The organism is Wukongibacter baidiensis (assembly GCF_050888315.1).
GTDB classification, from domain to species: domain Bacteria; phylum Bacillota; class Clostridia; order Peptostreptococcales; family Caminicellaceae; genus Wukongibacter; species Wukongibacter baidiensis.
Window position 1 is genome coordinate 1 of sequence record NZ_CP138202.1, and the last position, 230686, is coordinate 230686.

216 protein-coding genes and 1 other RNA gene (1 of these 217 cut by a window edge) are annotated in these 230686 nt (G+C 33.1%); 184 read left to right on the forward strand and 33 right to left on the reverse strand.

Translation table 11 applies throughout. The features are described 5' to 3' along the window. From ppdK to rpoD, 4 genes are all read left to right on the forward strand, one after another. The coding region (ppdK, locus tag R9X47_RS00005) for a pyruvate, phosphate dikinase (RefSeq protein WP_432664605.1) at window positions 1-2256 on the forward strand (2256 nt) is incomplete at its 5' end. Window positions 2257-2677: 421 nt separating this feature from the next. After that, window positions 2678-3688, forward strand: coding sequence for a deoxyguanosinetriphosphate triphosphohydrolase (locus R9X47_RS00010; protein WP_432664606.1), 1011 nt, complete (start codon window positions 2678-2680; stop codon window positions 3686-3688). 394 nt (window positions 3689-4082) lie between these two features. Beyond that, window positions 4083-5939 carry a DNA primase gene (dnaG, locus tag R9X47_RS00015; RefSeq protein WP_432664607.1) on the forward strand — a complete coding sequence of 619 codons (1857 nt, stop codon included), beginning with the start codon at window positions 4083-4085 and terminating at the stop codon, window positions 5937-5939. A 16-nt stretch (window positions 5940-5955) separates the two neighbouring features. After that, window positions 5956-7053 carry an RNA polymerase sigma factor RpoD gene (rpoD, locus tag R9X47_RS00020; protein ID WP_432664608.1) on the forward strand — a complete coding sequence of 366 codons (1098 nt, stop codon included), beginning with the start codon at window positions 5956-5958 and terminating at the stop codon, window positions 7051-7053. Between the two features lie 124 nt (window positions 7054-7177). Here the strand turns inward: rpoD and R9X47_RS00025 are convergent, their stop codons facing one another. Further along, complete coding sequence (locus R9X47_RS00025) at window positions 7178-7396, reverse strand: hypothetical protein (RefSeq protein ID WP_432664609.1); 219 nt, start codon at window positions 7394-7396, stop codon at window positions 7178-7180. Window positions 7397-7533: 137 nt separating this feature from the next. Here R9X47_RS00025 and R9X47_RS00030 point away from each other — a divergent pair, with 137 nt between their 5' ends. From R9X47_RS00030 to R9X47_RS00070, 9 genes are all read left to right on the forward strand, one after another. Then, window positions 7534-8223 carry a tRNA (adenine(22)-N(1))-methyltransferase gene (locus tag R9X47_RS00030; RefSeq protein WP_432664610.1) on the forward strand — a complete coding sequence of 230 codons (690 nt, stop codon included), beginning with the start codon at window positions 7534-7536 and terminating at the stop codon, window positions 8221-8223. Continuing rightward, window positions 8214-9332, forward strand: a complete 1119-nt coding sequence (locus tag R9X47_RS00035) for a Nif3-like dinuclear metal center hexameric protein (RefSeq protein ID WP_432664611.1) — start codon at window positions 8214-8216, stop codon at window positions 9330-9332. The genes R9X47_RS00030 and R9X47_RS00035 overlap by 10 nt, the downstream gene beginning before the upstream one ends. 114 nt (window positions 9333-9446) lie before the next feature. Continuing rightward, window positions 9447-9792, forward strand: an RNA gene (rnpB, locus tag R9X47_RS00040) — RNase P RNA component class A. 228 nt (window positions 9793-10020) lie between these two features. After that, entirely contained in the window at window positions 10021-12306 is a 2286-nt protein-coding gene (locus R9X47_RS00045; RefSeq protein WP_432664612.1) for a hypothetical protein, read from the forward strand. Between the two features lie 4 nt (window positions 12307-12310). Beyond that, the gene (locus R9X47_RS00050) at window positions 12311-13009 is read left to right on the forward strand and encodes a hypothetical protein (RefSeq protein WP_432664613.1); all 699 of its coding nucleotides are present in this window, start codon (window positions 12311-12313) and stop codon (window positions 13007-13009) included. 247 nt (window positions 13010-13256) lie between these two features. Next, window positions 13257-13760, forward strand: coding sequence for a leucine-rich repeat domain-containing protein (locus R9X47_RS00055; RefSeq protein WP_432664614.1), 504 nt, complete (start codon window positions 13257-13259; stop codon window positions 13758-13760). Window positions 13761-13957: 197 nt separating this feature from the next. Then, window positions 13958-14533, forward strand: a complete 576-nt coding sequence (locus R9X47_RS00060) for a hypothetical protein (RefSeq protein ID WP_432664615.1) — start codon at window positions 13958-13960, stop codon at window positions 14531-14533. A 369-nt stretch (window positions 14534-14902) separates the two neighbouring features. After that, window positions 14903-15364 carry a C-GCAxxG-C-C family (seleno)protein gene (locus R9X47_RS00065; protein WP_432664616.1) on the forward strand — a complete coding sequence of 154 codons (462 nt, stop codon included), beginning with the start codon at window positions 14903-14905 and terminating at the stop codon, window positions 15362-15364. Between the two features lie 303 nt (window positions 15365-15667). Further along, complete coding sequence (locus tag R9X47_RS00070; RefSeq protein WP_432664618.1) at window positions 15668-16273, forward strand: SIR2 family NAD-dependent protein deacylase; 606 nt, start codon at window positions 15668-15670, stop codon at window positions 16271-16273. Between the two features lie 84 nt (window positions 16274-16357). Here R9X47_RS00070 and R9X47_RS00075 read toward each other — a convergent pair whose 3' ends face one another. Next, complete coding sequence (locus R9X47_RS00075; protein WP_432664619.1) at window positions 16358-16903, reverse strand: peroxiredoxin; 546 nt, start codon at window positions 16901-16903, stop codon at window positions 16358-16360. 639 nt (window positions 16904-17542) lie between these two features. On the opposite strand from R9X47_RS00075, the gene R9X47_RS00080 reads away from it, so the two are divergent. The 3 genes from R9X47_RS00080 (at window position 17543) to R9X47_RS00090 (ending at window position 18799) form a co-directional block, all read left to right on the forward strand. Continuing rightward, window positions 17543-17848 carry a YkvA family protein gene (locus R9X47_RS00080; protein WP_432664620.1) on the forward strand — a complete coding sequence of 102 codons (306 nt, stop codon included), beginning with the start codon at window positions 17543-17545 and terminating at the stop codon, window positions 17846-17848. A gap of 96 nt (window positions 17849-17944) precedes the next feature. Continuing rightward, entirely contained in the window at window positions 17945-18481 is a 537-nt protein-coding gene (hpt, locus tag R9X47_RS00085; RefSeq protein ID WP_432664621.1) for a hypoxanthine phosphoribosyltransferase, read from the forward strand. Window positions 18482-18622: 141 nt separating this feature from the next. Continuing rightward, window positions 18623-18799: a hypothetical protein gene (locus tag R9X47_RS00090; protein ID WP_432664622.1), complete on the forward strand. Its 177-nt coding sequence runs from the start codon at window positions 18623-18625 to the stop codon at window positions 18797-18799. A 105-nt stretch (window positions 18800-18904) separates the two neighbouring features. Here the strand turns inward: R9X47_RS00090 and R9X47_RS00095 are convergent, their stop codons facing one another. Beyond that, window positions 18905-19279, reverse strand: a complete 375-nt coding sequence (locus R9X47_RS00095; RefSeq protein ID WP_432664623.1) for a class II SORL domain-containing protein — start codon at window positions 19277-19279, stop codon at window positions 18905-18907. A gap of 337 nt (window positions 19280-19616) precedes the next feature. Between R9X47_RS00095 and R9X47_RS00100 the strand changes: the two genes are divergently transcribed. The 8 genes from R9X47_RS00100 (at window position 19617) to R9X47_RS00135 (ending at window position 27626) form a co-directional block, all read left to right on the forward strand. Then, window positions 19617-20186 carry a flavodoxin family protein gene (locus tag R9X47_RS00100; RefSeq protein ID WP_432664624.1) on the forward strand — a complete coding sequence of 190 codons (570 nt, stop codon included), beginning with the start codon at window positions 19617-19619 and terminating at the stop codon, window positions 20184-20186. 21 nt (window positions 20187-20207) lie between these two features. Further along, window positions 20208-20507: an MTH1187 family thiamine-binding protein gene (locus R9X47_RS00105; protein ID WP_432664625.1), complete on the forward strand. Its 300-nt coding sequence runs from the start codon at window positions 20208-20210 to the stop codon at window positions 20505-20507. Between the two features lie 114 nt (window positions 20508-20621). After that, window positions 20622-21197 (forward strand): phosphate propanoyltransferase, encoded by a 576-nt coding sequence (pduL, locus tag R9X47_RS00110; protein ID WP_432664626.1) that lies wholly within the window; start codon window positions 20622-20624, stop codon window positions 21195-21197. A gap of 298 nt (window positions 21198-21495) precedes the next feature. Beyond that, a complete protein-coding gene (locus R9X47_RS00115) occupies window positions 21496-22923 on the forward strand; it encodes a S41 family peptidase (protein ID WP_432664627.1) in 1428 nt (475 codons plus the stop codon). Window positions 22924-23030: 107 nt separating this feature from the next. Then, window positions 23031-24158 (forward strand): glucose-1-phosphate adenylyltransferase, encoded by a 1128-nt coding sequence (locus R9X47_RS00120; protein WP_432664628.1) that lies wholly within the window; start codon window positions 23031-23033, stop codon window positions 24156-24158. Between the two features lie 26 nt (window positions 24159-24184). Beyond that, window positions 24185-25666, forward strand: a complete 1482-nt coding sequence (gene glgA, locus R9X47_RS00125) for a glycogen synthase GlgA (RefSeq protein WP_432664629.1) — start codon at window positions 24185-24187, stop codon at window positions 25664-25666. A 260-nt stretch (window positions 25667-25926) separates the two neighbouring features. Then, window positions 25927-26886: a DegV family protein gene (locus R9X47_RS00130; protein WP_432664630.1), complete on the forward strand. Its 960-nt coding sequence runs from the start codon at window positions 25927-25929 to the stop codon at window positions 26884-26886. Between the two features lie 260 nt (window positions 26887-27146). Beyond that, window positions 27147-27626, forward strand: a complete 480-nt coding sequence (locus R9X47_RS00135) for a four-helix bundle copper-binding protein (protein WP_432664631.1) — start codon at window positions 27147-27149, stop codon at window positions 27624-27626. A 39-nt stretch (window positions 27627-27665) separates the two neighbouring features. Here R9X47_RS00135 and R9X47_RS00140 read toward each other — a convergent pair whose 3' ends face one another. Continuing rightward, window positions 27666-28304 carry a hypothetical protein gene (locus R9X47_RS00140; protein ID WP_432664632.1) on the reverse strand — a complete coding sequence of 213 codons (639 nt, stop codon included), beginning with the start codon at window positions 28302-28304 and terminating at the stop codon, window positions 27666-27668. A gap of 454 nt (window positions 28305-28758) precedes the next feature. Here R9X47_RS00140 and R9X47_RS00145 point away from each other — a divergent pair, with 454 nt between their 5' ends. The 30 genes from R9X47_RS00145 (at window position 28759) to R9X47_RS00290 (ending at window position 56832) form a co-directional block, all read left to right on the forward strand. Further along, window positions 28759-29031 carry a hypothetical protein gene (locus tag R9X47_RS00145; RefSeq protein WP_432664633.1) on the forward strand — a complete coding sequence of 91 codons (273 nt, stop codon included), beginning with the start codon at window positions 28759-28761 and terminating at the stop codon, window positions 29029-29031. A gap of 350 nt (window positions 29032-29381) precedes the next feature. Further along, window positions 29382-29696: a hypothetical protein gene (locus R9X47_RS00150; RefSeq protein ID WP_432664634.1), complete on the forward strand. Its 315-nt coding sequence runs from the start codon at window positions 29382-29384 to the stop codon at window positions 29694-29696. Between the two features lie 361 nt (window positions 29697-30057). Beyond that, the gene (locus tag R9X47_RS00155) at window positions 30058-30390 is read left to right on the forward strand and encodes a hypothetical protein (RefSeq protein ID WP_432664635.1); all 333 of its coding nucleotides are present in this window, start codon (window positions 30058-30060) and stop codon (window positions 30388-30390) included. A gap of 350 nt (window positions 30391-30740) precedes the next feature. Next, window positions 30741-31637, forward strand: coding sequence for an AraC family transcriptional regulator (locus tag R9X47_RS00160; protein WP_432664636.1), 897 nt, complete (start codon window positions 30741-30743; stop codon window positions 31635-31637). A gap of 266 nt (window positions 31638-31903) precedes the next feature. Next, complete coding sequence (locus R9X47_RS00165) at window positions 31904-34003, forward strand: methyl-accepting chemotaxis protein (protein ID WP_432664637.1); 2100 nt, start codon at window positions 31904-31906, stop codon at window positions 34001-34003. Between the two features lie 114 nt (window positions 34004-34117). Beyond that, window positions 34118-34492 (forward strand): hypothetical protein, encoded by a 375-nt coding sequence (locus R9X47_RS00170; RefSeq protein WP_432664638.1) that lies wholly within the window; start codon window positions 34118-34120, stop codon window positions 34490-34492. A 62-nt stretch (window positions 34493-34554) separates the two neighbouring features. Beyond that, the gene (locus R9X47_RS00175; RefSeq protein WP_432664639.1) at window positions 34555-35460 is read left to right on the forward strand and encodes an NAD(P)-dependent oxidoreductase; all 906 of its coding nucleotides are present in this window, start codon (window positions 34555-34557) and stop codon (window positions 35458-35460) included. 192 nt (window positions 35461-35652) lie between these two features. Next, entirely contained in the window at window positions 35653-36945 is a 1293-nt protein-coding gene (locus R9X47_RS00180; protein ID WP_432664640.1) for a hypothetical protein, read from the forward strand. A gap of 5 nt (window positions 36946-36950) precedes the next feature. Then, window positions 36951-37634: a response regulator transcription factor gene (locus R9X47_RS00185; protein WP_432664641.1), complete on the forward strand. Its 684-nt coding sequence runs from the start codon at window positions 36951-36953 to the stop codon at window positions 37632-37634. Next, window positions 37634-39031, forward strand: a complete 1398-nt coding sequence (locus R9X47_RS00190; RefSeq protein WP_432664642.1) for an ATP-binding protein — start codon at window positions 37634-37636, stop codon at window positions 39029-39031. The genes R9X47_RS00185 and R9X47_RS00190 overlap by 1 nt, the downstream gene beginning before the upstream one ends. A gap of 241 nt (window positions 39032-39272) precedes the next feature. After that, entirely contained in the window at window positions 39273-39764 is a 492-nt protein-coding gene (locus R9X47_RS00195; protein ID WP_432664643.1) for a hypothetical protein, read from the forward strand. A gap of 76 nt (window positions 39765-39840) precedes the next feature. Then, window positions 39841-40473 (forward strand): hypothetical protein, encoded by a 633-nt coding sequence (locus tag R9X47_RS00200; RefSeq protein WP_432664644.1) that lies wholly within the window; start codon window positions 39841-39843, stop codon window positions 40471-40473. 297 nt (window positions 40474-40770) lie between these two features. Then, window positions 40771-40992, forward strand: a complete 222-nt coding sequence (locus R9X47_RS00205) for a YdbC family protein (RefSeq protein ID WP_432664645.1) — start codon at window positions 40771-40773, stop codon at window positions 40990-40992. A gap of 33 nt (window positions 40993-41025) precedes the next feature. Continuing rightward, on the forward strand, window positions 41026-41397 hold the full coding sequence (locus R9X47_RS00210; RefSeq protein WP_432664646.1) for a hypothetical protein: 372 nt from the start codon (window positions 41026-41028) through the stop codon (window positions 41395-41397). 188 nt (window positions 41398-41585) lie between these two features. Continuing rightward, window positions 41586-42152 carry a TetR/AcrR family transcriptional regulator gene (locus R9X47_RS00215; protein WP_432664647.1) on the forward strand — a complete coding sequence of 189 codons (567 nt, stop codon included), beginning with the start codon at window positions 41586-41588 and terminating at the stop codon, window positions 42150-42152. Between the two features lie 314 nt (window positions 42153-42466). After that, window positions 42467-43054 (forward strand): TetR/AcrR family transcriptional regulator, encoded by a 588-nt coding sequence (locus R9X47_RS00220; RefSeq protein ID WP_432664648.1) that lies wholly within the window; start codon window positions 42467-42469, stop codon window positions 43052-43054. Between the two features lie 186 nt (window positions 43055-43240). After that, on the forward strand, window positions 43241-44326 hold the full coding sequence (locus tag R9X47_RS00225) for an efflux RND transporter periplasmic adaptor subunit (RefSeq protein ID WP_432664649.1): 1086 nt from the start codon (window positions 43241-43243) through the stop codon (window positions 44324-44326). A 13-nt stretch (window positions 44327-44339) separates the two neighbouring features. Continuing rightward, on the forward strand, window positions 44340-47426 hold the full coding sequence (locus tag R9X47_RS00230) for an efflux RND transporter permease subunit (protein WP_432664650.1): 3087 nt from the start codon (window positions 44340-44342) through the stop codon (window positions 47424-47426). A gap of 375 nt (window positions 47427-47801) precedes the next feature. Then, complete coding sequence (gene tpx, locus R9X47_RS00235; RefSeq protein WP_432664651.1) at window positions 47802-48314, forward strand: thiol peroxidase; 513 nt, start codon at window positions 47802-47804, stop codon at window positions 48312-48314. Window positions 48315-48534: 220 nt separating this feature from the next. Continuing rightward, a complete protein-coding gene (locus tag R9X47_RS00240; protein WP_432664652.1) occupies window positions 48535-48867 on the forward strand; it encodes a cupin domain-containing protein in 333 nt (110 codons plus the stop codon). 46 nt (window positions 48868-48913) lie between these two features. Beyond that, the gene (locus tag R9X47_RS00245; RefSeq protein ID WP_432664653.1) at window positions 48914-49294 is read left to right on the forward strand and encodes a hypothetical protein; all 381 of its coding nucleotides are present in this window, start codon (window positions 48914-48916) and stop codon (window positions 49292-49294) included. 86 nt (window positions 49295-49380) lie between these two features. After that, window positions 49381-50334, forward strand: coding sequence for a 1,4-dihydroxy-2-naphthoate polyprenyltransferase (locus R9X47_RS00250; RefSeq protein ID WP_432664654.1), 954 nt, complete (start codon window positions 49381-49383; stop codon window positions 50332-50334). Window positions 50335-50646: 312 nt separating this feature from the next. Then, window positions 50647-50856, forward strand: a complete 210-nt coding sequence (locus R9X47_RS00255; RefSeq protein ID WP_432664655.1) for a hypothetical protein — start codon at window positions 50647-50649, stop codon at window positions 50854-50856. A gap of 109 nt (window positions 50857-50965) precedes the next feature. After that, window positions 50966-51289 carry a PadR family transcriptional regulator gene (locus tag R9X47_RS00260; protein ID WP_432664656.1) on the forward strand — a complete coding sequence of 108 codons (324 nt, stop codon included), beginning with the start codon at window positions 50966-50968 and terminating at the stop codon, window positions 51287-51289. Continuing rightward, window positions 51282-52601: a DUF2812 domain-containing protein gene (locus R9X47_RS00265; RefSeq protein ID WP_432664657.1), complete on the forward strand. Its 1320-nt coding sequence runs from the start codon at window positions 51282-51284 to the stop codon at window positions 52599-52601. The genes R9X47_RS00260 and R9X47_RS00265 overlap by 8 nt, the downstream gene beginning before the upstream one ends. Window positions 52602-52673: 72 nt before the next feature. Beyond that, the gene (locus tag R9X47_RS00270; RefSeq protein ID WP_432664658.1) at window positions 52674-53654 is read left to right on the forward strand and encodes a hypothetical protein; all 981 of its coding nucleotides are present in this window, start codon (window positions 52674-52676) and stop codon (window positions 53652-53654) included. Window positions 53655-53758: 104 nt separating this feature from the next. Further along, window positions 53759-54136, forward strand: coding sequence for a hypothetical protein (locus tag R9X47_RS00275; RefSeq protein ID WP_432664659.1), 378 nt, complete (start codon window positions 53759-53761; stop codon window positions 54134-54136). Between the two features lie 299 nt (window positions 54137-54435). After that, complete coding sequence (locus R9X47_RS00280) at window positions 54436-54819, forward strand: hypothetical protein (protein WP_432664660.1); 384 nt, start codon at window positions 54436-54438, stop codon at window positions 54817-54819. A 47-nt stretch (window positions 54820-54866) separates the two neighbouring features. Then, a complete protein-coding gene (locus R9X47_RS00285; RefSeq protein ID WP_432664661.1) occupies window positions 54867-55364 on the forward strand; it encodes a GNAT family N-acetyltransferase in 498 nt (165 codons plus the stop codon). A 427-nt stretch (window positions 55365-55791) separates the two neighbouring features. Further along, window positions 55792-56832 (forward strand): MBL fold metallo-hydrolase, encoded by a 1041-nt coding sequence (locus tag R9X47_RS00290; protein ID WP_432664662.1) that lies wholly within the window; start codon window positions 55792-55794, stop codon window positions 56830-56832. Window positions 56833-56935: 103 nt separating this feature from the next. On the opposite strand, the gene R9X47_RS00295 is transcribed toward R9X47_RS00290, so the two are convergent. Continuing rightward, complete coding sequence (locus R9X47_RS00295; RefSeq protein ID WP_432664663.1) at window positions 56936-57133, reverse strand: hypothetical protein; 198 nt, start codon at window positions 57131-57133, stop codon at window positions 56936-56938. A gap of 246 nt (window positions 57134-57379) precedes the next feature. After that, window positions 57380-57958 carry a TRADD-N-associated membrane domain-containing protein gene (locus R9X47_RS00300; protein WP_432664664.1) on the reverse strand — a complete coding sequence of 193 codons (579 nt, stop codon included), beginning with the start codon at window positions 57956-57958 and terminating at the stop codon, window positions 57380-57382. A gap of 271 nt (window positions 57959-58229) precedes the next feature. On the opposite strand from R9X47_RS00300, the gene R9X47_RS00305 reads away from it, so the two are divergent. Together R9X47_RS00305 and R9X47_RS00310 are read left to right on the forward strand one after the other, a co-directional pair. Further along, window positions 58230-59699, forward strand: a complete 1470-nt coding sequence (locus tag R9X47_RS00305) for a C69 family dipeptidase (protein WP_432664665.1) — start codon at window positions 58230-58232, stop codon at window positions 59697-59699. A gap of 238 nt (window positions 59700-59937) precedes the next feature. Further along, window positions 59938-60387, forward strand: a complete 450-nt coding sequence (locus R9X47_RS00310) for a hypothetical protein (protein ID WP_432664666.1) — start codon at window positions 59938-59940, stop codon at window positions 60385-60387. An 81-nt stretch (window positions 60388-60468) separates the two neighbouring features. Here R9X47_RS00310 and R9X47_RS00315 read toward each other — a convergent pair whose 3' ends face one another. Continuing rightward, the gene (locus tag R9X47_RS00315) at window positions 60469-60612 is read right to left on the reverse strand and encodes a hypothetical protein (protein ID WP_432664667.1); all 144 of its coding nucleotides are present in this window, start codon (window positions 60610-60612) and stop codon (window positions 60469-60471) included. Between the two features lie 433 nt (window positions 60613-61045). Here R9X47_RS00315 and R9X47_RS00320 point away from each other — a divergent pair, with 433 nt between their 5' ends. The 20 genes from R9X47_RS00320 (at window position 61046) to R9X47_RS00415 (ending at window position 85323) form a co-directional block, all read left to right on the forward strand. Next, on the forward strand, window positions 61046-61270 hold the full coding sequence (locus R9X47_RS00320) for a hypothetical protein (RefSeq protein ID WP_432664668.1): 225 nt from the start codon (window positions 61046-61048) through the stop codon (window positions 61268-61270). Window positions 61271-61450: 180 nt separating this feature from the next. Next, window positions 61451-63271 carry a diguanylate cyclase gene (locus R9X47_RS00325; RefSeq protein ID WP_432664669.1) on the forward strand — a complete coding sequence of 607 codons (1821 nt, stop codon included), beginning with the start codon at window positions 61451-61453 and terminating at the stop codon, window positions 63269-63271. 219 nt (window positions 63272-63490) lie between these two features. Next, window positions 63491-64066, forward strand: a complete 576-nt coding sequence (locus tag R9X47_RS00330; protein WP_432664671.1) for a TetR/AcrR family transcriptional regulator — start codon at window positions 63491-63493, stop codon at window positions 64064-64066. 86 nt (window positions 64067-64152) lie between these two features. After that, window positions 64153-65283, forward strand: coding sequence for an efflux RND transporter periplasmic adaptor subunit (locus R9X47_RS00335; RefSeq protein WP_432664672.1), 1131 nt, complete (start codon window positions 64153-64155; stop codon window positions 65281-65283). A gap of 14 nt (window positions 65284-65297) precedes the next feature. Further along, complete coding sequence (locus tag R9X47_RS00340; RefSeq protein ID WP_432664673.1) at window positions 65298-68345, forward strand: efflux RND transporter permease subunit; 3048 nt, start codon at window positions 65298-65300, stop codon at window positions 68343-68345. A gap of 344 nt (window positions 68346-68689) precedes the next feature. Continuing rightward, the gene (locus R9X47_RS00345) at window positions 68690-69328 is read left to right on the forward strand and encodes a hypothetical protein (RefSeq protein WP_432664674.1); all 639 of its coding nucleotides are present in this window, start codon (window positions 68690-68692) and stop codon (window positions 69326-69328) included. Between the two features lie 221 nt (window positions 69329-69549). Then, window positions 69550-71091 carry a DUF4489 domain-containing protein gene (locus R9X47_RS00350; protein WP_432664675.1) on the forward strand — a complete coding sequence of 514 codons (1542 nt, stop codon included), beginning with the start codon at window positions 69550-69552 and terminating at the stop codon, window positions 71089-71091. A 230-nt stretch (window positions 71092-71321) separates the two neighbouring features. Then, entirely contained in the window at window positions 71322-71993 is a 672-nt protein-coding gene (locus R9X47_RS00355) for an ABC transporter ATP-binding protein (RefSeq protein ID WP_432664676.1), read from the forward strand. Then, window positions 71968-73179, forward strand: a complete 1212-nt coding sequence (locus R9X47_RS00360; protein WP_432664677.1) for an ABC transporter permease — start codon at window positions 71968-71970, stop codon at window positions 73177-73179. Before R9X47_RS00355 ends, R9X47_RS00360 begins: the two co-directional genes overlap by 26 nt. Before the next feature lies 1 nt (window position 73180). After that, window positions 73181-74239 carry an ABC transporter permease gene (locus R9X47_RS00365; protein ID WP_432664678.1) on the forward strand — a complete coding sequence of 353 codons (1059 nt, stop codon included), beginning with the start codon at window positions 73181-73183 and terminating at the stop codon, window positions 74237-74239. A gap of 158 nt (window positions 74240-74397) precedes the next feature. Further along, complete coding sequence (locus R9X47_RS00370) at window positions 74398-74529, forward strand: hypothetical protein (RefSeq protein WP_432664679.1); 132 nt, start codon at window positions 74398-74400, stop codon at window positions 74527-74529. A 224-nt stretch (window positions 74530-74753) separates the two neighbouring features. Further along, the gene (locus tag R9X47_RS00375) at window positions 74754-75305 is read left to right on the forward strand and encodes an NfeD family protein (protein ID WP_432664680.1); all 552 of its coding nucleotides are present in this window, start codon (window positions 74754-74756) and stop codon (window positions 75303-75305) included. 47 nt (window positions 75306-75352) lie between these two features. Next, window positions 75353-76900 carry a flotillin family protein gene (locus R9X47_RS00380; protein WP_432664681.1) on the forward strand — a complete coding sequence of 516 codons (1548 nt, stop codon included), beginning with the start codon at window positions 75353-75355 and terminating at the stop codon, window positions 76898-76900. Between the two features lie 363 nt (window positions 76901-77263). Then, on the forward strand, window positions 77264-77497 hold the full coding sequence (locus R9X47_RS00385) for a hypothetical protein (protein WP_432664682.1): 234 nt from the start codon (window positions 77264-77266) through the stop codon (window positions 77495-77497). Between the two features lie 225 nt (window positions 77498-77722). Next, a complete protein-coding gene (locus R9X47_RS00390; RefSeq protein ID WP_432664683.1) occupies window positions 77723-78412 on the forward strand; it encodes a Crp/Fnr family transcriptional regulator in 690 nt (229 codons plus the stop codon). 205 nt (window positions 78413-78617) lie between these two features. Continuing rightward, window positions 78618-80069, forward strand: coding sequence for a hypothetical protein (locus tag R9X47_RS00395; protein WP_432664684.1), 1452 nt, complete (start codon window positions 78618-78620; stop codon window positions 80067-80069). Between the two features lie 296 nt (window positions 80070-80365). Next, the gene (hcp, locus tag R9X47_RS00400; RefSeq protein ID WP_432664685.1) at window positions 80366-82012 is read left to right on the forward strand and encodes a hydroxylamine reductase; all 1647 of its coding nucleotides are present in this window, start codon (window positions 80366-80368) and stop codon (window positions 82010-82012) included. 186 nt (window positions 82013-82198) lie between these two features. Continuing rightward, window positions 82199-82678 carry a pyridoxamine 5'-phosphate oxidase family protein gene (locus tag R9X47_RS00405; RefSeq protein ID WP_432664686.1) on the forward strand — a complete coding sequence of 160 codons (480 nt, stop codon included), beginning with the start codon at window positions 82199-82201 and terminating at the stop codon, window positions 82676-82678. 268 nt (window positions 82679-82946) lie between these two features. Continuing rightward, on the forward strand, window positions 82947-84761 hold the full coding sequence (locus R9X47_RS00410) for a thiamine pyrophosphate-dependent enzyme (protein ID WP_432664687.1): 1815 nt from the start codon (window positions 82947-82949) through the stop codon (window positions 84759-84761). Next, entirely contained in the window at window positions 84751-85323 is a 573-nt protein-coding gene (locus R9X47_RS00415; RefSeq protein WP_432664688.1) for an indolepyruvate oxidoreductase subunit beta, read from the forward strand. Before R9X47_RS00410 ends, R9X47_RS00415 begins: the two co-directional genes overlap by 11 nt. Window positions 85324-85592: 269 nt before the next feature. Here R9X47_RS00415 and R9X47_RS00420 read toward each other — a convergent pair whose 3' ends face one another. The 6 genes from R9X47_RS00420 to sufC all read right to left on the reverse strand — a co-directional run bounded on the left by R9X47_RS00420 (window position 85593) and on the right by sufC (window position 91015). Continuing rightward, window positions 85593-85760: a (2Fe-2S)-binding protein gene (locus R9X47_RS00420; protein WP_432664689.1), complete on the reverse strand. Its 168-nt coding sequence runs from the start codon at window positions 85758-85760 to the stop codon at window positions 85593-85595. Between the two features lie 244 nt (window positions 85761-86004). After that, window positions 86005-86439, reverse strand: coding sequence for a Fe-S cluster assembly sulfur transfer protein SufU (gene sufU / locus R9X47_RS00425; RefSeq protein ID WP_432664690.1), 435 nt, complete (start codon window positions 86437-86439; stop codon window positions 86005-86007). Next, the gene (locus R9X47_RS00430) at window positions 86429-87667 is read right to left on the reverse strand and encodes a cysteine desulfurase (protein ID WP_432664691.1); all 1239 of its coding nucleotides are present in this window, start codon (window positions 87665-87667) and stop codon (window positions 86429-86431) included. Before R9X47_RS00430 ends, sufU begins: the two co-directional genes overlap by 11 nt. Continuing rightward, window positions 87660-88832 carry a Fe-S cluster assembly protein SufD gene (gene sufD, locus R9X47_RS00435; protein WP_432664692.1) on the reverse strand — a complete coding sequence of 391 codons (1173 nt, stop codon included), beginning with the start codon at window positions 88830-88832 and terminating at the stop codon, window positions 87660-87662. Before sufD ends, R9X47_RS00430 begins: the two co-directional genes overlap by 8 nt. A 12-nt stretch (window positions 88833-88844) precedes the next feature. After that, a complete protein-coding gene (gene sufB / locus R9X47_RS00440; RefSeq protein ID WP_432667563.1) occupies window positions 88845-90251 on the reverse strand; it encodes a Fe-S cluster assembly protein SufB in 1407 nt (468 codons plus the stop codon). A gap of 17 nt (window positions 90252-90268) precedes the next feature. Then, a complete protein-coding gene (gene sufC / locus R9X47_RS00445) occupies window positions 90269-91015 on the reverse strand; it encodes a Fe-S cluster assembly ATPase SufC (protein ID WP_432664693.1) in 747 nt (248 codons plus the stop codon). A 211-nt stretch (window positions 91016-91226) separates the two neighbouring features. Between sufC and R9X47_RS00450 the strand changes: the two genes are divergently transcribed. Next, a complete protein-coding gene (locus R9X47_RS00450) occupies window positions 91227-91673 on the forward strand; it encodes a MarR family winged helix-turn-helix transcriptional regulator (RefSeq protein ID WP_432664694.1) in 447 nt (148 codons plus the stop codon). Window positions 91674-91833: 160 nt separating this feature from the next. Further along, window positions 91834-92520 (forward strand): FMN-dependent NADH-azoreductase, encoded by a 687-nt coding sequence (locus tag R9X47_RS00455; protein WP_432664695.1) that lies wholly within the window; start codon window positions 91834-91836, stop codon window positions 92518-92520. A gap of 128 nt (window positions 92521-92648) precedes the next feature. On the opposite strand, the gene R9X47_RS00460 is transcribed toward R9X47_RS00455, so the two are convergent. Both R9X47_RS00460 and R9X47_RS00465 read right to left on the reverse strand, forming a co-directional pair. Then, a complete protein-coding gene (locus R9X47_RS00460; RefSeq protein WP_432664696.1) occupies window positions 92649-93161 on the reverse strand; it encodes a hypothetical protein in 513 nt (170 codons plus the stop codon). Between the two features lie 69 nt (window positions 93162-93230). Next, the gene (locus R9X47_RS00465; RefSeq protein ID WP_432664697.1) at window positions 93231-93731 is read right to left on the reverse strand and encodes a hypothetical protein; all 501 of its coding nucleotides are present in this window, start codon (window positions 93729-93731) and stop codon (window positions 93231-93233) included. Between the two features lie 388 nt (window positions 93732-94119). Between R9X47_RS00465 and R9X47_RS00470 the strand changes: the two genes are divergently transcribed. Then, the gene (locus R9X47_RS00470; RefSeq protein WP_432664699.1) at window positions 94120-94905 is read left to right on the forward strand and encodes a TatD family hydrolase; all 786 of its coding nucleotides are present in this window, start codon (window positions 94120-94122) and stop codon (window positions 94903-94905) included. A gap of 142 nt (window positions 94906-95047) precedes the next feature. Here R9X47_RS00470 and R9X47_RS00475 read toward each other — a convergent pair whose 3' ends face one another. After that, window positions 95048-95356: a hypothetical protein gene (locus R9X47_RS00475; protein WP_432664700.1), complete on the reverse strand. Its 309-nt coding sequence runs from the start codon at window positions 95354-95356 to the stop codon at window positions 95048-95050. 233 nt (window positions 95357-95589) lie between these two features. On the opposite strand from R9X47_RS00475, the gene R9X47_RS00480 reads away from it, so the two are divergent. From R9X47_RS00480 to R9X47_RS00520, 9 genes are all read left to right on the forward strand, one after another. Next, entirely contained in the window at window positions 95590-96267 is a 678-nt protein-coding gene (locus R9X47_RS00480) for a response regulator transcription factor (RefSeq protein ID WP_432664701.1), read from the forward strand. Further along, window positions 96264-97292, forward strand: coding sequence for an ATP-binding protein (locus R9X47_RS00485; protein ID WP_432664703.1), 1029 nt, complete (start codon window positions 96264-96266; stop codon window positions 97290-97292). Before R9X47_RS00480 ends, R9X47_RS00485 begins: the two co-directional genes overlap by 4 nt. A gap of 101 nt (window positions 97293-97393) precedes the next feature. Continuing rightward, window positions 97394-98146 carry an ABC transporter ATP-binding protein gene (locus R9X47_RS00490; RefSeq protein WP_432664704.1) on the forward strand — a complete coding sequence of 251 codons (753 nt, stop codon included), beginning with the start codon at window positions 97394-97396 and terminating at the stop codon, window positions 98144-98146. A 2-nt stretch (window positions 98147-98148) separates the two neighbouring features. Continuing rightward, a complete protein-coding gene (locus tag R9X47_RS00495; RefSeq protein ID WP_432664705.1) occupies window positions 98149-100116 on the forward strand; it encodes an ABC transporter permease in 1968 nt (655 codons plus the stop codon). A gap of 268 nt (window positions 100117-100384) precedes the next feature. Next, the gene (locus R9X47_RS00500) at window positions 100385-100864 is read left to right on the forward strand and encodes a helix-turn-helix domain-containing protein (RefSeq protein WP_432664706.1); all 480 of its coding nucleotides are present in this window, start codon (window positions 100385-100387) and stop codon (window positions 100862-100864) included. 18 nt (window positions 100865-100882) lie between these two features. After that, window positions 100883-101749: an alpha/beta fold hydrolase gene (locus tag R9X47_RS00505; RefSeq protein WP_432664707.1), complete on the forward strand. Its 867-nt coding sequence runs from the start codon at window positions 100883-100885 to the stop codon at window positions 101747-101749. Between the two features lie 361 nt (window positions 101750-102110). After that, on the forward strand, window positions 102111-104177 hold the full coding sequence (locus R9X47_RS00510) for a methyl-accepting chemotaxis protein (RefSeq protein ID WP_432667565.1): 2067 nt from the start codon (window positions 102111-102113) through the stop codon (window positions 104175-104177). 246 nt (window positions 104178-104423) lie between these two features. Next, entirely contained in the window at window positions 104424-105230 is an 807-nt protein-coding gene (locus R9X47_RS00515) for a DUF4037 domain-containing protein (RefSeq protein ID WP_432664708.1), read from the forward strand. A 77-nt stretch (window positions 105231-105307) separates the two neighbouring features. Then, entirely contained in the window at window positions 105308-105850 is a 543-nt protein-coding gene (locus tag R9X47_RS00520) for a hypothetical protein (RefSeq protein ID WP_432664709.1), read from the forward strand. A 45-nt stretch (window positions 105851-105895) separates the two neighbouring features. Here R9X47_RS00520 and R9X47_RS00525 read toward each other — a convergent pair whose 3' ends face one another. After that, entirely contained in the window at window positions 105896-107254 is a 1359-nt protein-coding gene (locus R9X47_RS00525; RefSeq protein WP_432664710.1) for a YjiH family protein, read from the reverse strand. A 186-nt stretch (window positions 107255-107440) separates the two neighbouring features. Here R9X47_RS00525 and R9X47_RS00530 point away from each other — a divergent pair, with 186 nt between their 5' ends. The 9 genes from R9X47_RS00530 to tatC all read left to right on the forward strand — a co-directional run bounded on the left by R9X47_RS00530 (window position 107441) and on the right by tatC (window position 114095). After that, the gene (locus R9X47_RS00530) at window positions 107441-107926 is read left to right on the forward strand and encodes a C-GCAxxG-C-C family protein (RefSeq protein ID WP_432664711.1); all 486 of its coding nucleotides are present in this window, start codon (window positions 107441-107443) and stop codon (window positions 107924-107926) included. A gap of 268 nt (window positions 107927-108194) precedes the next feature. Beyond that, window positions 108195-108995 (forward strand): polyprenyl synthetase family protein, encoded by an 801-nt coding sequence (locus R9X47_RS00535; protein ID WP_432664712.1) that lies wholly within the window; start codon window positions 108195-108197, stop codon window positions 108993-108995. Window positions 108996-109016: 21 nt separating this feature from the next. Then, entirely contained in the window at window positions 109017-109934 is a 918-nt protein-coding gene (locus tag R9X47_RS00540; RefSeq protein WP_432664713.1) for an ABC transporter substrate-binding protein, read from the forward strand. Window positions 109935-110036: 102 nt separating this feature from the next. Beyond that, window positions 110037-110762: an ABC transporter ATP-binding protein gene (locus tag R9X47_RS00545; RefSeq protein ID WP_432664714.1), complete on the forward strand. Its 726-nt coding sequence runs from the start codon at window positions 110037-110039 to the stop codon at window positions 110760-110762. Continuing rightward, the gene (locus R9X47_RS00550) at window positions 110762-111502 is read left to right on the forward strand and encodes an ABC transporter permease (protein ID WP_432664715.1); all 741 of its coding nucleotides are present in this window, start codon (window positions 110762-110764) and stop codon (window positions 111500-111502) included. Before R9X47_RS00545 ends, R9X47_RS00550 begins: the two co-directional genes overlap by 1 nt. 10 nt (window positions 111503-111512) lie before the next feature. After that, complete coding sequence (locus tag R9X47_RS00555; protein WP_432664716.1) at window positions 111513-112415, forward strand: prenyltransferase; 903 nt, start codon at window positions 111513-111515, stop codon at window positions 112413-112415. Between the two features lies 1 nt (window position 112416). Continuing rightward, window positions 112417-113133: a demethylmenaquinone methyltransferase gene (locus tag R9X47_RS00560; RefSeq protein WP_432664717.1), complete on the forward strand. Its 717-nt coding sequence runs from the start codon at window positions 112417-112419 to the stop codon at window positions 113131-113133. Between the two features lie 14 nt (window positions 113134-113147). Further along, window positions 113148-113354 (forward strand): Sec-independent protein translocase subunit TatA/TatB, encoded by a 207-nt coding sequence (locus R9X47_RS00565; protein WP_432664718.1) that lies wholly within the window; start codon window positions 113148-113150, stop codon window positions 113352-113354. Window positions 113355-113363: 9 nt separating this feature from the next. Then, the gene (gene tatC, locus R9X47_RS00570; protein WP_432664719.1) at window positions 113364-114095 is read left to right on the forward strand and encodes a twin-arginine translocase subunit TatC; all 732 of its coding nucleotides are present in this window, start codon (window positions 113364-113366) and stop codon (window positions 114093-114095) included. A 77-nt stretch (window positions 114096-114172) separates the two neighbouring features. On the opposite strand, the gene R9X47_RS00575 is transcribed toward tatC, so the two are convergent. Continuing rightward, window positions 114173-115090, reverse strand: coding sequence for a helix-turn-helix domain-containing protein (locus R9X47_RS00575; protein ID WP_432664720.1), 918 nt, complete (start codon window positions 115088-115090; stop codon window positions 114173-114175). A 343-nt stretch (window positions 115091-115433) separates the two neighbouring features. On the opposite strand from R9X47_RS00575, the gene tatA reads away from it, so the two are divergent. The 8 genes from tatA (at window position 115434) to R9X47_RS00615 (ending at window position 124071) form a co-directional block, all read left to right on the forward strand. Beyond that, on the forward strand, window positions 115434-115613 hold the full coding sequence (gene tatA, locus R9X47_RS00580) for a twin-arginine translocase TatA/TatE family subunit (RefSeq protein ID WP_432664721.1): 180 nt from the start codon (window positions 115434-115436) through the stop codon (window positions 115611-115613). 22 nt (window positions 115614-115635) lie between these two features. Next, window positions 115636-117033 (forward strand): reductive dehalogenase, encoded by a 1398-nt coding sequence (locus tag R9X47_RS00585; protein ID WP_432664722.1) that lies wholly within the window; start codon window positions 115636-115638, stop codon window positions 117031-117033. 6 nt (window positions 117034-117039) lie between these two features. After that, window positions 117040-117981, forward strand: coding sequence for an FKBP-type peptidyl-prolyl cis-trans isomerase (locus tag R9X47_RS00590; RefSeq protein WP_432664723.1), 942 nt, complete (start codon window positions 117040-117042; stop codon window positions 117979-117981). Window positions 117982-117992: 11 nt separating this feature from the next. Then, on the forward strand, window positions 117993-118295 hold the full coding sequence (locus tag R9X47_RS00595) for a tetrachloroethene dehalogenase (RefSeq protein WP_432664724.1): 303 nt from the start codon (window positions 117993-117995) through the stop codon (window positions 118293-118295). Between the two features lie 156 nt (window positions 118296-118451). Next, window positions 118452-119645 (forward strand): FMN-binding protein, encoded by a 1194-nt coding sequence (locus tag R9X47_RS00600; protein WP_432664725.1) that lies wholly within the window; start codon window positions 118452-118454, stop codon window positions 119643-119645. 145 nt (window positions 119646-119790) lie between these two features. Further along, window positions 119791-121395 carry an FAD-dependent oxidoreductase gene (locus R9X47_RS00605; protein WP_432664726.1) on the forward strand — a complete coding sequence of 535 codons (1605 nt, stop codon included), beginning with the start codon at window positions 119791-119793 and terminating at the stop codon, window positions 121393-121395. 412 nt (window positions 121396-121807) lie between these two features. Next, window positions 121808-122380: a hypothetical protein gene (locus R9X47_RS00610; RefSeq protein ID WP_432664727.1), complete on the forward strand. Its 573-nt coding sequence runs from the start codon at window positions 121808-121810 to the stop codon at window positions 122378-122380. A gap of 125 nt (window positions 122381-122505) precedes the next feature. Continuing rightward, the gene (locus tag R9X47_RS00615) at window positions 122506-124071 is read left to right on the forward strand and encodes a DUF4489 domain-containing protein (RefSeq protein WP_432664728.1); all 1566 of its coding nucleotides are present in this window, start codon (window positions 122506-122508) and stop codon (window positions 124069-124071) included. Between the two features lie 187 nt (window positions 124072-124258). Here R9X47_RS00615 and R9X47_RS00620 read toward each other — a convergent pair whose 3' ends face one another. From R9X47_RS00620 to R9X47_RS00635, 4 genes are read right to left on the reverse strand one after another with little or no spacing between them, the layout of a single operon-like run. Then, window positions 124259-125008, reverse strand: a complete 750-nt coding sequence (locus R9X47_RS00620) for an ABC transporter permease (protein WP_432664730.1) — start codon at window positions 125006-125008, stop codon at window positions 124259-124261. A 14-nt stretch (window positions 125009-125022) separates the two neighbouring features. Further along, window positions 125023-125964 (reverse strand): ABC transporter ATP-binding protein, encoded by a 942-nt coding sequence (locus R9X47_RS00625; RefSeq protein ID WP_432664731.1) that lies wholly within the window; start codon window positions 125962-125964, stop codon window positions 125023-125025. 4 nt (window positions 125965-125968) lie between these two features. Next, on the reverse strand, window positions 125969-126424 hold the full coding sequence (locus tag R9X47_RS00630; protein WP_432664732.1) for a GyrI-like domain-containing protein: 456 nt from the start codon (window positions 126422-126424) through the stop codon (window positions 125969-125971). Between the two features lie 28 nt (window positions 126425-126452). After that, complete coding sequence (locus R9X47_RS00635; RefSeq protein WP_432664733.1) at window positions 126453-127313, reverse strand: AraC family transcriptional regulator; 861 nt, start codon at window positions 127311-127313, stop codon at window positions 126453-126455. 219 nt (window positions 127314-127532) lie between these two features. On the opposite strand from R9X47_RS00635, the gene R9X47_RS00640 reads away from it, so the two are divergent. The 5 genes from R9X47_RS00640 (at window position 127533) to R9X47_RS00660 (ending at window position 135134) form a co-directional block, all read left to right on the forward strand. Then, window positions 127533-129014: a hypothetical protein gene (locus tag R9X47_RS00640; RefSeq protein ID WP_432664734.1), complete on the forward strand. Its 1482-nt coding sequence runs from the start codon at window positions 127533-127535 to the stop codon at window positions 129012-129014. A 68-nt stretch (window positions 129015-129082) separates the two neighbouring features. Next, the gene (locus tag R9X47_RS00645; RefSeq protein ID WP_432664735.1) at window positions 129083-129796 is read left to right on the forward strand and encodes an RNA polymerase subunit sigma; all 714 of its coding nucleotides are present in this window, start codon (window positions 129083-129085) and stop codon (window positions 129794-129796) included. Continuing rightward, a complete protein-coding gene (locus R9X47_RS00650; RefSeq protein WP_432664736.1) occupies window positions 129793-131508 on the forward strand; it encodes an anti-sigma factor domain-containing protein in 1716 nt (571 codons plus the stop codon). The genes R9X47_RS00645 and R9X47_RS00650 overlap by 4 nt, the downstream gene beginning before the upstream one ends. Before the next feature lie 186 nt (window positions 131509-131694). Further along, window positions 131695-133311: a putative glycoside hydrolase gene (locus R9X47_RS00655; RefSeq protein ID WP_432664737.1), complete on the forward strand. Its 1617-nt coding sequence runs from the start codon at window positions 131695-131697 to the stop codon at window positions 133309-133311. 347 nt (window positions 133312-133658) lie between these two features. Continuing rightward, window positions 133659-135134, forward strand: a complete 1476-nt coding sequence (locus R9X47_RS00660) for a protein adenylyltransferase SelO (RefSeq protein ID WP_432664738.1) — start codon at window positions 133659-133661, stop codon at window positions 135132-135134. A 352-nt stretch (window positions 135135-135486) separates the two neighbouring features. On the opposite strand, the gene R9X47_RS00665 is transcribed toward R9X47_RS00660, so the two are convergent. Then, window positions 135487-135651 (reverse strand): hypothetical protein, encoded by a 165-nt coding sequence (locus R9X47_RS00665; protein ID WP_432664739.1) that lies wholly within the window; start codon window positions 135649-135651, stop codon window positions 135487-135489. Between the two features lie 327 nt (window positions 135652-135978). Here R9X47_RS00665 and R9X47_RS00670 point away from each other — a divergent pair, with 327 nt between their 5' ends. The 6 genes from R9X47_RS00670 to R9X47_RS00695 all read left to right on the forward strand — a co-directional run bounded on the left by R9X47_RS00670 (window position 135979) and on the right by R9X47_RS00695 (window position 146311). Continuing rightward, window positions 135979-139017 (forward strand): DUF4489 domain-containing protein, encoded by a 3039-nt coding sequence (locus tag R9X47_RS00670; RefSeq protein ID WP_432664740.1) that lies wholly within the window; start codon window positions 135979-135981, stop codon window positions 139015-139017. 218 nt (window positions 139018-139235) lie between these two features. Next, window positions 139236-139850, forward strand: a complete 615-nt coding sequence (locus tag R9X47_RS00675; protein WP_432664741.1) for a Crp/Fnr family transcriptional regulator — start codon at window positions 139236-139238, stop codon at window positions 139848-139850. Window positions 139851-140044: 194 nt separating this feature from the next. Next, a complete protein-coding gene (locus tag R9X47_RS00680) occupies window positions 140045-140809 on the forward strand; it encodes an SDR family oxidoreductase (protein WP_432664742.1) in 765 nt (254 codons plus the stop codon). A gap of 278 nt (window positions 140810-141087) precedes the next feature. Next, complete coding sequence (locus R9X47_RS00685) at window positions 141088-142653, forward strand: DUF4489 domain-containing protein (RefSeq protein WP_432664744.1); 1566 nt, start codon at window positions 141088-141090, stop codon at window positions 142651-142653. A 550-nt stretch (window positions 142654-143203) separates the two neighbouring features. Then, window positions 143204-144757: a DUF4489 domain-containing protein gene (locus R9X47_RS00690; RefSeq protein WP_432664745.1), complete on the forward strand. Its 1554-nt coding sequence runs from the start codon at window positions 143204-143206 to the stop codon at window positions 144755-144757. Further along, window positions 144758-146311 (forward strand): DUF4489 domain-containing protein, encoded by a 1554-nt coding sequence (locus R9X47_RS00695; RefSeq protein ID WP_432664747.1) that lies wholly within the window; start codon window positions 144758-144760, stop codon window positions 146309-146311. A 269-nt stretch (window positions 146312-146580) separates the two neighbouring features. On the opposite strand, the gene R9X47_RS00700 is transcribed toward R9X47_RS00695, so the two are convergent. Both R9X47_RS00700 and R9X47_RS00705 read right to left on the reverse strand, forming a co-directional pair. Continuing rightward, window positions 146581-147117 (reverse strand): biotin/lipoyl-containing protein, encoded by a 537-nt coding sequence (locus R9X47_RS00700; protein ID WP_432664748.1) that lies wholly within the window; start codon window positions 147115-147117, stop codon window positions 146581-146583. Between the two features lie 26 nt (window positions 147118-147143). Next, window positions 147144-148694, reverse strand: coding sequence for an acyl-CoA carboxylase subunit beta (locus tag R9X47_RS00705; RefSeq protein WP_432664749.1), 1551 nt, complete (start codon window positions 148692-148694; stop codon window positions 147144-147146). Window positions 148695-149283: 589 nt separating this feature from the next. Here R9X47_RS00705 and R9X47_RS00710 point away from each other — a divergent pair. From R9X47_RS00710 to R9X47_RS00720, 3 genes are all read left to right on the forward strand, one after another. Further along, window positions 149284-152334 (forward strand): DUF4489 domain-containing protein, encoded by a 3051-nt coding sequence (locus R9X47_RS00710; RefSeq protein ID WP_432664750.1) that lies wholly within the window; start codon window positions 149284-149286, stop codon window positions 152332-152334. A gap of 410 nt (window positions 152335-152744) precedes the next feature. Beyond that, on the forward strand, window positions 152745-153998 hold the full coding sequence (locus tag R9X47_RS00715) for a MerR family transcriptional regulator (RefSeq protein ID WP_432664751.1): 1254 nt from the start codon (window positions 152745-152747) through the stop codon (window positions 153996-153998). A 135-nt stretch (window positions 153999-154133) separates the two neighbouring features. Next, complete coding sequence (locus tag R9X47_RS00720; RefSeq protein ID WP_432664752.1) at window positions 154134-154529, forward strand: nuclear transport factor 2 family protein; 396 nt, start codon at window positions 154134-154136, stop codon at window positions 154527-154529. A gap of 168 nt (window positions 154530-154697) precedes the next feature. On the opposite strand, the gene ychF is transcribed toward R9X47_RS00720, so the two are convergent. After that, window positions 154698-155792 carry a redox-regulated ATPase YchF gene (ychF, locus tag R9X47_RS00725; RefSeq protein WP_432664753.1) on the reverse strand — a complete coding sequence of 365 codons (1095 nt, stop codon included), beginning with the start codon at window positions 155790-155792 and terminating at the stop codon, window positions 154698-154700. 173 nt (window positions 155793-155965) lie between these two features. Here ychF and R9X47_RS00730 point away from each other — a divergent pair, with 173 nt between their 5' ends. The 31 genes from R9X47_RS00730 to R9X47_RS00880 all read left to right on the forward strand — a co-directional run bounded on the left by R9X47_RS00730 (window position 155966) and on the right by R9X47_RS00880 (window position 187943). Further along, window positions 155966-157123, forward strand: coding sequence for a hypothetical protein (locus R9X47_RS00730; RefSeq protein ID WP_432664754.1), 1158 nt, complete (start codon window positions 155966-155968; stop codon window positions 157121-157123). 127 nt (window positions 157124-157250) lie between these two features. Next, window positions 157251-158531, forward strand: coding sequence for an EF-P 5-aminopentanol modification-associated protein YfmF (yfmF, locus tag R9X47_RS00735; protein WP_432664755.1), 1281 nt, complete (start codon window positions 157251-157253; stop codon window positions 158529-158531). Between the two features lie 3 nt (window positions 158532-158534). After that, window positions 158535-159824: an EF-P 5-aminopentanol modification-associated protein YfmH gene (gene yfmH, locus R9X47_RS00740; RefSeq protein WP_432664756.1), complete on the forward strand. Its 1290-nt coding sequence runs from the start codon at window positions 158535-158537 to the stop codon at window positions 159822-159824. A gap of 201 nt (window positions 159825-160025) precedes the next feature. Next, complete coding sequence (gene lgt / locus R9X47_RS00745; RefSeq protein WP_432664757.1) at window positions 160026-160757, forward strand: prolipoprotein diacylglyceryl transferase; 732 nt, start codon at window positions 160026-160028, stop codon at window positions 160755-160757. Between the two features lie 137 nt (window positions 160758-160894). Continuing rightward, a complete protein-coding gene (locus R9X47_RS00750) occupies window positions 160895-161029 on the forward strand; it encodes a hypothetical protein (protein WP_432664758.1) in 135 nt (44 codons plus the stop codon). 482 nt (window positions 161030-161511) lie between these two features. Continuing rightward, window positions 161512-161943 (forward strand): division/cell wall cluster transcriptional repressor MraZ, encoded by a 432-nt coding sequence (mraZ, locus tag R9X47_RS00755; protein ID WP_432664760.1) that lies wholly within the window; start codon window positions 161512-161514, stop codon window positions 161941-161943. Window positions 161944-161957: 14 nt separating this feature from the next. Further along, window positions 161958-162893, forward strand: coding sequence for a 16S rRNA (cytosine(1402)-N(4))-methyltransferase RsmH (gene rsmH, locus R9X47_RS00760; RefSeq protein ID WP_432664762.1), 936 nt, complete (start codon window positions 161958-161960; stop codon window positions 162891-162893). A gap of 29 nt (window positions 162894-162922) precedes the next feature. Next, window positions 162923-163438 carry a cell division protein FtsL gene (locus tag R9X47_RS00765; protein ID WP_432664764.1) on the forward strand — a complete coding sequence of 172 codons (516 nt, stop codon included), beginning with the start codon at window positions 162923-162925 and terminating at the stop codon, window positions 163436-163438. Window positions 163439-163521: 83 nt separating this feature from the next. Next, window positions 163522-165504 carry a penicillin-binding transpeptidase domain-containing protein gene (locus tag R9X47_RS00770; protein WP_432664766.1) on the forward strand — a complete coding sequence of 661 codons (1983 nt, stop codon included), beginning with the start codon at window positions 163522-163524 and terminating at the stop codon, window positions 165502-165504. Window positions 165505-165695: 191 nt separating this feature from the next. Continuing rightward, on the forward strand, window positions 165696-167171 hold the full coding sequence (locus R9X47_RS00775; protein ID WP_432664768.1) for a UDP-N-acetylmuramoyl-L-alanyl-D-glutamate--2,6-diaminopimelate ligase: 1476 nt from the start codon (window positions 165696-165698) through the stop codon (window positions 167169-167171). An 89-nt stretch (window positions 167172-167260) separates the two neighbouring features. Next, window positions 167261-168643 carry a UDP-N-acetylmuramoyl-tripeptide--D-alanyl-D-alanine ligase gene (locus tag R9X47_RS00780; RefSeq protein WP_432664770.1) on the forward strand — a complete coding sequence of 461 codons (1383 nt, stop codon included), beginning with the start codon at window positions 167261-167263 and terminating at the stop codon, window positions 168641-168643. A 4-nt stretch (window positions 168644-168647) separates the two neighbouring features. Next, complete coding sequence (mraY, locus tag R9X47_RS00785) at window positions 168648-169610, forward strand: phospho-N-acetylmuramoyl-pentapeptide-transferase (RefSeq protein WP_432664772.1); 963 nt, start codon at window positions 168648-168650, stop codon at window positions 169608-169610. Between the two features lie 39 nt (window positions 169611-169649). Next, window positions 169650-171008: a UDP-N-acetylmuramoyl-L-alanine--D-glutamate ligase gene (murD, locus tag R9X47_RS00790; protein ID WP_432664774.1), complete on the forward strand. Its 1359-nt coding sequence runs from the start codon at window positions 169650-169652 to the stop codon at window positions 171006-171008. A gap of 1 nt (window position 171009) precedes the next feature. Beyond that, complete coding sequence (gene spoVE, locus R9X47_RS00795; RefSeq protein WP_432664775.1) at window positions 171010-172116, forward strand: stage V sporulation protein E; 1107 nt, start codon at window positions 171010-171012, stop codon at window positions 172114-172116. 161 nt (window positions 172117-172277) lie between these two features. Then, window positions 172278-173531 (forward strand): UDP-N-acetylglucosamine 1-carboxyvinyltransferase, encoded by a 1254-nt coding sequence (murA, locus tag R9X47_RS00800; RefSeq protein ID WP_432664777.1) that lies wholly within the window; start codon window positions 172278-172280, stop codon window positions 173529-173531. Between the two features lie 191 nt (window positions 173532-173722). Further along, window positions 173723-174475, forward strand: a complete 753-nt coding sequence (locus R9X47_RS00805; protein ID WP_432664778.1) for a cell division protein FtsQ/DivIB — start codon at window positions 173723-173725, stop codon at window positions 174473-174475. A gap of 11 nt (window positions 174476-174486) precedes the next feature. Continuing rightward, the gene (locus R9X47_RS00810; RefSeq protein ID WP_432664779.1) at window positions 174487-175215 is read left to right on the forward strand and encodes a DUF881 domain-containing protein; all 729 of its coding nucleotides are present in this window, start codon (window positions 174487-174489) and stop codon (window positions 175213-175215) included. Window positions 175216-175231: 16 nt separating this feature from the next. Beyond that, window positions 175232-175945 carry a DUF881 domain-containing protein gene (locus R9X47_RS00815; RefSeq protein ID WP_432664780.1) on the forward strand — a complete coding sequence of 238 codons (714 nt, stop codon included), beginning with the start codon at window positions 175232-175234 and terminating at the stop codon, window positions 175943-175945. A 12-nt stretch (window positions 175946-175957) separates the two neighbouring features. Continuing rightward, the gene (locus R9X47_RS00820) at window positions 175958-176299 is read left to right on the forward strand and encodes a small basic family protein (protein WP_432667566.1); all 342 of its coding nucleotides are present in this window, start codon (window positions 175958-175960) and stop codon (window positions 176297-176299) included. 255 nt (window positions 176300-176554) lie between these two features. Further along, window positions 176555-177631: a cell division protein FtsZ gene (gene ftsZ, locus R9X47_RS00825; RefSeq protein WP_432664781.1), complete on the forward strand. Its 1077-nt coding sequence runs from the start codon at window positions 176555-176557 to the stop codon at window positions 177629-177631. Window positions 177632-177935: 304 nt separating this feature from the next. Continuing rightward, window positions 177936-178175, forward strand: a complete 240-nt coding sequence (locus R9X47_RS00830; RefSeq protein ID WP_432664782.1) for a hypothetical protein — start codon at window positions 177936-177938, stop codon at window positions 178173-178175. A gap of 620 nt (window positions 178176-178795) precedes the next feature. Continuing rightward, window positions 178796-180148, forward strand: coding sequence for a hypothetical protein (locus tag R9X47_RS00835; RefSeq protein ID WP_432664783.1), 1353 nt, complete (start codon window positions 178796-178798; stop codon window positions 180146-180148). Between the two features lie 3 nt (window positions 180149-180151). Continuing rightward, window positions 180152-181063 (forward strand): hypothetical protein, encoded by a 912-nt coding sequence (locus R9X47_RS00840; RefSeq protein WP_432664784.1) that lies wholly within the window; start codon window positions 180152-180154, stop codon window positions 181061-181063. A 16-nt stretch (window positions 181064-181079) separates the two neighbouring features. Continuing rightward, window positions 181080-181913 carry a hypothetical protein gene (locus R9X47_RS00845; RefSeq protein WP_432664785.1) on the forward strand — a complete coding sequence of 278 codons (834 nt, stop codon included), beginning with the start codon at window positions 181080-181082 and terminating at the stop codon, window positions 181911-181913. Then, complete coding sequence (locus R9X47_RS00850) at window positions 181874-183511, forward strand: ATPase, T2SS/T4P/T4SS family (protein WP_432664786.1); 1638 nt, start codon at window positions 181874-181876, stop codon at window positions 183509-183511. The genes R9X47_RS00845 and R9X47_RS00850 overlap by 40 nt, the downstream gene beginning before the upstream one ends. Further along, window positions 183508-184530 carry a hypothetical protein gene (locus R9X47_RS00855; RefSeq protein ID WP_432664787.1) on the forward strand — a complete coding sequence of 341 codons (1023 nt, stop codon included), beginning with the start codon at window positions 183508-183510 and terminating at the stop codon, window positions 184528-184530. Before R9X47_RS00850 ends, R9X47_RS00855 begins: the two co-directional genes overlap by 4 nt. 13 nt (window positions 184531-184543) lie before the next feature. Further along, the gene (locus R9X47_RS00860) at window positions 184544-185686 is read left to right on the forward strand and encodes a hypothetical protein (RefSeq protein WP_432664788.1); all 1143 of its coding nucleotides are present in this window, start codon (window positions 184544-184546) and stop codon (window positions 185684-185686) included. 13 nt (window positions 185687-185699) lie between these two features. Further along, entirely contained in the window at window positions 185700-186080 is a 381-nt protein-coding gene (locus tag R9X47_RS00865; RefSeq protein WP_432664789.1) for a hypothetical protein, read from the forward strand. A 118-nt stretch (window positions 186081-186198) separates the two neighbouring features. Continuing rightward, window positions 186199-186561, forward strand: a complete 363-nt coding sequence (locus R9X47_RS00870; RefSeq protein ID WP_432664791.1) for a hypothetical protein — start codon at window positions 186199-186201, stop codon at window positions 186559-186561. Window positions 186562-186656: 95 nt separating this feature from the next. Further along, window positions 186657-187151, forward strand: a complete 495-nt coding sequence (locus R9X47_RS00875; RefSeq protein ID WP_432664792.1) for a hypothetical protein — start codon at window positions 186657-186659, stop codon at window positions 187149-187151. 18 nt (window positions 187152-187169) lie between these two features. Beyond that, on the forward strand, window positions 187170-187943 hold the full coding sequence (locus R9X47_RS00880) for a hypothetical protein (RefSeq protein WP_432664793.1): 774 nt from the start codon (window positions 187170-187172) through the stop codon (window positions 187941-187943). A gap of 178 nt (window positions 187944-188121) precedes the next feature. On the opposite strand, the gene R9X47_RS00885 is transcribed toward R9X47_RS00880, so the two are convergent. Continuing rightward, window positions 188122-188673, reverse strand: a complete 552-nt coding sequence (locus R9X47_RS00885) for a DsbA family oxidoreductase (protein WP_432664794.1) — start codon at window positions 188671-188673, stop codon at window positions 188122-188124. Between the two features lie 311 nt (window positions 188674-188984). Between R9X47_RS00885 and R9X47_RS00890 the strand changes: the two genes are divergently transcribed. Beyond that, complete coding sequence (locus R9X47_RS00890) at window positions 188985-189869, forward strand: vanadium-dependent haloperoxidase (protein ID WP_432664795.1); 885 nt, start codon at window positions 188985-188987, stop codon at window positions 189867-189869. Between the two features lie 97 nt (window positions 189870-189966). Here the strand turns inward: R9X47_RS00890 and R9X47_RS00895 are convergent, their stop codons facing one another. Further along, the gene (locus tag R9X47_RS00895; RefSeq protein ID WP_432664796.1) at window positions 189967-190425 is read right to left on the reverse strand and encodes a YbaK/EbsC family protein; all 459 of its coding nucleotides are present in this window, start codon (window positions 190423-190425) and stop codon (window positions 189967-189969) included. 217 nt (window positions 190426-190642) lie between these two features. On the opposite strand from R9X47_RS00895, the gene R9X47_RS00900 reads away from it, so the two are divergent. Further along, the gene (locus tag R9X47_RS00900) at window positions 190643-191743 is read left to right on the forward strand and encodes a GerAB/ArcD/ProY family transporter (protein ID WP_432664797.1); all 1101 of its coding nucleotides are present in this window, start codon (window positions 190643-190645) and stop codon (window positions 191741-191743) included. Window positions 191744-191780: 37 nt separating this feature from the next. After that, window positions 191781-191951 carry a hypothetical protein gene (locus R9X47_RS00905; RefSeq protein ID WP_432664798.1) on the forward strand — a complete coding sequence of 57 codons (171 nt, stop codon included), beginning with the start codon at window positions 191781-191783 and terminating at the stop codon, window positions 191949-191951. 121 nt (window positions 191952-192072) lie between these two features. On the opposite strand, the gene R9X47_RS00910 is transcribed toward R9X47_RS00905, so the two are convergent. Continuing rightward, window positions 192073-192228, reverse strand: a complete 156-nt coding sequence (locus tag R9X47_RS00910; protein WP_432664799.1) for a hypothetical protein — start codon at window positions 192226-192228, stop codon at window positions 192073-192075. An 838-nt stretch (window positions 192229-193066) separates the two neighbouring features. On the opposite strand from R9X47_RS00910, the gene steA reads away from it, so the two are divergent. The 23 genes from steA to R9X47_RS01025 all read left to right on the forward strand — a co-directional run bounded on the left by steA (window position 193067) and on the right by R9X47_RS01025 (window position 216340). After that, window positions 193067-194185, forward strand: coding sequence for a putative cytokinetic ring protein SteA (gene steA / locus R9X47_RS00915; protein WP_432664800.1), 1119 nt, complete (start codon window positions 193067-193069; stop codon window positions 194183-194185). A gap of 10 nt (window positions 194186-194195) precedes the next feature. Then, window positions 194196-195083, forward strand: coding sequence for a copper transporter (locus tag R9X47_RS00920; protein WP_432664801.1), 888 nt, complete (start codon window positions 194196-194198; stop codon window positions 195081-195083). 20 nt (window positions 195084-195103) lie between these two features. Beyond that, complete coding sequence (locus R9X47_RS00925) at window positions 195104-195781, forward strand: glycosyltransferase family 2 protein (RefSeq protein ID WP_432664802.1); 678 nt, start codon at window positions 195104-195106, stop codon at window positions 195779-195781. Continuing rightward, a complete protein-coding gene (locus R9X47_RS00930) occupies window positions 195781-196593 on the forward strand; it encodes a hypothetical protein (RefSeq protein ID WP_432664803.1) in 813 nt (270 codons plus the stop codon). The genes R9X47_RS00925 and R9X47_RS00930 overlap by 1 nt, the downstream gene beginning before the upstream one ends. Before the next feature lie 9 nt (window positions 196594-196602). Further along, entirely contained in the window at window positions 196603-197676 is a 1074-nt protein-coding gene (locus R9X47_RS00935; RefSeq protein ID WP_432664804.1) for a DUF3866 family protein, read from the forward strand. A gap of 112 nt (window positions 197677-197788) precedes the next feature. Then, window positions 197789-198331 carry an NUDIX hydrolase gene (locus tag R9X47_RS00940; RefSeq protein ID WP_432664805.1) on the forward strand — a complete coding sequence of 181 codons (543 nt, stop codon included), beginning with the start codon at window positions 197789-197791 and terminating at the stop codon, window positions 198329-198331. Between the two features lie 119 nt (window positions 198332-198450). Then, window positions 198451-199083 (forward strand): stage II sporulation protein M, encoded by a 633-nt coding sequence (spoIIM, locus tag R9X47_RS00945; RefSeq protein WP_432664806.1) that lies wholly within the window; start codon window positions 198451-198453, stop codon window positions 199081-199083. Window positions 199084-199241: 158 nt separating this feature from the next. Continuing rightward, window positions 199242-200126: a site-specific tyrosine recombinase XerD gene (xerD, locus tag R9X47_RS00950; protein ID WP_432664807.1), complete on the forward strand. Its 885-nt coding sequence runs from the start codon at window positions 199242-199244 to the stop codon at window positions 200124-200126. A 343-nt stretch (window positions 200127-200469) separates the two neighbouring features. Further along, window positions 200470-201642 (forward strand): phosphopentomutase, encoded by a 1173-nt coding sequence (locus R9X47_RS00955; protein ID WP_432664808.1) that lies wholly within the window; start codon window positions 200470-200472, stop codon window positions 201640-201642. Between the two features lie 11 nt (window positions 201643-201653). After that, a complete protein-coding gene (locus R9X47_RS00960) occupies window positions 201654-202475 on the forward strand; it encodes a purine-nucleoside phosphorylase (RefSeq protein ID WP_432664809.1) in 822 nt (273 codons plus the stop codon). A gap of 15 nt (window positions 202476-202490) precedes the next feature. Continuing rightward, entirely contained in the window at window positions 202491-203318 is an 828-nt protein-coding gene (locus R9X47_RS00965) for a purine-nucleoside phosphorylase (protein WP_432664810.1), read from the forward strand. A 152-nt stretch (window positions 203319-203470) separates the two neighbouring features. Continuing rightward, window positions 203471-204637, forward strand: a complete 1167-nt coding sequence (locus R9X47_RS00970; protein WP_432664811.1) for a D-alanyl-D-alanine carboxypeptidase family protein — start codon at window positions 203471-203473, stop codon at window positions 204635-204637. Window positions 204638-204857: 220 nt separating this feature from the next. Further along, window positions 204858-205604 carry a segregation and condensation protein A gene (locus R9X47_RS00975; RefSeq protein ID WP_432664812.1) on the forward strand — a complete coding sequence of 249 codons (747 nt, stop codon included), beginning with the start codon at window positions 204858-204860 and terminating at the stop codon, window positions 205602-205604. A gap of 19 nt (window positions 205605-205623) precedes the next feature. Further along, complete coding sequence (scpB, locus tag R9X47_RS00980; protein WP_432664813.1) at window positions 205624-206175, forward strand: SMC-Scp complex subunit ScpB; 552 nt, start codon at window positions 205624-205626, stop codon at window positions 206173-206175. A 105-nt stretch (window positions 206176-206280) separates the two neighbouring features. Beyond that, complete coding sequence (locus R9X47_RS00985; RefSeq protein ID WP_432664814.1) at window positions 206281-207654, forward strand: sigma-54 interaction domain-containing protein; 1374 nt, start codon at window positions 206281-206283, stop codon at window positions 207652-207654. Window positions 207655-207982: 328 nt separating this feature from the next. Then, window positions 207983-209104, forward strand: coding sequence for a mandelate racemase/muconate lactonizing enzyme family protein (locus R9X47_RS00990; protein ID WP_432664815.1), 1122 nt, complete (start codon window positions 207983-207985; stop codon window positions 209102-209104). 55 nt (window positions 209105-209159) lie between these two features. Beyond that, window positions 209160-210731: a BCCT family transporter gene (locus R9X47_RS00995; protein ID WP_432664816.1), complete on the forward strand. Its 1572-nt coding sequence runs from the start codon at window positions 209160-209162 to the stop codon at window positions 210729-210731. A gap of 135 nt (window positions 210732-210866) precedes the next feature. Next, complete coding sequence (locus R9X47_RS01000; RefSeq protein ID WP_432664817.1) at window positions 210867-211208, forward strand: UxaA family hydrolase; 342 nt, start codon at window positions 210867-210869, stop codon at window positions 211206-211208. A gap of 2 nt (window positions 211209-211210) precedes the next feature. Beyond that, window positions 211211-212386, forward strand: coding sequence for a UxaA family hydrolase (locus R9X47_RS01005; protein ID WP_432664818.1), 1176 nt, complete (start codon window positions 211211-211213; stop codon window positions 212384-212386). A 237-nt stretch (window positions 212387-212623) separates the two neighbouring features. Then, on the forward strand, window positions 212624-213604 hold the full coding sequence (locus R9X47_RS01010; RefSeq protein WP_432664819.1) for an ArsR/SmtB family transcription factor: 981 nt from the start codon (window positions 212624-212626) through the stop codon (window positions 213602-213604). A 204-nt stretch (window positions 213605-213808) separates the two neighbouring features. After that, complete coding sequence (locus R9X47_RS01015) at window positions 213809-214783, forward strand: ABC transporter ATP-binding protein (protein WP_432664820.1); 975 nt, start codon at window positions 213809-213811, stop codon at window positions 214781-214783. Window positions 214784-214844: 61 nt separating this feature from the next. Next, window positions 214845-215561 (forward strand): ABC transporter permease, encoded by a 717-nt coding sequence (locus tag R9X47_RS01020; RefSeq protein ID WP_432667567.1) that lies wholly within the window; start codon window positions 214845-214847, stop codon window positions 215559-215561. Continuing rightward, a complete protein-coding gene (locus R9X47_RS01025; protein WP_432664821.1) occupies window positions 215561-216340 on the forward strand; it encodes an ABC transporter permease in 780 nt (259 codons plus the stop codon). Before R9X47_RS01020 ends, R9X47_RS01025 begins: the two co-directional genes overlap by 1 nt. Window positions 216341-216478: 138 nt before the next feature. Here R9X47_RS01025 and R9X47_RS01030 read toward each other — a convergent pair whose 3' ends face one another. Next, entirely contained in the window at window positions 216479-218176 is a 1698-nt protein-coding gene (locus R9X47_RS01030) for a helix-turn-helix domain-containing protein (RefSeq protein ID WP_432664822.1), read from the reverse strand. 337 nt (window positions 218177-218513) lie between these two features. Here R9X47_RS01030 and allB point away from each other — a divergent pair, with 337 nt between their 5' ends. The 7 genes from allB to R9X47_RS01065 all read left to right on the forward strand — a co-directional run bounded on the left by allB (window position 218514) and on the right by R9X47_RS01065 (window position 227373). After that, window positions 218514-219866, forward strand: a complete 1353-nt coding sequence (gene allB / locus R9X47_RS01035; protein WP_432664823.1) for an allantoinase AllB — start codon at window positions 218514-218516, stop codon at window positions 219864-219866. A 36-nt stretch (window positions 219867-219902) separates the two neighbouring features. Continuing rightward, complete coding sequence (locus tag R9X47_RS01040) at window positions 219903-220637, forward strand: aspartate/glutamate racemase family protein (protein ID WP_432664824.1); 735 nt, start codon at window positions 219903-219905, stop codon at window positions 220635-220637. Between the two features lie 22 nt (window positions 220638-220659). Further along, window positions 220660-221898, forward strand: a complete 1239-nt coding sequence (locus R9X47_RS01045) for a M20 family metallo-hydrolase (protein ID WP_432664825.1) — start codon at window positions 220660-220662, stop codon at window positions 221896-221898. A gap of 65 nt (window positions 221899-221963) precedes the next feature. Then, window positions 221964-223379, forward strand: a complete 1416-nt coding sequence (locus tag R9X47_RS01050) for an amidohydrolase family protein (protein ID WP_432664826.1) — start codon at window positions 221964-221966, stop codon at window positions 223377-223379. Window positions 223380-223445: 66 nt separating this feature from the next. Then, entirely contained in the window at window positions 223446-224774 is a 1329-nt protein-coding gene (locus tag R9X47_RS01055; RefSeq protein WP_432664827.1) for a serine hydrolase, read from the forward strand. A 58-nt stretch (window positions 224775-224832) separates the two neighbouring features. Next, window positions 224833-225804 (forward strand): agmatinase, encoded by a 972-nt coding sequence (gene speB, locus R9X47_RS01060; protein WP_432664828.1) that lies wholly within the window; start codon window positions 224833-224835, stop codon window positions 225802-225804. Window positions 225805-226011: 207 nt separating this feature from the next. Continuing rightward, window positions 226012-227373 carry a YjiH family protein gene (locus R9X47_RS01065; protein WP_432664829.1) on the forward strand — a complete coding sequence of 454 codons (1362 nt, stop codon included), beginning with the start codon at window positions 226012-226014 and terminating at the stop codon, window positions 227371-227373. A gap of 80 nt (window positions 227374-227453) precedes the next feature. Here R9X47_RS01065 and speB (R9X47_RS01070) read toward each other — a convergent pair whose 3' ends face one another. The 3 genes from speB (R9X47_RS01070) to R9X47_RS01080 all read right to left on the reverse strand — a co-directional run bounded on the left by speB (R9X47_RS01070) (window position 227454) and on the right by R9X47_RS01080 (window position 229853). Next, window positions 227454-228311 (reverse strand): agmatinase, encoded by an 858-nt coding sequence (gene speB, locus R9X47_RS01070; RefSeq protein ID WP_432664830.1) that lies wholly within the window; start codon window positions 228309-228311, stop codon window positions 227454-227456. After that, the gene (gene speE / locus R9X47_RS01075; RefSeq protein ID WP_432664831.1) at window positions 228298-229152 is read right to left on the reverse strand and encodes a polyamine aminopropyltransferase; all 855 of its coding nucleotides are present in this window, start codon (window positions 229150-229152) and stop codon (window positions 228298-228300) included. Before speE ends, speB (R9X47_RS01070) begins: the two co-directional genes overlap by 14 nt. Window positions 229153-229313: 161 nt before the next feature. Beyond that, window positions 229314-229853 (reverse strand): helix-turn-helix domain-containing protein, encoded by a 540-nt coding sequence (locus R9X47_RS01080; protein ID WP_432664832.1) that lies wholly within the window; start codon window positions 229851-229853, stop codon window positions 229314-229316. 298 nt (window positions 229854-230151) lie between these two features. On the opposite strand from R9X47_RS01080, the gene R9X47_RS01085 reads away from it, so the two are divergent. Then, a protein-coding gene (locus R9X47_RS01085) for a DUF2953 domain-containing protein (protein ID WP_432664834.1) crosses the window boundary here: on the forward strand, window positions 230152-230686 show its 5' portion. 74 nt of this gene lie beyond the right edge of the window; only the first 535 of its 609 coding nucleotides appear in the window; its start codon is at window positions 230152-230154; the stop codon falls past the right edge of the window.

The window sequence follows — 230686 nt, forward strand, 5'->3', positions numbered from 1 at the left end:
AGCGGGAATCCAAGGTTTGCATATGATAGTTACCGTAGATTTATTCAGATGTTCGGTGATGTAGTTCTTGGTATAAGTAAGTATAAGTTTGATAATATATTAGAGAAGGTTAAGGAAGCTAATGGAATAAAAGATGATACAGAGCTTTCTGTTGAAAACTTAAAGGAAGTAGTAAGTAAGTACAAAGAGATTGTTAAGAAAGAAACAAGAAAAGAATTTCCACAGGATCCAAAAGAGCAATTGATGATGTCAGTTCTAGCTGTTTTCGATTCATGGAATAATGCTAGAGCCATTGTTTATAGAAATATAAATGAGATACCTCACTATCTGGGAACAGCAGTAAATATCCAGTCAATGGTATTTGGAAACATGGGAGAATCCTCTGGTACTGGGGTAGCCTTCACAAGAAATCCATCTACTGGTGAGAAGGAAATATTTGGCGAATTCCTTATTAATGCCCAAGGTGAAGATGTCGTAGCTGGTATTAGAACTCCAAAAGCTATATCGGAGCTAAAGGATGTAAAGCCAGATATTTATGACGAGTTCGTTGAAGTTACTAAGATATTAGAAAAACACTATAAAGATATGCAAGATATTGAATTTACTATAGAAAACGACAAATTATACTTATTACAAACGAGAACAGGGAAAAGAACTGCAAAGGCTGCTGTAAATATAGCAGTTGAAATGACAGATGAGGGGTTAATTGATAAAGAAACTGCTTTAATGAGATTAAATCCCCAGCAGATAGATCAGCTTTTACATCCAACCTTTAAGCCTGATGAATTAGAGAAGGCTAGAAAGATTTCAAAGGGGTTACCGGCTTCTCCAGGTGCAGCAACGGGGAAGGTATACTTTACTTCAGAAGAGGTAGTAGAGGCAGCTCGTAGAGGAGAAAAGGCTATACTAGTAAGAGTTGAAACTTCTCCAGAGGACATTGAAGGTATGGTTAATGCTGAAGGGATACTGACAACAAGGGGAGGAATGACTTCACATGCTGCAGTAGTAGCAAGAGGAATGGGCAAGTGCTGTGTAGCAGGATGTGGTGAGATAAGAGTAGATGAATACAATAAGGTGTTTAAGATTGATGATATAGAAGTTAAGGAAGGCGACTATATTTCCTTAGACGGTAACTCTGGTACCGTATATGAAGGTGTTATTGAAACAAAGAGCGCTGAGCTAATTGGAAGCTTTGGAAAGATAATGGAATGGTCCGATGAGATAAGGAGATTAAAGGTAAGAACAAATGCCGATACTCCTAGAGATGCAGAAACAGCTGTAGAGTTTGGTGCAGAGGGAATAGGTCTTTGTAGAACTGAGCACATGTTTTTTAAAGACAATAGAATATTAGCCGTTAGAGAAATGATATTAGCTAAAAATAAGGAAGATAGAGTAAAGGCCCTAAATAAACTGTTACCATTCCAAAGGGAGGATTTTATTGGAATATTTGAAACTATGGCATCAAGACCTGTTACAATAAGACTTCTTGATCCACCGCTACATGAGTTTTTACCTCATAAGGATGAGGATATCAAGGCCCTAGCTGATGACTTAAATCTTAACTATGATGGATTAAAGGAAACTATTGAGGAGTTGAAGGAATTTAATCCTATGTTAGGACATAGAGGCTGTAGGCTTGCTATCACGTACCCAGAAATTTATGAAATGCAAGTAAAAGCAATCATATATGCAGCAATTCATGTTATAGAGGAAAAGGGAATAGATGTGGAGCCTGAGATAATGATTCCACTAATCGCCCATGAAAAAGAGTTAGAAATTATAAAGAAGTTAGTTAATGAAACTGCTGACGAAATTATGCAGGAAAGAAACGTTAAGTTCAATTATAAGGTTGGAACAATGATAGAAATACCGAGAGCTGCCCTTACAGCAGATGACATAGCTAATCATGCAGAGTTTTTCTCCTTTGGGACAAATGATTTGACTCAAATGACCTTTGGATTTTCCAGGGATGATAGTGGGAAATTTATTAACGAGTATAGAGAAAAAGAAGTATTCGAAAAGGATCCATTTGCAAGATTGGATCAATCAGGCGTAGGTAAACTAGTAGAAATGGCAATAAAGCTTGGAAGATCTACTAGGGAAGATATAAAACTAGGTATATGTGGAGAACACGGTGGAGATCCAGACTCAATAGAGTTCTGCCATAGAATAGGCTTAGATTACGTTTCCTGCTCTCCATTTAGAGTGCCTATAGCAAGACTAGCAGCAGCTCAAGCTGTTATAAAAAACAGATAAGCTTTGGCTTGTAGTAAGTTCATAGTGTGTAGGGGAGCTATTTCACAAAGATATTTTGTGAGTTCAGCTCACCTCTAGTTATTTATGTCACACCCTAAAACATTGTTAACTTTGTTAGCAATCTTAAAAAACGACAATAGTCGTTTTTTTTAGTTAAAAAAATATTTATGAAGGATTTAGGAAAAAATTGTTGTATATATATCTAACAGGAAATTTTCATAATCTGAAATTTTTGCAATAAATATTGTATAGAGATTCAAGTAAAACTATTAATTTATGCAAATCCAAAACTCTTAGAGATATCGAGTATTTGGATATGTATAAATTAAGTTTTGCTATATGAACTCTATATAAGAGAAAAATTTGGAATGAAGAATTATAAGATTTTGAATATTAGAATTATTAAAAGAGGGGTATTTTAATGGATATCAGGGAAATTAGTGAAAGGATAGAACTGGATACTTTGTCTGAATATTCGTCCAAATCATGTAATTCTAGAGGTAGGAAATTTCCAGAAAAAAAATGTGATGTTCGAACAGATTTTCAAAGAGATCGGGATAGGATAATTCATTCAAAGGCTTTTAGAAGATTGAAGCATAAAACTCAGGTTTTTTTGTCTCCGGAAGGAGATCACTACAGAACAAGATTGACACATACCTTAGAAGTTGCTCAAATTTCAAGGACCATTGCAAGGGCGCTAAGACTGAACGAAGATTTAACTGAAGCAATAGCTCTTGGACACGATCTTGGTCATACCCCCTTTGGGCATTGCGGTGAAAATGTTTTAAATCTAATCCATAAAGGAGGATTTAAACATAACGAGCAAAGCTTAAGAGTAGTAGAAAAACTAGAAAAAAGAGGGTATAAAGAAGGTGGATTAAATTTAACCTATGAAGTAAAGGATGGTATTTTAAATCATACAGGAGAAAAAGTACCGTCAACTCTTGAAGGTCAAATCGTTAAGCTTAGTGACAGAATAGCATATATAAATCATGATATTGATGATGCAATTAGAGCTAAAGTTTTAGATATAAGTTCATTACCTAGGGATTGCACAAAGGTGTTAGGTCATACCCATGGAGATAGAATAAATACGATGATAAGAGATGTAATCGGAGAAAGCTTTAGTAAGGATACCATCATGATGAGCGATCAAGTTCATTATAGCACAAAGAAACTGAGAGATTTCATGTTTGAAAATGTTTACTTAAATAAGGAAGCAAAGAAGGAAGAAGAGAAGGCACAAAATATTATTTTACAGTTATATAGTTATTTCTGTAAAAATCCCAACAAACTCCCACAGGAAATATACAATACGATAGTAGACTCCGATGAAGTAGAAGAAAATGTAAAGGATTATATTGCTGGTATGTCCGATAGGTATGCTATAAATAAATATTTAGAATTATTTGTGCCGAAATTTTGGGTATAGTATTGAAAATAGAGTGCTTGAATTAGCAAAGATATTATTCAGAAAATTGAATTAATTATGATTTTCATAAATAAGAAGGATATTAAAGAATAATGTCGAATATTGGAATCATAAGAAAAAATTCATTTAAAATAATGTTTGACTTTGTAATTTTGTGTAAAAAATTTCGATGCAAATTTATTTGCTAAAGTCAGTTTTGGGGGTTGATTAGGGATTATAAATATATATTGCTTAAAAAGCAGAGAATATATATTACGACTTAATTAAAAAATCATAAAAATTTAAAAAGGAAATGTTTAAGCAATAGAGAACATATGTATATAGTATTCAATTTTAAAGTATTAAGTTTTACTATGATACTCTATACTAATGATTTTTGTTAGGTGTGATTTTAATGTCAATAAGATATTCAGATGATTTAATTGAAGAGGTCTCACAAAGAAATAATATTGTAGATATTATATCTGAATATATTAATCTAAAAAAAGCTGGAAGAAACCATAAGGGTTTGTGTCCATTTCATAATGAAAAAACACCATCATTTGTTGTTTCTGATGATAAACAACTATTTCATTGTTTTGGATGTGGAGAAGCAGGTAATATAATTAATTTCGTAATGAAGATTGAAAATCTTGATTTCATTGATGCAATAGAACTTTTAGCTGAGAAAAGCAACATTGATCTATCCAGATATCAAGATAGCAGTCAAAATAGTGAAAAAGTAAGTAAGAAAAATAAATTATATGAAATTAATAGAGAAGCCGCTATATTCTTCTACAAAAATTTAGTGAAGAATAAAAATGATGGAATAAAATATTTATTAAATAGAGGATTGACTATAGACATTATTAAGAAGTTTGGACTAGGCTATGCTGTTAATGAGTGGGAAAGATTAAATAGATATTTATTAACTAAAGGATACGCCCAAGAGCTAATTTATGAAGCTGGTTTAGTCATTAAGCGCAAAGAAAAAAAGGGATATTATGATAGATTTAGAAACAGAGTAATTTTTCCAATAATTAACACAACGAAAAAAATTGTTGGTTTTGGTGGACGTGTTTTAGATGACTCTGTTCCAAAATATCTTAACTCTCCTGAAAGCCCTATATTTAATAAAAGTAACACTTTATATGGCCTTAACCTAGCTCGAAATGAACTAGGAAAGGAAAAAAAGCTTGTAGTTGTAGAAGGATATACAGATGTGATTTCACTGTATCAATTTGGAATAAAAAATGCAGTGGCAACACTTGGAACATCTTTAACAAAAAATCACGCCCAGTTATTCAAGAGGTATTGTGAAGAAGTAATTATTGCTTATGATGCTGATACTGCAGGAGAAGCTGCCACAATAAGAGGAATGGATATATTAAACGAAGCTGGCTGTAAGGTCAAGGTTATAAGCCTGGGTGATAAAATGGATCCTGATGACTATATTAGAAATTTTGGAACCGATGAATTCAAAGCCAAGATAAGGCGTGCTTTACCTTTAACCGATTACAAAATTGAGCAGATTAAGTCTAAATATGATCTAAACTCAAATGAAGGAAGAATATCTTTTATTAACGAATCTATAAAAGTTATAAAGGATTTAAAAAGTCCTGTGCAAATAGATATTTATTCCAAACGACTTGCAGAGGAGGCTAAAGTAGCTCCAAATGTTATAAAGTCGGAAATTTATGGTAATAATAGTGATAAAAAAAATCAAACTAAGTATAATAGAAAGAATAGAAATTTTAGCCCTAAATCAAGGCAATATGAAAAGCAATTTAAGCCAATGAAAATGATGGAAAAAAATGGTTCTGAAGAAATAGAGAAAAGCATCATATCTTTATGTTTATCAAGTAAAACTAATTATGATAAGATAACGTCACAAATAGATGAGCATGACTTTTTAAATGAAAATTTAATGAAGGTTTTTAGCATTATAAGGGAAATATATAAGAGTAGTCACAAAATTGATTTTAATACACTTATAGATAGATTGGATATTGAAGAAGCGAAGCGCCTTAAGGAAATGGAAAAGCGCGTTGTTCAATACGATGATGTAGATAAAACTATAGAGGAATTATTAATATCATTAAAGCGTTTTAAAATTGATAGTGAAATTAAATTTATAAAAGAGGAATTAAAGAGATTAGAAACTACAAAAAATAAAGATGAAGGGGATAAAATGAAGATTATTGAATTATTAAGAAAGCAGCAATTATTAGGAAAAAACCTAAAGAACTTAAGAATAGGTCAAATAGATTAGAAGGGAGGGAAGTCAAATGAGTGAAAAGAAGAAAAAAGATAAAGTTCAATCGGTAACTAAGCTTATTGAAAAGGGTAAAAAGAAAGGTCTCCTTACTTACACTGAAATCATGGATGCACTTGAAGATATTGATTTAGATAAAGAACAGGTTGAAGAAGTTTATGACTCATTGACTTCTATGGGGATTGAAGTAGTCGGTGATAAGGATGATGTAATAGAGATAAATGATGACGACACTGAATCTAAAGAAGAAGTTAGCTTTGATTTAACCTTGCCAAAGGGCATTAACATAGATGATCCAGTTAGAATGTACTTGAAGGAAATTGGTAAAGTTCCTTTACTTACTGCACAAGAAGAAATCGAGTTGGCTAAGAGAATGGAAAATGGTGAAGAAATAGCTAAAAGAAGATTGTGTGAAGCAAACTTGAGATTGGTTGTTAGTATCGCCAAAAGGTATGTTGGTAGAGGAATGTTGTTCCTTGACCTTATTCAAGAAGGTAACCTAGGACTAATTAAAGCTGTTGAGAAGTTTGATTGGAGAAAGGGTTACAAATTTAGTACCTATGCAACGTGGTGGATAAGACAAGCAATAACTAGAGCTATTGCTGACCAGGCAAGGACTATAAGAATACCTGTTCACATGGTTGAGACAATAAATAAACTTATAAGAGTTTCTAGGCAGTTATTACAAGAGCTTGGAAGAGAGCCTTCCCCGGAAGAAATAGCTAAGGAAATGGACATGACAGTTGAAAAGGTTAGAGATATTCTTAAAATCGCTCAAGAACCAGTTTCACTTGAAACTCCTATTGGAGAAGAGGAAGATAGTCACTTAGGAGACTTTATTCCAGATGATGATGCTCCAGCACCTGCAGAAGCCGCTGCTTTTTCAATGCTTAAGGAGCAGCTGATAGAAGTTTTAGATACTTTAACGCCTAGAGAGCAAAAAGTTCTTAAACTAAGATTCGGATTAGAAGATGGAAGAGCTAGGACTCTAGAAGAAGTTGGTAAGAAGTTTGATGTTACAAGAGAAAGAATTAGACAGATAGAAGCAAAGGCTTTAAGAAAACTAAAGCATCCTAGTAGAAGTAAAAAATTAAAAGACTATTTAGAATAAAAATTAGAGGGCATATAGCCCTTTCGTTTTTTGTATGATTTTAGATGGGGCTGTCTCATAAAGGTATCCTATGAGCTTTGCCCCGGAGTGATTTAGAATGAGCTTCAAATGAAGAAGAAATTAGTTATTCTGAATCACTCTTATCTAACCAGTATTGTTGATTCATGCCATACTCTATTTTCTTTTCCTTCTCTTTCTTAGGTTCCTTATCATCCAATTGATCTTGTTTGAAATTCATAACTTGATCCGCTTCCTCTTCCCATTCATGGGTTTTTCCACCCCAACTGAAATGAACAAGCTTAGATTTTGGCTGATTATCTTCGTTATATATTCTCCTTTTCATTACATCACCTCATTAATAATTTTTGTCGAATTTAAGCTTTTTATTTATTATTTATTATTTTTTTATGGCACATAGGAAATTATAAACCTATTAGAAAAATAAAGTATTTATACATATAAATGAAATGAGGTATAAAGATGAAACTTACTCAAAGGTTAAAGACGATTGCAGACTTAGTTCCAAATGGGGGAACTATAGCTGATATTGGAACAGATCATGCATACTTACCGGTATATTTAATTGAAAATAAGATTGTAGAAAGAGCAATTGCGGCGGATATAAACGTGGGTCCACTGAAAAATGCTGAGAGGACCATAAAAAGCTATTCATATGATAAGCACATTGAGACTAGGCTAGGAAGTGGTTTGACTCCTCTTAAGGCCAATGAAGTTGACACAGTAATAATTGCAGGAATGGGCGGACTATTAATACGAGATATATTAAAGGAAAGTATAGACGTTGTTCGAACAGTAAAAACTCTTATTTTACAGCCTATGGTTGCACAGGATGAGCTAAGGAAATGGCTTTGTGAAAATGGTTTTAAGATTGATAATGAAAGATTGGCTAAGGAAGGTAATAAACTATATGAAATATTAGTTGTTACTAAGGGGAAAATGGAAATAGAAAATGATATTTATTATGAAATAGGAGATAAGCTAATTGAAAATGAAGATCCTTATCTTAGTGATTTCATTGAGGCTAAACTAAGAAAATATACGGGAATTTTAAAGACTGTGGAGAACGAAAATACTGAAAAAGCAAAAGAGAAGTTCTTAGAATGTAAAGAAAGAATAGAAAAGCTTAAGGAAGTGAAGTCATGTCTGTAAAATGCAACGAGATTATGAGGGTCCTGGAGGGGATTGCCCCAATCTCCTTAGCTGAAAGTTGGGATAACGTAGGATTACAGGTAGGAGATAAAAATAAAGTGATAAAAAAAATCATGGTATGCCTTGAGCTAAACAATAAAATTATAGATGAAGCTATTAAAAAAGAAATTGATATGATAATCACACATCATCCATTAATATTTAAACCGCTCAAAACATTATTGTCATCGGACCCAATAGTAAGAATCATTAATAAGCTAATTAAAAATGATATTAACTTATATTGTGCTCACACAAATTTAGATATTGCCATTGGTGGAACAAGTGACTATTTGGCATCATTGCTAAACTTAAGTGACCTTAAGCCACTAAGCATAACTGAAAATAAGAAATACTATAAGCTTGCGGTATTTGTTCCAGAAAATAGCATTGAAGATGTAAGGGAAGCTATTAGTCTTGCAGGTGCAGGAAACATAGGCAATTATAGTCATTGTACATTTCAAAGCAAGGGCGTAGGGACCTTTAAACCATTACAAGGGGCAGACCCATATATTGGTGAGATTAATAGGTTGGAAAAGGTTGATGAATACAGATTAGAAACAATAGTGCCTGGAAATAAGCTTAGTAGTGTCTTAGATGACATGTTAAAGGCCCATCCCTATGAAGAAGCAGCATACGATGTCATACCATTAGAAAACAATATAGAGTCCTTAGGAATTGGTAGAATAGGGGAGTTAGCTACTCAAAAAACTTTAAAGGATTTTGCTTTAGAAGTCAAAAACGTTTTAAGTGCTGATAGTGTAAAGGTAATAGGTAATGAACAGCAAGCTGTTAAGAAAATAGGGATTTGTACAGGTAGCGGCAGTGAATATATAAAGACTGCTTCTAGAAGTGGATGTGACTGCTATATTACAGGAGATATAAAATATCATGACGCTCAACTAGCCTCAGACTTAGGTTTATGTATAATTGACGCTGGACACTATGAAACAGAGAACATAATTTGTATACCTTTAAAGGACAGACTGCTAAAAGAATTTGAGAAAAACAATTTTGCTATTGAGGTTACTACTTCGGAAATAAATATAAATCCATTTAAGGTGATTTAAAAGAAACACTTCTTTATATAATCAGGTGTTATCTGTTGTAAATGGATAATTTTACATTTTGACATAAGTATATATATGTGTTAATATATATCTTGTCGTTAAAATTAAATATTGCGAGTAAGTCAGATGGTCGCGTCGCTAAGCTTTAGCGATGAGGAAAGTCCGAGCTCCATAGAGCAGGGTGCTGGGTAATACCCAGTGGAGGTGACTCCAAGGATAGTGCAACAGAAATAAACCGCCAGTTTAGGCTGGTAAGGGTGGAAAGGTGAGGTAAGAGCTCACCAGCAACTAGGCGACTAGTTGGCTCTGTAAACCCCATCTGGAGCAAGACCAAGTAGGGACTAAAAAAGGGGGCTGCTCGTTCCCGTCCCGTTGGTAGGTCGCACGAGCCTGCTGGCGACAGTAGGCCTAGATAGATGACTATCAGATACAGAACTCGGCTTATAGACTTACTCGTTATAATTTATACATAAACACTTGCTTTTTAGCAAGTGTTTTTTTGTGTGTATATGGGTTTGAAGAGGACAGATTTATATACAGAAATAAAAAGTTGAACTATTTATCACAAGAGAACATTAAGAGAAAATTGGACTGTAATTCATTACATTACATAAAATTACAAAAAAAGTCAAAGGAAAATGAACTTTTTTATATAATATCATTATTAAAATAATTTCAGGGGGATATTATGAAAAGGAATTTATTTAGTAGTTTGTATGATGGCACTATGAATTGGAATAATTTTAAGGAAAACGAATTAATTATAGGGAAAGACATATTAGAATGCAGAGAAGAGTTTATTAAAAAAATTAATTCATCTGAACCCTTTATAATTCTGTACGGACAGTCGGGACACGGCAAATCAACTTTTTTAAGATGGATAAAAGAAGATATAGAATTTAATAATGAGAATAGAATGGAGAATTTTATTGTAGATATTGGGAATGGAGCTAATAATTTTGAAAAGAGTGCTATTGAACCATTAAATATAGTAATTAAAAATTGGTTGAGTGATATGAATAGGACAATATGTGATTGGTCTGCTAAGAAAAATTGTAAAAGATGCGAACATAAAAATTCATGTGAAGTTAATCAATGTATAGGCTTAGATTTATTAGCAGATTTTTTTATAAATCAGGGTGACTTCATGAAAAATAAATGTACTGATGATGTTAATAATAGAAATGAAAATGTAATAGATCGGATAGATGAACTTATTGACTTATCATTTGAACTGAATAATATTAAAAGTTTTGACTCTGCTAAGTATAAGAAATATAAAGGATATAGTAATAAATATCTAAAGTTAATCAAGTACTACTTGAATGATGAAGAACGTCTGAAGCTATTTATATTATATTTTATCAATTATTGTGAGAAGCATGAGGAGAAAAAAATAATAATACACTTTGATAATTTAGACGTAATTAGATATGAACTTTTTAAAAGTGCATTCCTAGAGTATTTTAATAGAATATATTTAGAAGTATCAAATCCAGCCAAAGAATTAAACTGTCCTATTGACTCAATAAAATTTGTACTTGTAGTCAGAAATACCCTACACGATGCACTAGAAAACCTAGAGCTAAATCCACATCGACTACAAAGAGAAAAGTTCGCTACTATGCAATTTAGAAACTATAATCACTTTGAAATATTTGAAAATAGGTTATCTAATAATCTAAAAAAGTATAATGATGATGATAAAGAGTATGTACGAGATTTTTTTCAAATGATTAAGGGGAAACTGTCAGTTCACCACAAGTTTATCAATATTTTTAATAGAGATATTAGATGGATTGAGGACTTCTGGTCATCTTTTACAAATTGTTATAACAAGGATGATATTGAAAAAATTTGCAAGTACAATAAAAAGTATGAACATTTTAGACGCTCAGTAAATTCAATATTATATCATCATATTCTTGAGTATTTATATAATCAAAACAGAGACAATAGTAATCATGATTCAAGTTACTCACCCTTACTTAATGATTTGATAGATAGTTATTTTGCAGTAAAACCAAATTGTAATATATACCGTATGCTATTGATTTATTTATTTAATAGAAGTAGCGATTTAATAAATTATGATCATGCTGAATTTGAATCAAAAGTCAATATTAGAGAGGTGCATAATGATTTCATAGATTTATATGGAAAAGATGAGTTAATATCAGCAATTAAGAACCTCGTATTAGGAAATAGATATGAAATTAATACATATTACTGGAACAACATAGTTGGAATATCAAATTGCTTAATTCATGATAAAGATGATTTAAAATATGAAAAAAATGATTTGATAAGAGAAGGGGTAACGCTATCTTTACAACCTGCTGGATTTATATTAATTCGACACATATTTTTGAACTTTGAGTTTTTTACATTTATCATTAATAAGCAAGATAAATCTAAAAAATATAAGCCCTTATACATGTATCTTAATGATTTCTGGCAAGGACTTGAGTTAATAGAAAAAGTTTTGGAAAAAGTAGAAATAGTATTTAAAAATATAGACAAATTTTATAATGAAAAATTTTCAAAAAACATTTCTTCAAATCAAAGCTATAATGATAAACAAGAATTCCACAGAGAATTTTTAAATGGTAATTTTTCATATAAGAGAAAAAAGAAAACTGAAGAAGATCAAGATTTGTTAGATTCTCAAGGTGTTTTTTATGCAGTAAGAATAGTGGACAATCATCTTTATCATATAGATAGGTATAGGATAATGGTAACTGAGGAAGCAAGAAGAAAATATAAACTAAATGACGCTAATCAACAACTAATTTATAAATTTAATGAAGGAGTAATTAACGTCATAAAGAAATACTTGGTTTACTATGAGAAATTTCAAACAGATAAAAATAAATTTGCAAAATCTGCTAATAATCTAATAAAAGTTATAGAAAATCAACCTAAAATTAATTTTGATTTCAATGTATTGGAAAAAGAGATTTGGAGGGAATAAGAAAATGCATAAGAATAATAAAATGATACTGATGTTGTTTATTAGCATATTTATAGTAAACTTATTTATTATACTTATATACGCAAATAATTTCGGCTTTCAGTTTTCTTCAAATCATGCAAGATGGTCAGAATTTGGAGGTTTTTATGGTGGGATAATTACACCGCTTATTTCTACAATAACACTAATTTTTATAGTATATTATAATACAATGAGTTATCAAAAAATGGTATCTAATGAAGCTTTACCTATTTACTATAAAATAATAAATAAGCAAGAGGAAGATTTTAATGCCATTTATACTAAAAGAAAATTAGATATAGAAGAGAATGAGCTAGATATTATTAAACTATTTAAGAATAACAAGAAGTTTGAGACATCAATAATTGATTGTAGTGCTACAAAATTAACAATAACAAAAGATAATAAAAGAATTATTGATAAAAAGATATGTTGCTTGAAAGATTTAGCTGAAATTCTTGCTCATAACAATATTTTCTTTGATGATATAAAAGACAAGTTATTTCAAATGAGTTGGTTTAAAGATATAGTTAAAGATGTAAATCGTATAGCTGAGGAGAATGAAATTATAAAGAAATCAATAAATAATCTAGAAATTGATGATGAGTTAAAACTACTACTAATGAACAGTTTAAGCAAAACAACATCAAATATATACGAATACTTTAAATTTATTGAATAAGAGATTTTATTAAAAAAAGTGAGGCTATAATATTAGATAAAGTATCACTAGCAAATACAAGCAAAATCATGGAGAAAGGTAAATTGATTGTATTATTTAAATCGATGTACCTGTCCCTATGATTTTATTGCTTTTTGGCAGGTGTTTTTTATGTGAATATGAAGCTATCAGAGGAGAAAGATATATATAAGAAATTGAAATACCTATATACATAATCGAAATATTTACTATAAAGAAGGGAATATAAATGCATAAGATAGAGAGTTATCTTAAAGGGTATTTTGGAGATAAGTTTCAATATTATATGTTAAATCCGCATTTAGTAAAGAGACTTGAATTTGAAGATATGCTAATGGATGATATTGAACGGATTACTATGTTTAGCAACTTAATCTATCTCAACATTTCGGGAACAGAAATACAAGATATTGAACCGATAAAAAGTTTAAAAAACTTACAGGTCCTATATGCTGACTTTTGCAAAATTACTGATTTGTTACCTTTATCAGAGTTATATCAATTAAGAGAGTTAGATTTTTCAGCACCGCTAGATTGTTTCGATAATATAGAGCCATTAAGCAACCTAAAGAACTTAAAGAAACTTTACATACCAGACCATCTAATAAAGACGATAAAGCCGATTTATGGGCTGGATAAATTAAAGGTTCTTAGTATTCAAAGAACTAAAGTTCCTTTGGTAGAAGTAATAGAATTTAAGTTACTGAATGATAGGTGTGAAGTATTGTATTGATTATAAAATAATATATAAATTCAGGAAATATCACAAGTTAAATCCAATTTTATATTTCTTTACACATACTTTATTGCATCCTAGTATATAAAATCTCTAAAATCATACAATATTTATACGAAAGAATATGATGATTTAGAATAAAAGTAATGCTGATATTTATAGAGTCCTATATTAATGAAAGGGGAAATTTAACTTTGGATGATAAAGATAACAAAGAAATTGAATTTTCAGTGGAAGAGAAGGAAAATAAAATAGTAACTGACATTGATAAAAGAACAATCTTAAAAAGAATTAAAAAACTAGAAGTACTGAATTATATTATTATACTTCTATTAGGTATCATGATTATTTCTAATTTTTTTAATTTTAGAACACCAGTTGCAGATGAAAAAAATGAAAAGGAGCTACCTAGCATAATTAATAAAGAAGCTAGAAATAACCTAATTAATGAAGTTAAAAAATATTACAATAATGATGAAAGAGAAAAATTCTACAATGTATTAGGAGATTATGCTAAAACGTTTATTTCTTATGAAGAGTTCAAAGTGAATATTAAGCGGATAAATGATTTTGCTGGTAAGATACATAATGCTACATATACTCATTACGAATATTTGGGAAATCAAGACAGTGCAGACTTATTTAATTTGAAATATGCTGCTAAATTTGATAATGGGAATGGGACGATTAGATTAACGATTATGGTGAAGAATAATGAATGGGAATTAAATGGATTTAGATTTGATATAGATAATATAATAAAAAACTAAAATTGGACATAGTAGATTGATTTACTAAAAATTTGTAACCTCTTTTTAATACTTTACAATATATGAGAGCTAGTATGGGATAGGGCTTAGGCTCTATTTTCTATTTTTTAAGAAGTATTTGATCATGGATATGGATTAGTGAGACATATGAGAATAAGAGCTTGAGGAATATTATATTCCCTATATTAAATTCACAAATATTGCAAAAGTACATGGAATAAAAGACAGCTTAACGATAAATTGCTAAAAAACACCATTTAGAAACAAGGAAGTAAAGATAAATATATAGAACTAAATAAATGATAGATAATATTAAAAATATATTAAAGACATAAAACAATGAGCACTAAACCTTGGGGAGGGAGATTAATGAATAAAGATATTACATTGGAAGCGCGGAATAAAGCTGGAAACTACTTTAAGGAAGGATATAATTGTGCAGAGGCAATTTTTTTAACATTTAGAGAGTATCTAGCTCCAGAAATTAGTCCTGAAACAGTGAAATTGGTAACAGGATTTGGACATGGAATGGGTCGAACTGGATGTATGTGTGGCGCATTAACGAGTTCGATTATGGCCCTGAATATGATTGAAGGAAGAACATCTCTTGAAGATAATCGTTATTCTGCCTATGATTGCGCTGGTGAGTTCCATGAACGATTTGTAAACGAATTTGGTACTTCTTGTTGTCGTGCTTTAAATCCATATCCATTTGAAAGTCCAGAACATCTGAAAAATTGTTTGAAAATTACAGGAAATACAGGTAAGCTTTTAATGGATTTTTTACAAGAAAAAGGACTATATTTAGAAGAAAGTAAGATTTCAACCTAAGTTAAATCGAGAAAGGTGAATTATATAGTAAACTAGAATATGAAGAGGCAGATTATTTACATAGAAATTAGTTTTCTAGAAAAAGCTAAAGGCAAACAAAGTAAAAATTTTCTATTAAAAAGTGCTGTTCAATTATTACCGTGGAAATAGTAAAAATACTGCAAATTCATACAAAATTATGCATAGAAATATAAATATTAGCCTCAGAATTGGATAAAAATAAAGGATATTGTAAGATTTTGTTGAACATAATTTCTATTGTATTTAATAAACTATAAATATCTATGAGAGGGAGTGAAAGAAATGAAAAGATTAGTAGCTTTCACAGGAGCAGGGATTTCAAGGGATAGTGGAATTCCAACCTTTGTAGAACTTGGTGATTTGAGAGAAAAGTTAAGTAGAAGTTATTTTAACAGTTATCCTAAGGATTTCTATAATATATTGAAAGAATTTAGAGGAAAAATTAAAGTTGCTGAGCCCAATGAGGCCCATAAGGCACTAGCAAAATATGATATTCCGATTATAACAATGAATATTGATTCTTTACATAACAGGGCAGGGAGTGAAAGGGTTTTAGAAATCCATGGGAATCTTACTTATGTCTTTTGTCCCGATTGCAATAAAGAATATGATTTTGATGAGGTGTATAATTCAATTTATTGCCCGGATTGCGACAAGATACTTCAGCCAAATGTAGTGCTGTATGAAGATATGATTCCAGGCTATGGAGAAGCTATGGAAATAATTGATTCTGCTGATGTACTATTAGTAGTAGGAACATCATTCTATACTTCAACTGCAGGCTTCATGGTAGAAAGAGCCAAAAGTAGAGGAGTAGAGGTCAATATAATAAATGAAAATGCTAAAGAATCTGTACCAGAATATATAGAAGATTTCTTTAAGCTGTAAAAGAATATATTGAGATAATAAAATAGGCCCTCATAGACTTGTCCGTGCTATGGGGCCATTTTTTAATCAATTATGGTGTATTTCTTAAACCTCTAAAAGATCATCTCCTATATCCCAATCCATAGGGCATAATCCGCCAGTTTGAAGGGCATGTAGAACTCTTAGAACCTCAGCTGCACTTCTACCAACACTTAGATCATGCACTACTTGATATTTAATAACTCCATCGGGATCAATAATAAATAAACCTCTAGTAGCAATACCCTCTTCTTCTACATATACACCATAGTCTTTGGAAACTTGATGAGTTATATCTGAAGCTAGTGGGAAGTTTAATTTTTCAAGGCCAAATTGATCTCTTGGGGTATTCATCCATGCTTTGTGAGAGAATATGCTGTCAGTACTTACTCCTAGTACCTCAGCATTTAGCTTTTTAAATTCTTCAAACCTATCACTGAACCCAGTGATTTCAGTAGGTCAAACAAAGGTAAAGTCTAAAGGGTAGAAGAATAGCACAAGCCATTTTCCCTTATAGTCTTTCAAACTAACCTTGCTAAAATTCTCAGCATCTCCGAGTGCTGTTTTCATGTCAAAATCTGGAGCAGTAGCTCCAACTAATCTTTCAACCATACTTAAAAAAACCTCCTAATTAAAATTTTTAAATCATTTTAGAGATAAGCAACTTCAAGGTTTAATAAAGTTCAAAGGAAAAATGTAGAATCGTTCATTATTTTCTCAGAAATTTATTTTGGATCTTAATGTTGTTTATCTATAGAAAATCTCATAAATTGATTTAGTAAATTTGACATTTATATAGAATGCATTCATAAATCTACATTTGATTTCTTGTATAGGTGAAGCTTAAATAATATTCAAGTAATCAAAATATAAGAGTTTTATGCCATTTCTATTTACTAGTTTTATCATTTTGCAGTCAATATATGTATTGTACAATTTGCTATTATTCAATTATCAAATTTACCTATTTAATATGTTCCCAGGTTAATAAGTTTTTAAACATAAATTATGAAATTGATTATCATTTTTCTTTAATGTGCCCAAGAATTTTGCATAAAAAATATATAATAATGAAGGAAATTAAGCGAAGATAGTGAATAATAATTAATATAATAAATTTTTAAATGACATAATGATCAATTTATTTTGCTAATTAAAGGAGTGATTATTATTAAGAAAAAAAGTAAAACTAAGTATGGTAGTTCCAATTACTTTAAGGCCATTTTTGACTTTTTTAAGAGAATATCAGTTTTGTATAAGTACTTATTAGATAAAGAGGTCAGAATAATTAAGAAAATACTAGTTATAGCTATGATAATATATGTAATTTCTCCCTTAGACCTAATACCTGAGGCTGTGCTAGGATTTGGATTTGTTGATGATGCAATGGTGGCGATATATGTCATTACATCAATTTCAAAGGAATTAGACAAGTATACTTCTACAAAGGAAGAGGGGAAAGAACAAGAAAAAGCAAAAGATGAGAGGGGAAAAGTAATCAATTTGGCTGAATATGAGGCAAGAGACAAAGTAGATAATGAAGAAGATGAAAATTAAAATCCGAATATTAAAATAAAAATTCGAAAAAATGTTTAGTTTATGTTATTATATTAGTATTAGTATTTATAGTAACTACTAAGGATGGTGTTGTAGATGAGAAATGACGTAAAAGAAGTTTTATATTCGGAAGAAAGAATCCAGAAAAAAGTAAATGAGTTAGGAAGTAAAATTACTGAAGACTTAGCAGGTAAAGATGCAATTGTAATAGGAGTTTTAAAGGGCGCCAATGTTTTTTTGAGTGACCTTATTAGAAAGATTGACACACCAATTATTGTAGATTTTATTGCAGTTTCCAGCTATGGACTTTCAACTGAAAGCTCAGGCGTTGTAAAAATAAACAAGGATCTAGACTTTAGTATAGAAGATAAGGATATTTTGATAGTGGAAGATATTATCGATACTGGTTTAACTCTTAAGTACTTACTAGAAAACTTGAAATCTCGTAATCCAAAAAGTATAAGAGTATGTACTCTTCTTGATAAGCCTGAGAGAAGACAAGTAGACATTAAAGTTGATTATATAGGATTTGAAATTCCTGATGAATTTATTGTAGGATATGGCATTGACTATGCTGAAAAGTATAGAAATCTGCCTTTTATAGCTTCACTAAAAAGAGAAGTATACGAATAATTTAGATTTTATTTAAAATGATAAAAATAGTAAGGTTATATATAATTGTGGAAATTTAGTATATGTAGTATAAAATCCTCGAAACCACTAATACTAATAATGGATAAAGTGTTGAGAACAACAATTTTGAGGAGTGATTTTATGGCTACACAAGCTGAATTTCAAACTATTAAACAAAACTTCATTAGTGCAGGCGTAGATGAAAAGATAAGAATATACACTACTACTGAAGGACTATCAGTTGATCAATTTAAGGAACTACTTAGAGAGTTTCCTTTACAACATTTAGAGAAGCTAGAAAAAGCTATGGCTTCGTAATATAATAATTAAAAAAGCCCCATTTACTGGGGCTTTTACTTTATAAGGTCATTTTTCGAAGAAAAATCTGACCAAAACGAGGGGGATTCGATATCCCTCTCGTTTTTATTCAACTACTATTTCTTTACTGTTTTCCCAAAGTCCATGAATATTACAATAGCTAAGTGCATATAGTGTACCTGATTTACTTATCTTAACATTTGTAATAGCTACTGGCTCATCATATACTTCACCTTCGCCATGGGCAGTAAACTTATAATTACCTATTTCTACAGGGAACTTTGCTCCTTCAGGATGGAAGAATACCTTTACCCATGAAATATGGTGCTCTAAAGTATTAGGGTGCTTGATTTCATCACCTATAGAGACTCTTAAATCAAAAGCTTCACCTGATTTCACTTTATCTGGTGCCTGTATAACAGGAACGTGTTTTTCACCTTTCCAATCTCCAGTTTGTAAAAATTGACCTAATGTTTTCATTATATGACCTCCTCAAAATTTAAATTTATTTTTTAGTTAACACATAGGAAAATTCATATCTTTAAGACTAAACTATTGCTTTTAACAATATGTATTAGTTTTTATAAATATTCTTAATATTATTCGCGCTATATTATTAATTTCCGTTATGTGCTTAAATAATGTTCATCTTGAAAATCTATTATATTTATATCCAATAAATAAGAATAAAAACATAAAATTGAAAAAATAATAAATAAATTTACAGGAAAATAATGACTGTTTAAATAGAATTCCGTATTGTTAATTTATTGAGAGTATTATACTATATAAGAAAAAACACTTTATGGAGGTAAAATTGAAAGTATTAGCTTTATTAGGAAGTCCTCGGATTAATAGAAATACCGATGTTTTATTAGAAGAAGTTCTAAAGGGAATTAGAGAATATACCAGTGAAATAAATAAATATGAACTGATAAAACTAAAAATAAACCATTGCATAGGATGTTATAAATGCGGTGAAATAGGTCATTGTATATATAATGATGACATGAACAAGCTATTTAAAGAATTTGATGAAGCCGATGTAGTTATTCTTGCAACGCCACTATACTTCAATTCTGTAAGCAGTATAAGCAAAACAATGATTGATCGCTGCCACGCACTTTGGGCAAGTAAGTACATATATAAGAAGCCCTTAATTGATAGGTATAAAAAAAGAAAGGGTATATTTATTTGTACTGGTGGAGCAAAACAGAATGAAGATGGCTTTATTGGAGCCTTAGCTGTAGCCGACCTATTTTTTAGATCCGTAAATACTGAGTTATCAAAACAACTTCTTGTTGATGATACAGACAGTTTTTCAATGTCAGAAAGAAAGGATATACTAAAAAAAGCATATGATATTGGCAAGGAAATATGCAAATAATATAAAGGAGGAAATAGAAAAATGGCAATAGTTGAATTCACAATAGTACCTTTAGGAACAAAGGACACGAGCCTCAGTAAATATGTTGCTGATTGTCACAAAGTTTTAGAGGAAGTAGAGGACATAAAGTATCAACTTACCCCAATGGGAACCATAGTTGAAGGAGATTTAGACCAGATTCTTGAAACCATAAGAAAAATGCACGAGGTACCATTCAAAAATGGAGCTTTAAGAGTGTCAACAAGCATAAAAATTGATGATAGAAGAGACAAAGTCTCAAGTATGGACGGTAAGGTAAAATCCGTGCAGGAAAAGTTATAATTTAGTTTAAAAAATTTTCGTTGAATTTTTATTAAATATTTGACAAAGATCGATAATTATATGGTATTATAATAATGTATTATGTATACAACATTGTTTGAAGGAGGAAGAAACATGAGCAAAAAATTAGTACCAGTAGGCTTATCAAACCGTCACATACACTTAAGCAAGGAACATATCGAAGCATTATTTGGAGAAGGTTATGAACTAACAAAGTTTAAGGACCTTGCTCAACCAGGACAATATGCATGTCAAGAGAAGGTTGACATCGTAGGACCTAAGGGAACTATAAAAGGGGTAAGAGTATTAGGACCTGCTAGAGGTAACACTCAGGTTGAGATTTCATTTGCTGATGGATTTACTTTAGGAGTTAAGCCTCCAGTTAGAGATTCTGGAGATTTAGCTGGAAGCCCTGGAGCAAAGATTGTTGGACCAAAGGGTGAAGCTGAGATGACTGAAGGAATTATTGCAGCGGCTAGACATATTCATATGCACACTAGTGACGGGGAGAAGTTTGGTATTGAAGATAAAGAGATAGTAAAGGTACGTGTTGAAGGTAAAAGAGGGTTAGTATTTGAAAACGTACTTGCTAGAGTTAACCCAAGCTATGCTTTAGAATTCCATGTTGATTTAGAGGAAGGAAACGCAGCTGGACTTAAAAATGGAGACATGGTTGAGATAATAAAGTAGTTAATAATATCATTTAGAATATATTATTATAAATTATTTTTGCTAAATAGTTAGACATAAAAATGAAAATTCTATATCTAGGTTGTTATAGATATTAATAAGACCACAGCAAACAAATCGTTGGATAATTGCTGTGGTTTTTTATATTTATGATTATGTATATATGCAAAGCCTTCCCTTTAAATTCTTACAAAAGTCTTTATTTTATCATGGGAGCGTTGATTTGCAATAGGGATAGCAGTATAATAGGAAATGTCCAAATTATGGTATGGATTTTAAAGGGGAAAGGGGTCTGGACATGAAAAAAGTATTGATGTTGATCACAATAATGATTTCAAGCTTGTTTCTACTTTCGTGTAGAAGCCAAGTGGATGAGATACAAAGTGATAGCGTGAAAGAAAAGAGCAATGAAACAGCTATTGAAACACCGATTGAAGATGTAAATATTTATAAAGAAGACTATATTGAAGCCTGTAAGCTTTTAGCAAATAAGTACATATATCTTGAACGAAAACTGAATAAATCTAGGGAGAGTTTTTTTAATGAATCTATAGAATATTCAGATTCAATAGATTGGAGCGGAGGTAAAGAACAATTTATTTCTGAAATTAGAAAACTCCTATCAAAGTTCCCCGATGGGCATGTTACATGGAGTCTGGACAGTGAGCTTTATCTAAGAAATAAAGGAAAGTTCCTTGGCTTAATAATGACAGTAGGCAAAGATAATAAGGTTTATGTAGGGAAAGTCTATAACGAATATTTATATAACATTTGGGAAGGAGACGAAATAGTAAAGATTAATGGAGAGGAAGCAATAAAAGCAATTAAATCCTTTTCAGAGAAAATTCCTAGGTCGACATCCTATGGGTCAATGGAACTTGCTGCAAGAAAGTTTCCCATGGAGTACCCAACTCAACCTATAAGAGATGAACTTAGTGATGTAGAAATAACGTTTAAAGATAAAGATGGAAACGTAAAAGATATTGTACTTCAATGGAAGGATTGCAGTGCGACAGTTGATTTTGAGAAGTATGAAAAAAACGATTTAGTATTGTTGACGAAAGGTATGAAACCTTCATTAGAAGAGATACCAAAGGATGTAAGCTATAGCAATCCATCACTTTTATATTATTTTAGAACTATTAAATCTAAAAAGATTGCAATTCTACATCCAAGGGATTTTTATAACTGGAACCAAGAGGACTTGGATTTAACCTTAAGTAAAATACTGAAGGATAAGCCTGACATCTTAGTCTTAGATCTTAAAGATACAGCTGGGGGAGCATTCGATCAAGTATTGTACCTAGCATATGCTATTGGAATAAATAAGGATTTTAAATTTTTCTATGATTCTATTGATTCTGAGACTAGCATGAGAACATCAGGTATAGGAGATTTCAAACTTATCAGTGACAAGATAGACTTGAAAAATATCTGGCATGGAGAGGTTATTGTTAGGACGAATTCGATATGTTCCAGTGGGTCAGACTTTTTCCCAAGATGGTTTCAGTTAAATAATAGAGGAAAAACAGTAGGGATGCCTACAGCAGGTGCTGGGGGAGGAACCGATGATTTTATTTTAAAGAATACGAAAACTGAAATCAGTTTTCCACTTAGGGAAAGGATAATATGCGGAGATGATAAGCCTATAGAAGGTAACTCTGTAATGCCAGATAAAATTGATGATGGTGATCTAATAGAAATATTAGAAAAAATAATCGAATAAATTAACTTTTATTTTACTGAGAGTCCAATTGGACTCTCTATTTTTTTCAACAATATAGCTAGTTGCACATAAGATAAAGCGGGGAGGAAAAAAGAGGTGACGGAAACATGAGAAAAATTAGTAAAGAAATGGTCGTTTTGATTCTTGCAGGTGGGCGTGGTTCTAGATTAAAGGAACTTACAAATAAGATTGCTAAGCCTGCTGTATATTTTGGTGGGAAATATAGGCTGATTGATTTTTCCCTAAGCAACTGTTCTAATTCTGGATTTGATACCGTTGGTGTACTTACCCAATATCAGCCCTTAGAGCTAAACGAACATATAGGCTGTGGAAGTCCATGGAATCTCAACGTAAAAAATGGAGGGGTTACTATATTACAATCCTACGAAGGGCCAAAGGGCGGAAGGTGGTATAGGGGAACTGCCAGTGCGATCTTTGAGAACATAAGTTTTGTGGAGAGATATAATGCCAAGTACGTGCTGATATTATCTGGAGATCATGTTTACAAAATGGATTATTCTCTATTGCTTGAATATCATAAAAAAAAGCAATCACGGGCTACCGTCGCTTGCATAAGGGTACCTTTAAAGGAAAGAAGTAGATTTGGAATAATGAACATTGATAGTGAAAGCAGGATTTCAGAATTTGAAGAAAAGCCTAAATTTCCGAAAAGTAATTTAGCATCAATGGGGGTTTATATTTTTAACTGGGAAACACTTAAAGAGTACTTGACTAGGGATGAAAAGGATGAGGAGTCAAATAATGATTTTGGAAAAGATATAATTCCAAAGATGCTTATGGACAAGGTAAAAATGTATGCCTATGAGTTTAAAGGATATTGGAAGGATGTAGGGACTGTAGAAAGCCTATGGGAAGCGAATTTGGATTTGATAAAAGAAAATAATAAGTTAGATCTTTACAACCCCGATTGGGGAATCTATACAAGAGATTTAGGATATCCACCCCCATATATTAGTAGTATAGGACAGGTAAAATCTTCGCTTTTAGGTGGAGGCTGTGTCATTCATGGAAAGGTGCGCAATTCAGTTATATTTTCTGGTGTCTACGTTGGAAAAGGATCTAAGATAATAGATTCTGTAATTATGCCAGATACAGTAATTAGAGAGAATGTAACAATTAGGAAGGCAATTGTAATGAGTGACATTCTAATAAAGTCTGGATATAGGATATATGACAAAGATAATAATATAGTAATTATAGATAAGAGTCCATAATATATTCATAGTTAGGAGGTGTTTTAATGTTAAAGGTTTTATTTGTAACTTCTGAGGCATTCCCCTTTGCAAAGACAGGAGGACTAGGGGATGTGGCCTTTGCACTACCAAAGGAGTTAAAAAAGCAAGGGATAGATGTAAGGGTTTTAATGCCCAAATATAAAGATATTGATGATAATTTCAAGAGAAAAATGACAATCTGTTCTAGCTGCACAGTTAAACTAGGATGGAGAAATCAGAGCTGTGGCATTGAAGGAATGGAATACCATGGAATTCCATTCTATTTTATAGACAATGAATATTACTACAATAGAGATGGATTATATGGATTTCATGATGATCATGAGAGGTTTCTATTTTTATGTACAGCAGTAATGACTGTAGTAGAAAACATAGATTTCATCCCTGATATTATTCATTGCAATGATTGGCACTCCGGAATGATCTGTCCCCTCATAAAGGAGTATAGTAAAAATAAAACTCTCCTATCGGATGTACAAACCATATTCACTATTCACAATTTAAGATATCAAGGAAATTTTCCTAAAAATATATTAGAGGATATGTTAAATTTAGATTTAAAGCGCTATTATAAGGACGATGCTCTAAAATCCTATGGTAATATAAGTTTTATGAAGGCCGGGATAAACTACGCCGATCTAGTTACTACTGTGAGCAAAACCTACGCTAAAGAAATCCAGACCAAGCATTACGGAGAAGGACTAAACGAGGTTTTGAAGGCGAAAAGAAAAAGGTTATATGGAATCACAAATGGTATAGATTATAAAATATTTGATCCAAAAATTGATAATAATATTTTTGATAAATACGATATAGATACACTAGAGAAAAAGAAGGAAAACAAAGCAAAACTTCAAGGAGAATTAAGACTTCCTAAAAAAATATCTGTCCCTTTGATTGGAATGGTTACTAGGTTAGTAGGTGCGAAGGGAATAGATTTAATAATAGATATAATTGATGAGCTAATGTCTAAAAATATTCAATTAGTAATTTTAGGTAAGGGTGATCCAATAATAGAATCTAAGCTAAAGAGCTTTGCTAAAAAATATTCCTCTAAACTATCGGTTAACATTCTATATGACGAATCCTTAGCACATAAGATATATGCGGCCTCAGATATGTTTTTAATGCCGTCTATGTTTGAACCCTGTGGATTGGCTCAGCTAATTGCCCTTAGATATGGTACAATTCCAATTGTAAGGGAGACTGGAGGACTAAAAGATACAGTAAAAAACTATGATGAAGTAACAAGGGAAGGCAATGGATTTAGCTTTAGCAAATGCAATAGTCAAGAAATGTTCTATGCAATTAATAGAGCACTAAAATTATATGAAGAAAAAGGTATATGGAATAGAATAATTAAAAATGGTATGAAGGAAGATAATAGTTGGGAGAAATCTGCTAAAATATATAAAAAACTATATGAGAAATTAATTGCAGATAAAAGTATGTATAGGGTTTTAAGTAAAGGCTTTAATTTATGCTAGTCAAAACTTCTAAAGATGCTGGGTATTTGCACAGGTATGAATTAAGTGTTGCTATGTAAACACTATAATAAAGAAAATTTTACTTCAATATTGGCTGAAGATATGGTAATATTTATCTAACAAAATATAACAAAGTTCGACAGAAATATTATTTTTGATATTTGAGATGTCACCCCAAATTATTTATAGAAAGTTTGAAAATGTGCAGATAGTCTTGAATCTTCTATGAATAAGTTGGGATTAATATTGGAGGGCAAGGTATGATAAAAATTATGGCTGATTCAACATGTGACCTGTCTAATTGGGTTCTTGATAAGTATGATATAAGTTTGGCGCCATTAACTATAAATATAGATGGGAAGGTATATAAGGATAGAATAGATATTATAGCTGATGAGTTTTATAATATCATAGAAGGTCTAGATAAAAACCCAACTACAGCAATGCCTAGCCCTACGGAATACTTAGACTTAATAAAAAAGGCAATCGGGGATGGCTATACAGAGATATTATGTATTTGTATGTCTAGTGGTACAAGTGGAGCCTATCAGTCAGCTGTATTAGCTAGGGATTATTACTTCGAGGAAAGCCCTGATTCAAGCATTAAGATTCATGTGGTTGATTCAAAATCCATGAGCCATGGTAGCGGTTGGCTAATATTAAAAAGCGCAATGATGAGGGAAAAGGGAGCTACCTTTGAAGAAATAATTGAGTTTGTAGAGATATATAAGGCAAATGTAAAGCATTATCTTTCAGTAGACGATTTATCCCACCTGATAAAAAGTGGTAGGCTTACTAACGCCAGTGCTTTTATAGGCAAAATATTAAAGCTAAAGCCAATAATGTCAATGAAAAAAGGTAAGGGAGCAATCGTTGCTAAGGAAAGAGGTAGAAAAAGAGTTCTTAAGCATTATGTCGATGAATTTAAAAGAAGAAATGACTGGGAGCTTACAGACTTTATAATAATCGGTTATACCTCTGATATGAAATTTGCAGAAAATCTAAAGAATAAGATTATTAATGAGAGTGAGTTTAATGGGGACATTCATATTATGCAAATGGGTGTAGCAGTTGGAACCCATGTAGGCCTAGGAGCTGTATCGATGTTCTTTATAGAGAAAGGCCACAGGTTAGATAATCTGTTGGTAAATGAAGTCCATAGTCTTATTGAAAGAAAAAATGAAATATTAGAGAAATTAAAAGCAATGAATGAAAATTAGAAGCTTAGGGGAAGTAGACTTCCCTTGAGCTTTTTTAGTGGAGTAATTTAGCGATGTGAGACCTGATCTTTACAGAGGAGAATGCAGAAAAAATGATGAATACAAAAATAGTCCTTAGAACCAATATATTAGTCCCTGCATATATTGTTTATGTAGGGATAATTACACTAAACACGGACCATTTATGGAAAGTTTGAAAGAGCACAGCAGCGTTTAAAATTTCTATGAATAACCTGGGTTAAAGAAAGGACTGATGAAAAATGCATGAAAACTTCCTAAGGGATTCCCATAAACAAAAAAAGGATAATGATTCTAACAAACCTTCATTTGTACCTTATAATGATGAATTATTAAAGACAATTCAAGGGTGTGAAGATACCTGTGAAATGATGACTACCTATGTAAAAAATAGGTCCGATATTAAGTCTAGAATTAGACAGCTTAGCTTATTAGGTGACTGTGCTGATATCTGCGGATTAACAGCAAAGTACATTGCGAGAAAGAGTGAGTTTTCAAGGGAGATAGCTGATCTATGTGCAAACATCTGTGAAGCATGTGGAAGGGAATGCTCAAAGTTCTCCGATCCTGAATCACAAAATTGTGCTAAGATTTGCTTACATTGCGCTAAGGAATGTCGTGAATATGCCAGGGGCAAAAAGAAACCTGTAAATGCAATGAAACCCATGAACACAAAGAAGCCAATGAAAACAATGATGCCTAGATATCCTATGATGTTTTAAAAATGACTAAGACCTAGAAAGGAATAAAGCAAATTCCTTCTAGGTCTTATTATCTAATAGCATACCTCTATAAACAACATCCTCATACTTACTTTCAAGAGCAGTTTTTTTAGGTACTTTTATATTTCTAAATACAGAGTATATTTTTAATATGAGACCTTTAGTTGGCTCAAATAGAAATCCTAATGCATTTTCATTTCCTTTTATCTTCTCACTAAACATCTTTTCGTCTAGACCTAGTTCTTTACCTCCGATAATATTTATACCTAAGTTCTTTAAAGGAGTTTCAAACTCAGCAAGTAGATTTTCGATTTTATTTACATGATTAGTTCCAAAGGTCCTATCAAATGAATCTAAAGAAGTTATCGCATTATTATACTTTGAGATCAATTCATTCATATTATTAAGTAATTCTTCATCATCCTTGCTAAGATTATCAATTGCTTCTTCTAAAAGCTGCTCATCATGATAGAACTTTTTATATTCTTCCTTTAACTCCTTAAGATTATCATAGAAATTCTCGAAAAACATTAGACTATTCTCAGAGGAATGATAGGCAGAGTTTTGGATTCTTTTTACAGAAGAAATAGATTCAACTGCGTCGGTTTTACCTACATTAGTTTTTCGGTCTACAAAACTTGTACGGATTCTAGCTTTTTTTACTGATGAAACCTTCATATGCCTCACTCCTTTGTCACAATATATATAATACATATATCGGCAAAGGAAGAGATAAGTTTTATTAGATTTAATTATTTTCGAAAAAGAGTATTTAAATTTTATTTGCTATAGATTTTTCGTTATTGCTCGAAAATGAGAGAAAAGAAATTTTGACTAAATACAACTTTATGAGTAAATATTCTACGTAAGATTGGGTTATTATTAAAGCATAAAATGACAGTAATGACTTTTTACTTGTCAAAGTTAGAAATAAAGTTATAACTTTCCCCCTTGTGTAATTACTATTTATAATTAATCTAGTTGTAATGATTGAGCTGGGGGAAGGTTTAAGTTTTGATGATAAATATTAGCCATTGATAATGATTAAAATAAATAGAAACATGTTTCTAGATTTGGTTTCAAGCATTGAGCGTTAAATAGAAATAAGAGGTTATTAAAAGGTGGTAAGAGAATGAACAAGAGAATATCATATTTGATATTTATAATCTTTTCAATTGCTTATGTTTTGATTGTAGAAAAATATTTTTATGCTGATGAAAACAATTTAGTTATAGCCCTTGGATTATTTATTCTAATAGCAGGAGTATGGGGAAAGATATTAAATATAGTATTAATTAAATTGCCACTTTTCTCGTTACAAAGATATTCGAAGTATATTAATTACTCACTCATTGTTATTGGAAGTATATCTTTAATTCTAGGAATATTAAAAAGCATATTATAGTGGATTCTTATATCTTTAATTCTAAAATGAGTCAATAGAGATAGTTTTGATTATCCAATAGAAAAGCAACTGAAGTTATTATGTACAGAGTAAATAAAATATTCTGAACTAGAATACAAGGAATGTAAAGTAGGGTTTAGGATCAAACTAGCTAGCCCATGACCCTGTTATTGCTCATTCTTCCGTTGACAACGCTGATAAAAAATAATAAATAGTAAAGCTATCCATAGGAAAATTAACATTACTAAAAAGCGACTAGTGTTCGATGATTGGAGAAGTTTGTATTTAATCATTTTATAATTATAAATTATTGAAGCCATTAACAATCCAGTAAAGGAGAATGATTTTAAATGATAAAGAAAGAGGTTATAATTAGTGGACATTTTGAATTATTAGCGCTCCATAAGGCATTGATGGAGGCAAAATTTCATACCTATCCTGAAAATTTATTGATTTCAGGTAGTCCATTTATTGCTGACATATGTAATAGAGTTGTTGATGCACTAACTGAAGTTGAATCACAGAAAAATCCATCAAAACGTGAAGGATGGACGCAATGGAGGGATGTAAAAAACGAAAATTATTTAGGCGGCGTGCGATTGAGTATGCATGCAAATTTAAAAGTTGGGATAAATATACTGATGAAGAGAAAAAGGAGTATGTAGGATGTTTATTGAGTCCTTTTACATTTGATGAAGGTGATGTTTCAGAATTTATTGATGAAGTAGTTGCAAAACGTCAATCTATCTAATTTTAATAATGCCTTTTGTAATAATTGACTTTTACTGTCTGGTGTGTCCCTCGAATCTCCTTGCATTTTCTTCTTAAATCTTCAATAGCCGTTGATATTACAATATCAAAATTGACAGATTAGGTTCAAAAAATATATAAGCTACTAAATATAAAATAGGTGATTTAATGAAAAAATATAAATATAATAGATTCCACTTTCTAATAAGTTTTTCTATAGTTGTATTAAATATCATACTGTTAGGTCTAGCAATATTTTTTTCGTGGGAAGTTTTTATGAAAACAGTGTTAACAATAATTTCAATATTTTCTATCTATGTGTTAATTGATACTATGTATACAACTTTTATTGTAGATGAGAAAGGAATAATGAAAAAAACTCTTTTAAAAGAAAAAAAAGTTTTCTGGAGAGATGTAAAGCGTATTGTTAAATCTCCAACAAGCCAAGAGAAAAAAGTCTCGATATATATTTTTACCAACAATGAAACATGCCAAATACCTTATTGGATTGAAGGTTATAAGGAATTAATCTCAACAATACTGAAAGAATGTAGTAAAAGCAGTGATATTTTTATTGATGATAGTGCTTTGAAAATTCCTAAAGAATAATATTATTATACTTGATGTAAGATTTAAACCAACTAGACCAACATAGGAACAAAATCCCGTGCCGGTCTTTTTTTAATCCATAGCATTTCTGAATGGTAAAAAGTCCAAAATCAGACCCTGAACAGATATTCATTATTTACAAAATCAACTAAAAGACTAATATGGCAGTCGAAACCCTTTGGTATTAATTTTATCTACATCTAGAGTTGAATTCTTACTGTTAAACCTAATAGCAAGCCAATTGACAATGAATGATCTATAAGCTACTATGAGAATTATTATTATAGTTGTTAAAGAATTACTAAATATATATGATTCAAGTGTAGCTATATAGTGGAGTTGAGAAGACGATGGCATGCGACAAAATAGATTTTACGAAAGAGCCTGTAAAGGTTCTTTTAAGGTCAGTTGATAGACATTACTATCACTGGCATAATGCTGTTACTATAATACAAGTATTGAGTGGAGCAATAAATTTAAAGCTTTGGACGGGAGAGCACATATTAACCGAGAAGCATGTAGCTGTTATAAATACAAATGAGGTTCATCACATTTATGGTATTACCGAAAATAAGGTACTAATCATCTATATCGATTGTGAATATTGCCAGAGGGTTATTGAGGATTTTAGAAGTATAGAGTTTTATTGCTGTACTAACTACAATGAGAATAGAATGCCTGAAAAATATGATAAAGTGAGGGAGTATGTCTTTCAATTACTTTCAGAAATGATGGGGAAAGAGTCTGCAAATAGGAGCAATAGAGTAAAAACGATATGCAATAAAATGCTCACATATCTAGTTAACAATTTTGACTATTTGAGTTACGGATGTGGAGTAAATAAACTAGATGATAAATTCATTAAAAGATATAAAAGGATATATGAGTATTCATTTGGAGAAAAGATAAAAAAAGTAGGATTAAAGGAAGTTGCAGCCCATATTAATATAAGTCCATATCATCTATCCCGTGAAATTAGTAAAAAATTTGGATATACATATCAACAGTTACAATATGCCTTTATGGTAGCATGTGCAACTAGGGAGTTACTTGGAACAGACAAAAGTATTATTAGTATCTGTAATGAAATTGGTTTTTCAGATGCAAAATATATTATTAAATACTTTAAACATTATTACGGCTGTACTCCATCGGAGTTTCGTAACATCTATAAGAATAATTATAGTAATAATGTAAAATATGAAGAACATGATATTAGTGAAGTATTTAAGTATTTTAAACTATAAATATACTAAGATTATATGGCTTACCATATTTCTATAAAGTAAAATTAAAGTAATTTATCAGAAAACACCTAAAAGAAATTAAGTAGGTGTTTTTTATAGTTTTGTGTAAAACCGCAACATTGTCAAAGAAATTTTATTTTAGAAAATATATAATTAGGTAATGCGTCGACAAAATGTGATAAAAAAAGTCTTTTAAATTAAAGTATTAACCTAAACTATTCTATCAAAAATTATAAAAATATTTATCTATAAGGGGGAGGCAAAGGATGAAATTAAGAACGAGATTGATATTCTTAAGCTTAGGAATTATAATGATTGTTTCAGGAATAATCATGAGTTACATGTTTATTAATACCTACAACAATACAAAAAAGCATGTTGTTGAAAACATTGAAAAAACTACTTATGAAATCGCAAAAGAGATGGAATCAATACTTGATGATGCAATACATGATGCAGAAGGCATAGTGGACACTTTAGAAATCATGAAAAAAAGTGGTATAACTGATCGAGCATTAGTGAACCAAATGCTCAAAGAAAAGCTAGAAGAAAACCCAAACTACATTTACTCATGGATTGTTTGGGAGGAGAATGCATTTGATGGAATGGACTTTCAATATGGAAATACACCTGGTAGTGACAGTTCAGGAAGATATCTTCCTTGCTGGGGAAGAAGTGGAGACAAGTTAGTACTTGAAATTTGCTCAGAATACGAAAAAAATGACTATTACAATGTACCTAAAGTAACAAAGAAAAACTTTATAGCTGAACCTGCGACCTATAAACTAGATGGTAAAGAGGTAACAACAGTATCTTTTTGCGTACCTATTGTTATAGAGAATAAGTTTTTAGGAGTTGCCGGATTAGACATATCCCTAGAGCAGTTAACAAAAATAAATTCAACCGTAAAATTATATGAGAATGGATTTGGAAGATTACTATCGAAGAATGGAATCATACTTGCTCACTTAGATCATGAAAAAGTAAATAAAGTTGGTGGTGAGTTTAGTAATGATGAAGGAAAGGAATATTTAGCTAAAATTCAAAATGGCGATAAATTCAATAACACATCCTTTTCACCATATCTAAATCAAGATGTTTATAGGTTTTACTCCCCAATCAATTTCGAAGGAGTAGATAATATTTGGTCCTTTAGTACAGTTGTGCCGATTAGTGAGATGATGGCAGAAACTAATAGCATGATTAGATGGATGATTATTATGGGGATAATAGGTATTTCTATCATGGGAATAACCTTGTACTATAATAGTAACTATGCAGTTCGTTCTGTTGTTGTTCTTACAGAAATTGTGGAGAGATTTTCTACATATGATTTATCCTTTGATGAAAATCATGAGGCCGTTAAATATCTTGAAAGAAAAGATGAAACTGGAAGAATGACCAAGGCTCTAGCTACTATGCAGATGAACTTTACTGATTTAATTAAGAAGGTTCTAGATGCTTCTGGGCAGGTGGCAGCTTCCTCTGAAGAGTTGACAGCAACATCTCAACAGTCAGCAACAGCCTCTGAGGAGGTGGCAAGAACTATTGAAGAACTTGCAAGAGGAGCAACGGACCAAGCCAGGGATACAGAGACAGGTTCTGAAAAGGTATATCAATTAGGTGAAATAATAGAATCAAATCAAGGATTAATGGTAGATGTAAGTAATGCATCGGATAAAGTAGGAAAACTAATTGATGAAGGATTACTAGTTATTAATGATTTAATAGAAAAGACAAAGGAAAGCGGTAATTCTGCTAGAGAAATATATGATGTTATTATAAAGACAAATGAAAGCTCTGATAAAATTGGGCAAGCTAGCAACGTTATTGCATCAATTGCTGAGCAAACAAATCTTTTGGCATTAAATGCTGCAATAGAGGCTGCAAGAGCAGGAGAAGCCGGTAAAGGTTTTGCAGTAGTAGCGGAAGAAATTAGAAAGCTTGCTGAACAGTCAACCATGTCTACAAAGGAAATAGACTCTATAGTAAATGAGTTAACAAATAATGCAAATAGCGCTGTTGAAAAAATGGAGAAAGCTTCGGAAACTGTAGAGAAGCAGATGCAAAGCGTTAATGAGACAGAAAGTAAATATAAAGAAATCGCAGATGCCATAGAAGATGCTGAAAGTGCAATAGAAAAGATGAGTGGATCAGTAGAGGATATGGAGAGCAAAAAGACAGACATCTTAGATATCATTCAATCTTTATCAGCAATAGCACAGGAAAACGCTGCTGGGACCGAAGAAGCATCGGCTTCAACTGAGGAACAATCTGCTTCAATGCAGGAGATTGCCAATGCCAGTGAAGGTTTGTCGGAAGTAGCGCAGGAGCTTCAAAAATCTATTTCACAATTTAAATTATAGGTGTGGGAAACCAATAGTTTGATTTGGATATCAGGTAAAATATAGATATTAAGGGGTAGGGGGATTTAATATACAGCTATCTAGTAGCTCAGCTATTAGATGGCTGTCTTCGCGATGATTGAAAAGAGGTGGAGTTATATAAGTAGAGAAGAAATAAATAATATAATGGAATACCTAGAAGATACAATAATTGAACTAGATGATGAGTATAGAATACAGTATATAAAAACAAATAATAGATCAAATAAGGGTATCTTAAGAGAGATTATAGGAAAGAAACTTGATGAAGTTTTCGAAAAGAAATATGCTAACTACTTTAGTTATATGTTGTTTAAGTCCTCAGCCGATGAAGAGAGTCTGGAGGGTGAGATTGAATATGATAAAAATGGTGTTATAAGTTATTATAGATTTAAAATAATCCATATTAGAAGAATAATCTTAATAAAATTTAGAAAGATCAGTGAAGGAATTTTAGAAGTAAAAAATTAAAATTTGTACATTAATTTTACTACTCCACATTGTTTTTGTTATAATTCAATTGTTGGGAGGCGATGACAATAAAATTCAATAAAATAGTATCAATAGATAATACAGGATTGGAAAAGGTGGTTAGAGAGAAATTACATGATTTAGCCGGTGAAGTTATACTGTATGATGATTATCCAAGCAATAATTCTGAAATTATATCAAGAATAGATGATGCAGAGTGTGTTTTAGTGTCATGGAATACACGAATCGATAAAGAGGTAATTGAAAACTGTCCTAATATAAAATATATTGGAATGTGTTGCAGCCTGTATGATGAAAAAAGCGCTAATGTAGACATCAGTATAGCAAGAAAGCATGGGATTACGGTTCTAGGCGTAAGAGACTACGGTGATGAGGGCTTAGTAGAATTTGTGATTAGTGAACTTATAAGACTACTACATGGCTTTGGTAAGCATCAATGGAAAGAAGAAATTCTAGAGCTTACTAATCAAAAACTTGGGATTATCGGTTTGGGTGCCACTGGTATAATGCTTGCTGAAAAGGCAAAGGCATTTGGAATGGATATATACTATTATAGTAGATCAAGGAAGTTAGATTTGGAGAAAAAGGGGATAAAATATCTAGAGCTCAATGAGCTATTAGAAGAAGTAGACATATTGTCAACCCATCTACCTAGAAACACTATAGTTCTGAATGAAGATGAATTTAAATTATTTGGAAATAACAAAATCCTAATAAATACTTCTCTAGAGCCAACTTTTAATGTAACAGATTTTGAGGAGTGGATATTAGATAAGGATAACTATGCCATTTTTGATAGGGTTGCTATGGGTGCATTTTATGAGAAGCTTAGAAGTTATGATAATGTAATATTTTCTGAGAAAGTTTCAGGCTGGACTAAACAGGCTAAAGAAAGGTTGTCTGTTAAGGCACTTGAAAACATATATGAATATTTGAAGGCAAATTAAATAATATTTAGGATCTAAAAAATAACTCTAATATAGGGATTTTAGTTTTGCTATCTAAACCCCATAGGGGTTATTTTTTTGATTTGTAATACTTTTGTCAATCTTTATCTGATATTTGCCTATATAATTATAAATGTAGAAAATACAAAAAAGAATAATAGAATTTATACATATAAATATGGAGGCGATAAGATGAAGATAAAAAAAGGACTAATAATTGCAACTTGCATTTCAAGTTTAGTTTTAGGCGGTTGCGCTATAAATACGAAGGCAGAGGAGATAATGTCTGCACCTAAAATAACAGTAACGCAGGAAAATATTCAAAGTATAATAAAGGAGAATCTTGGGGAGAGTATAAAGCTTCTTAAACCTAAGAACATTAACAGTCCAATTAAATTTATAGATATTGACAATGATGACCAAGATGAGATAGTGATATTCTATGCATCTGAAAATGAAAGTAATTTGCTTAGAATAGCTATGTTTGACTATGTAGAAGATGAGCTTAAGGTGTATAATACAATAAAAGCAAATGGATTAGACTTCGACAAAGTATTTTTTAAAGACATAGATGAAGATAAAAGCTTGGAGATAATACTTGGATATGAAACAGAAAACTATATGCCAAAAGGATTAAATATTTATAAGTATAAAGAGGATAACTTAGAAGAGATATTTAGTGAAACCTATGATCAAATGATAACCTATGATATTGATTCCGATAATACAGATGAAATTTTATTAACTAAAAGAGACGGAGAAAATGTTATATCAAACTTAAATCTATATAAATACAAAGAAGATAAAATGGTAAAAGTCGATGAAAAAGAGATTGATTATGGCGGTGTAATAAGCTTGAAGGCAGGCTTAGTCTCAAAGGATACCATGGGTGTATTTGTAGACAGTGTTGTTGGAGCTCATTCAGGATCAACAAATATGTTTATATACAAAGATGGAGGACTAGTAGATCCATTTGAGAATAACCCAGATAGGTGGGACCTGTTTTTTAGTCCATATGCTGTAATATCAAAGGATATAGATGGAGATGAAATTATTGAAGTGGCTAGCTTATTTCCTTTAAAGGGCTATGAAGATGAAGCTATGGCTGGTATGATTTTTAAGACTATGTGGTCAAAATGGGATGAAAAAGATGGAGTTAAATTTGTCATGGATTCCATATATAATGCTTATGGAGAATATGAAATCATATTTCCGGAAGGTTTAGATGAAAATATAACCCTAACTAGAGAAATTAAAGATAATAAATATAGTGATGTGATTGAATATATAGATGGAGATAAAAAGGAAGAGGTACTTGAGATATTAACTATAGCCGGCAAAGAGAATACGGAAGAACTTGGAATAGAATATAAACATCTAAAAAACTATAAAGATATGATATACTTTGTTAGAATAATAAACGAAGAGCTATATGAGGAATTCGACTTTGAGAATATATTAAATAATAATTTCATAACAGGGTGAGAAAATTGCTAAATATTCTATTGCTTGAAGATGAAGAGGGAATCAGAAGCTTTGTTAAAGTTAACCTGCTTAGGGAAGGATACAATGTCTACGAGGCAGAGTATGGTGAAAAGGCTCTAGAAATCCTAAGAAACTATGAGATAGATATAGCCGTTTTAGATGTACTACTTCCCGACCTAAGTGGCTTTAAGGTTCTTGAAAATATTAGAGAAAATGATAATAACATAGGTGTCATAATGCTTACAGCTAAGTCAATGCTAGAGGATAGAATTGAAGGACTATCTTTAGGGGCAGATGACTATATTACTAAACCCTTTAGTCCAAAGGAGCTGGTTTTGCGAATACAGACTCTGGGAAGGAGAGTAAAGGGTTCTTCTAAAGAGAGAACGACTCTAAATACGAAGAACTTCACCTTAAGTCTAAAGGATAGAGCTTTATATAAAAATAATATTAGTATAGATATCACACAGACTGAGTTTGAGATAATGAAATACTTTATTGAAAACAAAGGAAATGCTCTATCTAAGGATGAGATGCTAGACAAAATCTGGGGAATAAACTATTTTGGGTCAGTAAACACCCTTGATGTAAATATTAGTAGACTTAGAAGAAAAATCGAAGATGATCCATCGAAACCCAAGCATATAAAAACCGTTTGGGGTTATGGATATAAATGGGAAGATGGCTAATGATGAATGGGATAAAGGGAAGATGGATAAAGAACTATATACTTATTCCTATTGTGGTTCTTTTATCGGTTGAAATATTTTTTATGTACTTTATAAAGGATTACTATTATGATCTTATAAAAGTCAACCTTACTAAAAGAGTAGAGATCTCTGCAACCTTTTATAACAAGTATCTTTCTGACAGAGATGCTTATTTTGAAGATAGTATCAGAAGTTTATATAATGAATTTAGTATGGAAGATTTGGTTGAAACTCAAATTATTGATAGTACAGGTAAAGTGCTATATACTTCCAGTGGTTTAGAAATCCTAGATAAGGTTAATACAAATGATTATCAGCAAGCAATGGATAGAAAGGTTGGATACTATGTAGGTGAGTATCTTAATGGAGAAAAGGTTATGATAGTATCTATGCCATTGTATTTTCAGGATAGAGTTTCCGGGGTAATACGTTCGATAACGTCCTTAGAAAAGGCTGATGATATAGTTTCAAAATATATAAGGATTTCTATTTTGATTAGCCTCATAATCATTGGAATAATGATAGCTTTGAGTAATATATTCTCAAGGTCAATAATCAAACCGATTAGTGAGATATCTAGGGTATCAAAGCTGTATGCAAATGGGGATTTTACCGAAAGAATAGACAAAAGGTATAATGATGAAATAGGCGAACTGACGGATTCAATTAACTATATGGCAAGTGAAATATCTAAGGTTCAGGAGTTAAAGAATGATTTTATATCTTCAGTATCCCATGAGCTGAGGACTCCTCTCACGGCAATTAAGGGATGGAGCGAAACATTGCTTACTGGTGAGTTATCAGATAAGGAAGAGTTAGAAATCGGTCTTAAAATAATCGATAGAGAAACAAAAAGGCTATATGGATTGGTTGAGGAACTATTAGACTTTTCAAGAATTGAAAGACATGATTTAAAGTTAGAGGTTGAAGATGTTAACCTTACCGAATTAATTGATGAAGTAGTGAAAATATTTTATAAGAGAAGTAAGATAGAAGGAGTAAATATTATCCTTGATAATGAGCTTGATAGTCCACAGATCAAAGCCGATTATAATAGATTGAAGCAGGTTTTGATAAATATAATTGACAATGGATTCAAGTTTAATAAGAACAGTGGATATATACGGATAGAAACATATGGTGATAGAGAGTATGTTACGATTTCCATAGAAGATAGCGGAGTAGGTATAAGGACTGAAGATATAAGGAAGGTAAAGGAAAAATTCTATAAAGGAAATCAAAACATAAATGGTAGTGGCTTAGGCTTGTCAATAAGCAATGAGATTGTGACTCTGCATGAAGGAACACTTGATATAGAGAGTAGTATAAACAAGGGAACAAGGGTTAGAATTAAGCTGAAGCGACAATTGAATTAAAGAGAAAAGAAATAATTCCATTTTAATATACGGTGGAGTTATTTTTTTGAGGTGAGGAAACTGCATAATTAGAATTGTAATTATGCAATTTGCTCAGGTGATTTAGTACAGGACTAAAGATACAAATATGTTTTTTCATGACTATAAACCTTCTTGTATTATCTATTATAAAAATCTGTTATAATTATACTAGATTTTGAGAAGTTGCTATATAAACTTACTATTGAGGTGCTAGCAAGATATGAAAAAAATAATTTTTATAACTATTGCGATAATAATTACTACACTATTTATACTATATCCTATTTCAAAAACAACCCCTAACGATATAGATGTGAAAGTTATTTCAGAAATGTCGGAGACGGAGAATCAAGAATACTTGACAATGAATTTGAAATGGCAGTGGGATAGAGAACCCATGTTTAAGGGAAACGAAGATATGATTGTTATAGTTAATCCAAATATGATGATCCATGAACACTGGAATGAAGTAAATGCAAAATATGGTTTACGTTATGGAGATGTTTCGCTATTTTTTACAAAACACTCAGAACAACAGTATATAAGAAAATTTTTATCAACTCCAGATAAGAATGGTGAGATAACTTTGAAATTTTTTCAAAATAAAGAGGATGACAGTATTAATGATATAAACGAATATAGGATTTATTATGTTCATAGTGGGAAGGTGTCCCTTGGAACGGAGAATTACTGGATAAAACGGATAAGATAATAATCACTTTTTCGACTTTCTTATAATATTGTAAAACGTAAGGATATATATCTATAGTACCAAGGGGGATAATTAAATGACATTAGATATTTTAAGTAAGATAAAGGGAATAAAGTTAACTGGTAAAAACATTGTTAGAGCCATCGTAATATTTCTAATAGCTATAAATCTAATTATTTGGATTAGAATGCCTGAATTTGGAAGATCAGTCAGTGGTCATTTATTGAGTGATTATAGATTTGTAAATAGAAGTGTAGAGGTTGTAGGAGAAGATGAGATAGTAAAATTGAAATATGGCAATATAGATAAGTATTTCAATATTGAATATATTAAAGGTCAAAGACAACATTACAAAGTAATCTTAAAAAACGGAAGAGAATTTGAAAGTGTTTATGGCGACATGACGGAAATAGTAGATGGTGAAAGTGTACCTATTGACATTGGAGAATTCTTTGAAAATGAAATGGGGTTACTCTTGCTACTAAGAGCAATCGACGACAGCGCTGGTATCAAATCTCAAATTTTAGGAGTGCTTATTTTAACTAATATAATGGGTGCATTTTTCGCGCTTTGCCCTAAAGGTATAATAGCCTTTCGTAATCTAGGAATGTTTAAAAGCTATGAACCTAGTGAACTAAATATATATATGACTGCGGCCGTAGGTTTCTTTCTAATACTCTATTCAATATTTATGACAATGAAATTCTAACTTTTAAGATATAAGAAAATTAAAAATTGAGAACAGCGAACAAGTATTTTCTTTCAAATCACAACAGACTTCTACCTATGGCAGAAGCCCTATATATAAAAAGGAATAATCCTTGTTCACCTTCCAATCTTTAAAATTTTTTAGGGATAAACTTAACTTAAATATATAATAACAAATGAATATGTATAAAATGTGAATTGATTGTAAACAAAAAGATTAAATGATTTTGATTTCAGTAGATATTTAAGAAACTAACTGCATAACTTATAAAGTGATTTATATAAAGGAGGAAGAAGAATGGCAGAACTAAAATACGAAATTCTTGAAACATTGGGAGTACTTTCAGAGTCATCGAAAGGGTGGTCAAAAGAGCTTAATATTATAAGCTGGAATAATAGACAACCTAAATTTGACCTTAGAGACTGGGCTCCGGACCACGCTAAAATGGGAAAAGGTGTGACATTGACTAAGGAAGATTTGAAAAAATTAAGGGAAATTTTGAATGGGATGGACCTATAGGACATAATTATTATTTATAAGGGGGAATTAATAATGGATATTAAAAGATATAGAGAATTCTTATTTGGAAAACCTGAGAATAAAGAAGAGACATTTGAAAATAAAGTACTAAAAGTTGCTAAGCAAATGATTCTCCATTTTGATAAAGCACAAAAGGAAGGAAATGAAAAGAGAAAAGGAGAAATTATTTTTACTAACTCATGTAAAGAAAATGAAGACGGTAAAGGGTTTGTAATGAAAATCCGAGCAAATACATATGAGTTTACCTATGAAGAAGTAAGAAATAGTTTATCAAAAAGTCTACTCAAGAAAACTAAATCAGTTGAAGACAGAATTGAAAATACAATATTTAATCTTTTAGAAACGAAGAGGGAAAATCAGGGCACGGCTAAAGAGATGGAATAGGAGAGACATTCTGAAACACCCTAGGGCTGGACTCATAAGATTGTTTTATGAGTCAGCCCTTTTTTTAAGGCCATTTATTGAAGAAGACAAGACGATATTCTTGATATTCTCTTGACATAATATGGATAATATAGTATTCTTAAATTAGGACGGATGTACGAATTATATATGAATAGGATGAAGCTTAAATGGAGAATGGAAAAAAAGTAAGTCAATTCGACAAAATCATAGATGCATCATATAAATGTTTATCTGAAAGAGGATATGCCAATGTCTCTTTAAGAGAAATTGCAAATGAAGCTGGGGTTGCGCTGAGTCAACTACATTATTACTTCGGAAGTAAAAAAGAGCTATTTAAAGCTATAATGGAGAAAAACTCGAATGAATATCTACAGAAGGTTGAATATCACCTGAAGAATACAGAAAAGCCTATTGATAGAATAAAGTTCTTTCAAGAATCCGTGATAAATGATCCCGCAGCTACCCGTCTATTATGGGACTTTACAAGTTTGGCTCTATGGTCAGATTCTTTTAGAGATGTATTAAATAAACTTTATGATGATTTAGCAAAAATAATAGAAGAATATATTTTAGATGATAATTCTGTAGCTGATAGAATCAAAGAATATGATCCCAAGCTTTTCTCTAGGATGATTTTAGGATCAATGCTTGGAGTTGGAGTACAGGTATTAATAGATCCTGATGGAGAGAGGCTATTAGGTTGTCTAGACCCATTGAATACAATTTTTAAATAAAAAGGATGATTGTTTTAAACTAAATAGTTATATTTATTAATTGCTATATATATGCATAATAGCAAATTAATAATGCAAAACTTAGAACGGTTGTCCGAATTATTAGTGAGAAAATTTAATATTTTAAAACAAATAAAACGAACGTACGAATTGTTAATTAGGAAATGATTTTATTAACATAGCAAACTAGATTTATTTGCCGTATGGTCTATTGGATTACAGTATGACAATTTGAATTTCTTTATTCTTGATCACTCTCAAAATATTATAACAACTTGGTACATATTGAAGCTATTATTAGAGGTGATATAAGTATGGCAAGAAATACAGACCCAACAAAACTGGAAAAAATTAAAAAGGCTGCCATGGATTTAGTGGTGAAATATGGGTATAGGGGTACTTCTATTGGAGCTATCGCTAAAAAAGCTGGAGTTTCTATTGGTTATTTATATAGGCATTATAGTGGAAAAAGTGATTTGATACAGGATTTAATTGATTATAATTTTAAAGTATTCGAAGAGTTATTTCTTCAAATCGAGAACGAGAGAGATACTATTAAAGAAAATATCTACGATATTATAAAAATGTTATTCGATATGGCAATAAAATATCCAATAAAGGCTAAGTTTCTATGTGCCCTTATTTTTGATCAGAATTTTGAACTTAAAAAGAGAAGAGAAAATGAGGAGAAAATTAGAAAATTTGGGAATGATGTCTTAAGGAAAGGGCTTGAGAATGGGGAAGTAAATCCTAAGACTTCACTACAAGAAATAATGCTTGTTATATTTGCTATTACATTTAACTATATATCAATAAATCTAAGTGAAGATTATACGAAAGAGAAGTTTGGAGAAAAACAGGCTAGAAGAGTAACGGAAATTTGCTTAAACGCATTACAATAGCAGTTAAAAGACATCGAAAAACCAGGGGGGAACTAGATTTCATTTTAGGAAATGAAATCAAATAATTTTTTAACCATAAATGAACAAAAGTTCATTTATTTTAATCAGAATATGTGAATGAAAGTTCATTCATTAAATTTAGAAAATTCTGAAAAATAATCAAAGAATATGAAAGGGGTAGTTGTTATGAAAAGGTTTTTACTAGTGTTACTAATGATGACTATGATATGTACACTAGTGGCTTGCTCAAGGGCAGAAGAGGTTAAGGTAGAGGAAAAAGTAATGGCAATTAAAGTTATGGAAATAAGTGAAAGAGAAAACCCTGTGCTCTTAGACTATATAGGGACAGTCAACTCAAAGGATATGGTCAAGTACAGCTTCAAGTCAACTGGGAAATTAGGAAGGATTTTTGTTGAAAAAGGAGATAAGGTTAAGAGAGGAGACAAATTGGCTCAGTTAGATATGCAGGATCTAAACTTTCAATTATCTGCTGCTAAGTCAAGTCTAGATACGGCACAGCTAAATATAAAAAAGGCCAAGGATGCCCTTACTTATGATAAAGATATGCTCAATAAGATGAATGAACTTTTTAAAGAAGGAAGTATATCTCAGGATCAATATGATCAAGTAAAGCTTAAAGCCGATATATCGTCTACAAGCTATAATCAGGCTAAAACTCAATATGATATGGCAAAGACAGATTATGAGTTTAAACTAAGCTTAGTCGATGATGCTACTATATATGCAACTCAAGATGGAAGTATAGTAGAAACCCTCTATGAAGTAGGAGAACTAGTTCCACAGGGACATCCTAGCGTAGTCGTAAGAAGCGATGTACAGATTGTTAATGTAGGAATAGCTCAAAAAGATCTACAAGAAATAGAGATTGGAACTGAAGCCATTGTAGATGTTGAGGGGGAAAGGGCAATTGGTAAAGTAACTAATATATCAGAAGCACCAGACGAAGCAACAAGGACTTACAACGCTGAAGTAACTGTTGAGGATAGAAATTTTAGATTGGGTTCTATATCTAAGGTAAGTTTCAATATTGGGGTGGAAAAGGGGGTTTGGATTCCTATCTCAGCCATCATGGCCAATGGAGAAGACTATGTATATATTGCTAAGGACGACAGAGTTTTTAAGAGAATAATTGAACTTGGGAAAATCTATGAGGATGCAGTTATGACCAAGGGAATAAATGAAGGTGAACTACTTGTTATAAGTGGGATGAAGAATTTAAATGACGGTTCTAAGATAAATATTGAAAAATAGAGGGGGAGTTTGAATGAATAGCTTAATTAAGATATTAATTCAAAAAAGAAGGGTTACTATTTTTCTAGCAATAATAATTGCCTTTTTAGGTGCCTATGCCTATTATGTATTACCAAGGCAAGAAAATCCCGATGTATCGGCTCCAGTAGCCATGATTGTCACCCCCTATCCCGGAGCTTCTGCAAAGGATATGAATGATTTAGTGTCTAAGAAAATTGAGGATGAACTATATGAGTTAGATGGTTACGATTATTCATTTGCAATTTCAAAAGAAGGTCTATCTATTGTATTTATTCTTTTTGAAAATGGAACTGATTCTGACAAAGCTATGCAAGACGTAAGAAATGCTGTGGCAGATGCAAAAAATGAACTACCTAGTGGCGCAATGGATAGTCAAATAGATACAGACTTAATTGAAACAGCTGGAATCGTCATAAGTTTGTCGGGAGAAAAGTACAGCTATGAGCAATTGGCCTCCTTTGGAGATCAGTTTAAGGATAAACTATCTGATATAGAGGGAATATCTAGATTTGATATAGAAGGAGAGCTTGATAAAGAGGTGAAGGTCGATGTGGATATACCTAGGATAAACCAACTGGGAATATCTCTTCAGGACCTTTACGATATACTTAGAGCACAAAATGTTGAAATACCTTCAGGTGATATTGAAACAAAAAATGGAAAGATTAAGGTTAAAACTCCAGGTATATATTCATCTATCGATGATATAAGGAATACTATAATAGGTGTTTCTCCTGAAACTGGAGTAGTTACGAGGCTTTCAGATATCGCAGATGTCTATATGGGACTAGAAGAAGGAGTAGAAAAATATAAGCAAAACGGTCAAAATGCGGTTCTCTTGACGGGATATTTTCAAAAAAGCAAGAACGTAGTTATCGTAGGGAAGGATGTCAGAAAGGCACTTGATAAAGTAAAATCAACACTTCCAAAAGATTTGGTAGTTGAGGAAGTTATTTATCAACCCGATGATGTAAGTAAATCGGTAAATGACTTTATGAAGAACCTTATTGAAGGTGTGATTTTTGTAATAATAGTAGTTTTTTTAGGTATGGGAATAAGGAATGCGATTGTAGTCTCGACAGCTATACCTCTTTCCATACTGATGACCTTTGGTGTAATGTACCTTATGGATATATATATACATCAAATATCTTTAACGGCCTTAATAGTAGCATTAGGAGTTCTAGTGGATAATGCCATAGTTATAAGTGATACTATACAGGTAAGGATAGATAATGGAGAAGGTAAGCTTCAAGCTGCCTTTAAGGGAACAAGTATGTCGGCTGTTCCAATATTTACGGCCACGCTTACAACGGTTGCTGCCTTTTCACCATTATTAGGAATTCCAGGGGCTGGTGGAGAATTTCTAAAGGCTGTACCACAGGTTCTTATTATATCAATAGTTGCTGCATATATAGTATCTATGTTTATAACACCGGCTATGGCAGCAGTATCATTTAAAAAAAGTAAGAAAAAGAAGGATAAGGAGGGCTTTTTAAGACGCTTCTTCAAAAGAACTCTTAAATTAGGTTTGAAAAGGAAGTTGGCTACTACTATATGTATATTTATAGTACTTGTACTGGTAATGCAGATTGTCATGCCCCTTCTATCGGCAGAATTCTTTCCCTTTGCTGATAAGGACTTGTTCTATATAGATATAGAGACAGAGGTTGCAGGGGATATGGATGCTACAGAAAGGCTTTCAGACGAAATATTAGAGCTTCTTTCTAAGGAACCTGAGATAACAAGTTACACAGTAGCTGTAGGAAATGGTGTGCCTAAGTTTTATGTTACAATGATGCCTTCTACTCCATCACAAGATTATGCTCAAATGGTAATAAAATTTGATTTAGGAGATGAGAAGGACAGAAGATTTGCAAGCCGTGATGAATTGGCAGAACATATACAGAGACTATTGGATGAAAATATTTCTGGTGGCAAATGTACCGTAAATCAGCTGCAATTAGCAAAGCCAGGTTCGAAGGTAGTAATAAGAGTCTCTGGTGAAAGAATAGATCGTTTAACTGAGGTGTCTGAAGAACTTAAGAATGCTCTAAAGGAGATTCCAGGAACAACAAATGTAAGGGATGATATGAAGGATAGAACATATCAATATGAAGTAAATGTAGATGAAGATAAGGCAATGAATCTAGGAATAACTAAGTATGATATACAAAGGCAGATTAATATAGCACTATACGGAGCTAAGCCTTCGGTATATAGAAGGAATGGTAATGAATATAGCATACTTGTACAGAGTAATATAAGTAGCATAAGGGAGCTTGAGAACCTTGATATAAAGTCCTCAATGACTAATAATAAGATACCACTTAAGCAGTTTGCAACTATAGGGTTTGGCTCAAAGCTTGATACAATAAGTAGATATGACAGAAAACAGACTATAACAGTGGAAGCAGATACGCTTCCAACAGGGGACCCTGTGTTTGTTGAGAATCAATTAGAAAATAAATATCTACCTAATATAGAGACATCAGGGGTAAAAATTGATTTTGATGGAGAAAGAGAATTGATAATAGAGAATTTCGGAATAGTAGCAGTTTTAGCTATGTTAGCGATATTTATCATCTATGTAATTCTTGTGGTACAGTTTAACTCTTTTATTCAGCCCGTTGTTATATCGCTCACGATACCATTATCTTTAATAGGTTCGATTCTAGGATTATATCTATTTAAGCAGCCATTATCATTCACAGCTTTTCTAGGGATTATAGCCCTTATAGGATTAGTAGTGAAAAATGGTATACTCCTTATAGAATATATAAATGATGCAAGAAAACAAGGCCATGGAATAGATGATGCCTGTGTCGATGCAGTAGGTAAGAGATTTAATGCTATAATTCTTAGCGCAGGAACTACCATCATGGGACTTTTCCCATTAGCCATATCGGGAAGCAGCCTATTTGCACCAATGGCGGTGTCATTAATGTCAGGGCTTTTTGTATCTACATTCTTGACCATGGTTGTAATACCTGTTATATACAGCTTGATTGAGACATTCATTGAGAAGTTTAAGAGCAAAAGAAAAAGCAAAGGGTCAAAATCAATATTAGAGATATAATTAATAATAGAATGAATTTGAGGCATAGGGCTAATATAGCTTCTATGCCTGAGACTGCCCGGAAACCCGAATTTCTTCGTTGGTGCTTCAACCAAGAACCCTTACGTATGTCTGTATACGCTGCGGTATCTTGATTTCAGCACGCTTTGAACTTCGACTTTCCGGGCAGTCTGTCATCTTGTAGACTTTGTCTACAATCTGAGGCATAGAGCTAATATAGCTTCTATGCCTCATTAATTCAACGAATCAATAAAATTTCATGGATTAAAAAAATTTTATGTTAGAAAAAATTTTTACTGGGTATCATATTTATGAATTAATAATTTGGAATATAAAATTCAATACATAGAATTATAAAAATGAGGAGGAAGTAATATGAGAAAGGACGCAGTAAAATTTGGAGGTAACCCTATAACTTTAAGAGGGAATGAAATAAAGGTTGGAGCGAAGGCTGAAAATTTCACGGCAGTAAAGCAGGATTTATCAGAATTCGACTTTTATAAAGACACAGAGGGTAAGATAAAGGTTATAAGTATTGCACCATCTATAGACACTCCGGTTTGCTCGATTCAAACTTCATATTTCAATGAGGAAGCTACTAAATTAAGTGATGATGTAGAAATTGTCACTATAACAGTTGATCTACCATTTGCTCAGAAAAGATTCTGCGGAGCTAAGGGGATAGAAAACATACAAGTAGTTTCAGATCATAAAGATTTAGACTTTGGAGAAAAATATGGATTTATCATTGATGAATTCAGACTGTTGGCAAGGGGAATCGTGGTAGTAGATAAGAACAATACAGTAAAATATGTTGAATATGTAGAAGAGGTTACTAATGAGCCTGACTATGAAAAGGCATTAGCTGAAGTTAAGAAATTAGTATAGTATATAATTGGGGTATCTCATAAAAGAATCTTATGAGGTACCTCCTTTTTTATTGGATTTTGAAGAACAGATATTTTATTGATACTTGAGTGTAAGAAAATACATCTGCCAAGAGTATTTAGAAAATATTTAGATGTTCTAACTACTAAATGATGATATACTATGTAATATATTGCCGAACTTACTATGATTACAGGGAAAATACGAAGGGGGAAGTAGGATGTTTGTAAAAAATAATGAGGGAAAAAAATTTAGCTTAGCTAAGGGGATAACTAGCAAGATTTTAGGACATGGTGGAAAACTGATGTTAGTAGAGAATCACTTTAAAGAGGGAGTAGTAGCCCCTATGCATAGTCATGAGAATGAACAAACAGCATACATAGCAAAGGGGAAATTTGAATTTACCATTGGTGATGAAAAACAGATTCTTGAGACAGGCGATAGCTTTTATGTAGAGGCTAATGTTCCACATGGCTGTGTTGCTATTGAGGAAGGAATTGTTGTTGATATATTTACTCCGCAAAGAGAAGATTTTCTTAAGAAGGTTGATTAAAAGAAAAAGCCTAATCATAAATTAATATCTTTGTTGGGAGGTTGAAATGAAAAAGAAAATTATATTAACAATTGTAGTACTGCTAATTGGTATTTTGTTAGGTTACGGATATTCTTCATATGAAAGATTTATTTATTCACATAAAGTATCTATAAAAGAAATTACTGAAGGGCAAATGATTTTAAATAACATTGAGACATTAAATAGTGTAGATGTAACTGGTATTATGCCAAAAGCAATATATAATCCGACATGGGTTCTTTGGAAAGGTCATGAACCTGGGATTATAATGTTGAAAGATGGTAAAAAAATGAAGGCGAAAATTAGTGTATATGGTGGCTTCTTTGCGATAGAGGGGATTAAAGGCTTTTTCTATTTCGAAGATGATGAAAGAGAAGTATGGGAAAATATTGTTGAGAAAGATTAGAGTGTCTAAGGTGGGGCAAGAAAGAAAATGTATAAGATTATAGATTATGCAATAACTGAAATTAAACCAACTAGGAGAAAGGAAATATGTCAATCAGTAGTTTTTTAAAATTAGTTGAAATCAGAACAAAGGTAGCGAGTGTCATTCCATTTGTACTGGGTACACTGTATGCTTTGAATAGATTCAATAGCTTCAATGTAAGGAATTTCATCCTTATGTTTATATCACTGATAACAATCGATATGGCAACAACGACCATTAACAATTACTATGACCATAAAAGGGCAAATAAAACCCAGGGATATAATTATGAAATTCATAATCCCATAGTGAAGGACAATCTAAGGCAGGCAAGGGTAATTGGATTAATATTATTGCTTATAGCCTTGGCAGTAACGTCTGGATTAGCGCTATTTTTAAATACAAATATCGTCGTTTTACTATTAGGTGCCATATCCTTTTCTGTAGGCATACTATACTCAGCGGGATCAATCCCTATATCTCGTACACCTTTAGGGGAATGCTTTTCAGGGATATTTATGGGATTTGTGATAGTCTTTATTTCAGTATATATACATATATACGATCAAGATATAGTAAACCTTATATATGGGAATGGAATCTTGAGTGTCAGTGTAGATATTCTAGAGATTTTCTATATTTTCTTATTCTCTATCCCGACAATAAACAGTATTGCGAATATCATGTTAGCAAATAACATTTGTGATATGGAGGATGATATAGAAAACAAACGTTATACATTGCCAATTTATGTAGGCAAAGAGAAGGCGTTGAAGATATTTAAAATACTATATTATTTTATCTATTTTGATATAATTATTTTAGTGATACTGAGGATTGTTCCAATTATTTCTTTGGTTGTATTCATTACTATATTACCAGTGGAGAGGAATGTTAGGACGTTCTATTATAAACAATCCAAAAAGGATACATTTGTTTTAGCAGTTAAAAATTTTATGATTATCAACGTAGTTAATATAATATCACTGGGAGTTGCAACCATAATAGCTAGAAACTAAGGGGATGTCTCAGAATGGCGAATTTCTGCGTTATTTGAAATGTTCACCGACTTGACACGTACGTTAGTACTAGCCAAACCGTTGAAATAAACTTCACTCATTCTGTGAACTCATAAGAAATCTTTATGAGACAGCCCCTTAATTCAATCTTTAGGCTTCGAGGACTTGAACAAACTTGATTGTAATAGTTTTATGTAAACTCTAAAGACGTGGATATACTGATAGTCGGACTTTTATTATATCTCACTGTTTGTAAACTTCAACCTGCTATCAATTTATGTTATACTTGAATCAATGGAAAGGGGCTTACATATGATAATTGCATTAACAGTGTTTTTAATAGTATTAGGATCATTTTTTGTATGTTTAGGGATGTTGTTTATAAACTACAACCTTTCTCCGATGAAAAAGATTGTAGACAAGCAGTATGTTTATAAAAACAACAAACTTGGTTTTCAAGTAATGATACCGGGATTAGTACTAATGGTATTGTCTTGTATTATATTTATTAACAATAGATAGCGAGTCAGGGAATTAAAGTCCTTGTCTCGTTATTTTTTTCTTGTTATATATCGATACTTGATATATACTGAGTATTGATATAACGAATATCGATATAAAAGGAGGTAGCATGGCAAGACAGCAGTTACAAAACTTAACTGAACCGATGTATTATATCTTATTGACTTTAACTACTCCAAATCATGGATATGCCATCATGAAAAGAGTGGCGGAAATGACAAAGGAGAGGGTAAGGGTAGGAGCTGGAACATTATACTCACTATTATCTAGATTTGAAAAGGAAGGTATAGTGCATTGCGTAGATAATGAGGGGAAACGGAAGATATACAAGATTACGGATAAAGGTATGGAATTACTTTTAACTGAACACAGAAGATTAATTAATCTAGTTGAAGACGGAAATAAAGTTTTAAAGGGAGATAAGAATGGATAAATTGACAAAGAAAGTTATTCGTGTGATAACTATCGTAGATTATAAAACCCTAGAGAAGTATTTTGAAGATATGGCCCTTAGGGGTTGGCTTATAGAAAAGTATAATACCTTTACGATGGAATTTAGAAAAATAGAACCTACAAAATATAAGTTTAATGTTAGTCTTTTTTATAATACTTTGCCTTTTGATTATCCAGATGAAGAAGGGACTAAGAGTTATCAAGAACTATGTGAAGAGTCAGGTTGGATCCTTGCAACAAGCACTAAAGTATTTCAGATTTTCTATGTGCCAGCTGAAGAGAACCCTATACCAATACATACTGATCCTATGGAGGAATACAGAATTATTAAATCTACTTACTTTAAAACGGAATTCATAAGCCTACTTAGTCTATTGTTGGTATCTCTGTCGGGATTGCTGAATATAGCTAGGTTTGACTATACTAGCCTTTACAGTAATATGTACCTATGGAGTATGCTTACTCCACTGATTATGCTTATATTTGCTTCACCAGCTATATATTCAATAGTTTATCTAATAAAGGCAAAAAAGAGTGTGAAAAGTGGTGGAGATTTACCTGAGACATCCTATAGGTTTGCGAAAGTTAGAGGAAATGGTATGCTACTTTTAGCTTTAATATATCTTATTTTAACTATCTTAATAGTCATACTAGAGCCGGCATTAAATCACAGCAGATACATTTCCCTTCTAGCTTTTTTACCTGCAATATTTGGGGGTATCCTAGGACTATGGTATGTAAAATTTGTAAAAAGAAAAAAGCGTTCTAGAAGAAAAAATATAGTTGTATTTATGGCATTACTAGTTATGACTATTGTAGTGTCAACAAGCTTGATTTTTACATTGATAGGCAGAGTTGTTGCAAAAACAGATGATAGCTATGGGCTTGATCCAAGAAATTACAAAGCTATCACCTTATCAGATTTAGGTATATACAAGAATATTGAGAGAGACCACCTATGGGAAAGAGGGAGTATATTTGTGCCTGTATATTTCCACTATTATGAGAGGTCAGGTAAAACAAGTATTAGCACCGAATATATAAGGGCAAGAAATGAAAAAATATCTAGTTACATCTATGAGGAAATACTAAAAGAATATCAGGATAAGTCATATAAACATGTATTTAAGGGAGATAATAAAATATGGAGAGCCGATAGGATTCACTATTTAGATGATGATTACGATAATGTTATTATAAGAAAAGGAAATATTATAGTGGTTTTAGAAGGAGACTTTGATTTTTCAGATTCCAAGGTGATAGAAGTGTGTAGGGATTTGCTAAAGGAGTAGTACTAACTTTATGATAAAGTAGACTAATGGAGAACCTCCTAATTGACATTTGATAGATTGTGAGGTACGTAAATGATGAAATTCCTTAATAATAAGCAACTTATACTTATAGTAAAATGGTTTGCGGCTGCTTGTGCTGTGATTTTGCTTATAGCTTCATCTTTGGGCTTATGGTTAATCGAAGATACAGTTACTGGCGATTACTTAATACCAGGATTTGTAGCATATATCTTCATATTTTTATTTTTTTTATTGCCGCTAATTAAATATACTTTGATAAATAAAGATGAAAGTGCAGAGCTCGAATATAAATCTACATTCGTAGTACAGGGCGTTATAAGCATACTATTAGTCTACTCATCATACATGACATTTGTTTTTGAAAGCAGAAATACAGGTCTGTGGCTTTGGAGTTTACTAATCTCGGTGCTGATACTTGTTGTGATAGATATTGTTAGAATTGCATTAAAAGAGAAGAGTAAATGCCCAGCAAAATTAGACAGAAATAAGGTGTCCAGTTTTATTAATAGAATCATAATGCATGGCAGTTTAATAGTTTTAATGTTATTATTTATTAGCAAGATATATGATACTTCTAAAGTAGTGGATTTAGATAATATAAAATCACCAATAGAAATTTTTGTAGTAAAGATGGATGCAAATAAAAAGGGCTTTAAGAGTATAGTAGATAGAGTTAATGTAAGTGATTTAAATACAATTGAAGATATGATTGACGAGATTAAAGAGAATAAAAAAGTAGAAAATCTTAGAGGTGCTAGGAATATAGACTTTGAGAAATCCTATAGAAAAAGCGATTTCTATTATTGGGTAATACCGTCTTATGGCGAATATATAAAGGAAAAGACTCTAGATAAAGGTTATTTTAATAATATAACTATTCAACCCAATGGATATGTAGTAATTGAAGAAGAAAGACATCCAGCTAGGATTTATAAGAATCATTATTTGAGATATAAGATTGTGCTTTCACAAAGTAATATAGATAAAATAATACAGCAAGCATTTAAATCTAATAAAGAAGATTTAAATTGATATATATTCCCACAATATCTGGTGTATGTGTAATCCCAAGGAAAAATATGGTATAATTATTACTACAGATGGGATTACGATGGTAAAAGATCTGGGGGTATTCAATGTATACTATATGGTTAGTAATTAATTATGCAATAGCATTAGTCGGTGCATTTTTGCTGATTAGAAATCTATTTACTACTTTAAAAGGTAAAAGGATATTTTTGAATATTATAATTATGGTAGTTCTATACGTACTAGCAATGATCATTGCATTCGATGCCTCTAAATTTGCTCATATGGCGGACTTATATCCTAATGAATATGCAGAAGCTGGCTTATCACAGATGCCTATCATTCTAAGGGATATAGTAGCTATAAGCTTTATTATTGTAGCGCAATATGTAAAAAAGACAATTGATAAAAGAATAGATGAAGAAGTTAAAGAGAATCAAAAAAAGGAAAGCACTAAAATGTGGAAGAACTTTTTTAATGACTAAAAAGTCTGCCAATGGAAAGTATGAGAAATTGAGATAGAATTAATGTATGTTAAAAAAGCAAAAGGAAAGAAGTTCTGCCTATTGCTTTTATTTTTTTACTTAAATGCAGAAAAGATGACTAGGCTTGACTTAAGATGGTTAACATAATATTTTTAATGTCAACCAATCCTTTACTGATGGCATTGTAGACAGAAGAAAATCTGATAAAAAAGGAATATAATAATATTCATAGAAGTATTAGATATGAATAAAAATGGAGGTAGAAAATATAATGCTAATAGAAAGGAGGGTTATGAACTATGATAATGGTCATAACAAAAGTCGCTTTAGTTCTAATTAGTATATATTTTTTTATTTCTTTGATAAGTTTTGTATATGTTGATTTAAAGATTAAAAGAAATAAAATTCAGGCAAAAAAAATATTTAATGACAAGGAATATGACATATATGTAAAGGTAAAAAAAGATTCATCTATAAAAAATATATTGAGAATGATGTTAGTTTGTCCTAGATTACTATTAAAGAGAAAGTCAAATACAGGAAAAGATAAATACGTTAATGGAGATAGCCATGGACATACAGTGACAGAATCTCATTCATGTAGTGGTATGGCAACACATTATATTAATCCTAATTTGAAGGAGCAAAGTAAGAATAGCAAGAATAAGGAGTTTTACAGATAAAAAGTAGGGATAAGGATTATACAAATCACATGGGAGGAAATAATGAAATGAATATATCTTTAAATAAAGCAGAATTGAAGGATGCAAAAACTATTCATGCTATGCAAATCAAGTCATTCATGCCTCTATTAGAAAAATATCAAGATTTTGAAACCAATCCGGCAAATGAGCCAATAGAAAAAGTAGTTAAAAGAATCATACAGCCATCTGCAGATTACTATATTATCAAAGGTGATGATATAGCTGTTGGCGGAATTAGAATAGTGAAAAGAGATAATAAATGTTATCGTGTCAGTCCTATTTTTATATTGCCAGAACACCAAGGCATAGGTATTGCACAAAAAGTTTTCCATATGATTGAACAGATATACTATGATGCAAGAAGCTGGGAGTTAGAAACTATATTACAGGAACAAGGAAATTGCTACCTATATGAAAAATTAGGTTATAAAACAACTGGGGAAACCCAAATTATAAACGATAAAATGACATTAGTATTTTATGAAAAGTACTTTGACGAGACTGTTGAAAAACTCTATGAATAACAAAGTATAAAAAGTTCTAAGAAAGTTATGGATATTCCAATTAATTTTGAGATATTATAGTAGCTTAAATCCAAGTAATGCGCTAAGCAATATACTAATTTGTCTTAAAGGTGCTATTAGACTTATGGGGGATAGTGTCATGGTGTAAAGAATAAGTAAATATTTATCAGTAACGGTGTAGAGTGAAACAATGAAGCCACAGAGTAGAGCATAAGCTATTGATGCTCTATTATTTTTGCCCTTAGAGAAGATAGTAAGAACAAATCACCCAAATAACTCAGAGAAAGAAGTTATACAAAAATTTATAGAGACTTCTATTTCAACACAAAAATATCACATTCTTTTGTTATCGTAATATTAAGCACCGTCAAAAAGGTAAGAGTATAAAGGAATTAGTGTGAAAATATTTTATAAAGAAAGGTGATATATGATGAAAAGACTAATTTTTCTATTTATAGCTACGGTACTTTTATTTACTGGTTGCACTAGTAATGCTATTGGTCAAGATAGCTCAAAGAGCTCAACAGATATGAGTAACTTCGGAAATAATCTGAATAGAGATATAAATCCTTCTATCAAAAGACCAAACTTTCTTAGAAATAACTTTGTGTCAGCAGATGATTTTAGTACAGTATTAATTGGGAGTGGGAGCCCTAACTCTCCCGAAGGTAGAGCATGTGCCAGTACATTGATTCAGTATAAGGGAAACTATTTTCTTGTAGATATGGGAAATGGGGCTCAGGATAGACTGGAGGAAGCTGGAATAAATCTAGGTAGTATAGAAACTTTGATGTTTACCCATCATCATCTGGATCATAATGAAGAATATTTTGCAGTTGCAATAAAAGGGTGGTTGAAAGGGAGAAGCCATCTAAATCTTATAGGAACTCCTGGAACAAAGGATTTGCATGAATTTTTAGTATCATTTTACAAAGAGGATATGGAATATAGAGCAAGCAAAAAGCCTTCATGGTCTTGGGATGGAATGGCATCAAATGTAGATATAATGGAAGTAAGTGGAGACAAGTCCTTTGAGTTAAATGGTGTAACCATAACTACTACAAAAGTGCCTCACTCAATACATACGCAGGCCTATCGATTTGATGCAGAAGACGAGTCCATCGTTATCTCTGGAGATTTAACCTATAGTGAAAACTTAATAAAACTTGCGAAGGATGCAGATGTGCTAGTTATGGATTCAGGAGCAGTTATTAAAAAGAGTGCTGTAGGTTTCAACAGTCAAAGCCAGAAATCTGAAAATGCTAAAAAGAAAAGGAAAAACAATAGTGATAATGCCCATGCATCATTGGAAGAGGTTGCGACTATGGCTCAAAAGGCAGGGGTGAAAAAGTTAGTACTGACCCATATTGGCGGAAATATTGACAAAGAAGCTGAAATAAATGAGATTAGTAAAATTTATACTGGAGAAGTAATTGTCGGTGAGGATCTTATGGAGGTTACTCCATAAATATCTATATTGGACAATAGACAACGAGTCAGGGAATAATATTCGCTGGCTCGTTATTTTTATGTAATGATTCTTTTAAGTTTGATTCTTACTCGACTTACACTTATATTTTAAGAAAAATTGCAATTAGTAAAGAAACTATTACGTGATCAATGTCTCCCTGAAAAAGAGAGATGATTGCACCAATAAAAAAGCCATAAGAAGTGTATTGTAGACAAAATTTAATGGGAACGCTATCTGTTTCTTCAAGTAAAGTATCTTGAAAAAAGTCTTCTGTAAATCTTTCAATAAATAATTTCATAGAACTTCCCCCTTGTAAATAGCAAATGCAAAACAATCATTTATAAGCTTATATAGATTTCGAAAACCCTAGCCAATTTTGGGGACTAATTTTGAAAAAATATTATAGTTTATATGATTATTTGATATCAACTGGAGGAAAGTTGAGAATTTGCTACAAAAAAAGCAAAGATGAAACAGGAACAGACACGTCAAAACAATCTGTTTCAAGTGAGTCTGTTCCTATTTCATATTGTGTGTGTACCTATTATGCAACCTTCGTAATATTTTTTACGATTTCATCAATAAGTTTAGAAAGAGCAGCATCCTTAGTAGATTGATCCTCAATATTATTAATTAGCTCTAATCCTATTTTTGCATTTTCAAATTTGCTTAAGTCCCTTTGGACCTTTTCCAGTTTATCGTTAGCTTTATTAGAAAATTTAAATAGTACTGCACTTATAAATTCTGAGAGGATACCGGCTATACTAGATATAATTGTAATCTGGATCTTGTTTAGATAAATAAAGAATATGCCGACAAAAATTAAAATGATACCTATAAAAACCGCTAACAATGCACAATTATATGCTAACTTAGCTTGTCTTAGGATTTCCTCACGAATAGCTTCAATGCTGTCAATCGTATTTTCTAAAGCTCCAATAGATTCATTCTCATCGAGGTCATTAATATCTTTCTCTGTTAAATATAAGTTGGAGTCCTCATGAAGTAGGTCATCATTGGACTCGTACTCTCTATCCTTAATTATTCTACGAACACTAGAATCTAGAATATCCGATGCAACAGTAGTTAATAATGTTGAAGCAACGGCATTTACAATCCCCATAATATCACCTTTCTTACTTTATTTCGTTAAAAAAGATATAACTTTTTGTTGCCTGATTCAAATTACTATTCTACATATCATATTAAATTCCTTTTAAGTCAACAAAAATAGTGCGAAATCGACAGGGATAAATAAAGAGCTTTTAGTATAATGACGAACCTAATACTCTTTCACAAAATAACAAAAATAATATCTAGAAGGAGTTTTCTAGGCAGTATAGAATTTTTTTAATTAGGGGATAGATTTCCTAAATAATTAAAGGGGGAGAGATATGATGATTAGTAAAAGAAAAAGAGCAAAGAGGTTAACTGCTATTGTAGTAACAATTATTTTAATGCTTAGTTTATGTACCAATGCGCTTGCTTGCACCACTGTTATCGTCGGTAAAGAGGCATCAGATGATGGATCAGTAATAATATCGCGTAACGAAGATTATGCTGGTGCGTGGGCTAAAAGATTTATAGTAGTACCAAGAAGAGAGTACAAGGATGGCGAGAAGTTAAAGTCACTTTATAATGGATTTGAAATTGAAAGAGCAAAGGTTGAATATAAGTACACTGCAATGCCTGACTGGGATCTCTCTGAGGGAAGATTTTATGCAGCGGGAATTAATGAATATAATGTTAGTGTAACTGCCACAAACACCCATAGAGCGAATGAAAAGGCTGAGGCCACAGACCCCTTCAATAAAGATGGAATAGGAGAGCCTATTATAGTTCCACTACTACTTCCAAGAATTCAAACTGCGAAGGATGGAGTAGATTTATTTGGTAAAATGATAGAAGAATATGGAGCTGATGGGGCCTATGGAATAGTTATAGCAGATAAGAACGAGGCGTGGTATTTAGAAGTTGGGTCAGGCCATCGTTGGGTAGCCGTAAGGGTACCAGATGATAAAACATTAGTTGTTGCTAATGAGCTCAGAATTGATAAAGTAGATTTAAGTGATACTAGTAACTATAAAGGTTCTAAAGACCTAATCACTTTTGCCGAGGAAAATGGTTTATATGATAAAGAGAAGGAAGAATTTGATTTTGCTAAGGCATATGGTGTAGTTGGACATAAGGCAAATACCCGTAGAGTTTGGTGGGGACAACATCTATTAACTCCATCAGTTAAACAGAATCCTGAGGATGAAAGATATCCTTTATTTACAACTCCTGATCAAAAGGTGAGTGTAAAGGATGTTATGAATATCTTGAGATCCCATATGTCTGGCACTAAGTATGACCCTGATACAGAGTCCGGTAAAGGAGAAAGAGCAATAGGTGTTCCAGCAACAGTAGAGTCCCATGTCATTCAATTAAGAGATGATCTTCCTGAGGAAATAGCTGGTCTTCAATGGATATGTTTTGGAGGACAAAGGTTCAATACCTATCTTCCATTTTATGGTGGGATAACAGATACACCAGAGCCATACAAGAAGGGAACAGATGTTTTTGATGAAGAATCTGCTTATTGGACATTTAGATCAGTTGCAGCTTTAGGAGAAATGGACATCGAAAAATATGGTAAATATATCGCTGGTTACTGGGATGACTACGAAAACCAATTAATTACTCAACAAACAGCAATAGATGATGCTATAGTTAAGCTTTATAAAGAGGACAAGGAAGCAGCCCTCAAATTGATAAATGACTATTGTCATGGTATAGCTATTAAGGCTATAGAAGATGCAAAACAGCTTAAAAGAGATGTAATTACTCGTATGGCTGAGCATAGAGCATTAGAGAATAAATAGAGATTAAAAAAGTTATAGCATTAAAAGAAATCCGAGGTGAAAAGCTTCGGATTTTTTTTGTATTAAAGAAAAATCGTATTTAGTGAAATTCAACAAATAAAGTTAAAGGATTTTTACAAAAATCGCCTAATTAATAAAAGGTCAGTAAAAATTTGATTTTATAATATATACGAAAAATCTAGACTTACTAGTGATTTAAATTTTCTTAAAGATAATAGCTTGAAACTGAGGTGGGATAATGATAATAGCATTTTTGATTTTCTTTACATTTGTCGGGTGCTTTGAATATTGGAAGTATAGAAAGAGACAAGCCAGGGAGGAAGCAGCTGTTTTTTTAAATATAGAGGGTAAAATTACTGAGAGTAAGATAATTAATAAACCATACTATTCTGGCATAGGGCGTGGTCATACAACTGTAAACAGCTATTTTATGCTTATATTTATAATCGAAAATGAGAATAGAGGGAAATATCAGGTAAAGGTAACCGACTCATGTAAATATGAAAACATCGATTCTGATGAATACTGGAGTAATGAAAGATGGATCGGAACAGAGATAAGATGGAAGGTTAAGAAATATCCTGAAGCAGATATATACGTTTTTGAAGAAAGTATACATCAAGTTTCTAGAGAAGAAAAAATTTTCTGGCAAGATGTAATGGATAAAAGAAGGAGCAATGCTGATTAAATTGTGCATCGATAGACAGATATAATGATATAAGTTAACAATAAAAAAGCAAAAGAGGAATTAGTTCCTCCTTTGCTTTTTTTATTCATCATCATCTAGCAAATCTTTTACCTGCTCAGTTACAGGTTCATCAACTATCTCAGAATTAATTTTAATGTGTCCCAAGGGTGTACCAATGGATTTTGTACGAGTCTTAGTTTTTCTCTTCTTTTTCTTCATATTCATCAATAAACCTCCTTAGAATTTAAATATACGAATATATTATTAGTTAAACTTTTAGATTTTATTTATAGATGTTCAACATTAAAAGTTAAGATAAATTTGCATGAAAACAATGAATGCTTCTAAATTTCTTCACAGGAATTTATTAAACCCTGAAGTTACATACCTATAGAGACATATAGATACATGCAAATGTATTTATTCACAACTTTATATTGTTAATAAATAAAGTTGTGGATTAATACATTGCTCCTATTTTCATATAGTATTTGCTTGAGGAATTTAATCACCTGTGGTAGGTCTTTGGCATAGTGTGTAGTGCCAAAAGGAAAGAACTGCTCAGATAACTCGAAATGAATTATGTACAAGTTGCGCATCTTGAGGACAATTGAATATAAATTTTAGAGAAAATTTTTATAAGAAAGTTGGAGAAATTATGAAGGGGACATGCGATAAAAAAGATGAGGTGATTGAAAGGCTATATGAGCACGAGATTAGAATCAGGGAACTTGAAATTAAAGAAGCACGAACTAGTGAGAGAATAGATGGACTTATAGGTAAGCTCGATAGCATGACTAATTGGATAAAAGCCTTAATAATGATGGGACTTACATCGCTAATCGGATTTCTCATTTGGTATATACAAAACCTAAAGAATTAATATGATTCATACTTCATAATAGTACATTCATTTCTAATTAGACTTTGAAACTTAGGTTTTAGGCTTTATTCCTATGCTATAATGGGTATAAGAAAAATAAGAATTGCTAACTATTTACAAATAAAATTCTAGTTTCTTTTAAATGAATTAAAATATGCAACGAGGAAGGAATAATAGAATATGAGAAAATCCCCCTTATACCTTAAATTAATAAATAGGATTTCACTTAGGCAGATAATAATAATACCTATTATTATAATATTGCTGTTTGGCGCTATAATAAGCTATACACAAATCTATAGCTTTGTTTCAAAGTATTCTGAGCGTGTGATTATAAAGAGTCAAAGTAGGATAAAGGATCAAATCTATAGTCATTTAGATAATTATTTTAAAGCGCCTGAATATATAAATTCATTGAATGCCAGCCTTGCTAAGAATGGACAACTTGATATAAAAGATGAAGGCAAGCTAGGTAAGATACTTTTGGATGAAGTAAAAAGTCATGCTAACGTTGACTACGCATATTTTGCAAACAATGAGGGGGGACTAGTTTCCTCAGGTTTATATAAAGGTGTAAATAGAATCTCCTATACTGAGGAGATGAAACAAGGTGCTTTTAAGGTATATGAGGCGGATGATGAAGGAAATATTATAGCTTTTATAAAGTCCATCGATGATTTCGACCCAAGAACTAGATCTTGGTATCAAGAAGCGAAAATTGAAGGTGAAGCATTCTGGACAGAGGTATACTCTGGTGCCCAGGAACCAGTATTAGGAATTAGTGCATCCTATCCACTTATCACTGAGTCTGGGGAAAAGATAGGTGTTTTCGGAACTGATGTTTTATTATCGCAAATGTCAAATTTTTTGCAAAACATGGAGATAAGTGACAATGGAGTGGTATGCTTAGTAGATTCTGAAGGCTTGATGATTGCATCATCTACAGATGAGGAACCATTTAAATATAAGGATGGATCTCAAAGTAGATTGTCGGCAGAGGAAAGCAGTAATGCGATAATTAGAGAGGGTTACAGATTACTTGTTGATCATAAAACTGAAAAAGGACCTAAGAACTTAAGAGGAAATGCTAGTATAATAGGTGACAACTATTATTTTGACATCAGTACATATTCTTATAATGATAAAATCAATTGGTACCTTTTGATAGCTGCACCTAGAAAGGACTTTCTTGGTGATATTGAAGTATTATTTTCAAATTTTAGTATGACATTTTTAGTTGTCATATTGTTTACATTGATATTAGGTATATACATATCGAGGTGGATATTAAAACCCATAAAGTCCCTGAATGATAGAGTAAATCAAGTGAAAAATGAAAATTGGGGAGTACAAATAGAGACGGACAGAAATGACGAACTAGGTCAGCTTACAAGGTCGTTTAATGAGATGTCAGCTAAAATAAAGGTATATTTAACAATGCTAAATAAGAAACAGGAAGAGCTTGAGTTTTTAAATACGAATTTAGAAGAGATTGTGGAGGAAAGAACTAAAGAACTAGAAGTATTAAGTACGACCGATGGTCTTACAAACATTTATAACAGAAGATTTCTAATAAAGACCCTAGAAAGAAATATCGAAGAATGTAAGAGGTATGGAAAAGCTCTATCGATAATAATCTTTGACATAGATCATTTTAAAAAAGTAAATGATACCTATGGGCATGCAGAAGGTGATACAACTCTGATTGAAGTATCCAGGTATTTAGATGATGCCATAAGAAGTGTAGATGTACTTGGAAGGTACGGTGGAGAAGAATTTATGATTATTTTACCAAACACTGGACTTGAAGATACCTATAGTGCAGCAGAAAGATTTAGACGTGAAATTAGCGAATTAACTATAGGCGACATGGGTATAAAGATTACAATTAGTGGAGGGGTTGCTGAATACGATGGAGGCTCTTTGATAGAACTTATTAAAAGAGCTGATAAAAATCTGTATAGGGCAAAAGAAAATGGAAGAAATAGAATTGAGAAGTAGATATTACTTTAGAAACTTGAACCTCGTTCTAAGAAAACTAAGGCTGATCTCATAAGATACTTTTATGAGTTCAGTCTATTTTTTTATGAAAATGGTAGCATTTAATTTCTAATTATATTTTCAAGGAGGTATTGACAAAAAACAGTAAAAGGTATAATCTGTTAATGTTGAAAGTAAGTACTTGCATTTTAATAGGAGGTGATGTAACTGAACAGTAAAATGTCCACAAAAGATAGGATACTTAATGCTTCAATAGATTTATTTTCTCAATACGGATATAAAGCAGTTACAACAAAACAGATAGCTCAGACTGCTTCCGTAAATGAAGTTACATTATTTAGACATTTTGGAACTAAGCAAAATATTTTAGAGGAAACGATTGATAAGTTTGTTTTTGAAGTTGCTGTAAAAGAAATGTTTGAGGAAGGAATTGTTTGGGATTTAGAAAAGGACTTACTATTTATTGCAAAAGCTCATAATGAAATCATGACTAGAAATAGAAAGATATTTCTGATAATGATTAAAGAGTTTAAAATTTTAGAGGATGAAGAAAAAAATCCTTTTATAAAATTCCCCAAAAAATTAATAGAACTTTTAATTAAATATTTTATAGAAATGCAAAATAGAGGTTTAGTAAAAAAAGATAATCCAGAAGCACAGGCCACGTCACTATTATTTATGAGTTTCGGTATAGCTATGGGTAGGTTGATCACCCGTGATGAGCTAGTAGAAGGTTCCTTTGATGAGTATCTATCATATGGAGTTAAAACACTTGTTAGAGGTTTAGCGCCCTAATATATTTTTTTTGATCACTGTGCAAGCAACTACTTGCATACATTGCAAACTCAGCAATAATCTTTTAAAAAATAGGAGGTAATGATATGGAGAATAAGTCGATGAAAAATACCAAAATAGTTGCAATACTTATTTTGGTTCTTGCAGTTGCAACTATAGGAACACTTTATTATTCAAGGGTAAATAAGACAGAGGCAGAAAATATAGTAAAGGCTAGACCTGTTAAGGCAATGAAAATAAAAGAAGAAATATATCCTATAACACTTGATTATATAGGCACTATTGATATCGAAGAGATAAAAAATATATCTTTTAAAGTTCCTGGAAAGATAAAAAAAATAGATGTTAGTGAAGGTGATTTTGTATCAAAGGGAATGGCTATAGCCAGTTTAGATGTAACTGACCTAAGCTTTAATTTAGATTCTGCTAAGGCTCAGATGAATGTGGCTAAGGCGAATCTTAATAGGGCTAAGGAGGATAGCCAATTTACACTAGACAATTACAATAAGATAAGTAAGTTACATAAGGATGGAGCTGTGTCGCAGCAGCAATTTGATGAAGCTGAGCTTAAGTTAAAGGTTAGTAGAGCATCCCTTGAGGCTGTAACTGCTCAGTATGAACAGGCTAAAGCAAACTATGAATCTATGAAGAATACCATAAGTGATGCAACAATTGTTGCCCATGAAGCTGGATATGTTGTTGATGTAATAAGCAAAGAAGGAGAAAATATTAATTCTGGAATGCCGGTTATTCTATTAAGGCCTGAAAAACAGATTATTAATGTTGGACTTTCACAAGAAGATGTAAAAAAAGTATCTATAGGCCAATCAGCTAAAGTAAAACTGGATGACTTTAATGGTGAAGGGAAAATATCAAACATAGATTATATACCTGATAAGCAGAGTAGAACCTATGAAACAGAAATTGAAATGATAAAAGAGTTTTCTCCGGAAGAATTTCTAATAGGATCAATTGCTAAGGTATCTATAAACATTAATGATAAAAAAGGTATTTGGATACCAATAAGAGTCCTAATGAGCGATGGTGAAGATTATGTCTATATAGTTGAAGGGGATAGAATTATTCGAAGGAATATTTTACTGCATCAGATTCACGAAAATAAGGTTTTAATTGATGGACTTGTAGAGGGTGAACTGCTTGTGACTGAGGGAATGAAATACGTTAAGGATGGATATCTAGTATATATAGAAGAGTAGGGAGAGTGAAAAACATGAAATCAATTATTAGTGCAGCTATCCGTGGTCGAAGGGTAACTCTATTTTTTGCTCTTATACTGGCAATAACGGGGTTAGTTTCTTATCAAATTGTTCCTAAGCAGGAGAATCCCGACGTGTCCGCACCAGGTGCAATTATTACTACTATATATCCAGGGGCACTACCTGAGGAGGTTGCTAAGTTAGTATCAAAGAAGATTGAAGACAACATCACTGATATTGAAGGCTTCGATAATATGGAAACAACCTCAAAGAAGGGTATTTCAAATATATTAGTATTTTTGGATATAGATGCTGATACTGACAAGGCTTGGGATGAGTTAAAGGATAGGGTAGATGAAATCAAACAAGACCTTCCCGATGGAAGCTTTGAACCTTTAATTAATACAAATATATCAGAAACTGCAGGTATTATAATTAGCTTGTCAGGAGATAAATACTCATATGAGCAGCTTGAAGCCTATGCCGATGAGTTTAAAAGAGAACTTAGGAGAGTTGATGGCGTTTCACGATTTGAAATTGTCGGAGAAGTAGAAAAGGAAGTAAAGGTTGAGGTTAATGCCCAAAAACTAAACCAATACGCTCTTTCATTAGAAGATATTGTTAATATATTGAAAGCACAAAACGTCGAGATTCCATCTGGATCTATAGAATTTGAAGATGGGAAAATAGATGTTATAACCCAAGGGAATTTCACTTCAATAAAAGAAATTGGGAATACTATCTTAGGTGGTTCAGCCGAAAATGGTTCAGTAATCAGGCTTGGGGATATATCAGATATTTATATGGATTTAGAGGATGGTACTGAAAAGTTCAAACAGGATGGTAAAAATGCAGTCTTATTAACAGGTTACTTTAAGGATAATGAAAATGTTGTTCCTATAGGAAAGGAAGTAAGGGAAAGGTTAGAGGTAATTAAAAAAGGTTATTCTGAAGACCTCATTATTCATGAAGTATCATTTCAACCTGAAGACGTTGATAGATCGGTTACTGATTTTGTTATGAACTTATTACAGGGAATAATATTTGTTATCATTGTTGTATTCATAGTGGTTGGTTTTAGAAATGCAATTGTAGTTTCAACTGCCATCCCATTATCCATGTTACTTACTTTTAATATGATGAACCTTCTAGATATAAAAATACACTTTATGTCTACTGCAGGATTAATTATTGCCCTTGGAATGCTGGTCGATAACGCCATAGTAGTTAGTGATGCTATCCAAGTAAACCTTGATGAAGGCATGGATAAGTTTAAGGCTGTAGTTGAAGGAACTAGCAGGTCTTCAATACCGATTTTAACATCTACACTAACAACCATTGCTGCCTTTATGCCTTTGTTGCTTTTGCCAGGGGCCCCAGGTAAATTTGTCGGGGATATACCAAAGATAGTTATACTTACATTATCAAACTCATATTTAGTAGCAATGCTTGTTACTCCAGTAATGGCATACTTAGTATTCAAGCCGAGAATAGGGAAAAAAGTTGCAACAAAGGGCATTGTTAAAAGATTCTTTGTGAATCTGTTAGATATTTCTTTAAAACATAAAAAGAAGACGCTTGTTTTGGTTCTCATTTTATTTATCTTAACAACAAGATTAGTAGGAGTAATCGGTCTTCGTTTTATGCCCTTTGCCGATAAAAATATTCTATATCTAGAGATTACTTCTGAGGTCGCTGGAGATATGGATGCAACTGAGAATTTAGTAATGAAGGTAGAGGGGATTCTAAAGGAAAATCCAGAAGTGACATCCCTAACCACTTCTATAGGTGATGGTCTTCCTAAGTTCTATATTTCCATGTTGCCAGCGGTACCCTCTAAGGACTATGGGCAAATTATGCTTAGGTTTGATCTTGAAAAAGGCGAAAGGTTCATTCAAAAGGAAGAGCTAACTACCTTTTTACAGGAAGAAATGGATAGTCGTATAAAAGGTGGAAAGGCTATTGTCAAGATGCTCGAATATGGAAAGCCTATTGGACACCCGGTGAGGATAAGGATACTAGGCGATGATTACAGTAGTATATATAAAGATGTTCAGTTGATTCAAAGAGAACTTGAGAAGATTCCTGGAACTATGAATGTTGAGAATGATGCCTCTGATAAAACATTTATATACTCAGTAGAAACCGACAATGATTTCTTAAGAAGGTACGGTTTATCTAGATATGATATTCAGAAACAAGTTAATATTGCCTTAAAGGGTACAAAGGCGTCTACCTATAGAAAAGCAGGCAATGAATATGATATTGTAGTTGAGAGCAATGTAGATACATTGAAGCAATTAGAGAATTTAAAGATTAAATCCTCAATGCTAGGAAATAGAGTATTATTGAAACAGTTTGCAGATATTAAGCTAGAGGCTCAAATTGATACTTTAAGAAACTACAACGGTGATCTTAACATTATGGTTACAAGTGATGTGAAGCATGGTTATAGTGGAGTAGAAATCGAAAATATACTAGAAGAAAAAATTTCAAAGATGAATCTAGTAAATGAAGTCGTATTTGACGGTGAACGGGAAGAAATTGAGAGGAATTTTGGAAGCATGAAGATACTATTCATGCTGACAATCATTTTAGTGTATTCAATTTTATTGATTCAATTCAACTCATTTGTCAATCCACTTATTATACTGATAACAATTCCAATGTCTATTATAGGAATATTTAATGGACTGTTTCTTGCAGGGAAACCACTTAGCTTTATGGTTATGTTAGGAATTATAAGTCTTGCAGGGGTTGTTGTTAATAACGGAATACTATTAATTGAGTATATTAATGATGCCAGAAGAGCTGGTTATTCGGTGGAAGAAGCCTGCAAGGATGCGGTAGGTAAAAGATTTAGACCGATTATTTCAACTACAATGACTACTGTGATAGGTCTTGTACCACTTTATTTATCTGGTAATCCATTATTTGAAGGGATGTCAATAGCACTAATGAGTGGTCTGTTAATCTCAATGGTATTAACGATGATCATAATTCCTACTATTTATGCAATTGTTACTAAGGATAAGAAGATTAGTGAGGAAATTGCAAATTAGAGTGAATTGCAATTTAATATAGTGATCTCAATTTACTTTTGAAATTAAGAATTTAGAAATAGCAAAGGAATTTAGCACCTTTGCTATTTTTGTGGATAGAAGTTGTTTTTTTAGTTTTGTGGCATTAGTTCTTAACTGTTTCTTAATTGATTCTATATGGGATACAACAGATATTAGAAAATAAGATATAATATAGAATGTATACGGTACGGTAAATTTAGAATATATTAAAACCGTTATAGATGAGGATGAAATTCAAATAACTGATGTATCTTTGAATTAAAGGTTAGTCAAAACAAAATGAACAAGCTGAAAGTATAGATAGGTAGATTAGGAGGGGTGACTTGAAAAAGATTTTTATAATTATAATAGCATTAATGGTTGTGTTGTTCTCAAATACTGGATGTAGCAATTACAAAACAATTAAAGAAAAAGCAAATAGTGCAAGAGAGTCCAAAGAATTAATTGAAGAAGATAAAACAGAAGCTACTAAATTTAAAGAAAAATTAGATAAGGGCACGGAGGTTTTAGATACTCCTAAAGGGCAAGAGGACGAAGCCATATTTGAAGCAATGAGAAATGCTGAACTGGGAAATCTGAAGATTGGAATGAAAGCTGATGAAGTAATGAAGGAATTAGGTGAATGCCAAGATAAGGGAGAAGCAACAGTTTGGGAGGCTGATGGGCTTGAACATCAAGATTGGGACTATAAAGATCAAGGTATAAATCTAGATATGATAAGGGTAGAGGATAGTCAAATAGTTTCTTCTATTTATGTTGTGAACCCATATAAAGAAAGAACTGATAAGGGGATTGGAATAGGCAGTACTAGAGAGGATGTATTAAAGGCTTATGAAAAAGAAATTAATTCGGAGGAAACTAACGATAGCAGTATAGTTGTAGGTTCAATATATGGAGGTCTGATTTTTGGGATAAAGGATGGAGTAGTATCTTCAGTTTTTATAGGAGCGGCAGCTGAATAGATAATGTTTTGAATTCAAGAACTTGAATTTTATTCTGAAAGACTTTGGGACTGAACTCATAAGAGATTTTTATGAATCAGTTCCATTTACTTTTTTGCTAAGGGCAAGCTAAACGGACAAAAACTATCACAGATTAATAAGTAGAACATATAGTGTAGTGAAAATGAGGATATTTGTGAAATTATAATTACACATCTATTATAATAATAGGAGGTAAATAAATGACAAATGTGAATTGTCATAAAGATAATAAAGCTTGTAAATCAGGTGTAAGATCTGCCAAATGCATACCAAAACATCCTAAACCAAATGAAATACTTCTTGAATGTGGAGAGGGAACAGGAAGTAGAACATTTACATCATCCAATGAGGCTTCTTTTCAACTAGCTCATGTTACCATTGATACGACAGGGCTAAAGAAACCCGAGATACTAATAAAGTTTTCTAGTCTTGTAAATATGATGGCATTAGATAGTGGAGCAACAGTGAGGTTACAGTACGAATTGTTTAGAGCATGTGGTAAAGATGAACTTAAATCCTTAGGGACTTGGCTTTTTGAAGAGGTTGGCTCCTCACCGGATGTATTTGAGAGACAAACTGAATCCTTTAGCTTTATTTATTGTGAATGTATGGGCTGCCCTGAGTGCTGTGAGTATTTTGTAACAGTTACTCCCCTTGAAATTGCCCTTGCCACAGCAACTGTTAGTGATGGAAGAATAGCTTCAATAATTCAGCCTACATGTGATGCTTCAAAGGATGAATCTAACCTAAAAGATGGGTACAAAGAGTCCAGACGAAAGCATCTTAAAGCAGAAGAGATATTTCTTGAGTGTGGTCAAGGAAACGGAAGTGTAGCCTTTAGAGAACCAACTATATCACAACCACCAGTTAAAATAGCACATGTTTCCATAGATACTACTTGCTTATGCAAGCCTGAAGTTTTGATTGAGTTTTCAAGTATTATTAGTCTCGACTTCAGTGTTTTAGATGTTCGTTTGGAGTTTGAATTGTTTAGAGTTTGTGATGGGGGAGTCGCTTTATCACGTGGAGTTTGGGCATTTGAAAGAACAAATACTGAATTTAATACAGCTGTAGATAAAGCTTTTAGCTTTGTATTTTGTGAAAATGTAACTTGTTCAGGTTGTTGTGAATACTTTGTAACTGTAACAGGGATTGAGCTAGATGTAGACGTTCCAGGATTTTTCTTAGGAGCGACAGTTGATAATGCTAGGATAACTGCAATCGCTCAGTCATCAAAGGACGAATCTATTTGCTTTGATAGTAGAAAGCTTGATTGTACTCACTATATGCAAAAGAGTCCTAAACCTAAAAAAGCCTTTTGGGAATGTGGTATGGGAACTGGAAGTAGAACTTTTACTTCACCAAGCGATTCAGCCTTTCAATTAGCACAGGTTACTATAGATACAACGAAACTTAGCAAACCTAAAGTGAATATTGAGTTTTCAAGTACCGTTAGTTTTGAACGCCTTGTGAATACAGGAAGAGTTCAATTAAGATATGAGCTGTTTAGAGTATGTGACGGCGGAGAACCAATATCACTAGGTGTCTGGTTCTTAAGTAGAATAACTCTATTAGTCATAGATAGATCAACGAATACATTTGATTTTACTTTCTGTGATTGTGTGACATGTCCTGGCTGTTGCGATTACTTTGTTTCAGTTACACCTATTGAAATAACTGAAGGTCTTGCAACAGCAACGGTTAGTAACGGGAGAATAGTCGCATTAGCACAGGAGGTATAGTAAAAAGGCTAGAAGCAATAATATGAATAAGATGTTTAATAAATGTTTATTGAGAACAAATTCAAAGAAAAATATTGTCAATTATGTTCAAAAATTGTATCATATATAGATGACGAATACTAAATCCGGATTAAACTTAAGATAAATTTCAAAGAAAATTAAGAACGTTTCTACTATATGGAGATTCCATGAACTTTAAGAATTGACACATAGATAAGGGGATTAAGAAAATGATCAAAGTAAGCCATATAAGTAAAAACATACAGAAAAAAAATATACTTGAAGATATAAACTTTGAATTGAAAGACGGAGATGTCTTAGGAATTGTCGGCCCAAATGGAGCCGGCAAATCCACTTTAATTTCAATTTTATCTACGATAACGAAACCTGATAGTGGAAGTGCTTCATACTACATTGAAGACAAGCCATATAATGACGATATGAAAAAAGTAATTGGATATGTGCCTCAGGAAATAGCACTTTATGATGAACTCACTATTAAAGATAATCTCTTGCTATTTGGTGCTGCAATTAGCACTGATAAGGCTGTTGTATTAAAAAAAGCTAAGAGCATAGCTGATGGCTTAGGTTTGATAGCGGAATTTAAAACTAGAGTATCGAAATTATCAGGGGGTACAAAGCGTAGAGTTAATATTGCCATAGGTCTCATTAGAGATCCTAAGTTCATATTTATGGATGAACCTGTGGTGGGAGTTGACTATATGGCTAGGAGAGATATTGAAAGCATAATCTTAAATATGAGCAAACAAGGTAAGATTATAGTTATTACAAGCCATTTACTAGAATTCATAGAGAACACGTGTAATAAACTTCTAATAATAAAAAATGGAAAGCAGAAATATTTTGGTGATTTTAATGATGAAATTAAATCTAAGATCTGAATATAGCAAATTTAGCATGTTAACAAAAATGGAAATGAAGCGTATTTTAAACCAGCTTTCGAATGTTGTGCTACTGGTTTTATTACTAATTCTATTTGTTAACATGTTTGTTTTTGTTTCAAGAAATAGTGGAGTGAAAATAGACTCAAAGGTAGCTATGGCCATTGAAGACAAATCCTTTGAAGTAACAACTCTTCTTAATAATGTTATGGAAAATAAGTTAGAGGGTGTAATAGATTTTGAAGAAACAAATATTGATAGTGGACTTGAGAAGTTAAATAGTGATGAAGTAATAGCAGTAATACATATCGAAGAAGGAACCACTGATCGTTTAAACTATGGTAAAGCTGCGGCGCTTAAAATATACATAAAAGACAACCCAAATATCACTACACAGTTTCTCATCCAATATCTAGAGAACCTTGTAGAGGTACTGAATGAGGGACAAAGTGGCGCAATGATATATTGGGATATTATGAAGGCTGAGGGATTTAATGTAGATGAGAGACTTGGGGCACTAAATAAGATAGCACTAAAGTATATGAGTTCATTTCTAACAAGGGGAAGAGTTTTTGAAGAAACCGAGGATTTGGATAATTTTTATGGAGCTTCACTCATCAACTATTACTTTGCCACATCGTTACTCATCATTTCCATAATAAGTGCTATTTTGTTTCATTTAGATATGGATGATGATTTGAAAAAGGGGAAAATTCAGAGGGTTTTAAATAGTGGTTTTAGCCTTTGGCATGTATATTTAGCAAAGATCGTAGCGGGAGTAATTTTCTCATCCTTACTTGTAGTAGCCTTTAAAACGGTCTTCATGGTTATATTCGGTGCTTTTTCTCTAGGTGAACTTCTGAAGTTTATATCTGGCTTTGCCTTAATCAATGCAATTATTCATATGTTGGTAATTATCTTTTATGTTGCTATAACTAATGATACATTAAGGGACTGGGCTTTTGTAGTAGTATTTATAATGACTTCCTTCGTTAGCGGAATTATTTTACCACTTACTTCTATGGGGAGAGTGTTTAAAGAGCTTAGTAGATTAAATATATTAACTCTAGGACACAATCTATTATTAGGATACTCTTTAACCTTTGAAAGGATGCTAGTAATTATATTGTATTTTGCTATACTCACAGGATCAATCGGCTATATCCATAAAAGGAGGTGGGTGTAGTTTGAGGACTCTATTAGGTATTAAGATTAAGGAGCAGTTTCGCAAAAAAAGAAACTTAGTAATGCTTTTACTAATTCCCATCGTAATAACCTATATCTGCACTTATATAGATAAGGAAGCGAGGGATACTTCTAAGGTTTATAATGTTGCCATTATAGATCATGATGTGACAGAACTATCCTCTTCCCTTATAAAGAAAATGGGAGAATATAGTGAGATAGAACTGTCCATAGAGGAAGAACTAGAATCAACCTTGAGGAAGCTTGCTAGGGGAAAATACGACGTTGTTTATGAAATCAAGGAAGGCTTTCAAAGAAAAATTCAGAGCGGAAAATTTGATGATACATTAATTGCACATAAAGAGGTAAACTCTACAACGGTTAAATGGTTAAATGATCAAATTGGTCTAATAGTAGTAAAGGAATGGCTATATGTAGATGTGTTTGATACTATCCGTGGCCTAGATATTGACCTTAGTAAAGAAGATTTTAAACAAAAATTTGAAGAATCAATGGCTAACAATAGAATACTAAGCCTAAACATTGAAAGAATTGATGGTGGGGGAGGTAAATTGGAAGTAGATGAGACTTCCAAGGCATGGATTTCCTTCAAAATACTTTGGGCTAGTATAATAATATTTATAGTTATAAGCTTTGGAAAAAGGGTAGTAGATGATAGAGAAAGGGGAATAATAACACGTCTTGAATTATCAGGTTTAAGCAAAATGAAATATTATACTGTAGACCTAATAAAGCAAGTACTTAACATTATTGTACCTTTTATAGTTTCATTCATAATGTTGTCTAATTTTACTTCTGAAAGGACTACTGGATTTATTTTCAATCTAGTAATTACCACTTTTTATATAGTATGCATTTGGGCGCTGGTTATCTTAATAGGATATATTTTTAACTCAAAAAGAAGTTATAACTTTGCAAGTCAAGCATTTCTATTAGTTTCAATAATTTTTGGTACTGGATTTTTGAGTGGGACCATTAAGTTAATTGATTATATGTCTTGGATTCTTCCAATAAAGTGGTATATGCATTTTAAAATATAACCTGAATAAAGTAAGTTTTACTGCGTAACCCTATATTAATGATCTACTATATGATTGAAAAGCACCTCTGGCTAGAATAATAGCTTGAGGTGTTCTTTGGTTACAGGGATGAGCTGTGATTTTGTTTTGAATTATTCTAAGAAGGGAGAGGACAAATCATGGGTAGCTCTGCAAATAGAAAGAATAGACTTAGAATTTGGCCTGCCATTTTATGTGCCGTCATTTATATAATACTTAATGAGATATTTGACATACCGAATCTATATGATTTATTTAGAAGATTACTTTAAACTAGTATCTTGTTTTTAAGGATAATTTTAGGAAAAATTACAAATTAAGAAAATATTAAGAAGGTAATAGATATTGTTAGTAGAATTGTGTAATACAATTATATATGCCTCTAAAATAAATCCTTATAAAAGTAGACCAGAAGGTGCTTTTTTGAGTATGCTCAGAGATCTGTTTTGTTATTTAATAAGTTCAAGTTTGGAAAGGAGGTTTCGATTAATTATCCATGTATTTAATATATAAGATCACTTTTATTACAGGAGTACTGTATGCAGTTGCTACATTGGTTTTGGGACATTTATTTGATTCATTAGAGTTGGATGGAGATATTGATATCGGAGTAATGACTGTCTTACCAATAAAACCAATAACCATAGTCACTTTTATAACAGTATTTGGAGGAGTAGGTATAATTACCACATTGAAGAACTTTTCAGTTATATCAAGTTTCATTGTTTCCTTTGTAATAGCCTATACAATTTCATTATTAATTTATAGGCTAATAGTTCTTCCGCTATATAAAGCCCAGAACACAAGTGCAGCTTCGCAGAAGGACTTGATAGGGGTAACGGCTAAGGTTACGTCAACAATAATGGAGAACGCATTTGGGCAAATTGCCTATAGCAACAAAGGGAATACATATTCTTCGCCGGCTAAAAGCATTAAGGAAAAGGCTATATTAACAGGAACTGAAGTAGTCATTATATCTATTGAAGACAATGTTTTTTATGTAACGCCTAGCGAAGAACTTTTTTCAGATGCTCCATCTGATGAGTAATAACTCAGAGTAAACAAAATAAAATTATTGAAGGAGGAAGAAATTATATGCCTTTAGCAAACTTTATTATTCCAGGGATTATAGTAGCAGTTATAGTAATTTTGGTTGTAGGTATCCTAAGCATGTGGAGAAAAGCACCACAGGATAAGGCTCTTGTTATAACTGGTTTAAAGAAAAGAGTTATATCGGGAGGCGGTGGACTCGTTATTCCACTGTTTGAACGTGTGGATACAATATCACTTGAAAATATGAAGATCGTCGTACGTACTGAGGGAGCATTGACAGAGCAAGGTGTAGATATAATTGTAGATGGTGTTACTGTAATAAAGGTAAAATCCGATGAAGAATCTATATATTCATCAGTAGAACAGTTTAATACTGGTAAAGAATCAGATACCATAAACTTCATCAAGGGTACAGCAAAGGATGTACTTGAAGGTAAGCTACGTGAAATTATCTCAAAGATGACCGTAGAAGAAATCTATAAGGATAGAGAAAAATTTGCTTCTCAGGTTCAAGAGGTAGCTGCACTAGATTTAGCTAGCATGGGATTAGAAATTAAAGCATTTACTATAAGAGACATATCTGATCAAAATGGTTACCTTAAAGCCCTTGGTAAGAAAAGAATAGCAGAGGTTAAAAGGGACGCTGAGATAGCTGAGGCAAATGCAAAGGCTGAAAAGGATATTAAAACTGCTGAAGCTGAAAGACATGCTAAAGTTAATACGGCTATAGCCAATAAAGAAGGAGAAAAGGCTAGGATTGCGGCGGAAACAGAGATAGCAGAATTTAACAAAAATAAAGAACTTAAAGTACAGGCGTATAAAAAGGAACAGGAAACTGAAAAAGCTAAGGCTGACCTTGCTTATATTATCGAGGAAAATAAAGTTAAGCAGGAAGTTACTGAGACTGAAATGGCCGTTGAGCTTTTAAAGAAGGATAAAGAGACTGAAGTAGCAGAGAAGGAAGCTCTTAGAAAAGAAAGAGAACTTGAAGCAAGTGTTAAGAAGCAAGCAGAGGCTCAGAAGTATAAGCAAATACAAGAAGCCGAGGCTAGATCAAGAGCTACAATGCTAGGAGCAGAAGCGGAGAAGTTTAAAGGCATACAAGAAGCTGAAGCTAGATCTCAAATGATAAAATTAGAAGGTCAAGCAAAAGCAGAAGCTATAAGGCTTGAAGGTGAGGCGGAAGCTGAAGTTATTAAGCAAAAAGGTAAGGCAGAAGCAGAGGCAATGTTTGAAAAAGCTGAAGCATTTAAGCAGTACAATGAAGCAGCAGTTATTCAAATGCTTGTTGAAAAATTACCTGAGATTGCAAAACATATGGCTGAGCCACTTTCTAAAACTGAAAAGATCGTTATTGTTGATAATGGTGGAGAAGGTAAATCAAGCGGTGCTTCAAAGGTATCGGGTTATGTGACAAACATGATGTCTCAGTTACCAGAAACAGTTGAAGCGATTACAGGACTTAATCTGCTAGATTTATTAAAGAAGAACTCTAAAGAAGATGTTGCTAAGATTGTAGAAAACAATATAGCAAAAAGCGGTATGAAAGATGAAGTTGAAGCTAGCGATTTTGAGGAAGTAGATTTATAGGAAAAGGAACGCTATTATCTTGTTACTAGGTAATAGCGTTTTTTGAAGTCGCTTTTGTGTAGGTGAATTTTATGAGTAAATAAGGATATATTGAAAATGGAAAAGAGTTTCTTAAATGGATAGAAGAAAACAATATATATACTAATGAAAGAAGTACTTAATTTAGATTAACTGATAATCCTAATAGTAGTAGCATTTTAATAGGACCTATGTACTGGAAGAGGCATTCGATTTTGTAGTAACATTGCATTAAAACCATTAGAATTTCAATATCCATTGACTTTGATATGAGTATTTGATACTTTTATAATATAAGTTGCTGTAAATAAAAGTATATCAAGTAAATTACTGTAGGTGATGGAGATGGAGAGAGCGATTTGTAAAATTTGTGAAACTTTTTTTGTAAAGGAAACAAAGAACCAGGAGTTTTGCGGACCCTGTAGCAAAAAGGATTATAATGAGTTTAAAATAGTAGAAGAATACTTATCACAAAATAGATTTCCAACTGTTATGGATGTGTATATGGATACTAAAATACCTATTAAGACAATTAATCGATTTATTCAGGAAGGTAAAATAGAAATTATTCAAGATTGAAAAGCATTATATAAGTGATGAAAAATCTATTATATTATGAAGATTTACCATCCTTAGAAGTGTTAGCTGTTAAATCTCCGAAATGCAGATTTGTAAATGCGTTCTATATAGATGATTTAATCCTTCATATATTATGCAATTTGCTCTATTGTTTTACATAAAGCAATATACTATAATTTATTATAGAAGTTTAATGTTATCAAATAATATATTTAGGAGAATCTTATGTATGAAAAATGGATTGATTCATTAAGAAAGGTTGAGTTATTCAGAAACTTTGAAATAGATGAACTGGATAAGATGTTGATGTGTATACAACCTAATATTTCTTATTTCAAAAAGAAAGAATATGTAACCATAGCTGAAAATGAGTTTAATGGAATAGGTATAGTTGTTGAAGGTGAAGTAATTGTAACAAAGGAAAATGCTGCAGGTAATAGAGTGATTATGGCAAAGTTGAATGAGGGAGATATATTTGGTGAGATGATGGCATTTTCTGATTGTAATAAATGGACTGCCACAGTCATTGCCTCTACAGACTGTACCGTAATCTTTTTGCCACCGGAAAGAATCATTGGAACCTGCTCAAATATGTGTACTGGGCATACACAATTAATACGAAACATGTTGTCACTGGTTTCAAAAAAGGCCCTCGGACTCAATAGGAAAGTGGAATATTTAGTTATAAAAAGTATAAGAAGAAAGATAAGCTTATACTTATTGGAGCAATATTATAAGACTGGAAAACCAACATTTATGATACCTTTAAAAAGGAATGAACTAGCAGAATTTTTAAATGTATCTAGACCCTCATTATCAAGGGAGCTTATTAAAATGAAGGATGAGGGAATTATAGATTTTTACAGGTCCTCATTTAAAATTATTGATGTTGAAGCATTGAAAACAAGTGAATAATATTTAATAATGAAGAGTAAAGGCGGTTATAAAAGCATAGTAAATGTTTTTATAGCCGTTTTTCTTACATATTTGTGAATTAGTAAGAAGATAGAATTTGAATTGTAAGATGATTTTAATAATATAAATGATTAAAACATGCTATAATGGAATAAAATCCCAAATGAAGTGAGTTTAAAATAAAACGCTATAGGAGGATGTATATATGAATAAGAAATGTATAGCTGTATTACTAATATTTTTAACTAGCACCATTCCATCTTTTGCAATGAATAACAGTATAGGTAATGTCGAACAAGTGGAAGTAGCAGAGAATACACTTGATTTGGAGAACTATTTAAACACATATTATAAGGAAAAAACTTTCGAAGGTAAAACTTTAGAATTTAAGTATGAACTTAGGGAATTTGAAGATTATCTCAGGGTAAAAATGAAAGGTCAAGATTTTCATAAGGACTCTTCTAAACTGAATAATGAGGATATCTATTTTCAAAAGTTAATTGAAACTTTAGTACAAGAAATAAACAAAAGTTCAGAAAAGAAAATTTCATTTTATATTTATGACAAAAATAATAATGTAGTTGCAAAATACAGATATTCTACGAGAAAGTCAATAGTTGAAAAAATACATAATGATTTAAAGGATTACAATGTAAATGACCTAGAAAATGATCTGGACAGTACCTATGCAAAATATATAAAAGATGGTAGAGAATTAGAATTTGAATATGAATCAAAAAACAGTTCAAATTATATAATGGTTATAATGGTAGGGCAAAACTTCAGCCATTATGACTCTTCTTGGAAGAATAGAGACATTCATGATTTTAGAAATTTTTTAAAGGGTATGTCAGAAGAAATAAGTGAGGAATTTGGTAAGGATGTTTATATAAAGATATATTCTGAAAGTGGAAAAAATCGCATGCTCGCAAGATATGAATATAATGAAAATATAGGTGATTTTACAGCGATAATTGAGGATGAAAAAGACATAAAAGTAGAAGAAATGGAGAGTATAGATGATAGCCAAGATCAGAAAGTTTTAGATGATGGAACCTATATATATTCAAAAGGAAGATATGACTTGAGATTTGGGATTAGTACTAAAAAAAGTAAGGACGCTATTACTATAGAATTTAAAGGTAAGAATTTTGATAAAGACTCTTGCCAATGGGCAGATAGAGATAAAGATGATTTTGAATCCTTTTTAAAAGGGGCTGTAAATGGATTGCTTGAGGAGCCCTTTAAGTATGTAAATATAATAATATATGATGAGGAAAAAGAAATTGCCGGTAAATACTATGTAGAAAAAAATGAACTGAATACAGAATTTGAAGAAGGTTTTGATCAAGGTGATCTAAACTATTATTATGGAAAATATACAGATGAAAATACAAGTTTAGAGTTCCAGTATAGGTTTAATAAAGACTCTATAGATGATTCTGTAGATACATCTCAATATTTGAAAATTGGGATGTACTGTCAAAACTTTCATTCAGATAAGTGGAAAGAAAAAAATGATAAAAAGTTTGAGGAATTCTTAGAATCAATTGCAGAAGAGGTCTCTAGAGAATATAACTCGAATGTTGTGATTACTACCTATAATGGAAGTAGAAAAATTAAAAGATATAGCTATATTGAAGAAACTTCAAATTAGATTTTGGTTAGATATTAAGGATATGAATGTGTGATTGATAAGTATAACTAACTCAAGTTTATTAGACGCATATTTAAAAATATATAATAAAGGGTGTAAACCTACCACTATAGTTGGAAGGCTTACACCCTTTATATTTCAACGAAGAAAAGTATAAAAAATAAAGAGGAATTGAAATAAGATTCTTATTAAGTTATTTTTCGTAACATAGGATACCGAAATAAATATCAAATTATTATATGATATACACATAAGAAAGGTAAATATTACATTTATATAAAAAGGAGGACAAAAAAATGAGTATGTTTTGTTATCAATGTCAAGAGGCTGCAAAAGGAACTGGATGTACAGCTAGAGGGGTTTGCGGTAAAACAGATAAGGTTGCCAATATACAGGACTTAATGGTATACACTTTAAAGGGTATTGCTTTATTAGAACAAAAAGGTGTTAAGGCGGGTGTGAAATTCCCTAAAGCAGATCACTTTATAATGAATGGCTTATTCATGACTATCACAAATGCTAACTTTAATGATGAAATGTTTGTAGATGAAATTAAAAAAGGTTTAGCTTTAAGAGAAGAAATGAAAGCAGAGCTTAAAAATAAAGGTGTATCTCTTGATGACTTACATGATGCTGCAACATGGACTGCTGACACAGATGAAGCTATAAAGGCAAAGGCTGAAGCTTCAGAAGTTGGTATCTTAGCTACAGAAAACGAAGATGTACGTTCTCTTAGAGAACTAATCACATATGGTGTTAAGGGTATGGCTGCATACGCAGAGCATGCGTACAATCTAGGAAAAGAAAACGAAGAAATATTTGCATTTACTTCTAAGGCTCTTGCAGCTACTTTAGATGATACATTAAGTGCAGATGACTTAGTAGCTCTTACACTTGAAACTGGTAAGTTTGGTGTAGACACAATGGCTATGTTAGATGCTGCTAATACAGGAGCTTATGGAAACCCAGAGATTACGGAAGTAAATATTGGAGTTAGAAATAACCCATCTATATTAATTTCAGGTCATGATCTTAAGGATCTTGAGCAATTATTAAAGCAAACAGAAGGTACTGGCGTAGATGTTTATACACACAGTGAAATGTTACCAGCACATTACTATCCAGCATTCAAGAAATATGATCACTTTGTAGGAAACTACGGTAATGCTTGGTGGAAGCAAAAAGAAGAATTTGAAACATTCAATGGACCAATACTATTTACTACTAACTGTATTGTACCACCTAAGGCAGAGCATGTTGAAAGAATTTACACTACAGGTGCAACAGGTTTCCCAGGATGTAAGCATATCGTAGCAGACGAGAACGGTGTTAAAGACTTCTCAGCAGTAATTGAGCATGCTAAGAGATTAGACCCACCAACAGAAATAGAAACAGGTAAAATAGTAGGTGGATTTGCACATAACCAAGTACTTGCATTAGCTGATAAGGTAGTAGACGCAGTTAAGACTGGAGCTATCAAGAAGTTCTTTGTAATGGCTGGTTGTGACGGTAGAATGAAGTCTAGAGATTACTATACTGAGTTCGCTGAGAAATTACCAAAGGATACAGTAATATTAACAGCAGGTTGTGCTAAATATCGTTACAATAAATTAGATTTAGGCGATATCGGTGGAATTCCTAGAGTATTAGATGCTGGACAATGTAATGACTCATATTCACTAGCAGTTATCGCACTTAAGCTTAAAGAAGTATTCCAATTAAATGATGTTAATGATCTACCAATAGCTTATAACATAGCTTGGTATGAGCAAAAAGCTGTAATCGTATTATTAGCATTACTATACCTAGGTGTTAAGAACATCCACTTAGGACCAACATTACCGGCGTTCTTATCTCCAAACGTAGCTAAAGTATTAGTTGAAACATTTGGAATAGGTGGAGTAGGAAGCGTTGATGCAGATATCGAAATGTTCATGAAGTAAGAATAAAATTCTAAATTTTAGTTAGCTGAAGCTTTAGATTCTGACACTATACTTAAAAAGTAGTGTCAGGTCTAAAGCTTTTTTTATGGAAAAAATAGGCCTATTAAAAGAAATGAATAATCTAGGTTTACTTATTCAAATAATAATTTTGTATATATAGAAATAAAATGATAAGGAGAGGATATTATGCATAAAGAAATGACATCTTCGGAGTTAAAAGGTGAAATCCTAGATTTTCTAAAAGAACATAAATCAGCATCATTAGCAACATCATTAAATGGTGTTCCAAGAAGTAGTCCTGTACAATATTTTCTGGGAGATAACATGGACATATACATACTTTCGGCCGGAGGAGACAAGTTTAAGGCTATAGAAGAAAACCATAATGTTTGCCTCTTGGTTAATACTGAATACTTGAACTATAGAAGAATTAAAGGTGTTCAAGTATTTGGAAATGCAACAACTAGCGTTGAAGACAATGCATTAAAGAATGAGGCACACAAATATTGCTTTGATCATTACCAGCATGAGAAGGATAATCTTAAGGTAATAAAAATAACCCCGAGTGAAGTAGTTTACTTAGATTCCTTAGAAGAAGGAAATAGAACTAAGCAGATATTAAAAAATAATCAAGTGCTAATTAAAGATGAGCCTATGTTAATGTAATTAAAGGATTAAGAAGTTGGAGATATCTGACTTCTGAGGCTGTTAACAAACCCGAATTTCTTCGTTGTTACTTCAACCAAGAACCCTTACGTATATCTGTATACGCTGCGGTCTCTTGCTTTCAGCACGCCTTGACCTTCGAGCTTTTTAACAGCCTACCATCTTGTTAACAATCTGAGAAGTTAGAGATATCTAACTTCTTTTTCACTATAGAGATTATTATCGCTGAATAATTTATTAAGAATTTGAAAGGAGTGGTAAACTGAATATGAAGGAAAAAGTAGTATTTACAGGTAATGAGGCCATTGCAAGGGGCTTCTATGAGGGAGGAGGGAAGGTGGCTACAAGTTATCCAGGTTCTCCAACCGTTGATGTAATCGAGAATACAGGCCATTATGAGAACGTTTATTCTGAGTTCTCTACTAATGAAAAAGTGGCATTAGAGGTAGCTATAGGAGGTTCATTTAATGGAGTCAGATCTATGGTTGTAATGAAACACGTAGGTCTTAATATTGCAGCAGATCCCCTTATGACATTTACTCAAACACCAATCAATGGTGGATTTGTTTTAGTATCCGGTGATGATCCTGGTCTTGCCAGTTCTCAGAATGAACAGGACAATAGAGTCATGGGGAAGTTCACGAACATGGCAATATTAGACCCTTCTGACAGTCAAGAAGCTAAAGATTTTACTAAAAAAGCACTAGCGTTGAGTGAAGAATTTTCTATTCCTATGATGTTAAGGATAACTAGTAGACTATGTCATAGTAGAAGTGTTGTAGATTTAGCAGAGAGAAAAGAAGTAGAACCAAAGGGGATAATTTCTGACAAAGATAGGTATTGTATGATACCTCCAGGTTCAAGAAAGGCTCAATTCTTCATGAAAGAAAGATTGGAAAGGCTAGAGGAGTATGCATATGATACGAAATTAAATACTTTGGAAACAAAGGATGGGGCTGAGACTTTAATAGTTACATCGGGGTTAGTATATTATAACTTGAAAGAGCTAGATGTGAATGCAAGCATCTTGAAGTTGGGTCTTATATATCCTATTTCTGAAAAAAGAGTAAAGGAAATAGCCAGTAAATACAAAAAAGTAATCGTGATAGAAGAGATGACACCCTTTATTGAAAATGAGCTTAAATTAAAAGGAATAGTCTGCGAGGGTAAAGAGTACTTCACGTTCACTGGTGAATTAGACATACAGGATATAGAAGAGGGACTATATAAGGCTGGTATACTAAAAGACAAGAGACCATACGCAAAGAGATTTGTGGAGACAGTACCTAGGGCACCCCTATTTTGTACTGGATGCCCCCACAGACCAACTTTTGATATTTTGAAAAAATCTAAGGCTAAGATAGTGATTGGAGATATTGGATGTTATTCTATGGCTGCGCTTCCTCCATTTGAGCAATCGAATACCATAATAAGCATGGGAGCTAGTATAGGAATAACTAAGGGAATTAGAAAAGCTATGTCGATAAATGAGTCAGAAGAGCCAGTAGTAGCAGTTATAGGCGATGGAACATTCTTTCATTCCGGATTACCTACTTCAGTTAATTTGCTGCATCAGCTAAAGAATGATGAAAATATGACTATTATAGTCCTAGATAATAGAACTACGGCTATGACCGGTGGCCAACACAATGGTAGTTCAGGCCTTTATAACAAAAAGAATGATATGAAGGTAGGAATAAAAACCCTACTAGAAAATATGGGATTTGATAGAGTAAAGGAAATAAATCAATATGACTACAAGGCTGCAAAAAAGCTGTTTGATGAGGAAATAGCATATGAGGGCTTATCTTTTATTGTAGCAAATGGACCATGCGCGCTAAAGTATAACATAGAGGAACCATATTATTATGTTGATCCTAATATATGTATTAGTTGTAGAGCCTGTATTAGAACAAATTGTCCTCCCCTTAGAATGATCAAATATGAAGGCATTGAAAAACTAAAATCATCTATAGACAAAGATATGTGCGTTGGATGTAGTGTATGCGCTCAGGTCTGCCCCGTTAACGCTATTAAGTCTTCAGCAAATATAGATAGGGAGGATGAGCAGGTTGACAACTAATATTATGTTAGGTGGAGTTGGGGGACAAGGACTTGTCCTTATGACTAAGATAATTTCTCAGGCGGCTTTAATGGATGACTATGATGTAAAAAGTAATGACGTAGTAGGATTATCTCAAAGAGGAGGAATGGTTTGGGGAAATGTCAAAATAGGTAAGAAAATCTATTCGCCAAACATAAGACCTGGAGATGCAGATTTGCTAGTAGCAATGGAACCTCTTGAGGCATTAAGATGGAGTAATATGCTTAAGGAAAGTGGTAGGATTATTTTAAATAACAAAAAATTCTATCCAACACCAGTACAACAGGAAAAGTGTGAGTACCCAGATGAGGATATAGAAAACCTTAAGAATAAATATGATGTAATAGATATTAATGCTATCGAAGAAGGGGAAAAGATAGGAAAGAAGCAAGTTGCTAATGTTATATTAATTGGGATATTAGCTAGGTATTTAGATATTAAAGTAGAGACTTGGAAGGAATCTATTAGAGAAAATGTTCCCGTTAAAGCTATTGATATGAATATGGATGCCTTCGATTTGGGTTATAACTTTAAAAGTTAATACAGATGATCTGGGGTGTCCCAGAATGGCGAATTTCTGAAACACCCAGGGGCTGTACTCATAAGAAATCTTTATGAGACAGCCCCATTAAAATGTAGACAAAAACTAAAGAAAGGTGATTTGCCTAACTATTTTGTTAAAGGTTTCTGATAAACTAGATAAGCTATTTTTGAGAATAGTATTTTAAAGTAAAAAGAAATTTTCATTTATATGTAAAACGTTTATACCCGACCAATTACAAAGTGAAGGTAATTGGTATTAATTTGATATTACTTAGTTTCTTCATCAATAATATCTTGAATCTGTGATTGACATCCGCCACATCCAGTTCCAGCACTTGTTGCCTCTCCAACTGCTTCAACAGTAGTTGCACCGTTTCTTACAGCTGCGCGAATTTCTTCTTCAGATACATCAAAACATCCACATACAACTGACATACTAATTCACCTCCATGTATTTGTAAATATTGATTACATATTTATTTTAATCCGTTTTTTAGATTATATACTTGGCTTATTAAATAAAGTAATAAAGTTTATTTAATTCCCATAGCTAAAATTGGAAAGTAGACGATTTTACTTTTTAAATGCGGATAAGACAAAAGAGAAATGTAAAAGTTAGGTTAGAGGAAAACCCATAGAAATCCTTTGAAAAGGAAAGCTATGGGTTATGTTTATATCACTAAACACTGAATTGATTTAAAGCTTCTTTAAGAGAGTGCCACGCAAGAACAGCGCATTTAACTCTTGCAGGCATGTTTGAAATATTTTTTAGTACTATGGCATCTTCCAATATTTCTAGGTCTTCTTCATTTGTAACTTCCTTCTTTATCATTCCAATGAAGGTCTCTACAAGTTCTAAAGCTTCAGTTATGGGCTTGCCCTTAATCAAATCTATCATGATTGATGTTGAAGCCTGGGAGATTGCGCAGCCAATGCCTGTAAAGGATGCATCTTCTATAATATCACCATCAAATTTTAGCTCTAAAGTAATATCATCTCCACAACTTGGATTATGTCCCCGTTCTTTAATATCAGGATTATCTAGGGATCGTTTATTGTGAGAACTATTGTTATGTTCCATTATTAATTCCGTATAAATTAAGCTAAGATCCATAACCTAACCACTTCCTTACATATTTTAGACTGTCAATAAAGAAATCTATTTCATCCTTTGTATTATATAAATAGAAACTGATTCTACATGTTGCTGGAAGGTTTAAGTATTTCATCAATGGTTGAGCACAGTGATGCCCAGACCTTATAGAGATACCATAACTATCTAATATACTAGCAACGTCATGGGGATGAATATCCTTTATATTAAAGGATATAACACCGCCCCTATGAGCAATGTCTTTAGTACCATAGACATCCACATATGGAACTTGGAGCATTTTATCTAGAGTATAGGATAACAGTTCAGCTTCATGTCTAAATATATTTTCGATGCCTATTGAATTTAAATAATCAATAGCAGAACCTAGACCAACGGCACCGGCCACATTTTGAGTCCCAGCTTCAAATTTATAGGGTAGGGGTGCAAAGGTCGCGCTATACTTATCTACATATTCAATCATATTTCCACCTAATAGAAAGGGGGGAGTAGACTCAAGAAGTTCCTTTTTTCCATATAAACCGCCGATGCCCATAGGGCCCAACATTTTATGACCTGAAAAGCAGAAGAAGTCAGCATCTAAATCCTTTACATCTATCTTCATATGGGGAGTACTTTGGGCTCCATCTACTATGACTACTGCGCCTTTTCCATGGGCGTAATCAATAATTTCTTTTACTGGATTTATCACTCCTAAAACATTAGACATATGGGCGATACTAACTATCTTTGTTCTGTCTGTGATTTTACTCCTTATTTCATCATGGGGTAGAAGACCCTCATTATCAATATACATATACTTAAGCTTGGCACCTTTGGCCATAGCAACTTGCTGCCAGGGCAGTATATTACTGTGATGCTCACTAATGCAGATTACTATTTCATCCTCAGGCTCTAAGAATTTCATTCCGTAGGTAAAGGCCAATAGATTTAAGGATTCAGTAGTATTTCTTGTAAATATTATTTCCTCACTATGACCAGCATTAATAAACTTTCTAACCTTTTCCCTTGCATTTTCATAGGCTTCAGTTGCCCTCACGCTAAGGGTATGGGCACCTCTATGGGGATTGGCATTACTTGTATCATAGTATTCTTTTAAAGAATCAATGACGATCTTGGGTTTATGGGTTGTAGCCGCGTTATCTAGATATATCAATGGTTTGTCGCCAATAGTCTCACTAAGTATCGGAAAATCATTTCTAGTGTCTAATAAAGTGAACTTACTCATAGGATAACCTCCTAAGTACATGACTACTTATCTTAGACTTTATAGCTTCAAAGGGAATCTTATCTATTATAAGCTTGAAAGATGCTTCTACAATCAGTTTCTTAGCATCCTTTTCACTTAGACCTCTACTCATTAAATATACTAATTGGTTTTCACTGATTTGACCGGCACTTGCTGCATGTTCTCCCTCAACGTCATCCTCACTACAGAATAGAATCGGAATAGAATCTGACTTTACAGTAGGATCTAGTAGGGTAACATATTCCTTCTCGCTACCTTTAGACCTTTTAGAACCTTGTTTGAAGTCAAGATTTCCTCTAAACACTTTTTTAGCATTATCCTTTAAGGCACCTCTAGAGTCAATACTGCTGTTACTCCTCATGCCAAAATGATTCATTGTATAACCTAAGTCTAACTTTGTATCACCATCTCCAAAGTAGATAGAGTGTAGAGTGCCTTCGCTATGATCTCCCTTTAGGTTTGTAATAAAGCTAGAGGCTCCAATTTTACTACCAAGCTCTACAGTTATCCAGTTTACCTGACCATTAGATTCTACAATAGCTATATTGGAATCAAAGTGATGAGAACTTCTATTCATCCTTTGTATCTTTACAACATTTACAATAGCTCTATCCTTTACAAATATCTTTGTCACGCCATTATGGAAGGTAGAGTTTTCGTGGTCGGTGCTGTAATCAATAACTACAGTAATTTCGCTGCCTTCTTCAGCAACTATAAGATTATGATCTATGACCATAGGATTGTCTTTGTCCATGGCATAGTTTATATATATAGGAGATTCGGATTTTAAATTTCTTTTTGCGTGAACCAAAATACCTGAATTATAAAATGACTCTCCAAGAGCAACAAATTTTTTATTAACTCCGTAGTTTACATCTAAGCTTAAATAGTTCTTAATTTCAGCATTATCATTCAATCCATCTAAAATATTCTCTACAAATATTCCATTTAAAGCGCTTTTATCAATACTTAAAAATGCTTTATTATATTCTTGAAAGCGGGGGAGGGAGAAGTCGTTGAAGCCTATTCTTTTCCAGTTAGGAATAGACAGCTCTTTAAACTGACTAAATTTATTCTCTCTATAATCGACCACCCATTTTTCTTGATCTTTATTTAATCTATTTAACAAATCTATAGTAAACATTTTATCACCTCACTATCCAATAGTACCTTCTAGTTCAATATTGATTAAGTTGTTCAATTCAACTGCATATTCTAAGGGGAGTTCCTTTGTAATAGGTTCTACAAATCCTCTTACAATCATGGCCTTAGCTTCTTCTTCCGTTATACCTCTGCTCATAAGGTAATAAATAGCATCGTCACTAATCCTACCGATTTTAGCCTCATGGCCAATATCAATATCATCATTTTTAAGCTCAATGATAGGTAGCGTATCGGACTTAGACTTGTTGTCGAGCATAAGAGATTCACAGGATACCGTAGACTTAGAATGATGGGCATTCGGTGCAACCCTGAGAAGCCCTCTATAAAATGCGTGGCCGCCAGCTTTTGATATAGATTTTGAATTGATATTTGACGTAGTATAAGGGGCCGCATGAACTACCTTTGCACCGGTATCAAGGTATTGACCTGAGCTAGCAAAGGTGATTCCTGTAAATTCTGCTCTAGCTCTTTCACCCTTTAGGATGCTCATGGGGTAGAGCATAGAAACTTTAGAACCAAATGAACCAGATACCCATTCGATCAAACCATCCTTTTCAACAACGGCTCTTTTTGTATTTAAGTTATACATATTTCTTGACCAGTTCTCTATTGTGCTATATCGCAATCTAGCATTTTCCCTAACAAATAGCTCTACACATCCTGCATGTAGATTTGTTACGGAGTACTTAGGTGCAGAGCAGCCTTCTATGAAATGAAGGTGAGCACCTTTTTCTACAATAATAAGGGTATGTTCAAATTGACCTGCTCCAGGGGAATTTAACCTAAAATAAGATTGTAGAGGTATATCCACTGTGATTCCTGCGGGAACATAAACAAATGAGCCACCGGACCAAACTGCACCATGTAGGGCAGCGAATTTATGATCACTTGGTGGTACAAGTTTCATAAAATGATCCTTTACTATATCCTCATATTCTTTGACAGCTGTTTCCATATCGGTATAGACAACACCTTGTTCAATAAGCTCTTCCTTTAAATTGTGATATACAACTTCAGAATCATATTGAGCTCCAACTCCTGCAAGGGATTCTCGCTCTGCCTGAGGTATTCCTAATAAGTCGAAGGTCTGCTTAATATCCTCGGGAACATCTTCCCAACTGCTTTGCATATCTGTTTCAGGGCGTACATAGGTAGTTATGTTTTCGATATCTAAACCTGATAGGTCTGCACCCCAGGTTGGTATAGGCTTTTTATTGTATATTTCAAGGGATTTTAATCTAAAATCTCTCATCCACTTAGGCTCATTCTTTTCGTAGGAGATTTGCTCAATGATTTCAGATGTTAGTCCTTTGTCAGTTTTATAACTGTATCTATCTTCATTCTTTATATCGTAAATACCACGATCAATGTCTGCAATATAGGTTCTTTTTTTCTCCATCATTTCACCTCTTTTGATTAAAGGATTTTCCTTAAATTTTCATATCCATTTTTCTCAATTTCTTCAGCTAAACTCATATCTCCAGTCTTTATTATTTTTCCATCGACTAATATATGGACAAAATCCGGTTTTAAGTAATCTAATATCTTGTTATAGTGGGTTATGACTAATATGGCATTATCATCATTTGAAAAGGTCTTTACACCACTAGAAACCGTTCGGATAGCATCGATATCGAGGCCCGAATCGGTTTCATCAAGAATAGCTAGCTTTGGCTCTAAAACAGCCATTTGTAGTATTTCATTCTTTTTCTTTTCGCCACCAGAGAAGCCTTCGTTTAAGTATCTAGACAAATATTCTTCCTTCATTTCAAGCATTTTCATCTTATCCTTCAAAAGCTTTCTAAATTCCATGAACCTATAGTTTTGTCCAGTAATAGCTGACTTTGCACTGCGAAGAAAGTTTTCAACGGTTACTCCGGGAATTTCTTCAGGATACTGAAAGGAAAGAAAAATACCTTTCTTTGCTCTTTCGTCTACTCTTAAATCATTGATTGATTCATTTTCAAAAACAATTTCACCATTTACAATGGAGTGTTTTGGGTGTCCCATTAAAGCATTAGCTAGGGTAGACTTACCAGCACCATTTGGACCCATTATAACGTGGGTTTCTCCCTTTCTAATTTCTAGGTCCAGACCCCTTAAGATTTCTTTCTCATCTATTTTCGTTTCTAATCCCTTTACTTGTAAAAGCAAATCTTTCATAGTAATTTCAACTCCTTAGATATATGTTTTATATACTACTAAATTAGTATGAATTATCTTTAGTTATATCCTACTACAGTACTCGGGATTAGTCAATGAAAAACATTGTCAAATAATAAACTATATCAATTAGATGAATTGGTGATAGAAAAATGAAAAATTAGAAAAAAGGATTCTTGACAATAGTACTAATTAGTAGTATATTTGTTATATGAATAATGAAAAAAAATCCTATGGAAAAATTGATGACTTAAATCTAAAGTTAGTAATTGCTTTGTCGAGAAGTACTCAATCTCTTCATAGAAGGGGATTGAAGGTTGTAAAGGAAGGAGGTTTAACTAGTTCGCAATTTGGAGTACTTGAAGTGTTGTATCATAAAGGAGATCTTCGAATCAGTGAGATAATAGAGAAAACACTGTCTACTGGCGGAAACATGACTGTAGTTATAGACAACTTAGAAAAAGAAAAACTTATTAAAAGATATCGTGATCCTAAAGATAGAAGAGCTACCTTAATTAGTATCACTGAAAGTGGGAAAGAATTAATGGATGTAATATTCCCAAAACATGTTGATGATTTAAGAGAAATTTTCGGAGTGCTATCAAATGAAGAAAAAGAGATTCTCTTTGTATTATTGAAGAAATTAAGTGGTGTATAGATATTTTTTTAAAAAAATATTACTAATTAGTATAAAACTAGTTAGTTTCAAAAATGAACAATTTTTTTTATAAACACATAGTACTAATTAGTAATAAAATCAGTATAATTAAGATATGATTTTAAAATATTGAAGGATTAGCAAAGGAGGGCGTTTTATAATGGTAAACATACTTAAAAGATTATTTAAATCAGAAAGGAATGATGAAGAAATGAAAAAAGTATTATATATAACTGCAAATCCAAAAACTGAGGAGCAATCCTTTAGCCTAACAGCTGGTAGAGAGTTTTTAAATCTATATAAGCAAAATAATCCAAATGATGAGGTTACCGAGATAAATCTATATGATATCAATGTACCAAATATTGATGCAGATGTATTTAGTGGGTGGGGTAAGCTTCAGAGTGGTAAAGGCTTCGATGAGTTGACGGAAAGTGAAAGAATAAAAGTAGGCGAAATAAATCAGTTTACTGAGCAATTTATTGAAGCTGATAAATACGTATTTGTAACACCTATGTGGAACTTTTCAATTCCTCCAAAAATGAAGGCATATATTGATACAATCTGTATTGCAGGAAAAACCTTTAAATATACTGAAAATGGCCCGGTTGGACTTTTAAAAGATAAAAAGGTAGTCCATATTCAAGCTTCAGGCGGAGTGTATTCAGAAGGCCCAGCTAAGGACTTTGAGTTTGGAAACAGCTATATAAAATCTGTTTTAGGATTTATAGGTATTGAGTCTGTTGAATCAATACTAATCGAAGGAACTGCTCAATCAGAGCCAGGAGCTGATGCAGTTAAAGCAAGTGCTAGTAAAAGGGTTAAAGAAGTTGTAGAAAGCTTTTAGAATTGTTTGATAATAAATATTCTAAACGCCACAAAAACGCTACAAGCCGTCAAAAGGACTTGTAGCGTTTTTGCTTGTTTATAAATATCTAATACCGCTAGGCTATACTATATCTGTAACTATCACTTCTAATCAGGATCACAATTTGGACTGCACTGTCGTGGGCATTGTATAACTGGCACTGTTGACAGTATTAGTAGAGCTTTACAAACATCTGATACATCAATAAAGTACCTTGTTTCTTCTCCGATATAAAATGCATTAACCTTTACTTTGCACCATAGAGCTCCAAATATACCATTAATTATACCAGGAATTCCAGGTATAATCTGGAATACTTGAATTACAGATTTCTCCTCGAATTTAATACCAAGGGAGTTAAGAATTTCTCTTACCCCCATGAGATCTCTACTAGTTTCAGCATCGGGACTACCAACTGTTAGTCTTACAAGATTAGATTTTGTAGGATCATCATAATCATTATCGGTTTCCAGAGGCTTTGTTTGTAAGTATCCAGTAATACTAATATCTCGACTTGCGATGCTGTTTAAAATACAACTAAGGGTAGGATCGTCAACAATAAAACTAAACTGGGTTCTAAGCTTATAGGCAAGGTCACTGGGGCTAAAATCTTGACTCATTTTATCAACCCTCCTTCTTATAATAATCTTTATTATACAAATGTTAATGACAGTTTCGTTCTATAACTTCTAACCACAATCACAATCTGGACTGCATTGTCGTGGACATTGACCAGTTGGCACTTGGGACAAGATTAATAAGGATTTACAAACATCTGATACATCAATAAAAAGTCTTGTTTCCTCTCCTGCATAGAATGCATTAACCTTTACTTTACACCATAGGGCTCCAAATATACCATTAAGTATTCCCGGAGTACCAGCTACAACTACAAGTATTTGAATAACAAACTTTTCTTCAAACTCCACCCCAAGAGAGTTAAGTACGTTTCTTACACCCATAAGATCCCTACTAGTTTCAGCATCGGGGCTACCTACTACTAGTCTTACTAGATTAGCATCATAGTCATTATCTGTTTCAAAGGGCTTTGTCTGTAAATAAGCAGTAATACTAATATCTTGACTAGCAATACTATTTAAAATGCAACTAAGGGTAGGATCATCAACTGTAAAACTAAATTGAGTCCTAAGCTTGTAAGCAAAACCACTAGCTGTAAACTCTTTGCTCATTTTATCAATCCTCCTTTTGGAAGTAATCTATTTTTTCAGGAATGTTTAATTATTAGTTAGGCTGTTCCTCACCCTCCTTTCGGTACATAGTATTCATAGTCTAGGGGATTTGTACATCAAATTCAAAACAAGCTAGAGATAAGCAACTTTAAGGTTTAATAAATTTCTGTGAAAAAATGTAGAAGCGCTCGTTATTTTCACAAAAATTTATTTTGAATCTCAAGGTTGCATATCTATAAATGAAAGACCCTAAAATATATTCACGAAAACAGTAGAAAAATATTCAAGAACCCTGACAGGTATGTGTCAGGATTCTTTTGTTATAATGAAAAAAGTGATAACTATTGACTGAACTATTCCATGAGAAATTAAAAAAGGGGGAAAAGATATGCTTTTCGATTCTCATACCCATTTAACAAGTAGACGGTTTGATAGAGATAGAGATAAGGTAATTCAAAGAATGGAGAAAAATGACGTAACGTATGCATTACTACCAGGTAGCAGTTTTGAAAACTCTGTTGAAGCCGCTGAATTAGCTAATAAATATGATATGTTTTATGCCTCTGTTGGTGTACATCCATGCAATACTAAGGATTTAGATGGAATGACACTTCAACTATTAAAGGCACTTGCTAGAAAACCCAAGGTCGTAGCAATAGGTGAGATAGGTCTTGATTATTATCATGACGATTCACCTATAGATATCCAAAGAAAATGGTTTATAGAGCAAATTAGACTTGCTAAAGATTTAAAGTTACCTATGATTATACATGATAGAGAGGCAAATGATGATGTCTTTAATATTCTAAAACAGGAGAATGCCTTTGAAACAGGGGTTCTAGTACATTGCTATTCAGGCAATGCATCTCTTGCTAGAAAATATGTAAGATTAGGTGCATATCTTTCAATAGCAGGTCCAGTAACCTATAATGGTGCAAGAAAATTACATGAAGTTGTAAAAGCAGTTCCATTAGACAATATCATGATAGAAACCGATGCTCCAAGTCTCACACCCCAACCGTTAAGAGGAAAGAGAAATGAACCATCTTATGTAAAGTATGTAGCTGAAAGAATAGCGGAGTTAAAAGAAATAAGCTATGAAGAAGTAGCAGAAAAGACTATGGAAAATGCTAAGAAATTCTTTAGAATACGTGATAGGAGAATGTTATATTAGTACAAAATTGTAATTGAATCGGGGGAGAAAAATATGACTTTGAAGAACTATATCTTATAGATATAGAGAGACTTAAAAATTAAGACAATCCGTTATAGCGGATTGTCTTGATTTTCTAATAGAATAACTTAACATAAAAATTTTATTGGTTACCCATATTTCCCATCTGGCTTAGAAAAGTCATTGCAACTTCAAGTCCCTTTACAAGCTCAGTTTTTACTAATTCTAAATTCTTCTCTTCTGTACCTTCTTTTACTGTAATTCTACATACATTTTTTCCAACTTCCATTAATTCAAAGTCTTCCTTTAAGATGCTTTGAACGCTTTGCTTTAACATTGATCTCGTATTTGTATCCTGTAAATAGGATTCAAATTGGTTCTGAACAGAAATGAGAATCCTTTTTTCTTCGTCTAATTTAACGTATTTTATGAATTGACTTAGTGTATCCATGATGATCATCCTTTCTCTTATGTAATATCCCTATACCAAAATATTAAATCAAATATAAGATGAACAGTCAAGTACACATTTCTAAATAATATAACTGTTAGTAGATAAGAATTTATACAATAAAGTCTATAAAGCTAAAGATATCTTCATTACTCCTTATATTTACCTTACAATAATGTAAGGTTTGTTTTGGATCATAAATAGTCTGATATAATAATATCGGGGAGTGATATATGATGTACAAAATACTAATTGTTGAGGATGATAATACAATATCCTCAATTATGAGGGATAATTTAAATAAATGGGGATATAATGCTTTAGTTACTTCAGATTTTAATAATGTTCTTGGTGAGTACACGTCCTTTGAGCCTCACCTAGTACTATTGGATATAAATCTACCATACTATGATGGATTCTATTGGTGTGCAAAGATAAGACAAATTGCTAACGTTCCTATTATCTTTATATCATCAAGGGAGACGGAGGGAGATAAGATACGTGGAATAACACAAGGCGGAGATGACTACATAGAAAAGCCATTCTCACTTGATATGCTTATAGTGAAGGTACAGGCAATATTACGAAGGGCCTATTCATATAGTGATCAGACTTTAAATGTACTTCAACATAGGAACATTATATTAAACATAGAGGATACCAAAGTCTTTTGCGGAGAAGATGAAGTAAGATTAACCCATAATGAGTGTAAAATTCTTTCATTATTGATTAGAAATTCTAACAAAACTACTACTCGTATACGTCTTATCAAGGCACTATGGGATGATGAGAGCTTTGTAGATGATAATACCTTAACGGTAAATGTAAATCGGCTGCGCAAAAAGTTAAAGGGTTTGGGGTGTTCCGACTATATAGAGACCATAAAGGGAGAAGGGTATAAACTGGTATGAAGATTATAGATTATCTAAGGGAAAAATGGCTTACATATATTTTTATCACTTGTAGTATTATATTTGCTGCTACTGTATATAGGTTAGATAGAAAGTTTACTATGTCCAAATCCAATGCAAGCTATATTACAGTAGGATTATCATTATTGCTTATTATCTTTATATCAATTGACTTTATGGTTTATAGTTCTCGTATAAAGAAGTTTAAAAGCTATTGTGCTAATAACCCTCTTTCTGATGAGGACTTAGATCTATTCACATATCCAATGGATAAAGAATACGGAAAAATTCTTCATAACACAGTGAAGGAATATGAAAGATTTAAGGGAGATATACGTAATAAATCTTCAGAGGAACTGGAATTTATCACAAAATGGATACATGATATAAAGGTACCTATATCAGCCTTAAGACTTATCTTAGAAAGTGATGATGACGTAGGACTAAATTTTTATCGTAGAATGGATACAGAAATAGCAGCTATAGAGCAATATACCCAAAGAGTCTTTTACCATATTAAATCTAATAGATTCTATAATGATTACAAGATTGCTAAGTTGGATACAAAGAAACTAATTGGAGATGCCCTCAAGAGCTACTCTAATTTTTTCAGTTATAAGAAGATAAATATATCTATTTTAGGTGATAATCACAAGGTATTGACCGACGAAAAGTGGAGTGGATATATTATCTCACAGATTCTTTCCAATGGAGAAAAGCACACTCCATCTAATGGACACATTACCATCAGAACTATTAAGCAAGGGAATGAGACAAGCATACAAATAAGAAACAGTGGTAAAGGAATTTTGTCAAAGGACATTAATCAAATATTTAACAAAGGCTACACCTCATCTGAGGATAGAAGTGGAATGAAGTCAACGGGATACGGCATGTATCTTTCAAAGAAACTCAGTAATATGCTTGGCCATAAATTAACCGTAGAATCAGAATATGGAGAGTATGCCCAGTTTAGCTTGACCTTTATGGAGAATGATACTATCCATAGTGTGACGAAAATGTAAGGTTGAAAGCCTGAAATGTAAGGTAGTTCGATTTTGATAAAATTCTCTATAGTGTATGATTTACTCATATGTAGTGGTAAATCATATGGAGGTGATACACAATGAAAATATTAAAAACAGAAAATATTAGTAAAGTGTATGGAAAGAAGAAGAGCTCAAAGCAGTATATGGCGCTAAGAAATATAAGTTTTGAAGTCGAGGAAGGACAATTCATAGGTGTGATGGGAGCATCGGGTTCTGGAAAAACCACCCTGCTTAACATATTGGGTAGCATTGATAAACCTACAACAGGTAGATTTTTTATGGGAGATAAGGATATTACTGCCTTAAGCAAAAAGCAACTGGCTAAGCACAGAATGGCTAATATCGGTTTCATTTTTCAGGACTATAATTTACTCGAAACAATGACTTTAAAGGAAAATATAATATTGCCCCTAGCTTTATCTGGCCATAAGCCTAAGGCTATGGAAGATAGGCTAAATGAACTGGCTAATAATATGGGAATTACTAAGGTGATAGATAAATACCCCTATGAAGTTTCTGGCGGAGAACAGCAAAGAGCCGCTGCATGTCGTGCGCTGATAACGAATCCAAAGATTATACTGGCCGATGAACCAACGGGCAATCTAGATTCAAAGTCGGGTAAGGATTTGCTTGAGCTATTGGCATATATTAATGATGAATACAAAGCAACGATACTTATGGTAACCCACGATGTCTTTGCAGCCAGCTATTGTGAAAAAATAATGTTCATCCGTGATGGAGAGATATACAACGAGCTTTATTCAGGAGACAATAAGAAAGACTTTTTTGACTCCATCATTGATGTAATGAGCGTTCTTGGGGGTGAGTAGAGATGAGACTGACTACATTAGCCCTATCAAACATAAAAAGAAACTTTAAAAAGTATGTAATGTATTTCTTTTCACTGAGCTTTAGTGTGTTTACTGCATACACCTTCTTTGCTCTCATGCAAAATGAGTATGTGTTAATGGCTTTTTCCTATGATGATAGATATAAGGCATTGCTTAAAAGCTTCGGTATTATCATAATGGTATTTGTGATGTTTTTTTTAATAAGCTCTAACAGTAGCTTTATTAGAGCTAGAAAAAAGGAAATCTCCACCTACTCATTGTTCGGGATGTCAAACGGTAGGATTGGAAAACTCTTATTCCTTGAAACCTTGATTGTAGGAGCAACAGCCCTTATTGTTGGAATCGGAGCAGGAATATTCTTTTCTAAGCTTGTGGCAATGATCCTGCTAGATATCTCTTTAGCGTCATTTACTGGCAGCATAGAATTCACTATATCTCCTAAAGCAGCCTATATAACGGCTGGAATTTTTATGTCTATATTTTGCATCATGGGACTGTCGGGACTAAGGGTTATTAATAAGTTTGAATTGGTAGATTTATTCAAAGCCCATAAGGTATCAGAGGGCAGATCAAAGGGATCAATAATAGTATTAATTCTATCGCTTTTACTAATAGGAACTGGATACTACTTAGCCTCAAGCCCAAATCCTATGACAGTTGTAAGTTCAGCAATTCCAATACTTCTCTTAGTTATAAGTGGAACATATCTATTTTTCTGGGGTGGACTACCGAAGGTATTAAGCTTAATAAAGGGAAATAAAAATAGCTATTACAGAGGAGTTAATTTAATATCAGTATCAGCCTTTTCACATAGGATAAAGTCGATAGGAGCTGTTATGGCCACCATAGCTGTTTTATCGGCAGTTGCCACAACGGCTATTGCTACAGGATATACTCTATACAGCAATATTGAAAATAATACTTATGAGCAATTAGGATACGATATGTATTTTTATGGAGGCCAGGATGAAGTCCTGGATGATGTAAGGGCTGCCTTTAAGGAGCATGGTAACGAAGTTATTCACGAGTTTACTGCTCAAAGATATACATCGCCTTCAAGTGTTGAGGTTTCTGGGGTTATGGATTCGCCTTTCACAATAAGCAAGGATGACTACTTCAGAGTATATCCTGAATCGTTATACAATAAGCTCATGTCAATAACTAGATGTGATGAAAAGCCCGTTAAGCTAAAATCTGGCGAAGCGATTTATGTCTATCCATTTTTAGCAGATAGAATAGCAGAGGCAGTAATGGGAAAAGAGCTTGTTTATACTGAGAAGGTACTGACCATAACCTCAACAACAAGGTCAGGTATTTTATCCTTTGGCGCATATCATACGATTGTAATAAGCGATGATGATTTCACAGAACTTTTAAAGAGTGGTCAGATAACTGATAAAGGTAGTGATGGAATACCCTATGATAAGGTGACTGTGTTCATATATGAAAAGCCCTTGAGTTCGCCAGAGCTAAACCGTGACTTAACTGAAATTTTGTCCGGGAAAACAGGTAGCTTTAGGACAGCATATACCCTTTATGATGAGTCATTGCAGACCTTCGGATTGATATGTTTTATCGGCTTCTTTATGGGAGCCGTCTTTATACTTATGACTGCAAGCCTGTTGTATTTTAAGCAGATAATGGCGGCAGAAGAGGAAAGGCATCAATATAGAATCTTAAGAAAAATCGGTGTAGATGAAGCAGTAGAAAAAAGAGTAATAAAAAAGCGTTTAATTCCAGTATTCTTGATACCATTGTTGGTTGGAATAGCCCACAGTATTTTTGCCATGAAATCAGCTGATACCATGGTTTTCTCAAATATGATATCAGCTCCAAACACTTACCTTAAAGTACTCATGTATTCAGGTGTGATGTACGGGATATACGCTATTATATATAGTATATTCTATTTCATTACGAAGGGGCAGTACTCAAGGATAGTGAAATAGATTGATATGCATTAGTTCTTGAGGTAAAAGAGGACGAGTTAAGAATAGCAGGATTCAAAGACTCTAGAAAGATAGAGAGTTTTTGATTCTGCTATTTTTCAATTTTATTTATTAGGATATCAAAAGTGCAAGAATAAAATGTGGTAATATCTAAACTTATTCTTATTCTTCAAAAGACTTCAAAGCTCCTTAAAAGTATATAAAACTACATAAACGGTTGTAAAATTACCTTTGGTGTGGTACTATAGTGATAAGAGGAGATGAAATTATGGAAAATAAACTTTATACAGTGGATCAAGTGTCTGAAATGTTAAATATACACCCGAAAACGGTTAGAAAGTATATAAGAGAAGGAAAACTAAGAGCCACAAAGATGGGTAAGCAATGGAGGATTACAGGACACGATTTAAGCTTGTTTGTGGAAGTTAATGAAAATGTGCCTTTAGAAAACCTCAACGAAATAACCTATAGTACTTCTGAGCTAGAGGTTAAACCAAATAAAACCAATGATAAAGTTTCAGTTTCTACAGTAGTAGATATTCTTGTTGAAAACAAAGATGAAGTAGAAAGAATATCAAACACACTTATAGCAGTTATGAACTCTAAAGATCCCAAATATGGAAAATCAACAGTTAATATTCAATATATAGAGAAGTCTCAGAAATTAAGAGTTATGTTATGGGGAACAATACATTTTACGGAGACATTCTTAAGTTGTATCTCTGTGTTAGTAGATGAAAATGGGTAAGAAGGGGGGAGGGAAGAAATGAAAAATAATTCGATTTATAAGTCAAGTGAAGGAAAATCATTGATTATAAATCATTATGAGAATATTATCAAAGAATGGCCAGTAATTAATGAATTTATTAACCTTAACACTAGTTTGGGAAATACATTTATCATTGCTAGTGGGAAAAAAGAAAATAAGCCAATCATATTGCTACATGGGTCTTCAACAAACTCGGTTATGTGGATGGGTGATATCAAAAGACTTAGTGAGAATCACAGAGTTTACGCCATAGATATAATAGGTGAGCCAGGAAAAAGTGATGAAAATAGACCTGATATGAAGGGTGATCATTATGGAAAGTGGTTAGATGAAATTTTAGATGGATTAAATATTGAAAAGGCTATACTTATTGGAAACTCACTTGGAGGATGGATGGCATTAAAGTATGCTACCTATAAGCCTGAAAAAGTTGAAAAACTTGTTTTATTGGCTACATCAGGTATAACTCCTGCTAAAGTTTCCTTCTTGATTAGAGTAGTACCCTTGATGTTATTAGGAAAAAAGGGTATAGATAAGTTAAATAGGATTGTATATGGGCAAGAGGTTATACCTAAGCAAGCTCTAGAGTTTGGTAATCTTATTATGAAACACTACAAGCCGCGCATGGGATCGTTGCCTGTATTTACTGATGAAGAGTTAGATAAGCTAATAATGCCTACTTTGTATATTGGAGGAGAAAATGATGCATTATTAGCTTCAAGAAAAATAGCTAGTAGAATAGAAAAATTACTTCCTAAATCTAAAACTATGGTTTTAGAAAATACAGGACATGTTTTAATTAATATTATTGATTGTGTAACCTTATTTATAGATGGGGAGCTTGATGTATTAAAAACTAATTAAATCAGCTGGAAATATGATATTTAAGGGTATAATGACTCTGGAAAGATGATAGAGAGTCTTTATATCCTTTTTATTATGTTAATTTATCGGAGGAGAATCGCAAGTTTGATACTTGTAAAATACATGTAAAATTATAACGAAAAATGTAGAAAAAGGTCAAAAAATGTGGTAAATTAGAAGTAATAGAAAAAACTTTTTCAAAATTCTTGCAATACGTAGGTAATTATGGATTTGTTAAAATTATTAATGAATATAATTTCATTTACGTGTTTCAAGAAAGTCAGCTTTGGGTAATCATTAAAAAGTACTATTTCATTAATTTATTCCGGAAACAATTAAAAAATTAGGGGAGGTTTTCATGATGCTAAGGGGATCAAGGAGTATTCAAGGAAAGTTTTTAGCTGTAACGGTAATTTCTATTTTAATTGCGTTAATAGCTGTCGGGGGAATAGTGAGTTATCAAGTATATATGCAAGCCAGGAATGATTATTTTAATAATTCTAATGAGCAGATGAAAATAGTGTCAAGTTCTATTAACATTTTATATGATCAAGTAGATAAAGATATCAATATGATGGCAAAGCACCCACTAGTAATTGGAATAGACGATAGCATTACTACATACAAAACTAATACGAAAGAAACTAAAATGACTCCATCTCGAAATGGTGGTATTGAACAGGATATTTATGAAGTATTTAAACATTATGCTGATACCCATAAAGGTACACAATATGTATACTTAGGGACCAAGGAGGGCGGTTACATACAGTGGCCTGAGACTAGCATAAATGAAAAGTATGATCCTACTGCAAGACCATGGTATGGAGTCGGATTGGATGCGAAGGGAAGTATTGCAAGAACATCGCCATATGCTGATGCAATGAGTAACAGCTTGATTACGAGTAATATACGTTCATTCACTAATAAGAGTGGAAAGGTTTTAGGTGTAATAGGGATTGATGTCCAGCAATCGGTTATTAGTGAGATGCTTAGTGAGATGAAAACAGGTGATACAGGTTTTTCAATGATCGTACATAATACAGGTATTATTATGGCCGATGGTAGCAATCACGAGAATAATTTTAAGAAGATAGAAGAGATTGAAGTAGAAGGATTGGAAGGACTATTATCAGAAGAATTGAAGACTTTTGATGTATCTATTAATGGAGTAAAATACATTGTTAATCCAAGCAAAGTTGAAGGTACAGATTGGGTTTTAGCATCACTTATGTCAGAGAAAGAATTAACAGCAGGAGCTAGAAAGGTAATTTCTTTGGTTGCTATTGTTTCATTAATTATGTTAATTATAACAGGAGCAGTAGTTACCATTAGTACCAAACGAATTACTACACCTATAATCAAAGCTTCTCAGAATCTAGCAGTTATAGCCAAAGGAGATTTTTCTGAGGAGATTGACAATAAGTACTTATCAAGAAAAGATGAGATAGGAACAATTACTAACGGTATTAATGACATGAAAAACTCATTAAGGGGTCTTGTTAATAGTATTAAGAATGAATCAACGACTATTGAAAATGAAGTAGAACATGTTATAAATGACGTTAATCTCTTAAATAGCAGCTTAGAAGATATATCTGCCACAACAGAAGAATTAGCTGCAAGTATGGAGGAAACGGCTGCTTCATCGGAGGAAATGTCAGCTACATCTCAAGAAATTGAAAGAGCCGTTCAGTCTATAGCAGAGAGATCTCAAGAAGGTGCAATAGCCGCCGGTGAGATAAGTAAGAGGGCAGAAAGTACTAGAGAAAATGTAAATGAGGCCCAAAGAAAAGCAGCTGAAATATTTAATAATACAAAGGATCAATTGGAGCAGGCCATAGAGGATTCGAAGGTAGTGGATCAAATTAATATTTTATCGGAATCGATTATGCAGATAACAGAACAAACTAACTTGCTTGCATTAAATGCTGCTATAGAGGCCGCAAGGGCTGGAGAAGCTGGGAAAGGTTTCTCGGTGGTTGCCGATGAAATAAGAAAACTTGCTGAGCAGTCAAAGGACACCGTTCTCAAAATTCAAGACGTGACTGCCAAGGTTACAGGATCGGTAGAGAATCTTTCTAGTAGTTCTAATAGTCTGCTAACATTTGTTGCTACAGACGTAAACAAGGATTATGAGGTTATGTTAGATGTGGCTGAAAAATACAATAATGATGCAAGATTTGTTGATGAATTAGTAACTGAATTCAGTGCTACGTCAGAAGAACTTTTGGCATCTATCGAAAATGTTCTAACAACAATTGAGGGAGTTGCTTCTGCTGCTACAGAAGGTGCAAGCGGAACAACGGATATTGCAAGTAGGGTTACTGATGCAACTCATAAATCCAGTGACGTTATGGAACAAGTTTTGAGATCAAAGGAAAGTGCTGATAAACTAAAAGAGGAAGTAGCAAAGTTTAAGATATAATGAATTATATACAATGAAGCTTTAAAATATTAATGCCGTGCTCTGCACGGTATTTTTATGTCTAATGTTAGGGTCGAGCTAATTTAGATTTTAGAGTGTTGAAATAGAATATAAAATGGTATAAAATTCAAAATATGCTATAAGTATCTATGAAATATAATAGAGGAGAATAGGTTTGAATAAAAATTTAGATGATAGTGTAATTGGATAGTCTTACTATCTGTCAATATATAATTTGGAGTGATAATGATGGAAAAGAGGATACAAGAAACATTTAATCAACTTATAGAACAAATATCACATATGGATTCAGTGAAAGTTATTGGGATTAGTGGAGAATTAAGACCTTTTCCCGAACCTGGAAAAGGTGATTTTGACATTTTTATTTACTGTGATGAAATTCCAAGTGAGCAGGAGAGACATAATAGTATTAAAAAATTAGGGGATAGTATTAATAATGTAAAGAGCAGTGTCTTTTGCAATGATAAATGGGGACTATCCGATTACTGTACTATTGAAGGTATTGACACATGGATGATGTATTTTAATAAAGAGGATGCAGAGAAGGATGCACAAGAAATATTGGATGGTGAGCATTTGGGCAAGGTAGATAATTATTACTACCCTATTGGCAGACTGGGAATGTTTAAAAATCTAACTGTACTTTACGAAACAGATGATTTTATTAAACAGCTAAAAAGAACTTTGGAATCCTATCCTGAAACACTGAAGGAAAAAATTATAGAATATAATCTACAAGCACTGGATGATGTTGAGGATTTGGAAAGAGCAGTATATAGAAAGGACGTTCTTTTTTATCATTTTGCATTGGACTTAGCCATAGATCATTTTCTAATGGCATTATTTGCACTGAATGAAACTTATTTTCCAAGTAGAAAGAGATCCCTTCAGTATATAGAAAAATTTGAGAAAAAACCTACTGATTGTTCTAAAAGATTATTAGCAATAATAAAAGATGGCGCTGAAGTCGAAAATATTGGAACTTCATATGAAGCGTTTAGACAATTGTGTGAGGAGCTAAAGCAATATTAATTTATAAAGTATTTATGTTGTTGCTTTTGAAGTTTCACTTTTCATCTTCATAATTCTAAAGTGCTGGAGGAAAACATATGAACTTAAAATTGAAAAGCCAGAGTATGTTTGTTGTCATAATATTTTTATTGTTAACTTCAAATGTGATTATGTTTAGAGATTATAAATTAACAAAAAGTAATCACAATGCTGTTACTTGGAATCTGATACGGTTAACAAGGGTGTCTATGAAGGATTTAGCCCAAATAAACAACATCAATGACACAAACACTATATATAAAAAGATCGTTGAAGTACGTAATAATCTGCTATTATTAGAGCTGAATCTAAGGGACTCTACATTTACAAGAGAAAGCATTGATAAGAAGAAGCTATACGATTTTGTAAATAGATTATTTAATGTGTGTAATCTGTTAGAAAATAGAAAAAGCACTCTAGAAAATGATCATCTAAAAGATAAGTTAATTGTACTTGCTAATCTATTTAACGAAGTACAAGGTGGATACGGCAAGCCTAATTTGTTAGGCGTTAATAGAGTGATAGTAATATATGATAAATCAACTTGGAATAAAATAGAAGCAATGCTATTGGAAATAGAAAAGGAAATAGATTCGAGATAAAAAATCAGAAAACCCAGCAAACAAGTTTGCTGGGCTTTAATACTTCTAAAATATTATATGAGCCATCAACACAATTATTGGTAGAGTAATAAGAGTACGCTCTATAAATACTATAATTAAATCCTTCAAAGAAACAGGTATTTTCGAGCCTAGTAGCAATCCGCCTACCTCGGACATGTAAATAAGTTGAGTTACTGAGACACATGCGATTACGAATCGAGTCAATTCACTTTTGATCGAAGCTCCTATAATTGAAGGTAGGAACATATCTGAAAAACCAACTATAAGTGTTTGAGAGGCTTCCTTTGCTTCTGGAACCTGTAATAATTTTAATAGAGGTATAAAAGGCAATCCGAGCCACTTAAATACAGGAGTATATTCAGCCAAGATTAACGCCAATGTTCCCATAGCCATAACTACAGGTGCAACTCCCAGCCACATGTCAAGAATGTTTTGAACACCTTGTTTTATAAAATCCGTTAGACCACTGCTCTTGCTGGCCTTGTCTACAGCACTTTCTAATCCCCATTTGAAAGGAGAATAGTTTTCTGGAATTATCTCAGAATCTTCTTTCTTGATGTTATTATAATATTTATCAGGCTTTCTTGATAGTGGAGGAATACGCGGAGTTATTATTGCTGCAGCTATCCCTGATACAAGAATAGTCAAATAAAATGGAACAAATAAGTGTCCAAGACCAACTTCAGAGATAACCACAAGACTGAAGGTTATTGATACGGCTGAGAAAGTAGTGCCGATAACTGCCGCTTCTCTTTGGGTGTAGTATCCCTCTTCATATTGCTTACTTGTAAGAAGCACTCCAATGGTTCCATCACCAAGCCATGATGCTATACAGTCTATTGAAGAACGACCGGGCAAAGTAAAAATAGGTCGCATTATTCTTGTTAGTAACGCTCCAAAGAACTCCAAAAGCCCAAAATCTAATAAAAGGGGTATGAACATACCTGCAAAAAGAAACACAGAAAATAATATAGGTAATAGATCATTTAGTAAAAGGCCACCCGTATTTTCAGACCATATCCAATCTGGACCTATTTTGAAGAATGTTGAAATAGCAAATAATGCTCCAAGAACTCTAGAAATAAACCATAAGGGAGAAACGTTAAATAAAGTATTTAAAAATTTATTTTGTAGGATTCCCTTAGGCTTAAAGACTTTTGTTACTACAGTACCTAAAAAGGTAATAAATATAATACAGGTCATAACTCCAGGTAAAGCTACCTTAAAATTATTCAATACAAACTTAGAAAGTATTGCAATGGGAATAGTAACTTCTCCACTGTATAAGATTGGAGTCATAAAAAGTAAAACTCCCATTAAGGATGGTACTAGAAACTTTAGTAAATTGCTTGACGAACAGTTTAGTTTAATTGGTTTTTCCATGATGTCTTCTCCTTTGTGATGAATATTTATACAACGATATTCATTATAATACGTAAATTTCACTTTGACAATAGATTTAAATAAATAGAGAATATATAAATTCTTTGATTTGTTTTGAAAATTCTAGTAAAAAGTGTTAGGATTAATGAAAAGAGCTTTTTCATAGAGGAAAAGGAGGTTGCTATAATGGCTAGAAGAGAAGAAGCGATGAGGATTTTTAAAAGCGGATACAATTGTAGCCAGGCGGTTGTAGGTGTATTTTGTGAGGAGTTTGGTTTAGATAAAGAAACAGCGTTAAAGATATCAACGGCATTTGGAGGAGGATGTCGTAACGGAGAAGTATGTGGAGCTGTATCTGGAGCGCTAATGGCATTAGGTCTTAAGGAAGGGCATCATGTAGAGGGAGATGTAGATACAAAAGATAAGGCATATTCCCTTACTAAGGAGTTCATTAACAGATTTAAGGAAAAATATGATACGATCATTTGCAAGGAATTATTAGGTCATGATTTATCTATTGAGGGTCAAAAAGAAATTATCAAAGAAAAAGGACTATTTGACACATTATGTCCTAAACTAGTAATGGATGCTGTTGAAACTATTGAAGATATGTTTGAATTAGGTGATACAGAAGAAAGTGGTATTAATAAAGATACTGTCTGTCATAAATAGTTTTATTAAAAATAGATTGACTGCTGCAATCTTGTGAAAAACAAGAACGTAGCAGTTTTTTTTATGCAATTCCAAAATGATTAATAAACTTTTAAATTGATAAAATACGGACTTGCTCTTTCTTAAATAGCATACTGAGGCTACTATAAAAATCTGTTTTGTGACAATAGTCAAAACGTATTGCCTGAAAAGATCATAATCGATAGAATTTTAACTGATGAATCAATAAATAATTCCAAAAGTAAAATGAAAGTTTGGGGGTACTAGATTGAAGCTCAAGGACATTTATAAACCAATATACCCAGAAATTATTAAGATGGAAGATGAACTAAACAATTTATTTAGTGATATTGACAATCCTTCAATTAATGAGCTATTTGGGTACTTTTTCAAAAAGTCAGGGAAATACCTTCGCCCGGCTTTAGTCTTTTTATCAGCAGAAGCTGTTAGAAATCATCAAAGTAATATTAAAAAAGATCAGTTAATACAATTAGCACTGGCTTTAGAACTTGTACACAGTGCTAGCTTGGTTCATGATGACATTATAGATAAAGATTTGATACGTCGTGGGCAAAAGACATTAAACAATGTGTTTGGCAACAAAACAGCCGTATTAGCTGGAGATGCATTATATGCTTTGGCATATTCAATTGTTTCAACTTTATTACCAAAGGAATTTGCAATGTCAGTTTCAAAACTCAGCTTCAAGATGTGTGTTGCAGAAATCGAGCAGGCAAATGGTAATTTAGACCGTGAAAGATACTTTAATATTATAAAAGGAAAAACTGCACTATTCACTAGTATGTGTTGTAAATTAGGAGCAATCTTAGCAGGAGCTAATGAAAATGAAGTAGAGAGTTTAGAAAGCTTCGGCCTAAATTTTGGGATGGCTTATCAAATAAAGGATGACTATATGGACGATGATCCAAATGCTTTAAATAATGTTACCTTAGCAGTAGCAGAAGAATTTGCAAATAAAGCAAGACAATCTATCTATGAGCTGGAAGATTCGATATACAAACAAAAACTATGTGAGCTTATGGACTATGTAATGGGTACTGACAAGTAGAATTTAGATGGAGGTTTAGAAATGAAGAAAGCAATAGCAATTATTTTAGTAGCGGCCATGATATTTACATTTGTGGGATGTTCAAGAGAGCAGGAAGTTAAAACACTAAGGCTTGGTTCAATGCCAACACAATCGGCTGCTATTTATGCAGTAGGCGTTGAAAAGGATATTTTTAAAAAACATGGAGTTAATATAGATCTAACTATTTTTAAGTCGGCACCAGAACGTGATGCAGCAGCTGTAGCAGGAGAGCTAGATGGATTTATGACAGATATGATGGGACACATAAATCTAATTGATAAAGGCTATAAATTCCAAATTACATCCTACGAATATGAAAACTTCGGGATAATGGCCAATAAGCAAAGTGGAATAGTAGATAAAGCTCAACTGGATGAAGAGAAAATTGGTATAGCAGAAAATACTGTAACTGAATATGTTGTAGATCAGTTATTAGAGAATTCTAAGATTGAAAAGACACAGTTTGTTAAGATTCCTGATCGATTAGCAGCAGTATTGAGCAATGATATTCAATTAGGTGTATTCCCTGAGCCATTTACTTCTATTATAAAGGCAAAGGGCGGTAATATAGTCGTTTCAAGTACCGAGCAAGGATTGCAGCCTGTGATCTTAGTCTTTTCCGAGGAATCAATACGTAAGAAGAATAAAGAAATCAAATCATTTTATAAAGCTTATAATGAGACAGTAGACTATATGCAAGAAATATCCTATGACGAGTACAAAGACGTATTGATTCAATATGGACTATCAAAGGAGGAAACTATAGATAAGATCAAATTACCAGTCGATAAATTTGCCCATGCTAAAATGCCAAATGAGGATGACTTCTATAAGGTAGTAGAGTGGATGAAGAAGAAGGGGTTGACAGAGAAAGCTTATAATCTACAAGATGTATCGAGTGATGAGTTTGTCAAATAAAAGAGGGAGTATCAGAAGGATGAACAATCTGAAATACTTCGGGGCTGGACTCAATGAGACAGCTCCTTTTAAGAATCTAAAAAGATTTTATGGTGATTATATATGATTATATGTAAGGATATTGTCGTTAAGTATGATAAATTTACAGCTATTAATAAGTTAAGCTTATCTTTAGATAGAAATGTATCATGTGCAATTATCGGAAAATCAGGATGTGGTAAAACCACTCTATTATATGCGTTAGCAGGTCTATTAGAACTAGAAAGTGGACAGATTGAAATTGATAGACAAGGCATTAAATGTATTCGCAAGAAAATAGGCTTGGTATTACAAAGTCATGGTTTGTTTCCTTGGAAAACAGTAAGGGATAATGTATCTTTAGGACTAAAAGTACGAAAGGTAGATTCTAAAATAATAAAAGAAGAGGTCTCGATGTTATTAAAGGAACTAAATATTTATGATCATAAGGATAAATATATAAATGAATTAAGTGGCGGTCAAAGACAGCGGGTAGCAATTGCTCGTTCTTTAGCCATTAAGCCTGAGCTATTGCTTATGGATGAACCAACTTCCTCTTTGGACGCTATTACAAAGGAAGATTTTCAGAAACTAGTACTGAGACTATATAAAAACCACGACTTGACGATGGTGTTTGTAACTCATGATATCGAAGAAGCAGTTTTCCTAGGTCAAAAAATTATTGTTATGGAAGACGGTGAAATAAAGAGAGAATTAGATAATCCTTTATTTGGGAATGAAAGAATAAGAAATGAATTGGATTTTTATAAAATGTGTTTAAAAGTTCGAGAAACATTGGGGGAAGCTTAATGAGTAAAGTCCATAATACACTGTTTGGATCAATAAGTGTAATAGGGGGCTGGTATTTGCTCCACTGGTTTATAGATCCTATCATTATACCGTCGCCATATGAGTCAATCTTAAATACAATAGACTTAATATTATATGATGACTTATTAAAACATGCTTTATATAGTTTATATCGCTTGCTATCGGCAGTAGGTTTAGCTTTACTTATTGGCGTAATCGTAGGCATCGTTTTAGGAGTTAATAACAAGGCAGATCAGATTATTTCTCCATCAATTTATATTCTCTTTCCCATACCCAAAGCAGCATTTTTACCAATTCTTTTTGCATTGTTTGGCTTAGGTGACCAATCAAAGATTTTTTTGATATTTATAATATTAATTTTTCAAGTGATTGTAACTATACGAGGTGCTGTAAAAAATTTATCCAAGGATTTATTTTTATCAGCAAAATCACTAGGACTGAGTACTATAGAGATTTACAGACATATTATATTGCCGGGGATATCACCAAGCATATTGACGTCATTACGTCTAAATGTTGGGATAGGTATTGCTGTATTATTCTTTTCAGAAACCTATGCTACTAAATATGGAATAGGCTACTATATTATGGATAAATGGTCATTGATAGAATATGTAGATATGTATAGTGGTATTGTAGTCCTTAGTCTTATAGGGTATTTATTATTTAGAATAACTGATTTTGCAGAAAAATCTTTATGTGGCTGGGCAAAGAAGTAGGGAGGGAAATATGGGATTTAGGATATTAATCAAACTAATAGAAATTAAAACCCTCATCGCAGGAATTGTTCCTGTTTTATTAGGGTCTATTTATTCATGGTATGCTTATGGACAATTTAATCTAAATTACTTTATTTTATTATCAATTGCCATAATTCTTATACAGAGTGCTACCAATATGATTAACGACTACTGTGATTACAAACGCGGAGTAGACATTAGCAGGGAAGAAGATGAAAAAGTCTTAGTAAGTGGAGAAGTTACACCAAAACAGGTACTACCTATTATACTTATCTGTGAACTTATCGCTTTAATGATAGGAGTTTTTATTGCGAAGGAAACAAGCTATCATGTTTTGCTTGTAGGGATTACTGGGTGCATAATCTCTATTCTATATTCTTCTGGGCCACGGCCTATTTCCTATACACCAATAGGCGAGGTTGTATCTGGAGTTACTATGGGGATTGGTATAACAACAACTGTAATTTATGTTCACACAGGAATATTTAATGTAGATACAGTATTAGTAGCAACTCCTACTGCACTGTTTATTGGAACCATATTACTGTCAAATAACTTAAGTGATATAGAAATAGACATAGAAGCGGGTAGAAAAACATTACCTACTCTGATAGGAGTTAAAATCTCAGAAAAATTATGGATTTTCAATGTAATCATGTTACTTGGATTGACATTTCTTTTATTTGTGATAGATATATATCCTATAGGAGTATTTGTAACTGTTATTGTACTATTTCCATATAAATCAATTCTTGATTTCCTATCCTATGATAAGAGTGTTCATACAAAGGGCAAAACAATGGGACTTATAGCTGGGATTGGATTTAAGTATCACTTAGGGGTAATTCTAGGTCTGCTAGTATCGTTCATTTTTAGGAAAGGTGTATATTGATATGAAGAGAAAAGAAGATGATAAAGAAAAGAAGGTATATGAAACCTTTCAAACTATTTCAGAGGATTACGACAAATTGAATGATATAATAAGCTTCAATATGCACAAGAAATGGAAGCTAGATGCTATAAAGGAACTGAATGTGGTAGAAAACTCAGAAGTTCTTGATGTTTGCAGCGGAACAGGTGATTTTAGCATAATGCTATCTATGGAAAGGAAAAAGAAAATAAAGGTTACAGGATTAGATTTTTCTGAGAATATGTTATCTGTTGCAAAGAGAAAAAAAGAAGAACTTGAATTGGACAATGTCAAATTTATCACTGGAAATGCAATGGAATTACCATTTGATGAGAATACATTTAATCATGCAACTATAGGCTTTGGACTAAGAAATACTCCTAATTACGAAAAAGTTATTAGTGAAATGAAGCGTGTTGTAAAGCCGGGAGGGAAAGTGGCTTGTCTAGACACTTCTCACCCTACATTACCTATATACAAGCAAATATACTGGTTCTACTTTAGACACATTATGCCAAGGATCGGCCATTTATTTTCAAAGCATAAAGAAGAGTACCGGTGGCTAAATGATTCTACTGAAGAATTCTTAAGTAAAATAGAACTAAGGAATTTATTTTACAAAGTAGGTCTAAAAGATGTAAACGTAAAATCCTATGCTGGAGGCTGTGCAGCTTTACATATAGGAGTAAAACCCGAATAAAAGGAGGTAAAAGTATGATATTTAATCTAGGAATAGGTGAAATACTTATAATCTTAGTTGTTGCATATCTTGTATTAGGACCTAAAGGACTTCCTAAAGTAGGTAAAAAAGCAGGCGAGGTAGTGAAAAGAATATCTGATGAGACAAAAGACATCCATAGTGAAATAGGAGAAATAAAAGAAGCAGTAATAGGTGATAATGTAAAAAGTGGTGAGAAGTAGGTGAAGAGTATGGAAGCTCATGAAGAAATGTGGATGGATCATTTAGTAGAACTACGCAAAAGAGCTATCAGAGTGTTAATATTTTTTGTAGTTATTTTAGCCGGGGCCTTTACCTTTGTTCCACAAATTCTCGATTTTATAAGACTAACGTCTAGTTCAGTAGATGTAGATTTGAATGTATTTAACATTACAGACCCACTCTTACTACACTTTAAGGTAGCATCTATAGTTGCTTTTGCTTTAACATTTCCATATCTTATCATACAACTATGGTTGTTTATTCGTCCAGGTTTAAATAAAAAGGAAAGAAGATTCGTATATAAATATATTCCAATGATTTTTATTCTATTTTTCCTTGGAATAGCATTTGCATACTTGGTACTTGTACCATATTACGTTATGTTTTCACAACGACTTGCAGGAAATACCGATATGACAATCCTTATGGGAGCTAATAAATATATTGATTTTATTAGTAAAATGCTTCTATATTTTGGACTTGTATTTCAAATGCCTGTTCTGGTACTAGTACTTTCATACATAGGTATTATTAGCTCAGGACTATTAATTTCTATTCGCAAATATGCCTATTTTGCATTATTGGTTGCATCGGCATTTATAACTCCACCAGATCCAGTGTCTATGGGAATTGCTTTAGTGCCACTAGGATTTCTTTATGAGACAAGTATATTATTATGTAAAATGAATGAGAGGAAAAAAGATAGAAAAGCGAAATTATAAGTTATTAAGTAAACTAAAAAAGGACTGATTCATAAAACAATCTTATGAGTTCAGTCCTAGGGTGTTTTAGAATTTCTTTATTCTGAGACACCCTTCTTTAGTTTTTCTAGCGTTTTTAATCTATCTTTTACTATTTCATCAAAAACTTCATCATCAGAATCCTTAATCATTTCGTGAAGCATTAATGATTTATTGTACCATATTGTAAATTCTCTTTCATTATTTAAACGATCAAATAATTCGGCTTTTAAGAAGTATAATTCTCTTAAATAACTATAGGTATTATTTTTCTTACAGTAATCTATGGCAACATCAAGGGACAGTGAAGCTTCTTTAAAATGTGATGTGTCAAGACAAGTCAAAATTAACATCATATAAAATGCAGGAACGATAACAGGAGTATGAAAAAATTGAATTTTATCTAAATATTTCTCCAATCTCTTTAAATCGTTATAGGCCTGTTCTTTTTGATTAGTTGATGCGATTAAGCCACAATAAGTAAACATAAGAATGAATTCTATATCAGTGGGGTTGCTCCCCTCAATATAAGTAAGTGCTAATATACTTTTTAATTCGTCCATTTGGTGTTGAACATTATCATTTGTTGTAGTGGTACTAATACATTTAAAAGTCCTAATGATTTGCATATCATGAATGGATGTGATATCAAGCTCCTGTTCTTTACTAGTTATTAATTCGTTTACTTTCTTCATATCTGATCTTCCAACATAAACAAATATCTGATCTAATAGTTCCTTAACCTGTAAGGAGGTAGGAGATTCAATAGCTCTAAATAAGTATTCAGTAGTAATCCCTAGTTTATTTGCTATTTGTCTTAATATAACTGAAGTTGGACAGCGTTCTCCGTTTTCTATACGAGTAATGTATGAAACAGAACAAATGCCTTCAGCAAGCTGAGATTTTGTCATATTATTTTTTTCACGTAACTCTTTAATATATGGCCCTATTTTAATGTAGTAATTTGTACCTACCATTGTATCCTCCTTAAAAGTAATGTCCTCAAAGACATATTGATGCAAATTTCACATGCAGTCATATTTATTTTAATACATACGAAGTCCTATGTAAATGTTAATACAAGTCTTTCTTAAATCTAGATAAAGAATGAAACGTAGTACTACTAAGCTTTATGAAAAAAATCAAACTTACTTTCGATGAGTTTGACAGTAGTCAAATCCGATTGTATTAGAGTAATATGTCCAATAGAATAGAGAGACGAGAAAGCTTTTGTATTATTCAAACTAGTACAATAAATGTCAAATTAATATCTTTCTTTTGAGTTACTTTTAAGAAATTTTGCTTTGAGGAGGTGGAGGTATGTTTGGAAGATTAGGAGGTACAGAAATACTAATCATTTTAGTAGTTGGATTTTTGTTCTTTGGACCTAAAAAATTACCGGAGATTGGTAAAGCCTTTGGAGATACAATAAAGGAATTTAAAAGGTCTGCAAGAGATGAAGAAGTAAAAGAAACAGTTCAAATAGAAGAGAGTAAGTAAAGCCTAAGGGAGGAATAAATAAATGAATCGTAGAGATTTTTTGAAGAAAAGTGCTGTAGTGGGTGCCACTGTTGCAGTTACTACAGTAGCTGCTAATGGAGTTAAACCAGACGTTGTTGATGCTGCTGTGTTGACAGAAAAAACCTATGATGGTATTGATCAAATGATAAATATAGACCCTAATATGAAAAGATTTGATATGGCGAATACAGCCTTTAATAAAGGTGTATTGGACATGGCAGGGATTGCGCCACTACCAGAAGATCATATTTTACGTAAAAACTCAATGATGAACATGGGATTTGACTATAAAGACCAGCCACCAGGAAAAACTCAGATTGATTTTGCGCTAGGACATGGCGCAGGAGCTCTTGAGTCGGCAACCACTACAGGTCGTTTACATTCTGGTGATTCAGGAGTAGTAATTCCACTTGAAAATGGAGAGATTTTCAATATGTCACTTTATCGTCAGAATGACCCTTCAGGAAATGGGCTTTCTGTCAAAGTAAGTGAGCATAAATATAAGTTTAAAGCTAAAAAAGATGCGAGTTACGCTGTTAAGAAAGCTGCAAAACTATATGGTGCTGATCTGGTTGGTATTGCACCATTTGACGAGCGTTGGCTCTATAATACCGAAGTTTACATACCAATGAATTTTTACACTGGCCAACCAATTTTTGATAAAGTTAATCCATTTAGACCTGTTGACTTAGGATTTAAGCCAAAAAGTGTCATAGTATTAGCATATGGAATGGACTATGAAGCTTATAAAACTCAACCATCATCTATTGGTGGAGCAGCTACTACTGTTGGTTACTCTAGAATGGCTGAAAATTCATTAAAAGTTGCAGCTTTTATTAGAGAATTAGGATATAATGCCCGTCATGCTGGAAATGATACAGGATTATCTGTTCCACTAGCAATTCAGGCTGGACTAGGAGAAGGGTCAAGAATGGGGCTTTTAATCACTAAGAAATATGGTCCACGTGTTCGTTTAGCTAAAGTATATACTGATTTAGAATTAGAATTTGATAAGCCAACAGCTTTTGGAGTAAAAGAATTCTGCGAGGTATGTCAGAAATGCTCTGATGCGTGTCCGTCAGCATCGCTTTCAAAGGTACCGAAAACAACCGATCCGGAGAACAAGCCCCTTAGCAGTTCGAATCTTCCAGGTATAGATAAATGGTACAATGACGGTGTCAGATGTTTAAGCTTTTGGGCTGAAAATCGTGAAGAATGTGGTGTATGTATAAGTGTTTGCCCTTACAATAAAATAGATGAATGGCACCATAAATTTGCACAAGCTGCTACTGAAATACCAGGACTTAGAAACGTTGCACGTTATCTAGACGAATTCTTTGGATATGGTAAAGCACCAGATGAAAAGGCTATGGTTGAATACTGGGAGAAGCCAATTTAGGTGATTATGGAAGGTGTAGTAAGCTTTAAGGCAGGAAAATACAAAGGTCTGGATGTGCCAAAGCCACGTATTATCATAACTGAAGAAGAAATTAAGAGCAGCTTCATAAGATTTATTGATCCACATTTAAAAAATGTATTAAAAGATGATCACATTGAAATAGGAGATTACATACAAATTTGCTATGAAATCAAAGATGAAAATGGTAATGTCATACCAAATGGCAAAATAGAAAATTTCAATACAAGGCTAGGATATGGATACTTAAATGATGATTTTGAAAAACATCTTGTTGGATTAAAAAAAGGTGATGCAGTCAAATTTGCAATGACTATGTCATCTGATTTTGAAGCAAAAGAACTACAAAATCAGAAAGTGAATGTGAGTATATCTGTATTAGAAGTTAAGCAAAAAGAAAAAATCGAGATTACAGATGAATATATTGAATCACTTGGTCTAGAAAATATAAAAACTATTTCTGATGTTAGGGCAGATATTAGAGATAAACTCTACTATAATAAGTTACTAAATCAAGGTAATAATCTCGTAAATGAAATAGTTGCTAAATTACTGGATGATTGTACGATTGAATATGATGAAGACGTTGTCAATTATTATGCACATGAAGCATTTGAACAATATGTGGATAAAGTAAATCAAAATAGTACTTCATCCTATTTAGGTTATGAGCATGATGAAAAATTTAGAGAAGAGATGATCTCTAAGTACAAAGAAGAAACAAAAACTACACTACTTGAACTTGCTTTGTTTAATAGCATAATTGAACGAGAAAATATTGCATTAGGTAAAGATGAAAAAAATAGTGTTGTTGAAAGTTATTGCCTACGTAATCAAAAATCAAGAGAAAGTGTAAATGTAAATGAGATTAAAAAAGCTTTACTTTATAAGAAAGTTCTTGAATTTTTAGTTATACAAAATACGATTTAGGGGGAATAAAGATGTTATTCTATGTTTTTATTGGCGCACTACTTGTGTTTATACAATTCACAGTAATAAAAGCGTTAGAGAAAAGGAATAAAGCAAAATTGTGGCCGAATTGTGTGTTAGTATTCTTATCAAATTTTTCAATAATGTTCTCAATAGCTTGGGCATATGCAAGTGTCCTTGAAAATGAAGTTCAGGCAGCAATGATGGGTTTACTTATGTTTGGCGGTATGGGATTAATATTCGCTATTATTGCATATCGTGTTATAACATCAGAGGGTAAAATAAATTCAAATAAAACTACACAAGATGCCTAAAATGATATGAATATTAAATTGAACCTAGCGAGTTATTTCAGCTAGGTTCTACTTAGAATTTAGTAAAGTCAACGAGATATAGAAATAAGAAAACTTCAAATCATGACAATAGTCAAAGAATGTTTATGTCAAAATGTACAACGTAGAGGTGATAGTATGGAAACAAAATTAAATAGAATAAAAAGTAATGAATCTAAAGGCTTTAAAATAAAAAAAATTACATCATTATTTGCTTTAATTAGTTTGATAGCTCTTTACGGCATATACATGTATGATACTCACAGAACTGATGATGGAATAGTTGAGTTTTTGGAATCATATACAGCATATGATTCCTATGAAAAGATAAATAGTACGCCATTGACATATAAAGCTTTAAATGCTGATAGTGAAGTAGGTTATTTGATATTTGGAGAGGAAGTAGGTTATCAATCAAATATTAAAATAGCTACTTTAATAGACTTAAAAGGAAAGATTATAAATGTTAAAACCTATTCTCATAATGAAACACCTGCATTTTACGAACGTCTGATAACAAAAGGTTTCTTTAAGCAATTTGATGGAATGAGTATTGAGAACGGATTTAAAATTGGAACTAATGTTGATGCGATTACAAGTTCCACAATATCTTCCAATGCCATAACAAAGGCTGTACATGAGGGTGGAAGTTATGTAGCTAGCGAATATTTAGGATTAGAGACTAAAAACCTTTATAACAAAATCAAAGTTGGAAGTGCAGAAATAGCAGTTACTATTATGCTAGCTTTAGTTGCAATAGCATACAAAACGAAAAACAAACGATTGCGTACTTTAGTTTTGCTATACTCAATTATAATTTTAGGGTTTAAGTTTGCTATGTTCATAACATATTCATTCTTTTTCTCTGTTGCTACTGGAAAGATGCCGGCTATTGCTGAAGACTTGAAAAGATATTTATTGTTTTTTGGCTCATTTGCCCTTATATTGGGTACCGGTAAAAACCTATATTGCTCATATATATGTCCCTATGGGGCTATTCAAGAACTAGAATATAGATTTGCAAAACTTAGATTCTTAAAGATATCTCCAAAAGTAAAGAAAGCACTAAGTGTATTACCAGGCTTTATAGCATACTTAGCACTAGTTCTAGCTCTCACAACAAAAGAAATAGGAATACTGAGTTATGAACCTTTCTCATTGTTGTATGGAAGAATTGGAAATGGTATTCAATGGCTTCTATTGCCTGTTACTTTGTTTATGGGATTAGTAGTTATGAGGTTTTACTGTAATTTTGGGTGTCCTGTTGGGTTTACAATCAATAGTATTTTAAAAGTAAGGCTGAAAGTGGTGAATTTATGGAAAAGAAAATAAACGGTAGTGATTATTCTTTTATAGCAGCTGTATTAATTATGTCTATTACTTCAATTCTTACGATGGTGATAAGTGGAGGCATAGTTAGTATGTAGTCTAAGTAAAGTAGAATATTCAAGAGAGTTTGTTGATTAAGGAGGACGCTATGAGTAAAAAAAGAATTTTGATTCTTGGAGCCGGATATGGCGGGATATTAACAGCCAAGAGGCTTGGGAATAAATTAGATAAGGATAATCAAGTGGAGATAACCCTTGTTGACAAGAATCCATTCCATACAATGCGAACAGAGCTGCATGAGGTAGCATGTGGTAGAGTCGAAGAAGATTCCATTAGGATTGATTTAAAGAAGGTCTTTGCAAAAAGAAAAGTCGACGTAATATTAGATGAAATAAAGGATATTGATTTTAATAAGCAGACTTTAAAATCAGATAAGAATATATATACATATGACTATCTTGTAATAGGGGCTGGATCGCAGCCAACTTTCTTTGGAATAAAGGGTGCAAAGGAATATACTCATCCATTATGGACATATGAAGACGCAGTTAAATTGAAAGAGCATATCCTTCATATGTTTAGGAAAGCTGTTAAGGAAACGGATAAGACAAAAAGGCAAAAAATGTTAACCTTTGTAGTTGTAGGCGGTGGCTTTACAGGCGTCGAAATGATGGGTGAGTTAGGGGAATGGAAGGATAGGTTATGCGAAGATTTTTATCTAGATAATGAAGAAGTAAAGCTATATCTAGTGGATGCTTCACCTAGAATAATACCTACCTATCCTGAACATCTAATGAAAAAGGCAGTAGAGAGACTTCATAAGTTAGGCGTGGAAGTAATAACAGGCGCAGGGATAACGGAAGTTTCAGAGGATCAAGTTATACTAGGGGATAAAGGTAGTATTGAAGCAAATACGATCGTTTGGGCAGCCGGTGTTGAGGGTGGAAGTTTACTTGAAAACATGGGTCTTGAACAAAAAGGCAGAAAAAGAATCGTTACAAATGATAAGCTGCAGACAGTTGACTATGAGAATGTCTACGTTGTTGGAGATAATATATTCTACATTGCAGAAGGTGAAGAAAGACCTGTTCCACAGATGGTCGAAAATGCTAAATTTTCAGCTAAGCTGGTTACAGAAAACATTTGTAGAGATTTAAAGGGAGAAGAAAAGAAATCATACAAGCCGTCATTCCACGGTTCGCTGTTATGCATAGGTTCACGCTATGGCTTGGCCCACTTAGGATTACCTGGAAAATTCTTTGCAGTACATGGCTTTCTTGCGATGTTCATGAAACACGCTGTAAATCTTCTATATTTCTTAAGTGTTGCGGGTTTTAATAAGTGTTGGACCTATTTGCTAGATGAATTTGTCCATATAAATGATAATAGAAGTATTTTGGGAGGAACCTTTGCTAGACTATCTCCGAACTTTTGGTTAGTGCCATTAAGAATTTATATAGGAGCTTTATGGTTACAGCATGGTTTACAGAATATGATTATGGGTGAGATGGCCTTAGGTTTATGCCTAATACTCGGATTATTTACAGCAGTTTCATCCATTGCTTCAATTGTTATGTCAGCAACGCTTAGTAGTTCAGGGATAGGAAACTTTGGATATATAGCGGCGAGTATAGCGCTGTTGAGTGGTGCAGGAAGAACACTTGGTTTAGACTATTATGTGTTACCAGCCTTTAAAAAGGCATGGAAGAAAATAGGTATTGTTAAAAAGTACTATTTATATCTAGATAAATAAGGAATTTTAAGAATTGTTTACTATTGTCAAATATTGAAGAAGCTGCTTTCAAGTAAATGAAACAGTTATTGAATATAATTATGTTGATGCTAAAACTATTGAGATAGAGTTTATGAAGGTCAAGTCTCTTGCAGTACATGATAAGAAATTAAGATGAGTATAAGTAAATAGCTGAAAAATCGAGGACTAGCATAGTTTAAAGCTTTGCTAGTCCTTGCTATTTTGAAAGGAGAGGATTGTTTGCTTAATCTAGACTTAATAAGCATTTTTATCCAATATTCATAAATTATTAAGGAAAGATCTAAAGGAAATTGATTTTTACTAAGAGAATTATATATAAATATTGATGCAGAAGAGAGAGTATTATGATTATGTAAATTTAAGATGAATAATATTGTAAGGGGAATCTACTATGAAGAAAAATAGAAGTTTTATTATTTTGATAATTGGAATTATCGCTTTTCTAACATTAATTGGCTATAGGTTGACAGCAGAAAGTGCAGCAAAAGCACATGCCTTTTTAGAGAAAGATGCTCAAAAAATTGAAGAGATTGATTTTGAGTGGGGAAAAGCATATATCTATAAGATTGATGATTATTATAGAACTGTTCTCGCGATTAGAAGTGGATTTTTATGGAGATCACCTGTAAGTACAAGTTTAAAAAATGTAGATGATAAAAAAGATGATCTTAGGACTGTAGGATTAGCAAGCGTAACAATTAAGAATAAGTCAATAACCATTTTGGCGATTAAAAACAGTGATAAAAGTGTTGCATATGTAGAAGCTGGGCCAGAGCTTGACAGGGTTAAAAAGGAGATAAATCCAGAGGATATAGTTATATTTTCATGGGATAAACCTTTTTATACTCATGATATAGAACCGATTGCATTATCAAAGGATAATGAGAAACTTTATAGATATGGTTATCCAGAGGGAACGAATGTTTTTAGAGATAAAGATTTAAAGTGGTATAAGACCAAGTAAAATATAGTAATCTTATATCATGATCTCCTATTTTATTATCAATTCAAGGTACACCTACATAATATGTAGTGAAACATAGTGAATATGTAAAATATCAAGAATATTAAATAGGAGGTCAAAAATCAATGACTTGTAGTAGTCATAGGGACTGTAAAACTGTAGATGATTTTGCTATATGTAAAGTAAAGCATCCGAAGCCAAAAAAAATACTACTGGAATGTGGTGAAGGAACAGGAAGTAGAACCTTTACGTCATCTGATGAGTCTCCATTCCAGTTAGCCCATATTGTCTTAGATACAACATGTTTGAAAAGACCAGAGGTTTTAGTAAAGTTTTCTAGCCTCGTAAAAGTGCAAGCATTAATTGATGGTGTAATAACGGTTAAACTGAAATACGAATTATTTAGAGCCTGTGATGGTAAAGAGCCATTATCCTTAGAAACCTGGGAATATGAGAAAATTATTAGTCTTAAGATATTTGATAACATTGAAGAATCATTTAATTTCATATTTTGTGAGTGTCAGACATGTAGTGACTATTGTGATTACTTTGTATCTGTTACACCAGTTGAAATAACCAATGCTAGTGTGACAGTAAATAATGGACGAATGGCAACATTAACACAAGCTTTATGTGACAGGTCAAGAAATGAAGCACAAAAAGATATAATAAAAAATAAGTGTCTAGAATCAGAAAAAATATTATTAGCATGTGGTAAAGGAATTCCTGCGACTCAACTTGTAATTGCAGATAGTACTACAGGTACTCAGTCACCGATAAACCTAGCCCATGTTACAGTTGATACAACCTGTTTAAATAAGCCAAAGGTTTTAATAGAATTCTCAAGTATTATTAAAACTGGCGATCAAAACTTCACTAATCTTTTATTACAATTTGAACTATTTAAGGTATGTGGAGATAATCAACCAATGTCCTGTGGCATTTGGACATTTGAAGAAACTATCGAGGAACGTATAGATGTATCGCGAGAGCAAAGATCCTTTAGTTTTATATTCTGTGAATGTTCAAATATATCAGAGTGTTGTAGATATTTTGTTGAAGTAACACCTATGCAAACATCAGTAGCGGAAAATACGATTACATCTTGGGAAGTTTATAATACTCAAATTAATGCCTATGCTCAATCATCAAAGAATGATGATATTGAGTGTCATGATTACAATAGACTCGAAGATAAGGGCGATTGCATTATTTGTGAGCCTGTGCATCCGAAACCAAAAAGAATACTGTTAGAATGTGGTAATAGTTCAGGAAGCAGAACCTTTATACCATCATCAGATGAAATGCCTTTCCAGTTAGCCCATGTTACAATTGATACAACTTGTTTATGTAAACCTGTAGTAAATATCGAGTTTTCCAGCACATTAATCTTTGAGGATAGCCCAGGGTTTGAAAGTAACCTTGCTCAAGTACAATATGAATTGTTTAGAGCTTGTGATGGTGGAGATCCCGTATCAATAGGGTTCTGGATAGTGGAACGAGTTGGGCTTATATCTGATAAGACTTCAGAGACCTTTGAGTTTATTTATTGTGATTGTGTAACCTGTCCAGGATGTTGTGATTACTTTGTAACAGCCACACAGACTGAATTTACTGAGACAGATGTTATGAGAAATGCAATTACAACTGTTGGCAACGGTAGAATAGTGGCAGTAGCCCAAGAGATATAGGAGATATGGCTTTATAGTTTTACATGGCGAGTAGAAGTTTGATACTGCATATGGAGCCTTATCTTGTGTTGAGGAAAATATTATTGCAAAAATGAAGGCCGCTATAATCAAGGAAAATCAAGATTGTAGCGGTTTAATTGATATTATTTCTCAAAGAGAACTCTGAGCATATTATCTATACTTGGTATTAGTGGGCGGTTTCCTTTCTAAGTCTCCACATTGCAAGCCCAAAGCTTAAACAGCACATAACTGAAAATAGAACAATAACAGGCAGAATTTCTTTAAAGAAGATCGTCTTTCCAAATATCAATCTACGCAGAGCGTTAATAACATGTGTAAATGGGTTGAGCATCACGGCTATCTTCAATGCTCCGGATAAATTTTCAGGAGGGAAAAGAGCAGAGCTTAAAAAAAAGATAGGAAGTACAATGGCACTCATTATAGTCTCATATATCACTTCGTTCGGTAGAAAGAGACTAATAGAGTAGGCCAGACCTGACATGAAAAAGGCCGTCATAAAGATTAGTAAGATCATGAGTGCTATACCAGCAATGCCCGATGCTATCTTTACTGAAAGAAAGAAGCTTACGACACATAAGATTGCTATTTCAATGAAAGCAAGCAGTATTGCCTCTAGCATTTGTCCCAACACGATAGAACTTCGATTTATAGGGGCGATTAGAATTCTGTAAAAGCTGCCACTGGATTTCATGATGAAATTGATGAAACCTCCACTGCTACAGGCCGAAAAGGTTACTAGTACCATAATGCCCGGTAAAATAAAAGAAGTGTAGTTGTCGATCCCCATGTTTTGCATTGTCTGTCCTGCCACAGTACTATACAAAACCAGCCAAATAAGAGGTTGTAATATTGTAACTGCAATGGAAAGGGGATTTTGAAAACGCCACTTCATATTTCGGTACAAAATATTTATCATATCGATTTCTCCTCTCAATTTTTTACTGAATCTGTTAATGCCAGAAATACATCCTCAAGACTAGGTTGTAAAATTTCGATTGCACCAAATTCCACATGATGATCCAAAAGCCACTTATTCACAGCTTTAAATGCTGTTATACTGTCATCCACGCCTATAAAAAGGGAATCATCACGAACATTAGTAAAGTTAGTGAAGGTCATGCTGTCAAGGGCTCCTTTGTACTTTACTATTTCTTCAGTATTTGAAAAAGCAATGCGAAGCAGGTTTTGTCTCATGTAACTACGCAGACTTCCTGGTGTTCCCTGGACCACTTCTTTTCCATCCTTCATAATACAAATAGTATCGCTTAGCTGATCGGCCTCTTCAAGGTAATGGGTTGTAAGGAAAATGGTTGTGCCATATTCGTCCCGAATCTTAAGCAACATCTCCCACATAGCTTTACGGGATGGGGCATCCATACCAACTGTGGGTTCATCTAAAAATAAGATTTTAGGCATTGATACCATATTCATGGCGATGTCCAGTCTACGCTTAATGCCACCTGAGTAAGATGCCGTGGGGTACTTGAGATACCCAGAAAGCTCAAAGCTGTCAATCAAAGAGTCTATTCTTTTCGTTGCTACTTGTGAATCTACTTTGTAAAGTCTGCTTTGAAAGATCATATTCTCCATAAGGGACAGGTGGGCATCGATGGAAATCTGCTGAGCAACACAAGCAATTTGTGTGCGAACCCATGCTGGATTCATATATAAGTCTTTTCCTAATATAGTTACATTGCCCGAGGTAGGCTTGTAATAGGTAGTTAGAATATTAATCAGAGAAGATTTCCCAGCACCGTTGGGTCCCAGTAAGGAGAAAATTTCTCCGCTGTTTACTTTAAGATTTAGACCAGCTAGTGCTCTGACACCATTCTTGTATTGCTTAACCAAATTATCAATTTCGATTGCAACCATTCTCTTACCCCTCTTTCAGTGGAAAAATAATTTCTGTAATATATTTACTTGGATTTCCTTTTATTATCAATCCCGGACCTTTTATAAAAACTTCTCGCCATGGTGTTTGTACGGACAGGTCGTTTTCTTGAATATACCGATGAATTGTTTCGTAGGCCATTGGCAAGGTGTCGTATGGTCCAATATGGGTAAGACATACAGCTGTTGCCCTCGGTAGTTCTTTTAAAGTTATACCATTACCATTAGGGATTTGGAGAGTAGGTACACATAATTCCATATCGCCGATACCAGTCTTTAGATCAATAGCATGGTAGCAGAAAAACGGAGTACCATTTGACTTGCCTTTTATTGATTTAAAAACGTTGGGGAATTGCTTTGCGGCTTTGATTACAGGTCCTATGTAGTCCATATAGGCTACTGTTATAGGTTCAATCTCTTTGATTTTAATTTCATAATTCATTAGTTGTCCTCCTGATAATATCTTAGAATCATTTTACTTTCTTAACTGCAATCCAAACTTCAGAACGTCCACTCTTTAATTTTTGATCACTGATAGGATAAACTTCAATATCCGGTAACTCAGCATACTCATAGCCAGAAAAGGGTAGCCACTCTGTGAGGAATCGTTTGAAGATTGTTTGAATAGAGTCAGGAAAATATCCATTGCTCTCAAAAATAACCCATGTAGCTGCTGGGATTTCATGTTCAATCAAATTCTCTGGAACAGCTTTATCGGTAGAAGCAGCTATGTAGTAATGGATTTCCTTAGGATTCTGATATACTGTTATACCTAAAATGCCATGAGGGTCTTGGTTTGTTAACTTACTAATCTCCGGGAGTAAATTACTTTTTAATGTATTATCCCAAAAGGTAGGAACAATCTTGAAGTTTTCTTCCATATCCTCCTGTAACGAAGTTCTTATACCAATGATTCTAATAGGACCTTTTCTTTCAATTCTATACTTCATGCTTTCACCTCCAGTGACGGTAATAGAAAAACTAATGGGCGGATAAGAGTTTAATGAGGTTCCTTCCAGACGAGCTGCAGTTGGAGCAACACCATGAACCCTTTGAAATGCACGATTAAATGATGTTGGCGAAGTATAACCATACTTTGAACCAATATCAATAACCTTAGCTTTGCTTAACTGTAATTCAAAAGCGGCTTTTGTCATTCTCCTACGGCGAATATAATCAGAGAGTGGAATACCTGCTACATAGGAAAACATTCGCTGAAAATAATAGGTAGAGCAACAGGCAATTTTTGCAGCTTCATCATAGGAAATATCACCATCTAAATTGTCTTCTATATAAACTATTGCTTGGCTTAGCTGTTTTAGCCACTCCATATCGACACCTCCTTATGTTAAAGTTTAGCACAATAAAAATTATATATCTTCTCTTTTGGTGCTCAGTTTTGTAAACAGCCTGTTGAAGATTGCAAAACATATTTTTCTAAAGAATACTTAAATCTTATTCAAAAAAAAATTCGTTTTTTGTCAAAAAGGGTCCCTAAAAAAAATACATGTCTCGTATATAATAGTACAATCGAAGAAAGGGTGATATGAATGAAAAAATTTTTAGCAATAGCATTGAGTGTCATGATAACTACAGCAGGCGTTCCAGTATATGCTGATGTGACACCAGAGAAGTCAGAGTATGAAGTTGTGAAAGAAAGGATTCAATCATTAAAAGCAGAATTTCTAAAACCTGAAAAAAATGAAGAGCTTTTAGAGAAAATTGATGGACTAGAAGAAAAACTTGAAAACGAAGAACTAAGTGAAGAAGAAACAGAAAGAATTGAAGAAGAACTAGAAGAATTATACGAAGAATTAGAAGATGATTGGGATGAAGAAGAGGAACCAGAAAATGAAGAGCTTTTAGAGAAAATTGATGAATTAGAAGAAAAGCTTGAAAATGAAGAACTAAGTGAAGAAGAAACAGAAAGAATTGAAGAAGAACTTGAAGAATTATATGAAGAATTAGAAGATGATTGGGATGAAGAAGAGGAACCAGAAAATGAAGAGCTTTTAGAGAAAATTGATGAATTAGAAGAAAAGCTTGAAAACGAAGAACTAAGTGAAGAAGAAAAAGAAAGAATTGAAGGAGAACTAGAAGAATTATACGAAGAATTAGAAGATGATTGGGATGAAGAAGAGGAACCAGAAAATGAAGAACTTTCAGAGGAAATTGCTGAATTAGAAGAAAAACTTGAAAACGAAGACCTGAGTGAAGAAGAAAAAGAAAGAATCGAAGGAGAACTAGAAGAATTATACGAAGAATTAGAAGGAGATTGGGACGAAGAAGACGAATTAGAAAATGAAGAGCTTTCAGAGGAAATTGCTGAATTAGAAGAAAAACTTGAAAACGAAGAACTGAGTGAAGAAGAAACAGAAAGAATCGAAGAAGAATTAGAAGAATTATACGAAGAATTAGAAGGCGATTGGGACGAGGAAGACGAATTAGAAAATGAAGAGTTTTTAGAGGAAATTGCTGAAATTGAAGAAGAACTTGATAAACTTGAAGAAAAATATGAAAATAAAGAACTAAGCGAAGAGGAAGCGGAAAGTATCTACAAGGAAATTTATGAATTATTTGAAAAGCTAGATGAAAAGTATGAAGACGATGACGAAGAAGATTGGGACGATGAAGACGAAGAAGACTGGGACGATGAAGACGAAGAAGATTGGGACGATGAAGACGAAGAAGACTGGGACGATGAAGACGAAGAAGACTGGGACGATGAAGACGAAGAAGACTGGGACGATGAAGACGAAGAAGACTGGGATGATGAAGACGAACAAGACTGGGACGATGAAGACGAAGAAGATTGGGACGATGAAGACGAAGAAGACTGGGACGATGAAGACGAAGAAGATTGGGACGATGAAGACGAAGAAGACTGGGACGATGAAGACGAAGATGACTGGGACGATGAAGACGAAGATGACTGGGATGATGAAGACGAAGATGACTGGGATGATGAAGACGAAGATGACTGGGATGATGAAGACGAAGATGACTGGGACGATGAAGAAGATGAGGATTAATACATATTAGAATAAATGAAGTGTATGGGATGCCATTTGGCATCCCAATTCTTAGTGGAGGGGTTCAGATGACAGTAAAAATTGATAAGCCTGAAGAAATAATTGAATACATACGTGCCCATCCTGAAGAGGAAAAAATATGCAAAGATAGAGTGATTGAGGCCCACGTGCCATTCATTGTGCATACTATAGCGCAAGTCACGGGACGATATGTAGAAGTAGAAAACAGTGAAGAACTGAGTATTGGACTTATGGCATTTGATGAAGCAATGTCAAAGTATCATGCAGGTCGTGGTGCTACATTTTTAAGTTTTGCTAGGCTGGTAATTACCAGTCGGATTAAAGATATGATAAATAAAGAACGTTACAGTAATAAAGAGTTTTCACTTGAACAGATGACAGAGGCCTATGGAGATAGAATCGGAATGATTAATTCAGATTCCGAAAATGAAGTAGCACTGGAGATTAAAATATGGGAGTCAATCATAAGAAAATTTGGATTTGACTTGGAGATGTTGGTCGATGAAGTGCCGAAGCATGTTGATACGAGGAACAATGCAATTGATTTGTCTGAAAAAATAAGTGAGGATAATGAAATTGTTGATCATATGTATGAAAAATATAAGCTACCAATGTCGAAGATCATACTTAGATTTAAAACTACTAAAAAAATATTTAAGCGAAGCAAAAAATTTATTATAGCGACCGTGGTTATCTTAACTAAGAATCTAGTTCTCTTAAAGCACTGGATTTATTCAGATAGAAAGAGGTGTTCATCATGATGAAACGTGGGATGGTTTTAAAATTGAATAAAGATTATGCCCTCATCGCAACGGATGACTCCGATTTTGTCAAAATAAAATTTAGAGATGGTATGAGAATTGGACAAAAAATCTTTTTCTTTGATGAAGATATTATATCTTTAGAAAAAGATAAAAGATATACAAATATTCCTAATTATTTAAAAGTGTTCGCTGCTCTAGCTGCATGCATAGCAATTGCAATAATTATTAATAATCCATTTATAAGGGACCAACGACAGTTTTATGCAATAGTTAGCCTTGATATTAATCCTAGTTTTGAACTAGGAATCGATAAAAGCTATAACGTTATTCAAATTGATGCAATGAATGAGGATAGTAAAGGTATTTTAGATTTAGAGTTGATTGGCGAACCATTATCAGTTGCTGTATCAGAGATTTTATCTGACGTCGAAGAATCGGGTTATGTATTGGAATCCGATAATGCCCTATTGGTATCAACGGTTAACTTTAAGAGCGATGATGATGAACCTCTGCAAAAAGCTGTATCAGATGGTGTTCGTTTAGCTATGTCAGAGAATAAAGTTTATGAAAACACAAAGGTTATATTTATTGAAGCCGATAAAGAGGACCTTGATGCGGCAGAAAAACAGGAACTCAGTGTCGGGAAGTATCGATTACTTGAATTGAGTGATAAAAAGGTTGATAAAAAGACGATAGAGGAAGGTAGAGTATCTGATCTTATCGAGGAAGAAGAGATTAAGGATGATTTAGAGACGGATAAAACTATTCAAATTATTGATGGGAAAGATTTGAAGGAGCTTAACCAAATTGAAGAAGATATTAAGAGCCTTAAAGAAACAGTGAAACAAGTAAAAGGTTCATTAGATAGCGATGATGCAAAAAAAGTGGACGCATTGTTTAATGACATTAAAATCAGAGAGAAGCGGTTTATCAATGAAGATTCAGAGTTCGAAGAAATTCGTGAAGTATTGGAAGCATTGCATCAAATCATAGAAGAAGACGACATAGAAGAAGATGAAGAAGACGACATAGAAGAGGATGAAGAAGACGACATGGAAGAGGATGAAGAAGACGACATGGAAGAGGATGAAGAAGACGACATAGAAGAGGATGAAGAAGACGACATAGAAGAGGATGAAGAAGACGACATAGAAGAGGATGAAGAAGACGACATGGAAGAGGATGAAGAAGACGACATGGAAGAGGATGAAGAAGACGACATAGAAGAGGATGAAGAAGACGACATAGAAGAGGATGAAGAAGACGACATAGAAGAGGATGAAGAAGACGACATGGAAGAGGATGAAGAGGACGACATAGAAGAAGATGAAGAGGACGACATAGAAGAAGATGAAGAGGACGACATAGAAGAAGATGAAGAGGACGACATAGAAGAAGATGAAGAGGACGACATAGAAGAAGATGAAGAGGACGACATAGAAGAAGATGAAGAGGACGACATAGAAGAAGATGAAGAGGACGACATAGAAGAAGATGAAGAGGACGACATAGAAGAAGATGAAGAGGACGACATAGAAGAAGATGAAGAGGATGAGATAGAAGAAGATGAAGAGGATGAGATAGAAGAAGATGAAGAGGACGAGATAGAAGAAGATGAAGAGGACGACATAGAAGAGGATGAAGAAGACGACATGGAAGAGGATGAAGAAGACGACGAAGAAGATGGAGACGACATGGAAGAGGAATAAGGAACTGAATTAGATTTATTGATTTTTAAAGAAAAAGTAGCTAATTGATAGAATGTTCTATCTAATAGCTACTTTTTTTATATAACTACATAAATTTTTCGAAATTTTCATTTGCTATCGAAAAAGGTCCCTAAAAAAAGAAGGGGAGTCGTATATAATAATACAGCCGAAGAAAGGATGGTATTTATGAAAAAAATTTTCTTATTAATGCTGAGTATTATTATAGTCATATCCAGTATTTCGGTTTATGCTGATGCTAGGCTAAAAAAAATAGAGAAAGAGGTTGATGACGAAATCAATCTAGAACAAAGACTTGGTATTCTCATAAAAAAATCTATCAAATTGTATCTTGAACTGGACCCGGAAGGTGATGAAGAACTTATGGACGAGCTGATAGAGGAGTTAAGAACCGGTTTTAAGATAATGGTATCAGAAGATCCAGATGAAGATGACATGGAGGGATGTATTGAAGCACTAGATTCAATGCTTCTAGAATATGAAAAAGAAGTAGAGGATTATAAGGATAACAAGTTATCACAAAAACCTTTTAAGGATTCTATTAAACGTCCTAACTTACCATCAACATGGCAACCTTGGGAATGGAAGGGCTGGGAGAAGTTCCCTTCATTGTATTTTGCTGCAGAACCAGAAGGGTACATGAGCCCTAAACAAATGAAGAAGGTAAGTAAGTTCAGTTTAGCAATTCTGGAGTTTAGAATGGGGCAATGGGTAGAAGAAGAAACAACTGGAAAATGGGCAGGAGGAGATTTAGCTGGCTTTATGGAAGATCAGGCCAAAAGAATAAAAAAAGCATATCCCGACGCTCCACCTATTCTAGTTTATAGAAGTGGTATGTGGGCCGGTTCTATGTTTAAAAAACAGTGGGAAGCGTTGCAAAATCAGAAATTATTCTTAAAGGACTCACGAATGGGAGAGGGGTTTATCAATTACCCTATGGATGTGGATGAATCTGGATTTGAAACCGATCTTAAATACTGCAGGTGGGATTTTAGAAAACCTGAGACAAGAAAAGTTTATCAGTCACTAATAAAGTCAGCTGCAAAGGAAGATACTAGTGGAGTATTTTTTGACAATGCACAAAGTGTAGCTTCTGATGGAGAGAAGGAATTAAGTAGAATGAGTTTTAAAGAAAGAAAGGAATTTATGGAATCTCAATTGGAGGCTTACACAGATGCTTTTTCTACATTGGTGAACAATAATAAATATCCAATTTTATCTACAACCAATGGCTTCTCAGATATTGGAGCATTAGTTCCTTGGGAAAATGATTGTCCAAGAGGCGAAGAAGCTATTATTGAAGCATTAGAAGGTATCCCTTTTGCACGAAACAACGAATTCTGGATGTGGAATCTCGGCGAAACTGCTGCCAAGCAAATTAGAAATGCCATAAGGGAAACTGAAAATGGAATACCTATTATTGTTCACATGCCATACTTCTCTAAGGATGGAGGCTGCCTTGATGGAGCTATAAAGCTAGATGGGTCTAAAAAGATATTCACCAAGGATGAATTCCTAGAATTCGGTATAGCTGCTTTCTTAGTTAGTATGGGCGAAGGGAGCTATTTCGGATTTTCTGATATGCAATCTGACCCCGAAGGTGCAGGATGGTTTGATGTTAGCTGGGAATACCATGATCAATATGACGATATAATTACAGGGAAACCGATTGGAGATGTGAGGGTTTCTAATGATGGAATGACCTTTACTAGAACCTTTGAAAACGGAACTGTTTGGGTGAATTGTGCAGATGGCACATATAGTATTGATTTGAATAAAAAATAGGAAAATATTATTTCAAAAGATCAGGCAGCTACAATCTAAGCATCAAAAGATTGTAGCGGTTTTTAATATAATATTTCAGATGTTCTTTGTGCTAAAAGTGACTAATAATAGACTAGTTTTTCATAATTTTAATAACAGAGAGTATTTATTGGTAGTTAGGGTAACTTAATAATAAGACCTTCTTATTGAGGTTATTTCTCGAAGAGAAATCCGACCAAAACGAAGGGGTTCGATGCCTCTGAGTGTTTATTTAGATTATTTAAATATATTTCGATTTGCTATATTATTATTTGTTTCTAAAAAGAGAAGTCAGGATATAGAAATATAGAAAAAGGAAAGGAGATACAATGACAGAAAGAAAAGAAATAATAGAGACTGGATGGAATTTTGATAACAGTTATGCTCAGCTTCCAGAATTATTTTTTTCTAATCTCAAACCAACTCCTGTACGCTCCCCAAAGTTAATTGCTTTCAATTGCTCTGTGGCAACATCCCTTGGTTTGAAGGCCGAGGACCTAGAAAAGAGTGATGGTGTAGAGGTGTTTGCTGGCAATCAGATTCCTGAGGGTGCTTTGCCAATTGCTCAAGCCTATGCAGGACACCAATTTGGCCATTTTACCATGCTAGGAGATGGCAGGGCTATACTTCTTGGGGAACAGGTTACTCCAAAGGGGGAGAGGGTAGATATTCAACTAAAGGGTTCAGGAAGAACACCATACTCTCGGCGAGGCGATGGTCGAGCCTCACTTGGACCGATGCTTCGGGAATACATCATCAGTGAAGCGATGCATGGGCTGGGGATTCCTACTACTCGAAGTTTGGCAGTTGTAACAACAGGTGAATCGATAATCCGTGAAACTGAAGAAACTGGCGCAATTCTGACCCGTGTTGCTGCTAGTCATATACGTGTAGGTACTTTTCAATACGTTTCAAATTGGGGTACTGTAGATGAACTCAAGGCCTTAGCTGATTACACATTACAAAGACATTTTGCATATGTCAGCAATGATGAAAATAAATATCTTGCCTTACTCAAGGAAGTAATCAAGAGACAGGCAGAGCTGATTTCTAAATGGCAGCTAGTAGGATTCGTTCATGGAGTTATGAATACCGACAATATGACTATTAGTGGAGAAACCATCGATTATGGTCCATGTGCCTTCATGGATACCTATGACCCAGCAACGGTATTCAGTTCTATTGACCATTATGGACGTTATGCCTATGGCAATCAACCTCAAATTGCTGCCTGGAATCTAGCAAGATTTGCTGAAACTCTGTTGCCTCTGCTCCATGAAAATCAAGAAGAGGCTGTTAAGTTGGCACAGGATGCAATTGAAGGTTTTACTGATTCGTTTAATCGTAATTGTCTTGCAGGAATGAGAGCAAAACTAGGAATATTCAACGAAGAGGCAGAGGATGAAACCCTTACTCAAGGACTCCTCGATATGATGCAGAAACATCGTGCTGATTATACCAATACTTTCAGAGCATTAACCCTTGGCAAGTGCAAGGATATAGCACTGTTTGACACAGAGGAATTTGCAAAGTGGTATGAGCAGTGGAAGGGAAGACTAGGAAGGCAAAAGGAATCAAAGGAAGCTTCTGAGGAGTTGATGTGGAAAAATAACCCCAGTGTAATTCCTCGAAACCACAGAGTAGAAGAGGCCCTAGAAGCGGCAGCTAAGCAAGGAGATTATAGTGTAATGGAGAAGTTGCTTCATGTACTGTCCAGCCCTTATGCCCACTCTACGGAGCATGATGATTACGCTACACTGCCTCCAGCATCATCAAAGCCCTACCGAACTTTTTGTGGTACTTGATTACTTTGTAACTGCTACGCCCATTATGTTGTCTGATCAAGCGCCAATAGAAAAAGCAACTATAACAGTTGTAAATGGGAGTATCGTTGCTTTTGCACAAGAGAGATAGTAAATAAAAAATAACTGGAAAAAGGGATACTAAGACCTACATCTTAATATTCCTTTTTTGCTTTCATGTTGCTTTACCTTCTAGAAAGTATTCTAGAATATATTACTCTAATGAGTTAATTTAATTAAAGAACTAATTTTGACTAGAACTTTTAAGCTATATCTTTAAACCGTTAACTATTATTGAATTTCCTTGGGGTGGAATACTTCTTGTTAATATACCATTGAAAATAATATCTACCTTTTAACCAACTTTAAGATCCTCAAATGTCATTATTATGGTATGTTCATTGATATGAAAAATATATTCAAATCCTTTCTCATCTACTATCAGTAACGATTTTTTCTCATCACTTACATTGATTCTCTTTATTACACCACTAATCATTTCATATGTGTCACGTGGCATTACTTAAATACCTCCTTTGAATAAGGAATATACGGATATAATATGCAGGAAGTTTAGGTTTGGGGAATGAATTTTCTATTTTTAATGTCATAAATGTCAGCCATAAGATTACTTACTTTGCTTCCTTATAAGCTGTAAGCATAAATATTTTAACTCTTAACTTATATTTCCTTTATTTTTTAGTTAAATGCTAGAAGGTAGAGGACTTTTTTGTAGATATACCTTTAAAGAAAGTCACTGATATATTAAGCCTACATATAATGTAGTGAAAATGGAGTATATGTAAAGTAGTAATAACCTCCATAACAAAAATTAGGAGGGATATAAGTGACTTATGAACATACCGTTCAAGACCACAAGATTTGTAGGTCTATTAGTTATTCACATGAAGCGAAAGAAAAGTGTTTGAAACCAAAAAAGATAATACTTGAATGTGGCGATGGGACTGGAACTAGATCCTTTACTTCATCGGATGAGGGAACATTCCAGTTAGCCAATGTTATGATAGATAATACCTGTCTAGGTAAGTCTGATGTATTGACAAAGTTTTCAAGCATCGTCAATATGAGGAGACTAATTGATGGGGCAACGGTTCGATTAAAATATCAGTTGTTTAAAGTAGTGGATGGTGAAGAGCCAAAGCCTTTAGGAAGCTGGATGTTTGAGGAGATTGATGTAAATATTAATGCCTTTGAAACACAAGAAGAATCTTTTAGCTTTATCTTTTGTGATTGCATTGCTTTTTCTGGATGCTCAGAGTATTTCGTAACTGTAACGCCTATTGAGATCAATGGAGCTACAGCCACGGTTAGTAATGGAAGAATGGCAGCACTATCACAGCCTTTAGAGGATTGTTTTGAAGATAAAATATCTGATTTAAAATTCAAAGAAAATCACTCTAAACTCAAAAACGTAATGCTCGCATGCGGTCAAGGTAATGGAAGTGTAATTATTAGAGAAGAAGATGAAGTAGACCCACCCTTTGAGATAGCACATGTTGTTCTAGATACATCTTCTTTAATAAAGCACAATGTTTTGATAGAGTTTTCAAGTGCGATTAAGCTTGACGATGATTCTAGAAACATACGTCTACAATTTGAATTATTTAGAACTTGTGAAGATAGAGGAACTGTATCTCTAGGGACATGGAGTTTTGAGAGAACAGGAACTCTTACAGATTTGGAGTTAGAAAAAACTTTCGATTTTATATTTTGCGAATCTGAAGCTCCTTCTTCCTGCTGTGAGTACTTTGTTATGGTTACACCTATTGAAATAGAAATTATCGATATTTTTGCGGATATAGTAGTAGATAATGCTAGAATGGTTGCCCTTGCCCAATCATCATGTGAGTTAGATGACTATAAAGGGTCTGATAGAAAATATGATTCGATGGATTGCATGTTAAAAGGCGCTATGGATAAAGAAATACAGCTAGAATGCGGAGATAGTAACGGAGATAGAACCTTTAGTTCATCAAATGAACCAGCCTTTCAATTAGCACAGGTTAATATTGATACTACATGTTTTTGCAATCCCATAGTAAATATCGAGTTTTCAAGTATTGTAAGCTTTGAGAAATTGATAAACGATGGTATGGCAAGGCTTCGGTACGAATTGTTTAGAGCCTGTGACAATAAAGAGCCGATATCAATAGGAGTTTGGACATCGGAGAGAATATTATCATCTGACGATGATTTAGGGAAATCTACAAATATATTTAACTTTACTTTTTGTGATTGTATAACCTGTCCTAGCTGTTGTGAATACTTTGTTACTGTTACACCGGTTGAAATAAGTGAAGGTAGTATTTCTGCAACAGTTGGCAATGGGAGAATAGCTGCATTGGCCCAGGAGGGAGATTGTAATCAGAAGCTTATAGCAAATAATTTATATAAATCATACATGAGTGATATTGAAGGCAAATTAAACTCCACTAAAAAGGATATGGTGCTTCTTGAATGTGGCCAGGGTACTGGGTGCAGAACCTTCACCTCATCCGAGGAATTGTCTTTTCAGATAGCCCATGTAACTTTAAATAATACTTTTGTAAAGGGAAGTAAAGTATTAATAAAGTTTTCTAGTATAGTAAATTTAGAGAGACTTGTTAATGATGGAGCAACGGTTCGATTGAAATATGAATTATTTAGGGTATGTGATGGTAAAAGGTCAAAGTTTCTTGGAAATTGGATATTTGATGAAGTCAATTTTCGTTTTGGAAGCTTCGAGAAGCAAGGAGAATCCTTTGGGTTTATATTCTGCGACCATATTATTTGTAATGAATGCTGTGACTATTTTGTAAGAGTTACACCTATTGAAATTTTTGGAGCCACAGCTACAGTTGGTAATGGAAGAATGGCAGCTATAGTTAATCCTTTATGCTATGGCTTAGAGAGCAAACATGAGGATTTTTACCTTAAGAATGGTGTATCCCTTTCATGTGGACGAGGAAATGGAAGTATAGTTTTTAGGAATAATATTACATCGATGAGTGGACTAGATCCATCAGCCAATATAGCTCGTGTTGCCATAAATACTGACCATCTGACTAGAGCTAAAGTTTTAATAGAGTTTTCAAGCATGATTCAAGTTAGCAGCCGCGTTCAGGATTTACGTTTACAATTTAAACTATTTAGAGTTTGTGGAAAAGGAGCAGCCTCATGTCGTGGTACTTGGGAGTTTGAAAGAACAGGTCTTGATGAAACCATAGGACTAAATCAGAGCTTTGACTTTATATTCTGTGAAGATGAAGTCAGTGAAGGTTGCTGTGAATATTTTGTAACGGTTACACCTGTAGAAATACGAGTAACAAGGACTACGGCAGAAGTAGTAGTTGATAATGGAAGAATGGTTGCACTTGCTCAATCATCGAAGGGATTAGACGTAGGCAAAGCTTTTGGAATTAAAGGTAGAAGTATAGATTGTATAGAAAAATATTCTAAAACTAAGAAAGTAGTACTTGAATGTGGTAAAGGTACTGGAAGTAGAACCTTTAGAATGCCAAGAGAATCAGCCTTTGAACTAGCTAATGTTGATATAGATACATCCTGTTTATATGATCCAATTGTTAATATTGAGTTTTCCAGCTTGGTAAGCTTTGAGGGGCTTGGTACTGGACGACTAAGATATGAATTGCTTAGAGTATGTGACGATAGAGAACCAGTACCCATAGGGATTTGGACCCCTGATTTAATAGGTATCTCAACCTTTGATGAAACCACAAACACATTTAATTTTACTTTTTGTGATTGCAAGGCATGTTCTGGCTGCTGCGAATATTTTGTAAGGGTTACGCCTATTGATATAGCAGAGCTTACAGTAACGGTGAGTGACGGTAGAATAGCTGCATTGGCTCAGGAAAAACATTAGATTGATTATAGAGACTAGTAAAATAATTACACAACTATTTTATAAAACATGGAAACAACGCTATAAGTCAGTAATAAATGGCTTTTAGCGTTTTTCTTATGGATAGTATTAATCATTGACCCGATATTGAAATTTGATATAATAGGGCTAGAACAATGGTTTAAGAAAGTTTAAAAGGTTATGTCGGATATCATAGATTGATAAAGAGAGGTTAGAAAATGGAATATGGAAATAGTAAGGCTAATGACATAGATCATATAGCCTTTAAGAATAGCATGATGATGGGACTTAACAAAATACATACCGTGACAAGAAATATGATTGATGAATTCTATAGTCTGACTACCTATAAAAAGGTTAAAAAGGGAGATCATTTTCTTAGGGCGGGTGAGATACCAGATTCCTTAGCCTATAACATAAGTGGTCTATTTAGGCTGTATTATGTTGATAGAGATGGAAACGACTTTACTAAGGGATTTTCTGTGCCGGGTATTTTTACTATGTCATATAGTGCTATGGTTGAAAATAGGGAATCTTTTTACTCGATAGAGGCTTTAAAGGATTCAGAAATACTGATTTTAAAATATAAGGCTTTGCTAGATTTGGCGGATAGGGACATTAGATGGTATGCTTTTCTTTTTAAGTACGTGGAGAAGATGTATATGATGAAGGAACTGAGAGAAAAATCATTTTTGCTCGATGACGCAACCAAACGGTATAAAGATTTTGTTAAGAAATATCCTAGCTTAGTAAAAGAAATAAAAAAATATCACATTGCCTCATTTCTAAGAATTACCCCTGAGACTTTGAGCAGAATTAAGAAAAAAATTTAAATATATAGAATGTACTTATAAATCTACATTTCGGTTTTTTGAATAGCCAATGCTTCTGGGGCTATTCGAGGAATCGAAATGTAAAAGATTTATTGCAATTTCTATATCGTATTTATTTATAAAATTGACCTATGTCAAGGAAGACTATCCTCCTGTACTGTAGACTATAAGAAAACAGATTAGGAGGTTTTCTTATGAAGAAAAATATAGTATTAATAACGGGTGGAAGCTCAGGTATAGGATTGGAAATGGCAAAACAGATGGATAAGTTAGATTACACTGTTCTTATATGTGGTCGTAGTGAGAAAAAACTTGACTTAGTAAAAAAACAAGTTCCTTCGCTTCATACCTACGTATGTGACATTACAGATTCTAAGGAGAGAACAGATCTACTTACCAGAATTAATGACCAGTTTGGACAATTGGATATGTTAATCAATAATGCAGGGAGTGCCAATAGATATCTTTTTAATATGGAAGATATGGAGCAGCTTGAAAGGTATATGGATAATGATTATGAGATTAATCAAAAAGCGCCTATGCTAATGGCAAAATTATTTCAGCCTCTTCTTGAGAAAAGCAAAGGAACTATCGTGAATGTCACATCGGCGCTTGCTTATGTTCCGCTATTTACTAAAGCCAGTTATTGTGCTAGCAAGTCCGCACTACATTCATTGACAAAAACCTTACGCTATCAGTTAAAAGATCAAGGTATTGATGTTATAGAAATACTATATCCTGAGGTTAATACTCCATTCCAACAGGGGGATGTATCCGACAGGGCTATTATGCCAGATGAAGCTGCAACTTTGGCTATTAATGGTTTGATGGAAGGGAAAGAGGAGATTCATATAAAGGGCGCTGAATTAATATATAAGATGTACAGAAATGATCCTAAAAAAACATTTGAAACCTTTAGCAGTTCTATACCAAAGAATATTGAAGAAATGCTATATTAAAAAGAATTGAGTAAGAGTAAAGTCTATATAAGGTAATTCAAAAAGAGAAGATTAGTATCATTGGGACGATAAGTTAAAGCTTATCGTCTTTTGCTTTCCAATCAGATTGACAAGTAAAAGAAGTACCTATTCAAAGTAAGTAACTGATCTATTAAAGATACATATAATGTAGTGAAAATGGAGTAGGAGATATTTTAGAGTATTTCAGATAGATAGCTTATTTTTCTAAAGAATATCTCATCTCATCAAACGCAAAATATATAATTGGAGGCATATAAATGAATTATAACTACAGTCATGGAGATTACATCGTCTGTGAGCCTGATATTGACTGTGCTAAATGTAAAGCTATGCACCCATGGCCTAAAGGCATATTACTAGAATGTGGCGAGGGAACTGGAAGTAGAACATTTACTGCTTCTAATGATGCACCATTCCAATTAGCTCATGTCACAGTTGATACAGCTTGTTTAAATAAATCAGAGGTTTTAATAAAGTTTTCTAGTCTTGTTAGCATGGAAGTATTAGTTAACACAGGGACAGTTAGATTACAGTATGAGTTGTTTAGAGCATGTGATGGTAGAGAACCAATCTGTCTAGGAACCTGGATGTATGAAAATGTTAATGTATTTGATAGGGTATTTGAAAATATTGAAGAATCATTTAGTTTCATATTTTGTGAATGTCTAAACTGCCAAAGATGTTGTGATTACTTTGTAACTGTCACACCAATTGATATAGTTAATGCCACAGCAACAGTTAATAATGGGAGAATAGCAGCACTATCACAATCTTTATGTAATTCTTTAAATAAACATGAAGCAGGTGAATCTAAAAATAGGAATACTAAATTCAAGCAAAACCATCCCATTCCTAAAAAAATATTATTAGAATGTGGTAAAGGGAGTGGAGGTATAACTTTTAACGACACAACTGACCCCGCTGCTACAATAGCTTATGTTACTATTGACACAACTTGTTTAAGTAAATCAAAAATTTTAATAGATTTTTCCAGTATGATATATTTTAGTTTTGGTACCGATAGTCTTTCCCTAAAATTTGAATTGTTAAGAGTTTGCAACGATGGCCAACCAGCATCACTTGGGACCTGGATATATGAATTGTCAAGAGGCGCTAGTGGAGTTCAGAATATTGATGTAAATGAGGCTTTTAGTTTTATCTTTTGTGATTCCTTGACATGTTCTGGTAGCTGTAAATATATTGTTATGGCTAGTGTCATAGATGCACGTCAGACTGATTCAAATAACTTGGTGTTAGTATACAATGGGAGAATATCAGCATTAGCCCAGCCATTAATAGATTGCCACAGTTATGATACCCATGAAAATTGTGGAGAAATATCGCACTATGCAAATTGTAACTCAAAATGTCCAGAACCTAAGAAAATACTATTGGAATGTGGTAGCGGTAATATAAGCAAAACTTTTACTTCAGAATCACAACAAACCCCTTTCCAATTAGCACATGTTACTATAGATACAGCTCGTTTAAGTAAGCCAGTGGTGAATATTGAGTTTTCAAGTAATGTGAGTTTTGAGAGTATATCAGGGAATAGAAACGGTACACTACGATACGAGCTATTTAGAGTTTGTGGAGATGATAAAACACTAAAATCGCTAGGTGTTTGGTCAATAGGTAGAAGATTCACTACGAATATTGACAAAGCAACAAAAACATTCAATTTTACTTTCTGTGACAACATAAACTGTCTTGGTTGTTGTGAATATTTTGTATCTGTTACACCAATTGGAATTAGTGGATTGTCAATAACAGTTGATAATGGAAGAATAGCAGCTTTGGCGCAATCATCAAATGTCGAATGAAAAATGGCAAAATTTCAGAATATAATAGGATTGTAGAACCTGATAAACTTATACTCATTAGGAAGATAATACAAATATCCTTAAAATAACCAAACTTAAATAAAAACTTAGAAATATCGAGTTTCTAGTCTTACATTAATGTAAAATTTAAAGGTTGACATAAAAAAGCCACTAAAAAATGCAAAAGGTTTCCATTTTTAGTGGCTTTTTTATTGGAAAATAGTTATTGATAAAATTCCTACATGCTCCAATAAGTTTACTTTTTTTAATCAAATAATTTATATGCAAAGCTATTTCTAGCAAAATGATAGCTTTATAAGTTCTATGATATAAATCACGTGTTTGAATACGCAAATATATAAATGTGTAAATATGTTAAGGGGTAGTTTTGAAATGCACGATTACTCGCAGTAAAAATATTAGAAAAACTGTGAAGTTAATATAGAATAGTCACTGCCTTATTGAAACTACATATAATGTAGTGAAAATGGTGTATATAGAAATGAGAGAAATATTCTCAAAACATAAAAAATATTGAGGAGGAAAATTAGTGGCTTATAATCATACTTATCAAGAACAAGAAGTATGTGAAATAGATAGAAGCTGTAACAAGTGCGGACCAAAGTATCAAAAATTTAAAAAAGTACTTCTAGAATGTGGTGATGGAACTGGAAGCAGAACCTTTACTTCGCCCGACGATATACCATTCCAATTAGCTCGTATTGTTATAGATACGACATGTTTAAATAAATCTGAAATCTTAATAAAATTTTCTAGTCTAGTTAGGGTGGAAAGATTAAATCCTGGAGCAACAGTTCGATTAAAATATGAACTAATAAGAACGTGTGAAGATCAAGATTATACATCCCTTGGAACCTGGATATTTGAAAAAGCTAATATCTCCGGTGCTGATTTTACCCGTAATGCAGAGGAGTCCTTTAATTTTATCTTTTGTGAAAGTCAGATATGCACTAGGTGCTGTGATTATTTTGTATTGGTTACACCCATTGAAGTTACTAATGTTACTGCAACGGTAAGCAATGGGAGAATGGCAGCTATAATCCAATCCTTGAAGAACTGTACAAAGGATAATTGTAATATATGCGAGCCGACAGATAACTGTGCCAAATCTAAATTTAAGCTTTCCGAAGCAAAGGATACAGTATTAGCCTGTGGAAGTGGAAATGGAGAAGTTACTTTCAAAAGGGAAAATGAGCCTTCGGTGGAAGTAGCAAGAGTCGAAATAGATACATCATGTTTATGTGATTCTAAAATTTTAATTGAGTTTTCTACTATTATTGGTTACTTGGTGCAGTCTTCTAGTGCAACGGTTAACTATCAATTTGAACTTTTTAGAGTATGTGATAATGGAGAGTCAGTATCTCGGGGTATTTGGCAATATGAAATAGGAGTTATAGCAGGATCGATTAAATCAACACAGGGGTTTGGTTTTACCTTCTGTGAGTGTATGAGTTCTTCAGGTTGCTGCGAATATTTTGTAACATTAACGCCTATTGAGATCCCAATGATAGAGGACTTTGATAGTTCGATGATTAGTAATTCAAGAATGGTTGCAATTGCTCAATCATCTAAAGCTGGTGCTGATAGATATTACACAAAAGAGCGAAAGTTAAGTAGTCCTAAATCCAAAACAGTACTATTAGAATGCGGTAGTGGAACAGGAAGCAAAACCTTTACTTCGTCAGATGACTCTGCATTTCAATTAGCACAGGTGACACTTGATGCCGAAGGTTTATGTAATTCCATTGTGAATATTGAGTTTTCCAGTATTGTAAGTTTTGAGTCAGTAGATATAGTAGACGCTTTACTACGATTTGAGTTGTTTAGAGAATGCGTTGATGGTAGAGAGGAACCACTAGGAGTCTGGATACTTGAAAGGGTAAGTCAAAATACAGAGAAGACCACAGAATCATTTGACTTTACTTTTTGCGAACCTATAACATGTAAAACTGGATGTTGCACATACTTTGTAAGGGTTACACCAATTGAAATAGGAAGATCGGAGGACATACAAATACAGGTGACTGTAGGCAATGGAAGGATTGCTGCATTGGTTCAGGAAGTAGTTAAAGGAGGTATATAAGTGATATATAACCATGCCTATCTGCATCAGAAAGTTTGTGAGGTAGATAAGAATTTTGCTAAATGCAAACAAAAGTCCTCTAAACCCCAAACTGTACTTCTAGAATGTGGTGGGGGAACTGGAAGTTGGACATTTACATCATCTGACGATTCACCATTTCAATTAGCCTATGTTACTGTTGATTCAAATGGATTGAATAGAGCAGAAGTTTTAACGAAATTTTCTAGTCTTATTAATATAGATGTACTGTCTAACTTTCTAACAGTTCGGCTACAATATGAACTGTTTAGGGTATGCAATGATTCAGGACAAATATCCTTAGGAACCTGGATGTATGAGAAAGTAGATACTACCGCAGTTTATTTTGCCGACACTGAAGAATCCTTCAGTTTCATATCCTGCGAAAGTCAGACATGTCACAGCTGTTGTGACTATTTCGTAACCGTCACACCTGTTGAAATATCTGGAGCTAAAGTAACAGTTAGTAATGGAAGGTTAGCAGCATTATCTCAATTTCTAAATGATTTTGCTGAAGGGCATAAAATTCTTGATTCAAAAGATAAAGATGTTGGATTCATAAAAAAGTTCCCTAAGTGTAGAGAAATACTATTAGAATGCGGTCAAGGCAATGGAGATATAGAATTTAGAGATTCGGCTGATTTGCCAGTTAATATAGCTCATGTTGTTGTTGACACAACTTGCTTATGCAGGCCAGAAGTTTTAATAAACTTTTCTAGCACTATTAAGTTTGATTTAGGTATATCTAATGTTCTCCTTCAATTCGAATTATTTAGAGTTTGCAAGGATGGAGAACCAGTATCACTGGGGGTTTGGAGATTTGAAAGAACAGGTATAGTCTTAGCTCATGAATCAACCCAGTCTTTTGGTTTTGAACTTTGCGATTCACAGACTTACCCTAGTTGCTATGAGTATTTTGTCACAGTTACTCCATTAGAAGTAGAAGGCTTTATTAGTAATGTATTTGTGAGAGTAAATAATGGGAGAATATCGGCGTTAGCACAATCTACAACGGATTTGCTTTATCATAATGACTATGAAAGTATCCATGAAAAATATGGATGTATAAATTACCAGTCAAAGCATCATAACCCTAAGAAAATACTATTAGCATGTGGTAGTGGTACCGGAAGCAGAACCTTTACCACGGTTTCTGAAGAGGCTCCTTTCCAATTAGCTCATGTTGCTATAGATACTACTTATATAAATAAGCATCTAGTGAGTATTGACTTTTCCAGTATTATAAGCTTTGAGGGCATAACAGGTGAATCTGGAACGGGTAGACTAAAATACGAGTTATTTAGAGTATGTGACAATAAAGAGCCATTATCACTATGTGTTTGGTCAATAGATAAAGGGAGATTTGACGGGAATACTATTGGTAGGGAAACAAACACATTTGACTTTACTTTCTGTGATAATGTAACCTGTCTTGGTTGTTGTGAATATTTTGTATCTGTTACACCAATTGAAATTAGTGGATTGACAGTAACAGTTGATAACGGAAGAATAGGAGCATTGACCCAGGAGCGATAGTAGAATGATTGTAACCTAGAGATAGGCCACTACACTTATTAGAAAAATATGTAGTGGTCTTTTAAATAGCTCACTTTCACACTATAAGGAAGTAAGTGATATGCTTAAACTTTTATTTCAGAAGTATACTATAACGGCAGAATGAAATGTAACAAGACTCTTACACTTAAGATAAAATGTAAGAGTCTTGTTAATAGTTATTTACACGTTAAAGCTGAATTAAATAACTTCTTGTATAAGAGATGCTGATAATAGGTCAATTTACTTTTTTATCCTATTTTAACCATTATATCTCCTGCGCTTACAGAATCGCCATTTCCTACCTGAACAGAAGTTATAGTTCCGCTCGCTGGGGCCATAATTTCATTTTCCATCTTCATAGCTTCAAGAATTAGTATAATTTGACCAGCTTCCACCTTATCTCCTTCACTAACTCTAACATCTAAAACCGTACCTGGCATCGGAGCAGATATAACCCCTCCTCCTGGTGGCATAGTATTTGGCTTTGTTACCTTTACTGGCTTTGGTGGAGCTTTAAGAGTCTCTTTGCTTTGAGCACATTCAGAACCCTCATTAAGTCTTTCAACTTCCACCGTATATGTATTGCCGCTGATTGTCACTTTAAACTTTTCCACAGTATTTCCCTCCTGGAATGGGCTTTCCCAACTTATATTTCTATTTGTCTCGCCTTTAACACTTTTCACTCTAATATTATCTAAAGAAGTTTTTAAACTCATAGCTACAACTGAGTTAATCACCGCTATTAATTCTTCTAAGTTTTTTTCTAATGCAACTAGATCATTCATATATTCACCTCTTTTTAGTATTTGGTTTATAGAGGGATGTTTCCATGCTTTTTATCTAATCCATGCTCTTCTTTTGAAGATAACCTATTAAACGCCTTTATAATCTTCCTTCTTGTTTCACTTGGCTCTATTACATCATCTACATAACCTCTTTCTGCCGCCTTATATGGAGTGGCAAATTCCTCAGTATATTCAGCTATTTTCTTCTCTCTTTCTTTTTCCGCATCCTCTGCACTGGCTATATCTTTTCTAAATATAATATTTGCAGCTCCCTGAGGACCCATAACTGCTATTTCAGCACTAGGCCATGCATAAACAAAATCCGCCCCTAACTCTTTACAACACATAGCAATATATGCTCCACCATATGCTTTTCTTGTTACTAACGTAACCTTAGGAACTGTAGCTTCACTATATGCATAAAGCATTTTTGCTCCGTGTCTAATAATCCCACCATATTCCTGATTAGTTCCCGGCAAGAACCCTGGAACATCGACTATTGTTAATAATGGAATATTAAAGGCATCACAAGATCTAATGAATCTTCCAGCCTTATCGGATGCATTTATATCTAAGCATCCTGCTAGTACTTTTGGCTGATTAGCTACAATACCTACCGTACTTCCATTAATTCTAGCAAAACAAGTAACTATATTCTGAGCATAATGTGGTTGAACCTCATAATAATGACCATCATCAACTATTTTTTCAATTACATTTAGAACATCGTAAGGCTTCTTAGGACTATCAGGTAATACATTATCTAGCTCAGGAATTATCTTATCTACATCCTCTTTAGCTAAATAAACAGGAGGCTTTTCCTTATTGTTTGAAGGTAAGAAGCTTAGTAACATTCTTATCTGCTCAATACACTCTTCATCATTTGGTGCTACAAAATGAGCAACACCACTTGTTGAATTGTGAGTCATAGCTCCACCTAATTCTTCTGACGAAACTTCTTCACCAGTAACAGTTTTAATTACTTGAGGACCAGTTATAAACATTTGACTTGTTTTATTAACCATATAAATAAAATCTGTTAATGCAGGAGAATATACTGCACCACCAGCGCATGGTCCCATAATTACTGATATCTGAGGAATGAAACCTGATGCTTTAGTGTTCCTGTAAAATATTTTTGCAAATCCAGAAAGAGCATCTACACCTTCCTGTATTCTAGCTCCGCCAGAATCATTCATTCCTACTACTGGAGCACCCGCCTTTACTGCACCATCTAAAACTTTACATATCTTTGCAGCGTGCATTTCTCCTAATGAGCCACCAACTACAGTGAAATCCTGTGCATAGGCATATACAAGTCTTCCATTTACTAAACCATGACCCGTCACAACGCCTTCTCCTGGAGCATCTACATTTTCCATACCAAAATTAGTGCATCTATGCTTTACAAAGGCATCTATTTCTTCAAAAGTACCTTTATCAAATAATAAATTTAATCTTTCTCTAGCTGTTAGCTTTCCTTTTTCATGCTGACTCTTGATTCTTTTCTCTCCGCCACCAGCTTGAACCTTTTCTTTTCTTTTTCGCAAATCATCAATCTTTTGCTTGTTATCCATTGTGAAAACCTCCTATGCTATTATTTATATATTTTTCCTTATACTCTTTAAAATAAACTTACTTTTTATTTTGGCACTGTTAACTTAACGTATTTTATGAATTAATTTAATGTATCTACTATGATCATCCTTTCTCTTATGCAATATAACCATACTAAAACATTAAACCAAACATAGAATAAACAGTCAAGTAGGTATTTTTATCTAACCTGGTCTACGATATATTTACAACTATATCACTAACATTATAATGCTGTGTTTACACGTTAAACCTGATTTATCAAGTCCTTTATATGAAAAACGTTGGTAATAGGTGCTTTCACGTCCACAAGTAATCCAATAAATACTAATAAGTCTATCTAGGATTATCGTAATTGCAGTAAAGAACATTAGCTTGACTAAGCTATCAATGGAGTAATAGATGATATACTAAATATTCTAGTAAACTATATCATTTTAAATAGTATAAGCTTTTGTTAAAAGTAAGTCACTGATTTCTTAAGACTACATATGATGTAGTGAAAATGGAGTATACAGATGTTAAAGATTTAACTCTATAAAGCAAGAAATATGCAGAGGAGGTAAATAAGTGACTTATAATCATACCTATAAGGACCACAAAGCTTGTGAACCTAATAGGGATTTAGCTAAGAGCAAACAAAAGCATACAAAATCAAAAAAAATACTACTAGAATGTGGCAGCGGAACGGGAAGCACAACCTTTACTTCATCCAGTGAGGGATCTTTTCAAATAGCTAATGTGACCGTAAGTACTACAGGTTTAGATAGAAATGAGGTTTTAATAAAATTTTCTAGTATCGTAAATATGAGTGTACTAACTTCTGGAGCAACAATTAGACTAAAATATGAATTATTCAAAAAATGCAGAGGGAGAGAGCCACAGTCCTTAGGAACTTGGATGTTTGAAGAAATTGATGTTAGTTCCTCAGCATTTCAAGCACAAGAAGAATCATTTAGTTTTGTCTTTTGTGATTGCATAACTTGTACAGGGTGTTTTGAGTATTTTGTAACAGTTACACCCATTGAAATTGAGGGATCTACAGCCACAGTTGGTAATGGAAGGATGGCCGCATTATCTAGTTCGCCATGTGGTGGCACTAAATCCAGAGGAAAACATCCTAGGCCTAAGGAAGTAGTGCTTGCATGTGGTGAGGGAAACGGAAGTATGATTCTTAGGGAAGATGATGATGAGCCATTTGGAATAGCCCATATTACCCTAAATACTACCTGTTTTATTAAACCTAAAGCTTTAATAGAGTTTTCAAGTATTATTAAGATTGATAGTGATATAAGCGATATCCGCCTACAATTTGAACTATTTAGAGTTTGTAGTGATGGAAGGGCGGTATCTCGGGGGATTTGGACATTTGAAAGAACAGGTATTTCTGCCGACGTGAATCTAGAGAAAGCATTCGATTTTACTTTTTGTGAATGTGAAATCCCATGTGACTGCTGCGAATATTTTGTGACAGTTACGTCCCTTGAAATAATTGGACCTTCAAGTGAGGCCGATGTAGTAGTTGACAATGCTAGAATGGTTGCCCTTGCCCAATCAGCAGTAGACTTTGATGATTGCAAAATTCTTGATGGAAAAAGTGACTGCACGGATTGTGTACCTGAACGTCCTAAAGCTAAAGAAATACTACTTGAATGCGGCGTGGGGACTGGAAGCAGAACTTTTAGTTCATCAAATGAGCCAGCCTTTCAACTAGCACAGGTTACAATAGATACGACGCAGTTTTGTAAGCCAATGGTGAATATTGAGTTTTCAAGTATCGTAAGCTTTAATAGGTTAAGCACTCTTTCTGATGCACGACTAAGATATGAATTATTTAGAGTCTGTGACAATAAAAAGCCTATATCAATAGGTGTATGGGTATTGGAGAGAGTAATAAACGATGGAGATCTAGGAAAGTCTACAAATATATTTAATTTTACTTTCTGCGACTGTATAAGCTGTCCTGGTTGCTGTGATTACTTTGTAACCGTTACGCCTATTGAAATAACAGAAGGAGGTATTACGGTAACTGTTAATAATGGCAGAATGGCAGCATTGGCTCAGGAAGGACATTGTAACCATAACTATATGGAAAAGAAATCTAACAAATCACTGGTGAGCTGTACTAAATGTAAAGAAAAACCTACTAAACCTAAAAAAATACTGCTTGAATGTGGTGAGGGTACTGGAAGTAGAACTTTTACATCGTCCGGTGAGATACCCTTCCAACTAGCCCATGTTACCCTAGATACCACCTGCTTATATAGACCTGAAGTGTTAATAAAGTTTTCTAGTATCGTCAATATAGAGAGACTCATTGATGGAGCAACAGCTAGGCTGAGATACGAACTATTTAGAGTATGCGATGATGAAGAGGCAAAATTCTTAGGAACTTGGATGTTTGAGGAAGTTAACATTGATTCAGTAGAATTTGACCGACAAGAAGAATCCTTTAGTTTTATCTTTTGTGAACGTATCACTTACCCCGGCTGCTACGACTACTTTGTAAGAGTTACACCAAGCGAAATTGAAGGAGCTACAGCCACGGTCAGTGATGGAAGAATGGCGGCATTATCTAAGCCTTTAAGAGACCGTTTAGAGGTCGACTGTAAAAAATTTGATTCGAAACAGGATGATACCAAATTAGGAAGAAAACAACCTAATCCTAAGAAAATAATGCTTGCATGTGGCCAGGGAAATGGAAGTGTTGTCTTCAGGAGAGACCTTGCAGCGACGATTGATCTAGACCCACCAGTCAATATAGCCCATGTTACCTTAGATACAACCTGTTTAGTTAAACCTAAAGTTTTAATAGAGTTTTCAAGTATTATTAAGCTCGATAATGATGTGACAGATATACGTCTAAAATTTGAGTTGTTTAGAGTTAATGGAGAAGAAGAACCCTTATCCCTTGGTACTTGGAACTTTGCAAGAACAGGTGTTTCTAATGATTTTATAGAACTAGATAAAGCCTTTGATTTTACTTTTTGTGAATGTGAAGCTCCTAGGGGCTGCTGTGAATACTTTGTGACAATTACCCCCCTTGAAATAGTTATAGCTGATCAGCTAGGACCAGATATAGTAGTTGATAATGCTAGAATGGTTGCCTTTGCCCAGTCATCAAGTGACTTAGATGGTTGTAAAATTATCGATAAAAAAAGTAAGTGCATGGATTGTGCAGAGAAGCATCCTTCAGCTAAAAAAATAGTATTTGAATGTGGTGAGGGGACTGGAAGCAAAACTTTTACTTCAGCAAATGAGTCAGCCTTTCAATTAGCGTGGGTCACCTTAGATACCACATACTTAATTAATCCAATGGTAAATATTGAGTTTTCAAGTATCATAAGTTTTGAGGGCAGCGGTGATGCTAGACTGCGATACGAATTGTTTAGAGTCTGCGATAATAGAGAACCTGTATCACTAGGCATTTGGGTATCGGAGAGAATAGGTCAGAACCAGATGAATAGAGCCACAAACATATTCAATTTTACTTTCTGTAACTGCATAAGCTGTCCTGGCTGTTGTGATTACTTTGTAACCGTTACGCTTATTAGTATAGCATCAAGACCTAGAGTAACAGTTAGCAATGGTAGAATTGCTGCATTGGCTCAGGAAAGATAGTAGAATGACAATAGGCTGATAATTAGCGATTTTAAGTCTATGATTTATCCTTTAGATTTAAAAGTATCCATTTAGTATTATCGTAATTGCAGTAAATTTGCAGTCAAATGCAGTACAAGTTAATAGCAGTAAAATCAAGGGATTAGCATAGTTTGAAGCTTTGCTAGTCCCTGTTATTTTGGAGGGGAAATATATGTATCATAAAATAAATACAGACTTTATCATACTGGGATATTCATATAATGGAATTAGAGATTAATTATTTGAAGGATTTACTGTCAAAGGTGTTGAATATTATACAGGATTATTAGAACATAATTAAAAGTAACCCAACGACTCATATACATGGGCCATGATTGAAAAATAGAAGTGATGTCTGATGTGAGATTTGATAGAAAGGAATAATTCATGTGAGAATTGGAACTTTTGCTAAAAAAAACCAACTAACAGTTGATACAATACGTTATTATATGGATTTAGGGCTCCTCGTACCAGTAAAGAAGAATGCTTATTATGATTTTGACGATACATGTCAAAAGGACTTAAGTCATGTGATACGTCTAAAAAGGATGGGCTTTAAACTAAAAGATATCGGAAGAATCTTAGTAATGATGCGTATAGGTTCAGCATCACCCAAAAGTGAAACTGAGTATATCTTAAAGCAATTTGAAAATAGGATACGCGACATAGATGTAGAGGAAGAATCTCTTAGGAAAATGAAACAGAGTATAATTCAAGAGATGGAGAATCTAAGAAACTTTAAGTTAGATTCTAATGCTTTGATTGGAGTACGATTGGAACACATATCCTTGTTTCACTGTAATTATTGTGAAGGTTCATTTAACCTTGAGGATGCTATTGTTAAGCAGGGGAAGATTTTAGACGGGAGCTTGGTGTGCGTTTGCGGTGCAAGGCTTATTATTGAAAATGGAATGATAATAGGTAAACATAACTTTGGAAAGAGATACTTTAATGTATCTAAGGATTTGACAAATGTCTATGAAGATTATGTGAATATAGCGGACCCAGCTTTTTTGAATCAACTATATTCAGGTATGAATTGGATAAAAAGACAAGTTTGCTCAAAACAAGAATCACCACTTATTATATTGGAATTTGGAGTCGGATCAGGATTTTTTCTAAAATATTTTATGAAGCATTTAAAAGAGACAGATATTTACATTGCTATTGACCATGATAAAAAAAGATTAGAGCTATTAAAAGATATGCTTGTTGCAAATAATATGGATAAGCAGATTTTGTTAATATGTTCAGACTTTTTAGAATTACCTTTAAAAAGTAATGTAGCCAAAGTAGTTGTAGATTTTTATGGAAGTATGAGTTATGCACTTGAGAATGAAAAGCCATTAGTTACTTCTATTGAAAAATGGTTGTCAATCAAAGGTGAGTATTTTGGATGTTTTGTGATTTATGAATCTTTGTATGATGAAGTAAAAAATCTGATTCGTTGTAGAAGCGTATTTAGTGCAGAAGGGATTCTCTCATTACTAAGAGAAACACAGATGTCATTAATTGAAGATGTACTCGGTGATGTAATCAAATCATCTAATGATTATAAAAAGTTTCATCAAACAGGTAAAAATATGCGTAACTATATAATTCATTGCAAAATGAATAAAACCAAAGAAGAACCATTGAGTTAACCCCATAGTCTATCATAAAAAAGTAAAGTAGGTATGAAATTCACTCTTGCCATGGACTTAACTCCATCTAGTACTATAGTATATAGGGTAAACCTTTAGATAGCATAAGAAATTGTGAGAGGTGATATTTAGAAAATGAACAGAATTAATGTTGTGAGGAATTTTTTAGAAGCAATTAATGAAGGTAAAACAGGTGATGAATTAGAGCTGTTCTACGATGAAAATGTAGTTCAGATTGAGTATCCTAATTTATTGACAAAGAATTTAACAGAGCGTGATCTGAGAGCTTTGAAAGAGGCCAGTGAAAAAGGTGCACAAGTACTTAAAAGTCAAAGCTTTGAGCTTATCAAAGCATATGAGTGTGGTGATACGGTTATTATTGAGGCTAAGTGGACGGGCGTGTTAGCAATGCCTATTGGGAAACTAAGTATTGGTGATGAAATGAAAGCTCATTTTGCTCAGTTTTTTGATTTTAAAAACAACCGAATTATCCGTCAAAGAAACTATGATTGTTTTGAGAACTTTTTGTAATCAATTATGTATTGAAAAGAAGGGGTAATTATCGAAATTACACAATCGTTTTATAAAACATGATACTGATAACACATTTGAAATTAAGTGTTCCAAACATGAGATAAACGCAACAAGTCAGTTATAAAAGACTTGTTGCGTTTTAGTTTAAGCAAATAGCATATTTTTTTACACGTTAAATCTGAATAGTATAACATCTCCATCTTGTACAACATATTCTTTACCCTCAAGTCTTACAAGTCCCTTGTCCTTAGCAGCAGACATAGTTCCAAGCTCTTTAAGGTCATCGTATGCTATAGTTTCAGCACGGATAAATCCTCTCTCTATATCAGAGTGAATCTTTCCAGCGGCCTGTGGAGCCTTAGTTCCGCGTCTAATAGTCCATGCTCTAACTTCTTGTGGACCAGCAGTAAGGAAGCTGATTAGATCTAGTAGGTGGTAGCTTGATTTGATAAGCTTGTCAAGACCAGACTCTTTAAGTCCTAGTTCTTCAAGGAATGCATCCTTTTCTTCATCATCTAGCTCAGCTATTTCTTGTTCGATCTTTGCACTGATAACAACTACTTCAGCGCCTTCAGTCTTTGCGAATTCTCTAACTTCATCAACGAAGCTGTTCTCTCCATTGTTTTCAACTAAATCATCTTCAGATACATTCGCACAGTAGATGATTGGCTTAGCTGATAATAATTGAAGAGATTTAACGAACTCCCATTCTTTATCATTGAACTCCATAGCTCTTACAGATATACCTTCTTCAAGGGTAGCCTTTATTTTTTCTAATATATCCATCTCGCTTTGAAGACTCTTGTCACTCTTTAGGGCTTTTCTAGTCTTCATGATTCTTCTATCTATTAATTCTTCATCGGAGAAGATTAGCTCAAGGTTTATAGTTTCAATATCTTTTTGAGGTCCAATTTTTCCGTCTACGTGTACAACATTTTCATCTTCAAAACATCTTACAACGTGGATGATTGATGCAACTTCTCTGATATGGCCAAGGAATTGGTTTCCAAGACCTTCTCCCTTTGAGGCACCTTTAACTAGTCCTGCTATATCATAGAACTCTATAGCTGTATTAACAACCTTTTTAGAATCGTATACATCTCTTAATACTGCAAGTCTTTCGTCTGGTACTGTTACAACTCCAACGTTTGGCTCTATAGTACAGAATGGATAGTTAGCCGATTCAGCTCCAGCCTTAGTTATCGCATTAAATAGTGTACTTTTACCTACATTAGGTAAACCTACTATCCCTAACTTCATATATATTCTTCCTTTCACTGATTAATTTGTCGATATTTACATACAGAATAAATTATAATGCATATATATTTGTAAAGCAATAGATTTAAAGGTATTTATAGCTTCGGAGGAACATATTTTTTTATAAAAGCAAATAAAATGTATAAAGATCATGGTTATTAAAATAAAAGGGGATGATTTTTATTAACGATAGATTCTATCTTTTTCTTAAATCCCTGTTACTAGGACTTTTGCTAATAGGAGTTATGGTTTTAAAGGGTAATACTGAAAGACTCTTAACCATAGTATCAACATTACTCATTATAAATATTTTAAGTAATATTAAGTTTAGATTTAATCATTCTTTTATAATTGTGATAGGGCTGATTATAGGATATATTTTAGGGAATTTCATATTATATTATTCCTTTATAAATAACGACAATAATCAAGGCTTTACAAGGAAAAACTATAATGAGAAAATAACTAGACCAGCTGTAATAATCTTTTCTATTGGAGAGCCAACCACTTATGAACTGCCCGTTGTATTAAATAATATCTATGGTGATAAGTCAATAATTAGGAAGATAACTGCACCTATAGAGGTGTCAAAATATAAGGTTGCCTATGAAAACATTGGTGGCAGTAGAAATATGGATTTGTCTAATAGAATAAAAGATGATTTAGAGACACGCTTAGGAGTAGATTATGATTTATATGTAGCATATTTTAATACAGCTCCTTTAATATATGAAGAAATAGAAAGGTTAGGAAAAAGGTATGAAAAGATTATTCTAGTGCCCTTGATGCTAAGCGAATCAAAGGAATATATAGGGATGAAAAAAGCAGTGGAGGAGAATTTCTTGAATAATGATACAAGAATAAAAATCACTCCTTTGCTTTGGAAAAGTCAAAAGCTTTCGAAGCAAATCTTAAAGCAAATCATTGAGAAGACTGGATGGGATAAAGTCGATTCTACAGGTATTATACTTCTAATGTCAAGTCGGTATAGCTTTTATGAACAGAGTATCTTCTGTAATGATGTAATAAGTAAAATGGAGAAAATAAATTTTGATAAGGATAATATAGTTTGTTTGAAGTATGATAACAAAGAAAAACTTTTCCTAAAAGCCGTTAGAAAGCTGAGGGAAAGAAGTGTAGACAGTATTCTAGTTATAAGCGTTGCGAGGCTACAAGATGATATAATAGACCAAAACAGAATCAGTAAACTTGTTAAAAAGGCATCGAAAAAGGAATACGTTGATATTGAATACATTAATGGTTGGGGAATCGATGAAAATCTACTTAACGAACTTGAATACAATATAAGGATAACAAATATAAGAAATTAATGGTAATGCTTATCTCGCAAGTTTTGACAAAATATAGTAAAATATTGATAGTGCTATATGTATTTTATACGTGTTTTTATATAATAATAAAAATATCTACAATTTAAACCCAGAGGGAGGTTACATATTGTTAAACATATTAGATCAAATGGAGCTTAATGATTCTATTAAATTACATGTTATAAAGTCAAATAAGTTTAAGACAAATCTAATAGGTGTATATATAAAGCGTCCATTGTTAGAGGAAGAAGCCACTAAAAATTCTTTATTATCTATGCTAATAAATAAGGGAACAAAAGAGTATCCATCATTCCTTGAGCTTAATAGAAAACTCGAGGATTTATATGGTTCTGTTTTGATTTCTGATGTAGTTAAGAAGGGTGAGACCCAAATAATCCAGATCAAAATGCAGCTTCCAAATAGTAAATATATTGATAATAAGGATATCTTAAAGGAAGGCTTGAAGATATTAAATGGTGCTATGAATGACCAAATTGTTGAAAACGGTGGCTTTAGAAGGGAAAGTTTCTTGCAGGAAAAGGAAAATCTAAAGGAAAAGATTGAAAGCAGAATAAATGACAAAATGAGATTTGCCGTTGAGAGATGCGTTGAAGAAATGTGTGATGATGAAAGGTATAGTATATATGAATATGGTAGTATAGATGAATTAGATAAAATTGATGAAAAGGGACTATACCAGCATTTTGAAGAGGCTATTTCAAGTTCTCCTATCGATATCTTCATTGTAGGAGATGTTGAAGAAAATGAAATTAAGTCTCTATTTAGTGAAAGTCTAAGCTTTAACAGAGGAAATATTATCTCAGTACCAAGGGAAGAGATAAGTAAGGAAATTACTAAAGTTAAAGAGATAGAGGATAACTTTAATATTAATCAAGGGAAATTAACCCTTGGATATAGGACAAATATACCTTATGAGAGCGAGTTGTATGAAAGCTCAATATTGTTTTCAAATATTTTAGGTGGAGGCCCTAATTCAAAGCTATTTAAGAATGTAAGAGAAAAAGAAAGCTTGTGCTACTACATATTTTCCAAAGTAGATAAGTTTAAATCTATTATGTTAGTAAGCTGTGGTATAGAGTTTGAAAACTTTGAGAAAACCAAGGATTTAATCAAGCAGGAAGTCGAATCTTTAAGGGCGGGGAACTTTACAGAGGATGACATTGAAATAGCGAAAAAGTCAATTATAACTTCTATCAAGTCCTTAACTGATACACCAAACATGTTTATGGATTTTATGTATTCTCAGATTTTAAGTAATTCCATTAATAGTATAGAGAATATACTTGCTAAGGTTGAAGCTGTTAACAAAGAATCTATTATAGAAGCAGGAAAGAAAATTGAACTAGATACAATTTACTTCCTTAATAAAGAAGGGGAGGGAAGATAAGGTATGGAAAGAGAAATTTATAGTGATATTTTGAAGGAAAAAATATATTTTCAAAAGTTTGATAACGGATTGGAAATATTCATACTTCCTAAAAAGGATTATACGAAGAAGTTTGCTATATTTGGAACTCGTTATGGATCAATAGATAATAAGTTCATTGTTCCTGGAGAAAAGGAAACTACTGAGGTTCCAGAAGGGATCGCTCATTTTCTTGAGCATAAGCTTTTTGAAAGTGAAGAAGGCGGGGTATTTGGTAGATTTTCTAAGCTAGGGTCAAGCGTTAATGCCTATACAAATTTTAATTCAACTTGTTATTTATTCTCCTGTACAGATAAATTTTATGAGAATCTTGGAATCCTTATAGATTTTGTTCAATCTCCATATCTTACAGATGAAAATGTTGAGAAGGAGAAGGGAATTATAGAGCAGGAAATCAGAATGTATGAGGATAACCCAAATTGGAAGGTGTTTTTCAATGGCCTAAGAGCACTTTATCACACACATCCAGTCAGTATTGATATAGCAGGAACTGTCGAAAGCATATACAAGATAACAAAGGATGAATTGTATAAGTGCTACAATACCTTCTATGTTCCAAATAATATGGTGGTATTTGTAGTCGGTGATGTTGATAGGGATGAGACCTACAAAACTATTGAGAGAAGCTTAAAGTCAAGCTATAAGAAGCTTGAGGGGAATACAGAAAGGATTTTACCAACTGAATCTAAAGATGTTAGAGAAAAGAAGGTAGAAGAAAAGCTTTCAGTATCCATGCCACTATTTAATATCTCATTTAAAAATACAGATAACTTCTTGGAAGGTGTAGATTTATTGAGGACAGATATAGAGACTAAGGTCATTCTAGATACTGTCTTTGGTAGAAGTTCTAAGCTTTATAAAAAGCTCTACGACCAGGGGCTTATAAATGAAAACTTTGAAAGCGAATATACCTTTGATGTTTCCTATGGTCACTCGGTAATCGGTGGAGAATCAAAGGACCCCGATAGAGTTTATGAAATAATACGAGAGGAAATAGAAAACATTAAAAGTAAAGGCTTAAATAGAGAGGATTTTGAAAGGGTTAAGAAAAAGTCAATAGGGCAGCATATAAGCTCCTTTAATTCAGTAGAGTTTATCGCAAACACCTTTACATCATACTATTTTAAAGGCATAAATCTCTTTGATTATATAGCCCAACTACAAAATCTAGAGTACGAAAATGTGTCTAAAAGGTTTAACCAACATTTTGATTTAGATAAGAGTGTTTTATCTCTGATAAAACCTAATTCATAAATTGTTTACAATTATAAACTTGAAAATACAAGTCACATAAGTATATAATTATTTTAGTTGCCATGTTGTGGCAACTAAAATTGTTATGGTGGAAGTTTACTTTAAATCATTAGCTAGCTTTGGACTTGCCACCTATAACTTAGAACTTGCAGGTTGTCTATATGATATTCCTTATTCTATGTAGATGATTTTGCTTAAGGAGTGAATTCATTGAATCCTATAGCATTTGAAGTTTTTGGAATCGCAGTACGTTGGTACGGTATATTGATTTCTTCAGGAATGATAATAGGTACCATCTTAGCCATCAGGGAAGCAAAACGACTTGGTCTAGACGAGAACTTAATAATTGATTTCATTTTAGTTATGATTCCATCGGCGATAATTGGTGCCAGACTATACTATGTAATATTTGACTGGAGTCAATACAACGGAGACATAATGAGGATGATAAATATTAGAGAAGGTGGATTAGCCATACATGGTGGTGTAATAGGCGGTGTAATAGCCGGTATATTATATACAAGAGTCAAGAAAATTGACTTTTGGCAGCTTGCCGATATTATTGCTCCAAGTTTAATTTTAGGTCAGTCAATTGGCAGATGGGGAAATTTTATTAATCAAGAAGCCCACGGTGGACCAACGGATTTACCATGGGGGATTATGGTCGATGGAGTGAAGGTGCATCCAACCTTTCTATATGAATCAATATGGAATTTTGCTATTTTTCTCTTCTTAATGACTTATAGAAAGAAAAAGAAGTTTGATGGAGAGCTCTTCTATATATACCTTGTATTATATTCAGTTGGAAGATTCTTTATTGAAGGGATGAGAACCGATAGTCTTATGATGGGACCATTTAGGGTAGCTCAGGTTTTAAGCCTTACTTTGATATTGATTTTCGGATTTTTATTGTTCCAAAAACGCAGAAAATAAGTCTTTTTTCGACAATTGTAACAATTCTGAAATATTATTGTAAAATAACAGTAATTGACATAATATGGCATAAGGTGTATTATATTTACACTGACTCTTAAATTTCCCAATACAAATTTGAATAAGAGGTGAAAAATATGTCATATTGTGATATATCAATTGAAGAGATACATAAGCTCCAAAGCAAACTAGAGAGACTAGATGAAGGTACTTCTAGTTTTAATGAAATCTTAAAAGTAAGTGAAGAAATTGACACAATGCTAGCAAAGTAATCAAACCCAGATTATTTGTGGAGAGTTTAAAGGTATAAAGAAACTTTAAATTTTCTATGAATGGTCTGGGTTCAATTTTTATAACAGATAGGAAATTATAAACTTATCAAAACTGTGTAGGTGTTTCATAATAAGGAAGAAATTCGTAATTTTGAGACGCTAGAGGGTTGAGTTCATAAAATGACTTTATGGGCTCAGCCCTTTTTTGTGTATATATTTTCTTTGATAACATTATTAGTCGTTCAGATTCTAAGGAATAATCTTGATATTAAGCTGTGTCTGGAACTAGGTTAAATTCAGGGTTACAGCGTGCTTTTTGTCTGAGCAATTGTACCTATTAAGATTTAGTACCAAATGACTAGGAAAAAAAGCGAAAAATTTAAAAAAACTAGCAGGAAAAGGAAGATGACTATAGAATTAAACTATTAGTGGTTAAAAGTGGGTAATGGTGGTTTGATTTCCCTTAAAGTGGAGTGAATTTTATGTTTATCGGGGAATATATTTATACAATTGATAAAAAAGGAAGAATAAATGTTCCTGCGAAATTCAGGGAAAGACTAGGGGAGACCTTTTTTATAACAAAGGGATTGGACAACTCTCTTTTTGTATTTCCTGAGGCTGAGTGGAGGAACTTTGAAAACAAACTGAAACAATTACCCTTAACGAACAGAAATGCAAGGGCCTTTGCAAGGCTATTCTTCTCAGGAGCCACTGAATGTAGCTTAGATAAACAAGGTAGAGTTACAATTGCACAAAATCTAAGGGATTTTGGAGAGCTTGAGAAGGAAATTGCAATAATAGGTGTATCATCGAGAATTGAAATATGGAGTAAAAATAATTGGGATAAATATAATGATTCTGCAAATATTAGTTATGACGATATAGCTGAGCAAATGGCGGAATTAGGAATATAAAAGGATGGTATAGTATGGAATTTAAACATGAAACGGTATTACTTGAAGAAACTATAGATAATTTGAACATTGACCCTAAAGGAATTTATGTTGATGGAACTTTAGGTGGAGGAGGTCATTCTGAGCTTATATGTTCAAAGCTTAGCGAAGAAGGTCTTCTTATTGGTATAGATCAAGATCAGGAAGCATTAGCCCATGCAAAGGAAAGGCTAAAAAAACATTCCAATAGATTTGAGTTTGTGAATAGCAATTTTTCAAATGTTAAAGAGGTACTAGCTAAATTAGGGATCGAGAAAATCAATGGTATTGTTCTTGATTTAGGAGTATCCTCATATCAACTTGATAATAAGGAAAGAGGATTCTCTTATATGCAGGATGCTAATCTGGATATGAGAATGGATAGGAATAGAAGTCTTACAGCTGAGGAAGTAGTAAATACATACTCAGAGAAGGAACTTCAGAAAATTATTAAGCTGTATGGAGAAGAAAAATGGGCATCGAGGATAGCTAAGTTCATAGTTGCAGAAAGAAAAGAGAAAGAAATAAAAACTACAGGTGAATTGGTTGAAATAATAAAGAAGGCCGTTCCAGCAGGGGCTAGAAGAAATGGACCGCACCCAGCAAAGAGAACATTCCAGGCCATAAGAATAGAAGTTAATAATGAACTTGGCATACTAGAACAAACCGTTAAAGATGTTTCTGAGGTATTAACTAAAGACGGAAGAATTTGCATCATAACCTTCCATTCATTAGAAGATAGAATAATCAAGAATGTATATAAGGAGTTAGCGACAGGGTGCATATGCCCACCGGAATTACCTATATGTAAGTGTGACAATGAACCGATATTAAAGGTTGTTACTAGAAAACCAATTTATCCATCGGAGATGGAGGTAGAGGTCAACCCTAGATCTAGAAGCGCGAAGCTAAGGGTGGCAGAAAAGATTTGATGTTCTAAATATCAAAGGGGGAGAATACATTGTTAGTAGCGGAAAAAAAGTATTCTTACGGAGATTATGACTACTTTAAAGAAGAAAAACAAGAACCTATAAAAAAAGTTAATAAGAGAAGAGTCGGCAAGAAGGATATGTTGATTAAGATGAGTATATTATTTTGGGTTGTAATTGTTTCAGCCGCTTTTATACTTATATTACTAAGATATACTGCTATAACAGAAGCTAGATACAATGTTTATAGTTTAAACAAGGAAATAACAAAGCTGGAGGACAATCTTCGAGATGCAAAGGTTGAGTTAGAAAGCTTTACGAGGTCAGATATAGTTGAAGAAACTGCAATTAAAGAGTTGAATATGCAATATCCTCAATATGAGCAAATGGTATTTTTGGACATAGATACTACACCGGACTTGGATTTAATGGTTCTTGAGGAAGATAATTTTACAGACGAAGAATCTATAGAAGAACAAAATAAGGACAAAAAATTAGTTGATTATTTGAAATTATCTTTTCAAAAGCTATATTCTTTATTAGACTAATTTAGATTATAAGAATATGGTTAAGAATAAAAGGACCCAGTGGCTTTAAGTTTGTATTTATTTTTTTAAGGAGGACTAGGAAGTTGTCAAATCCAAGTATTATCAATAAAAAACGTCTTATTGTTGCTTTGTTTTGTATATGTTTAGTTTTTTTTGGACTGATATTTAGATTAGGCTGGATTCAGGTTGTTAATGGTGAGAGGCTTAGAATGTTAGCTGTTCAACAGCAGACTAGAGATGTTCCTATAACGGCAAGGAGAGGAACAATATACGATAGAAATGGAAAGGAACTAGCTGTCAGTGTAACAACATTTACGGTATGGGGAACTCCATCGGAAATTAGCTCAAAAGAGGTTGTAGCTAAAAGCCTAGCGGAGATACTAGAGTTAGACGAAGAAGACGTGCTTAGCAATATATCACAAAAAAAAGGATTAGTAAAGATAGCAAAATGGATAGACAAAGAGAAAGCCAATGCAATAACTAAAGAGAAGCTAAAGGGTATTCAAGTTGCCCAAGACTATAAAAGATTTTATCCATATGGAAACTTCGCTCCCCATATTCTAGGCCATACTACCGATGACAATCGAGGACTAGTTGGTGTGGAGCTCAAATATGATAAGGTACTAAGTGGTCTACCAGGTAGATGGATAAAAAACACAGATGCTGCAGGTAGACAATTGGCCTACGGGATTGAAAAATACTACGAGCCAGTCAATGGGCTTAATGTTATTCTTACTATTGACGAGGTTATTCAGCACTTTACTGAAAAAGCCGTTGAGAGTGCACTTATAAAAACTGGTTCCCAAAGGGTAATGGCTATAGTTATGGCTCCCAAAACTGGAGATATACTTGCTATGACTGTTAAGCCTGACTATGATCCAAACACTCCTAGAATACCATTGGATGAAGAAGAAAAAGAAAGATATGAAACGATGGAACAAAGTGAAAGGTCGAAGCTCTGGAACAAGATGTGGAGAAATCCAATGATAAGTGATACATATGAGCCAGGTTCAACTTTTAAGTTGATAACATCGGCAGCGGGTTTAGAGGAAGGTGTTGTTGAACCAAACTCACCGTTTTATTCTCCAGGCTATTCTATTGTGGCAGGTCAAAAAATAAAATGTTGGAGACATTATCGTCCCCATGGTAATCAGACTTTTACAGAGGGTGTACAAAACTCATGTAACCCTGTTTTTATAGAGGTTGCTCAGAGGTTAGGACCAGAAAAGTTTTACAAGTATCTTGACGCTTTTGGATTTAAGGACAAAACAGAGATAGACTTACCTGGAGAAGGTGGTTCAATTATTCAGAATATAAATAGTGCCGGACCAGTGGGATTAGCAACAATGTCTTTTGGTCATGGTATATCGATTACTCCGATGCAACTTATTACTGCACTTTCTTCAGTAGCCAATGATGGCAAGCTTATGCAGCCAAGGGTAGTAAAGGAGCTTACCGATGATTCTGGAAATGTTATTCATAGATATGAGCCTAAATTTGTAAGACAGGTGCTTTCTGAAAAGACTGCAAAGGAACTAAGATTAATAATGGAGTCAGTTGTTACCGATGGTTCTGGTAAAAAGGCATACATACCTGGATTTAGAATGGGTGGGAAAACCGGGACTGCGGACAAAATTGTTGATGGTAGATATGCCAAAGGAAAGGTGTATTCATCATTTGTAGCCGTTGCACCTGTTAATGATCCTGAAATTGTAGTTCTTTTAATTTGTGATGAACCTCAGGGAACACACTTTGGTAGTTTAACAGCTGCTCCAGCAGTACAAGAGATAGCGAGGGATACCCTTAGATACTTGGAAGTAGAACCTCAATATAATGAAGAAGAAAAGGAAAAGTTTGAAAAGGAAGATGTGGCTATTCCAGAGGTAAGAAGCCTTAAGCTTTCTGAAGCCGCAAAGATACTTTCTGAATATAAACTAGAATATAATACAGAACCTATAAAGGTTAAAGATGGAAATGGAATAGTAATGGATCAATTTCCTAAGCCAGGGAGCAAGGTAAAGCAAGATTCAATCGTTATATTATATGTTAAGGAAGAATCTGAATAAACAATATCTAAACTTTATGATATAATAAAAAGGATTAACTAGGAAAGAGGGCAATTTAAATTAAGGCTTAGACTTTAATTTAAATTGCCTTTTAGTAAGTGTATAGAGTTCATGTAATTGTATGTGAGCCTCTATAATAGAGCTGATACAGGGTTGTTTACCTATATATCTTATAACTGGGAGAGATAAGGATGAAATTAGAGAATTTATTAAATGGAGTAGAGGTTATAAAGTCCTATGGGAATATCGATAGAGATATAACTGGAATTGTATATGACTCAAGACGAGCAACTAAAAACAGTTTGTTTGTTTGCGTAATGGGATTTAAAACCGATGGGCATAAGTTTATTCAGAGTGCTATGAGTAACGGTGCAGCCACTCTTGTTATAGAGAAGGACATTGAAAATATTGAGAAACTAGTTGAAGATCATAGGATAACGATTATAAAGGTGAAAGATGGTAGAGAAGCACTTTCGAAGCTGGCTGCAAACTTTTATAATAATCCAAGTGAAAGATTTAAAGTTGTGGGTATTACTGGTACAAATGGAAAGACATCTATTACATATTTAATTAGCAACATTTTAGAGGCAAATAATAAAAAGACCAGCTTAATAGGTACTATAAAAAGCAAAATCTTAGATGTAGAGTATAAGGTAGCAAATACTACTCCAGAATCTGTAGAGTTACAGTATTTTTTCAATGAAATGGTGAAAAAGGATATAGATGTATGTACCATGGAGGTTTCATCCCATTCATTGGAGTTAAAGAGGGTAGCAGATATAAGTTTTGACATTGGTGTTTTTACTAATCTTACACCTGATCATTTAGGTTTCCATAAGGATATGGAGAACTATAAAAATGCAAAGATAAAATTATTTTATAAAACTAAGGATGCTAATATTATTAATATTGATGACAAACATGGAAAAGAGATTTATGAAGAGATAAAGAAACTAGATACACCTCTTTTAAGCTATGGAATTAATAGTGACTGTGATATATATGCTGATAATATTGATATGCATGCTGGTTACTCAGAGTTTGAGCTAGTTACACCTAAATTCAAAGGAAAAGTAAGGATTAATATTCCTGGACTATTCTCTATATACAATATCCTAGCAGCAATATCCGTCTGCTACACACTGGGCTACAGCTTTGAAGAAATTTCAGAGGGAATCGATGCCATAAAGCCTGTGAGAGGGAGATTTGAAACCGTTGAAAATGATAAGGAAATAGGTGTAATAGTTGACTATGCTCATACTCCAGATGCTTTAGAAAATGTACTTAAAACCATCAATCAATTTGCAAAGGGAAAAGTAACAGTAGTGTTTGGATGTGGAGGAGACAGAGATGGAAGCAAAAGACATCTCATGGGTAAGATAGCATATGACATGTCGGACTATGCAATAATTACTAACGACAACCCTCGAACTGAGGACCCTGAAAAAATAGTGGAAGACATTATGAAAGGAATTGGTCCAGACAAAGACAAATATGAAGTTATAATAGATAGAAAAGAAGCGATTAAAAGGGCAATCGAAGGAGCCAAAAAAGGTGATGTAGTTTTGATCGCAGGAAAAGGCCACGAAACTTATCAAATAATCAATGATGAGGTATCTGATTTTGATGATAGGGAAGTTGCTTTGGAGTTTTTGAAGGCGAACTAGACAATTTTTCAAGAGAAGACCTAGCAAAAACCGAGGGGCCTGATTCCCCAGAGTTTTTGTCTTTAATATAGCAGTAAGGAGGAAAAGTGATGATTCAATTAAAGGACATTATAGCTGCTACAAATGGAAAACTTCTATCAGGAGATGAAAATACTCAGTTTAAAGGTATTTCAATAGATTCTAGAAAAATTGAAGAAGGTTGTCTATTTATTCCTATCATAGGTGAAAGATTTGATGGCCATAGGTTTATAGAAGATGCTTTAAATTTAGGCGCAATTGGAACCTTAACGAGTAAAAAAATAAATTTTAATAATGACTCAAAAAAATGTATAATAATGGTTGAGGACACTTTAAAGGCTCTTCAAGATATCTCTAAATATTTTTTGAAAAAGGCAAACATTCCTGTTGTCGGAGTAACCGGGAGCACAGGTAAAACCACAACAAAGGAATTGATTTATAATGTTTTATCTCAAAAATATAATGTTTTGAAAAACAAGGGTAATTTTAATAATCATATAGGCCTGCCTCTGACGCTACTAGATATCGAAAAAGAACATGAGATTGTTGTATTGGAAATGGGGATGAGTGGCCGAGGCGAAATTGATCTTTTAGCGAAAATCACAAACCCAGAGGTTGGAGTGATAACCAATATTGGTATTTGCCATATTGAAAACCTAGGATCTAAGGAAGAAATATTTAACGCAAAAATGGAACTAAAAAATCATATGGACGAATCTTCATTATTAATACTAAATGGTGACGATGACTATTTAGGGAAGATGAAAAATGAAGGTACGACCTATAGAAAAGTTTTTGCGGGCTTAAAGGAAGATAACGATATCTATGCAGCGAAAATTAACGATTTAGGTTACGAAGGTGTAGAGTTTTCCGCTGTGATTGATGGAAAAACCCATGATTTCAAGCTAAATGTGCCGGGTATACATAATGTCTATAATTCATTGTTAGCGATAGGTGTTGGTATGCATTACAATATATCCTTAGAAAAAATTAAGCTTGGATTGAGCAGCTTTGGTGGTAACAAAATGAGGCTAAATATTATTGAAGTAGAGGATAATATTAAGCTTATTAACGACTGTTATAATGCAAATCCTGACTCTATGGAAGCTGCTCTAAGTGTGCTTAAAAGCATAGAAGCTAAAAGAAAAATAGCGATACTTGGAGATATGCTTGAACTCGGTGATTTTTCAGAGAGAGCCCATAAAGAAGTTGGAAAAATAGTTTTTGAAAATGGAATAGACATTCTTTTGACAGTTGGTAAGGATGCAGTGAATATTATGAATGGAGCCATAGAAAGTGGATTTCCAAAGGAAAGAGTATTTGCCGTAAATAATAACATAACTGCTGCAAACATATTGAATACCTTAAAAAAATCTGGAGATCTTATGCTTGTTAAAGGATCTAGAGGTATGAAAATGGAGGAAATTGTACAGTATCTACAAGAGAGGAGATAAATAAATGAGCGAGTTTACACAGCTGATAACTATAGTAGCTATATCATTCTTTATAACACTAATTTTAGGACCACTTTCTATACCTATGTTAAAGAGGTTGAAGGTAGGGCAAAGCATTCGTGCTGATGGGCCAAAATCACACTTTTCTAAGTCGGGAACACCTACTATGGGTGGTATAATAATGATTGTAGCTATATTAATTACTACTCTGACATCGGGGAGACTTAATAAAGATTTATACATAATTTTGTTTTCAACATTAGGATTTGGGTTAATAGGATTTATTGATGACTTTATAAAGGTTGTGTTAAAACGAAACCTAGGACTTAAAGCATATCAAAAGCTTATTGGACAAATTGCAATTGCAGTTTGTATAGCTATATATCAATCAAGAATATCTGTTTTTGAAACTCAAGTATTAGTACCGTTTTTTAAGGTACATATAGATTTAGGATTCTTATATGTTCCATTCATTGTATTTGTTGTTGTAGCAACAACAAACAGTGTTAATTTGACAGATGGATTAGATGGCCTTGCGGCAGGGGTAACCTTAATAGTTTCTTCCTTTTTTAGTCTTGTGGCTATCAACTGGGGATATCCAAGTATTGCAGTTTTTTCCGCGGCACTTACAGGAGCCTGTTTAGGTTTCCTAAGATTTAATGCCCATCCTGCCAAAGTGTTTATGGGGGATACGGGTTCAATGGCGCTGGGGGGAGCGATAGCATCCATAGCTATTTTGATGAACCTTACCTTGTTTATACCTCTTGTTGGGGGGATTTACTTTGTAGAAGCGTTATCAGTTATAATGCAGGTTACATCATTTAAATTAACTGGTAAAAGGATATTTAAAATGACTCCACTGCATCACCATTTTGAACTAGTTGGTTGGAAGGAAACGAAGATTGTAGTTGTGTTTTGGAGTGTTACATTAGTGCTATGTATAATAGGGCTCTATGCATTAAGATAAAAATCCCAGAAATGAAATCAGATATGAGGCGGTGGAATAATGGAACTAAAAAATAAAAACGTGCTAGTAGTTGGAATGGCAACTTCAGGGATTCCTACTGTAAAGACATTGTCAAAGTTAGGGGCTAAAATTACGATTAATGATATAAAATCAAGGGAGCAGCTTTCAGATATATTAGAAGAAATAGGTAATCTTTGCAGTGATTTAATTCTTGGAGATCACCCTGATAGAACAGACAACTATGATCTTATTGTCTTAAGTCCAGGTGTGCCTACTGACCTAACGTTCCTAAAAAAGGCTAAGAACGAGAATGTACATATAATCGGTGAGCTTGAGCTTGCATTTAGACTTAGTAAGGGTAAATACGTCGCCATTACAGGTACGAATGGAAAAACTACTACTACAGCCCTTACGGGGGAAATCTTTAAAAATGCAAAAAAGGAAACCTTCGTAGTTGGAAATATCGGTTTAGCGGCAATATCAAAGGCTTTGGATACTACCGATGATACGGTTTTAGTAACAGAGACAAGTAGTTTCCAGCTTGAAACTATAGAATCCTTTAGACCTAGGATTTCTGCAATACTAAATATTACTCCTGACCATTTAAATCGTCATAAAACCATGGAAAACTACATTGATGCAAAGGCAAATATATTTAAAAATCAAGTTGATGACGATATATTAATCTTAAACTATGATAATGATGAAACGAAAAGACTAGCTTCTAGAGCAAATTGTAAGGTGGTATTTTTCAGCAGAAAAGCATCTTTAGATGAAGGGGCTTATGTAGAGGATAATAATATTGTATTTAAGAATGGTAATAGCAAAGAAACTATTTGTAATGTAGATGATATCTATATTGCAGGAAATCATAATTTGGAAAATGCTTTAGCTGCTACGACTTTTGCTATGTACTCAGGAATAAATAAAGATGTTATCAAATATACTTTAAAGAACTTTAAAGGTATCGAACATAGAACAGAATTTGTTGAGGAGATTGATGGAATTAAGTTTTACAATGATTCTAAAGGGACTAATCCTGATGCTTCAATAAAGGCTGTGGAAGGTTTAAAGGGACCTTTGATACTAATAGCAGGTGGTATGGATAAGGGCAGTTCCTTTGATGAGTTTGTGGGTGCCTTTAATGATAAGGTAAAGGCCTTGGTATTACTTGGAGAAACCGCAAACAAGATTAAAGAAACTGCTGAAGGGTTCGGCTTTAAAAATACTTTTATAGTTAAAAACATGGAAGAGGCTGTTGAGAAAGCTTATGAAGTAGCTAATGAGAAGGATACTATCCTACTGTCACCTGCCTGTGCAAGTTGGGATATGTATAAGAGTTTTGAAGTGAGAGGAAAGCATTTCAAGGATTGCGTTTATAAGTTAAGGAGTGTTTAATATGGCACAAAGAAAGTCCTTTGACTTTACGTTAATGATATCTGTACTTATACTTGTAATTATTGGTATTATAATGGTGTTTAGTTCAAGCCAGTACTATTCATTCTATAATTTCAAACAAGACAGTTATCATTTTCTTAAGAAAAATCTAATATGGGCATTGATTGGTCTATTTGCTATGATTTTCACTATGAACTTCAATTATAAAAGATATAAAAAGCTAGCTTTTCCAGCTTATATGTTGAGCCTAGTTTTGCTTATTTTAGTGTTAACTCCCTTAGGAAAAGACATAAATGGAGCTAAAAGATGGATTATAGTTGGAGGGATATCTATCATGCCATCTGAGGTTACTAAAATATGTGCGATCATTTTTGTAGCAAATAGTCTCTCTAGAAGAGCGAAGGAGATTAATAGCTTTTTTAAAGGAGTATTTCCATATTTATTAATCATTGGACTATACGTTGGTTTAATCATTTTACAACCAAACTTAAGTACTGCGACTACCATAGCCTTGATTATTATGTCGATGCTTTTCGTTTCTGGAATGAGATGGATGCATGTATTTCTATTAGGAGGGGCCGGTGTCGGTGCTATTGGCGTGTTGATAATGATGGCTCCCTATAGGATGCAGCGTTTAACATCTTTTCTGGATCCATTCAAAGATCCAAAGGGAAGTGGATATCAGGTTATTCAATCCCTGTTTGCTCTCGGATCGGGAGGACTTTTTGGAGTTGGGCTTGGAAGAAGTGTACAAAACAAGCTTTACATACCTGAGCCTCAAAATGACTTTATATTTGCAACGATAGGTGAGGAGCTAGGCTTTATTGGGTGTGTGACAGTTATGTTGCTATTTTTGTTCCTAATATGGAGGGGTATCAGGATAGCAATATATGCTCCAGATTTATTTAGCTGTCTATTAGCAACCGGAATAACGGCTATGATTGCAATACAAGTTATGATAAATATTGCAGTTGCAACTTCATCCATGCCCGTAACTGGTATTCCATTACCATTTATAAGTTTTGGAGGAAACTCACTATCAATATTTATGGGTGCAATTGGTATTTTGTTAAACATATCTAGATACACTGAAGTAGAAATAAGTTAAAATATAAATTCATAGAGATTTAAGTAGAACTATATATAAAGTTTTTAATGGAAGATAAATTGACCGATAAATTATTTTCTAATGAACAGTAACACCTACGAGTTATACGCATACAATAGTTATATATTCTTCTTATTTTTATGCTCTCGGAGGTGAACTATGTGTCAAAATACCTAATTAATGGAGGGAAAAAACTTAAAGGTGAATTAGAAATTAGTGGAGCTAAAAATGCAGTATTACCAATTTTGGCTGCATCTGTAATAAATGGCGGAGAATGTATTATCAATGGATATCCTAAACTTAGAGATGTTGATATAATGATAAAAATTCTCACGTCAATAGGCTGTACTGTAGAAAAGAACGAACGGTCTATAATTGTAAATTCTAAGAATATATTTACCCATGAAATAGATGAGAGCTTAGTTAGAGAAATGAGATCATCTATTTTCTTGATGGGCCCAATGCTGGCCCGCTTTGGAAAAATAAAGATCAGTTATCCAGGTGGCTGTGAAATAGGTCATAGGCCTATAGACTTGCATCTGAAGGGTTTAAAAGAAATGGGAGTAAATATAACAGAGGCCCATGGCTTTTTAGAGTGTGAGGTTGAAGATTTAAGAGGTGCGGAAATACACTTGGACTATCCTAGTGTAGGAGCAACTGAGAATATTATGCTGTCAGCTGTGTTAGCTAAGGGTAAGACAATAATAAGAAATCCCGCTAAGGAACCAGAAATCGTAGATCTTCAGAATTTCTTAAATGGGATGGGTGCTAAAATAAGTGGAGCAGGGACCGGTACTATTGAGGTCGATGGTGTCGATAGCCTGACAAATGTAGAGCATCGTATTATGCCTGATAGAATAGTAGCTGGTACTATCTTAGTGGCCGCTGCTATTACTAAAAGCGAGATTACAGTTACAAATGTGGTGTCAGATCATATACTTTCAATTTTATCTAAGCTTAAGGAAGTTGGATGTATTATATTAGAGAAGGAAAATGAACTGAGAATAATACCGCCTTCCGTATTAAAACCAGTTGATATCATAAGGACTTTGCCTTATCCAGGATTCCCTACGGATATGCAGCCTCAAATTGTATCTGTGCTGACTTTATGTGAAGGAACTAGCATTGTTACTGAAACTGTTTTTGAAAATAGATTCAAGCATACTGAGGAACTCATGAGAATGGGTGCAAAGATAAAGGTTGATGGTAGAGTAGCCGTTATAAAGGGAGTTGACCAATTAACGGGAGCTAAGGTATCGGCTAAGGATTTAAGAGGTGGAGCAGCCTTGGTACTCGCAGGTCTAGCAGCAGAGGGAACAACAATAGTTGAGAACATTAAACATATTGAACGAGGTTATGATAATTTTGATCTAATGCTTCAAAAATTAGGAGCCGATATAAGGCGAATTGATTAAGATGTATAAGCGTTTTTCATACCAATAAGAGGAATAAAAATAGCGGCATAATTGCTGCTATTTAAAATGTTTGCTTATGGACAAGGGGTATCTTCCAGATTATTCATAGATAATTTTAAATTTTATTGGGTTTGAACGATTTCAAATTTTCAATGAATGATCTGGAGTTAATTATACTATAGGAGGAAATTATGGTTACGAGAAAACATAGGGTTGATAAAAAGGTAAGATATGGTAAAATTAAAATATATCTCTTGATATTCTTTTTATTGTCAACTTTGATTTTTATTATCCTATTTAAAACTAATTATTTTGAAATAAGCGACATCATTGTAAAGAACAATATCGAAATATCTAATGAAGAGATTGTAGCTTACTCTGGTGTTCGAATAGGGGATAATACTTTCAAATTAAAAACTTCAGAAATAAGAGAAAAAATTATAAAGACACCCTTTATAAAAGATGTTACAATTAAAAGAAAGCTTCCCAATAAATTGATGGTTGAAGTAGTGGAAAGGCAGAAAATAGCTGCTATTTCATATATGGGACTATATTTTTTTGTTGATAATGAAGGAGTTATCCTATACACCTCCCATGAAATAGATGATACCTATGTTATTGAAGGCTTTGAGTTTGAAAGCTTTACTGAAGGGGAAAAAATAAAAGTAAAGAGTGATGAAGATTTAAAAAGGGCAATAGCTCTTTGTGGGCTTTTAGAAAGCTCTGAGTTACCTATTAAGCCTAAAATAGCTTGTGTTGAAGGGGAATTTATATTATATTTAAATGATAACTTCAAAATTAAGCTGGGAAGAGGAGAGAACTTAGAAAGAAGGTTTGCCATTTTCAAAGCTATTTATAGGGATTTAACAAGTAAGAATGTTGATTCAGGGGTTGTTGATATAAGTCATGATGGTTATCCGACTTACAGTCCTTTTGGAGAATAGGAGGCATTAAGGTGAAAAGTTTCAAAGATAAAATTTTATTAGGAATTATGTGTGCTATTCTTGGAATAGTATTGTCATTACAATTTAGAGTTGTACAAGGAAATTATTTGGGTGGAAGAATTCCTAGTCAAAGGCTTGTGGAACTGAAAAGTGAACTTAAAAAGGTACAAGACGAGAAAGAGAAATTAGAGATAGAACGGGATCAATATGCGAAGAATTTAGAGGAAATAGAAGCGTCTGCATCCGATAATAGTGCTATAATTAAGAGACTTAATGAAGAACTAGAGAAATATAAGAAGATCGGCGGGTTAACAAGGGTAAAGGGTCAAGGGATTGAAGTATTTATTGACGATCCTCCAAAGGATCTTGATAATAACTACACAGGTAGTGTAATAATGGCAAAGTCTGAGTACCTTTTAAGAATCATCAACTATTTAAACTCTGCTGGTGCGGAAGCAATATCAATAAATGATCAGAGAATTATTGCTAACACAGAAATTCAAATGGCAGGAAGTAGTTTAAAGATTAATTCTATTCCAGCCGTTCCTCCTTATTATATAAAGGCTATAGGAAACCCAGATACCTTAAAGTCTTCTTTAGATTGGAGATTCGGAATCGTTGGGGAGATGAGGGAAACTTGGGGGTTACAAGTAGATATAAAAGAAATTGATGAAATCATAATTGAGAGGTATAATGGTATCATAAATTACAAGTATCTACGATCCGTAGACGAAAAATAAATTTTGGAGTGATTTAATGAGAGGAAGATATTCTAGGGTCACTATACTATTTCTAACAATACTCTTAGGCTTTTTAATTTCAGTCCAAATTAAAAATTTGAATAATAGAGATAAATATGCTTCGATAGACGATATTACAGAGTATAAGCAGATCATTGAGAAAGAAGAGGCTGAAATAGAAAATATTAAATTTGTTATCGAGGATTACAAAGCAAGAATTAATGAATTTAGTGATACTAAAATTAAAGACGGGGATATAAGTAAATTATTAGAGAAAGAAATAAAGGAATACAAAACTGTATCTGGATTTACAGATGTATATGGACCAGGAGTAACAATAATAATAGATGATGCAACTAGAGAACTGGTTGAGGGAGAAAATCCTAATTGGTTATTAGTTCATGATGCGGATATTCTAAACATCATTAATGACTTAAGAGTAGCCGGAGCTGAGGCCATATCTATAAATGGGCAGAGAGTTCTTTCTAGCACCGAAATCAGCTGTTCTGGTTATACTGTAGAGATTAATGGCGTGGATTATGGACACCCATATATTATAAGAGCTATAGGAGAGCCTAGGTATCTTGAGGCTGCGATTAATGGTCCAAACACAACAGGTTTCTGGTTAAAGGCATTTGGAATTTTTGTTGAAGTTAACACTAAAACATATATTAAGATACCAAAGTATGATGAAGATATTTCTTTTAAATATTTAATAACTGAAAAGTAGGTGATTTTATTGATTATAGGAGTATTGGGTATTATAATAGGATTAGTGATAGGTTTTTATCTCCCAGTAAATTTATTGCCTACAGTATATTCTGCGTATATATCTGTAGCTATACTGGCAGCAATTGATTCCGTTTTTGGAGCTATTAGAGCGAGCTTTGAAAATAAATTTAATTCTACTATTTTTGTTACCGGTTTCATAGGAAATGCGATGATAGCGGGACTATTAGCCTATTTTGGGGATAAGATGGGTGTACCTCTTTATTATGCCGCAATATTTACCTTTGGATCTAGGTTATTCCAAAACTTTGCGATAATAAGAAGGTTAATTATAGAAAAATTTAGTAATAGATAAAATATTTATTTTAAAAGAAGGAAATTGAAATATTTTGTTGAAATAGTAGTATTATATTATTTTATAATTTTTGAAATAATGATAGAATACATAGTAAATTACTATGAGATAGAAATTAAATGAATTTATATAATGCAAAAATTCATTATGTTTTATGTTGTTAAATATCTTTAAAATATTAATTATTTAAGAATACAAAATGTAGACTCTAAATTGCATTATATTCAGTAGATCGTCATGAAGGGGGTTTATTTAGTGTTGGAATTTGATATTGATGTTGAACAGTTTGCACAAATAAAAGTAATTGGTGTTGGTGGTGGCGGTAATAACGCTGTCAACCGAATGATAGATTCTAATCTAAGAGGTGTTCAGTTTATAGCAGTAAATACTGATAGACAAGCATTATATACGTCTAAAGCCGAGTACAAGATTCAAATAGGTGAAAAGTTAACTAGAGGCTTAGGTGCTGGAGCTAACCCGGATGTTGGAAAGAAAGCTGCTGAAGAAAGTAGAGATGATATCTACCAAGCATTACAAGGTGCAGATATGGTTTTCATTACTGCTGGAATGGGCGGTGGTACAGGTACTGGTGCTGCGCCTATTGTAGCCGAAGTTGCTAAAGACATGGGGATTCTTACCGTAGGAGTTGTAACTAAACCATTTATGTTTGAAGGTAAGAGAAGAATGCTTCATGCAGAAAAAGGGATTGAAGATTTAAAATCAAAGGTTGATACCTTAGTTACAATACCAAATGATAGATTGCTTCAAATAGTTGAAAAGAAAACTTCTATGATGGATGCATTTAAAATTGCAGATGATGTCTTAAAGCAAGGTGTACAAGGTATTTCTGACCTTATCGCAATACCTGGACTGGTAAACCTTGATTTTGCCGATGTAAAAACTATTATGTTTGAGCAGGGACTAGCTCATATGGGTACTGGCAAGGCTAATGGCGAAAATAGAGCAGCAGAAGCTGCTAAGATTGCTATTCAAAGTCCACTTCTTGAAACATCAATTAATGGTGCTAAAGGAGTTCTTCTAAACATAACTGGTGGTTCAAACCTTGGATTGTTTGAAGTTAATGAAGCTGCTGAAATAGTATCTCAAGCAGCAGATCCTGATGCAAACATAATTTTTGGTGCTGTGATAGACGAAGCATTAAAGGACGAGCTTAGAATTACAGTTATCGCAACTGGATTTGAAAATAATAAACCTATGCCAGCTAAAGAAGTGAAGATTAAGGTGCAAGAAGAAACTGAGGAAAAACCAGAAGAAGAGAACAACGATAGTGAAGTTCTAGATATACCTACATTTTTAAGAAGAAAAAGATAATAAGAATTATAATGAAAACTATATAGAGACAAATCTATTGAAAAAGACCATGTCAATGGTCTTTTTTGTTTTAAGCATGATGAATACTTTCCTAAGAACTGAAAGAAGGGGAGTAATAAGTTAGTCACAAGGTAGTCAGATTCAGGCTTGTAGTATTAAAATTGAAATATTCAATATAATGGGAATTTGAATATTTATTTACATAAAAAGAAATAATTAAAAACTATTGTCGAAATTGTTTACAATTACAATAAATGGTTATAAAATATATAAGAAGCTAAAAACATCTTAGGGAGGTGAAAGTATGAAACTAAGTCGAATGATAATTGTTACCTTAATTCTTATATGTTTATCAGCACAAATAGTATTAGCTGATGTAAGTATTTTTGGAAGCGATCCTCATTGTTCAGATGGACCAGAACATCATATTTGTTATACCGACACGGACAGAGAAAGTTGTGGTTGTTATACAAGGTATTACAAATGTTGTTGTGGAAAAATTGTGGAGGTACATAGAGGGAAATGCCCAGATCATCCATATTAGAAGAATGAACTAAAGTAGGAAAAAGATTCTAGCTTCAATTTTTATGGCGCTCTGTTTTTCAACGGTAATATCATTGAAAAAACAGAGCGCCTAAACTTTATCAGACAACTCAAAACTTAGTTTGCTTAGTTAAGCAATATAGTATAGATATTGATTCTCAATTTTATTTATATAAGATTTACACTATCGATACACAAAGAATTTTAATGCTTAGTTTGACCATTTTTTTCTCGTAATAAGAAATAAATATTACCGGATGAAACATCGATTACATTTACAAGTTCTGGTTAAAGAATGAACTTGTAGCAATTCTTTTAAACGATTTTTAAAAGTTGTAACTCTAGATATCATGCAAACAACGATGGTTGTAGTTTTGATATGCCTATATTTTTAAAAAGAAAAAGATAAAATAATTGAAACTATATAGAGACAAATCTATTGAAAAAGACCATAGAAATGGTCTTTCTTTTTATGCAAATGTCGAAAAATGCAAAAAAATGGCAGTTAGATAATGGCAGTCGCGAAATAATATGACAATTTATAGGGCAAATTGTTGACATTGGTATATAATGTATGTAAAATATCAATTAACTACTAAAATTATCCTGGAGGAAGAAATTATGGAAAAAATTTTACTAGGATTCCCCAGCTCGAAAAACATAGTTGATATAATTGAGAGATTTACATTTGAATTCAACAAAAAAGGTGTTAATGTTCAAATAACGCAGATGTCTTCTTTGAGAGAAATAGAGGAATCCTTACTTTGTGGCGATGATTACACTATTCTAATTCTTGAAGATCATCTAGATGATAAAAAGCAGGCAAGACCACAGTACTTTTCTAAGTTAATAAAAGAAAATCCACAGCTTAGAATTATATATTTAATTAGTGAGTCTTATCACAAATCAACTTACTTAGAGAGTATCTATGAATCAAAAGCCTATAACTGTTTATTTAAAAAGGATGGGAGTATAGAGAATATAGTTTATATTTCTCTAAACCCAAGAAATAGAATTGAAGCTAAGAGTTATTATGGGTTTGGAAGTAATACTGACGACTATATAGAAGATCATAGAAATTTTGTAAGCATGTCTGAAAAAACTTATAAGAACAGGATTAAAAACAGAGGTGTGATTATTAAAGAGAAAATTGTATATAAGGCTCCAAAGGACTACCAGAAGATAATAGGTATCTATAGTCCATATGCCGCAGGAAAGACCGTAATAGCATCAAACCTAGCTAAATACTATACTAAAATGAAGCTGGAGGTTACTTTGATAGATACAGACTATCATAAAAAGGACCTCCTTTATCATTTCCCTCTGGATGATGATGATTACTTCAAAATGTCTAACTTTTATAAGGATATAGCAATGGGAAAAGAAATATATGAGATTGATTCCTATGCAATTGAAATTGGGAGTAGACTTAAGCTATTTACAGATCACAGAGATTCACAATATGAAATAACCTTTGAGATGCTAAATTATATTGCTCGCAGCTGTGAGAGCAACCTGATAATTATTGATATAGCCAGTTATTTAGAGCCAGAGCTTGTAAATCAAATATTATCCCTATGTGACGAGAGGGTAATTATATCTGACAAAATGATATCAACCTTAAATGGGCTTCCATATAAACTAAGGCTGCAGAAGTATAATATGAAAAACCTCAGTTTGGTCATAAATAGAGATTTGAATGTAAAAGGCCTTTCAAAGAATAGGATTGTGAGCTATTTTAGGGATATAGAATTTTCTGAGGAAGAGATATACAGCTTTGAATTTAATAATGTTTTCTTCATACCTAATAAGTTTGAACTAATTGCTGAGTCAATGGCAAATAGAGATGTAGCCCTTGGTAAGGATAAGGAGTTTGATGAAAGTATTATGAGGATAGCTAATTCGCTGTATCAGACAAGTATGAAGTCGAAGGATAAGGGTGTTAAAGGATTATTAAAGATGTTGAGGAGGTAACGAATGAGTAAAAAGCAAAAGAAGTTAATTAGTATTGCAGCAGTATGTTTACTTTTATCGGCTATTATTTTCTACTATAACAACATAAGAATTCCTAAGATTATAGAAAACGTTGAAAATAGTGTAAAAAAGGAAATAGATATTGAAGCAATGCCAAAAAGAGATGTCGCAATCATTATTGATAAAAATGGAATTGATAAGTATACAATCTTAACTGATGAAGTAATCAAAAGCAAAATTGAAATAAGGCAATTACCTGAGCCCTTTATTGTAGAAGGATCGATTACTGATCTTAAGGATTTGAAAGAAAAGGTTGCCAAGGAAAATCTAAGGTATGGTGAACAGATACATTACGACGTGCTGTCTAACAAGTCTAAATGGTATGGAGATTATGATAGGCTTAAGGAATATAGAGTAAAAACACTAGTAGCAGATACCGTTTATGAAGGTAATCTAGTTGACGTCATAGTTAATTATGGAAACGGAGATTACGATGTAGTTTTACCAAAGACAAAGGTTATTAAGATTATTAGCCCATTTGAAGTAACATTACAGGATAGTGCCGATGGTGATGCTGCTGTAAAGAATAATCCAGCGAAACGAACGGATGAAGATAAGGAGTTTATAGTTGTTTTTTCTGTAAAAGGAGAGGATGATTATAAGGTTTTAAATCTTGCCTCTGAACTAGGATATTTTGAAGTGAGAAAATATGTTGATGAAAGGCAAAGTGCATCTGTTAGGACCTTTGACTATGAGAAAACAATAGAAATGCTTGAGTTGAAGCAAATAACGCTAAAACCTAATATCGAGGTAGAGAACGTGGAATCAGCAGAAAATGTGAGCAGTGAAAAAGAGGATAATAAAAAGATTCTGAAAGATGAAAATGATGAGGGAAAGATAGAAAAAGAAAGATGATATAGGAGGTTATTTCATGATTATATGTGTAACAGCTTTTAAGAAAAATATCGGGCAAACTACCATTTCAATAAATCTTGGCTCCGTAATTTCTAATCTTTTAAACAAGGAAGTGTTAATTGTAGATTCCGACACGGAAAATAAAGGTGTTGAAAAATATCTTTCTAATTCAAATTTTTGCAAGGGGCTAGATGAATTTGTAAACTTTAGAAACACAGGAATGTTAGACGATAATGAAACCTTCAAAAGCTGTGTAAAAGAAGTTAACTCAAAAATACATATAATGGCATCTAATCATTGTACGTTCTTAAATGATGAGGATGTTAGGACTCTTAAGTATTATTCAAATAAACTATACCCATTAACATTAGTAGACACAGTTAGAAATGATGAGACCGATATGTTTCTTAATTACTCTGACCTCATAATTGTTTCCTTAACTCAGGATAGAAAGGCTGTTCTGGAGATGCTAAGCTCTAATATATATCAAAAATATAGTGACAAAGTCATATTTGTTATTAATAAATATATAACCAAATTGAATGACGATAAAGTCTACTATACAAAGGATGAGATTATAGAAGATTTAAAGAAGAATGGTTTTTATGATAATGAGATATTTACGTTAGACTTTGATATAAACATTATTAATGAGGTAAATGACTTTACAATTCTGAACTCAATTAATATTGATACTACATATATAAATGGACTTAAAGGGGTATCTAAACATATTTTGTGTAAATATCTTGGATGCAGTTTTGAAGATGATAACGAGCAAATCGATGAAGCAAAGGGGGGCATACTTAAATGGATATTTCCCAAAAGATTATTAAACTCTATGAAATGATAGAAGATATAACCGATAACATCGATAGATACAGTGAACTTTTGAAAATAAGTAAGGATAAAGCTGAAAAGGATATAGAGTATTTTAAGGCACTACGAAAGAAGTCTAGGGGCAACAGGCAAGCAAGAATATATGTAATAAATACATATGTCAGATTTATGGTAAGTGTACTTAATTTTGATAAGGAGATCATAAAGGAATATATTGATTTCAATAATTTGCAAAGCAATGATATATCAATATTGTTTGAAATGGTATTGGATGTATTCGATATTAGTGAGTTAATAGATAAATATACCCTTGATGTAAAAATAACTGAAAAAGATATAAGAGAAATCGCCAAAAAAGAAGAAAAGCATTTATATGAACATTTCAATAAACCTATAGATCAAGTAAGGTTTTTAGCTACTTTAATTTATGCCAGTGAAGACGGACAAAGTGTAATTGATTCATTGCAGTATCAGAATATAAATGAAATCGGATTTTCACGAAAGGATTACATTTATATTGAGTATAGGAAGAATAAATACTATCTTTCTTTCTTAAGATTCAAAGATAATGAAACTGCACTAAATATCCAATCAAAGAACACAGTTAATACAAAACCACATTATGACCAGAATCATCCAATTGTAGTATCAAACAAAGATAATTCCAACAGAATTACTGTAGCTGGATATATAAGTACTCCTACAGATGAGCACTTATATTATAATGAACGGATTTTTAACCTCGAAAACATTTTTCTTGAAACCATGAGAGATGAGCTTAGAACAATAGACGATTTAGTATATGAGTTAATAATGATTCACTTAGAAGGAAAGGGGAAGCACCTTGTAACTGGAGCAGATGCTGGAGTTGGGAAAAGTACATTCTTAAATTCAATGATTCTAAAAATACCGGACAAGTGGGGAATTCTAGTACTAGATTCATCCTATGAGCTGCAATCGGATAAAAAGGCTCCTGATAAGAATATTTATTTCTTAATCGAAAATCCATTACTCAGCGTAAGACAGAATTTTGAATATGGATTGAAAATGGCAAGGGATATTATTAATTATGGGGAGATTGTTAAGGCGGGACAAATGGCTGAACTGATTAATGCAGGGTTAAGGTTAAACTCTGGAATAGGAGCCACACTTCATTCTTTTTCACCCTTCGAAGTTATACAAAACTGTAGGAATCTTATGATGAGGTCTGATATGTATGATGATAGTGGAGTAGCTGAAGGAGATGTTGCAAGGTGTGTGGATATTATATTTCATTTAGGTAAGCATCCCAAGGACAAAGGGAGGATTATCCTTCAGAATGTTGTTGAGGTCATATACATTGACCAAGATACCTATGTTGAGCCTATGCTAACAGGTAAAAGAAAGGACATGATATTTAACCTATTAAAAATGTCCCAATTAGCTCTCCATAAGTATTTATATAGAAAGAATTATAAGTATAATGAAATAATTAGGTACGATGAAAGAAAAGATGCCTGGATACCTATAAATCTGCCTTCAAGTGAGTATTTTAACAGGATATCCAATTATGTAAGCAGAGAAAAGATAGACAAATGGATTAATAGATTTATGGAGAAGGTGGGATGATGAAAGTATTTAGCAATTTTTTTGCAAATTTACGTAATGGACTTTCTCTTTTAAAAGAGCATTTTGTACTCAGCAATATACTGATTTTAATCCTTCTGTTTATAGTGTTAGTAATAGCTGTACTTTTAATTTTTGAAACAGTCAGGAAGAAAACAATTAAAAGTAGATATCGGATTAAGAGAGATAGAGAGGCACCTCTGAAAGGAATAGTTGATATTATTGAAAGATCGACCTTTGGAAAAAAAATCATAGATAGCATTACATTTAAGATATGTCTTTACAATAGAAATTCCATAGCAAAAAATAAAGAGTATTCAGTAATAGTTCTATTTTGCTTTCTTGTTTTTTCAATATTACTGTTAATGATGGTAATTCCAGATACAAAGATAGTGTGGTATTTGACGATAGTTTATTTTCTACTGTTTCTAGGTCTGTTTTATCTTTCGTTATATATTTTTAATATCATGGCAAAGAGAAACTTTTCTAATAAAATGCCGTCTACCTTTTGGCTAATAAACGATCGACTGATTTATACTGATAATATGCTTAAGGCCCTTGAAGTATCTAGGAATGATTTTGACAAGCCTGTCAAGAGAGAGATAGACAGAGTATATTCCGCCCTTACAAAAAATACTAGGGCAATGGCTGATAATACATTTAAATTCCTTGAGAAGGTTTACAATAATAAGCATTTTACATTACTTCTAAATCTAATATACCAAGGACACTATAAAGGAGTTACGAAAGAACTTAAGGAGCAATTTGAAAAGACAACTGAGGAGATATTAATTGAGTTAGAAAATCAGAGAGACATCTCTTTTAATAGTAGGATGTACATTTTTTTGACTCTAACATTTGTAATTTTCATAGGGCTGATTGAGAAATACAATATAAATGCTTTAGGTGATAAGGCAATGCTTTACTACAGTTCACCTCAAGGGATAATTTTTAAGATCATTATTTTAGTAGCAATTGTTATGCATGTTAGTATTTTAATAATTATGGAAAGAAATGCTTAGAGAGGGAGTTGAAATGAGAAATTTATTTTTAGCGCCAATTCTCATATTTGTCATCATATATATCTATATACAATACTTTGAAAGTAATAGATTTATGAAATTTAGAGACAAAAAACTGAGGAGTTTAAAGAAAAAAGGAGTTAAGTCATCCTTCGTTGACTTTATATACTCTGTTTTCACGCCTAAGCCAGATAGTAAAACTTATAATAGATATGTTCATTTACTCAGGTACTCTAATTATTCAGTAAAGAACTTTTTTGTTTTTAAGGTTGCTATTTTAATGTTAGCTGTATCATTTGCTCTTTTAATACATGCAACAAATATTAAGATCTATGAAAGCAAGATATTCAATTCATATGAATACAAGGTTGATCTAATATTTCAAGATAGTAATGAAAGCGTTGATAGAAAAAAGGCCTTGAAAGAGGAGATAGACTACCTAAAAACTATACTAAAGGAAGTTGATAAGGAAAAGTTTTTTACCCTCGATAAAGAGTCACTTCAAAGTAGTATATACAATATAATAAGCAGCGACGATATAAAGACGGAGCTTTCAAAGCACACCTTGGCAAATAAGCTTTACCATAGATTAAAGGATTACTATTTAATTAGGAAGATAAGGTATATACCTATTTTAATTATTTTGGTTGTGATATTTTATATACCTGATGTATTCATATTATTTAAAAACCTATTTATAAAAAACGATAGAAGGAGGGAGCTTAAATTTCTAAAAAAATTGATTATCCTAAATGGGAGTATTAAGCCGACATCCTTTTTAGAAGTTTTGACAATAATGATTGACAAATCCTATTTTTATACTGAATTGCTTAGAAAGATTGAGAAGCTTAATCATAAAAATAGTGTTGACAGGAAAGGAATGTATAGTGAGATTATAAAGAGTACCAAGGATTTAAATGAAAAGCTATTTTTGGAAAAGCTAGAGCAGGCAAATAACAATAACTTTGAATTTGCAATTTCAAATATAGAAAAAGATTTTAGAATTGAAAAAAGGCAGGACGCTAGGAAGGTTAAAAAGATAATACAAAATATAGATATTACTGGATTGGCTGGGGCTTTGATGATAATCTTCCTTTTAACATTGTATTTATTGATGCCTTGGCTAGATTCATATAACCTTAACGAGATTTTATAGAAAGGAGGAGATCATGTCCAGCATTGTCTATGAGGTGCTAATAACAGTGCTTATTTTAGCACTTGTTATTTTAGGGATTGGACTTTCACGAGGTGAGCTTGAAATTATACATGCAGTATTAGATCATAACGAAGATATTGAGAAAGTAGATAAGAATGATTATCTTAACTTAGATAGGAATGTTGTCAATGGGGGGGATGTAATAGGGTTTATAAGATACTTTAAGGATGAGAGCAATGTTGAAGTTAAGGTCACTATTGGAGCAAATATTAAAAGCTATGTAACCGAAACCTATGACGCAGATCAATTTAGTATTGATCATGAGATGAATTTTAATAACACAGTTACATATGAGAATAACAAAATAAAAAAAATAGAGTGCGTTCAGCAATAGAGAGATTCCAGTGAAAACTTTAATTTATACACATCAAAAATCCCCAGAATCATCGGATATTTTGATATATATAAATCTAGTTTCACTAGGAACTCTCTACGAAAGAAAGGGGTTTATTATGACTAGAGTTATTGTTTTGATACTTATACTTGTACTTACATTATCACTTTTTGGTATAGCAGTTTTAGGACAAGCTTCTGGGGCTAGGGAGCTTGCAGAGAGGGGAACGATTGAGCAGGATAAGGTTAACATGATGTTAAGCAATCCTAATATTGTGACGGGTAACACTGTAAAAAGTTATATTGCAAGAGCCTCAAAAGATTCAAACTTGACAATTGACGTTGATGATGAAGATGGTGATCCTTTAAGTGAAAGTAATATAATCGAAGGCGCTTTATTCGAAATGGAAAAAACATATGATGAAGATGGGAAACTAGAAAGAGTCGATTTCGATAGAGTTGATTTAAGCAAAACGAAGTAAAGTTTGAGTTGTGTATTGAGCTACTAAATGTTATATCAATAGAAATTCGTAACTTAAAAACGACTTAGATCGTTTTCTACTAAGGATGTGATTTATTGGCTGGAAGAATGATGTACAGTATATTCTTTATGTTTGTTGCCACACTGTACTTGCTTTTGATGATAACATACTCTGAACACGAGAAGCATGAACAGGTAATTGACTCGTTAAATTATAACACCTGTGAAATTATAGCCACAAAGGGAATATTCACACAGGAACTATATGACGAGTTGACAAGCTCAATAAATAAGTATGGTGACTATATTGTAAAGCTTAGATATGATAAGCAGATTAAACCTGGGATATATGATACTTTCTATGAAAATGAAGAAATAATCGATGAGAATTTAAAAATAGGTGATAAGATTACAATTTATTTAGAGGATAAGAATCTGTCTATCTTTGGTCGATTTATAAATGCATCATTTTTTGGATTACAGCCTGAGAACTTTCTGAATGAGAGAATACTGTCAATAAAAACAATTCCAATATCGAAAAATTCACTTGATGAAAATAATCCAGATGATGAATTAGGAATAAATAAATGATCGAGGAAAGGATAGGCAATGGGTAAAGTTATATTCTTTGTTTTCTTTATATTCTTTGTTACTGTAGTATTCATCCCTAATATGATTTTAATAGATAATAACAACGACATCGAACTTATGAAGCAAAATCTAAATCTGGCATCTAGAGCTATTATCAATTCCATAGACAAAGAAATTCCCAATTCTGGCGAAATGTCTGATGGATATAATAAGAATTTTTACTATGATGTCAACATAGATCATGAAAGACTTCTAAAAGAGTTTTATGATGTTTTAAGAAAAAATATAGTTGATGATAATGAATATGAATCAGTAAAGGACAATGTTAAGTCAAAAATTCTAGTTTATCATGACAAGTTTTTCATTGCTGATGAAAAGGATTTATGGTCACCACCATTCTTTTTTATGGTAGAGCATAATGGGACAGATATTTATCTCAACTCAATGGATGACAAAGCCTATTATTACGATGATACAGGAAGTAAGGTGTATAAAGATATTTCAGAATATGGAATAACTCTAAGGCAAAAGAACGATATAATAATTGATAAAGTAAATCAAACCGTGGGACAATTGACATACGAAGTCGGGCTAAGGGACGGGATAAACATAAAGATACTTAATAAAGATAATGATGATGTAAATTATATTGTTCAAAACCGTCATTTCAATATTTTAGATGGACTTACCTTTTTCGTAGTGTTTGTGGAAAATAAGCCTTTGGAGTTTGACGGTAAGAGGTTGGATTATAAAAATTATAATGTTGCTGGTTATACTTTGGAAGATATTTAATTTTTAAGAGGCTGAACATATCTTAAAGCTGTATAGGGAATGGTAAACTTGAAGAAACTTGATATCAAAAAGTTAAAAAGCTTTAAAACTCAGGCGGCTTGGCTAGTACTAATGTACATGCCAAGCCACCTAAATATCTCAAATAGATCAGATATTAGATACTAAATTAACATCCAAATCATTTAACACGATTCTTGATATCATCGAATAAGCTTCTAAATACGTCTATGGACTGTGCTCCAACAATGGCGTACTCATTATTGACAACAAAAGTCGGTGTACTACTTATGCCTAGATCTTTAGCTAAACCTAAGTTATCTTTTAACAAAGCCTCATATTTTCGTGTTTTAATAACATCAGATAAATTCCCTTGATCCAACCCAACGGACCTTCCTATATCTACTAAAACTTCAATATTACCTATGTTTCTGCCATCTCTAAAATAAGCATCCATAAGGCGCCTATGATATTCATCAAACTTACCAGCACTTCTTGCGTATTCTGCTGCTTGTAAGGCATTATGAGAGTTAGGCATTAGCTTAAGCTCACCGAATTCGATACCATATTTTTCTCCAGTATCAGCTAATCTTTGCATGTTTGCCTTAAAGTTATCAGCACCGAATCTTTCGGTAAGAGATACTCCCTCTGCTGGAGTTTCAGGATGAATTTCAAATCCAACCCATTCCTCCCTGATCTCATAATCCTTCTTTAATTCACTGACAATACCCATGCCAATATAGCAGAAAGGTCAAATATAATCAGAAAATATCTTAATTACAAATTCCATATCGTAACCTCCTCTTTTAGTTAATTGCTCTTAGTACTTTCCTAATATTGCTTACATTATAATTAATACCCATGATAATAATTAAAAAACAGAAGGTTAGATCTAAAAAATACAAAGTTATAATAAATAGTTGTCTTTTTATAGTTTTTTTAGCAAAACCCATAAAATGCTTAATTACTCGAACCTATTTCAACTCCTTACATATTATGAAGCAAAAAGTTGCTTGTACGCCATTAAATATAAGAAGGAGTTTTATGATGATTACAGATATTATTTGCGATATAGGTGATGAGGTTAATACACCAAGGAAATGGTCTCAGCTTTCATATGCAGGAGAAGAGAGAGTACCAGCTAGTGAAGAACCATATGCAAATTCTTGGCCAACTTACTTTATAAGAAGAGATAAGGAAGGGCGATTTACTGATAAAGAAGGGCGGATTATTGCCTTTAAAATAAGAAGTCCAGACTCAGGAATTGATTTTCAAGGTAAACAACTGGAAATTGTAAAGAAAACCTTGGAAAATCTGACCAGTAAACAAAAAAAGATAGCTACCTATTGGGGAACAGGGCCTGCAACAAAGCAATGGACACCAATAATAGATATATTAATAGATACCTACGGTATTTCGGCACCAAGAGCTGCACGTATCTTAGCGGCTACTCAAGGAGCTTTAAATGATGCTTTTGTAATTGCATGGCATTTTAAATATAAGTGGAAAATAGCTAGACCGAACCAATTCGATCAGGAACTAGCTACTTTCTTATGTACACCATTACATCCGTCCTACCCGTCAGGCCATGCTGCGGTTGCTGGATGCGCAGAAACTGTATTAAGCTACTTTTTTCAATCAGAAGAAAACAGACTAAACGAATTGGCAAATGAATGTGCATTATCAAGGCTCTATGCAGGAGTGCATTATCCTGTTGACAATAGGGAAGGATTAAGACTAGGAAAACATATTGGAAGAATTGTTATAAAGCAATTGAGAAAGGAATATGATAGTAATCAATCTCAAATAGATTATCCAATAGTTGTAAGTAAAAAAGCAAAATTACCACCACCACCATATAAACAAGTAATACCTTATACTAGTGAAGAAAAATGTAGTTCAAAGATATTGCCGGATGATTCTGAGTGATTTTCATTTAGCTTGAAAGGCATCAATTAGAAGGGTCATAAAACTATTAAGCTATTCTCTAATCGATGCCTAAATTTCTTTTTGCAAGATTCGACATCTATTTACATACATCTATCCATTGACCGTGGGTAATATCTTTAAGTTCATCGGGTGAGATTTTAATAGATGAGTTGGTTGATCCAGCTGCTGGATAGACAAACTCGAAGTCCTTGAGTGAGGCATCTAAGTATACTTCCAAAGGAGTTTTTAAGCCAAAGGGACATACTCCACCTACTGGATGACCAGTTATTTCTGATACCTCATCATATTTAAGCATTTTACATTTTGTTTTAAAAGTATCCTTATACTTTCTATTATCTATTCTAGCATCTCCCTTTGTAACGATAAGAATATTCCTATCCTTTAGTTGTACTGCAATAGTTTTTGCAATAAGAGCTGGCTCTACCCCGTGGGCCTTAGCAGCTAGATCAACAGTTGCAGTACTTTCATCCATTTCAAATATCTCAAAGTTTAAATTTTTCTCTTCAAAATACTTTCTTACATCTTCTAAAGCCATTCTAATCATCTCCTAGGTTTAATATTCCATATATATACTTATCTAAACAAGTTCATTATACCATCATTTGCAAATGATGTTAACTGCATTTTTATAAAAAGGTTTGCATAAATGTACTGAGACCATTAGAGATTATTATAACTAAAATTTGGTTAAACTATAACCTATATATAAGCTTAGTAAAGGAGACAATGGAAGATCCTTAGAGGAGAAGAGTATGAATAATGACATAATTACAGACAAGCAAGGAATAGTATTAATAACTCTATTCATAATGGGGAGCAGTTTAATAATAGGTACTGGAAGCGAAGCAGGAAAGGACTCGTGGATAGCTATAATTATTGCTATGCTTTTTTCATATCCAATATTAATGATATATGCTAGAATTCTATCACTTTATCCAAACAGGGATTTACTTGATATACTTGAATATGTTTTTGGTAAAATATTCGGGAGATTTATAGGCCTAGTCTTCACTTGGTTTGCCTTTCACTTGGGTGCCTTAGTTATTAGAAACTTTGGTGAATTCATAAATGATGTATCAATACCTGAGACCCCGGAAATCATTCTTATGATATTTATAGCATTACTATGTGCTATTGGAATTAAAGCTGGAGTTGGAATGCTTTGTAGATGGAGCGAGTTGGTTATAGTTGTACTTATCTTTTTTGTGATTATTTCAGTATTGCTATTAATTCCGGATATGAATTTAAATAATATAAAACCTATATTCGGAAAAGGACTAAAACCCATTTTGCTGGGTTCCTTTTCAGTTTTCTCTTTTCCATTTGCTGAAACCATTTTGTTCTGCATGGTATTTTCATCTCTAAGCAATAAGAAATCTCCATATACAATATATACATGGGGTATGGTGTTGGGTGGAACCATTTTATTTATAGCAACACTTACGGAAATTTTAGTTCTAGGAGAAACACAATTTACTTCAGTATATTTTCCATCACATATAACGGTTAGCAGAGCAAATATCGGAGATTTTGTGCAAAGATCAGAAATAATAGTAGCAATTTCATTTTTGGGAGCAGGCTTTGTGAAGGTGTATATATGCTTACTGGGAGCTTGCAAAGGAGTTGTAAAAACCTTTGGGTGTAGTGACTACAAATTTATTGCAATTCCTATTGCGCTATTGACGGTCAATCTAGCCCATTTTATTTATGAGAGTTTAATAGAGATGTCAGAATGGGCATTTGAAATATGGCCCTATTATGCTTTTATATTTCAGGTGGTTTTGCCGATTATTGTCTGGATTGGTGCAGAAATTAAACATAAGAGTTCAAAAAGAACTAATATCAAAACTTGAAAAAATATATAATAATTATAGATGGGGGGAGTAAATAATGAGCAAAGAAACGAAAATAATCCTGGATGAACTGAATTTCTCAATAGGTAGAATAAATGAAAAAGAGAAAGATGGAAAAACAATAAAGGAAAATCAATATTGGTATAGAAAAGGATTAGAAACAGCTAGGGATATTGTCTTAAAGGTGGAAAAGTTAAATAAGAAATAGAAGTTAAAGATTTCAAAGTTCAAGTTTAAGAATAAACTTCAGTATGAAAAAAACTCCCTGCTGAGAAAGGGAGTTTTAGGCTAAAGATAAAGTTCCGAAAATTATGTTTTAATCAATTCTATTAGTTAATTTCTATAACCTTTTTGCAATTATTACATTTCGTACAGTTCTCACAAGAATAATAAAAAATATGTGTATTATCCATCCAGTATAGAATATCCTTACTATTTACAAGCTTATGCTCTTCACAAACATTAATATTATTTTCCGATAACATTAATAACCCTCCCTAAAAATTTAAAAGTTATAAATATTCTGACTATTTAATATTATTTTATACTATAACCCATGAATTTTTACATTAGAATAAATAATACTATATAAAAATAAGTTATCTCAATAGTTATTTAACAAACAAATAGAGGGCAATAGGGTTCTTGTGAAATCCTAGTGCTCTTTTTCTTTAAGTTCATATGGAATTAAGATTGGAGAGAAATATAATTTCCCAGATTGTTAACGAAGTTGACAAGATTGTAGGCTTTTGAGAAGGCTGAAGTTCGAGGCGTGCTTAAACTAAGAGACCGCGGCGTATATAGACACGCGTAAGGGTTCTTGGTTTAAGCAACAACGAAGAAATTCGGGTTTGTCAATAGCCTGAGAAATATAATTTCCCATTTCCGAGGCAATAGTAAAAATCCTACATTATATTTCAATATTTTTGAGGAAATAGTGGAAATTTGTCAATAAAGAGTATTTAAAAACACTCTAATTCCCATTATATAGAAAAAATGGTATATTCAACGCCTTAAATGCCCATACTTACCTATGAAAAAGAAAATATTTAGAACAAAGTCTTTTATAAAGATTCTAAAGGTATACTTTGTCTGTATAGAGATTCAAGTAGAATTATTAATTTATACACATCAAAACCTCCTAGAAACATCGAGTATTTTGATATGTATAAATCAAGTTCTGCTATATGAGTTCTATACACATAACGGAAATTATATTTATCCATAGCTTTAATATGTTTATAATTTCTTATGTGTTATAAAATACTACCGATTATGGAAATAATATTAAGGAATATTATGGGCTACATATACGGAGGTACTATGGTTATTGAATCTATTGCTAAGAAGGATAGAAAAACTAAAAACTTGGTAAAGCGGTTAGGTTCTGGAGAGATAGCAGTCATAAGACATAAGGATATTGATGAAATTGCTGCATTGTCCTTAGTCGAAAAAAAACCTAAAGCCATTATAAACACAAAACAATCAATAAGTGGAAGGTATCCAAATGGTGGACCAGCCATACTCTCTGAAGCTGGAATAACCATCATAGATATGGATGAAGAGAAGGCTTTTGATTTAATTGAAGATAACAGCAAGATCAAGATTCTTGATGATGAGGTCTATGGGGATAATACATATATTGGTAAGGGAACAATCATTACTAGAGAAATAATTAACAAGAAAACAGAAGAGGCAAAGGATAATTTAGAAATAGTACTTGAGGATTTTATTGAAAATACCTTAGAGTATGCTAAGAATGAAAAAAGCCTTATTTTAGATAAAATTGAGATACCTAGTGTAGATATTGACATTGAAAGCAGACACGTTTTAGTAGTTGTAAGGGGGAAAGACTATAAAAAGGACCTACTTGCAATAAGAACGTATATTGAAGAAGTAAAACCGGTATTAATTGGCGTAGACGGTGGAGGAGATGCTCTTTTAGAATTTGGATATACTCCTCATATTGTTATTGGAGATATGGACAGTGTTTCGGATGAGTGTCTAAAATTGTGCAAAGAAATTATAGTACACGCCTATAGCAATGGCAGGGCGCCAGGGGTTGAAAGGGTAGAGAAACAAGGATTGAAGTATAAAATATTTCCATCGCCTGGAACAAGCGAGGATGTAGCAATGTTATTGGCTTATGAAAAGGGTGCAGATGTAATAGTTGCTGTGGGAACCCATACAAATATGATAGATTTCTTGGAAAAGGGTAGAAAGGGAATGTCTAGCACTTTTTTAGTAAGACTAAAGATTGGATCCAAATTAATTGATGCAAAGGGTGTTAATAAATTATATAAGGAAAGAATTAAACCGATACATTTGTTTAGCGTATTCATGTCTTCCTTAATACCAATAATAATAATTGCTCTGTTTTCACCACTCAGTAAGCATTTAATAAAGTTATTACAAATTAGATTTAAACTATTTATGAATTGAAGGAGATATTATGGTAATCAATACTAAACATTTTATAATAACAATTATTGCTATATTTCTATCCCTAGGTGTAGGAGTTTTTATTGGGGCAATAATTGATGGTCAAAATTTATTTATAGAGCAACAGAAGGTGCTGGTCTCACAGATAGAAGAGGAATTTGATGGTTTTAGACAAAAGAACTATGAGCTAATTGAGGAGTTAAAGGACTACAAGGAACAAAATAATAGAAATAGTGAGGTTATAGATACAATATATAATGAATTGGCTGATGAGAGCTTAGCGGAGTCAAACATTATGATTATAAACATGTTTACAGATGAGGATTATTTAGATCTAAAGGATACCTTAGATAATATAGGTGTAAAGAAGTCACCAGAGGTTAAAGTACCAAAGGATAGTGAAATCAGCATAGATACAATAAGAAGGAACTTTAAAGGTATTTATGAAATAGGTGAATTGAAGAAAGGTGAGATATACCAAGGTAATATTGAAAAAGTCTTCTCTAGATTAGTAATGGAGGATAGATCTTTACTACCCTTCTACCTAAAGCAAATGGATTTTTTGGAGTATAAAGGTGATATAAACTCAACGATTGACTATGTAATTATTATTGATAATGGCTATAAAATCAGAAACAAGTATTATAAAGCCCTCAGAAGGGAATTTATCAACTTAATCAAAGAGAACAATATTCCAGTTATGGGAATTGAAAGGTCTGATATTTCTGTATCAAGTATGCCTTTCTACAAAGAACTAGATATACCGACTGTAGACAATAGTGAGACCAAGGTTGGTCAAATAGCTATGTTGATGATTCTAAAGGGGAAAAAAGGTCATTTTGGAGAGAAGGAAACGGCTGAAGGGCTGCTTCCTAAAGATTTTTTTGTTTTTGAATAAAGACCATAGGAGGTGTAGGATTGCCTATAGAGATTAGTGCATTAGTTCCAGTTTATAATGAGGAAGATAGGATTGAAAAAACCATAGAGACCATCAAAAATTCTAGATATATAAGAGAAGTGATTGTTGTTGATGACGGATCACAGGACAGTACTGCTGTTAAAGCTAGTAACGCCGGTGCAAAGGTTATAAAACTCGATAAAAATATGGGAAAGGGATATGCCCTAAAATATGGTTTGGATAGGATGATTGATGAAAATGAGATAATAATCTTTTTAGATGGAGATTTAGATGCTTCTCATAATGATATAGATAGATTGATTGAACCAGTTATACAAGGGGACTGTGATGTTTCAATAGCAAAGTTTTTACAGTCGAAGAAAAAAGGCGGATTTGGACTTGTGAAGCTATTAGCAAAAAAGGGAATTGAGTTTTATACTAGGCAGAATATAGACTCTGGCCTTTCTGGTCAAAGAGCTTTTAGGACAGAGGTTCTAAGAAACTTTAAAAAAATGCCATCGAGGTATGGTGTAGAAGTAGGTATGACAATAGATATTTTAAAATCAGGTTATAGTATTAAGGAAATTGAAGTAAGCATGGGACATAGAGAGACTGGTAGAGATTTGAATGGATTTATTCATAGGGGGAAACAGTTTTATCAAATACTTTGGACACTAATTTTAAAGGGGTTTAGATAATGGTTGTAAGGTGCATAATATTGATTTTATCATACCTTTTTCATAGATTAACTATACCTTTGGTAGAGAATCTATATACAAGTTCTGGATTTGTGAAACCAAACTATAAGGGAGAGTTTATTCCCTGTAGTATGGGAATAATATTTGTTTTTAATATATTATTGGTATCATTGTTTCTATTTGGGCTAGAAAAACAATCGAACTATTTGCTAATTATGGTTTTTATATTAGGAATACTTGCTATGGGATTTATTGGCCTAATAGATGATTTTATAGGAGATAATGATGTAAAGGGATTCAGAGGTCATATAAAGATGCTGTGTAGTCTTAAACTGACTACAGGAGGGTTAAAGGCAGTTTTTGGAGGGGTTATCGCAATACTAATAAGCACAATTGTCTCAAAGGGTATTAGTGACTTTACAATTAACGTTTTAGTAATTGCTTTGTTTACGAACTTTATAAATCTATTGGATTTAAGACCAGGTCGGGCATTGAAGGGATTTCTTATCGTTAGTGTATCAATAACTCCTTTTGTAAATAATGTTTTTAAAACAATTCTTCTTAGCTTTATTGGAGCTGCATTGGCATATTTGCCTCAAGATATAAAGGGAAAATCAATGTTGGGCGATATTGGAGCAAACTCACTAGGAATAATCTTAGGGATTGTTGCAACGGGTTTATCTATAGAAATCAAAATTGTAGTAGCTATTTTCTTGATTATAGCTAATTTATACTCGGAAAAGCGATCCATTTCAGTCTTAATAAGAGAGAATAGATTATTGAGTTTTTTAGATGAATTGGGAAGGGGTTAAATTTAGATAATGTTAAACTTAAAAACTGGAATAATTGAAGAAATTATTGAGTGTAGAGGGAATGTTGTTGAGCTCTTTGTTAGAATAGGGAATGACTCTGAAAAAGCAATAGCTTATAAGACATTCACCGATGGTTTGGAGAAGGGAAATGAGGTTATTTTAAATACAACGGCAAAGGACTTAAAACTTGGTACAGGGGGATATCATTTTGTGGTGGCTGATCTAAGCAATACTGAAAAAAAGAGCAGTGGCTATGGACACATAATGAAGCTGAGATATACTCCTATGCAGATAAAGGTGAATTCCATGGAAGAACAGTCAAGTAAGTACCATGAAGTTTTCAATAAATTCAAGTCTCTTGAAAAGATGCCCGTACTGGTATGTGGCCTACATAGTATGCTAGCTCCACTGGCCATTATTTTAAAAAGCATAAATAGTAATCTTCGTATCGGGTACATAATGACCGATGGGGCAGCACTACCTATTGATTTTAGCAAGAATGTTCACTTTTTAAAGAAAAGAGGATATATAGACGGCAGTATAACTGTGGGTCACGCATTTGGAGGTGATTTTGAATGTGTGAATATATATAATGGTTTAATTACTGCAAAGGATATATTAAAATGTGATATATGTATAGTTGCCATGGGACCAGGTATAGTAGGAACTGGAACAAAATATGGATTTACTGGCACCGAGCAAGGAAAGATTATCGATGCAGTAAATGATTTGAATGGATCTCCTATTTGTGTACCAAGAATAAGCTTTAATGATAAAAGAGAGAGGCATTTTGGAATCAGTCACCATACTATTACTGTATTGAATCTCATATCAAAAACCAGAGCATACGTTGGAATTCCTGCATTTGATGATGATAAAGAAAGCTGTATAAGAAGGCAAATATCTAGATATGGTATTGATAAAAAACATGACGTGTTATTTATGGGATTTAATGATATAATAGATGTATTGAAAAAATCAGATTTTGTTATGGAAACTATGGGGAGAACTTTAAAAGACGATGAAGCCTTTTTTTTATCCGTCGGAGTAAATGCAAAAATTGCCCATAGTATTATTTTTTGATACGTAGCATAAACTTTAGGTATATACCCCAAAGCAGTAAATATAGTTCAACCCGGATTAGTCATGGAAAATCAGGGTTTAAAAATCAAAACTTGGTAAAAGGGGAGTTATTATGAAAAATGTTGAACAAACTATAAAATCTGACAAGATCTATCAAGGTAAAATAATAAATCTGAGAATTGATACGGTTGAATTGCCTGATCAAAAATATTCTAAAAGAGAAATAGTTGAACACCCAGGAGCTGTAGCTGTAGTTCCTATAACTGATGAAAATGAGATTATTATGGTAAAACAATATAGAAAATCTGTTGAAGAATATCTTTTAGAAGTTCCAGCTGGTAAATTGGAAATAGGGGAAGAACCATTAGAATGTGCAAGTAGAGAACTTTTAGAGGAGACTGGATATAAGAGTGAAGATATAAAATATTTGTTTGAAATTTTCACTTCACCAGGATTTAGCAACGAAGCTATAAGTATATTTCTAGCTAGAAATCTTATTAAGGATAACCCTCAGCCCGATGAGGACGAATATATTGAAATTGAGAAGTATTCAATTGGGGAGTTAACCCAAATGATTGATGAGGGACGAATTAAGGATGCTAAAACGATCACAGCTTTGTTATACATAAAAAACTATCTTGAAAAAGAGAAATAGAAGCATTTAAGTTATATTTAGTTTTTTAAGCTGAAAACAATCTTATCACTTTTTTAGACATATAATCCCCATTGAAAGCATACTATTTAATAGCATGTACAAAAAATGGGGGGATTTTTTTGATTAGAAGAATTAATGATACAATAACTAAGCATTTTCAAGGAAACCTAATGATATATTTCTTTGTGGTATTGTTCTTTATGATTGGTATTTCATCGGGTGCTTTTATGTCTAAAGCCCTTACAGAGACTGAAAACAAGGATCTTGTTGTTTACATGCAAAACTTTTTTAGAATGGTCGATACTGAAGCCATAAATAATTTTTCGATCTTAAAACAATCACTGTTAAACAACTTTCAAACTGGTATAATAATATGGATACTAGGGGTAACAGTTATTGGTATTCCTCTTATTTTATTGCTAATTGCACTGAGAGGTTTTATAATAGGATTTACAGTAGGTTTTTTTGTTAAACAAATGGGATTAAAAGGAATTGCATTTTCTCTTGTTTCAGTCCTACCGCAAAATATCTTAATAGTTCCAGGAACTATTTTTGTTGGAGCTCTAGGTATCGGGTTTTCGTTAATGCTCATAAAGAGCAGATCGAGGAAAAGCGGCCAATACAGCTTACTTAATCAATTCTTTTTATATAGTACTGTCATTGCCATAGTACATGTTTTTATAGCCGTTGGGTGTTTGATAGAAGCATATATATCACCATTTTTTATCAAATATATATCTTCATTTATGTAAAGACGTACATCAATGAAATCTTTTATTAACTTAAGAATATACTTGAGACCTATTATCGTATTTTCAACTTTCAAAAAAATAAAGGATTTTTTAACATGAATGTTGAATAATTATCTAATGTACGGCTGGAGCAAAAGAGAAATAAAGGAGTTATTGAAATGAATAAAATTGTCAAAGATTTTGTTATGTACCTGCAAGATGAGAAAAAACTCTCTAAAAATACTCTAGAATCTTATGGTAGAGATTTAAGACAATTTGGTGATTTTCTTCTTGAGAAGAATAGGCCATCCTATCTAGACGTTAATAAGACAACCATTATAACATATCTGCTTTATCTTCAAAAAAAGGGACGTGCTACTTCCACTATTTCAAGAAACTTGGCTTCTATAAGAGCCTTATATCAATATCTGTTAAATAATGGAATTGTGGAAAATGATCCTACATTAAACTTAGAATCTCCTAAATCAGAAAAGAAATTACCATGTGTTCTAACTTTAAGTGAAGTAGAAAGTTTAATAAATCAACCCGACGGAAACAGTACAATGGGTTCAAGAGATAAAGCAATGCTTGAGTTGTTATATGCAACTGGTATTAGAGTATCAGAACTTGTAAGGCTAGATGTAGATGACTTAAACTTAGATTTGGATTTCATAAAATGTAGAGGAAATAATGATAAAGAAAGAGTTATTCCGATAGGTTCTATGGCTAAGAAGGCTATACTTAAATATTCATCTGAATATAGAGAGAACCTAATTAAAGAAGAAGAGAAGGCCTTATTTGTTAACTACTATGGGAAAAGGTTAACTAGACAGGGGTTTTGGAAAATAATAAAGAGGTATACTAAGGAAGCTAATATAGATAAGAAAATAACTCCTCATACACTCAGACATTCTTTTGCTACACACCTTATTCAAAATGGAGCCGATTTAAAATCTGTTCAAGAAATGCTTGGACATTCAGATATATCTACTACACAAATATACATGCAATTAACTAAGAATAAAATCAAGGATGTTTATAATAAATCTCATCCAAGAGCCTAAAAGGGCTCTTGTTAGATTGTTGACATTTAAAAATATTTAAATTAATATTTAGTGTAGATATCTAAAATCTATTTTAAATATTAACGCTGTTTATCTATAGATGGTTAGAGGTGAATTACGGTGGGTATTATTTAAATAGGACTAAAAATCCTATTTTTATGGACTTGTATGTTACCGGTTACATATGAGAAGAGACGTTAAAATATTAATTCTAAAAGATCTGACTAAATTCTCATTCTTAACCTCAAACTATATCTATACATATAGATTTTATATAGTATAACTTAATTGTTTTACTTGAATCTTTATAAAAGATTATATTGCAAAGAAAAGGAGGAGTAACATGATTAATAGAGTGACTATTTTTGTAATGGATAGTGTTGGAATAGGGGCGCTTCCGGACTCAGAAAAATTTGGAGATGTTGGTGTAAACACATTAGGTAATATTTCAAAGGAAATGGGAGGCATTAGCTTACCCAATTTAGTAAAACTGGGACTTGGAAATATTGACGGAATAGAAGGCATAGAAAGTACAGAAGAACCTATGGGATCCTTTGGAAAATCAAAGGAGATTTCTAATGGAAAGGATACAACCACTGGACACTGGGAAATGGCTGGACTACATATAGAGGAGCCATTTAAGACCTATCCCGATGGTTTTCCTGAGCACATAATGGCTAAGTTTGAAGAGCTTACGGGTAGAAAGGCCTTAGGAAACAAGCCTGCCTCAGGAACAGAAATAATCAAGGAGCTTGGTGAAGAACACATGAAGACTGGAAGTCCTATTGTCTACACTTCTGCAGACAGTGTTTTCCAAATAGCAGCCCATGAGGAAGTAATACCTTTAGATGAACTTTACAAAATGTGTAGTATTGCAAGGAAAATTCTAATGGGAGAAGATCAAGTTGCCAGAGTTATAGCAAGACCCTTCGTAGGTGAAGTAGGAAACTTTACCCGTACACCAAATAGAAGAGATTATTCTCTTGATCCATTTGAAAAGACAATACTAGACTTTACTTCTGAAGCTGGATACGATGTAATGGCAGTAGGGAAGATAGAAGATATCTTTAATGGACAAGGAATAACAAAGGAAGTTCATACTAAGAGCAACATGGATGGAGTAGATAAAACAATAGAGTATCTAAAGACTGATACAAAGGGAATTATATTTACAAACTTAGTTGATTTCGACGCTAAGTTTGGTCATAGAAGAGACCCTAAGGGATATAAAGAGGCCCTAGAAGAGTTAGATGCAAGAATACCTGAGGTTTTAGATAGCATGAAGGATACTGATATGATAATATTTGTAGCTGACCATGGTAATGACCCAACATATAAAGGAACAGATCATACTCGTGAATATATACCTATAGTTGCATATGGAAAAAATGTGAAGGCTGGAGTAAACTTAGGCACTAGAGAAACCTTTGCTGATATCGCAGCAACGATTGCTGATGTATTAGATGTTCAAAAACCAAAGATTGGAACTAGCTTTAAAGATTTGATACTTAAATAGGGGGCTGTATTATGGAAAACATGTTAAATAAAATAGAAGAAACCTACGCTTTCTTAAAAGGCAAAATTGATTTTAAGCCAGAAATAGGTCTGATCTTAGGATCAGGCCTAGGAATATTGGCTGATGAGATCGAAGAGCCGTCATATATTTCTTACGGGGAAATTCCTAATTTTCCTGTATCGACTGTTGAAGGTCATGCAGGTAGGTTTGTAATAGGAACATTAAATGGTAAAAAAGTTATTGCTATGCAAGGTAGATTCCACTATTACGAAGGTTATTCAATGAAGGATGTTACCTTCCCAGTTAGAGTGATGAAAAAGCTAGGAGTGGAGACACTTATTGTTACCAATGCAGCCGGTGGAGTAAATGAAGAATTTAAACCCGGAGATTTGATGATTATTGAAGATCATATTAACTTTGCCTTTGATAATCCTCTAATGGGTAAAAACTACGATGAGTTGGGTCCTAGATTTCCGGATACATCTAGGGCATATGATAGAGAGCTAATAGAAAAGGTTATGAAGATAGCTGAGGAAAGTAATATTGAGTTAAGAAAAGGAGTATATACTCTTATGACGGGTCCTTCTTATGAGACTCCAGCTGAAATCAAAATGATTAGATTCCTAGGAGGAGATGCTGTTGGTATGTCAACGGTACCTGAGGTTACTGTTGCAGCCCATAGTCAGATAAAGGTACTAGGTATTTCATGTATAACTAATATGGCGGCAGGCATACTAGATCAACCATTGTGCCATGAAGAGGTTGTAGAAACAGCAGCTATGGTTAGAGAAAAGTTTATTAATCTAGTGAAGATGGTTGTTAAAAATATATAAAAAGGGGATATACATATGAAGGATATGAGAAAAAAAATTAACGAGGCATCCTCATTTATCAAAGGTAAGATAGCGGTTAATCCGGAAATAGGCTTAATTTTAGGATCTGGACTTGGTAGTCTTGCTAATGAAATAGAGGACAAAACAATAGTTAAGTATGAAGAAATTCCAAACTTCCCTGTTTCAACGGTAGAGGGCCATGAAGGGCAATTAGTTATTGGTACACTTGAAGGCAAGAAAGTTATAGCAATGCAGGGTAGATTTCACTTTTACGAAGGTTATACAATGCAGGAAGTAACATTCCCAGTAAGGGTTATGAAGGAACTAGGGGTTAAAATGTTACTTGTAACAAACGCATGTGGAGGTATGAATCCTGAACTTTATCCAGGAGCCCTTATGTTCATAGAAGATCATATTAACTTCACTGGAGCAAATCCTTTAATAGGTCCTAATGACAAAGAGCTTGGAACTAGATTCCCTGATATGTCTACAGCCTATAACAAAGAACTAATAGAGTTAGGTAAAAAAGTAGGAGATAAACTTGAGATAAAAACAGAAAAAGGTGTGTATCTTGCCATAAGTGGTCCTAACTACATGAGCGCTGCTGAGCTTAGAATGTTAAGACGATTAGGAGCAGATACAGTAGGAATGTCCACTGTTCCTGAGGTAATCGTTGCTAGACATTCTGATTTAAAGATATTAGGTATATCCTGTGTAACTGATATGGCTATTGCAGATGAGCTTGAGCCTTTAGAGCATTCAGCTGTAGTTGAAGTTGCAAATAGAACTAGACCAAAGTTTATTAAGTTGGTTAAAGGTATATTGAAAGAAGTAAATCTATAGATTGGATTAACTAGAAAGACTGTAAATTTTTACGGTCTTTTTTTAATTCTCTTTTAGGAAATAAAAATTTTAGTAATCAGATTTTTTTCTAATGAATAAGCACTTATTTCAATGGAAACCATAAGACTAACAAAACGTTAGGAGGAATGGAGATGAAAAAGAAGTCTCATAAGAAAAAAATCTGTTATTTGATTGCAGTAGCTTTATTATTTATTAGCTCTTTTACTTACTCTAGTGCAAATGAATTTGACGTGAATGCAAAGTCTGCAATTTTGATAGATGCGGGGTCAGGAAAAGTATTATATGAAAATAATAGTCACCAAAAACTGCCTCCTGCCAGTGTAACTAAGATAATGACCATGCTATTAACTATGGAAGCAATCGAAAGAAAACAAATTACCTTGGAAGATAAAGTTACTATAAGTGAGCATGCTTCAAGTATGGGAGGGAGCCAACTTTACCTTGAACCAGGGGAACAAAGATCTGTAGAACAGCTAATAAAGGGAGTAGCAATAGCATCTGCCAATGACGCCTGTGTTGCTTTAGCTGAGCATATTGCTGGGTCTCAAGAACTTTTCGTGAAAAAAATGAACCAAAGGGCATCAGAGCTTGGTATGAAAAATACTCAGTTTATGAATACTAATGGGTTGCCTCAGGAAGGTCATTACACATCTGCATATGATATTTCTCTGATGTCGAGGGAGTTATTAAAGCATCCAAAGATACATGAGTGGTTAACTATATGGATGTCATCGATGAAGGTGGGTAAAAAAGGAAGGGCTACTCTAGAACTAACAAATACAAATAAGCTAATTAGATTTTATCCAGGTGCTAATGGGCTTAAGACAGGCTTTACTCAGGAAGCAAAATTCTGTCTATCAGCATCGGCTAAAAGAAATAACTTTACACTTGTTGCTGTTGTGCTAGGATCTCCTACATCAAAAATTAGATTTGCTGAAGCAAGAAAACTGCTAGATTATGGCTTCTCTACATATAACTCCGTACAAATCTCTAAAAAGGATGAAGTTTTTGACGAAATAAGGGTTGAAAAGGGTAAGTTAGATAAAATTAATATAGTTGCTAAGGAAGAACTAAAGGTATTAGTTAGAAAAGGTGGAGAAGGTGACGTTAAGAAAGAGATAATAATACCTGAATCGGTAAAAGCACCCTTTAAAAAAGGTGATAAAGTTGGAGAAATATTAGTAACTAACTCTAAGGGAGAAAACCTAGGAAAAGTTGATTTAGTTACTGAGAATGAATGCAAAAGAGCATCGATCTTTAATACATTTGGAAAAATATTAAAGAGTATTTCGAAGTAAATATTAGACAGAATATGTAGAGCCTATGATATAATAATCTCAGGCTCTATTACTATGTTACCAGTAAAAAAATGAGACTTTACAATTATTTCAATGACAATTAAAATTAATAAGAGGAGTACATGTCCTAAATATAGAATAGAAACTGTAGATATTCAAGTAATACCGTTGGCTACATATAATTATTTATTTTAAAATTTAACTTATTGAGGGTGTATTTATGGATTACGAAATAAAACTCGAAGCTTTTGAAGGACCATTTGACTTATTATTTCATTTGATAGAAAAAAATGAGATTGACATATACAATATACCGATTTCGGATATAACTGAGCAATATCTGGAGTATATAAAGCAGTTGAAGGACTTAGACATGGAGGTAGCAAGTGAATTTTTAGTAATGGCAGCAACGCTACTTGAGATAAAATCTAAACTGCTCCTTCCAAATCAAGCTGAAGAGCAATTAGAATTTGATGTACAGGGTCTAGATCCAAGAAGAGACTTAGTTTTAAAACTAATAGAATATAAGAAATATAAGAACATAGCAGAATTTCTTAAGGAAAGAGAAGACGAATATGGGAAGTTCTATTTTAAGTCCCAAGAGCATTTAGAGGATTTCATAGAAAAGGATGTTGATGTAAAAGTTGAGTTAGATTTAGAAGAAGAACTCCTAGTAAAAGCAGTTAAAAGGATAATGCAAAAAGCTGAAAAGCTGGACATGAATAGGAAGCACTTTTTCAAAGAACTTAAGAGGGATGTTTATACGGTTGAAGATAAAATATCCCTGTTAAAGGGCAACTTAGAAAAGAAGAAGAATATTCAGTTTATAGATTTGTTTAGTTCACAGTGTTGTAGATTGGAAATAGTAGTTACATTTTTAGCAGTACTTGAGTTACTAAAATTGAAGATTATAAGTATAAAGCAAGACAAAATATTTGATGACATTGTAATATATGCGGCTAGTTAAGGGGGCAAATGTTTAAACTATGGATGATAAAGAGATAAAATCGGCAATAGAATCTATTTTGTTTGTTTGGGGTGAACCTTTAAATATCAAAGAAATATCTAAAGCTTTGGAGATACCCAAGGACAAGGTTAGAAAGTATATAAATGAGTTAAACGATGAACTTGAAGAGCAGCATAGGGGTATAAAGGTAGTTGAAGTGAATAACTCCTTTCAGCTGGCAACGAGACTTGAAAATCATCGATTTATTGAGAAACTTTGTATTACTTCAAAGAGCAGAGGACTTTCAGGACCTACTCTAGAGGTTTTGGCCATTATTGCCTACAAACAACCTATAACAAAGCATGAAATAGAAATAATTAGGGGCGTAAAATGCGACAAGCCTATTAGTACATTAATTGATAGGGAATTAATTCAGATAACAGGAAAGCTAGAAAAAACCGGTAGGCCAAATGTTTATGGTACAACCGATACATTTTTAAAGAGTTTTGGATTCAAAAGTTTAGATGATATACCTCAAATAGATGAATTTGATAAATTTGATTTTTTAAATAATAATGAGAATGAAGAGTAGAAATAATAATATTGATATCTAGATTTGCTCAAAAGTTGTGTAAAATTTCAAATGACAATTCCCTTCGCAAATGATATTCTAAAATGAATAAGTAAGGAGGTTGTTATGGTTTTTAAAAACAATTTGGGATATGATGAATTTGTAAAAATCATCGATGAGCTATATGACGAAGTAATAATTTATGATAATAATTATAAGATTGTCTATGTCAACAAAGCATGTGAAAGACATTATGGTGTTTCTCAAGAAGAAATGATAGGTAATAGTTTTTATGATTTTGCCGATGAATACTGGAGTACTTCTGTACTTCCTTATGTATACAAAACTAAAAAAGCTGTTCAACAAACACAAGAAACAAAGCTTGGTGCCAAAATATTAACTATTGCCATACCCATCTTTGATGATAATCATGAGGTCCAGTACGTTGCCATGAGTGTAAGAGATGATATACCTTACATTAAAACTCAAGGCTTATACCTATTAGAAGATGTTATTCCCCTAAATATAAAAAAATATGACCACAATTTAATTTTCAATAGTGATGAAATGAAAAAAGTATTTGAGCTTGCAAATGAAATTATAGATCTTGAATGCCCTTGCCTTATAACTGGTGAATCGGGAGTAGGTAAGACCTTAATAGGAAAATATATTCATGAAAAAAGCCTTAGGAAAGAAAACTCCTTTGTACACATCAATTGTGCTGCCATTAGCAAAGACCTATTTGAATCTGAATTGTATGGTTATGAAAAAGGAAGCTTTACTGGTGCAAATTCAGCAGGAAAAAAGGGTCTTGCTGCTGAAGCTCATGAAGGAACCTTGTTTTTAGATGAAATTTCAGAAATCCCTTATAAAATGCAAGCTAAACTACTGCAGTTTATTCAGGAAAAAAAGTTTTATCCTGTTGGAAGCATAAAACCTGTAGAAGTTAACGTTCGGATTATTGCGGCAACGAATAAGGATCTTAAAAAGATGGTTGAAATGGGAACCTTTAGAGAAGACCTCTATTATAGATTAAATGTTTTTGAAATAGATATTCCACCACTTCGGGAAAGAAAAGATGATATTTTATTGATATCTGATTTTTACTTGAATAAATATTGTCAAAAATATAATAAGACCTATAGATTTTCTGAAGAGGCAAAAAAGATTTTATTAAACTATTCTTGGAAAGGAAATGTAAGAGAACTTTCCCATGTAATAGAAAGATTGGTCGTAGTAACAAAGGAATTGGTTATAAAACCTTGGCATTTACCAAAGCATTTATATGAACTAACAGGAAAATCAAACCATTCAGAAATTAACTGCTCTATAGAAGAAGGGAAAACCCTAAATGAGCTTATGGATAATTATGAAAAACAAATTATTAAAAAAATATACGGCGAATGTAATTCTACAAGAAAGCTTGCACAAAGATTAGGTATAAGCCAGTCAAAGGCCTCGAAGTTATATAGAAAATATATAAAAAGCGAGTGCATTTAAACTCACTGAGTTCAAATGCACTCGCTCTTTATATTCAGCATTATTTCTTAAACGAGACAATTTTCAAAATTTATTGAATTATTTCTGAGTGCAAATAAACTCACATCTGGTTAATTATAGAGAGTTACAAGTAAATCTTAATTTATACATATCAAAATATTCAATGATTCTGGGGATTTTTTGATATGTATAAATTGCAGTTTTGACTGGAATCCCTATACTTTTGTCTAGACAAGAAATTTGCTTACCTGCATGTTGGCACGATACTTGCTTTATATTTACATGTCGACAGAAAGGGCCCTTAGGAGCAAATAGGAGGAAAACGTTTATGAAAATAACAGATGTAGAAGTAATTTGTTTAAGAGTTCCAGAAATAGGAAAAAGGTGTGTATGGGGAGAAGATGCAGTTATTGTAAAAATTCATACAGACGAAGGAATCGTTGGTATTGGTGAAACAGATTCGTCTCCTTTAGTAGTAAAAAGCATTATAGAAACTCCGAATTCAAATCTTGCTTGTTTTGGATTAAAGGAGGTTCTAATTGGTGAAAATCCTTTAGAAATTGAAAAATTATGGAACAAGATGTATGAGATGTCAAACTACTTGGGAAGAAGAGGAGCAGGCATACATGCAATGAGCGCCATTGACATAGCTCTTTGGGATATTGCCGGTAAATATCATAAAGTTCCTGTATATGAACTTTTAGGTGGGAAACACAGAGATAAAATCAGAGCATATGGTACTTTCATACCTGCTGATACCCCAGAAGAAAATAAAAAAATTGTTAGCGATTTAATAAATAGAGGATTTACAAGCTTAAAGTTTGGCGGCGGTATTTTAGGAGATGATCCTGATACAGACTATGAAATCATAAAAGCTGTTCGAGAAGAAGCAGGCGAAGATTTTGAGCTTCAGATCGACTTAGCTGCAAAATGGAAAACACCAGAACATACCTTATATATGGCAGATCGATTAAAGGATTTGAATCTAAATTGGATTGAAGAACCGATTGGCTCCGATGATTTAATGGGATATAAAAATCTAGGGAGTTCAATCAAACCTATGATTGCAGGAGGAGAAACACTAACAACTACTCATGAGTTTGTACAGTTCCTTGAATTCGGTAAACCTGATTTGGTTCAGCCAGATGTAACTAGATGTGGTGGTATAACAGAATCTATGAGGATCTATGATTTGTCTAAGAAATATGGTGTAAAGCTAGTACCTCACGGCTTTAGCACAGGTATTTTAATAGCTGCAACTGTACATTTCTTGGCAGCATGTGAAACTACTGACTTAATTGAGTATTCGCAAAGCACAAGTCCGCTTTTTAAAGATTTAGTTAAGAATAAAATTGCCTTTAAAGATGGGTATGTAGAAGTTCCTAATGCTCCTGGTTTAGGAATTGAATTGAACGAAGAGGTTATAGAAAAATATAGAGTGTTCGGATAAAATATATGATCGTTTATAAGGGAGAAATTTTTAACAGAAGAGAGGAGAATTATTAATGAACGGTACTTCGGCAAGAAAAGTTAAGTATGATAAATTATTGATAATCTTTAGTATGGCAGTAGTATTGGCTATTGTTGCTTTTATGTACATCCAACCAGATTATTCACAAAGTGTTGCGGGTAAAGTATTTGGTACCTTTACGGATATATTTGGTTCAGGCGTATTGTTATTTGCCTTTTTAGGAGTAGTGCTTCTTGTGGGTGTAGCTTTGAGTAAATTCGGAAGTATTAGATTAGGTATGGAAAAACCAGAGTTTTCAACCTTTAAATGGGTTGCTATGATGATATGCTGTGGACTAGGCTCTGCTACGGTTTATTGGGCATTTATGGAATGGGCGTATTATATAGGCACGCCTGGTATTGGAATAGAACCTGGATCAGCATTTGCCTATGAAATGAGTGTTACTTATAGTATGTTCCATTGGGGTGTAAGTGCATGGGCGCTATATGCTCTTGCGGCTATTCCTGTGTCATACCACTTTTATGTTAGAAAAAATAATGGACTTAGCTTTAGTTCAGTAGTAAGCTCTATGACTGGGATAAAGGCTAACGGACCTTTAGGAAGAATCATTGATATAATCTTTATTTTTACTTGTTTTGGTGGATTAAGTATAACATTAGGTGTTTCAGTTCCTTTGGTTACGCAAGTAGTTTGTAGTGTTATTGGTATTGAACCAACATTTACAATGAACATTATTCTTATAGTTTTAATTTCAATAATTTATTCCTTTAGTTCATACATTGGAATTCAAAAAGGAATGAGTAAAATTGCCGACTGGAACACTAAGCTTGCAATTATATTCTGCATATTAGTACTACTAATTGGTCCAACGTTATTTATTATGAAAAACTTTGTAAACTCTTTTGGTCTAATGATAGAGAACTTTGTTCGTATGAGTTTGTTTACTGATCCTGTGAGTAATTCTGGGTTTCCTGAATCATGGACTATATTCTATTGGCTTTACTGGATTGCTTATGCACCTTTTACTGCATTGTTCATTACTAAAGTATCTAAGGGGCGTACAATTCGTTCAGTTATTATAAACACGCTAGTAAGTGGAAGTTGTGGTTGTTTCTTCTTCTTCGGTATATTAGGAAGCTTTACAATGGAGAGAGAAATTTCAAAGGTTGTACCTGTAGTTGAGATGCTTGGAAAGGGATTAGATAAGGAAGCGATTGTAATGTCTTTACAATCATTACCGGGTGGAAGTCTACTTTTAATTTTATTCTCTATAGTAACAGTATTCTTCCTAGCTACAACTTTAGATGGGGCAGCCTTCACCATGGCATCAACTGCTACTCCTGGACTTAAGAATAATGAAGAACCACATCCAATGCATCGTCTATTCTGGTGTGTAATGCTTGCATTAGTTCCTTTAACAATGATAATGATTGGAGCAAATCTAAACACTATCAAAACTGCAGCTGTTGCTACAGCCGTGCCACTTACTTTTATAATGATTTTAATGCTTTATGGCTGGCTAAAATGGATGTTTGCAGATTACTCTAATAAAAATTCAATTGAGATTATTGAAGAGTTTAAATTACCGGAAGACAAAACTTTATAATATAGAGATTCCTGTCAAAACTTTAATTTATGCAAATCAAAACTCCCCAGAAACATTGGATATTCTGATATGTACAAATTAAGATTTACTTGGAACTCTCTATACTAATCAATAATATATTTAAGAGGTGGGCAAATGGTAAAAAAAATGATTTTAATGGGAGAGAAGGATATTGTAGCCACTGCTCTAGATGATATAAAAAGTGGAGATGTAGCACATGTCATGTCTAGCGACAATCAAGAATTATATACAATAGAAGCTAAAGAAAATATACCCTTCGGAAATAAAATAGCTCTTCGCGACATTAAAAATGGAGAAAAGATTATTAAATACGATGTTCCAGTAGGTGAATGTACTAAGGATATAGAAAAGGGAAGATTAGTTCATGTGCATAATGTAAAGAGTCAAAGAGTTGATATACCTTTAGCTTATAAAAAAGAAATCATTAAGCAGATGAACATAGATGCGGAGGTATAGATATGGAATTTATGGGATATAAAAGACCATGTGGCGCAGTGGGTATCAGGAATAAGGTATTGATTATTTCTGTAGATGAATGCTGCGAAGGAATAGCGCGTCATATAGCTAAGGATTTTGATGATGTTATTTTACTAACGAATTATTACACATGTATGCTTGGTGGTAATGAAGAGACATTCAATCAAATGATTGAAGTAGGCAAAAATCCAAATGTTTCAGCATGTCTAGTTATAGCTATGGGTTGTGGTAGTATTTTACCAGAACAAATTGCTAATCCAATATCTGAGACAGGTAAGAAAGTATTAAGTATAGACTGTATCGAAAGTGGTGGAACGAAAAAAACAATTGAGTTAGGTAAGCAAATGGTAAGTGAGCTTATTGAGTATTCAAATTCATTTGAACGTGAGCCTGTTTCTATTGAAAAACTAATTGTAGGCGTAAAATGTGGTGGCTCAGACACCAGTTCTGGAATCGCATCTAATCCAAGTGTAGGTAACATGGTAGATAAGCTTGTTGATCTTGGAGGAACTGCTATTGGTGGTGAGCTAATGGAACTTTTAGGATGTGAGGAAGTACTCATTAAGCGTGCAAAAAATAAAAATGTAGCAGAAAAAATCGTATCTCTAATCAAAAATGAAGAAGATAGATGGAGTGTAGAAGGTACTGAAATTGAGACAATGAGTATCGGAAATAGTATTGGTGGTCTAACAACCCTTGAAGAAAAATCCATGGGTGCATTGCATAAAATGGGAAGCAAATCAATAATAGATGTATTACAGATTAATAAAGACTTCATTGATAAACCAAAGGAACCAGGCTTCTATTTATCAGAGGCAACTATGTTGTGCGGTGGTTCAGCAATTAACTATGCATCCTATGGAGCTCAGGTGGTTGTCTGGACAACAGGTGCAGCTGGATTTAATAATCCTCTTATACCTGTTATTCGTGTCAGTGGAAATGAAGACCTAATAAATGAAGACATTGATATTGATGCAACTGGAATAATGAAAGGTGTTGAAGGAATCAATTCAGTGGGAGACAAGATAATACAAAAAATCCTTGAAGTTGCTAATGGAGCGCCTACTAATATAGAAGGATATGGTGAAGCCACTATGACCCTTTATCAGAAGGATCAAAGAGTTGAAAAACTTTTAAAAATTGAATGTAAAAGATAGTGCATCCTTATAGGTTGTAAAGCTTATCTAAGTGTAGAGATCAATTTCAAAAATCCTTTTTAGACTGCAAAACCGTTCAAACAGAAATTTTGGACGGTTTTGTGATTTTTGCTACTTTCGGAGAAAAATGTGATACAAATGAGTAACTTCGATACTCTTATTCCTTATTTGCAAATCAAATTTGATGTTTATCGAATCACATAGTATAATAGAATAAATAACTTTGAGGGTGATTTTATGAGTGATTTTTATGAATTAAGGGTGTTAAATAAACCATTATATTTTGTTGAGTTGATAAGTTGTTTAAACGGTATAGTTGAGAATTACAATGAAAACCAAAACATAGGATTCTTGGATGAAAGAGATAAATCTTTTTTAAGAAAGCTATTGGACTCCAGACTTAAGGGAAGAGAGCTTTTTGAATTTGCTCTATATTTGGATGAATTGACCGACGTAAAGGCTATAATTACTAAGATTAGAGAAATAGAAGTTTTAGATTTTATCTATATATTTTTTGGAGGAGAGCTTTCGAAGAAGGAAGTCGAACTCATTTATAATGATTTTGGAAGACTAGATATAGTACTAAGTAAGAATAAGGATTTTGAGAATATAAATAAAAACTTACTAAAGACTTTATTTAAAGAAACGGAAGTCTTTAAAAATGATTTTATCACTATTTTAACTAAGATAGATAAATATATAAGTAATGATGACATTATAGATAATGACTTGTATTTTGAAAAGGTAAATAACATCGCTACTAAACTAAGGGAGAAAACGCCATTAAATGTTGCACAAGAAATAATGGGGAAAAAGTTTAAAAGGGTGTATGATTTTAGTTATTTTTTATTTGTCCCAAGCTTTTATTTTATACATAAGCCAATGAGAATATTTAATGAAAAAACTCAGTTGTTAGTTTATCCGGTGATGGAATTGGATAAAGCTATGGATTCTGCTGAGCTGGCTACGATATTGAAGGTAATCGGTGACAAAACGAGATTAGAAATCATAAAGGTCCTATCTAATAGACCGATATTTGGAAAACAGCTCTCGAAGCAAATTGGGGTTAGCACCTCAACGATATCCCATCATTTGGAGCAACTAAAGTCAATAGGTTTGATCTATGAGGAAAGGGATAAAAACACTAAGTATTTTAGTTTGAATAGAAATACCTATAAGAAAATAGTTGATGTGTTAAATAATTTTATAAATAGTTAAAATTAAGATCTTGCAAGTAAGCAAGATTTTTTTATTGCCTTGCTTTATGAAGAATGTTTTAGCAAAATGAGTGTGTTTGAGCTTAACTTAAGTTAGCTATGTCCTAAATCTAATAAACCTATAAGTAAAAAAATATTGATTTTCTATAACAAAAATGATACGATGTTCATGAAATTAGATAAACGTCGAAGGAGTTGGGTTAATATGAAAGCCATAGAGGTTAAAAACTTAAAAAGGAATTATTGTACAAATATAGGAGTTCTTAAAAGAGAAAAAAAGATAGTAAATGCTCTAAAAGGAATTAGCTTTGATGTGAAGAAGGGTGAGATATTTGGACTCCTAGGGCCTAACGGTGCAGGTAAAACGACTACGATCAAAATTTTAACGACTTTGTTAACACCTACATCGGGAGAAGCAAAAGTTCTTGGGTATAACTGCTTTGGTGATGAAAGAAAGCTTAGAAAGAAGATAAACTTCATTTTTGGAGGCGAAAGAAGCCTTTATTGGAGATTGTCTGCATGGGATAATTTATCATACTTTTGTGATCTATATGGTATAGAGGAGAAAATTAAGAAAGAAAGAATTGAAAATCTTCTAGACTTGGTTGGATTAACTGATAAAGCTCACTTCAAAGTAGAATCATTCTCTAAGGGGATGAAACAGAGACTTCAAATCGCTAGGGGACTAGTTAATGACCCAGAGGTTCTTTTTCTAGATGAGCCAACTATAGGATTAGATCCGTCGGGGGCAAAAACTTTGAGATATATTATTAGACACCTATCGGATTATGGGAAAACAATAGTACTGACTACACACTATATGCATGAGGCTGATGAGCTGTGCGATAGGATAGCAGTTATAAATAATGGAGAAATTATAGCGCTAGATAAACCTGAAAACTTAAAAGAGAATTTAGAGGACTCTGTTATAGAGATTAAAATGTTACATTGTGATAATGAACTAATCTCAGAGATTGGAAGGATAGATAGCGTAACTAGTAATTCTGTAAAAAAGATTGACAATGTACATACATTAAATATTACCTGTAAAGATGCCAGAAAGACTATAGCACTAGTGAATGAAAAGATGTCAGATTACGAAGTCCTTTCTATAGGAATGAGGGAAGCGACATTAGAGGATGTGTATCTTAAAATGATAGAGGGTGATCAAATTGCGTAATACACTTAAAGTCCTATATTCATCGTGTATCCTACAAATGAAACAGTCTTTCTCTAGATCAATGTTTAGATTCTGTATCATAGCCTATCCGATCCTATTTTCATGGACCTTATATTTAATTTATAAAGGTCAGGACACAAGCGAGTTTATTTCATATGTTATGCTGGGGACAGCAGTAACAAGCATGTGGGGGTCAATTAGCTTCTCGTCGGCAGGTGACATAGACAGAGAGAGGTTTATGGGAGCTCTTCAGGTGATTTTTTCATCTCCAGCTAAATTTTCAATTATTATGTTTGGAAAAGTCATAGGAAATACAATTTTAGGTTTTTGCTCAATGGTATTAAGCTTTGCTTTTGTAATGGTATTTTTTAAGGTAAAACTTATAGTTGCAAACCCTTTCTACTTCGCATTAAGCATTGCTTTAGGGATTGTTTCATTTGCATTTATTGCAATGATGCTGTCAGGTCTTCTGGCTATATCACGAAATACTAGGGTATTAATGAACTGCTTAGACTATCCAATATTTATATTCTGCGGGACAGTATTTCCTATAGATGTTCTTCCGATATGGACACGACCAATTTCCTATATATTAAGTCCAACCTATGTTCTGAAGCTAGCTAGGATGTCTATAGTTGGTATTTCAGATTATTACAATTTCTACACTCACTTGATCTCTTTAATAGCCTTAACCCTTGTCTATCTACTTTTATTTATATGGCTTTATAGAGTCATAGATATAAAGGCTAGAGAAGAAGCAACACTGGAGGTGATATAATGAGAAGATTTTTTAGGCAGTCTGTATTATCCTTTAAAGCTCTATTTGGATGGCTTGATCCTAAAATATATTTAATTATAAAGGTCATAGACCCAGGTCTTCAAATGATATTCTATTCACTGTTAGTAAAGTATGTATATGTTTCAGAGGACATAACTCCTTTCATTATTGGAAATGCCTTTTTACTTTGCACAAGGAACTCAGTTTTTGTTATAGGTTCTTTAATGAGAAACGAACGATATCAAGGAACTTTAAAATTAATAGTTGCTTCTCCAGCAAATAAGTTTTTAGCCTTTATATCAAGAGCGCTGTTCAATATTGTAGATGCATCAATAACTGTCGTCATAGGATTAATAATAGGAGTCACTCTTTTTAATGTTGATTTGTCAGGGATAAACTATTTTCAATTTATATTATCAATCTTTATAGCAATGATTGGAGGTATGGGAATCGGTTTAGTATTGGGAAGTATTGCATTAGTAATTAGAGAGATACATATGTTTTTAAATGTGGCGGCAATGTTTTTGTTTATCTTAACAGGGGCTAGTTATCCAATTGAAAGGCTTCCAGGTTTCCTAATAAAGGCTTCAAGGTTACTTCCCATAACTAGGAGCATTGAGGCCTCTAGAATTGTAGCAAGCAAGGGGTCGAATGTTCTTATATATAATTTGTTAGGGCAGGAGGTAGCTCTAAGTTTACTATATGTTGTCGCAGCATATCTTCTTTTTACATACTTTGAAAGGAAGGCAAGAGTAGATGCATCCTTAGATGCGTATTAAAAAAGATAAAACTTGGGATCTGACTCTATCTATATCAATTATAAATCAAAACCGTTCAAATAAAGTATCTGAACGGTTTTGATTTATGACTATTAAGTCATAGAAAATGAAGTGTTAAAATGAAATTGGAATTTTGATCTAGTCTATTTTTTCGAGGACAATTAGCTCAACTCCCCAAGGAAGCAATTCAGATGATAGATTTATATTCTCTTCATTCACAAAACCAAAGGTCAATTTTGGAAAGGCTGCTTTATTAAATAGAGTTTTATAATACTCAGTTATGTGACGAGGCTTACCAATGGATAACCAATTGTAAAATACTGAACCATGTTGATAATCCAATCTATACCGTACAAGTCTATAACAATTTTTTAAGCTTTGAATATCAATGTTAAACTTTTTCAGATTTTCTTTATTTGCAATAGTTTTTTTATATAGTTCTTCATAGAAGGTATTATCATTAACATCCCATATATCAATATTAATAAAATTGCATAAAAGAATGCAAAGGTCCTCATCTTTCTTAGTTATAATAAAGTCTTCACCCTTTTCTAAGAGATCATCTCCCAAAAGTGATAGAAGGTAGTAAGCATAGTATGAAGGTTTCTTAAGACCATCTCTAGTGATTAAACTACATGAACCTGAAAAGGTACTGACGCTATCAAAAATAGAATTTTCATCTCCTAAAGAATCGACAGGCCGAATAAACCCAGGTGTATTAGTGTTAAGAATTGCATCATTCACTATATATGATGATAAATAAGTAGTATCAAAAAAATAATTATTGTTAGTGGAGGTAGGATTCTCATTACTATATCTAATATTTCTCTGTATACTTTGAGAATGAGCTACCTTTGAACTATTTAATAAATCGATCTTTAAATATCTTAAGTTCTTTTTACTCGACTTTAAGTAATTTAACTTATCAAAATAGGGTTCTAATACCATTAGTTGTGAAGACTTATCAAGCTCTTTATAACTATCATTATATATTGAGCTAACCTTCTTATTGTTTTTTCGAAATTCAGCTGGAGTACATTCTAGATATTTTTTAAAATACTTATAAAAATATCTCGTAGCAGAGAAGCCACTGTTTATAGAGATATCTCTAATGCTAAGATCAGTACCTAAAAGTAATCTTACTGAATGAAGAATTCTATAGTAGTTTAAGGTATCATAAAAGTTATTGCTTAGTCTGCTATTAAACTCATTAGACAAATAATGAAAATCTAGATATTCATTTTTGGCAATATCCTGCAATGTAATTTTACTTTCAAGATTGTTAAGGATATAGTCGATGATACGTCTAAATCTGTCAAAATGCATAGACATATTTGATGTGTTTTCAAAAATATTTTTTACGTCATCAAAGTGAGTCATCATAATCCGTAATAAATTTTCTAGTAAACTCTCTATTCTTTTGTAATCAGTTTCATCTTCATAAAAGGTGCATATGAGCTTTATAACATGCTTTCTAAGGATGTCAATTTCCGTTGATTCTGCTGTACTGGGATAGAAGTGATCAAAATTGCAATTAAAAGTTATGTTTTTAATATTAGGGAAGTATTTTTCAGCAAATTTACTGTCAATAGATAAAATAGCAACTATATTATCTTCGTCAACCATGGAAATACTAGCTGGCTCGTTTATACTAATTGTATCAATATCATTTTCCTTTAATATGATTGAACCAGAAACAGCAGTGAGATTTATAGAACCTTTTAAGACTAAAATGATTCGTAGTTCATCTTTGTAATGAAAAGGATAATTTATTACTTTTTGAATTGTCAATTTCATTGGGAAATTGTTGTTATATCCAGAGGTAATATTGTCCATACACTTCCTCCTCTTTAGGGAATCTTTCAAAAATCCCTCACTAAAACTACTAAAAAACTATTTTTAAAATCTGACATTAGCTTATTACCATTTTTAAAACCTATAATAAACAATTCGTGGAACTATTTATAGTTTGTCTTATATTAAATATTAGCATAAGTATAACTTTTTATCTAACCTCAATTAGCAAGGTAGACAAACACCTTAAAAATGTACCAACAAGACATTTAAAATAGCTCATGACATAAGGGATTGTAGTTTTTATAATAGATATATCGAAATATTATAAAAATTTAGAAATATATGTAACCTAATGGGAAAGATAGGAGGAATAATCTTGTATGATTTATGTATAAAAAATGGTGTGATAATTACTCCAAACAAAGTCTTCGAAGGTGCTATTCTTGTAAATGGTGGCCGTATTACCGAACTATTAGAAGATAGTCCAACATTACCACTGGCTAAAGAAACAATCGATGCTGAAGGAAGATATATATTTCCTGGAGCAATTGATCCACATGTACACTTAAACGATCCTGGCTTAACAGAAAGTGAAGATTTTTATACAGGTACCTGCTCGGCAGCGGCAGGAGGTATAACAACTGTTCTTGAACACCCACTTACAGACCCACTTCCAGCAACCTATAAAACTCTCAAAGAAAAATTAAATGAGGTTAAACCAAAGGCCATTGTTGATTTTGGACTGTGGGGAGCTTGTACTCCTGATAACTTCAAAGATGTTGTGGAAATGGCTGAATTAGGAGCAGTGGCTTTTAAAGGTTTTTTAACATGGTCACCAGAGATTCCATCTCTTAGTGATGGCGAAATAATGGAGCATATGAAAACGATTTCTAAACTGAACCGTATTCTTGGTATACACTGTGAGAATCAAGAAATAATAGATGTTTTTACAAAAAAACTTAAGGAATCAGGCCGCAGGGACCCAGTTGCCTATGCGGAAAGTAGACCAGAAATATCTGAAAGAGAGGCAGTTAATAGGATTGCTCTACTAGCTGAAAATACAGGTGTAAAAGCACATATTGTACATTGCAGTTCACCTGATGCAGTTGAGGATACACAAAGATATAAGGACCTTGGAGCAAAAGTTAGTGTAGAAACATGCATTCAATACCTAAGTCTAGATATAAATACTCTTGATGAGCAAGGTATTTATGCTGTATGTAACCCGCCACTACGTTCCTCAGAATCGGTTGAAAGAATGTGGAAGCATATATTAAATGACAAAATAGATTGTCTCGGATCTGACCATGCAACATATACAATCGCAGAAAAGGAAGCTGGTTTAGAAGATATCTTTAAAACACCACCAGGAGTAACATGTCTACAAACTTGGGTACCTTTACTTTTCTCAGAGGGAGTTGTAAAGAGAGGATTAGAGCTCTCGAAATTTTCAGAGTTGTGTAGTACAAATGCGGCAAAGATTTTTGGTATTTATCCAAGGAAAGGGATTATTTCTGTAGGCTCAGACGCTGATATTATGATATTTGACCCAGAGACTTATTGGACAATAAGTGCCGATGAATTATTTTATAAGCAAAAATGGAGTCCATTTATTGGTATGAAGGTAAAGGGACGAGTTGATATGACTATTGTAAGAGGAAAAGTTGTATATGAAAGCGGTAAAATTACTGGAGAAAAAGGATATGGAGAATTCATAAAGCCAGAATAAATATAGCACTATTTTGAGAATAAAGGGGAGATCTGATTGAACATACTCATTATTAATCCAAACACATCAGAGTCAGTAACTGAGGAAATTGAAATAATAGCTTCAAAAGCTGCGTCAAAGGAAACAAAACTAGAAGTAATAAGTGCTCCTTTTGGGTCAAGGGCTATACAAAGCTATGTAGATGAAGCAGTTGCCCACATTGCAGTAATAGAAGAACTTATCAAGAGAAAAGGCACATATGATGCAGCAGTAATCGCTTGTGCGGCGGATCCTGGACTTCAGGCAGCTAGGGAACTATTGGATGTCCCAGTCGTTGGAATAGCTGAGGCAGCTTATCATAGTGCATGTCTCTTAGGTTATAGATTTTCTGCCATTGGAACTGGTGGGCCTGAAGAAATCTCATTAACGTTGGAAACCATAAGAAAGTATGGGTTAGAGATACGATGTGCTTCTGTTAAGGCCTTAGGGATTGGAGTGCTAGGTGTTCAAGATGACACAATTGATCTACTTGAGATGACGGTAAAAGAAGCAATAAATAATGATGGAGCAAATGTAGTTTGCTTTGGATGTGCAGCATTGGCTGGCCTAGGTGAAGAGCTTTCTAAGAGAGTAGGCATACCAGTTGTTGATGGAGTTACTCAAGGTGTTTTAATGGCAGAAATGATGGCAAAGCAAGGTTGGAATAGAACAATCCCGAAAAGGAATCACGTTAAATCATCATTCAAAGGTAAAGTACAAGTAAATGAAATCTTAAAATTGTACAGTATTTAATTTTATAAAAGGGTGAGAAATAATGAGTAGATTTAACATAAATCCAAAGAAAATTGAGGAGAGAATTAATAGATTGGCTTCAGTCGGAGTAAAGGATGAGAAGCTTTGGAGGGCAATCTATACCCTAGAGGATCAAGAAGCAAAGGAGTTAGTTGCTAGATGGATGACAGATGAGGGATTAAAATTTCATCAGGATACAGTCGGAAATGTTTTTGGTAGGCTTGATACAAGTACTCATGAAAATAGCGAAGAGGAAGTAATTTTAGTTGGATCTCATATTGACACAGTAAAGGATGGAGGAGCCTACGATGGAGCAGCAGGAATTATTGTTGGAATTGTAGCTCTTTCAGCTCTAAATAAAAAATATGGCAGACCTAAAATACCCGTTGAAGTTGTTGCACTAGCCGAAGAAGAAGGAAGCAGATTTCCAATAGGCTATATAGGGAGTAGAGCAATTGTAGAAGGTCTGAGTAAAAGTGATTTAGAGGATAAGGACGAAGAGGGAATAACATTAAAGGAAGCAATGTCACTTGCTGGATATGACCCTTCTAAAGTTCAAGTTTCTAAACGAAATGATATAAAGAAATATATTGAACTACACATAGAGCAGGGCCCTGTATTAGAAAATACAAAATCTAAGATTGGTCTGGTTGAGAACATAACGGGGATAGTGATACTTTCAATCGAAGTAATGGGTAGAGAAGACCATGCTGGAACAACACCTATGAATATGAGATTAGATGCTTTAGTTGGTGCATCAAAGTTAATTTGTAAAATACCTTCTTTAGCAGCTAATACTTCGGACACAGCAACGGCTACAGTAGGAACTATGAATGTAGAGCCAGGCTCATCTAATGTAGTGCCAAACAAAGTAAAGTTTCTAGTAGATATTAGAGATGTGAACTCTGAAAAACTTAGTCAGCTCAAGAACTTAATAAATGATGAGGCAATAGCTCTTGAAAGCAGTGGGTACAAAGTATTGGTAAACTGTATCGCTGATGAATTACCGGTTAAGCTAGATAGCGAACTAATAGATATGGCTGAAGAAGTTGTGAAGAATAGGAATATTCCATATCTTAGAATGAACAGTGGAGCTGGGCATGACGCACAAATTTTTACAGAAAAGGTACCGACATGCTTACTCTTTGTTCCATGTAAAGACGGAAGAAGTCATTCGCCAAAGGAATATGCTTCACCTGAGGATTTAGCTTTAGGAGCTGAGGTTCTTGCAGAATTACTATATAAAGTAGCCTGGGAATAAGTTTTCAGAAAAAAATTAGGTAAGCTAACTAATTGATTTTTGCAAGTTGTAAGGAGGAAAAATCCATGCAAGAAAACCAAACGTATAAGTTTATTAGAGGTAAATATGTTTTAACCATGAATTCAAAGGATGAGTTTATTGAAGATGGATTAGTCGTTATTAAAGGTAACAAAATTGAAGATGTAGGCCCATCAAAACCCTTAATAGAAAAATATAAGGATGTTGATGGCGAGTGGTTAGAGTATCCAAAGGGTGTAGTAATGCCTGGAGTAGTAACGGCACATACACATTTATTTCAGAGCCTAATGAAGGGGATTGGATGCAATCTTAATTTGGATGATTGGGTAACAAAAGTGATATTTCCTATGGGTGTAGTTATGGGTAAAAAGGAGTCTTATGATGCTGGAAGGCTTAATATGGTTGAGATGATTAGAACTGGAACAACTTGCTTTGCCGACAGCCATTATATTATACATGATCCTGAAAACTTTGATGGACTAGCTAAAGCAGTTAAGGAAACCGGTATAAGAGGAATAATTTGTAGAGCTTCGCAGAGTATGAAATATCATCCAGATGTTCCTGACGAGGTTATTGAAGATGCAGAAACTGCCTGTATAGAAACAGAAAAGTGTATAAAGAAATATCACAATACTCTAAGTGGTAGGTTAAAGGTTGGGGTTGAACCTATAACAGCAATTGACTGTAGTGAAGAAATGATTATAAGTTTATATGAGTTGGCTGAAAAATACGATACTCTTTTCCAAATGCATGTGGCTGAGACTTTAGGAGAGTTAACTGTAGTAAAAAATGCAAAAGGAATGGGCATAATGGAGTACTTAGATTCCCTAGGTGTGTTAAGTAATAGGACCCTATTGATTCACAGTGTATGGATCAGTTCAAAAGAAAAATCACTGATTGCTAAAAGAAAAGCAAATGTTTCCCACAATCCACTAGCAAATATGATATTGGGCGATGGTATAGCTCCAGTGCCTGATTTATTATCACTTGGAGTAACTGTTGGGATTGGAGTAGATGGGGCTGCAAGCAATAACAATCAAGATATGTTTGAGTCAATGAAAGCCTGTGTATTGCTTCATAGAATCAATACACTAGATGCTTCTGTCTTGAATGCCTATGATGCACTAAAAATGGGTACTATAGAAGGTGCTAAAGCAATAGGGCTAGACAATGAGATAGGTTCTCTTGAAGTTGGCAAAAAAGCTGATGTAATAGTAGTAGATGCAAACTCAATTCATATGACACCTGATGTAGCAACTATTGCCAACATCGTGTTTTCAGGTAATGGTCGCGATGTGGATACAGCTATAATTGACGGCAAAGTTATTATGAAAAACAGAGAGTTTTTGAATATAGATCTTGAAGAAGTTATTGAAGAAGCAAATAAAAGTGCAGCTAAAATGGCAAGAGAAGCTAAGGTCTTTGAGAATATTGATAAGAATATGGCAAAGTGGAGTTATTAGCTATACGAATAAGGTTCTATGCAACAAGATTACATGAGGATTACTCTATTTATTGGGGGACAAATTATGAAATTAAACAGAAACACAATAGATGAAATAATACAAAAACGTGTTATAAGCGATATTCCGGGAACAGCACTACTAATTGGGCAAAGTGGAAAGATCATATTTCAAAAAGGTTATGGCTTTGCAGATATAGAAAATAACATACCTGTAGGTGTAGATACCCCTTTCATAATAGCTTCAATTACTAAGCAGTTTATAACCATGGCAATTATGATATTAAAAGAAAAAGGACTAATATGCTATAAAGAATCCATATCAAGATTTTTCCCCGATTTTCCTATGTATAAAGATAAAGTAACTATTGAACACCTCATGACCCATACTTCGGGAATAAAGGATTACTTTCCAACGGAGGGGATGGAGGAGTTTGTTAATAATAAAGGAAATTCCCTGACGCAGTATGATGTACTAGATATAATAAAAGATTTAGGCGATTTAGAGTTTGAACCAGGAACAAGGTTTGCATATTCAAATTCAGCCTATGTAATGTTAGGAATCATAATAGAGAAAATCTCAGGAATGACCTTTTGTGAGTTTCTAAAAAAGAGTATATTTGAGCCATTAAATATGAATTTGACCGTTGCTCCAGAATCCTATTTAGAAGTTATAGAAAATCTTGCTGTGGGGTACAAAAAAGATACTAAAAATCAATTTGAGAGAGAGCCATATAATAATGTTACAATTGGTTGGGCTGATGGAAATATGGTATCGACTATAGGAGACTTGTTCAAATGGCATAATGCCCTATATACAGAGAAGTTAGTAAAGAAAGAAACCTTAGAGGAAGCCTATAAACCCTTTATACTAGAGAATGGTGAATCGACAAATTATGGCTTTGGATTTTGGTTAAATGATAGAAGAGGAGTAAGGGAAGTATGGCATACGGGCCTTACAATTGGTTATACTCTTAGATTTTCTAGATTTATTGAGGAAGATATAGTTGTAATTATGCTTACAAACCTTTCAACTGCTCAAATCGATGATACCTTTAACTCAATAGTAGAGTTGGTTCTAGAAGAAAAGTTAAAACCAGTTAAATACACAGTGGTAGATGAAAGTAAATTAGGAAGTAAAGTAGGCAAATATGAAGGGCGAAGCAGCCTTTGTAATATAACATATGATAATGAGCTTAATAAATTAAGGCTAGAATATGAAGTTTGTAATGATGCGCTGATTATGTCAGGAAACGTTACATTAAGTCCAATAAATGAAAAACTATTTAGATTGGATTCATCTGATGATTATTATATAGAATTTGATGAGAAAGATGAAGATCTTTCAAGATTAACATTTGACTTTCATGGCTACAAACAATATTTCCACAAGTAATATTTTTAAAAAAATTAATATGTGCAGAAACAATTCAAATATATAATGAGGTGATCTAATGTTAGAGAAAAATACAACCTTTGCTAAGCATGAAGAGAAAAAAGTAAATCAACCCTTTGCAGGTATTTGCTCTTTTATTAAAGCCCCTATTTGCTTTAATATGGACAATTTAGATGCTGATGTTGCTGTTATTGGAGTGCCATATGATATGGGTACAACGGCCCGATCTGGGACGCGTTTTGGGCCTAGAGGAATACGCGAAGGATCTATGCTGAATAGTGGTATTGATACTGTTTATGACCCTGAAAGAGATATTGTTTACAATATTGGTGGAAAAATAGTTGATTGTGGTGATGTAGATATATTGCAGGGAGATTTAAATCAGTCCTTTGAAAATATTGAGGCAGCCGTAAGAAAGGTATTAAGTAAGGGTGCTGTTCCGGCTATTATAGGAGGCGATCATTCAATCACTATACCTGTAGCAAGAGCATTTGACTATCTAGGACCAATTTGTGTTGTTCATTTAGATGCACATCTCGATTGGTCAAATGAACCCGGTGGTCAAAGGTATGGCCATGGAAGCCCAATGCGTCGTTTATCTGAGATGGAACATATAGGTGAAATGATTCAGATTGGACTTCGTGGTGTTGGAAGTAGTATGAAGGAAGATTTTGACGATGCAAGGGATTATGGAAGTATATTAATGTCGCCACGCGAGATGCGCAGGCTTGGTGTTGAGAAGGTAATTGAACGTATACCTAAAGCACAGCGTTACTTTATTTCAATAGATATGGATGTACTTGATCCACCAATTGCTCCAGGAACAGGTAGCCCTCAACCTGGAGGCCTTCTATATGAAGAACTAAACTCAATATTGGAAGGGGTAGCTGGGAAGGGAGAAGTTGTAGGATTTGACTTAGTTGAAACATGTCCTCCTTATGACCCAAGTGGTATAACCTGCCAATATGCTGCACAGATAATGTTTGATCTAATCTGTTATATATTAAAACAAAAAGAGCAAGATTCTTAAGATCTTAATAGACTTTTATAAATCAGTTTTTCTATTTTCTCAGTAGCCGGCGATTGAGGAAATTGGAATATGTAAGAGATTTATCCTAATTTCTATAGATTAATTGTATTATAGATAACGAGTGTCATATGAAGTTATATTAAGGGGGAGGTGATAAGCCTATCTATAAGAAATATACAAAACACAAAAATAAGGAGTGTGGGTAAAATGGATTCTTCTCAAAATACCTCAACTAAAAGTTTCTTTAAATTTTTCTTACCATCACTGATAGGTCTTATAATCTTCTTGTTTCCAATAAAGAGTGCTGATGGTAGTGGATATACACTTATAATAGGTAACCTATGTCAAAGATTTCAAGATTCATTAGGTAAGTGGAATGCCATTATTACAGGGATAGCTATGCTCATCTCTGCTGTTGGAACAATTTATGTGAGCTTGGTAAAACCTAAAATCAAAGAACATGGATTTGTTGAGGAAACATTTAAAGCTGGTACTTTAAATATTGTGGCAAGGGTTGTTGGAGCTATATTCTTTGCTATGGTTATGTTTAACTTTGGACCCGGATTTGTTCTAAACGAAAATATTGGACCTGTTATGTATGATCTGACCTTTTATATTGGAATATGGTTGATACCGTCAATCCTGCTTCTTCCACTGATGGTTGACTTTGGACTCATGGAGTTTATTGGAACGATCTTGAATAAGCTTACAAGACCTTTATTTAAGCTTCCAGGAAGAGCTACAGTAGATTTGTTGACATCATGGGTTGGAATGGTTGAATTAGGACTTGTAATAACTAATGATCAATATGAAAAAGGGCACTATACAGCTAGAGAAGCTGCTGTTATTGCATCATGTTTTACAGCTACTGGTGTTGCATTTTGGTTGGTATGTGGTGAAATTTTAGGCTTATCCCAGTACTTCATACAGTTTTATATTGCTATCTTTATAGCAGGATTTTTTAGCGTAACTATAATGACTAGAATACCACCACTTAGTAAGATATCTGATAAATATTATGTAGAGAACGAAAATAACGTAGAAGAAAAAATTCCTGAGGGAACATCAAAACTGAAATTTGCAGTTTTACAAGGTATGAAGAGAGCCGAAAAGGCAGAAAGCCCAGTTGTACTTATTAAAAATGCAGTACTTTTAATATTAAATCTATTTGTTACCTTGGTTCCTATAGTTATGTTTTTAGGAGTTCTTGCTATGACAGTCATTGAGTATACGCCAGTATTTGACTGGCTTGCAATTCCATTTGAATACTATTTGAAATTGCTTGGGGTTCCAGAGGCTAGTGCAGCAGCTCCAGCTACAATCGTTGGATTTGCAGATATGTTTATACCAGTTTTAATATCATCAGGAATAGCATCTACTAAAACTAAATTTATTATCGGTGTTCTTACACTTACTCAAATCGTTTTTATGTCCGAGATGGGAGCCTATGTATTAGTTTCGAAGATTCCTTTGAAGTTCAGAGATTTATTAATTATTTTTATAGAAAAGACAATCATTTTGATACCTATTATTGTTCTTTTAGCGAACATAATGAAAATACCAGCGTAGAATTTTTTATAAATAAAAGCACTTATAATAACTACAGGAAGTTATTATAAGTGCTTTCTTTAATTTAAATAGATAGATATTTACAGCATTGCCAACATCAGCTCTCGAATAACCTTAGACGCCACTGCAGTAGATACTCCAGTAGGGTCATAATCAGGCGCAAGCTCAACTACATCGGCTCCAACAATATTAAGGGTGTTGAGTATCTTAAGTATATCTAACATATCGTTAAAGGATATACCACCTGGCTCAGGAGTTCCAGTACCAGGGAAGATTGACGGATCAAGTATATCTAGATCAATCGTTACATAAACAGGTTTATCCTTAATCTTAGAGGCAACTTCTTTTAGTCTATCATAACCAAATTTATTCATAAAAGTGTGGCCTTCCTTTTCGGACCATAGGAATTCTTCTTTAAGGCCAGAACGGATACCAAACTGATATATAGTGTTATCTCCCATAAACTCCCATATGTTTCTTATAACTGTTGAATGGGATAAATTCTCGCCCATATAATCTTTTCTTAAGTCCGTATGAGCGTCAAAGTGTAATAGAACTAGATCCTCTTTGTATTTCTCATAAACTGACTTTACAGCCGGTAGAGTAACTAGATGTTCTCCACCTATCATAAATGGCTTTTTCCTATCACTGATAATTTTATCTGTGAAGACTTTTATAGAATCTAGTGCTGCCATTTTGTTTCCAAAAGTCAGATCTAAATCTCCAGCATCATGAACATCATAATCCAATAAATCCTTGTCGAGATAAGGACTATAGGTCTCTAATCCATAGGAGTCAATTCTTATCTTATATGGTCCAAATCTTGAACCCGGTCTAAAGGTACATGTACCATCAAAGGGAGCCCCAAATAGAACTAGATTACTTTCTTCATAGTTAGACTCACAATCAATAAAGCAGTATTTATTAAACATTTCCATTTTCAAGCTTCTCCTTAACGTAGTTTGGAAGTGCAAAGGTACCTACATGTAGTCTAGTATTATAGTACTTTGTCTTAAGAGCTAAAGAATTCCACTGGTCTTCTTTTAAGTCCTTAATAGGATTGTACTTTTTAGATGCAAAGTTAAAAAGCCAGTATCCACCAGGGTATGTAGGAATAGAAGCCTGATAAACCTCAACAATAGGGAACATTTTCTTAAGCTTAATATTAGAACTTATTCCAACTTCGAAGAACTCGTCATATATCGGAGTTTCGTTTTGGTTAACAAGTATACCTTCATCGGTCAATGCATTGAAGCAGTTGTTATAGAATTCAGTTGTAAATAAGCCTTCGCCAGGACCAATAGGATCAGTTGAATCTATTAATATTAAGTCATAGAAGTTATTCTTGTCCTTAACAAAGTTTACTCCATCCTCATATAAAACATTTACCTTAGGATTATCAAGCTCGCATGATATAGTTGGGAAAAACTCTCTTGATGCATCACAAACCATTTTATCAATCTCAACCATATCAACGTGTTCGATAGATGGATATCTAACTAATTCTCTGACAGTACCACCATCACCGCCACCGATTACTAAAACGTTCTTTATATTTGGGTTAACTGCCATTGCTGGATGTGTAATCATATCATGATATACAAACTCATCCTTCTCAGTTACCATAACTAGCCCATCTAAGGTTAATAATTTTCCATATTCATAAGTATCTAGTACATCAACTTTTTGAAAGTCACTTTGTGAAGAGAATAGATGCTCCTTTACCTTAAGTGAAAACTTTACATTATCAGTATGACATTCAGAATACCATAATTCCATTATTGACTCCTCCTTAAATTGTTTAAAATAGTGCTTTTCGCTGAATATAAGTATTTTTACCAAATTCATGTTTGAGTATGTAATGATAGTGATTTTCTAGATTACATATTCAAATGCTAAATTTATTCAATATTTTCAACCTCAATCATACACTAATAAATTTAGAAGTATGGTGGTGATGAAACCCAAAGTATAGTTGCTGGTTTGTTATATGGATTTTCTAAATAGTGTGACTTGTTTGATTTAAAATAGAAGCTTTCTGCAGTTTTAACTTTATAGGTTTTGTTACCTAGGACAAGATTGATTCTACCCTTCAATACGTATCCAAACTCTTCACCAATATGGGGTTCATCTATTTTTGTTTTATTTGATGGATTAAGTTTAACTAGTATTGGCTCCATATCGTTTTTTTGCGCATTTGGAATCAACCATGAAATATTATAACCTAAATCATCATAATTTCGGTCATAAATATCATCTTTAGAAAAGACTATTTTCTCTTCAACTTCTTCATTAAAGAAATTTTTTATGTCCGTTCCCAATGCTTCAAGAATATCTATTAAAGTATTAATAGAAGGGGATGTTAAATTCCTTTCTATTTGAGAAATAAATCCCTTAGTCAAGTCACATCTATTTGCAAGTTCATCTTGAGTTAGACTGTTAACACGCCTTAATCTTCTAATCTTTTCACCAATATTCAAAATATCACCCCATAAAGTTAATAAAAAAGTCCAGATTCTTTAAAAAAACTTTAAACTATTTGAATAGCCTTGTTTCCTAAAAATAATCTAGAACAAGTAACACTAAAAGTAAACTTTTTGTTTACATTTATTAAATATCATATAAATAGGCAAAAAAGTCAAGTTAATTTATGTTTTTTGTGAAAAATAATCTCGATTAAGGTAGTTTAGCAAAGTATTTTAATGGAAAAACTATAGTAGAAATTAAAATAATTTTAAACATTACTAATATCAATTTTAGAGCTTTGAGGTGGCAGATTTGTTAATTGCTGTAATAATCATAGTATTTTTAATAATTTTAATATTTATCTCGTCTGTACATATAAACATAAAGTTTATAAAAGATGACGAACTTAACAAAGTGATTATTAAGATTAAAACACTGTATGGTTTGCTTAGATTTAAGAAAGAGCTTGATGAGTTTAACCTGACTACAAAAAAAGAAGAGGTAAAGGGAGGTATAGATGAAGAGCTTGAGGTTGAGGTGGAAAGTGATTCGGCATCAAAAAAGGAAGATCAGGCTGATTTTATTAATATAAGAAAGGGCATTGAAAATATGCAAAAATACAAAAATGTCATTAATTATATTATTAGGAAAATAGACTTACATACATTCTTTTGGAATACAGAAGTTGGATTTGATGACGCAGCCTTGACAGGACTATCAATTGGGATTATTAATATTTTTAAAAGTAACGTATTTGTTATGCTCAATAATACATCTATTAGGCCAAATAATATATGTCTTAAGGTTCTTCCTAACTTCAATAGACAGACTTTAAAAACAAATATAC

Coding starts and splice junctions, on each gene's coding strand:
- R9X47_RS00665 (WP_432664739.1), bottom strand. CDS start 135,651: ATGCCACGTGACACATATGAAATGATTAGTGGTGTAATAAAGAGAATC.
- R9X47_RS00055 (WP_432664614.1), top strand. CDS start 13,257: ATGCATAAGATAGAGAGTTATCTTAAAGGGTATTTTGGAGATAAGTTT.
- R9X47_RS00030 (WP_432664610.1), top strand. CDS start 7,534: ATGAAACTTACTCAAAGGTTAAAGACGATTGCAGACTTAGTTCCAAAT.
- spoVE (WP_432664775.1), top strand. CDS start 171,010: ATGGCACAAAGAAAGTCCTTTGACTTTACGTTAATGATATCTGTACTT.
- R9X47_RS00595 (WP_432664724.1), top strand. CDS start 117,993: ATGTTATTCTATGTTTTTATTGGCGCACTACTTGTGTTTATACAATTC.
- R9X47_RS01000 (WP_432664817.1), top strand. CDS start 210,867: ATGGTAAAAAAAATGATTTTAATGGGAGAGAAGGATATTGTAGCCACT.
- speE (WP_432664831.1), bottom strand. CDS start 229,152: ATGGAATTATGGTATTCTGAATGTCATACTGATAATGTAAAGTTTTCA.
- R9X47_RS00290 (WP_432664662.1), top strand. CDS start 55,792: ATGATGAAAAGACTAATTTTTCTATTTATAGCTACGGTACTTTTATTT.
- R9X47_RS01065 (WP_432664829.1), top strand. CDS start 226,012: ATGGATTCTTCTCAAAATACCTCAACTAAAAGTTTCTTTAAATTTTTC.
- R9X47_RS00315 (WP_432664667.1), bottom strand. CDS start 60,612: ATGAATATGAAGAAAAAGAAGAGAAAAACTAAGACTCGTACAAAATCC.
- R9X47_RS00525 (WP_432664710.1), bottom strand. CDS start 107,254: ATGGAAAAACCAATTAAACTAAACTGTTCGTCAAGCAATTTACTAAAG.
- R9X47_RS01020 (WP_432667567.1), top strand. CDS start 214,845: ATGTTTAGATTCTGTATCATAGCCTATCCGATCCTATTTTCATGGACC.
- rpoD (WP_432664608.1), top strand. CDS start 5,956: ATGAGTGAAAAGAAGAAAAAAGATAAAGTTCAATCGGTAACTAAGCTT.
- R9X47_RS00955 (WP_432664808.1), top strand. CDS start 200,470: ATGATTAATAGAGTGACTATTTTTGTAATGGATAGTGTTGGAATAGGG.
- R9X47_RS00990 (WP_432664815.1), top strand. CDS start 207,983: ATGAAAATAACAGATGTAGAAGTAATTTGTTTAAGAGTTCCAGAAATA.
- R9X47_RS00275 (WP_432664659.1), top strand. CDS start 53,759: ATGTATACTATATGGTTAGTAATTAATTATGCAATAGCATTAGTCGGT.
- yfmH (WP_432664756.1), top strand. CDS start 158,535: ATGGAAAGAGAAATTTATAGTGATATTTTGAAGGAAAAAATATATTTT.
- R9X47_RS00340 (WP_432664673.1), top strand. CDS start 65,298: ATGAAATCAATTATTAGTGCAGCTATCCGTGGTCGAAGGGTAACTCTA.
- R9X47_RS00050 (WP_432664613.1), top strand. CDS start 12,311: ATGCATAAGAATAATAAAATGATACTGATGTTGTTTATTAGCATATTT.
- R9X47_RS00390 (WP_432664683.1), top strand. CDS start 77,723: ATGTATGAAAAATGGATTGATTCATTAAGAAAGGTTGAGTTATTCAGA.
- R9X47_RS00090 (WP_432664622.1), top strand. CDS start 18,623: ATGGCTACACAAGCTGAATTTCAAACTATTAAACAAAACTTCATTAGT.
- R9X47_RS00095 (WP_432664623.1), bottom strand. CDS start 19,279: ATGAAAACATTAGGTCAATTTTTACAAACTGGAGATTGGAAAGGTGAA.
- R9X47_RS00900 (WP_432664797.1), top strand. CDS start 190,643: ATGAATAATGACATAATTACAGACAAGCAAGGAATAGTATTAATAACT.
- R9X47_RS00565 (WP_432664718.1), top strand. CDS start 113,148: ATGATATTTAATCTAGGAATAGGTGAAATACTTATAATCTTAGTTGTT.
- R9X47_RS00420 (WP_432664689.1), bottom strand. CDS start 85,760: ATGTCAGTTGTATGTGGATGTTTTGATGTATCTGAAGAAGAAATTCGC.
- R9X47_RS00175 (WP_432664639.1), top strand. CDS start 34,555: ATGACAATAAAATTCAATAAAATAGTATCAATAGATAATACAGGATTG.
- R9X47_RS00645 (WP_432664735.1), top strand. CDS start 129,083: ATGACAGTAAAAATTGATAAGCCTGAAGAAATAATTGAATACATACGT.
- R9X47_RS01025 (WP_432664821.1), top strand. CDS start 215,561: ATGAGAAGATTTTTTAGGCAGTCTGTATTATCCTTTAAAGCTCTATTT.
- sufC (WP_432664693.1), bottom strand. CDS start 91,015: ATGAAAGATTTGCTTTTACAAGTAAAGGGATTAGAAACGAAAATAGAT.
- R9X47_RS00975 (WP_432664812.1), top strand. CDS start 204,858: ATGGATTACGAAATAAAACTCGAAGCTTTTGAAGGACCATTTGACTTA.
- R9X47_RS00895 (WP_432664796.1), bottom strand. CDS start 190,425: ATGGCTTTAGAAGATGTAAGAAAGTATTTTGAAGAGAAAAATTTAAAC.
- R9X47_RS00840 (WP_432664784.1), top strand. CDS start 180,152: ATGAGTAAAAAGCAAAAGAAGTTAATTAGTATTGCAGCAGTATGTTTA.
- R9X47_RS00560 (WP_432664717.1), top strand. CDS start 112,417: ATGAAGAGAAAAGAAGATGATAAAGAAAAGAAGGTATATGAAACCTTT.
- R9X47_RS00655 (WP_432664737.1), top strand. CDS start 131,695: ATGAAAAAAATTTTCTTATTAATGCTGAGTATTATTATAGTCATATCC.
- tpx (WP_432664651.1), top strand. CDS start 47,802: ATGAGAAAGGACGCAGTAAAATTTGGAGGTAACCCTATAACTTTAAGA.
- R9X47_RS00750 (WP_432664758.1), top strand. CDS start 160,895: ATGTCATATTGTGATATATCAATTGAAGAGATACATAAGCTCCAAAGC.
- R9X47_RS00300 (WP_432664664.1), bottom strand. CDS start 57,958: ATGGGGATTGTAAATGCCGTTGCTTCAACATTATTAACTACTGTTGCA.
- tatA (WP_432664721.1), top strand. CDS start 115,434: ATGTTTGGAAGATTAGGAGGTACAGAAATACTAATCATTTTAGTAGTT.
- R9X47_RS00380 (WP_432664681.1), top strand. CDS start 75,353: ATGCCTTTAGCAAACTTTATTATTCCAGGGATTATAGTAGCAGTTATA.
- R9X47_RS00845 (WP_432664785.1), top strand. CDS start 181,080: ATGATTATATGTGTAACAGCTTTTAAGAAAAATATCGGGCAAACTACC.
- R9X47_RS00700 (WP_432664748.1), bottom strand. CDS start 147,117: ATGAATGATCTAGTTGCATTAGAAAAAAACTTAGAAGAATTAATAGCG.
- R9X47_RS00515 (WP_432664708.1), top strand. CDS start 104,424: ATGATGGAAAAGAGGATACAAGAAACATTTAATCAACTTATAGAACAA.
- R9X47_RS00920 (WP_432664801.1), top strand. CDS start 194,196: ATGGTAATCAATACTAAACATTTTATAATAACAATTATTGCTATATTT.
- R9X47_RS00835 (WP_432664783.1), top strand. CDS start 178,796: ATGGAAAAAATTTTACTAGGATTCCCCAGCTCGAAAAACATAGTTGAT.
- R9X47_RS00865 (WP_432664789.1), top strand. CDS start 185,700: ATGTCCAGCATTGTCTATGAGGTGCTAATAACAGTGCTTATTTTAGCA.
- R9X47_RS00305 (WP_432664665.1), top strand. CDS start 58,230: ATGATGATTAGTAAAAGAAAAAGAGCAAAGAGGTTAACTGCTATTGTA.
- R9X47_RS00470 (WP_432664699.1), top strand. CDS start 94,120: ATGCTTTTCGATTCTCATACCCATTTAACAAGTAGACGGTTTGATAGA.
- R9X47_RS00705 (WP_432664749.1), bottom strand. CDS start 148,694: ATGGATAACAAGCAAAAGATTGATGATTTGCGAAAAAGAAAAGAAAAG.
- R9X47_RS00360 (WP_432664677.1), top strand. CDS start 71,968: ATGATGAAATTAAATCTAAGATCTGAATATAGCAAATTTAGCATGTTA.
- R9X47_RS01050 (WP_432664826.1), top strand. CDS start 221,964: ATGCAAGAAAACCAAACGTATAAGTTTATTAGAGGTAAATATGTTTTA.
- R9X47_RS00890 (WP_432664795.1), top strand. CDS start 188,985: ATGATGATTACAGATATTATTTGCGATATAGGTGATGAGGTTAATACA.
- R9X47_RS00230 (WP_432664650.1), top strand. CDS start 44,340: ATGAATAGCTTAATTAAGATATTAATTCAAAAAAGAAGGGTTACTATT.
- R9X47_RS00170 (WP_432664638.1), top strand. CDS start 34,118: ATGATTGAAAAGAGGTGGAGTTATATAAGTAGAGAAGAAATAAATAAT.
- R9X47_RS00280 (WP_432664660.1), top strand. CDS start 54,436: ATGATAATGGTCATAACAAAAGTCGCTTTAGTTCTAATTAGTATATAT.
- R9X47_RS00135 (WP_432664631.1), top strand. CDS start 27,147: ATGCATGAAAACTTCCTAAGGGATTCCCATAAACAAAAAAAGGATAAT.
- glgA (WP_432664629.1), top strand. CDS start 24,185: ATGTTAAAGGTTTTATTTGTAACTTCTGAGGCATTCCCCTTTGCAAAG.
- R9X47_RS00070 (WP_432664618.1), top strand. CDS start 15,668: ATGAAAAGATTAGTAGCTTTCACAGGAGCAGGGATTTCAAGGGATAGT.
- scpB (WP_432664813.1), top strand. CDS start 205,624: ATGGATGATAAAGAGATAAAATCGGCAATAGAATCTATTTTGTTTGTT.
- R9X47_RS00220 (WP_432664648.1), top strand. CDS start 42,467: ATGGCAAGAAATACAGACCCAACAAAACTGGAAAAAATTAAAAAGGCT.
- hpt (WP_432664621.1), top strand. CDS start 17,945: ATGAGAAATGACGTAAAAGAAGTTTTATATTCGGAAGAAAGAATCCAG.
- speB (WP_432664830.1), bottom strand. CDS start 228,311: ATGGAAATGTTTAATAAATACTGCTTTATTGATTGTGAGTCTAACTAT.
- R9X47_RS00370 (WP_432664679.1), top strand. CDS start 74,398: ATGGGTAGCTCTGCAAATAGAAAGAATAGACTTAGAATTTGGCCTGCC.
- R9X47_RS00490 (WP_432664704.1), top strand. CDS start 97,394: ATGAAAATATTAAAAACAGAAAATATTAGTAAAGTGTATGGAAAGAAG.
- R9X47_RS01015 (WP_432664820.1), top strand. CDS start 213,809: ATGAAAGCCATAGAGGTTAAAAACTTAAAAAGGAATTATTGTACAAAT.
- murD (WP_432664774.1), top strand. CDS start 169,650: ATGGAACTAAAAAATAAAAACGTGCTAGTAGTTGGAATGGCAACTTCA.
- R9X47_RS00500 (WP_432664706.1), top strand. CDS start 100,385: ATGGAAAATAAACTTTATACAGTGGATCAAGTGTCTGAAATGTTAAAT.
- R9X47_RS00260 (WP_432664656.1), top strand. CDS start 50,966: ATGGCAAGACAGCAGTTACAAAACTTAACTGAACCGATGTATTATATC.
- R9X47_RS00395 (WP_432664684.1), top strand. CDS start 78,618: ATGAATAAGAAATGTATAGCTGTATTACTAATATTTTTAACTAGCACC.
- R9X47_RS00350 (WP_432664675.1), top strand. CDS start 69,550: ATGACAAATGTGAATTGTCATAAAGATAATAAAGCTTGTAAATCAGGT.
- R9X47_RS00960 (WP_432664809.1), top strand. CDS start 201,654: ATGGAAAACATGTTAAATAAAATAGAAGAAACCTACGCTTTCTTAAAA.
- R9X47_RS00215 (WP_432664647.1), top strand. CDS start 41,586: ATGGAGAATGGAAAAAAAGTAAGTCAATTCGACAAAATCATAGATGCA.
- R9X47_RS00255 (WP_432664655.1), top strand. CDS start 50,647: ATGATAATTGCATTAACAGTGTTTTTAATAGTATTAGGATCATTTTTT.
- R9X47_RS00605 (WP_432664726.1), top strand. CDS start 119,791: ATGAGTAAAAAAAGAATTTTGATTCTTGGAGCCGGATATGGCGGGATA.
- R9X47_RS01030 (WP_432664822.1), bottom strand. CDS start 218,176: ATGGACAATATTACCTCTGGATATAACAACAATTTCCCAATGAAATTG.
- R9X47_RS00150 (WP_432664634.1), top strand. CDS start 29,382: ATGATAAAGAAAGAGGTTATAATTAGTGGACATTTTGAATTATTAGCG.
- R9X47_RS00640 (WP_432664734.1), top strand. CDS start 127,533: ATGAAAAAATTTTTAGCAATAGCATTGAGTGTCATGATAACTACAGCA.
- R9X47_RS00550 (WP_432664715.1), top strand. CDS start 110,762: ATGAGTAAAGTCCATAATACACTGTTTGGATCAATAAGTGTAATAGGG.
- R9X47_RS00870 (WP_432664791.1), top strand. CDS start 186,199: ATGACTAGAGTTATTGTTTTGATACTTATACTTGTACTTACATTATCA.
- R9X47_RS00815 (WP_432664780.1), top strand. CDS start 175,232: ATGAGAGGAAGATATTCTAGGGTCACTATACTATTTCTAACAATACTC.
- R9X47_RS00620 (WP_432664730.1), bottom strand. CDS start 125,008: ATGATAAATATTTTGTACCGAAATATGAAGTGGCGTTTTCAAAATCCC.
- tatC (WP_432664719.1), top strand. CDS start 113,364: ATGGAAGCTCATGAAGAAATGTGGATGGATCATTTAGTAGAACTACGC.
- R9X47_RS00860 (WP_432664788.1), top strand. CDS start 184,544: ATGAGAAATTTATTTTTAGCGCCAATTCTCATATTTGTCATCATATAT.
- R9X47_RS00555 (WP_432664716.1), top strand. CDS start 111,513: ATGGGATTTAGGATATTAATCAAACTAATAGAAATTAAAACCCTCATC.
- R9X47_RS00675 (WP_432664741.1), top strand. CDS start 139,236: ATGGAATATGGAAATAGTAAGGCTAATGACATAGATCATATAGCCTTT.
- R9X47_RS00200 (WP_432664644.1), top strand. CDS start 39,841: ATGACATTAGATATTTTAAGTAAGATAAAGGGAATAAAGTTAACTGGT.
- hcp (WP_432664685.1), top strand. CDS start 80,366: ATGAGTATGTTTTGTTATCAATGTCAAGAGGCTGCAAAAGGAACTGGA.
- R9X47_RS00335 (WP_432664672.1), top strand. CDS start 64,153: ATGGAGAATAAGTCGATGAAAAATACCAAAATAGTTGCAATACTTATT.
- R9X47_RS00375 (WP_432664680.1), top strand. CDS start 74,754: ATGTATTTAATATATAAGATCACTTTTATTACAGGAGTACTGTATGCA.
- R9X47_RS00850 (WP_432664786.1), top strand. CDS start 181,874: ATGGATATTTCCCAAAAGATTATTAAACTCTATGAAATGATAGAAGAT.
- R9X47_RS00250 (WP_432664654.1), top strand. CDS start 49,381: ATGTCAATCAGTAGTTTTTTAAAATTAGTTGAAATCAGAACAAAGGTA.
- R9X47_RS00115 (WP_432664627.1), top strand. CDS start 21,496: ATGAAAAAAGTATTGATGTTGATCACAATAATGATTTCAAGCTTGTTT.
- R9X47_RS00880 (WP_432664793.1), top strand. CDS start 187,170: ATGGGTAAAGTTATATTCTTTGTTTTCTTTATATTCTTTGTTACTGTA.
- R9X47_RS01010 (WP_432664819.1), top strand. CDS start 212,624: ATGAGTGATTTTTATGAATTAAGGGTGTTAAATAAACCATTATATTTT.
- R9X47_RS00190 (WP_432664642.1), top strand. CDS start 37,634: ATGATGAATGGGATAAAGGGAAGATGGATAAAGAACTATATACTTATT.
- R9X47_RS00730 (WP_432664754.1), top strand. CDS start 155,966: ATGATTTTTATTAACGATAGATTCTATCTTTTTCTTAAATCCCTGTTA.
- R9X47_RS00450 (WP_432664694.1), top strand. CDS start 91,227: ATGAATAATGAAAAAAAATCCTATGGAAAAATTGATGACTTAAATCTA.
- R9X47_RS00120 (WP_432664628.1), top strand. CDS start 23,031: ATGAGAAAAATTAGTAAAGAAATGGTCGTTTTGATTCTTGCAGGTGGG.
- R9X47_RS00065 (WP_432664616.1), top strand. CDS start 14,903: ATGAATAAAGATATTACATTGGAAGCGCGGAATAAAGCTGGAAACTAC.
- R9X47_RS01005 (WP_432664818.1), top strand. CDS start 211,211: ATGGAATTTATGGGATATAAAAGACCATGTGGCGCAGTGGGTATCAGG.
- R9X47_RS00320 (WP_432664668.1), top strand. CDS start 61,046: ATGAAGGGGACATGCGATAAAAAAGATGAGGTGATTGAAAGGCTATAT.
- R9X47_RS00475 (WP_432664700.1), bottom strand. CDS start 95,356: ATGGATACACTAAGTCAATTCATAAAATACGTTAAATTAGACGAAGAA.
- R9X47_RS00105 (WP_432664625.1), top strand. CDS start 20,208: ATGGCAATAGTTGAATTCACAATAGTACCTTTAGGAACAAAGGACACG.
- R9X47_RS00465 (WP_432664697.1), bottom strand. CDS start 93,731: ATGAGCAAAGAGTTTACAGCTAGTGGTTTTGCTTACAAGCTTAGGACT.
- R9X47_RS00635 (WP_432664733.1), bottom strand. CDS start 127,313: ATGGAGTGGCTAAAACAGCTAAGCCAAGCAATAGTTTATATAGAAGAC.
- R9X47_RS00405 (WP_432664686.1), top strand. CDS start 82,199: ATGCATAAAGAAATGACATCTTCGGAGTTAAAAGGTGAAATCCTAGAT.
- mraY (WP_432664772.1), top strand. CDS start 168,648: ATGAGCGAGTTTACACAGCTGATAACTATAGTAGCTATATCATTCTTT.
- R9X47_RS00155 (WP_432664635.1), top strand. CDS start 30,058: ATGAAAACAGTGTTAACAATAATTTCAATATTTTCTATCTATGTGTTA.
- R9X47_RS00530 (WP_432664711.1), top strand. CDS start 107,441: ATGGCTAGAAGAGAAGAAGCGATGAGGATTTTTAAAAGCGGATACAAT.
- R9X47_RS00265 (WP_432664657.1), top strand. CDS start 51,282: ATGGATAAATTGACAAAGAAAGTTATTCGTGTGATAACTATCGTAGAT.
- R9X47_RS00930 (WP_432664803.1), top strand. CDS start 195,781: ATGGTTGTAAGGTGCATAATATTGATTTTATCATACCTTTTTCATAGA.
- R9X47_RS00520 (WP_432664709.1), top strand. CDS start 105,308: ATGAACTTAAAATTGAAAAGCCAGAGTATGTTTGTTGTCATAATATTT.
- R9X47_RS00165 (WP_432664637.1), top strand. CDS start 31,904: ATGAAATTAAGAACGAGATTGATATTCTTAAGCTTAGGAATTATAATG.
- R9X47_RS00195 (WP_432664643.1), top strand. CDS start 39,273: ATGAAAAAAATAATTTTTATAACTATTGCGATAATAATTACTACACTA.
- sufD (WP_432664692.1), bottom strand. CDS start 88,832: ATGTTTACTATAGATTTGTTAAATAGATTAAATAAAGATCAAGAAAAA.
- R9X47_RS00025 (WP_432664609.1), bottom strand. CDS start 7,396: ATGAAAAGGAGAATATATAACGAAGATAATCAGCCAAAATCTAAGCTT.
- R9X47_RS00775 (WP_432664768.1), top strand. CDS start 165,696: ATGAAATTAGAGAATTTATTAAATGGAGTAGAGGTTATAAAGTCCTAT.
- R9X47_RS00455 (WP_432664695.1), top strand. CDS start 91,834: ATGGTAAACATACTTAAAAGATTATTTAAATCAGAAAGGAATGATGAA.
- R9X47_RS00205 (WP_432664645.1), top strand. CDS start 40,771: ATGGCAGAACTAAAATACGAAATTCTTGAAACATTGGGAGTACTTTCA.
- R9X47_RS00600 (WP_432664725.1), top strand. CDS start 118,452: ATGGAAACAAAATTAAATAGAATAAAAAGTAATGAATCTAAAGGCTTT.
- R9X47_RS00905 (WP_432664798.1), top strand. CDS start 191,781: ATGAGCAAAGAAACGAAAATAATCCTGGATGAACTGAATTTCTCAATA.
- R9X47_RS00615 (WP_432664728.1), top strand. CDS start 122,506: ATGACTTGTAGTAGTCATAGGGACTGTAAAACTGTAGATGATTTTGCT.
- R9X47_RS00505 (WP_432664707.1), top strand. CDS start 100,883: ATGAAAAATAATTCGATTTATAAGTCAAGTGAAGGAAAATCATTGATT.
- R9X47_RS00805 (WP_432664778.1), top strand. CDS start 173,723: ATGGTTACGAGAAAACATAGGGTTGATAAAAAGGTAAGATATGGTAAA.
- R9X47_RS00410 (WP_432664687.1), top strand. CDS start 82,947: ATGAAGGAAAAAGTAGTATTTACAGGTAATGAGGCCATTGCAAGGGGC.
- dnaG (WP_432664607.1), top strand. CDS start 4,083: ATGTCAATAAGATATTCAGATGATTTAATTGAAGAGGTCTCACAAAGA.
- R9X47_RS00480 (WP_432664701.1), top strand. CDS start 95,590: ATGATGTACAAAATACTAATTGTTGAGGATGATAATACAATATCCTCA.
- rsmH (WP_432664762.1), top strand. CDS start 161,958: ATGGAATTTAAACATGAAACGGTATTACTTGAAGAAACTATAGATAAT.
- R9X47_RS00830 (WP_432664782.1), top strand. CDS start 177,936: ATGAAACTAAGTCGAATGATAATTGTTACCTTAATTCTTATATGTTTA.
- R9X47_RS00270 (WP_432664658.1), top strand. CDS start 52,674: ATGATGAAATTCCTTAATAATAAGCAACTTATACTTATAGTAAAATGG.
- R9X47_RS00985 (WP_432664814.1), top strand. CDS start 206,281: ATGGTTTTTAAAAACAATTTGGGATATGATGAATTTGTAAAAATCATC.
- R9X47_RS00385 (WP_432664682.1), top strand. CDS start 77,264: ATGGAGAGAGCGATTTGTAAAATTTGTGAAACTTTTTTTGTAAAGGAA.
- R9X47_RS00240 (WP_432664652.1), top strand. CDS start 48,535: ATGTTTGTAAAAAATAATGAGGGAAAAAAATTTAGCTTAGCTAAGGGG.
- mraZ (WP_432664760.1), top strand. CDS start 161,512: ATGTTTATCGGGGAATATATTTATACAATTGATAAAAAAGGAAGAATA.
- R9X47_RS00680 (WP_432664742.1), top strand. CDS start 140,045: ATGAAGAAAAATATAGTATTAATAACGGGTGGAAGCTCAGGTATAGGA.
- steA (WP_432664800.1), top strand. CDS start 193,067: ATGGTTATTGAATCTATTGCTAAGAAGGATAGAAAAACTAAAAACTTG.
- R9X47_RS00485 (WP_432664703.1), top strand. CDS start 96,264: ATGAAGATTATAGATTATCTAAGGGAAAAATGGCTTACATATATTTTT.
- sufU (WP_432664690.1), bottom strand. CDS start 86,439: ATGGATCTTAGCTTAATTTATACGGAATTAATAATGGAACATAACAAT.
- R9X47_RS00330 (WP_432664671.1), top strand. CDS start 63,491: ATGTCCACAAAAGATAGGATACTTAATGCTTCAATAGATTTATTTTCT.
- R9X47_RS00935 (WP_432664804.1), top strand. CDS start 196,603: ATGTTAAACTTAAAAACTGGAATAATTGAAGAAATTATTGAGTGTAGA.
- R9X47_RS00625 (WP_432664731.1), bottom strand. CDS start 125,964: ATGGTTGCAATCGAAATTGATAATTTGGTTAAGCAATACAAGAATGGT.
- R9X47_RS00970 (WP_432664811.1), top strand. CDS start 203,471: ATGAAAAAGAAGTCTCATAAGAAAAAAATCTGTTATTTGATTGCAGTA.
- R9X47_RS00460 (WP_432664696.1), bottom strand. CDS start 93,161: ATGAGTCAAGATTTTAGCCCCAGTGACCTTGCCTATAAGCTTAGAACC.
- R9X47_RS00720 (WP_432664752.1), top strand. CDS start 154,134: ATGAACAGAATTAATGTTGTGAGGAATTTTTTAGAAGCAATTAATGAA.
- R9X47_RS00965 (WP_432664810.1), top strand. CDS start 202,491: ATGAAGGATATGAGAAAAAAAATTAACGAGGCATCCTCATTTATCAAA.
- R9X47_RS00145 (WP_432664633.1), top strand. CDS start 28,759: ATGAACAAGAGAATATCATATTTGATATTTATAATCTTTTCAATTGCT.
- R9X47_RS00885 (WP_432664794.1), bottom strand. CDS start 188,673: ATGGGTATTGTCAGTGAATTAAAGAAGGATTATGAGATCAGGGAGGAA.
- R9X47_RS00585 (WP_432664722.1), top strand. CDS start 115,636: ATGAATCGTAGAGATTTTTTGAAGAAAAGTGCTGTAGTGGGTGCCACT.
- R9X47_RS00295 (WP_432664663.1), bottom strand. CDS start 57,133: ATGAAATTATTTATTGAAAGATTTACAGAAGACTTTTTTCAAGATACT.
- R9X47_RS00610 (WP_432664727.1), top strand. CDS start 121,808: ATGAAGAAAAATAGAAGTTTTATTATTTTGATAATTGGAATTATCGCT.
- R9X47_RS00325 (WP_432664669.1), top strand. CDS start 61,451: ATGAGAAAATCCCCCTTATACCTTAAATTAATAAATAGGATTTCACTT.
- R9X47_RS00160 (WP_432664636.1), top strand. CDS start 30,741: ATGGCATGCGACAAAATAGATTTTACGAAAGAGCCTGTAAAGGTTCTT.
- R9X47_RS00660 (WP_432664738.1), top strand. CDS start 133,659: ATGACAGAAAGAAAAGAAATAATAGAGACTGGATGGAATTTTGATAAC.
- pduL (WP_432664626.1), top strand. CDS start 20,622: ATGAGCAAAAAATTAGTACCAGTAGGCTTATCAAACCGTCACATACAC.
- R9X47_RS00045 (WP_432664612.1), top strand. CDS start 10,021: ATGAAAAGGAATTTATTTAGTAGTTTGTATGATGGCACTATGAATTGG.
- R9X47_RS00855 (WP_432664787.1), top strand. CDS start 183,508: ATGATGAAAGTATTTAGCAATTTTTTTGCAAATTTACGTAATGGACTT.
- R9X47_RS00285 (WP_432664661.1), top strand. CDS start 54,867: ATGAATATATCTTTAAATAAAGCAGAATTGAAGGATGCAAAAACTATT.
- R9X47_RS00650 (WP_432664736.1), top strand. CDS start 129,793: ATGATGAAACGTGGGATGGTTTTAAAATTGAATAAAGATTATGCCCTC.
- R9X47_RS01055 (WP_432664827.1), top strand. CDS start 223,446: ATGAAATTAAACAGAAACACAATAGATGAAATAATACAAAAACGTGTT.
- R9X47_RS00495 (WP_432664705.1), top strand. CDS start 98,149: ATGAGACTGACTACATTAGCCCTATCAAACATAAAAAGAAACTTTAAA.
- R9X47_RS00310 (WP_432664666.1), top strand. CDS start 59,938: ATGATAATAGCATTTTTGATTTTCTTTACATTTGTCGGGTGCTTTGAA.
- R9X47_RS00210 (WP_432664646.1), top strand. CDS start 41,026: ATGGATATTAAAAGATATAGAGAATTCTTATTTGGAAAACCTGAGAAT.
- R9X47_RS00995 (WP_432664816.1), top strand. CDS start 209,160: ATGAACGGTACTTCGGCAAGAAAAGTTAAGTATGATAAATTATTGATA.
- sufB (WP_432667563.1), bottom strand. CDS start 90,251: ATGGAGAAAAAAAGAACCTATATTGCAGACATTGATCGTGGTATTTAC.
- R9X47_RS00575 (WP_432664720.1), bottom strand. CDS start 115,090: ATGGTAGGTACAAATTACTACATTAAAATAGGGCCATATATTAAAGAG.
- R9X47_RS00140 (WP_432664632.1), bottom strand. CDS start 28,304: ATGAAGGTTTCATCAGTAAAAAAAGCTAGAATCCGTACAAGTTTTGTA.
- R9X47_RS00685 (WP_432664744.1), top strand. CDS start 141,088: ATGAATTATAACTACAGTCATGGAGATTACATCGTCTGTGAGCCTGAT.
- R9X47_RS00355 (WP_432664676.1), top strand. CDS start 71,322: ATGATCAAAGTAAGCCATATAAGTAAAAACATACAGAAAAAAAATATA.
- R9X47_RS00010 (WP_432664606.1), top strand. CDS start 2,678: ATGGATATCAGGGAAATTAGTGAAAGGATAGAACTGGATACTTTGTCT.
- R9X47_RS00180 (WP_432664640.1), top strand. CDS start 35,653: ATGAAGATAAAAAAAGGACTAATAATTGCAACTTGCATTTCAAGTTTA.
- R9X47_RS00940 (WP_432664805.1), top strand. CDS start 197,789: ATGAAAAATGTTGAACAAACTATAAAATCTGACAAGATCTATCAAGGT.
- R9X47_RS00540 (WP_432664713.1), top strand. CDS start 109,017: ATGAAGAAAGCAATAGCAATTATTTTAGTAGCGGCCATGATATTTACA.
- R9X47_RS00510 (WP_432667565.1), top strand. CDS start 102,111: ATGCTAAGGGGATCAAGGAGTATTCAAGGAAAGTTTTTAGCTGTAACG.
- R9X47_RS00545 (WP_432664714.1), top strand. CDS start 110,037: ATGATTATATGTAAGGATATTGTCGTTAAGTATGATAAATTTACAGCT.
- ychF (WP_432664753.1), bottom strand. CDS start 155,792: ATGAAGTTAGGGATAGTAGGTTTACCTAATGTAGGTAAAAGTACACTA.
- R9X47_RS00245 (WP_432664653.1), top strand. CDS start 48,914: ATGAAAAAGAAAATTATATTAACAATTGTAGTACTGCTAATTGGTATT.
- R9X47_RS00430 (WP_432664691.1), bottom strand. CDS start 87,667: ATGAGTAAGTTCACTTTATTAGACACTAGAAATGATTTTCCGATACTT.
- R9X47_RS00035 (WP_432664611.1), top strand. CDS start 8,214: ATGTCTGTAAAATGCAACGAGATTATGAGGGTCCTGGAGGGGATTGCC.
- R9X47_RS00630 (WP_432664732.1), bottom strand. CDS start 126,424: ATGAATTATGAAATTAAAATCAAAGAGATTGAACCTATAACAGTAGCC.
- xerD (WP_432664807.1), top strand. CDS start 199,242: ATGAATAAAATTGTCAAAGATTTTGTTATGTACCTGCAAGATGAGAAA.
- R9X47_RS00225 (WP_432664649.1), top strand. CDS start 43,241: ATGAAAAGGTTTTTACTAGTGTTACTAATGATGACTATGATATGTACA.
- R9X47_RS00130 (WP_432664630.1), top strand. CDS start 25,927: ATGATAAAAATTATGGCTGATTCAACATGTGACCTGTCTAATTGGGTT.
- R9X47_RS00590 (WP_432664723.1), top strand. CDS start 117,040: ATGGAAGGTGTAGTAAGCTTTAAGGCAGGAAAATACAAAGGTCTGGAT.
- R9X47_RS00910 (WP_432664799.1), bottom strand. CDS start 192,228: ATGTTATCGGAAAATAATATTAATGTTTGTGAAGAGCATAAGCTTGTA.
- R9X47_RS00780 (WP_432664770.1), top strand. CDS start 167,261: ATGATTCAATTAAAGGACATTATAGCTGCTACAAATGGAAAACTTCTA.
- R9X47_RS01045 (WP_432664825.1), top strand. CDS start 220,660: ATGAGTAGATTTAACATAAATCCAAAGAAAATTGAGGAGAGAATTAAT.
- speB (WP_432664828.1), top strand. CDS start 224,833: ATGTTAGAGAAAAATACAACCTTTGCTAAGCATGAAGAGAAAAAAGTA.